This is a genomic window from Halobacteroides halobius DSM 5150 (assembly GCF_000328625.1).
Taxonomy (GTDB): Bacteria; Bacillota; Halanaerobiia; order Halobacteroidales; family Halobacteroidaceae; genus Halobacteroides; species Halobacteroides halobius.
In genome coordinates this window covers 115,344-346,029 of record NC_019978.1, presented here as the reverse complement: position 1 = coordinate 346,029, position 230,686 = coordinate 115,344, and the positions used below count along the sequence as shown (strand labels likewise).

Below are 230,686 nucleotides of genomic sequence, written 5' to 3'. Positions count from 1 at the left end.
AAGGTTATCATTTGAAAGATTTATGGGAAAATGAGACTTTTATAGTATCTAAAACAGATACTCTTACAGAAATGGCTAATGAACATGATATCCTTTTTACTCGTATAGCTAAAATAAAGAATACATATCAAATTATAGGTACTTTAGGAAAAGTAGTCAATGATTTAAAAGAGCAAGTTATAAATATTATTAATTATTTGCAAACTGCTTATGAATCAACAAATAAGACATCATATTGGAATAAATTTATACAAGAGTATAGTTTATTTATCTCCCTTATCCCAAGTAAAATTCAACAATTAAAATTAAGACAAAATGACGATAATTATGATCAAAAAATTATTGAATTGGTACAAGACCACCTTTCATTAGATAATATTACAGAAGAATTAATTTCAACAGAAGAATCAAACTTACATAATTCATTATTAGAATTAAAGAATAGATTTAAAATTACATTAGATGATAATATAGAACCAACAGATAAAATAGAAAAAATAGCTACCGAAAAGATGAAGCAAAAACTAACTCTTCCTGAAGTAAATGTTAGCTTAGAACTATGGCGCAAATTCAAGGAAAAATCTGATTCAATTAGAGGAAACGCAACAAGTTGGGCCGCCGGATTAGAATACCTAGTTAATCGCTTAGTAGATCTTAATTTAACTCAAGGCGATGTAGGAAAGAGATACGAAGTTAGTGCCTCTACTGTAGCTAGAACCTATAAAAAAATCAACAAACAATTAAAGATAGAATTATAACAAAAAGGCGCCTTAAGGCGCCTTTTTTTTATTCTACTTCTCCATAATAGCATCAGTAGGACAGCCTTCTACAGCTGCTGTAACATCTGCTTCTAAATCACTAGGAACATCTCCACTAATAGCTTTAGCTTTTTCATTATCATCCCAGCTAAATACTTCTCCTGCGCTATTAACACATAGCCCACAACTAATACATGCTCCCTTATCAACTTCAACTTTCATTATTATTACCTCCTTTTTTACCTGTGCTTAGTATTACCGATCCTCAATCTTTTATTCACCATTACACAATAACTTAGGTAATATCATATACTAAAAGTAATCACTTAATAAGGAGCATTCCTGTTAGGTTTAAATATGACATTCGACAAAAAAAGAACTCCTTGGTATAATTTTGGTTGCAGACACCAAATACCAAGGAGGCCGACAAATGAATTATACCCAAAATAAGAAGATTAAGCAAATTAAATCGACAACTTTAGTAATTGGAATTGATATTGCCAAGAAGCAACATGTAGCGAGAGCCCAAAACTATCGGGGGATTGAATATGATAAACCATTAAAATTTAAGAATACTCAGAATGGTTTAGAAAGACTTTTAAATTGGATTAAGAAAGTTAAAATAGAAAATGAGAAAGAAGAAGTAGTTATAGGAATGGAGCCAACAGGTCATTATTGGCTAAATATAGCTCAATTCATCACAGAAGAAGAAATAAAACTAGTACTAGTAAATCCTCATCATGTAAAGAAATCGAAAGAGTTAGATGATAATAATCCAACAAAGAATGATGTTAAAGATGCCAAAGTAATAGCTCAATTGGTTAAAGATGGTCGCTTTTCTGAACCAAATATTCCTGAAGGAATTTATGCGGAAATGAGAGTAGCTATGACGCATAAAGAAAAGCTAACGCAAGATTTAACCAGAGTGAAAAACAGAGTAATGCGTTGGTTAGATATATATTTTCCAGAATTTAATGAAGTATTTAAAGATTGGACTGGAAAAGCAGCGTTAGCTACTTTAAAATATTTTCCTTATCCAGATCAGATAGCTAAGATGGAAGCAGAAGAAATAGTAGCTAAATGGCGAGAAGAAGGTATTAAAAGAGGTGTGGGAATAAAGAGAGCTAAGAAGTTAAAAAAGGCAGCTGTGAGGTCAATAGGTGTAACCGAAGGATTTAAGATGGGGAAAGAAGAGATTAGCTATCATATAAAACAATATTGTTTTATAAACGAAGAGTTAGAAGTTTTAATGGAGAAAGTAGAAAAGTTGTTAGAAAAGATACCTGGGGTTGAAAAAATGCTGACAGTAGATGGAGTAGGAGTTAAAACAATAGCAGGTTTCATCTCAGAAGTAGGTGATTTGTGGGATTATGAACATCCAAAGCAAATTATAAGTTTGGCGGGTTTAAACTTAAAAGAAAATAGCTCAGGTAAGCATAAGGGGGAAACCAAAATAACAAAGCGAGGACGTCCCAAATTAAGAGCTTTATTGTATAGGGTAGCAATGCCTCTGGTGGCACAGAATGATGAATTTAGACAATTGCATAAATATTATACTACTCGTCGTGAAAACCCGCTTAAGAAAAAACAATCTCTGATAGTTTTGTGTTGTAAATTAATCCGAGTTCTTTTTACATTAGGTAGAAAGCAAGTAGAATACGATGGGAAAAAGATGTTGAATGATATTAAAAGACCTAATGTGAAGAATGCTGCTTAAAGGTAAGTAAATCAAATTTATATATTGGTTCTTTTAGCTTTATTCATTATAGGAATTGTACTTTAATAAACGAAGCCAGGAGAAGCTGGAAAGAATTTTTCCATAAGGGCATGACCCAGTTAAGGAGCATATCCAGCCTCCACCCATGGACAGGTAGAACGAAGGAATTTAGGGGCGTAGACCCTGCGAGATATGGGAGGTTAAACTGCCATGGTATTTGTGGAGATCTAATTTGGCGACCATATTTAAAAATGCTAAATTCTCTTTTAGGTATAGTTTATCAAAGATATTCCAAATATTTATTTATCTTCAATTAATATCTATTTGTCTAATGGAAAAATGTTTATTAAAAACTCAAATTCTAAGAATGAGTGAGTATAAGAGAGCTAGTTTAACTTACAAGAGGGAGGGAAAATATGTTTGAAAGATCATTTGCTTCTTTAATCAGAAAAGAAATAATTGGTTTGGATACACAAGTTCCTTTAATGAATAACGGTTTTACTAAATATGTAAATTTTGATAATGCTGCTAGCACTCCTGCTTTTAAAGTAAGTTATTATAAAGTAAAAAAATTCTTACATTGGTATTCTAATGTTCATCGCGGAGCTGGCTTTAAATCACAAATTGCTACTAAAATTTATGATGATGTACATAACATAGTGGCTAACTTCATAGGAGCAGATAAGGATAAAAATACTACTATCTTTGTTAAAAATACTACTGAAGCAATTAATAAATTATCTTATAGTCTAAATTTATCAGACGGTGATATTGTAATTACTACTTTAATGGAACATCATTCTAATATTCTACCTTGGCGCAATAAAGCTAAAGTTATCTATCTACAATTAAATGAAAATGGTAGACTAGATTTGACAGACTTAAAGTCTAAACTAGAAAAATACGGAAAAAGAGTTAAACTAGTAGCAATCTGTGGAGCTTCTAATGTAACAGGTTATATTAATCCAATCCATAAAATAGCTCGTGTAGTTCATAATTATAATAGTCAACTACTAGTCGATGCAGCCCAACTAATACCTCATCGCCCAATTGATATAAAATCAAATAATAATCCAGAACATATTGATTATTTAGCTTTTTCAGCTCACAAAATGTACGCTCCTTTTGGTACTGGAGTCTTAGTTGGCCCTAAAGATACTTTCTTACAACAAGGTCCCGATTATAGTGGAGGAGGAACTATTAAAGCAGTTACCTTAGATGATACAATTTGGGCCAACCTCCCAGACAAAGAAGAAGCAGGCACCCCTAATATAATTGGTGCTGTAGCTTTAGGTGCCACTATAAAATTCTTAGAAAAAATAGGTTTTAAAAAAATAGTTAAACATGAAAATAAACTTCTTAACTATACTCTAGACCAACTACAACAACTAGAAGAAGTTAAACTCTATGGAGCTATGAAGACTGGTAATGCTAAAAAACAAGTTGGCGTTATTCCATTTAATATTACATCAATTCCTCATTCTTTAGTAGCAGCTATCTTAGCTAATGAAGCTGGTATTGGAGTTAGAAATGGTTGCTTTTGTGCCCATCCTTATATTCATTATCTACTAGGATTAACAGATAAAGAGATCAATCAATCAAAAAAAGCTCTTGCTCAAGAAGATTATTCCCAAAAACCTGGCTTAGTTCGCATCAGCTTTGGTAGCTATAACACAACTAAAGAAATAGATCATTTAATTAATACTTTACAAAAAATTATCAAACGTCAACAATCCGGTTTTGACCTAACTAAAAATTATGAGTTTGATAGTACTAGTGGAGAATACATGCCTAAAAAAGACTTTAATTATGATCACTTCTTTAAGCTATAAACTTATTCTTAACTTATATCTCGAGGGTCATACACTTTAGTAAGCAATAAACCTGCTCCAATAGCAACCATTAAAAAAGATATACCAAAAACTATTTGATAATTAAATAAATCAGCTAATAATCCCCCTAATAAAGAAACACAAGCTATTGTTAATCCGGATACAGTATTGGTAATAGCTACATATGTAGGACGTTCTTCAGGGTTACAAAACTCAGGAATAATAGTTAAAAATGATACCTTCTGTGCCCCTAATGCTATACCAGTTATAATAAAAACAAAATAAAAAGCCATAATACTTTGAGCGAATAAAGCAATTAAAACTCCAATAGAGTTAAAAGCAGCACATAGAGTCATCACCAATTTATGACCATATCTATCACTAACATGCCCCCAAAATATATTTGTTAAACTCTGACTAACAATTAATAATATAGTAAAAGTACCCACTACATCACTAGCTATCTTATCAGTTAGTCCTAACCTTTCAATACCTGCTACAGTAAATAATCCATTAGACATACCAATAAACTGAATAAAAAAGACACATAACAAATAATTTCTGAAATTAACCTTCTCTTTTAAAATCATTGGTAATTTCTTAAAATATTCTCTAAATCCTTGTTTTTGATTAACTGTTGGATAAGCCGGTTCTTTAATTACTAATAAAAATAAGTAGGATATCATTAATGCAATAAAAGCTAAAGTAAATAGAACTGTAAAACTAAAAGGAAAATTAAAACTCTTAATAATATAACCAGCTCCTAATGCCCCTAGAACTTGTAAAATACTACTCAAAAAAGTTCTGTAACCAAAAAATCTACCTCTACGATCAACCGGTATAACCTTTGATACTAGGTCAAACCAAGCTGGGCCAACTAATCCTCCGGCTACACTATATAAACCCCAACAGACAAAAAAGATAACCAGTAGCCAATTTTGATATTCTGGGGTTAATACATAAGTCAGGATAGCTAAACATAACCAAGGTAATCTTTGCAACAATCCTAATAAAAGTACTACTTTTTTCTTACGATACAGACCTTCTATTTTCCTAGCTGCAAATAACTGGGGGATATTGGCCCCAAACATTAATGTTGCTGTAATTAAGCTAATTAAAAATTTAGAATCTGTCAACTGTTTAACAAATAAAGGCAAGATAGTGCTAAGTGAGACAAATCCCATCCCTAAGGCAAAAAAAGAACCATCAAAAATATTAGCATAAAAATTGACCTTATAGTTCTTTTCAATCTGATGACTAAACTTCTCCATTTTACAACTATTTTCCATTTTTAAACACCTTCTTTAACAATAAGTTTGGAACTGCTTCCAAAGTGATTAAACAAATATAATTTGCCATAGTATTATTATAAGTAAAAGAAATTACATCTGCAACAGGTAAATATAATTAAGATGATCCAAAAAAAGAGTTCCCTAATTAGGGAACTCTTTAAATAACCTCTTACTATTGCTTATTCAAATCTTTATTAGCTTCTACAACACGTTCAATTAACTCTATTTGTTCTTGAGCATTATTAACCTGATTATTTATCTTATGATATAAATCAGTATTCTTTATTGTGATTTGTTCCATTAATTCCTTCATCTGTTCAGTAGATGATACAGTTTCTTGTGTTTGAGCCGAAACTTCCTGACTAGAAGCAGAGATTTGTTGAGCCAACGCCCCCACTTGTTCACTAGCCGCTGCTTGAGTATCAGCATTATCTTTAACTTGTTTCATTTTAGTTGTAACTTTAGTAGACATTTGATTTATTTCATCAAAGATCTCCACAATACTATCATTTGTGCCATCATCAGATACCATTGCAGTAACTGCTTCCTCAGCTGCTGACTCTACTTCTTGGACAATTGCTTGAACTTCTTTAGTTGCTTCCATACTTTCATCTGCTAAATCCTTAATTTCCTCGGCTACAACTGTAAAGCCTTGTCCATGTTCACCAGCTCGAGCTGCTTCGATAGCTGCATTTAAAGCTAATAAATTAGTTTGATCAGTTATTTTAATAATCCTATTTGATATTTCGCTAATTTGGCTAACACTTTCTTGTAAACGATGCATTGTATCAGCAGTACTATGCACAAATTGATTTCCTCGTTCAATTCTTTTATCAGTCTTTTGTAATGCTTGATATGTTTCTTCTCCAATCTCTGAAATACTCTCTGCCTGATTAGATAGTTCTTCAACTCCTACTGATACTTCTTGGATTGCTACTGAAACTTCTTCTACTGCTTTAGCTACCTCATCATTACTATTCATTAAATCTTGAATAGAACCGAAAGCATTAGTTAATCTCTCATCTACTTGATCTGCTGTTTTCTTCATTTCATCAGCAATATTAGATACCGAATCAGCCTTATTAGATACTTGCTTAGTTTTATCTTTAACTTCATAAGTAACTTTACTAACTCTTCTTACAATAGCAAATCCTAAACCTAATAGAAGTAATAAAATAATTACCCCCATAATCATAATGCGATTTTTAATCTGTTGACTATAATTCATCACTTTTTTAACATTATTATTTAATCGCTTCATATTATAGCTACTTAAAGAGGCATTGGCTAATCTAATCTTGAAACTAGTCTGGTCTATTTTAGAACTAAGTAACCTTCTTTCATAAGAATTAGGCTCTGTCTTTTTTAGCTTAATTCCTTGGGCAGTTAACTGCTGATTTAACTTTTTTAATTTATCTAACTTTTTAATTCCTTTATTGCTTTTGATATAACTTCTAATTGCATCAATCTCACCACTAACCATGTTATTACGAGTGGGACTAAAAGAACCTATACCTGCCAACCACCGATAAACTCTAACTACTTTATTATCAACATCACGTAAGATACTTTCATTAATTCTAACTGCTGGTACAATCTCTTGTTGAATCGATTTGATTTCTTGATTAATCTGATAAGTATTATAAAAAACTATTCCTCCAGCTAATAAAATAATAATTAAAATCAAAGCAAAACCAAATTCTAAACCTCTAACAACACTAAGCTTAGATAGAATTTTGCTTAAACCAATTTTGTCCAAATTAACTTTTTTAGCCACTTTTTTAAATAAGTTAAGTACATTATTCAATCCCTTACTAAAAAAATCTTTTAATTTGTTCATTTTACCCCCCCGTTCTATTAAACTATCCTTACCTTTTGTAATTCTATAATTAGAAATAAAAACCTTCTTAATATTATAACTAATATAAAAAGCCCTCCACAGAATTGTAGAGGGCCAAGCTATTATTTATTCAGTAGGTTTACTAGGTGTAGAAATATAAGTTAAAGCGTTTCCAGCTTCCATTTCTAATTTATTACTAACAGCTAAGTCACCTAAAGCAACCATTCCTACTATTTCTTCATTTTCTACAATTGGTAATCTTCTAATCTGGTTGGCACCCATAATTTCAGCAGCTTTTTGTGCATCCATATCCGGAGTTCCACATACTAAATCTTTAGACATAACATCTTGAGCTCGAGCATTAGCATTCCTACCATCTGCAACGTTTCGAATAGTTATATCTCTATCTGTAACAATCCCTACAGGCTTCTTGCCTTGACAGACTGGGACTGAACCTATATTATGATCCCTCATTGCAGAAGCAACATCACTAACACTAGAGTCCGGTTTAACTGCTGAAATCTGATTAGTCATTATATCTCTAAGTTTCATAATTAACATCCTCCTCCTTTTAGGATTAGGATATGTAATTAGCTAAATTTTAAACATAATTTTAAAGTTTACTCCTCACTACATTCCTTTTTTAAAATATAATTTCTTCTTAAATAAAAAGTAGCACTAACTAAAATGGCTAAATAAATAACAAATACTCCAAGTCCCATACTCACTCCTACTAAATCATTAATAAGCCCTACAACCCAATTAGCAAATATTATATTACCAAACCCTCCTGCTGTCAGTGTTAATCCAACAACAGATGATGTATTATCCTCAAAAACTTCAAACATCGTAGCCTGTATAGTAGGAAAATTAACCGATAAAAATAGCCCAGTTAAAGAAAAGAAAAAAGCAAAAGAATCTGGGCCAAGCAAACCTAATAAAATAGTAACTGCTGCACTTACAGAACTAATTAATACTAAACGTAAATAGCCAATTTTCTCTACAATAACACTAGCTAGAAAACGTCCTAAAGTAAATAACCCAAAGAATAAAGACAGATAAAAACTTATCTCTGTTTGAGTTCTATTTTGAACATCATCTAAATAAACCCCCAACCAACTACTTAAACCTATCTCAGCTCCAACATGAAACAAAAACATTATAACAAAGATAATAACCTTAGAATCACTTAGTAATTCTGTAATTGTTATCTCTTTACTACTAACCTCCTTATCTTCTTGAGGAAAATCGCAAAACCAACTAAAAAGAAATAAAATAATAACCAGTACTACTCCTAGAAAATAGGTTGCTTCCCAACTGAAACCTAACTTAAAGACTTGATTAGCATACTGAGGAGCTATCATACCACCAATGCCAAAGAAAAGATGAAATAAATTCATCATCCGTCCTTTATTTTTAGTAAATACATGGGAAGCAAGAGTATTTCCAGAAACATTTAAAGTTCCTAAACCTACTCCCATAATTACCATAACTATTAATAATAGATAATAACTATCTATAAAACCAATAAATATTAATCCACAACTCTGAATTAATAATCCACTCCAAAATATAACCTTTAAATTATACTTTTGAATTAAAGTTCCACCAAAAAAAGTAGCTAAAATACTTCCCCCCGAGAAAAAACCTAAAACTAACCCCAACTGCGAATAATCAATCTTATAATCTTGCTGAATCAATGGATTTACTTGTCCTCTTAAGTTCGTAAAGATTCCAAAAACTAAAATCACCATAAAAGCTAAAATAACTAGTAACCTATGATTTAAATTCTGATTCATACCTTATCCTCCCAAAATATAATTTAATTAGAAATTACCAAATAACTACTGACTAAAATCAATCCGCCCCCTAATAAAGTTGTTACTGTAGGAATTTCCTTTAAAAATATAAAGGCTAATAGAATAGCACTTAAAGGGTCTAAATAGCTTAATACACCTACATCCTGTACTTTACTTAAGCTTAACCCTTTTAAGTATAATATTAACGCTAGAGCAGTATGTACAACCCCTAATAAAATTAATAATATCCAATAACTTCCCTCAGGTTGCTGATAATCCAAAACAAATGGAGCTAACATTAAAATAGCAATCCCTGTTTGGATTAAAGTTAGTAAATAAGATGATAAATCTATAATAAATTTATTAAATACTGTAAACAAAGCATAAAAAAAGGCTGCTATTAGCCCATAGCTAATCCCTTGCCAACCACTTAGCTTCAAACTAATATCTCCCTTAGAAAATATAATAACCGCTCCTATAAAACTTAATACTAAAGCAATTATCCCTTGTTTAGTCAAAGTTTCTTTAAGCCATAAGCTAGATAATAAAGTAGCTATCATAGGTGCAGTATAGTAAATTAAAGTAGCATTTGCAATTGTAGTGGCTTTGACTGCTTGAAAGAAGAAGATCCAATTTAAGGCTAAAGCAACTCCACTTCCTAGCAATAATAATTTATTCTCTTTTAGCTTTTCTAATTTAAAACTCTTTTTATTAATTACTGCTACAGATAACAAAAAAAGAAATGCAAAGAATACTCTATAAAAGACAATCAATTCTGCTGAATAAGGGATTAAACGCACTATTATCCCAATACTACCCCAAATTAACATTGCTAATATAATAAATAGATAACCTGATTTTTCCTTAAACATTAAAATCCCTCCTTAAAGCAAATAAACAATTAAAGGAATAGTAAATATTGATAGCAAAGTAGTTAAAAATACTCCTTCAGATGCTAATGCCTCATCCCCTCCAAATTCCTGAGCAAAAATAGCCGTATTAGCTGCAGCAGGCATAGCCGTTAAAATAACTACTACTCCTAAAATTAATCGATCTAGATTGAAATTCTGTAAAATTAATAAAGTGGTTAGTGGTAAGATTAATAATCTAATTAAAGTTATTAACCATAATTTGGAGTTGTAAATAATATCTTTTATCTGTACCTGGGCCAAAATAGAACCAACTACAATCATCGACAATGGGGTTGTTGTTTCCCCTAACATTTCTAACGAATAAGTAATAGGCTTAGGCAACTCAATTGAGAATATGAATAATAAAAAACCAACTGTTATAGAAATAACTCCTGGATTTAATAAACCCTGCAATGATAGGTTTTGTCCATTTTCTTGGCTACGACTCATAATCATTATACCTAACGTCCATAGCACAAGATGAAAGACTAAATTATAAATAGCAGCTAGAAAGATTCCCTCTGTTGAACCATAAACTACTTCAATCACTGGATACCCCATAAAACCTACATTACCAAAGATTAATATAAATTGATAGACATCCTTAAATCTTTGTTCTACAGATAAAAAATGAATCACTATATAAGAAATAATTATCATTAATAAATAGACTAACACAGCATTAATAAATACACTACCTAATTGTGTTAACCGCTCTAAACTAAATTGATAACTCATAGAATCAATTAATAGAGCTGGTAGAGTAACATAGATAATCAAATTAGTTAAATTCTGTTTCAGACTATCATCAACAATCTCTAGCCTTCTAATTGTAAATCCAACCATTAGTAATAGAAATAAAACCAATGTTTGATTAAAAACCATTATAAAGTTAATTATAATCATCCTTTCTAATAATCCTCCCTGACATCTACTAAAAAAACTATATAATTAAAGCAAAGTGTTTGCAGTTTCATTATTAATTGCTATAATAATCATAGAGGAGGGATTAATGTGAGTAAAAGTTTTTCTATTCAAGACTTAACTAATTTCTTTAATCTTCAATATGATGAATTACAAAATCACCTCCAGCAATTTACTGGGCAGAATAAAAATTTGGTTCATCAGCAAAATGAAGAATATTTTGTTACAGAAGTAGGCTTTGAACACTTACAAAAATCTTTAGAAGAAAGCATCCAAATCACTGATCATAATTTATTGGAGTTTATTATCTGTAAAAAAATTGAAGAGTTTAGTTTAAGTAAAGATAATAACTTTATCTTTCAGTATACTAAACGAACCAAACTAGAGCAACAGAGAGATTATAAAAAATTAGAAAATCTACCAACTACAGTTCAAAATAAGTATAGTGATTTTGGTGAAAAGATATTAACCTGGCTACAATCTGAATATGTATCATCTAAACTAACTAAATTAATTATTGACCGTTTACCAGAAATCAAACCCCAAGATAATCAAATTAATTTAAGAATTACCTTATATAAAGGAAATCACCCCTCAGATATCAATTTAAAGATAACAAATAACACTACTAGTTTACAACAAATAGATACTCAACAATTAAAAGATAATTTAAAAATGATTCCTGAACTAAATCACTATCTTAAAAATTCAGAAATTAAAATTAATCATGAACTACTTCTTAATTTACAACAAATTTTAAATAAAATCAAACGAAAAAGGACAGTCCAACAAATGTTCAAATGGCTAGTAGGCTTAAATCCTTATTATTTAATTATTCCTGAACCAGAAACAGTTATTGCAGATTTTACTAAATTAGAATTACCTACAAGTCTTAAGGTTACTTATCAACAAGAAAAACTAATCGCTAATTTTAATAATAATTGTAACTTAGTCGCCAAAATCATATCTAATGATAATCAACCTCAGTTAATCATTGACTTCCAAAACCTACCTAATCAAATAAACCTACTCTCCTTTTAATATATTCTCAACTATAAGCCTACAAGTTTATATTAAAATTCCCTCCTGCTTAAGCAAGAGGGAAGCAAAAAATTAAAATTTATTAACAATACATCTTAAAATATTCTTCTGCTGTTGGGATTCTACCTAAAATAGCTGCCATAGCTGCTACATAAGCACTCCCCAAATAAGTTTTAGAATCAGCTGGGCCAATTCTAGATTGATAATTACGAGTGGTTGTAGTTAAAGCAGTCGCCCCTGAACCAATTCTTCGTTTATTACCCATACATAAACCACATCCAGGCATAATTACTGTAGCCCCTGCAGCTGTCAATTTAGCTAAACTACCATCTTCAGCTAATTGATTATAAATATCTAAGGATGCAGGTGAAACAACAAAGTTAACATCTAGATTAACCTGTGCTCCTTCTACAATCCGGGCTGCTGCTCTAATGCTTTCTATATCTCCACCTACACAACTACCTACAAAAACTTCATCAAGTTCAACCCCACCAACTTCATCTAAATCTGCTACATTATCTGGATGATGTGGTTTAGCCACTAAAGGCTTATTTACTTCATCTAAAGGAACTTCAATCGTAGCAGCATAATTAGCATCTTCATCTGCTTTTAAAAGAGTAGGATCAGCTAAAAAGTCCTCTAAAGCTTTACTAGCCCTTTTAACTGAAGGATTACTATTAGAGTCTGGTCTAGATTTTAGATATTCTAAATTATCTGCAATAGCTTCTAATGTAACCTCATCTGCTGGTATAACTCCTGCCGAAGCACTTCTTTCTGCTACAGCATTAGTTAAAATATATCTTTCATCATGGTCTAAGAATTCTACACCTTCTATTTCAATAATCCGGCCATTAAAGACATCCTTACCTACTGTTTTTTCAGCATAAACAACTAAAGTTGAAATTAAATCCCTTGCTGTAATACCTTCCTTAGGCTCCCCCTTAAAAACGACTCTTACGGATTCATCCATGGTTAAATCTTGCTTACCATACTTCATTACCCCTGCTACAATATCTGAAGCAGCTGGGAATGAAATACCAGTTGGTGTTCTAGTATGAGAATCACCACCTACAATTACATCTGTTGGTAATACGAAGCGATTACCAATTGTATGAATAATTCCTTCTCCAGGCTTTAAACAGACTCCTCCCCGGTCAGTAACAAATTCTCGCATAAATTTATGCTTATCTCTAGCTTCACTAGATGGACATTCACCTGTATGACATAGAGATTGAACTACAAATTCAGCTCCAAAGTCTCCTCCTGCCATAGACTGATACTCATCTAAAGTCATTGGCCCTGTTGTATCTTGAGAGTAAGCTCCTCTAATTCTAACAGTAGCAGTTTCTCCTGGTAAAATAGTATCCTTACCATCAATTCTATTTTTCCCCACAATCTTTTGGGCCAAGGTTTGAGGTGGTTTCTCATCAGCTGGAGTTGCTTTAGCTGGTAATCTATCTTCATTAAATTCGATTCCTTGCTCTTGACAATACTCTACTGCCCATTGTTGTAGTTCATTTCCAGCATCAAAATAAGTCATACCACCAGCAGCTACTTTATCTAAATTATACTGGATAGGTAATTCAATCTCTATTTCTTCTCCATCAGCAATAAGTTTCTCTTTTCTTAGATCCAACTCTAAACTAGCACCTTCATCTATACCATCCGTATCACATTTTACAGGTAAAATACCAGAAGCAATTAAAGAATTCTCAAAAATAGGAGCCATACTTTTAGCAATTACAACGCCCCCTTCTTTCTTCTCTGGTTCACCTGCTACCGGCTTACCTAATATTTGTAGCATTGTATAGGTAGCTGATTTACGAGAAGAACCTTCACCTAAAGCTTCTCCAGCTACAAAAAAGATATCAGCACTTTCCTCTTTTAACTTAGCCAATCTTTCTAAAAAATCCGCCTCATCTTCTCGACCATCCATTATAAATTGAGCATGTAATGGTTGGTCAGTTCTACTATCAGCATTCTTAGATGGACTTAAATGTCCTGTAGTTAGATTATCTCCAACTTTAATTGATAAGCCTTGGTAGCTATTTTCTAACTCCCAATCCTTAGCAAACTCACGATTGGCCCAACTTTTTATTACTTGTTTAAATTCTTCTTCCTTTTTAGCTAACTTAGCTACTCGCTTAAATTCATTTTGATTAACTAAGACTGTATCCTTTAAAATATCAATGATCTCTTCTACAAAAAATCCTTTAGCAGCCAGTTCAATTAATTCCTTAGTTGCTGCGCCACCTCTCATTTTAGCTAATAAATCAAGAGCTTCTTGAGCAGTTAAATAATCACTTTCTAATTCCCCTGCTACAAACTTTGCTAGCCCCTTAGCTTTAGCATATGATGAAGGAAATGTACCCCTTCTTACTTCCTCAGATAATAACCTGATTAATAATTGATCAACTCTCTCAGTTGAAAAAATAGTAAATTCTTCTTCTCTAAGTCCTTCTAAAGTTAATCCTTTAACTACTGAATGTGTCTCTTCTTTAGTTAATGGTCGAGGTTCTAAATCATATTTTTCTTTACGTTCTACAGCTTTTACTTTATAATTTTTTAGCATATTAAATAAATCTTTCCGTTGCATACTCTACTCCTCCTAATAGTCTTTTATCAATGATTATATACTAATTATTATAATTTTACAAATTCAAATCTATAACAAAAAATCTTCCCAACTAGGGGAAGATTTGCGTAAACTAATTATTTTCTTTAGCAGCTTGCTCAATTTGTACTTGTTGTTCATCAGAGAATAATCTATCAAAATCTAATAATACAATTAATTCTTCATCCAATTTAGCAACTCCAGATAAATACTCTGTTTTAATTCCAGCCATATTTCCTTTAGGCTTCTTAATCATATTTTCATCAATCTGAATCACATCAGAAGCATCATCAACGATTAATCCTGCCTTAACTCCATTAATCTCTACAACTAAGACTCTACCATCATTATTATCTTTAGTTAATCCTAAGCGTTCACCTAAATTAACAATAACTATCACTTCACCTCTTAACTCTATAATTCCTTTAATAAATTGGGCACTTTCAGGTAAAGTAGTTACTTCTTGTGGTTTAATAATCTCTTGCACTTCTGTAATTCTGATTCCAAACTTCTCATTACCTACTTTAAAAATAATAAACTGATTAGTATCCACTTAATTATCCCTCCAATTATGCTACACTCTATAATCGTACATGATTTAAAAATTCGTACTTAATTATGATATTAGAGATAATTAGTTAAAATACCTGCTAGATAATATAATAATTTATATCTTCTAATAAAGTAGGACCAGCCTCACGGCTGGGACCTCTTGTCAAACTGCACGTACGGTTCTCCCGTATACAGCTTTCGGTCATTGTTGCTCCTTAACAGAGAGTAAGTTATCGTCTTTGTGTTGCCACAAATGTATATTTTACTCTTGTCTAAAGCACATCGGTAAGCAGTGATTCTAGTCCTAAATCTCTTAATATTTTATTAGGAAGGCGATAATTCTGTCCTTTCGCCTTCTTTCCTTCTATAAAACAACGTACTCTCATTCTTATCCAACCATCTAACTTTTTATATAGTCCTTTAACATTTCCTAGTAGAAAGCTATTACCCCAACCTCTAATAATTAAATTAAGTAATAATTAAATTAAGTTCATCAATCATTACAGCTACTCCTATTGATCTATTCCTTTTGGTTTTCTTTCTTACTTTATCCTTGAAACTTTTAATAGAGCTCTCTTTTGGCATTTTATAATCACCATTATAAAATCTAAATTCTAGAAATTTAAACCCATCATCAAAATTCGTAATTACTGTTTTCCGAGGATGTAGTCTTAAGTTTAATTCATTTTCTATAATCTGGCGAGTTACTTCCAAAGCACGTTCTGCTTTAGCTTTACTCTTAGCCATAATTATAAAGTCATCGGCAAATCTAACTATCTTATATCCTCGACGCGTCATTTTCTTATCAAAGTGATGTAGGTAGATATTTGCTAAAAGTGGAGAAATTACGCCTCCTTGTGGAGTTCCCTCCGTTGTTTCTTCTCTTCCCTTGCTCAGTCATGACACCTATAGTAAGCCACGACCTAATAATATCTAATATCCAACCATCACTTACTTCCTCTGCTATCAGCTCCATTAAAATTTCATGGTCTATTGTATCAAAGTAAGATTTGACATCTGCGTCTAATACCCAATTATAACCTTGTTCTTTATATTCTTCTACTTTCTTAATTGCATCTTCGGTTGACCTATTAGGTCTAAAACCATAAGAACAGTCGCAGAATATTTCTTCAAAGTGTATCTCTAGAATCTGTTTCACTGCTTGTTGGGCAATTCGGTCTTTAATTACTGGAATACCTAGTGGTCTTTGTTCTCCATTTCCTTTTGAGATATACGTTCTTAGAACTGGTTGTGGCTCATATCTATCTTCTGTTAACTGGCGATATAAAGCACTCATATTCTTAGTGTAATTTTCTCTAAATTCTTCAACTTCTACACCGTCAATCCCTCCACAACCACCATTATTCAAAACTTTCTGAGCTGCACAATGTAAATGTCTTTTCTTAGTCACTAAATCTTTTATACTATATAGCGAACTAATTTTTTTTCACCTATCCTACCTCACGACTTACCAGTTCTTCCTATCCTGTCTTAATATCTAAACCCCTATATTCGTAGCATTCCTAAGCACGTCTTCTAAGCTCTCGCCAATCGCACCTCTTAGTTTACTACTACTTAGGTCATGGTTTTTCTTAAATTCATCACGCTTCCAGTTATGATTTTCTGTCCGCTATTTCTTTTAAGACTTATTGTCTTTAACAATGTTTAAACCATTTTGATTTAAATACCATCAACACTCAATTCTAAACTTCAATAACCTGGCTATCCTTCACTGTAATCAACTTTCATTGATTTTTTTTTCACTACTATGATAGCTTCTGAACTCTAATATTTCATCGCTTTGACTTTCCCTATTCAGGTTATATCATCACTTATCTTTATAAATTTCTATAAAGACCATATTAGAGCATCCTCTGGTCACCTATGCTATATTCCAATCATTCCGACCATAATCACACTCATTAGCCTAACATATTCCTATGGTCTATAAGTTAGCCTTGGACTTCCCCATTATTTTGGTGAGTCGTCACTAATGAATGCCACCTTCGGTTCACATATTGTTCCGGACTGATTTTTCGCCTCAAACTCTTCAGATTACATCTCACGATGAACACCCTGTTACTGTTGGCTTCATATCCTGTTCTTTATTAACTTAGGTTGACGTTTGTTTTCTCCGTTTGCTCACCCATTTCGTCTGTGAGTGCCACAATATCTCAACCATATTATCCATTCTTCCAGAATAGGCAGGACTTACACCTACTATCATCATAGACTACAGAGCACACAAAATAAAAAACCAGCCCAAAGGCTGGTTTAAAATAAATTAAAGAGCAAAAACAGCAGTAATTAATTTATGCAATGGAGTAGAAATACTCGCTTGCTTCTGTTCTACCAAATCACTACTACAACTTTTACAATAAAAGTCCACAGTATAATTCTTAGTTCCACAATCTCTACATACTAACTTACTACGCATAGATACCCCTCCTTATAAACTTATAATCTTATAGTGATAAACTAAAATTATCTCTTATGCATACTTAATATACCAAAACTTTTCTAGTTATGCAAGTAATACATTACTTTTAAACTCATCAAATCCTATCCGATCAATAAATACACCTAATCTTTCTCTCTTATTACCATGTTTTTTAAAATAATTAACTATATTATCAATTATAGCTAATGATTCTTCTGGAGTTTGATTATGAACTAACAAATCGCCTAATCGTGCCTTACGACCACCATGGCCTCCAACATAGATACTAAATCCTTTAGCAGTACCCATCAATCCAATATCTCTAAATTCAGTATCCATACATTTATTTGCACATCCACTAACTCCCATCTTAAATTTGCCAGGTAATGTTACTCCATGATATCTTTCATCTAGCTCCATCCCTAAAGATACAGAGTCCTGTTGACCTCGCTTACAAAAGGTTGTTCCCGGGCAAAATTTCACACTTCTAACACAAATACCTATTGCATATCCAGGATCCATTCCTAAATCTACCCATGCCTTATCTATATCATCCTCTTGCAAACCTACAATAGCAATTCTTTGTGAACTGGTCGCCTTTACAACAGCTGCATCATATTTTTTAGCCACTTCACCTATTTTGATTAATTCTTCAGGTTGCATAATGCCGCCTGGACTATGTGGTGCAATAGCATAAGTTCCATCTCGTTGTAAAACTGCTCCCTTCTCTAACAAATCTTTTTTAGTTCCTTGTTCTGTTACATCCATAACTTACCCTCCTCTTTCTACACTCTCAATTAAGGATTAGTATCTGACTAAAATAATAAAAATATACATAAAAAGCCTCCTCATTTAGAGGAGGGTTAAAATTGATTTCATTATAAATACATATATTTCAAAATAAATAACGCACCTAATAAATAAATAATCCAGTGCACCTCATCACCTTCACCATGAAAAAACTTCATAATTGGATATAAAATAAATCCTAAAGAAATTCCTGTTGCAATCGAATAAGTGAAAGGCATAGCAATAATTGTTACAAAACCAGGTAAAGCTTCAGCGATATTTTCCCAATCAATCTCCGTTACATTTTCTAACATGATAGAACCAACAATAATTAAAGCTGGTGCTGTTGCTGCTGCCGGTACAATTTTAATTATTGGAGTAAAGAAAATAGATAAAATAAAACATAAAGCCACAATTACACCTGTTAATCCTGTTCTCCCACCTTGAGCTACTCCAGAAGCTGATTCAACATAAGTTGTTACTGTTGGTGTTCCCATCATTGATCCACCAATCGTTCCAATTGAATCAGCTAATAAAGCCTTATCAGCTTTAGGTAAGTTACCATCTTTATCTAAGAAACCTGCCTGATGACTAACTCCTATTAAAGTCCCTGCTGTATCAAATAAATCAACAAATAAGAAAGCAAATACTATAGTTAAAATTCCTTGATTTAATGCTCCTGTAATATCAGCCTTAAAAACTACTGGAGCCCAATCAGCAAAACTAGGAACCTTAACTATTCCTGTTGGAAGTTCAGTTATTCCCAGCGGAATTCCTAGTACTGTTATAATTATAATTCCAAGTAAAATGCTTCCTTTAATATCCTTAGCCATTAATAATCCAGTAATAATAATCCCTACAATTGCTAAGATAGCACTAGGATTGGTTAAGTTACCTAAAGTAACTAAAGTAGCACCACTATTAACTACTACTCCAGCATTTTGCATACCAATAAAAGCAATAAACAAACCAATCCCTGCACTAACAGCTGACTTTAAAGTTTGGGGCATAGAATTAATAATTGTCTGTCTAACTTTAGTTAAAGTTAAAGCTAAAAAGATTATCCCAGAAATAAATACAGCACCTAAAGCTTCTTGCCAGCTAAGCCCCATTCCTAATACAACAGTATAGGTAAAATAAGCATTAAGTCCCATACCAGGTGCTAAAGCGAAAGGATAATTAGCTAAAAAAGCCATACATAATGTAGAAAAAGCAGCTGATATAGCCGTAGCAATCATTACCGCTTCAAAAGGCATTCCTGTTTCTGCAACAATTCCAGGATTAACAAAAATAATATAAGCCATAGTCATAAAAGTTGTTATTCCAGCCACTACCTCAGTCTTAACATCAGTATTGTGTTTTTCTAAAGCGAATACTGAATTTAATAATTTTGTCATATAAATTCCCCTTTCTAAAATACAAAACTTCTAAGTTATAATCCACTTAGGACTTATTACTTAGAAGTTAGGATAGAATATGATTATTAATCTATTACTATCCCGTAGTCGACCAGTTTGTGGCTAGTCGGTAGAAACTTCCGGGCCCTATTCCCGAGATTATACGGAATTATATTTTTATAATATTTGTCTTTTTGGTTTCGACAAGATTATATTAGCATATTTTTATCTGAATTTCAAGAAAAATATTAATATTTTTATTATTTAATATAATTTTATTCGTAATAACCCGAACTATAATTATTAGTTGTAGATTATAATACGATAATTCATCTCTCGATTTCTAAAATTTCTTCCTATTCCCATTCAATAGTTGCTGGAGGTTTAGATGTAATATCATATACTATTCGATTAACTTCTGGAACTCGATTAGTAATTTGCCGAGATATTTTTTCTAATAGATCATGAGGTATTTTGGCCCAATCAGCTGTCATAGCATCTTTACTCTTTACTGCTCGCAGCCCAATTGTATAAGAGTAAGTTCTTTCGTCCCCCATCACCCCTACACTACGCATTGGAGGTAGTACAGCAAAGTATTGCCAAATATCACGACTTAAACCAGCCTGCTTAATCTCTTCTCTAAAAATAGCATCAGCTTCCTTTAAAATTCTTACTTTCTCTGGTGTTATTTCTCGTAAGACCCTAATTCCTAATCCTGGACCAGGAAAAGGCTGACGCCAAACAATTTCTTCAGGTAATCCTAACTCTTCTCCCACTTCTCTAACTTCATCCTTGAATAATTCACGCAGTGGTTCAACTAACTTAAACTCCATATCTTCTGGTAGTCCACCTACATTGTGGTGACTTTTAATTGTAGAAGCAGATTCACTACCTCCACTTTCAATCACATCAGAATAAATTGTTCCCTGTACTAGATATTGAGCATTACCAACTTTTTTTGCTTCTTCTTCAAAGACACGAATAAATTCAGTCCCTATAACTTTTCTCTTCTGCTCTGGATCAGCCACACCCTCTAGTTGAGATAAAAATCTCTCTTGAGCATCAATGGCTATTAAATTCATATCAAACTCTTTCCCAAAAGTTTCTTTTACTTCTTGAGCTTCATTCTTTCTTAATAAACCATGGTCCACAAAAATACATGTCAGCTGATCCCCAATTGCCTTATGAACCAAAGCTGCAGCTACAGAAGAATCAACTCCTCCTGATAAACCACAGATTACTTGCTTACTTCCAACCTTTGCTTTAATTTCCTCTACTGTCTCTTCAATAAAGTTAGAGGTTGTCCAATCTCCACTAGCATTGCAAACATTAGATAAGAAGTTATTAATAATCTCTGTTCCACGTGATGTATGCACTACCTCAGGGTGAAATTGCACCCCATAAAAGCCTCTCTTTTGATCTCCAATTGCAGCCACTGGAGAATTAGAAGTCTCTCCTATAATCTCAAACCCATCAGGTAATTCTGTTACTCTATCCCCATGGCTCATCCAACATTCTAAATTTTCTCTCATCCCAGCTAATAAACCTAATTCCTGCCTAACCTTTAAGATAGCTCGACCATATTCTCTCTCATCTGCTGCTTCTACCTTACCTCCAGCCAAAGTATGACACATTAGTTGCATGCCATAACAAATCCCTAAAATAGGAATTCCTAACGCAAATATTTCTGAATCAACATCAGGAGTATCTTTACTATATACACTAGCTGGCCCCCCAGAAAAAACAATTCCTATTGGATCCAAACTCTTAATCTTTTCTAGAGAAATATCATATGGTACTACTTCAGAATAAACATTCCCTTCTCTTATTCTACGGGCAATTAATTTACTATATTGACCTCCAAAATCCAAAACTAAAACCAGTTCATGATCTCTTTTGTGTGCCATTTTGTCCCTCCTAGCTTTATTATAAACCAAAAACCCCAAGCTATAATCCTAAACTAGGACCAAACTTGGGGAAATAGAAGCATTTAAGGGCCAACTGAAGCCAGCTCACCCCTAAAAACTACTATTTCGTAGTCAGCTAGTTTGCGGCTAGCTGGTAGAAACTTTCGGGCCCTATTCCCAAAGATATACGAAATACAATCTTCAATTTTATATTTTAATAATCATAAAAGTCGTTAACTTATGTGAGTAGTATAAATTAAAAACCAGTCATTGTCAAGTTGATTTAATCATCAGTTAATTCCTCTTTGGCTGTAACTAATGCTTGATTATATACTTTCTTCACTGGTACCTCTAAGCTTTGTGCTATCTTCTTACACTCTTCATACTCTGGAGCATACTTGATTAGTTCGCCTTGATAATAAGCTACTTTAATAGTTATCTCTCCAAATAAAGTTTCGAGTTGATAAAATTTACGCTTTAATGCTTTACGTTCTACTTCATACTTCCGAATCCCTAAAGTTGTTGTTTCTCTAAATATAATCTCTTCTAATTGAGAAGTATCTTCTAACTGACATAACACATTAACTTTAACCCCTGGTCTATTCTTCTTCATCATAATATTAGTCAGATAAACATCTAAAGCTCCTGTTTCAAATAATTTAGGAAATAAATAAGAATAAATTTCTGGATTCATATCATCAATATTTGTTTCCAACATCATTAACTTAGTCTTACTTTTTTTTTACCTAACACCACACGTAATAGATTACTAATTTCTAATTCTTTATCACCAATTCCATAACCTACCTGTTCAATTTGCATTTCAGGTAATGGCTTAAATTCACCTGCTAAAGTCTTAGCTATCGCAGCACCAGTTGGTGTTACCAGTTCACTCTTTATTCCTGTTGAATAAACAGGGACTCCATCTAAAATCTCTAAAGTAGCTGGGGCTGGAACTGGAATATTACCATGAGCACAGTGAACAAATCCAGTTCCTGTATGTAAGGGGGAGACAATAATCTGATCTACATTCAACTGCTCAATACAGATAGCAGCTCCTACAATATCAATAATAGAGTCTAGTGCACCTACTTCATGGAAGTGAACCTGATCTAAAGGCTTATTATGTACTTTAGCCTCAGCTTCAGCAACTTCTCTAAATATATCCTTACTTAAATTTTTAACATAATTACTCAACTGACTAGACTCAATAATCTCTTCTATATCAGCTAAATTTCTGTGTGGATGATGGTGGTGATCATCTTCATCAAAGTGATGGTGGCTATGTTCTAATGATACCTTAAAATCAGTACCAGTAATTCCTTTCTCTTGCTCCTCTTCTATCTTCAATTTATAACCATCAATATCTAACTTAGCTAACTCTTCTTTAAATACTTCTTTATCCACTCCTAAATCAAGTAAAGCTCCAATCGTCATATCACCACTAACCCCTGCTAAACAATCAAAGTATAATACCTTATCCATTGCAATCCTCCTTATTTTAACATCTCACTTGAAAATGAAATTCGATTAATGTATCAAAAATGATCGTGTGTTAATTAATTATTTCGCGCCTGTTCAATCTGGCGATTAATTGTACTAGCTAAATAACCTGCTCCAAAGCCATTATCTATATTAACTACTCCTAAACCACTAGCACAACTATTTAACATAGATAATAAAGAGGCTACTCCATCAAAGTGTGCACCATAACCTACACTAGTAGGCACAGCAATAACTGGTTTATCAACTAAGCCACTAACTACACTAGCTAAAGCTCCTTCCATTCCTGCCACTACTATAATTATATTGGCTTCCTTTAATTTATCTTGATTGCCTAATAATCTATGAATTCCTGCTACTCCTACATCATAGAGTCTTTTTACAGTATTACCTAGCATATCAGCTGTTATAACTGCCTCTTGAGCTACCGGAATATCAGAAGTTCCACCAGTTACTACTAATATTTCACTTTCAGTCTCTGCCACTTCTTCTTGCTGAATAACTATTATCTTAGACCTTTCATAATATTCTATATCATCTGTTAGTTCTTCTAGAGCATGATAGACCTCTTCTTCTGCTCTAGTAGCAAGTATATTATTACCTCGTTCTAACATATTAGTCACTATCCCTTTAATCTCTTCGTTAGACTTCCCCTCACAATAAATAACTTCTGGATAGCCATTTCTTAAACTACGATGATGATCTACTTTAGCATAACCTAAATCTGAAAAAGGTAGATCCTTTAGTTGACCCATTGCTTGGTCAACCTCTAGATTTCCATTCTTTACTTTAGCTAATAGTTCTCTAATATCCTTATTATTCATTCAAATCCCTCCTAAATATCTAAATCTGTATCTTCTTTATCTAATACTTCATTCATACTCCCAGTTCGATAACCAGCTAAATCCATTGTTACATAATCAAATCCAAACTCTTTTAACTTTTCATCAATGGCATCAATTCTTTTCAATTCAAAGAATCTTTCTCTTTCCTCAGGTGCTACCTCAATTCTAGCAATATCTCCATGGTGTCTAACCCGCAATTGTCTAAAACCTAGATCCCATAAGTAGTTTTCTGCTTTTTCAACCATTGCTAATTTCTCTTTAGTTATTTCTTCACCATAGGGAAATCTAGAGGACAAACAAGCCATATCTGGTTTATTCCAAGTAGGAAGTTTTAATCTCTTAGATAATTGTCGTATTTCATCTTTAGTTAACTTAGCTTCTTTAAGTGGACTAGCTACTCCTAATTCATCAGCTGCTTTTAGTCCTGGTCTAAAATCACTCACATCATCATATGTTGAACCATCCAGAACATATTCAACTTCATGTTCTTTAGCTATTTCTGCTACTCGTGAAAATAATTCATGCTTACAAAAATAACACCTATTAGGAGGATTATCAGTAAATTCATCTATATCTGTCTCTTCTGATACAATAACTACTTGTTTAATACCTATCTGCTCTGCTAATTCTTGAGCTTCTTTAAATTCTCTGGTAGGATAAGTAGATGATTTAGCTGTAACAGCTATTGCCTTATCCTCCAAAACATCATGACATACTTTAGTTAAAAAAGTGCTATCTACTCCTCCTGAAAAAGCTATTGCTGTACTACCTAATTCCTTGATAATCCTCTGTAACTCTTCATATTTTTCTTCTAAATTCATTTTTTCGCCTCCTAAATTATTAAAAATCAAATGTCTAATTAAAAAGTGCAACTTTATATCAATTATCCTATAATTCTTCACTAACAGTAGTAATAGTTAATTTATGATGCTTAACGCCCCTTAATCCACCTAATTTCTGAGCTACCTTCTGAATTTTATCAGTTGGCCCTTGCATAACTATGACTTCTAAACAATGTTTACAATCTAAGTATAAATGAAGATTAGATTTAAAAAGACAATTATAATTATCTTCAATCTTTACTAATTTTTCTGGTAATTGACGCTGTTGATGGTTATAAACTAACGTTAATGACCCAATAATTTCCTGGCCTCTCTTTTGAGCTTCTTCCTTAATAATTTTATCACGAATCAGATCCCTAATTGCTTCAGATCGATTGTCATATCTGCCGGCAATTAAATGGTCAAACTTTTCTAATAAATCATGATTAACTGATACCCCAAATCGTTTTAAACCTGACATAACACTCCTCCCTAAAGAAATCTAGTAACACATAACTTAAATTCGTGTCACTAAATTTAGATTTCTAGAAACAATACCAAACTCCTTCAAAAAATAAAAAAGGCCCTCATAATGAGGACCTTAAATTTATATTAGGTGGAGATTACATCATTCCTGGCATTCCGCCCATTCCACCCATTCCAGCTGGCATTCCGCCACCTGCTGGTGCTCCACCACCATCATTATCATCATCAGAATTATCTGCTATAGCAGTTTCTGTTGTTAATAATGTAGCAGCAGCACTAGCAGCATTTTGTAAAGCAGTTCGAGTTACTTTTACTGGATCAACAATTCCATTATCAATCATATTTACAAATTCACCAGCATAAGCATCAAATCCTACCCCAACTTCTTTTTCTTTAACCTTTTCTACAATTACTGCACCTTCAAATCCGGCATTGTCAGCGATTAGTCTTACTGGAGCTTCTAAAGCTTTTTTAACAATCTCAGCACCAGTAACTTCATCTTCTGTTGCTCCTAAATCATCTAAGCTATCTACAACATCAGCTAAAATAGTTCCACCACCAGCAACAATACCTTCTTCAACTGCAGCACGAGTAGCATTTAAAGCATCTTCCATTCTTAACTTTTTCTCTTTTAATTCTGTTTCTGTAGCAGCTCCAACTTTAATTACTGCTACTCCACCAGCTAATTTAGCTAATCTTTCTTCTAACTTCTCTCGATCGAAGTCAGAAGTAGCATTTTCAATTTGACGACGTAACTTAGTAACTCGCTGTTCAATATTCTTTTGCTCTCCAGCACCATCAACAAAAGTAGTCTCATCTTGAGTAACAGTTACACTTCTAGCACTACCTAACATGCTCTTATCAGCATTCTCTAGAGATAACCCTTTATCTTCAGTGATTACTGTACCACCAGTTAATACAGCAAGATCTTCTAACATCTGTTGTCTTCTATCTCCAAATCCAGGTGCTTTAACAGCTACACAATCAAAAGTACCTCGCATCTTATTAACTACTAATGTAGCTAATGCTTCACCTTCTACACCATCTGCAACAATTAATAATGGCTTATTCTCTTGCGCTACCTGCTCTAATAAAGGTAAAATACTCTGAATAGAACTGATTTCTTCATCAGTTAGTAATATATACGGATCTTCTAAATTAGCAACCATTTGCTCATCATCAGTTACCATATATGGAGATAAATATCCTTTATCAAACTGCATACCTTCTACAACTTCAAGGTCAGTTCCCATAGACTTAGATTCTTCAACTGAAATAACTCCATCCTGACCTACTTCATCCATAGCATCTGCAATTAAAGCTCCAACTTGATCATCGTTACCAGCAGAAATAGATGCTACATGAGCAATATCTTCTTTATTCTCAATAATCTGGCTTTTATTTCTAATTTCTTCAACTGCAGCATTAGCAGCTTTATGGATACCACGACGTAATTCCATTGGGTTAGCACCAGCTGCTACATTCTTCATACCTTCATTAACAATTGCTTGGGCCAAGACTGTAGCAGTAGTTGTACCATCACCAGCAATTTCGTTAGTGTTAGTAGCAACCTCTTTAACAGTTTGAGCTCCCATATCCTCATATGCATCTTTTAATTCAATCTCTTTAGCAATTGTTACACCATCATTAGTAATTAAAGGTGCACCAAATCCTTGTTCTAGTACAACATTTCGACCCTTTGGCCCTAATGTTACTTTAACTGCTTCAGCTAAAGCATTTACTCCATCCTCTAATTTACGACGTGCTTCTTCACCAAATTTAAGTTCCTTTACCATTACACTCAACCTCCTTGATTACTGTTTTAAACAAAAGTATGTATCTTATACTAAGAAGCAATCTTGCACTTTAAATTCTCTCTTACTCTATAATAGCTAAAATATCCTTTTCACTAACAACTAAATATTCTTCACCTGCATGTTCAATTTCATTACCAGCATACTTAGCATAAATTACAACATCTCCAGTATTTACTGCTGGTTCAACTAAATCTCCATTATCTAACCTCTTACCTTCTCCAACTGCCACAACTTCACCTTTTTGTGGCTCCTCTTTGGCACTATCAGGAATAACAATCCCTGAATTAGTAGTTTGTTCTTCTTGCTCTACATCTTTAATTACTACTCTGTTACCTAATGGCTTAATGTTCATCATAAACCCTCCTTTATAATTTGAATCTTATTATTAGCACTCACTAACGGCGAGTGATAATTACTACATGATTAATAATAATCCAAATCACCAATAAAATCAAATCGCTAATTATGTAATTATTTTACTTCAAACCCAGTTATAATTGATTAAATCAATTTATCTCTAATATTCACAATTAATCTAATTAATTCAGTATATAATCTTATTACTCTTCTTAATACAGCTTTAATGCCACTAATAACTCATTTTAACCACTAAAATTATTTTTATGTATCAAAAAATAAAAAAATATCTTTAAATTAACAACAAATAAGTGATACAATATTATAAACTAAAATTAAGTAGTCAGAAGGGAGGATTTAATATTGCAACAAGATACGGAAAAAAATAAAGAACGAGCAGTAGTTACAGTTTTAGGTAGTGATAAAGTCGGAATTGTAGCTGAAATTACAGAAATTTTAGCTGAGCATAATGCTAACATTATTGATATTAGCCAAACTTTATTAGAGGATTTATTTGCTATGATTATGCTGGTTGAACTAGATGATTTAGACACTGATTTTGAAACTCTAGGTCAGCAATTAGAAGAAGAAGGAGAAAGACTAGGAGTTAAAATAATGCTTCAACATGAAAAAGTATTTAGATATATGCATCGGATCTAAGGAGGCAAAAAATATAAAATGATATTTAATACCGATGAAATTTTAGAAACTATTAAAATGATTGAACAAGAAAATTTTGATATTAGAACAATTACTTTAGGAATTAATCTTAGAGATTGTGCACATCCTAATATAGAAACTTTAAATCAACAAGTTTACGATAAAATTACTACTACTGCACAGGATCTAGTTGCTGTAGCAGACAAAATTGAAGCTAGGTTTGGGGCACCTATTGTTAATAAACGTATTTCTGTTACCCCTATTTCAATAATTGCTGATGCTTGTCAAGAAAAAAATTATACAAGTATTGCAAAAACTATGGATAGAGCAGCTAAAGAAGTTGGGGTTGATTTTATAGGAGGTTTCTCTGCTCTAGTACACAAAGGAGCTACTAAAGGAGAAAGTAACTTAATAGAATCTATCCCACAAGCTTTAGCTAATACAGATAGGGTCTGTTCTTCAGTAAATGTAGCCTCTACTAAAGCAGGGATTAATATGGATGCTGTACTAAAGATGGGCCAAACTATTAAAAAATCAGCCCAACTTACTGCTGATCAAGATGGATTAGGAGCAGCTAAGCTAGTTACTTTCTGTAATGTTCCTGAAGATAATCCTTTTATGGCAGGAGCCTTCCATGGAACCGGAGAACCAGAAGCAGTAATTAATGTTGGTATTAGTGGTCCAGGAGTAGTTAAGAATATAGTAGAAGAAATACCTAATGCTGATTTTAATACTTTAGCAGATAAAATCAAACGTACTGCTTTTAAAATTACCCGGATGGGAGAGCTAGTTGGAGAAACTGCTTCTGAAATGCTTGATATCCCATTTGGAATTGTTGACCTTTCTTTAGCACCTACTCCTGCTATAGGAGATAGTGTAGCTAATATCTTAGAAGGAATGGGGTTAGAAGTATGTGGAACCCATGGTACAACAGCTGCCTTGGCCCTGCTTAATGATGCAGTTAAAAAAGGTGGTTCTATGGCCTCTTCTGCAGTAGGAGGATTAAGTGGTGCTTTTATTCCCGTTAGTGAAGACCAAGGGATGATTAAAGCAACTGAACTAGGAGCATTAAGCTTAGAAAAATTAGAAGCTATGACTTGTGTTTGTTCAGTTGGATTAGATATGATTGCTATCCCTGGTAACACAACAGCAGAAACTATCTCAGCTATTATTGCTGATGAGATGGCAATTGGAATGATTAATAGCAAGACTACTGCTGTTCGAGCTATCCCTGCTCCTCACAAGAATGTTGGGGATGAAGTAAAATTTGGAGGATTATTAGGAGAAGCACCAATTATGAAAGTTAGTCAATATAAATCAGATAAATTTGTACACCGAGGAGGAAGAATCCCAGCTCCTATTCAAGCATTAACTAACTAAAAACTAAAGCTGAGGTTAAGAAAATAAGGCTAAACCTTAAAATTATCAGGCTTAGCCTTAACCTCAGTTTCATACCTTAATTTCTTTAATCGTATTCTCCAATGATTTAGCAGCATCTTCTAATTTTTTTAATTCTTCTTTAGTTAATGGAAATTCTAATATTTTTTCAATTCCTTGCTCTCCTATTATACAAGGAACACTTAAAGCTACTCCTTCAATTTCATACTCTCTATCTAAATAGACTGAAACTGGTAATACAGCTTCCTCATCTAAAGAAATAGCTTTAACAATCCTGGCTACCCCAGCAGCAATCCCATGATTTGTATAACCTTTCTTTTTCCAAATATCAAAACCTATCTGCTGTACTTGTTTAGTTATCTTCTTCTTATTTAACTCTACATCTAAACCTCTTATTTGAGCAAAAGTTTCAAAATCATAACCACAGATACCAGCTATACTCCAAGGTACAAAAGAAACTTTACCATGTTCACCTAAAATATAGCCAAATATATTCTTAGGATCCAACTGATACTTATTTCCGATTATTCTCATTAACCTAGCACTATCAACTATTGTTCCTGTTCCAATAACTTTATCACGGTCATAACCTGATTTCACTGCTGTATATGTGACTACATCTACCGGATTTGTCACAGGAATAATTAAAGCATCAGTAGTATACTTTATAATCTGTTCCATAATTTCTTTTGTTACTTGGGCATTTTGTAATGCTAAATCACGACGAGACTGACCTTCCTTAATGCTTGGCCCAGCAGTTAATACTATTAAGTCAGCCCCCTGACAATCACTATAATCCCCCACTTCTAAACTAGCACTAGGATTATAATTATAAGAGGTAGTATGTGAATAATCCATTACTTCCCCTTCTGCTTTATCTTGATTAATATCTACTAGTACAATTTCTGATATTGACCCTTGGGCCAACAATCTACCTGTTACATCACTACCTACCATTCCAGCACCAATAACTACTACTTTCATTCTTTCCCCCCTCTTCTTTATTACTTACACTAATTCCATTTCTATCTCAAACTCATCTTCTAATTGATGATATCTCTCTCCTACTAAATCATAGCCAGCAAAATCAAAAGCTATTTGGGGTAATAAGACTAAATCATAAATAGCTAATGCACCTTGATAACCCCTTAATCTTTGTTTGAAATCATCTACTGTTAATAACCCTGCGCTTAAAATAGAACCTGCAAAAAATTGATTTTCAACAGCTAAAATCTTTATTTCTGTAGTATTATCTGGTTTTAAGGAATCACTAGCCAATTTTAACCTGGCTTCTGCTAATTGAGAAGTAAGAATTAACACCTTATCAGCGCGATAACTTCTAATTATCTTCTTTATTCTTTCTATCAAATCAGGAGCTAAATCATAACTAACAACTATCCCTGGCTTTTCTCCCTTTTCTTTTTTAACTCTAATTTCTATTTCTTCTCCACTACGTTCTAAAATAACCATAGGTTCCTCTGCTTTTGTTAATTTATAAAAAGCATCCACCCTAGAAAAAACTGGCTGATTATTAACTTTTAATATCCTATCTCCTCTTTTGATTCCAGCTTTATCGGCTGGTGAATTCAGAATTGCTCCTTCTACTAAAGCGTTTAAATTAGTTATCTCAGTTGGCTCTAAAGTAATTGGTACTTGATAGTTACTCTTACATTCTTCAATAAACTCCTGTAAATCTTGCCATAAACTAAGTTCAAATTTCATATACTCTGGACTATATTTAGTATACCCAGGCAGGAAAACTCTTATTGTCTTAGCTCCAGTTTGATTAAGATAACTAATTGTTTCTTCTAGATCATCCCAGCCAACTTGATGAGGCATAGCTACAATACTACCATGATACTTAATATTTAATTGCTCTAATTTTTGCATAGCTTTTAACACCATGGCCCCTTGCCTATCATTCATCAACTTATCTCTACCTTCTAAAGTAGCACTATTTAATGATAAATTTATCTCTATCGGATTTAACTTAGATAATAAATCAATATTCTCCTCTGTTAATCTAGTTCCATTAGTAGTTAATTTAATCGGTGTATCCGGGAACCTATCTCTTAACAGCTTCATTATTTGGCTAAACTGAGGGTGTGTAGTTGGTTCTCCCTCACAAATTCTAGTAATTGACTCACCAATTACTATTTTCTGTCTATGGTCTAGCATAGATATTAATTCCTTAACTTCTACTAATGGTCTATGCCCCTTAGAAAATGTTTCAACTTCTGCTGGGTTACCTTGATGACTACAAAATAAACAATTCACATTACAAGCTGAGGTCACAGGTAAAATATTATATTTTTGAGCGGATAAAATAGCTAATTGTTGTTCTGAATACTCGATTGTAATCACTCCTTGGTAATAGAAATCGCCCTCTCCTGTTATTATACCAGAAAGGACGATAAGTTAAATCATGCTACTTTATTTTCCTCTTTTAATCCTAACAATTGTTGGTCTAGTAACTGATTAAAACTTAATAATAGAGGTGCTGCCACTACAATTCCAACTGCACTAATTCTCATTCCTACAATCAAGTTGAATTTATCAGCAAAAAAGCCAGTTACTATTGGCCCTCCTAAATTTTAATTATCACTTTTTTCCTGCCAAGTCAAAGATGATAAATATATACCAAACAAAATAACTACAATTGAAATAGACCAGCCCAAAATTAAAGCTGTAGTGGAGTAATCTCCATATCCTTTGGTTAAGTTTGCTATTACTCCTTTTCCAAACATAATAATTAAAATACCAGGAGTAATCAACTTAATCATAATCTCCCACCAAACTCCTATTTCAAAATCAGAGACTTGGTTCATAAATTTTCTTAAACGTTGGGCTCCATATCCCCAACCTAATACTAAACAAAAGAATATAGCTGCTAAACCAGCACCAAATTGCATCAAGAAATGATCAATTATATCTAATAAATATAATCCTGCTCCTGTAGTAAACAAAACACTTCCTAAACAACTAGTCAGACATACTATACTAGCAGCTTTTTTTCTAGAAATAGCAAACTTATCTTGAATATTAGCTACTGTAGCTTCTATCATTGAAATACTTGAAGAAAGACCAGCAATTACTAATGAAATAAAAAATAGACTACCAAAGGCTGTTTGAAAAGCTGGTAACATATTGATAGCCTTAGGAAAAGCTATAAATGCCAATCCTATACTTTCAGCTACTAACCCTTCTATCGGTTGACCAGTTTGAGTTGCCATATAACCAAGAATACTAAAAACACCAAGCCCAACTATAAAACTAAAACCACAATTAGCCAAACTAGCAATAAAAGCATTATTAACTATATCAGAATCCTCAGGTTGATAACTAGAATAAGTAATCATAACTCCCCAACCTATACTTAAAGTAAAGAAAATTTGACTAAAAGCTGCTAACCAAACCTCACCATTCATTAATTGAGAGAAATCAGGTTGTAGATACTTATTAATTCCTTCTATAGCACCAGGTAGTGTAATACCCCTAATTGTTATCACCAACATTAATATAGCTAATAACGGCATAAAAATCTTAGATGCTTTTTCTATACCATTTTCAATCCCATTATAAATTATTGCATAATTAATGATCCAAATTACAAATACAGCGGCAAACACAGTCCAATTAATTCCGCCTAACTGCCCTACACTTGAAGTCAAATTAAGATGTTGGTTATAAAAGAAAGCCTCTGGATTTTTACCCCATACTTGCCCAAAAGAATAAAACACATAATTTAAACTCCAACCAATTATAGCCATATAATAAATTACTAACACTAACGTTGCTAAAGTAGGCCACCAACCTAACCATTCCCATTTTTTTGCTAACTTACGAAATGAAAGAGCAGCAGACCCTCTCATTTTACGACCAAAACTAAATTCAAGTATCAATATAGGAATTCCAATCATAACTAAAGCTATAAAATAAGGTATTAAAAAAGCTCCTCCCCCATTATCATAAGCTACATAGCTAAATCTCCATATGTTCCCTAATCCCACAGCTGAACCAATAACTGCTAATATAAATCCTGCTCTACTTTGCCATTGCTCTTCTTTTGCCATACTTTAACTTCCCCTTTCTCGACTACTAATTATTTCTCTCATATTATATCTTAACATTTTTAACTGGTTCTGCAAATGATTTTTTGGCCCCTTCTAAATAAGAAGTCATTCCCTAGATTAAGGAATGACTAATACTTACTTTAATTTTAAACTTGGATTAGCATTTAAGGTAAAAGGCGCTTCTTCTTTATTGTGTTGCCAATTGAAATATCCAGCACTAGCAATCATTGCTGCATTATCAGTACATAACTTAAGTTCAGGATAACAAAATTCAATACCTACCTTTGTCAATTCCTTCTCTAATTCTCTTTGCAATTGACTATTAGCAGCTACCCCTCCTGATAAAATAACTTGGTTAACTTCTTTATCGTAAGCAGCTTTAGTAACTTTGCTTTTAAGAACATCAACAACAGCCTGCTGAAAACTAGCTGCTAAATCTGGCTTAGATATTTCTTCCCCACGTTGCTTTTGATTATTAATATAATTTAATACTGCTGTCTTTAATCCACTAAAACTAAAATCATAACTAGCCTCATCAACTAAAGGTCTAGGTAAATCAATAGCTTCTGCATCTCCTGCTGTAGCTAACTTATCTATTGCTGGTCCACCTGGATAGCCAATCTCCATTACCCTAGCGATTTTATCAAAAGCCTCTCCTGCCGCATCATCTCTTGTTCGCCCTAAAATTTGATAGGTTCCTAATTCTTCAAAATATAATAAATCTGTATGCCCCCCAGATACAGTTAAACAAACTACAGGAGGTTCTAATTGAGGATGAGAGATAAAATTAGCATAAATATGCCCCTCAATATGATTAACAGCTACTAAAGGCAAATCATGAGTATAAGCAATTGATTTAGCTGCTGCAATGCCCACCAATAAACCTCCTACTAATCCTGGCCCATAGGTTACTGCTACTGCTGATAAATCTGTAAAATCAACTCCTGCTTTAACTAAAGCTTCTTCAATAACTGGATTCATTAACTCTACATGTTTTCGGGAAGCAATCTCTGGTACTACTCCACCGAATTTTCGGTGCCAATCAATCTGAGAAGCTATTACATTAGATAATACTTGTTTTCCATTTTTAACCACTGCAGCCGAAGTCTCATCACAAGAACTTTCAATTCCTAACGTCAAAAACCCTTCTGACATAAATTTCACTCCCAAATTTACTTTGGTTTATATTTTTTGATTTTAACTGTCAATTGAATTATAGCTGTTTCCACATCACTATAGCATCTTCTTGGTCATCACTATAATATTCCTGTTTTCTACCAACTTTTATAAATCCTGCTTGCTTATATAACTTCTGGGCTCGGTTATTAGATGCCCTAACTTCTAAACTGACTTTTTGATAATTAGCTTTCTTTACATTTGTAAATAATTCATCTAATAGTTGGGTAGCTATCCCTTGACATCTGTACTCTTTTTTTACCGCTAGGGTAGTAATATGAACCTCATTACACAATAACCAACACCCCAAATATCCTACCAACTCATCTTCTATCAAGCCCACTAGATAATATGCATAATTATTATGTAATTCTTTAATAAATGTAGAAAATGACCAAGGGTTACTAAAAGCTTCCTCTTCAATAGCTAACACTTGGCCTAAATCCCTATCTTCTAAGGACTTTATCTTTAGACTATCCATGCTTCTTATCCCATTGGATCTCAGCTTGAGATCGTTTAAGATAATTAGGAGTCAAAGCAAATAATTCGTCTTCAGCTCCTTGTTGTAAACGATTAAATGCTATCTCACTAATAGCCCCAGCCCGGGGAAGATTAAAAATTGTTCTTACAAATTCAGCTTGCTCAATTTGGTCATTAATCTTTTCCTGGTATTGCTTAGCTACTTGACCTACAAAATAGATTGGCCCTTTTACTTCAGTTAATTCAGTTATCAAATCATCAATTTGTAATATAGTCTCTTTTCTCACCATTTTTAATTGCTTATCGCTTTGATAAAGAGAAGTAAAAATTCTTCCTCCCCGAGCATCAATCATAGGACAGATATAACCAGATATATACCTTAAACTAAAAGCTATAGCTTCTAAAGTAGAAACACCTACAATTGAAACTTCTAGAGATTGGGCCAAGCTCTTAGCAGTAGCTACTCCAATTCTTGTTCCAGTAAACGAACCAGGTCCTAAAGCAACACCTATTCCATCTAAATCCTGTACCTGATAGTTACAACTTTCAATTAGATTTATTATTTGAGGCATTAATCTTTGGGAATGAGTCTCTTCTAAATTTAATAAATGCTCTCCAATTAATCTATCTTCAGCAATTAAACTAACACTACCTACATTAGTTGAACTATCAATTCCTAATACTAACATTGTCTTCCAACTCCGATACCAATTCAATAAATTTATTAGCTTGAGGAATCAATCTAATCTCCCTATAATTACCTTCTCCATGCAAGTTAATATCTAAATAATTATCTGGAATTAATGAACCAGCTTTATCAGGCCATTCAATAATGGTTACTCCACTTCCATATATATATTCTTCAAATCCTAAATCATATAATTCTTCTTCTGCTTTGATTCGATATAAATCCATATGATTAACTTTCATTCTTCCTTGATATTCATTTACAATAGTATAAGTAGGACTTGTAATTTTGTCCTTAACTCCTAATCCAGCACAAATCCCTTTAGCTAAACTAGTTTTGCCAGCCCCTAAACTACCTTGTAAACAAACAATATCTCCGGGGTTAAGTTTATTCCCTATTTTCTTACCAAGTTTAAAAGTCTCTTCTGGATTATCAGTCTTTACTTTTAACATTTAATTCACTCCCTAATAATTACTTTTTAACTGATAATATTAGCTGATCTTAACACCATAATTAAATCTTGTAGTAACTTTAACTTACTAGCCCCTAAACTGCTTTTAGCTAGTTTATACTCTAACCAATTACCTTGTAAAGCTTGAATAACTGCTACATAAAATCTAGGTATTTGATAATCGTAATTTTCAGAAATAGCTGCCTGATAATTAATTAAAGCTTGATTTAGCTTACCATCTTCTCGCAGTCTATTCCCTTCAATATAATTAATTCTCCCTGGTAAATAACTACTTTGAAACTCTTCTCTTAACTTAATTAATCTATTTTTTACAGATAATAGCTTATCCACTTTATTAGCTGCTTCTAGATTAATTAATTTTTTACTTACATCCTCTACTAAATCAAATTTACCAGCTAATAAATAACTCACTGCTAATTTATAATAATTAGCAGCACTATTATTATATTCTATAGCCAATTTAAAACTATTAATAGCTTGACCTAAGTCACCATCTTTTAATTGGTACTTTCCCAAAAGTTGATAAATACGTCCTTGGGATTTAAGGTGTAAATAATCTTTAAGTAATTTTAACTCCCACTTTTTTTCTTGATTATAAAGAATCCGATTTAAAGCTCGATAAATCTTGGCTTGTTGTTGAGAAGTTAATTTTTTATTACTTTGTAGTGCTTGATAATAAATATCAACAGCAGTCTCTAAACTATACCTTTCTGCTAGTTGGGCCAACTGTAAATATATTTTTCCTTGAGAATGTTCTTTTAATACCTGTTGAATTAATAAGCGAGCCTTCATATTAGCTCCAGCTCCTAAATAACATTCAATTAATTTAAGTTTAATATCAAAATTATCTGCTGTTCTTTCATTAATTATTTGATATTGTTTTAGTGCTAATTTATATTTATTAAATTTAAAATATAAGTTAGCTAGACGTTTTCTATTTCTTAATGAATTATCTAAATAGATAATATATCTGTATAATTCTTCAGCTTTACTATATTTTCCCGTCTTTTTATAAAACTCAGCTAACTTAATATATCCCCAAGTATCTTTAGGAGCTAAAGAAATTGCTTTATTATATGCTTGAGCTGTTTTAACTACTTCTCCTTCTTTAAAATAAACATCTCCTAAATAAATTCTATAATTCTCATTATCTTTATCTAAACTAATTAACTTTTGAATAGTATCTTCTGCTTGCTCTAACATATACTTATCAGACTTTGAAGCTAAATTATAGTATACCCAAAATAATTTTTCTAAATAAGTAATATTTTCAGGAGCATAATTAACTGCCTTTTCTAAAGAATATCTAGCTTGCTCAACCCTTCCTAGTTGTAATTGAGTCTTTCCTAATAAATAATAAAGCTTTGGATTATTATAATCTAACTGTAAGGCTACTCTAACTTCACCTAAAGCTTCTTTATATTTACCTTGAAGTAATAATAACCTAACTAACTCTTCACGATATTTAATCCGATTATTAATCAATATGGCATTGCGCAAATTAGTAATTGCTTGATTGAGTTTATCATTTTCTTGGTAAATCTGACTAATCTTCCAGTACAACTCCTCATTTTGAGGCCACTTTTCTAACTTATTCTGTAATTTGTTAATTTTATCTTTATAATCACTTTGAAATCCTTTTGCAAAATCAAAACTTGTTAATCCTAAATTAACCTTCCAATCCTGATATTCAATCTCTAATCTACTGTTATTAAATAAAGTATCTACTTTAATTTTAGTTGGTAACCATACTTGCGATGCAAAAAGTTCAAAATCAGTATAACTTATATCTGCTACTTTAATATTACTACTATTAAATACTTTAATTTTAGTAATTAAGCTACGTTCTTTATCAATATAAATTCGCTGAGTAGAAAATAAATTCTCTAGTTGTAGAATATATACTTCACGATTTTGATAGATTGCCTCGCCTAATAGCTTAATCTTATATAATTTATCTAAATTCTGTAGTGGATTTTGGTAATCTAATTGACCCTCGATAGGTAAAGTAGTCATAATAGTACTATAATCAGGTGGTAAATATAATAAAGGAATTGTATTTAATAATCTCCCCGCTGAAGCACTAAACTTAGATCCTTTTATATGTTGAGTCATTAATCTAGTTCTTGACTTCATAACTTTAGTTTTAAAATTATACACTTTATCAGCTGATGTAACTTTAGTTACAATTGTACCCTTAAAGTCTTTAACTTGATCCATTTGCTTTATAATATCCTGTAATAAACTTTGAGCTGATATATCATTAGCATAAGCTGAATTACCTAAGACTAATATCATAATAATTAACGAACAGAGTATATATTTTTTCAATTTTAACTTCCTCCCTTCTACATTCTATCCATAAGTTATTATTTTAGTTATTACATACTCACCTCAAAAATCCCTTTAAGAAAGTTTATAAAATACTAGATATACAAAAAGAGCCACTCCTATCTTAAGTGCCTCTTCATCAAAATTAAATTTAGGATGGTGGGCTGAATAATAATCTTCACTTGGTTTAGCTGCCCCTAATCTAAAGAAAACACCTGGAACCTGTTCTAAATAATAAGCAAAATCTTCTGCTCCTAGTGAAGACTGTGATAAATATCTTAATTCTTCTACATAAGGTATAGATTCAATAACTGTCGATAACTCATCTACTAAAGAGCTAGAATTAATTAAAACAGGATAGCCAAAATTATAATCTAATTCATAACTAGCTCCTTGATTAATTGTAATCCCCTCAACTATTTGTTCTATCCGTTCGGGCATAAACTCTCTTAAGTTAGGCTCTGTGGTTCTTACTGTTCCGGTTAACTTTACCTTATCAGCTATAACATTTCTTCTATAGCCACCTTTAATAGTCCCTATATTAATTACTGCTGCTTGATGAGGATTAACTTGACGACTAATAATATTTTGAAGGGCAGTTATTACTTGACTAGCAATAACTATAGCATCCACCCCCTGATGAGGAGTTGATGCGTGCCCACTATCTCCTTTTATTATTAAATCAAGTTCATCTGCTGCAGCTGATGCTGCTTTAGGCTGAACCCCAATTACCCCCGTAGTTAATTGATTATTAATATGTAAGCCAAAAATATTATCTACAGACTCTAAAACTCCAGCTTCAATTAAAGGAAGAGCCCCACCCGGTCCTTCTTCTGCTGGTTGAAAAATAAATTTGACCTTTCCTGATAATTGGTCTCGAAATTCAACTAACACTTTAGCTGTCTCTAGTAAAATAGCCATATGTCCATCATGTCCACAAGCATGCATTACTCCTTGATGAGAAGACTTATAACTAACTTCAGTTTGCTCAGAAATTGGTAGAGCATCCATATCAGCGCGTAAAGCTACTGTTGGCCCCTGGCCACAATCCAATAAACCTACAACTCCAGTTTCTTCTTTTTGCTCTACTTCTAAACCTAACTCAGTCAAAAAGTTGACTACTTGTTGGGAAGTCCTTACTTCTTCAAATCCTAATTCTGGATATTTATGTAATTTTCTCCGAGTAGATACTAATTCACCTTTTAGACTTTCTATAAACTTGATAATCTTTTTCATTTTAACACTTCCTTAAGTAGAATGGTTAAATAAACTAAAGCTCTATCAATCCTAAACTTATCTGCAAGGCTTCATCTACCCTAGCAACCATTTCACTATTTAACCGAGTTACCCTTCTTTTTAACCTTCTTTTATCAATAGTTCTAATTTGTTCTAGTAGAACGACTGAATCACACTTTAAATCACATTTGCTACCATCAATCTCTACATGAGTCGGCAATTTAGCCTTTTCTATTTTTGAAGTAATAGCCGCTATAATTACTGTAGGACTATATTTATTGCCGATATCATTTTGAATAACTAATACAGGTCTAATACCACCCTGTTCTGAACCCACAACTGGGTTCAAGTCTGCATAATAAACGTCTCCTCGTTTAACCCCCATATTTAATCACACTCCGCTAATCTGGCCTCATAATTAAAAAAAGTTTTATTTTCTAACCTGAAATTTTCAGTAGCTAATTTAAGATTCAATTTAGCCATATCTAAATATCCTGTCTTCATTTCCTCTTTAACTTTCCTTTCCTTTAATCGCTCAATAACCAACCGATTACTAATCTCCTCATGTTGAACTTCTTTAGCCTTATCCATTTCCCTTATAAAATTATCCTGTAAAGTAACCATGGCCTTTTGCAAATTGTTCAAAAAGGACCCCTCCCTATACTGTTACAATTTATGATAATATATTTAAGTTCACCTAATACTGTGAATGTAAATTAACGGCAAAATTACATTTATTATTTAATATATTATCTAATAGTAGTCTCCACAAATAATAATTAAAATATACATCATAAATATATAGAGTAAAAAGAGACGCTAATAGCGTCTCTTTTTATTCTATATTCTTTGGTATGCTTCTCTATCAGCCATTAATCCCTCCTGGGCCAACCTTAAATTGAGTTCTGCCATTTGGGCATACCCTTCCTTTAAGCGCCTTTTTAAACTATCTGCCTTGTCCTGCTCACCCTGAGTTTTATTTGCCAGCTGACGACCTTGGCCCATAAACTTATCACCTCATATTAAGAATTATAGAACTTAGAGATATCTATCTTATAAGGTCTTAACTTTCCACATTAACCACTAACATTATATCATAAAATCTAGTAATTTAAAAAGGAAATATAAGACTGTTAAATTAAGGGATTACAATTAAAATATTTTCTTTATAGAGAATACAGGTAACCGTTCTTCTCTATATATTCTACTAATGATTGATAAGTCTCATGACTAGTTATTGTAGAAGAATCACCAAGAATAATTAATTTTTTCTTGGCCCTAGTCAAAGAAACATTAAGCCTTCTAATATCTCTTAGAAAACCAATATTATCTTGTTGATTACTTCTAACTAAAGAAAGAATCACCAATTCCTTTTCTCTACCTTGAAAACCATCTACAGTATTTACTTCAACTTCTTCTAACTTAATTAATTGTTTAATTAAATCAACCTGGTCTTTATAAGGAGTAATTACTGCTACCTCTGATAGATCAATCTTTGTATTTACAGTTTGATTAATAATTTCAGAAACTAACTCAGCCTCTATTCTGTTTTGAAGTGAAGTTGAATCTCCTTTAGTGTACTCAGGTGCACTCATCCCAGATGTATCTAAAAAGACAACTGCATCTTTTATTTTTAAGACTTTTTCAGCAGGTGAATTCCCTTTAGGGAGTTGAATATTTAAATCAGTTATATTCCATTCCTTAACCTTTTTAGCTGCTACCAACTGCTGATCATAAAATTGTGAACTAGAAAAATTCATTATGGCTTGATTCATTCTATACTGTACATTTAATATCTCTTTAATTTTTGCACCATGAACTTCTAATAAACGTTCAAATAGTGATTTAGATAATCCCTTCCTAGCTGCCTCTTCATTTAAAATAGTTGGCGGCAGTTGTTTATGATCTCCTACCAAAATCACCTTATTACTCTTAACTACAGGTATTAAAGCAGCTGGCTCAGTAGATTGAGTTGCCTCATCAATTAATAACAAATCAAAATTTTGCTCTGCTAAAACTTCAGAACCTGCAGTAGAGTTAGTGGTACAAACAACTTCAGCTTCTTCTATTAACTCAGTAACTGCTTCATCTTCCAATCTTTCAATTTGACTAAATAATTGATTAATTTCATCCTGTAATTCTAACCACTTAGCCATTCCCTTTATCTTTTTAGGACTTAATCCTCGCGGGCGTCCATTAATATTTTTACTACCTAGATCCCTAATTTGTTGATTACTAAATCCTCTTCTATTTTCTCCACTAGGAAATATACACTGAGGATTATCATCTTGTTGCTTGCTAAGTTTATAAGCTTTATCTCTTAGTTGACTTGCTTCTTTGTATTTAGGATGCTCTTGTATAATATGATCTAGCGTATATTCTCTTACTAATGAATTAACTCGAGCGGGATGTCCTACCCGTAATACCTTAACTCCTCTAGCAACTAATCTTTCTACAAGATTATCAACTGCTGTATTAGAATCAGCTGTAGCTAAAATATTTTTTTCTCCTGCTTCTTGTTGTAAAATTTCAATAGAAGTCATTGTTTTTCCTGTCCCCGGAGGACCATGCACCAAAAAGAAATCTTTAGCAGCTAAAGCAGAACGTACAGCTTGACGCTGAGAATCATTTAAATCTTTATTGTAATAGTCAATCTTAGGTAATTGATTAAACTCTACATCAGCTAAGCCTAATAATTTATCTCTAAGCACCTTTAATCTACCCGTTGCAGATTCCAAATTACCTAAAGCATCTAACATACGCTGAAAAGTAATATCATTAACATATAAATCTAATCTTAACCCTTTATCATACAAAAAACCAGCAGGATTACTATCAAAAACAACTGTTAGAGAATAATTAGTCTTTTCTACTACAGTACCTGTGGGATTATTATCAGCTAAAGGGCGATTTTTACTTAACATTACTAAATCCCCAACACTAATTTCAGTATCAGGTAACTTTTCTCCCTTTTTTTGTCTAATAAACTTAATTAATTCTCTACCACCAAAACCTTGACCTTCATCACGACCTGATAAATATAAAATAGCACGCCCTTTTTTCTCTCTTTGCTTAGCACTTAATTCTTTAATTTCTATCTCATGGCGTCTCATTTCTTCTTCCCGTTCTAACTGAACTAAATGCCTATAATTATCAGTATAATTTTTAATTTCCTTTAATTTCTCTTTATATCCATCATCAACCTCTACTTGTACCCTAATTCCAGCTATCTGGTTATTATCCATAATCTTAGCTGCTTTATGAGCTACACTATCTTCAACTTCAACAATAGCAGCTCCAGAATTAAAATCTATTTTACCAATTTGCTTTCCATCCATACCAATTTCATTGGTAAAAGCACCTACAATATCTCCTGGGCCAATATGCCCTGGTAAATTTCTAACAATTAAATCAGTCATATTATCCTCCTTTCAAACAAGATTACACCCTAGACTAGGGTGTAATCACACTAATAGAGTATACCAAAAAGCACCTATATAGTCAAAATAATAAACTCGCTTTACTCTTCTTGCATATATCGTATAATATCTGCTCTAGTCACAATCCCTAGTAACTTATTATCTTTAACTACAGGAACTCTATTAACCCCTTCTTCTACAAAAATAGTGGCTATATCCATAACATCACTTTGAGGGCCAACAGTAATTACATCTTTAGTCATTAAATCTGCAACTTCAATTCCTGCCATCTTTTTTAAATCCTGCTCAAAATCATCAAAACTTTCTAAATAGAAGATACCACCTAAAACATAAATATAATCAGGAAGATCTAATTTTTTCTCTTTAACTATTAAATCTCCTTCACTGATTATTCCTACTAACTTATCATCCTCTATTACTGGTAAACCACTAATACTATTCTCTATCATTATCTGAGCTACTTCCTTAATCTTCATTTTAGGGCCAACAGTAATCACATTTTCAGTCATAATTTCCACTGCTTTCATTTAAAAACCTCCTTCATTAACTACTTGCTTTATTGCCTGAGGTAAATACTGAACTAAATCAGAGGGCAATAAACTATATTCTGTTAACTCTTTAACTGCCAAATCGGCAGCTAAACCATGTAGATAAACTGCTGCTACTATAGCTTCAGTTACACTAGACTTTTGGGCCAATAAACCAGCAATTAACCCTGTCAAAATATCTCCACTACCACCAGTAGCTAAACCAGAATTACCAGTTTGGTTAAGATATAATCTTCCTGTTGGAGTAGCAATTACTGTTCTTACGCCTTTAAGTACTAAATAAACTTGATATTTAATGGCAAACTTTTGAGCTATTTCTAATCGATCCTCTGCTATCTTGGCAATTGATTGCCCCATTAAGCGGGCCAATTCACCTGGATGAGGAGTTAGGATAGTTGGTTTTTCTCTTTCTTTTAATAATTTCAAATTATCTAAAGCATTTAAGCCATCTGCATCAATTACTAGTGGTTTATCGACATTTTTAACTAAACTATGGATTAGATAGGATATTTCTTTATTCACTCTTAAACCTGGGCCAATAGCTAAAAGATCTCTCTTTTTTAACAAATCTTTAATCTCTGTTAGTGCCTCTTTAGCTAAAGTCCCCTGCTTATCAGATAAAGGATAAGTCATAGCCTCTGTTAACTTTTCTTCCAAAATAGGATTTAAACTAGCTGGCACTCCAACTGTTACTAAACCAGCTCCACTACGTAAACTAGCTTGGCCCGTTAAAGCTGCTGCTCCTGTCATTCCCGTAGACCCTGCTACTACCAATAATTTACCAAAGCTTCCCTTGTGACTCTTTTTCTCTCTTATAGGTAAAAAATCTGCTACTACTTGGCTAGTAATTAACTCACTATCTATCTGTTGGTCTTTAATCACTTTTTTAGGTAATCCAATATCCACTACCTCTAAATTTCCTGTATACTCTGCCCCTGGATAAAGAATTAAGCCTAATTTAGGCAAGCATAAGGTTACTGTCCTATTAGCCTCAATAGCTAAATCCCTAACCTTTCCACTAGCAGCTTCTACTCCTGAAGGAATATCAACTGCTATTACCTTAGTAGGGGCTTGATTAACTAACTCAATTACATCTGGATATAAGCCCCTTAGCTTTCCCTTAATCCCTGTCCCTAATAGGGCATCAACGATTAAGTCAGCCGCCTTCAACCTAGGCTTTAAACTAACTGCTTCTTCTTTATTATTTATCTCCTTAACTTGAGAGCCTAGATTAGATAATACATCTAAATTAATCTTAGCATCTCCGCTAACTTTCTCTTTACTTCCTAGCAATACTGTTTCTACCTTAATTCCTTTTGCTTCTAAGAACCGACTAATAACAAAGCCATCACCACCATTATTCCCTTTTCCAGCCAAAACAATTACATTAGAATCAAATTTATCCAATTGATTTAATATAACTTTTCCTACTTTCACCCCTGCCCGTTCCATTAGTACAACTCCTGGAACTCCAATTTTTTTAATTGTTTGCTGGTCAATCATTGCCATTTGCTTACCCGTTACTACTTTCACACTACCCCCCCCTACAATACAAGTAAAACCTTTATAACCACTTATATTAATATTTTATAATTTGGATTTAACTATTAACTATACACTATAAAGCTATTGCCTGAGCTACAGCATAATCACGACTATGAGAAATACTCAGCATAATCTCTTCAATTCCTTTCTTATGAGCTATCTTCTGGGCTTGATTATATAAATTAACTTCTGGCTTACCTAAATTATCATTAATAATCTCTATATCCTGCCACTTAAACTCACGAAACCCTGTCCCTAAAGCCTTAACTACCGCTTCTTTAGCAGCAAATCTCCCTGCATAATGAGACCATGGTATTTTGTACTCTTCACAATACTCTATTTCAATTTCTGTAAAAAAACGTTTTTTAAAATTGGCCCGTTTCTTGATTGCTTTCTTAATTCGTTCAATCTCTATAATATCAATTCCCAACCCCTTCACAAAATCACCTTCTATTCTTAATTAAATTCCAAAAACAATATAGTAAAGAAATGACATATACTACCCGCTAATACAAAGAGATGCCAAATAGCATGATTATATTTTAACTTTCGCCAAAGATAAAAAATTGCTCCTACTGTATATAAAGCTCCTCCAATTACTAAAAATACAATACTAGTCTCATTCATCATTAATAATAAAGGTTTGATAGCAAAAATAATCAACCAACCCATAACTACATAAAGCAAAGTAGAAAGCAGTTTATATCTTTTACTAAAAGCTACTTCCAGTATAATTCCAAATAGAGCTATCCCCCACACAATAGCAAAAATAGTCCAACCCAATTTACCACTTAAAGTTATTAGAGTTATTGGAGTGTATGTTCCTGCTATTAATAGATAAATAGATGAATGATCTAAAATTTGAAAAATATCTTTTACTTTTCCCTCAGGAAAGCTATGATAAAGCGTAGAAGCTAAATAAAGGATTACTAAAGTAGAACCATAAATAATAAAACTAGTCATGTATAATAGATTATCAGAGCGATCAGCAAAAATAATTAAAATTACTAATGCAGCAATAGCTAAACCTAATCCTACCCCATGTAAAATTGCATTAGTAATCTCCTCATTATGATTGTATTCTTTTTTATTTTCCATTTTAATGCCTCCTTCTAACTTATTTACTAATCTTGTTATTACCAATATATTACTTAAATATAAGTCTATTCTAGCAAAGCTTAAAAAATATAAAATTATATTATTAGCTAATAATATAATTTTATATTTTTTTTAGGGCATTGTAAATAATCTATTTGAATTTGATTGTGTCAAGTTTTTGTAGGTGAAAATTTAAGATTCCTCTTTCAATAAATTAAACCAGTGACTTAACAGCTCTAAACAAACCTCTTCTTATGCCTTTACTTATGCTGGGTATATTCTCATGTTTTCCCTTATATTTTTTCTTTAATCTTTTACTCACTACTTTTGATTCTATTTTTACTAAATTATCTTCTTTATATTTCTCTCTTTCCTTTTCTAATATCATCTTTTGTAAATCTTTTAATTTCCCTCCGTTAAACTTAAAAGCTCTCAATCTTGCCATCTGGTCTACTCCCTGTTTAGACCAACCCATTGGTCGTGAGCTTAGTCTATCAGACAATATATGGCTAACATGACCTTCTGCACTGCATCCAAGAGCATTATCATCCTTATAATAATTCACTATACCTTCCCAATTATTATAAATATAACTTCTGCTGCGTCTTATAGCTCTCTTCTTTGATTCTTTTTCAGCCTTGGACATTAACTCACTAAAAGTTTCTTTGACCTTAGCTCTATCTAAACTATTAATTCCTTCCCAAAGTTTAAATCTAAGCTTCTCAGCATGTGCTGTAGCTTTTAGAACATATTTATTCAAGTGATATCTATCCAATATCTGTTTGCTTTTAGGCAACCATTTTAAACCCTCTTTAATCCAAAGTGCTCCATCTCCTGCTAAATAAATCTGCTTAATACTATCTAATTTATAATTAGCATCTATATAATCCATTACTTCTAACCAAAGATCTTCAGCTTTACTATATACACCTGAAAAACAATAACTATTTTTTAATTTATTTCTACCTTGTTCTTTACTAATTCCTTCATGTACATATACCAATTTAGGAATTGAATTATTACCATTTTGCAAGGCAACATGGTCTTCATCAGCCTCTACATATAAATATTCTACTTCTTTCTTTTCACTTGGCTTATTTAATTCATCATTTTCTATTTTATCTAATTTTCTTATCTTATTCATTACTGTTTGTTTACTTATTTCTAAGCTATCTACTACTTCAGTTCCTGTTTTAGCATAGGATTCATCTGCTGCTAAATCTACTATCTCTGCTTCTAATCCTCTGTCTATTCTTTGATATTTGCCTATACCTAATTTCTTATCTGCTAGGTGTTGATATTCACCATTAAACTTTGATTTATAGTATCTCCGATTAAACTTAACTTCACCAAACTCAGTAATTAATGTTCTATCTTTCTTCTTAACTATCTCCCATTTCTCCCTGCGATTTGGACTCTCCATAATCATTTCATCTAAGCTTTCAATTAAATACTTGCACAACTCTCTTCCTAACTTATCCATATCTTTTCTAAGCGATCTTATAAAATCTGAAATGCTTTCATCATTATCCATAGCAATATTTACTAAAAATTCTTCTGTATTTTCCTTAATTTCTTCTCCAAATTGTTGTATAATTGTATCCATGAGGGGCTCCTCCTTTTTGTGTTTTGCTAGTCACTTAACACTTTATCAAAAGAGGAGTCCCTTTTCTAGTTTTTGAACTAAAACAACCTACACTTATTTTACACTATGTTGAATTTAATCTTACTAATAAAAAAGCTTGGCCCTGAGAATTTATTCTCAGGGCCAAGCTTTTTTATCTATTCTACTGTCACACTTTTAGCTAAGTTTCGTGGTTGATCAACATCACAGCCTCGCTCTACTGCTACATAATAAGCAAGCAACTGTAAAGGAACAACTGCTAAGATACTAGTTAATAACTCTTCTGTCTCTGGAATCTCAATTCGATAATCAAGATCCTCAATCTCTCTTTCACCAGCAAGAGTAACTCCAGTCACAACTCCACCACGAGCTTTAACCTCTTTTACATTACTTAATGTCTTATCTAATACAGACTCTTGAGTAGCTAATGCTACTACTGGTACTCCTTCTTCAATTAAAGCTAAAGTACCATGCTTTAATTCTCCAGCTGCATAAGACTCAGCATGAATATAAGAAATTTCTTTTAGCTTTAGAGCACCTTCAATAGCTACTGCATTATCTATACTTCGCCCAATAAAGAAACTATTTTCTTGATTAGCAAATTCAGAAGCTAATGCTTTTATCTTATCTTCATTCTCATCAATTAACTGTTGAGTCTGCTTAGGTAAAGCTTTTAATGCTGTAATCAAACGTCGACTATCCTCATCTGCTAAGAGATCTTTGGCCCGGCCAAAATAGATTGCTAACATATAAAACGCCATTAACATAGTAATGTAGGCCTTAGTAGATGCAACTGCAATCTCTGGTCCAGCTTGTAAATACAATACTTCGTCAGCTTCACGAGGAATAGTACTACCAACTACATTACAGATAGCAATTACTTTAGCACCCTTATCCTGAGCCTCTCGTAAAGCAGCTAAAGTATCAGCAGTCTCTCCTGATTGACTAACTACAATTACTAATGTTCGATCATCAATAATTGGATCTCGATACCTATATTCCGAACCAATATAAACTTCCACAGGAATCCGAGCCAACTTTTCAATTGCATATTTACCTACTAAACCAGAATTATAAGCTGTACCACAAGCAATCACTTGAATCCGGTCATACTGCTTAAGCTCATCAGCAGTTAGATTGACGTCATCTAAGGAAATATCAGTAGTATCTAACCGACCAGCAAGACATTGACTTAATGCTTCTGGCTGCTCATGAATCTCTTTTAACATAAAGTGGTCATATCCAGCCTTCTCAGCCATACCTGGATCCCAATCAACTTCAAATACTTCCTTTTCCACTGGTTTACCATCTACAGTCGATAAATCAATAGTCTCTCGGGTAATAACACCCATCTCACCATCATTTAAGATATAAACTTCATCTGTATACTCTAAAATAGCAGGAATATCAGAAGCAATATAATACTCATCATCACCTAGACCAATAATTAATGGGCTATCCTCTCTGACAACAATTAATTTATCTGGTTCTTCAGTAGAAAGAATTGCTAACGCATAAGAACCTTCTAATTTAGCCACTACCTGTCTAACAGTCTCTTCTAAATCTCCTGTATAATTTTCTTCAATTAAATGAGGAATAACCTCTGTATCAGTTTCAGATTCAAAGTGGTAACCCTTTTCTTGTAACTCCTCTTTTAACTCAACATAGTTTTCGATAATTCCATTATGAACTACCACAAACTTCCCGCTAGCACTAGTGTGTGGGTGAGCATTAGGAGTAGAGGGTTTACCATGAGTAGCCCACCGAGTATGCCCAATACCAATTGTACCTGATGGCTGTTCATCAGCTACTAATTCTTCTAAATCAGCTAACTTTCCCACTGTCTTAACAACATCAATTTCATTATCTTTAAAAAGTGCTACTCCTGCAGAATCATAACCACGATACTCTAATCTATTAAGTCCATCAACTAAGATAGAAGTAGCATCTTGTTTACCGATATAACCGACAATTCCACACATATATTGACCTCCTCTGAAATTTAAATTTACAATACTATTCTAAGCTCCTTTATCCTTGTAATTACTCACAAGTTTTAAGAGCTTAGTTTAAGAAGTTCCTTACCTCTTTAGGTTAATAGCTACTAACCTAGGGGCATCCGCCGATTGATCGATAATTCCCCTTCCTCGTCAACTCACAACTAACTGCAATTGAGAATTGAAAATTGATAATGGTTTAGAAGATTTTTAATTGTAAATTGTCCATTGTCCATTATCAATTAGTTTAATTGTGAGTCCGGGCGCTATAATTATAATTTACAGTTTACAATTTCAATTTAATTCTTTTTTAACCACCTCAGCTACATCATTAGCCAATTCTTCTAATTGATTCTTATTTTGACCTTCCACCATAATTCGAATTACGGGTTCAGTACCAGACGCTCTGACAAAAATTCGTCCTTCACCCTCTAAAGTTTTTTCTACCTCTGTAATAGCCTCTTGAATTTTCTTATTAGCTTCCCAAGCTTTGCTCTCTACTTCAACATTAACTAATAATTGAGGTAATTCTTCCATCTGTTGTCGCAACTTAGAAAGTGGTTGGCCAGTCTTTTGTACAACGTCAATTAGTTGTAAAGCAGTTAATAATCCATCACCAGTTGTATTATAATCTAAAAAGATAATATGACCTGACTTTTCTCCACCTAAATTATATCCTTTTTCCTGCATCTTAGCTAACACATAACGATCACCATTTTTAGTTACTACTACTTCTCCATCTACTTCTTCTAAAGATTGGTGTAAACCTAAATTACTATACTTAGTTGCTACAACTTTATTATCTGCTAATTTTCCTTCTTTTATCAACTGTCTACTGCAAATAGCTAAAATATAATCTCCATCAACTAATTGTCCTTTTTCATCAACTGCAATTACTCTATCTGCATCACCATCATGAGCTATACCTAAATCTGCTCCACGCTCTACTACAGCTTCCTGAACTACTTCTGGATGAGTAGAACCAGATTCTACATTAATATTTGTACCAGTTGGAGTATCATTAAGCAATACTACTTTAGCACCTAACTGGGATAAAACTTGAGGACTTACTTCACATGCAGCCCCATTAGCAGTATCAACAACAATTTTTAATCCTGCAAAACTATTATCAACTGTTGTTTGGATATAATCAATATACTCTTTTACATATCCATCTACACTTTTAGCCATTCCTACTTTATCACCAGCAAGAACAGGTAGTTCATCTAACTGATTGAAGAAGACATCTTCAATCTCATCTTCATCCTGGTCTGATAATTTGAAACCATCTTGATCAAAAAACTTGATCCCATTATCACAAGCTGGATTATGAGAAGCTGAAATCATTACTCCTGCTGCTACATCTAACTTCCTTGTTAAATAAGCAACTACTGGAGTAGGTACTACACCTACTTTAATTACATCAAAACCTAAAGAAGTAATTCCTGCTACCAAAGCAGCTTCTAGCATATCCCCAGATACCCTAGTGTCTTTACCAATTAAGACCTTAGCCTCTTTTCCATCAGTTAAATAATGTGCACCTGCTTTACCTAATTTAAAGGCTAGTTCTGCTGTAATATCTTGATTTGCTTCACCTCTAACGCCATCTGTTCCAAATAACTCTCCCATTTACTCACCTCCTAGTAATAATATATTTTTCTTATTAGATTTTGTGATATAAAATTAACAAAATCCACCTTCAATTATAACTTAAATTAATTAGATTTACAACAGCTTATTTCTAAATTATTATTATTATTTGCTATAATTAGCTAAAATATAAACTAATTTTCATAAAAAGCCACTTACTAAAAGTGGCTACTTACTCTCTTGTAATTGGTAATATTTCTTTATAATTTCTTGTCCTACATCACCTTTAGGATTGATACCTGTAATTTCTGTTAGTGTAGTTTCAATTCCTTGCTCTTCAATAGCTGTTTGAATCTCTTTAGCTGTTTTATCTTCTCCTACATCAAACAATAATCCTGCTGCAATGCACTTGCATAAATTACTAGGAAATGTTCCGTTTTCAAAAGCTCTCATCGCTGGTTTAACTAATCTATCTGTTGGCCCTAATTTGCGAATTGGATCTCGTCCTACTCTAATTACAGAATTATTTAAGGCTTTATTTTTAAATCTTTTTATTATTTTATTAATATATTGTTTGTGAGCTTCTTCATCAAAGCTATATAACTTAATTAAACTACTACCAGACTCTAATAAAGCATTTTTAACTATAGTTTCAATTTCTTGATCTTCAATAGCTTCATGAATATAATTATATCCTTTATGATATCCTAAATAAGCTGTTCCGGCATGACCAGTGTTTAAAGTGAATATTTTTCTTTCTACAAAAGCAAGTAGATTAGTAGTTAACTTCATTCCCTCAATATCAGGAATTGGCCCTTTAATTTGTGTTTTATCAACTATCCACTCACTAAATGGTTCTACTTCTACTTCTAAACCTCCATTATCTTGAGGGGGAACTATTCTATCTACTGCGGAATCAGGAAAACCAATATATTTCTCAACCTGTTTTTTTTGAGCAGTATCTAATTTTTCATAAACCTGTTCTTTTAATTCACTGGTAGCTCTAACCGCATTCTCACAGGCAATTAAATTAAGATAATCTGTATTACAGGCTTCTAATCTTTGTTCAATCCCTGCTACAACTGCTGGAGTTATAAATTTAAGATTAGACACTCCGACTGCTGTAGTTACTAAATTAGCATCTTTTATTTCTTCTGCTACTTCATTTATATTAGTTCCATTAATTGCTCTGATGTTATCTACAGTATATTCTTCTTCTGAGTCTCCACCGACTTCTTTAACCTGATAACTATCACTACTATTGATACTTGATACTAACTTTTGATCGACATCTATAAAAACAATTTCGTAACCTGACAAATTCAGTAACAATCCAATAAATCCTCTTCCGATATTTCCTGCTCCAAAATGTACTGCTTTTTTCATGGTTTATACCTCCTCAGCTAAAAGTTTTTCACAAATAATCTCTTTACTATCAGCTTTAATCATTTTTTTTGTTTCATCTTCGTCTTGACAGATAGTAGCTAAATTTTGGAGAATCTTTAAATGTTGATCTCCTTCTCCAGCAATACTAATTACTAAATAAGCCATATTTCCATCACCAAAATCTACCCCGTCCGGAAATTGGATTACTGAAACACCCGACTTATTTATATACTTCTTGGCATCAGCTGTACCATGAGGAATAGCTACCCCATTTCCCATATAAGTTGAGACTTTTTCCTCTCGCTCTTTCATTTCTTCTATATATTCACTTGGTACGTAGCCCCCATCAACTAATAATTGTCCTCCCATTTCAATTGCTTCAGTTTTATTTTCAGCTTCTGCTCCTAAAACAATTGTATCTTTAGTCAAAACTTTATCTAGCTTTTCCTTTTTTTCTTTCTTTTTTTCTTTAAAAAAGTTTAAAATCCCCATAAGTTATCCTCCTTTAGTAACTAATTTTTTGTAGTAATCATCCATTAATTTGCGCAAATAATTTCTAAATCCTTCTTTATTTCCTTTTCTTACAACTTGATAGAACTTTTGATTCTCTATAATTGAAGCACTAAAATCACTTATCAACTGTAATTCTTCCTCTAATAATTCTTGCGGGGCCAACAATACAACAATCCGATCCACTTCTTGTTTTTCTTTTTTTGAATCAGGAATTAAAATTGGTTTTTTTAAACTAATTAGTCCAATAAATGGTTGTCTAACTCCATCAGTTCGAGCATGTAACAAACTAAGTTTGATACTAGGAATTATAGTAGCTCCTTTTTCTTCTCTCTTTTTTAAGGCCTGATAAACAGACTCTGGATGAGAATCAGTAGGTAAAAAATCGGTACTAGCAGCCTGCTTGATAAGTTGGTCATAATTTTGCCCTTTCTCTAGTCTAATTATTTCAAAATTCTGAATTATTCCCATTATATCTTCTGAAATAGTAGCTACTGTAGCTAACTTATCTTCTAACTTATTTTCTTTATTATCTTGTTTTTTCTCTTTTACTTTTAAATTTATCTGGTTAATTTTAGTTCTTATCTTTTCAATCTCATCAGGCATTAAAATAGGACTTACTACAACTGTATCTTCTTGATGTTTTTCCAACGGAATAGTTGAAACTATAAAATCTATATCTTTAGGCAGCTGATTGTTTTTTAACTCTAAAGCTGACACTTCATCAACTACTTCTAAGTTTTTAATTGTCTTCTTTAATCTAGTAGCTAATATTTTAGAACTGCCAATTCCACTTGAACAAACAACTAAAACTCTAGCTTTACAATTAGAATCATCAGACTTTTCTACTGCTGCTGCTATATGCATAGTTAAAAAACCAATCTCTGCATCAGGTATAATTCTATTAATCATCTGTTCTAACTTAGAGGCAGCTTGCTTAGTAGCTGAAAAAATTGGTCTATATTCCAGTCTTAAATGTTTTAAAATTGGATTCCTAATCTCCATCCCCATTTTTAAGCGTGATAAAGCTGGTTCTAAATGGGTTACTAAGCCAGAGATTAAATTAAAATCATCAACAAGTTTAACATTTAATTCCTTTTCTACTTCTTGAACTAAAACTCGGGCCAACCTAATAACTTCTAGTTCTTCTGTATCTAAAGGTTCATCCATTAAATCAATATTTTTCCTTAGCTTAGCTCCTTTTAAATGCATTGTAATATATCCTTTTTCTTCAACTGGAACAGTTAAATCAAAAATATCTTCTAATTTATCAGCCAATTTTTCTGCCACTTCATACTCAGATGTTTCTTTTAAATCAGTTAACTTATCTTGGTCAATATAAATGGTCTCTTCCATTTGTAATCTTTTAATTGCTAAAGATAAATGAATTATTAATCCAATATAAGAACTATTAACAACATCAAAATCAATTTCTTCTAAACTTTCATTAACTGCTATTTCTAATTTTTCAAAATTATCTAAATTGATAAAGTTTAATATTTTATTTCTAGCATTGGAAGTTGCATCTTTTGGTTGTTCTTTCTCAGATTCATGGATTAAAGTCAGTATCTCGTCTTCTCCCATATTTTCATATAAAAAATCAAGTACTGCTCTCCTAAAAGCTGTTTCTGAACCTTCTAATTCAACCCCCACCCCTTGCTTTCTAACTAAAGAAAGCCCTCGCATTTCAAACCAATTAGATACTTTATTTAAATCATAACTAATCGTCGCTTCAGTCACTGCAAATTTATGAGCCAATGCTGTTAATTTATGAAATCTACCCCCCATTAAAAACTCCTGAATAATCTGAGTTTTTCTTTCTTTGGGAGTTAAGTTCATCCTATTAGATATTGGAGTTGATAATTTCTTTTCAAACTTAGCTATTAAAGCTTCCTCTCCATTGATAGTAATTCCTACTCCTGGTTTTGACTCTAAATTTAAATCTAACTCTTTTAAAAAAGTTTTTAATTTAGATAACTCCCGTTGAACTGTTCGTTTACTAATTTTTAGTTGTTGAGCTAACTCTTTAATAGTTATAAAGTCAGTTGATTTAATTAATTTATTAATGATTTTCTTTTGACGAGAGGATAAACTCTTTAATTTCATACTATATCTTCTCCCCTTTTTATACATAAAAATCTAATTCAAATAATTATATAATAAAAAGCTATGAGCTATGAATCTACCTACAACTTAAAAATCATAACCCATAGCTTAATATGAAAATTAATTATTTTTTCAATCTTTCAACAAGTTCATCATAAATTGGGTTATTCATAAAGTTTTCAATACCAATATACTCTTTACCTGGTAAAGTATCTTTTACTCTATCCATTAACTCATTATGAGCAATGATAATATCTGCATCTGCTGGGATTTCATTAACAGCATAATTGTCTACTTCGATATCTAACCCAGCATCTTGGACTTTATTTCTAAGTTGAGTAGCTGCCATTGCACTAGAGCCCATACCTGCATCACATGCAACAACTATTTTATTTACTTCTCCAGTCGTTTCTTTTAAATTTCCAGCAACAGATGAGTCTTTACCTTTTAAGTCTTCCATCTGTTTGGTAGCAGCACCTAAATTTCCTTCATCTGTTTCATTAGGTGATCTTTTTAAGATAATAGAACCAACACTAAAGGAAACAATCGCTGATAGAGTAATTCCAGATAAAACTGGGATAAAGTTTCCTGGAGGCGTCATAGCCAATTCAGCAAAAATACTTCCTGGAGAAGGAGTAGCAACTAATCCAGCTCCTGTAACAACAAAAGTAAATACTCCAGTCATTCCACCAGCAATCACTGCTAAAATCATACTTGGTTTCATTAGTACATAAGGAAAATAAATTTCATGAATCCCACCAAAGAAGTGAATAATTGTTGCTCCTGGTGCAGACTGTTTAGCATTACCTTTACCAGCAAACCAATAAGCTAATAATAATCCTAAACCTGGACCAGGATTAGTTTCTAATAAGAAGAAAATTGATTCTCCAGCTTCTTTTACCTGTTGTACACCCAATGGACTTAATATCCCATGGTTAATAGCATTATTTAAAAATAGAACTTTAGCTGGCTCAATAATAAGTGAAGCTAAAGGTAATAACCCCGCATCAACTATTGCTTGTACACCAGCTCTTAAAGTATTATTTAAGGCTTCAACTACTGGGCCAATACCTAAATAACCCAAGATAGCAATAAGCATTGAAATAATACCAGATGAAAAGTTATTAACTAACATTTCAAAACCAGATTTAACCTTCCCTTCTATCATCTTATCGAATTTACTAATCGTCCAACCACCAAGAGGTCCCATTATCATAGCCCCTAAAAACATTGGAACATTAGCTCCAACAATAACTCCCATTGTTGCCACAGCACCGACTACACCGCCTCGAGTACCAGCAACTTGTTTACCTCCAGTAAATCCAATTAATAGAGGTAATAAATACGTAATCATCGGCCCAACTAATGAAGCTAATTCCTTGTTAGGAACCCATCCTGTTGGAATAAATAAAGCCGTAATAAATCCCCAAGCAATGAAAGCTCCAATATTTGGCATTACCATCCCACTAAGAAATCTTCCAAACTTTTGGATACGTTGTCTTGTTGATACTTCTTCAGTAGTAGTTTGAATAGTTTGTTTCATTATTAATATTCCCCCTTTAGGATTTTTAAAAACGAGAAATATATTATATAACTTATGTTCTTATATCCGTTACTTACATCTTAATACCTAAAACCATTAAATACAATAATAGCATTTTAATATTATGTCCACATATACTACTGACATTTTTTAATATGAATAATAAATTGTTAAAGAACATAAAAAAATAGCTCCTAAGTAAAAACTTAGGAGCCATTAAAAATAGTTACTACTTCATTTAATACTAAGACATTCGCTGTTTTTATAAGTAATCTTTAACATTTTACCATCTTTGCGATCTATTAGCTCAAATTTTTCAATATCATCTATAGAATTATCTCCAGAATCTAATAGTTTAACCCAACCATCTTTAATACAATATATACCCTTCTTGGGTAAAAAACCTACAGAAAGACCATATGTTTTATCCGATGTTTTATTAACAACTTTTAATGCTGATGCTAACTGTTTATAATCTTCATGAATTTTATTTATCTCTTTAAGGTTTTTTGTTATCTGTTCATCATAACTTATCATTTTTTCACTCCCTTTTCAATTTTGATACTTTACACTATATTACTTGGCTCTTTTTCAACTTAATTATTCTTGATGCTCAAACCTCTTAAATAATTCCTCTTTAAGTGAAAATTCGTCCAAATTATATTTAAACTTTCCATGATTAGCCAAAGAAATAGTACCTGTCTCTTCTGAAACAACCAATGCTAAAGCATCACTTTCTTCACTAATACCTAAAGCAGCCCTATGTCTAGTACCTAAGCTAGAACTTAATCCTCTCTTCTCTGTTAAAGGTAATAGACAATTAGCAGCTATAATTCTATTCTTTTCTACTATTACTGCCCCATCATGTAAGGGAGTCTTAGGAGTAAAAATATTAATTAATAATTCTGCTGATAAAATAGCATCTACTTCTAATCCAGTATCAATTATTTCTTTTATCCCTGTATGACGTTTAAGTACTATTAAAGCTCCAGTTTGACTCTCACTTAATCTAATTATTGCAGCTACTATCTGGTCGATATTGGTCTCAACTTTATCATGTCTAGTTAAATAATCCCGACCTATCTTTTCTAAAGCCCTTCTCAATTCAGGTTGAAAAATAACTGGAATTGCTATTAAAACTATTGTTCTAATCTGTTCTAATAAATAATTAAAAATCTGAAATCCTAATTGCTGACTAATAAAGCTAATAAAAAATAAAAATAAAACACCCTTTAATAATTGAATTGCTCTAGTTCCTCTAATTAACATAACAAATTTATAAAAGATTAAACCAGTTACTACTAAATCAATTATAGTTAAAAAATTAAACTCCATCCCCTCACCCCTCTTTAGCTGACAAATCAACCTATTTTATTCTTTAAAGTACCAATTCCTTCAATCTTAACTTCAATTTGATCTTCTAAATCAACTGCTCCTACTCCAGGTGGCGTTCCGGTCAAAATTACATCACCTGGCTGTAAACTCATTACTTGAGAAATAAAACTAACTAGCTTAGGAATAGAGAAAATCATTTTTGCAGTATTAGAAGTTTGCTTTAGCTCTCCATTTTTAAATAGTTCGATCTTTAAACTATCTGGGGCAAGCTCTGTTTCAATTACTGGACCTAAAGGTGCAAATGTATCAAATGATTTGGCCCTAGTCCACTGTCCATCCTGTCGTTGCAAATCCCTAGCTGTAACATCATTAGCACAGGTATAGCCTAAAATATGTTCTTGAGCTTGATCTGGTGTTATATTCTTAATCTGATCTTTAATTACTACTGCTAATTCTGCCTCATAGTCAACTTGCTGGCTCATTTTAGGATACTTGATAATATCTTCTGGCCCAATTACCGTTGTAGCTGGCTTCAAGAATATAATTGGCTCTGTAGGTAACTCCATACCTAACTCCTGAGCATGATCCTTATAGTTTAGCCCCACACAAATAACCTTACTAGGAGAACATGGCGCTAATAACTCTACATCTGATAAGGTATAGTATTCATCTAAAACTTGATAATCTCCTGTAATTTTTCCTTCCACTTTCTGTATTCGTCTTTTCTTTAAAATACCATAACCAACCTTTTCTCCCTTCCGAAAACGTACTAATTTCATCTTGGCCCTCCTTTTAATAGATCCCCTACAGTTAAGTCTCTAAAATCACTTTCTAGTTGTTGGTGAATCGCATTATAAATCCCCCAAACCTCTTGATCATTAAAGATATGTTTAATATCTAAACCTTCTTTTAAAAGTGATACTTCACAAATTTGCTCTAAAGGTAATTCTGGAGTAGAACAAGCTGGTATATACTTTCCATCTCTAGTTAAGACTACTAACCCCTCTTCTTTTAGTCGTTCAAGTTCATCTTCAATTACTGCCGATGGTACATTAATCCGGTCTATTAATTCTTTAATTATAACTCCCGTTTCTCCTTCTTTAATAAAGTTTTTATGTAAAATAATCATAATTGCTAAAGGGAGAAGAATTCTAATCCCTAAGGTTATATCTTCAACATCTGTAAAATAATAAAGATTATTACGATGTTGAAAGACATAAGAGATTACTGCTCCTAATAAAGCAATCATCCAGATTAAATAAAGCCAGACTAAAAATAATGGTGCAGCAGCTAAAGAACCATAGATTTGATTATAAGTAACTACATGAGTAGTGTAGATAGTGTATAAATTTTTAGCCAAATAAAATAAAATTCCACTACTCACTCCTCCTACTATAGCTGCTAAAACTTCTACTTCAGTATTAGGAATCAAATAATAAGCAATGAAAAAAACTAAAAAATAAGCAATCATAGATAAAAACTGTAGAAAAATAGTATCACTTAGGGAAACACTAGCAAAGTAAATATTTCCTACTGCTAAAGCTAAACTTAAAGATAAAGTAACTAAAAAAGTTCCTAAAGTAATAAAGGTCCAAAAAGAAACAAAACGCTTGAATAAATCTCGATGCTTTTCAACCCCCCAAATCCTATTAAAAGTTCTTTCTACTCGGGCTAATAAAAAGATAACAACCATTCCTAATGAGATAAAACTAATAGCTCCTAATTGATTAATATCAATATTTTCTATCTGTTGTTGTAAATAATTAAGTACTGTTTGACCAGTTCCCGTTGCTAAGTGATTTAAAATCACATGCTTTAATTGATCAATTAAAATACTCATTTGACCAAAAAAATTAAATAAAGTTAATATATAAAATGAAAATATTAATAACGGAATAATTGATAATAATGTAGTATATACCAGACTCATAGCATTCACAAAGATATCTACTCTTTTAGATTTTTGATAAACTAGTTTTATAAATGTCATCCAATTACTTTCTTCTAGCTCTTTAACCATATAATCCCTCGCTTAAACATTCTTTTATATTAGTTTAAACTAACAAGAAAATGATTATCCTAAATCAAGTAAAAGCCTATCTGATTGATTATTAGTAATAATATTTGATTGGAGCTGATCTCTGGATTATAAGCAACCAAAAGCCTAAATACAACCTTGGCCCAATTTTTAAATTTAGCAATTCAGCCCCTCCTTCTTTTAATACTTATAATATAGTACGTCCCTGATCTTTTAACTATGAAAAAATAAAAAACTCTAATCCTAATTAAGGAATTAGAGCTTTGACTAATAAAGGTTCAATATTTATATCCTTTTTAAAACATAATTATCACCAAGGTAGTTCATTTCCAGCTAAATTATCTTTATAAAAACTTTCATATTCTTTTTGTAAAGATTTCAACATTTCTTTATTATTTGCATTTAAATTTTGTTCTAACTGATTTCTATTTCTAATACCAGGGATTACTGTCGAAACTTCAGGATAACTTAAAATGAATCTTAAAGCTTCATCAACCATATCTCTTTGATCAGATTTGATTTGTTTGATCTTATCTACTAATTGAGCTCGTCTTTCTATTACTTCTTGTGACCACCTTGCTCTAATTCCAGTGAAATTACTATTTTTATTATATTTCCCTGTTAACCAACCAGAGTCAAGGGGAACTTTAATAATCAAACCTACTCCAGCTTCTTTAGCTTTATCAAAAACCTTTCTTGGTTCTTGATAAAGAATATTAAACATTACCTCAATAACTTCCGCTTTTGTATTCTCTATCAAAGCCAACATTTCTTCACTGGTATCTACTGATGCTCCATAAGCCTTAATAATTCCTTCATCTTTTAACTTTTGTAATATTTCAAAATGAGGTGTAGAACCAGTTAAAAATTCAAAAGGTGGATTATGTAATAAGACACTATCTAAATAGTCTGTTTGTAGAGAGTTCAAGCTATTTTCCACTGATTCGCGAATTAAATTAAAGTCATAGTCCACTGTTCCATCAGAAAAATGGCCAAATTTAGTACTAATGACTACCTCTTCTCGTCTATCATTAAGAGCTTTACCTAATATTTTTTCACTATTACCCCTCGCGTAATTAGGAGCAGTATCAAAGAAATTACAGCCTAATTCAAGTGCCTGATGGACTAATTTAATTGCCTCCTTTTGACTAGCACCTTTCCAAGCTGTTGTATTACCTAACTGCCAACTTCCAAAACCAATCTCTGAAACTTCTAATCCTGTATTACCAAGTTTTCTCTTATCCATTATAACTCCTCCTTTTATAGACTACCTTACAGTATAATCCTTAACTAAAGTTGCTATTTCTTCATAATAGCTACAATTACTCCATAAAAAAGATTCTGTATAACATTTCATCTCCTCCCAATCAATATTATTTAATAAATTCTTCAACTTCTGTTCTATATAAATTTCTTGTAGCATAGCTCGTAATCTAAAGTCTAATTTGAATCTCATCTTTTCAGACAATGGTTCAACATATCCTTTTTCTTCTAAAAAATCAAATACATCCTTTGACTGCTTTTTTTCATCCCATAAATCCCAGCTACTGCTATCAACTAATTTCATCCAAGGTGTATCATTTTGAGGATAAACTAAGCCCATAGCTTGAGCATCCTTATAAGACCATAGAGTCCAAGCAACATTCTTATTTTCTAATATATCTAAAGTTGTTTTTACTAAATCCTTGCTATATTCGATTCCATAATTTCCAAAGATAGCACCTGTCTCACCACACCATAATGGCCTCTGAAATCTCTCCTTTAAATTTCCTATTAAACTTTCAAGGTCCTCTTTTATTTCTTTTTTATTTACAGAAGCAGGATAATCTTTAGTTAAAGAATAATGAGGATAAAAATGAAAAGAATAAGCAATCTGTTCATCTTGTGGCAATTTAAACTTACTAAAATCTTGAGCCCAACTATCTCCTTCTAAAAATAAGATATGATTACTATCTACTTCTCTAATTGCACTAATAACCTGGTCAAAAAAATTATTGAATATATCCGCATCAGATACAAATACAGGTTCATTAAGCAAATCATATCCAGCAATATTGGTGTTATCATTATAGTATTCAGCTATATATCTCCATAGATTTATTACCCTTTTTCGTAAAGAATTATCCTTCCAAAAATATGAGACCCCTAAATTATTGTCAGCGTGAAAATCAGGATTTTGTCCACCAGGTACTGCATGCAAGTCTAAAATTGCATAAATATCATATTTCTCGCAAAGTTTTAATACCCTATCTAAGTGTTCAAATCCCTCTCGTTTATACTCACCAGGCTGCTGATCATCTTCAAAATGTCGATAGCTAAAAGACAATCTAACCACATTAATCCCCAGTTCCTTTAAAAAAATAAAATCATCCTCTGTAATAAAGTTAGCTAAATAATTATCAAAAAACTTTTCTGCTTTCTCCTTACCATATACCTCAGAAAAAATTCTTCTTTTTTGCTGATCATTACCAGGTAAACCTGTCATAAAATGTTCCATATTCAACCAAGTTCCTAATCCAAAACCTCTTAATCTTATCTTCTCGCCTTGACGAACTAAATTTTCTCCTTTTACTTGAATGAATGAATCATTCATTATATCTCCCCTTTTATCCAACTAATGCTTTTTGAACCCATTTCTTACTTCGCCATCTAAGTAACATACATATGCCTCTAATCCATTCATCTAATAATAACCCTATCCAAATACCAGGTAGACCATATCCCAATACTACCCCAAAGAAATAACCTCCTAAAACGCCAAAGCCCCACATAGAGATTATCGCCATAACCACAGGGAAGATAACATCACCAGCGCCTCTTAAGCCATTAATCATCACTAAATTAAAATTTCTGCCAGGTTCTAAAAAAGCATCTACTGTTAAAGTAGCTGCTCCTATCATTATAATTTCTTGGTTGGTAGTATAAATCCCCATGAATTCCTTTCCAAAAAAGAATAAAATCACTCCACCTAAAACTGAAAAAATCATAGCAACTTTAAAGTTCTTAATTCCACTCGCATAGGCTTCTTCTATCTCATTAGCTCCAACTAACTGTCCTATCATAATCTGATTTGCTTGACCTACTGCCAATGAAAATAACATTGCAAATCTAATTATTGTTCCCACATAAGTTCTAGTTATATAAGCATTTTGACCAAGATTAACTAATATAATACTCATTACTACCGTCTGAGATAAACTATAAGACATATTCTCCATAGCTGCTGGAAAGCCTATCTTAACCAATTTCTTAAATACAATTAAGGGTTTTTCTGTCAAATGTGAAAACATTGTTATAGGCAATAATTTTTTTAATAAAAACACAAAAGCAACTATTGTAGCACATATCCTACTAAAGGTCGTTGCTATTGCTACCCCTTTGACTCCTAAAACAGGGACACCAAATAACCCAAAAATAAATATTGCATCACCAAATATATTTAAAATATTCATTGCTGCAGTTATCAACATACTTTCTTTTGTATAACCATGACTTCTAATAATAGCTGTTAGAGTATTTAGGATTGCTTGAAAGAATAATGCTCCCCCTACAATCGTAATATAATCAATAGCATAGTTCATCAAACCTGAACTAACTCCAATTTTAATTAATATTTCATCTCCTAAAAAAATCATAACTATACTAACTATTATTCCTATTATTAGATTTATAACAAGTGAAATGGAACTGACCTTTTCTACTTCGTTCTGCCTTTTTGCCCCTACATTCTGTGCTACTAATACTGCTGTTCCTGCAGATATTATTATGAATATTATATTTAAGTTAGCAATTATCTGATTTGATGCTCCTACTGCACCCGCAGCTTTATCATCAAATTGACTCAACATAAAAATATCTGCTACTCCAAGTAACATAAATAATAAAATTTCAATAAAAATTGGTCCTGCAAGTTGATATAAATTCTTCTTTTCTTCCATTTTACCCCTCTATTTCAATCGAATATTTAATAATTTACTTTAATCTTTTATTAGCATCCACTATATCACTAATTAATTCTAACTGTTCCTTAGAGACATTAACTTGTTCTTTGATCTTGAAATATAAATCATTATTACCATTAATTACTTCTTCCATAAATTGAGCAATTTCAGTAGATGAATTAGAAGCTTCACTAGTTTGAGCAGAAACTTCTTCACTAGAAGCAGAAATTTGTTCTGTTAATTCTTTTACTTGTTGACTAGAATCAGCCTGTTCTTCTGCAACCTGAATTACGTTATCCATCTTTTCAGTAACTGTATTTGATAATTTTTGAAGTTCTTTAAAGGAACCTATAACACTATTTTCTTTCTTACTCATCATTTTTTCTATTACCTCATTAGTTACTCCCTCTATTTCTTCAATAAAACTCTTAACTTCTTCGGTAGCTTCTTTACTTTCATCTGCTAATTCTTTTATTTCATCTGCTACTACTGCAAAACCTTCACCTGCTTTTCCAGCCCTAGCACTTTCTATTGAAGCATTTAAAGCTAAAAGATTAGTCTGTTCCGTTATTTTTATAATTTTATCTGAAATCTGATCAATCTTACTCAAGCTATCCTGTAAGTCATTTATCTTTTTAACTGTTTCTTGAACGATTCCATTCGTAGAGCTAATTCTTTGATTAGTAGTTTGCATTGTTTGATAAGTATCTTCTCCTACTTCAGCAATATCGTCTGCTTGCGAGGATAGATTTTCAATTGAACTAGATATATCTTGAATTGCAGTTGCAACCTCACTAATTGCTCCAGAGACCTCATTATTACCTTCTATTAGACTTTTAATCTTTCTAGAAGCATTGGTTATTTTATTTTCTACATCATCAGCAATTACTTTCATTTCTTCGGCTGAATCACTAACCAATTTTGCTTTATCAACAGCTTGATTAGTTTTATCTTTAATCCCTGTAGTTAAGTTATTAATTTGACGGTTGATAAATATTCCTAAACCAAAACTCATTAACATACCAACTATAGTTATTACTATTATCCTATTTCTATTTTTTTGTGATTGCTTAACAATTTTATTAATTGTTCTATCCAGTTGACCTTGAGTATAATCTTGTAATATCTTGTTTGCTTCAGTAACTGGAATATCTAAATTACTTATATCTTTTATAATTATATTGCGCATCATACTATCATTAGTTTTTTGTAAATCAGCATTTAATTTCTTAAATTTTTGATTAGAGCTTTCTAAGATATTTAATACTTGCAAAGTGTCTTCATTTTGGATATATTTTTTAAGTTTATCAATACTTTTATCTATACTATTAAAATATTCCTCATTGCTAATTTCTGCATTCCCTATAACAAAGTTTCCAGCTTCTTTCCCATAAACTATTTTAATTTTTTTAGATAATTTTCGGTATATTTGATCAGATACTTTTACAGAAGGAATTACTTTCTTATTTAAATAATCTACTTTTTGCTTCATTTGTCGATTATTATATAAAACAAAACTACCAATTAATAATATAAGAATTAATAATGAAGCTAGTCCTATTTGAAATTGCCTATTTACAGTTATTTTTGTAAAGCTCATTGCACCAAACCTTCTTTTTAGCTTCTTTATTAACTGCATATTTCCCCCTCCTTATCTTTTAAAATCCAGCTTTAATTAAATTAATGAAGTCATACTTATATATTATAGAATTTTTAATGGGAGAGAAGATTATCTTCTCTCCCATACAAATGTTCTCTAAAATAACTATTCTGCAATTTTTTCAATACTTACATTATCAAAATAAACAGTAGTAATCTTACTTTTACTACTAATAGCACCTAACTCAAAAGATAAATTAGCAATCTCATAAGCATCTGCTGGTATTTTAACTTCAAAGCTATAAGTTTTCATTGTAGAAGTAAGATTTTTAACTTCTTTTCCATAAACTGTATAGTTAGTAGGATGTAATACTTTAACATTCATATCTCTACTATTTTTTGCTCGAGCATCAAAAGTTATTTTATAAGTAACACCTGGTTTCAATTTTAACCATTGATTAAATTGTACATTCCAACTTTTACTACCAATGTCCTTTACATCTATAGCAAATTCTCCATTTTCTACAGCCAAAGAACCAACTTTACCACCCTGACCAGCCCAAACATACCAATTATCACGATGATCTTCTGTATCATTAGCTATCTCACTATCAAAAGTACCATTAACAACTTTCTCACTAGTTATACCACTACTTGCCTCTTCTTTCTTAGCTTGAGCCCATTCCTTTTCATATTCAGAATCCCATTTCTCTTCTCCTGTTATTGTATCAGAGTTTTTATCTTCATAAACTCTCATATAATCAATTTCCATAGTTTGTGGAAATTTTGTAGTCTCATCTGGATTACCTGGCCAGTGACCTCCTACAGCTATATTTAAGATGAAGAAGTAAGGGTGATCATAAACCCATTCTCTATCTCCAACTTCATCTTTACTTACTACATGATATAATGTATCATCAACGTAAAACTCTAATTCATCTTTATCCCATTCAATAGCAAATGTATGGAATTCTTCTGAAAATTTCTTTCCCTCAGGTAATTTATAGCCTGAACCAATTCCTGCTCCACCACTTACTGGACCGTGAACTGTTCCGTGAACAGTACTAGGCTTATGACCAAGATACTCCATAATATCAATTTCTCCACATTTAGGCCAACCTACTGAATCAATATCTTCTCCTAATGCCCAAATAGCAGGCCAAATCCCTTGTCCTTCTGGCAGTTTAGCTCTAAATTCAATCTTACCATAAGCCTGATTAAATTTATCATTAGTAACCATTCTAGTAGATGTATAATCATAACTACCATAAGAATCTGATCTTTTCTCTTCTTTGGCTGTAATTACTAACTTTCCATCTTCAATCTTAGCATTATCTCCATCAGTATAATACTGTAATTCTCCATTTCCCCAACCTGGGATACCTTGCTTATGTCCGTTTCCTACTTCAAAACTCCAATTATCCTTATTTATCTTATCTCCATTAAACTCATCACTCCAAACTAACTCCCAATCTTCTACTTTATTCTCATCTACTTCAGTTTTAGTTCCTTCTTTAGCCATTTTTCTTTCTCCAACCTTGACTATTCTAATATTATCCAACCAATACATACCTGAATTTAAAAACCATAACTCAAATCGAGCCTTCTCATCTGTTTCTTGAGCCATAGTAAAATTAAATTCATATGATTTCCAGTTTCCTGTTAATTTTTTAGCTGATTCTATATATCCTGTCCAACCTCTATTTCCATTTGCTCCTATTTTTAGATGAATTTTCTTGCCTGGTGATGACTTAGCATCAAATGTAACCTTATACTTGGCCCCTCTTTCTATCTTGACCGGAGCTTGAATTAATTGTACTGAATAAGGATTTTGTCCAGCATTAGTAACCATCACTTGTGCTAATCCATCTTTAATACTAACTGTTGCTTTTCCTCCACTATTTAAATGATAAATCCAACTATCTTCTGTATCCACCTTACCTTTTGCATTTGGTTCATTAGTTGATAATTTCTTATTAAAGTTACCATTGCCAAGTAAGTTACCCTTACCTGCTAATCTAACATCTAGTTTACTATTACTACTTAAATAAACATCATATGATTTAGTACCATATTGATCATTACTTACTTTAACCTTATAAACTCCATTATTAAGCTTAAATTTAGCTGTCTTCTTTTTTTGACTTACTACCTTTTTTCCATTTTGTAAAATCGTAATTTGAGCTGTTTTTACTGCACTTTCGTCATCTAATACATTAACAATTAGCTGTGAAGTTCCTGCTGGAACTCCTCCTTGTTTACATCCTACAACTGATAGTAAGATTAATGACACTAACATTACCATAGCTAAAACTTGTCTTGTCTTTAAACTCATTATTATTCCTCCTTTTAATTTTTACTTTAACAAAATATATCTTTAACACATTAAAAAATCTAATATGTTAATTATCTTTTAAATATTACGAATTTTAAAAAGATAGAATACTATACAAGGGAGGTTATCCCTTGTATAGTATTAAACTTATAACTTTACAAATCTATATATAAAATCTAAGGGGATAACTAAAAAACATCACAACTTAAATTAATTTTCTAAATTCATTTTTAATCCATATCCATAATTAAATAATGGATTGTAATTTTTATCTCCTACATTTAGCGGCAGTTGTTCTACACTACGCGGCCAAGAGACTGGTAACTTACCAGTGAAGTTATAATCGCCAAATATAACATCTGCTACTCCACCGCCTGCTGTACCTGGCAACCAAGCAGCAACAAAAACATCCCAATTCTCAATTCTTGGGCTAACAATCATCGGACGCCCAGAAACTAAAATTACTACCATAGGTTTCCCTGATTCTTCTATTCTTTGTAATTCTCTCTTATCTGAGACTGATAATTCTAAATCAGCATCATCACCTTTACCTTCTGCATAAGCCTTCTCTCCTACTACAGCTATAGCTACATCAGCTTGATTTAAGTCATTAACTATTTGACCTTTTTGGCCCTGTAACAGATTAGCAATTCCCTCTTTGATAGTAGTTCCTGTAGTAGCTTGGTTACCACTAAACCCCTGCCATTTAATTGTCCAACCACCGCATTGATGGCCTAAATTATCGGCATTAGAACCTGTAATATAAAATTTATTATCTTTAGATAAAGGTAATATTTGATTTTGATTTTTCAATAAGACTAGTGATTTTCTGACTGCTTCTCTAGCTACAGCTCTGTGTTCTTGGCTACCAATTGTATCTATTGAATCATTATCTGTTAATGCTTTTTTAAACAATCCAGCCTTGAATTTAATCTTTAAAATTCTTTTGACAGCATCATTAATTCTACTCTCTTTTACATCACCATTTTTAACTGCTGTCTTTAAATCTATCATGAACTTATGCCAATCACTAGGCTCCATAAACATATCAATCCCAGCATTAACTGACTTAACAACTTTAGCATAATGAGTTGGGGCATCTATTTCATGAATTGCTGCCCAATCTGAGATGACAAAACCATCAAACCCAAGTCCTCCCTCTTTTTGTGGAGCTTTTAAATAGTTTTGAATTAATTCCTGGTGAGCATGCATTTTAGTACCTTGATAACTATTATAAGAAATCATAATTGTTCCTACATTCTCATCAATTGCTTCCAGATAACCTTGCCCATGCAATTTTTTAAGTTTATTTAAATCAATGTTAACATTACCGCGATCGATTTGATAACCTGCATCTCCTGTTTCCCATTTAGTAGCACCATCTCCAATAAAGTGCTTAGCTGTAGCAACTACATGTCCTCTCTCTTTGCTAAGTATATCTTTTGTACCCTGCAGTCCTTTGACATAAGGTCCTGCTAATAACTTCTGTAGTTCGGCTGTTTCGCCAAAACTTTCATAACTTCTACCCCAGCGCTCATCTCTAACTACTGAAACAGCTGGAGCAAAATCCCAATCCATTCCTGTTGCAGCAGTCTCTTGAGCACTAATACGAGCAATTTTCTCTATCCACTTTTGCGCTTGTTTGGATTTATTTACTTCCATTAATCCTTTCCCCATCGCACCTAATCCTATATTATGAGGAAAAATAGTAGCTCCTTTTAAATTATTGTGGCCATGTACCGCATCTACTCCATAAATCAATGGTAACTCTAATCTACCACTAAGAGCTTCTTCCTGAAAGTTATTATACATATCAATCCAATCTTGTGGAGTATTATTACCAGGAGTTGAACCTCCACCACTTAAAATTGAACCCAAGTGGTACTTTCTAACCTGTTTGGGACTAACATGTCTTCTCTCACCTTGAGTCATTTGACCTATCTTTTCATCAAGAGTCATTAAACTAATAATTCTACTTACTCGCTTATCAATAGTTAGACTAGAATCAGTATAAAAACCTAAATCAGGAGTAATTCTTACATTATCAAGATAAACAGTTGTAGCTGCACTTCCATCAGTGATTTGTCCTAATTCAAAAGTCAGTTTAGCATCATCATAACTTTCTTCCTTCATTGTAAATCTAAATTTATAATTCTTCATCTCTGTGGTTAAATCAAAAGTCTTAACTTCGCCAATATAATCTATATACCATGGAGCTTGGTTAAGAGGCTTTCCAATAGCTACATTCATCTTTCTAGCCTTGTTAGCTCTAGCAGTAAAACTAACTGTATAAGTTACATCTTTAACCATTTTTATCCCTTTTTGATTAACTTGAGGAGTATAAGAATTATCACCAATTGACTCTATCTTAGCTTTAAGCTTACCAGCTTGATTGGTAAGTTCAATATTCCCATCACTTCCCCAACCTACAGTTTTATTAGCAAAGCTTCCATTAGTAATAATTTCTCCACTTTCTATCTTAACTTCATCCTTTTGTTCTGTTGCTGTTCCCGATTTTATTTTAATTAATTTAATATTATCTATAGTATAATCTGTTTGATTTAGAAACCACAGTTCAAATCGAGCCTGTTGGTCTGTTTCTTCTTCCATTACAAATTTGAATTGATAAGTTTGCGGAGTAGTGGTTAGATTGACATCTCGTTCTTCATATCCTACCCAACCTCTATTTCCATTAGCTCCTAGTTTAAGATGTAATTTTGCTTTTTGATCTGCGTGAGCCTCAAAACTAATCTTATAGTAAGCAGATTTTTCTAAAGTAATTGGCCCTTGTAATAATTGAACCGACCATGGATTATTTCCGGGATTATTGACCTTAACTTTAGCTTCTCCACCTTCAATTGTTACTGAACCTTGCCCATTACTATTTTGATGATAAACCCAACTGTCTCCACTATCTAATTCGCCATTTGCTTTTGGATTCGCATTGGAAATGGGAGTAGTAAAGTCCCCATTGCCAACTAGATTAGCAACCTTAATCAATTTAACAGTTAGGTTACTATCTTCTTCTAACGGAAGATTAACTGTTTTAGCTAAGTAACCTTCTTTATCTACTTCTAACTTATAATTCTTATTTTTTAGTAATTCAAATTTAACTTCTGACCCCTGTTTACTAGCTACTTTCTCTCCAGCATGTAAAACTTTAATATTAGCTGCTACTTGTTGATTATTTGTATCTCTAACTTTAATTGCTAAATTAGTTATTTGGCTCTGATCTACAGGCGCTTTACATCCTCCTAACACTAAGACACTAAGTAATAAAAAGCTTATAATCCATAATTTTTTCACTATATTCCTCCTATTTCAATTGGAGGTTCTTATCTAGGTGGCCCTAGTAATTATTAAACTTGTATCCTCTAAATTTTTAATAACTCTAAAACTTGATTGATAGCAAATGTAATTGAGAATTGAAAATTGATAATGGATAATTACTTAATAAATTAATGTCTGAATTGAATGAGCTGGACTGACTACTCTAGTAGCTTGCCCATCATTATTTTTTAGATTGAATGAAATTTCTTCATCACTTTCATTCATCACTATAACTGCAATTTTTCCATCAGGATTTTTAGCTGCTGTAACCCTTAACTGATTAGTGTCTGAATTACAAGCAATTCGTTTAGCTCCAGGACGAATATACTTACTGAAATGTCCTAAATAATAATAAGGACTTTCATAAATAATTTCATTATTTTCAGTATCAACTATAATTGGAGCATCACAATAATTTTCTACATGGTTTGGCCCGCCTTCTTCATTTAAAACCATATTCCAATCAACCCAACCTGTTGTATAATGATTTAAGTTAGAAATAATATGTCGACCATACTTTTCCCCCGTCCACCACTCGCCAAAGAAGTTATCTTCATCATAGAGTGGATTGCAACCTTCCGTAAAGACTAATTCTTTATCATAAGTTTGATAAGTATAACTTAATACTTTATCATCTTCAATAGATTTACTATCACTACTACCATACCAGTGAAAGCCTACACCCCACACCCACTGAGCAGCTTCTTCATCAGATAAAATAGTATCTACACGAGATTTCATAATATCTTTATTATGATCCCAGACCATGATTTTGATATCTTCAAGTCCGGCTTCTTTTAACGTTGGCCCTAGTACTTTAACAAAGTCTCGTTCTTCTTCATCTTGGTAAATACAATTATCCCAAGGAGTTTCAGCCATTGGCTCATTTTGAATTGTTACTCCCCACATATCTATGCCTTCTTCTCGATATTCTTTAATATATTTAGCAAAATAGTTGGCCCAAGTCTGCCAATATTCCTCTTTTAAACTTCCACCTTGATTCATTCTTTCATTAGTCTTCATCCAAGCTGGAGGACTCCAAGGTGATGCAAATAATTTAAATTCCGCTTCCTCTACATTTAAAGCATCATTAATAAAAGGAATTAAATATTCTTTATCTCGAGAGATATCAAAATCTTCTAATTCTGTATCCCCTTCAGTTTCAGTATAAGCATAATTTCCTAATGAAAAATCACAACTATTAATATGAGTCCGACATAAAGTATAGCCAATTCCTTTTTCAGGATGGAAATAAGCTTCAATTACTTCTTGTCTCTTTTCTTCTGGTATCTGGGATAAGGTATAACCTCCTGCTTCAGTAAAAGCACCACCAAAACCAGTAATCTCTTGATATTCTTCTTCTTGATTAATTTCAAGTGTTGGTAAATTATTATTATATTCTGTTGTAAATTGTAAATCTTCTTTTTCTGATAATCTATCTTCTGTATCTTTAGCAGTTTGAATTATTTTAATGTCCTTTTTTGTCATTTTAATCCTCCTTTTTTATATGGTTAACAGTTTACAGTGGATAATTTAAGGTTTTGATTCTGTTCTTGAATTTTAACTGTCAACCGTCAACTGTCTACTGTAAACTATTTATACACTCTAACCCAATCAATATACATCTTTTGAGGAAAAATTGTTGTAGCATCAGGATAACCTGGCCAATTTCCACCAACAGCTACATTTAATAGAATATAAAATGGTGCTTCAAATTCATCAAACATTGGATCTGTCATATCTTGTCTATGATATTCTACACCATCTAATCTCCAGATGATTGCATCAGCATTCCACTCTATTTCATAGACATGGTAATCCGCAGATAGATATTCTGATATAGTCTTACTTCCTCCAATATATTCATAAGCATTTGCTTCATTGGCAAAATGAACTGTTCCATGAACTGTCTTTTCTTTAGTATTACTACCGCCGATTTTCTCCATAATATCTATTTCACCACAGTACGGCCATGACGTATCACCACCGGTTTCATCAATATTTGTACCAAGCATCCAAAATGCTGGCCAAATCCCTTGGCCCTCTGGTACTTTAATTCTGGCTGCTATTTTTCCATATTGATATTCTACCTTTTCATTAGTTATCATTCTGGCTGAGGTGAAATTACCCATTTCAAGTCCTTGATCATTATATTTTGCTTCAATTACCATTGCCCCATTATTACCATCTGTATCCATTTGGATATAAGAGTTTTCAGAGCTATCAGTATAGGCCTGCCATTCATTATTAAATGTCCCTGCTGGAAGTACTTGACGAGTCCAGTTAGATGAATCTAATGTCAGTGAGTCAAATTCATCTGCCCAAGCAAGACTCCATTCCTTACCAGGATTTAAACTTATTGTTTCATTATCATCATTAATTAAAATTTCTTTAGTTTTAGTGGGGTAACCATCAGTTATTATTTCTATAGTATAGCTTCCATTACTTAAGTTAAATTGAATTGGATTTCCTTTTTGACTAGCGATTTCTTCTTGATCATCATAGACTTTGATTGTTGGTGTTGATGTTGCTTGTTCAACATTTACAGTCAAAGTATACTTTTCAATACTGCCTTCATTAACACAGGCAGTCAGAATCATAATTATTAAAAACAAAAGTAATCCAAAAAAGAGTTTCCATTTTGTTGTAAACATTTTATTATCTCCCTTAGCTGATAAGAAACAAATTAATAGTTTCATTACTGTCTAACTTGAAACAAAAAATGAATATTAATATAAATCCTAAATTATAATGAACAACTTATTAATTATTCAAAACTATATTATCTAAAATATAAATCACCTGTTATAAAGTAATAATAATTTAGTGTAACTCTAACATCAAATTCATCTGTCCAATCAAGTGATTATCCACCGTCGGACACTTAAGTGTCCGACGGTGTTGGTAGACCTAAAGTCTTTTATCTGCTTACTTTAGATATATATTGTCAAGATACATAGCTTGACCTGCCAAACCACCCTTCTTAATAATTACACCAAGCTGAGCTATAGATGAAGTATTAAGGTCAGAAGAGGATAAATCAATTGTCACAGTATTCCATTCATTTGCACTAATATCTGTCCCGACAGTATAGGAATATTCTTTTCCATTATCAGAAGAATCAACTGGTTTAAACGCAATTTTTTTCATCTTATCTGTAACATATACATCTAACTTAATTACTTCTTCACTACTAGCATCTATAGGATCGAACGTAATCCCTACACATTCTCCGGCTGTTCCGGAATATTGATACTTCGCAACATTATTTTCGCTTACGTCTATCTCAGAATAATTAATAGAGCCATACCAAAATTGATTCATAGTACCTACATTCGCTGCTGTTCCACCGGTCGCATCACTATAGACAACTGTTGCTCCACTCAAATCAGTAGGCTCTTGTGCTGGCTCTGATGGATCCTCTATTGGAGCTGCTTCTAATGTTATATATACAGTAGTGTCTTCTCCATCCATTGTTACTTGCTTGGATTTCTCTTTATAAGTAATAGCATTTGCATTCACTGTATAGTCTCCAGCTTTTAGTAATTCAAATTGAACTGATGAACCGGTTTTCTCATTCCCATCAACTTTTACGGTTCCCTCAATATCCTCTCCTAATTCATTTTGAAGACTAACTGTTAAAGTAGACGTTTTGGGCCCCATAACATCAGAACAACCTACAACCAGCAATAGTCCGGCCAATAAAATCATTATAATAGGTAATTTCTTCATTTTTCTCCTCCTTGTAATCTCTAATGATTAGACTTTTCGGTAGTCAACGGTAGTCAAGTATTACTACCTGACTACCTACCAATATCTAACTAAACTCCAAACCGATATCTCTTTCTTCTCTATTAAAAGCTTACGTTGTAAGTAGCTTTAACTGAATGAGTTGTATAACCTTCATAAGAAGCAGTTCTATCTTGCCAGCTTTCTTGACCATTATACCAAACATGGTTAGCCTCTTTTTCATTCATTACTTCACCAAAGTTATCTTCCTTATCATCAATATTCTTAAGTTGATAAGCATCATAGTGATAGTTAACATTTAAAGTAGTATTTTGACTAACCTTGTAGCTTAACCCAGCCTTAATTAGATTCTGCATAGCTTTACCTTTTAATAGGTCACTATTTTCTTGAACAATACCAAAGTCATAGCTAGCAGTTAAATCAACCTTATCATTTAACTTATGGCTACTATTGACACCAGCTCTAACTCGAGTTTCTTTAGAAAAGTTTTTATTCTTTTTAGCGTCTTCGTCATCACCAGTATAATAACTAAGTTCACCAGTTAAATCGACTGTAGTGGCCTCACTATCTAAGACAGTATAACTACCATTTACATTTACTTCATTAAATACTACACCATTTTCTTCAACAGGTCTTTTATCATTTTTATACCGATAATAAGTCTCAGCTTCCCAGGAATCACCAGAAACATTTGCTCCAACTTTACCAATAGTTACTTGATCATCAGCAAGCCTATTTAATTTACTACGAGTTTCTAGATATTGAGTGAACATTCCAGTTACCTGGGGCATTAAAGGAACCGGCACCATATAACTACCGTCTACCTTAAATCCTTTTTCATAACCAGTTCCATCATTATAATCAAATCTCTGAGTACCTGGATTAAATGTTTCATCTCCAAACCATGATTGTCTTTCATGAGAGTTACCCTGTACTGCTACATAATCTTCGCCAACATCCTTATAGGTTCCAGTCAGACTCAAACCTGGCAGTGGAGTTGACTCAACAGATAACTCAATAATATTAGTATCTTCTCTTTGCTTATCAGTTCCTACAGAGTAATCTTGAGATAACCACGGTGGAGCAACCGTATTGTGAATAGCTTCTACATCATCACCATACTTAGCAGTGATAAATTCACCTTTAACTGTTAGTATATCCATTGGCTTGAATTCACCATTTACAGCGATGTGTGTATTATCAAGATCTTTATCATAAGCAGGATTATCACTACCATCGCTCATTTTAGCGTTTTCTCCTTTTTGATCATGAGTTCTTACAATAAGAGCACCTACTTTACCCATACCTAAATCTTTTTTTAAATCTGTACCATATACCATTTGCTTTACAGGCGTATCTCTTTCACCTTGTTTCATCCAATTATCTTGATCAGTTTTATAAATAAAAAATTGAGTATTTAAACCGACTATATCACTTTTAACTAATACACCTTCACCATAAGACATCATATCTCCCCAGTTACCATCAAATTGAGCAGCAAGTACCTTATTATTAAAGTTGTAATTAAAGTTATTAGTAATAATCACCTCACCAAAATCTGGCTTAGCAGTAAGGGTTAAATTCTCTAGTTTCAGTTTAGGATTATCTTGCATTGTTGATAAATCCTGTGCAAAAGTTCTATCAGAACCTTTTAATTCTCCATCCATTTCTTCATCAAGTTTAATAAAACCAGCATCTACAGTTACTGTATCATCAACTGTAGCTTTCATATTTAGATTTAAGCCCATTTCAAATTGCTCTTCATTGCCATCACTAGTAGATTGTTTCCAATCACCTATTCCAAATACTGCTCCAGGAATACCATTCATTGAATAATTAGCTTTGCCATCTTTTTCACTAAATTCCCAGAATGTAAAGCCATAATTACCACTAATCTCTACATTAGACTCAGCCAAAACTGGTACAGCTAAGGCTAAAACTAATACTAAACTGAGTAATAAAGAAACCTTTTTCATTTATATTTCCCCCTTTAGGTTTAATCTTCAATTTATAAATATTAAATTCTTATAGGGTTATAAAATAATTTTAATATAACAACTAATCTCATAAATTTTTACCAGAGTGACTAAAAACATCTCATCTGCAGCTAAGTCTTATAATAATTTTGCTTTTAATATCTTAGCTGATCTGATATACTTAATAAATAGTCATTCCTTTCTAGGGATGGTTGGATGCCTGTAACCTAGAAGGGATGGCTCTTTCTTTTTTCATCACCTCCTTTAAGAATAATATTTAATTTATTTACTTATAAAGTTGTTAAATAGCTATTTAACAACACTTCTATCTAGTCTAAGAAGATATCTATTTGATTAATTTCTCCCTCTCTAATTTTTTTAGCTAATGAAGAAGAAATTATTGACTCTTCCACTTCAATCTCTTGACCATCTTCAGTTAATAATTTATAACCTTGAATCTCTGCTTTATTAGTACCAATAGTACTCTTTCTATTAGGATTATGATAAATCACTAGTGTATTACCTAAGAAACGATGAGCAAAACTATTAGCAGGTATCTCTACTTCTACTCTTTTAGTTTCACTAACTTGCAAAGATACTTCTTTAGTTTCTATAGTAAATAAATCAGCTTCTAAAGCTGGTTGTGGTTTATAAACTAATTTTCCATCTTCTATAGTAAATGGTTGCGGGCCAAAGGCCATTAAAGACCACATATGAAGATACTCTGCTGTAGAACCACTTAATCTAGCTATATAACCTCGGCCATGATTTTCAGCATCATCATTAAGAGTACTTAAAATAAAGGAACTATTCTCTAAAATGCTACGCCCATAAGTTTCAGGGTCCTGAAATGGAATTAAGGCTTTATCAATTGCTTGATAAAAATCATCATATAAGCCTGATTTTAATAACTCTAATAAGTATTTATACTCCATATGCAACCAAATAGATCCATTTTCTAACCAGCCTGGACTAAAGGCTCTAGCTCTGCCAATATCATAGGATTCACTAGATAAATCACCATTGACTCGATACATTCCTAGTGGCTGGTCATATAACTGACTATCATGGACAGTAGCATGTAATTGACTAGCTTCATCTTGGTCTTCTAATACTTTCATGGCTCTAACCTGTCCTTCTAAAAACTCTGGTAATCTATGTTGTTCAAACTCTGTTACCCTAATATGGTCTAAACCATCAGCAGACTTTTCACCAGTCTTTTCAAACTCCACTGGTTGATAAGAGAAATAAGTTGTAAATAATCCATTATCTTCTCGGGCCAACTTTACTGCTCGATTTAATTTAGTCTCTACTCTATCTAAAAAGCTTTTCAGATCCTTAATTGTTAACTCCTCTTCAGCACCAGCAAAACCTGCAAAGACTTTTGCTCTATATTCTTCACGAAGGGCAGTAGCTTGATCCCAATAAGCAAAACTATCCTCCTTAGCTATCCAATTATCTAAAACTTGGCTTAAAGATTCATAAAATTGATATAACTCTACAGGCAGAAGAACTGATTTAGTATCAACAATATCTATGTGAGCTAGGCTTTCTTGTAAAAACTCAACTAACCTTTTTAACTCCATTGTTTCAGCAGTACAAGAACCAAAAATCCCAGGTAAACCATTTAAAGCATCATACCAACCTGGTTTATTAGATTCCATCTCAATACCTACTCCAAATGGATCTAAAGTTGATACTTTATTAATAACTAAAGTCAATAACTTAGTCATTAGTGTTGTCTGATAAATTTCTCCTCTTCCTTGATCAGCTCGGACATAATAAGGTAGCTTATCTCGCTGCTCAATCATCTCTTTTTTAGCTTCATCTTCAACAACGGCATTAAATTGTCTTGGCCCAGCATCTGTTAAAACATACTTCTTATCCCTAGGTTGAACCTGAGCATAATTATCATAAAAAGTATAACTTTCATCTTCTAATAATAACTCTTTTAACTTTTCGGGATAAACTGCTAAATAATTCTCAATTAAATCTAAATTATAAGTCCAGTGATCAATCCAATATCCTTCGCCAAATTGAGCTTCAGTCCAAAACTCGGCATTATCAATTACTAAATCAACAAATTCAGAAATATCTAACTTAAGATCTAGCTCATGATTATCAATAAAGACTGCTATTGCTCCAGGAGTAAATGGTTCTTCTAATCTATCTGAAACCATTTCTCTATCTTTTCTAGCAACTTGACTAATGATCTCTTGCTTAGCTTGCTCATCTTCAATATAAAATTTACTTCCTTCAATTACTAATGGATTATAGCCATTAGGTTGAATTAAATTAGCAAATAGTTTTACATTATGATCTTTAACCTGCGGATTAAAAAATACATCACAACGTCGATTCTGATTAACATCCCTAAAATTACCATTCCCTTGTGAATAATAAGCAGGTTCTAGTGAAAATTCATTATAATCACGCTCTAAATCTCCATGTTTTCTAGAAAAAATGTGATAAGTAGTCTCACTTTCCTCCCCAAAATTAGTTGGAAAACCACCTCGCAATATATTATCCATAAAGGTTTGGCTACTATAAGCATCTAAAGTCTGCTCGCCACTAACTGTAAAGATATGATCAGCATAGTAATTATGTAACTGAGCAGTCTCTTCTGCTTTATTATCTAAGAAATCATCTGCTAATACTTTATTAGTTACATCAGTCATCATATCTTGATCTGCAAGATGCCCATAAGCAGAATTAATCTCTAACTCTTCTCCCTTAGCTAATCTATCTTTAGTAGCAGACATAGCTGCTGGGAATCTATTCTCTAAAATTTGTTTCCCCTTAAAATCTGTTAATTCTTGCTTATTAAATCCTACTGCATCTTCTAAACTAGTTCGATTTTCAAAGATAACTTTTGGATCTACTAATGGTTGTAATAATTTATTTTCATTATCTTCTCTAGTAAATGGAATATAAAAGTTTCCTGCCTCCATTTGACTAACTTCTGCCTCATCTTCAGCTGAAGCTCTCAAACGGTAAAATGGAGTCTTGTCTGCAAAAGCATAAACTTTTGTCCAAGCTGAAATAGTTTGGCTTACTTCTTTTAACTCTCCATTACTAATACCATAAGGAATTAACATTGGCATTCCATCTAATACTTCTATATTTTGCTGACTATCTGCAATATTCTTAACTTTAACACGACGAATTAAAGCCCCAAAGTTTTCATTAGGTAAAATAAAGTAGTTTACTTGTACCTTTAAGCCTAAATCTAAGTTTTCTTCTTCTATAGTCAATTTATAAGGAGCAATTGTCATCTTAGTAGAGATCTGGTCAGTTACTTTTCTAAAAGGTTCATAAATAGTTTCACCATTATCATTTTTAATCTTAATAAAAGTCCTAAACCCTTTAGTCTCTACATTCTGATAAGATTTATTAGCTGGATAAAACTCCATAATTGGATGTTCTTTACTTTCGATACCAAAACTAGCAAGTCCTTGGCCTCTATTAACATAAAAAGCCCATAGTGGAATACCTAATTTACCAGCTATCCCAGGTAGGAAACTAGCAAAAGTAGGTTTATTCTGATAATCATCTATTACAAAATAGCCTTCTTTAGTTAATGAGAAATCCTGTTTCATTATTCCCCTCCTTAAAATTTACAAATAGTTAAAAAATTATAATTATTAATCCCATAGTGAATTAGTCAATTCAACTAGTTTTTCTTGCTGTTCTACTGTCAATTCTTTTTCTGGAGAATTTGCTAAACAAGTATCTTCATTCTCAACAATTAAGACTACAGCATCCTGACTAAGAGTATGTGTATGCCAGACAGAACGTTTGATATTATATAATTTCAATGGTTCCATATTCTTAGCATGAATATCAATAATTTCTTCCTCTCCTTCGCCAAGAAATAAGATACATTCTCCCTCTAATAATACAAAAACTTCATCAGTTTGATCATGCTTTTGCATTTTATTAATTTTCTGTGGCAATAATTCATCACAATACTTTAAAATTGCCACTCTCCACTCTCCATAATCAATTAATGGTTTATATCCTTCAGCAGTATATTCTTTAATCTCTAATAAATCTGAGTTTGGAGTCATACTTAGCCTCCCTTATTTGATTTTACTTATTATTCCATCTTTCTTTTAACAAGTGAGCGGCCGATTTAGGTTGACGCTGCCTAGTAAATACTCCTTTTTTATTCCCCAGCACTCTAGTAACGCCTTGTTTAGTAGCAAAATCAGCAAAGTTCCAGACATGTTCTCCAATAACAAAATCTAATTTATCAAAAATATTATGATAGCGCTTTAATAACTCACACTGATATTCTTCACTAAACATTACTGGAGGATCTTGATGAAAACCTGCAATTGTATCTGCACCATACTCAGACATAATTAATGGCTTTTTAAAGTGTTCACGCCAATTTCTTAATTCTTTTTCTGCCTGTAATTCAATAACTTCTAATTAACCAGGATCTGTATACCAAGAATAATATTTGTTTAAACAAATAACATCGAAAAACTGAGCTACATTTGATCTATCTGGCTCAGTATTTTATATCCTCCAGAACCCTTCTTATCATCATAAATTTTAACTTCTTCTGATTGTCGGCATTCACTTGTCCTAGGATATAGCATCTTAACACCTCTTCTATCTTAAGAAGTTAAGATTCCTTCTATTCTCTTTAAGTCTTCATTACTAAATTCTAGATTATTTATCGTTTTAACATTCTCTTCAATTTGACTTACTTTACTAGCTCCTACTAAAACCGAAGTTACAGTTTCTTGTCTTAGTACCCAAGCTAAAGCCATCTGGGCCAAACTCTGACCTCTCTTCTTAGCTAATTCATTCAATTTCTGAGTCTTTATTAACTTCTCTTCTGTTATATCATTCGCAGTTAAAAATTCATTAGAACTAGCTGCCCTAGAATCATCTGGTATTTGAGATAAATATTTATCAGTTAATAATCCCTGAGATAAAGGAGAAAATACTGTTGATCCTAAACCTTCATCTTTTAACACATCTAATAATTCATCCTCAACCCAGCGATTAAACATAGAATAGGAAACTTGGTTGACTATAAAAGGAGTTCCTAAATCTTTTAATATTTTTACTGCCTCTCTTGTCTGCTGCGCATCATAATTAGAGATCCCCACATAAAGAGCCTTTCCTTGTTGAACAATTGTATCTAAAGCTTTCATTGTTTCTTCAAGTGGTGTCTTAGGATCAGGGCGGTGATGATAGAATATATCTACATAATCAACCCCTAACCGCTTAAGGCTTTGATCTAAACTAGCAGTTAAATATTTTTTAGACCCACCATCTCCATAAGGGCCTGACCACATTCCATAACCTGCCTTAGTAGAGATAATCAGTTGATCTCGGTAGTTAGCTAAATCAGTCTTTAATATCTTTCCTAACGTTTCTTCTGCCGAACCAGGAGGGGACCCATAATTATTAGCTAAATCAAAATGAGTTATCCCCAAATCAAAAGCTTTTCTAATCATAGCTCTACTATTTTCAAAATCATCTATACCACCAAAATTATGCCATAATCCTAAAGAAATAGCTGGTAGTTGTAATCCACTTTCTCCACAATAGTTATATTTCATTTTTTGGTATCGATTATCATCTGGTAAATAATTCATTTTTCCCTCCTATTAATTCTATCCTAATTTTACTTCTAGTTGATGTTCTTTATCTTTATCTAGCTTAGAAATTAACTCTCTATCTATAACAGCAGCTCCATCTTCTAAATTAAAATCAATCTCTTCATTATTAATAGTAATCGTCTTAATTTTATAGTCATTAACCTCAACAAATTCACTATTCTCATAAGTAATATTAAGATTTCTGTCAGCAAAGATAGTTGTGATGTTAGCTCTTCCATTCTTATCAAACTGGGATTTAACTAGTTTAGGATCCAACATTAAATCTCCCACTATCCCTTGTACTCCATAAACTTGGTTGACCATTGTTAATAGTAACCAACTAGCTGAACCAGTCAGGTAGTGGTATAGACCTCGACCGCGTGAGTCAATATATTCAGGGATACCAGGATATGTTCTACTAGTCTCAAAATCTTTGCAATGTTCATAAATTGAATTTATAACTTCAAATCCATTCTTAGAGAAATCACGTTTATAAAGAGCATTACTATACATTACAGCCATATGACTAAACATAGCCCCATTTTCTTTCTCTCCAAAGGCAAATCCAAAGGCTCTACCCATATTTAGCTTCACTTCATTAAATTCAGTATTTAATCGATACCCACCAACACTTTCATCCTTTAAATAATGATCAGCCGCATCGGTAATCTTTTCTATTTGCTCTTTAGTAGCTACTCCACTCATAATACTAAAAACTTGCCCAGTTAAAGTCATCCTTACTCCAGAAGAATGATCTCCTTCCAACCTCTGAGCATCATTATCATAATAACCATTATACCATTTATAACCTTCCTTATTTTCAATCCATTCATTAGATCTAATATGATTAATAATCCAGTTTCCCTTACGTTCCAAATCCAAAATAAGATCTTCAATACTAACTTCAACTTTCTCACCAGATATAACCGATTCACAACTAGTAAAATAATTATCGAGTAACTTATGTTTTTCAGTAACAGAATCATAATCTACCTTATCATTTAAAGTATCTAATAATAATTTCATTTCTCTAGCTATCTCTAACTTATCTATTTCTAATTTCTCCTGTAAACTACGCAGTAAATCAGCTAGTTCTAACATATTTCTTCCGTATAATCCTGTAAAAGCTACAGTTTCTCCCTTATCTTCTGCCATATCTAATCCATCATTCCAATCTCCACCCTCTAATCTTAGATTATTATGTTCTCCAACATTAAAGAATAGAGTTAAATGCTGAACTAGTATATGCTCTAAAACAGTCCCAGAATAGACATTACCATCTTCATCTAATAATTTATTTCCATCCTCTGAACTCCAACTTTCATCTGTCTTCTCAGAACGATAAATTTGAGCATCCCTAAAGTAATTTTGCTCTTCTAATAGAAATTCTAAATCTCCACTACGATCAATATATAACTTAGTAGTTAAAAACGGCCAAGCTCCGTGGTCCATCCAAACTCTACTAATATCATTTCGATCAGCTATAAACTCCCCTGGTTTAGAACCGATGATTGTAGCATTACTACCATCAATTCTAACTCCTGCAAAATTATTAAATAATATATCTCGCACTGGTTCAGGTTCCATTAGTAATAAGGCTAAACAATCTTGCCATAAATCTCTCCAACCTCTGCCACCACGACCATAGTCATGATGAGGCAAAAATGAACAACCATAGATCCTTCTTAAGGTTGGCTGTAAAGTAACCCACTTCATCCAAGAATCAAATTCTTCATCACTAGAATCAAATTGAACTTTATTTATTTTACTTTGCCAAAAGTCTTTATTTGCTTCTAAATAAGCATTGAAACCTTGTGTACTACAATATTTAGCTGCTAGATCTTCTTCATATTCATCCTCTTCAATTACAATAGCTAAAATATATGATTTTTCTTCACCAGGTTTTAAAGTAACATCTTCAAATCGTAAAGCTCCTACAGCTTCAAAACCTTCAAATTTTTCCCCTGACTCACAATAATCATTTGCATTAGATATGACAGATTCAGGCCAGGCTAAGGATCCACCTTCACCAACAAAATCTTCTAAAATAGGAAAAAATCCTACTGGACTCTTTCCGTCACCATCTCTACCTAAAACCTTATAAGAGACAGCATTTAACTTATGACCACGTTCATCAAAAGATAAAGTAGGTTTCACTTCTACTCCATTATCAACTGTTTCTATTCTATTTAATAAAGAGGTTACATGGCGATGATCCCTTAAATTATCTGCTGACCGACCATATATTGGAATAGCTGCAGTTGGTGATACTTCCCTAGCCTTATTTCCTGTATTAGTAATTTTAACTTTCATTAATTCTACAGTATCATCATTACTAGGAACAAAATTAGTTACCTCTGATTTTAAATTTAATTTGTTATTTTCTCTAGTAATCTTATGCCATAACATTCCAGCCTCAAGCGTTACTTCTTCTGAATTATCATTATCAAATTTATACACTTCCTGTTTGGCAGAATAACCTGTAGCAGACCATGCTTCTTCTTTATCTACTACCACCCAAAAATTACGACTAGATTTCTTATTATGTAAATCTATAGCTGAAACCGGCTCCATAGCAAAAGTATTTTGACCAGTTTTTATATCCCCGTGTAATGATGGAGTTATAGCTGACATCATTTCAGCTTCATTAGCTAATGGAAAATAAAGAGAATTTATTTTATCAGGATCTTTTAAACTAAACTCTTCATTTCCTTCTACAAATTCCCAACTTTTTTTGGACATATTCTTTCTCCTTTCTATATATTTGGCTTATTTTGTATTATCATTTTTCTTAAAAAATATTTTATATAAAATTAATCAATTCCTATACTATTTTCTTCAATCACTTGCTGATACCAATAGGCACTATCTTTTAAAGTCCTTTTTTGAGTATTATAATCTACATATATTAATCCAAAACGTTTACTATATCCATAAGCCCACTCAAAATTATCCATTAGTGACCAAACATAATAACCACGTACTGGTACTCCATCCTGAATAGCTCTATAAACACTCTTAAAATGTTCTTTTAAATAATTAATCCTTCGTTGGTCATTCACCTGCCCAGCAATGATTTGGTCATCAAAAGCAGCTCCATTTTCCGTAATATATAGTGGCTTATTAGTATATTCCTGATTTAATTTAGTTAATAAATCATACAAACCATCAGGATATATCTCCCAATTCATAGCTGTATAATCACTTTCAGCAGGTTTTATACTTTCAATTCCATAAAATTTAGAATTTGGATTATAATTAATTAAAGCCCGACTATAATAATTAATCCCCAAAAAATCTATTTCTTGACTAATTAAATCCATATCCCCAGCTTGAATATCAATTTTTCCAAACTGATTTTCATAAATTTGGGCCAACTTTTTTGGATAGCTACCTTTGAAAACTGGATCTAAAAACCAGCCATTAATATACTCTTCCATTAATTGAGCAGCCTCTTGATCTTTATCAGTCTCCGAATACGAATAAACCGATGTAAGATTTAGAGTAATCCCTATATCTCCTGTTAAATCTAACTCTCTAAATTTTTTCACCACTAAACCATGAGATACTAATAAGTTATGGGCTACCTGTAAAGCTTGCTTTCTATCCTTAATTCCAGGTGCATGCTCCCCTTCAGCATAACCTAAAAATGATACTACCCAAGGTTCATTATGGGTAATCCATTGCGAAACCTTAGCACCTAATTCATCAAATAAAACTTCAGCATACTTAACAAAATATTTTATTGTGTCCCGATTGGCCCAGCCACCTTCTTCCTGTAAAGCCTGCGGTAAGTCCCAATGATATAAAGTAATTACTGGTTCAATCCCAGCTTCTAAAAGCTGATCAACTAACTCTTTATAAAAATTTAACCCTTTCTGATTTATTTCTCCTTTACCATTAGGTAGTATTCTAGGCCAAGAAATAGAAAAGCGATAACTATCAAGCCCAATTTCCTTCATTAACTCTATATCTTCTTTATATCTATGATAATGATCACAAGCCACATCACCTGTATCATTATTATTTATCTTCCCTAAAGTATGACTAAAAATATCCCAAATTGACTCCCCTTTACCATCTTCATCATAAGCGCCTTCTATCTGGTAGGAGGAAGTTGCCGAACCCCAAACAAAATCTAGCGGAAACTGTAGTTTAGTCATTTGAACCTTTCCTTTCCTAACTAACTTATCTTTAGTTAACTAATTTATCCTTTAGTGGCACCAGCAGTTATACCAGAAATAAATTGTTTTGAGGCTAAAACAAATGCAATTACAATTGGAGCAATTGCTAAGGCGGTTCCTACCATTTGGGCCCCCCAGTTCTGGTCTATCTTTCCTTGCAACTTAGAAAGTGCTACTGGAATAGTGTACATAGATTTTTCCTGTAAAATTAATAATGGTTGCATATATCTATTCCAAGAAGCAAGAAAAGTTAAAATCCCTAAAGTTCCTAAACCAGGCAAACTTAACGGTAAAGCAATTTTATAAAAAATTTCAAACTCTCCACAGCCATCTATTCTAGCAGCATCAATAAGACTATCTGGAATATTATCCATAAACTGTTTCATTAAGAAAATACCAAATGGATTTGCTATACCCGGAATTATTAAAGGCCAAAATGTATTAATCCATCCAAATTCTCTCATCATAATAAACCAAGGAATAACCCCTAACAACATAGGAACCATCATTGTTCCTATCATCGCAAAAAATAATTTATCCTTCCCTTTAAAATCATATTTGGCAAAACCATAACCTCCCAAAGAACAGAAAAATAATGTAAGAGCTGTAGTAGTAACAGCCACAAAAACACTATTGAAAACATTTGTATAAAAGGGCATTTTACTTAATAACGTATTTAAGTTTGCAAAAAAAGCATCACCAAACCATAATGGTGGAGGATAATTAAATATTTCTGCTCGTGTTTTAGTAGCTAGCACTAACATATAGAAAAAAGGAAATAAAGTTATTGCTACTCCAGATAATAAAACAGTATACAACAATATTTTTTTGCTAACACTCATAACTTTTTCTTTTGTTGTAACCTCTATTTTATTATCTTCTTCCTGCTTTGTTGATATATTCATCTTCTCTCCTCCTTTTAAATATCTTGACTAAAGAATTTATTATTAATTATTGATAAAATAATTATTATAGCACAAAGAATATAAGCCATTGCACTTCCTAAACCAAATTGAGTCCATTCAAAGCCTGTCTTATATAAATACATTGCTGTAGTTAAACCTGATTGTCCTGGTCCACCTGAACCTCCCGTCAAAATCATTGGTTCAGCAAATATACGTAAGTTACCAATAATAGACATTGTTACTCCAAAGAAAATAACCGGTCGCAATAAAGGTAATGTAATATTAAAAAATTGATCTCGTAAACTAGCACCATCTACTTTAGCAGCTTCATATAAACTATTAGGAATTTTTTGAATTCCAGCATAGTATATAATCATATTCCAACCTGTAAATTTCCAAGTAACCAAACTAGCTATAGCTACTTTTAACCATTCAGGATCACTTAACCACCCAATAGGTAACTTAACACCCATTAAATTAAATAATACCTCGATAGGTGGAAAACTAGATATTGATTGTAAAATGGCATTTAATATACCATAATTCTTTCCTAATAAAGTCATAAAAATTAAAGAAACAGCCACCGAAGAAGTTATATAGGGTAAAAAATAAGATGATCTAAAAAATTCTTTAAACTTTACTACACCAGAGTTTAATATAAAGGCTAAAAACAAAGCTATAATATGTTGAGGAATTGTTGTTAATACAAAGATAATCAAAGTATTAGATATAGATTTCCAAAACCAAGGGTCAGTTAATGCAAAAATATAGTTTTCTAATCCAACAAATTGCATTGGAGATAATCCATTCCATTGATGAAAACTTAAGAATAATGAAAATAAAATTGGAAACGCCCCAAAAATAGCAAACAGTATATAAAAAGGCGAAACAAATAAATAAGGTGCTACTTTCTTACTAAGTCTCATTCTTTATTCCCTCCTCAATTAATAAATTATAATGAGCTATGAGAAAATTATTATCTTATTATATTTTCTAACTCATAACTCATTACTTATAACTTAATTATTTATTTAAATTACCTAACTCGTCTTTCAATTAGTTTTTTAGCATCTTTTAATGCTTTTACTGGATCTTTACCATTTTCTAAAACTGCTGATAAAGCATTACCTACAATTTGCTCAGCAATCATATCATTCTTATTTGTCACAACAGTTGGTATCTTCCTAGCTGCCTTAACCCACATTTTTCTAGCTTTTTGTCCTCCTAAATACTCAACTGGTTTATCCATAATAGGATGATCAAAAGCAGGCTTCCAAGCTGGGAAGGTATCAGCTACCTTAAAGTTTTGAACTTGAATATCTGTATTTGTAGAATAAAACTTAATAAACTTCCAAGCTGCTTCTTTATGCTTTGCATCTAATGGAATTCCAGCAAAAGAACCACCATTTTGAGCGTACATTCCATTAGGTAAATTAGTTGCTCTCCATTCACCTTTATCTTTAGGAGCAATCCAACCTTTTAAATGTCCACCTAACCAAGCTCCTGTTGGTTCCATTAATACAGTTCCATTTTTCAATGCTGCAACCCATTCACCACTCCAAGCTGGCACACCAGCATCTAGACCTAAATCTCTTATCTTTTTAGCAATCTTCATACCCTTTACAAATCTTTCCGCAGTAACTATACAGTTACCCTCTTCATCAAAATATCGATTCTCACCACTTCTAGCAAATATATTGAAAATATTTGCTGCATCAGCTATTAACCATCTATCATTACTTCCATCACCATCTGTATCTTTAGCAAATTTCTTTCCTGCTTCAATCCAGTCTTGCATAGTCTGCATATCTGCTCTAGTATATCCTAATTTATTAAGAGGATCTTTACGATAATAAACAGTTGCTGGAGCAGTATCTGTAGGTACAGCGATTAATTTACCAGCAGTAGTTTTAGCATGGCTATAAGCATAATCAACATAATTTTCTTTGTATTGATCTGCATTGTAAGGAGCCTTAGATAAATCTACAAAACCACCTTTAGCAGCAAAATTACCAACATAAGAAACTTCAATAAAAGCTACATCAGGAACATCCCCACCAGCTGCTATTTTAGTTATTAATGTCTTATGATGGTCAGCAAAAGCTGTTTTAGAAACTTTTACATTAATATTTGGATACTTCTCCTCAAATTGATCAATGACACCACCTTTTGCTTTTAAAGCTTCATCTGCCCAAGTAGCAACCTCGATTGTCACCTTACCAGATTTTTTTTCTTCTTTAGCTTCATCATCACCAAAAATCCACCAAGCATTACTAGTATCTGCAACAAAGAATAATGAACCTGCTAATAAAACTAAAGTTAATGCCATTGATATAATTTTTTTGTTATTCATTTAACTGCCTCCTTATTAATTTAATTTACTCCTATATAGTAACTTTTGGTTACTATATAATCTTTACTAACTTATTGACTTATCTACAATTATTATAAATAATTCATCTCTTAATTGTAGGGGTATAGGACTATACCACTGATCTAGAAAATAAAAGCTTTCTCTAAACTTATATTCTTATCACTTTAATAGCTAGCTACAAGGAATTATACGTTACGGAAAGTTATAGACTTATAAGGAGTTTTAATACCAGGTTATTAACTTGGTAAAGTGGTAGTTCATACCTTTTATTATGAGAGATTATATATGTTATCGAAGTTATAAACTTATAAGTGGCTTTAGCACTAAGTTATCTACTTATTAAAATTGTAATTACAATGACTTCTTTTTTATCCAAGCCATTGTGGTGTGCAGGTCTAGACCATTATTCAACCAAAAATCACTTGTTATTTAAATTATAACACTCAATACTATCATTGTCAACATTTTTCCTTATCTTGTTCTTCAAGGAGATAAGACTCATACTTCCTAAAAAAAGGATAATATATTATTCCAGACAAAAATGCTAATAACATCACTAAAATAAAAGCATTCCAATCTAAAGTAGAAATCAAAGCACCAATTGGTGCTGGCATAACCCAAGGCACTCTAATAAATGCTTTCCCTACCCAACCCCATTTAGTAGCAAAATAAGCAATTACACCAATAAAAGGTTGAATAAAAACAAAAGGAATAAACATTATTTTATTTGCTACAAGAGGAGAAGCAAAAATAATTGATTCATCAATATTAAATAAACCAGGCCACAAACTAATTTCTCCTATCTCTCTTAACTGTTTTACTTTACTCTTTCTACACAAAAAAGATAATACTAATGTTGCGCCTGACCCTCCAATTAACATATAAAAATTCCAAAAGGGCATTGTGAAAATATAAGCCATTTGTTCACCTGCAAGATACGAATTGGCATTTAGCAACCAATGCTGTTCCAAAAAAGGCCTCAAAATTGCACCTACAGTTATTACTCCATGAGTTCCTGTAAACCATAATAATTGGGCCAACATTCCAAAGAAAAAGACTCCAAGAGGACTATCAATCAAGTTACTAATAGGAGAAAAAAACTTTATGACTAACGTAGGCAATAAGATGCCAAAACTATGTTGTAATACAAAAGTTATAATATAAAAAAATATAATAGCAATACAATTAGGAATTAAAGAAAATAAAAAATTAATAGTAGTCTTAGGAATAGCCTCTGGAAATTGAATATTCACTTCTATATTATTTATAAATCTAATTATTTCTACTGTTAAAGTTGCTACTATAATTGCTGTAAATAAATTACCATTAATTAAATATTTCAAGTGCAGAGTAGCATCTTTAAATGGGATAAGAACTAACAAATAATTTATTAATGCGATTGCAGCCACAAACAATTGATTCAATTTATATTCTAATGACAAATTATAGCTGACTGATAAAACTACAAAAACCCCAAACATCCCTAAAGTTATTTCAAGAATATTAAGAAGTAAATTATTATCTATAATAGCCAAATTAACAGGCAAACTATTTAAGATCAATGCCAAACTACCTATAAAAGTTATAGGTATAATATCAATTAATCCTTTTCTAATAGCCTTAATATGGCGCTGATTAGATATCTTAGTCATAATTGGAACTATACTTGTCCTTAAAAAATCATTAATCTCTAAATTCATTTTAGTTCCCCCTCTTTTAATAATTATAATATACCAAATAAAACAAATAAAGGTATATTAATAAATTATTTTGTTACTTAAAGGGGTATAACTTTTAACTAATTAATCAAAGCTATAGCTTGGTCTAAAACTGTTGCTCCATCCAATTTACCATAGGGCAGTGGGTCAATCACTTCTAATGGAATTCTATACTCATTGGCTACTTCTTGTAAACTTTCCTTTTTATATCCAACTTGTGGCCCTAATAAAACTACATCATATTTTTTTATAATTTCTGTAACATTATCGACCGTATTAGCCTCAACAACAATATCAATATTTTTTTCTTGGGCTGTTTGTTTCATCTTTTCTGCTAACATACTTGTACTCATTCCACAAACACAAGCCAATAAAATTTTCATATTTTCCCTCCTATAAATCAGACAATGTCGTGTGTATACTATACTTATCTCCCCTATAAAAATTAAAACTAAATTCTACTCGAGTATTACCAGAAAAAGTTACTCTAGTATTTTTTAAAATTGGTTGGTCAACCTTTCCTCCAAGTAACTCAGTTATATGTTTATCAGCTAATATAGCTTCAATTTCTTGATTTGCTTTATTTGGTTTATATCCTTCTGCAGTTAAAGTCTGATAAATAGAACCTTGAGATAAATCAATTTCCTTTAGCTTAGGACAAATATAATAAGGGATGTAAGATTTTTCGAATCCAATTGGATTTCCATCAGCTAATCGCAATCTCGATGTTAAAATCACTTCTTCTCCTTCTTCAATCTTCAAATTCTCTGCAATCTCATAATTAGCTGGAATAGTTTTTTGTTCTATTACTTTACTAGAAGGAGTCATGTTTTTCATTTCAATATGCTCATTGAATCCTATTAATCCTGGAAAAGAATCTAATTTAGAATCAGAAACAAAAGTTCCCTGTCCTCTTCTTCTTTCTAAAATACCCTTCTCTACTAAATTGCCAATAGCTTTTCTAATAGTCATTCTACTTAAATTAACTTTTTCACTAAATTTCCTTTCTGAAGGAATCTTATCTCCTACTTTATATTTCCCATTCTCAATCTTCTCTCGAATCAAATTTTCTAATTGATAATACAATGGTATCGGACTGTCTTCATCTAATCTAATCTTATTCATTTTACATCCTCCTTACAGATAAACTCCTCTTCCTAAAAACAAGGGATCAAGGAGTATAGGTCTATACCTATTTAATAGAAGTTCATATTAAATTATACCATAGGTTATTAATGATTACAAAAGAAGCTAGAGGAGTCTTTATGAATATTCAATATACTGTTTATTCTAAAGTTTCTAAAAACAAAAAGCCTATCCGGAAACTAGATAGGCTTTTCTTTACTGCTATTTTATTAATTATTGTTTCTTTAATCTTACTCCATACTCTATGCTATCTATTCTAGGCTTTCTAAAAACAGAAAGCCTATCATGAACTAGTTAATATTTCGTTCTAGTGATTCTTTATTATTTATTGTTTCTTTAATCTTACTCCATACTCTATGCTATCTATTCTAGGCTTTCTAAAAATAGAAAGCCTATCATGAACTAATTAATATTTCGTTCTAGTGATTCTTTATTATTTATTGTTTCTTTAATCTTACTCCATACTCTATGCTATCTACTAGAGCCTGCCAGCTGGCTTCAATGATATTTGTTGAAGCCCCTACTGTACCCCAAGTATTATGTCCATCACCAGATTCAATTAGTACTCTTACTTTAGCCTCTGTACCATCATTACCATCTAAAACTCTTACCTTATAATCAATTAAATGTATTTCTTTTAAACAAGGATAGAATCTAACTAAAGCCTTCCTTAAAGCACTATCAAGGGCGTTTACTGGACCATTACCCTCAGCAGCAGTATGTACTCGCTGCCCATCTATTCTAACTTTAATTGTAGCTTCCGAAACAGGGGCCAACTCCCCTCGCTTCTCAGTAATGATCCTAACTCCTTCTAACTCAAATAATTTATTATAAGTTCCAGTAGCTTTAGCTATTAACAATTCAAATGAAGCTTCAGCCCCTTCAAAATGATAGCCTTGGTGTTCTAATTCCTTAATCTGCTCTAACACTTGACGTAAGTCAGTAGTTTCCTGATTTAGTTTAATTCCTAATTCTTCTGCTTTATAAATCAAATTACTCTTGCCAGATAACTCAGAAACTAATACATTACGTTTATTACCTACTAATTCTGGTTCAATATGCTCATAAGTCTCTGGTTCTTTTAAGATAGCACTAACATGAATCCCACCTTTATGAGCAAAAGCACTATCCCCAACATACGGTTGATGAGTTGGTGGAGTTAAATTAGCTACTTCACTAGCATAACGTGATACTTCTGTTAAATACTTTAACTGCTTATCGTCAATTTCAAGATTATAGTTATATTTTAATTTTAAATTGGGTATGATAGAAGATAGATTAGCATTCCCACAACGTTCACCATATCCATTAAGAGTACCTTGAATCTGTTTTACACCAGATTCAACAGCTATTAGAGAGTTAGCAACAGCTACATCGGAATCATTATGAGCATGAATTCCTAATGGAGTTGTTAGCTGACTCTCAATCTGTTTAATGATACTTCTTATTTCAAAAGGCATACTCCCTCCATTAGTATCACAAAGAACTAAACTATCAGCCCCACCCCGTTGGGCAGCTTGTAAAACCTTTAGCGCATAATCAGCATCGGCTTTATACCCATCGAAGAAGTGTTCAGCATCAAAATGAACTTCTAGTCCTTCTTCCTTTAAATAAGATACTGAACTTTCTACCATTCTTAAATTTTCTTCTAGGCTCGTCTCTAAAGCATCAGTTACATGAAGATTCCACGCCTTACCAAAGATAGTTGCTACCTCTACTCCAGAATCTAAAATAGCATTTAAGTTTTTATCCTCATGAGGAGTAAGATTGGCCCGGCGAGTACTACCAAAAGCCGTTACTTTAGCATTTTTTAATTCTAAATCTTGTACTCGCTTAAAATACTCTATATCTTTGGGATTAGAACCGGGCCAACCCCCTTCAATATAATTAACTCCTAGTTTATCTAACTGCTTAGTTATATTTATTTTATCTTCAGTAGAATAAGAAATTCCTTCTTGTTGACTTCCATCACGCAAAGTAGTGTCATAAATCTTTAACATTTACTCCACCTCTATTCTAATAGACTACACAGATGATCTCCTACTTGATCTGTAGTTAGGCTACCACCCATATCAGGAGTAGTCTGATCATTTTGTAAAGATAATTTCACTGCTTTTTCTACTTTAGCCGCTTCTTTAGAATAACCTAAGATTTCTACCATCATACTAGCTGCTAGAACTGCTGCTAGTGGATTAGCTTTATTCTCTCCTGCAATATCTGGAGCAGAGCCATGAACTGGTTCAAACATAGAAACTCCCTCTGGATTAATATTACCTGATACAGCTAAGCCCATGCCTCCTTGAATTTCAGCACCTAAATCAGTAATAATATCACCAAACATATTACAGGTTACTACTACATCAAAATCTTCTGGATTACGTACCAGCTTCATTGTCATAGCATCTACTAACATATGATCTTGGTCAACACTTTTATATTCTTTTCCTAACTCTACAAAGACTCTTTGCCATAAATCATGAGCATAAGTTAACACATTACTTTTATCACATAAAGTCAACTTCTGTTCTTGACTTTGGTTTTTAGCATACTCATAAGCATAACGAGTTACTCTTTCTACTCCTTTATAAGTATTAACCATCTCTTGAGTAGCTACTTCATCTTCAGTATCCTTCTTTAAAAAACCTCCTACTCCAGAGTATAGACCTTCTGTATTCTCTCGTACAATCATCATATCAATATCTGCAGGACTTTTATCTTTAAGTGGAGTAAATCTAGAATCATATAATCTAATTGGACGTAAATTAATATACTGATCAAAAGAAAATCTTAAGTCAAGTAAGATCCCATGTTCTAGAACACCAGGTTCAACTCGTGGATCTCCTACTGCCCCTAAATAAATAGCATCAAAATTAGCTAGTTCTTCTTTAACCTCATCTGTTACTAACTCGCCTGTTTTTAAATAGTGTTCTGCTCCTAAAGGAAATTCCTTAAATTCAAAATCTAAATCGCTAATCTCTTCTAACTTCTTTAAAACCTTTACCCCTTGACTTACAACTTCTGGGCCAATTCCATCACCAGGTATTACTGCTATTCTTTTTGTCATCACTACTCACTACTCCTTTTTTAATTTACAATTTAGAATTGACAATTAAACATCATTAAAATATTCCCAAGTAATTCTGAAATAAAATAATATCAATGTAGAATATAACTATCAGGTCTGAAAAACTTTTATCACATAGTGGTTCATGTTATTTAAATCTAATAGTTTTAAAATTTAATCAACCTCAGATTCAAACTTAATCTTTATATAAAAAATTAATTAAGTTTAACTATGGCTTTGATTTTTCAATTATCAATTGTACATTGTCCATTGTTAATTGCTTTTTAATTGTTAATTCGCTCTTTAACGTAATTTACAAGTCCATCTTTAGCCATAATCTCTTGCATAAATTCAGGAAAAGCTTCCGCTTGATATTCTTCAGCCTTAGTTAAATTCTTAATAGTTCCTGATTCAACATCTACTTCTATCTGGTCTCCCTCTGCAATTGCTTCTACTGCTGTAGGACATTCTAAAATTGGCAATCCTATATTAATAGAATTTCGATAAAAAATCCGAGCAAATGAATTAGCAATCACACAAGAGACACCTGCTGCTTTAATAGCTAGTGGAGCGTGTTCACGAGAACTGCCGCAACCAAAGTTATCTTGGGCTACAATTAAATCTCCTTGCTCCATCTTATCAACAAAATCTTCATCTAAGTCTTCTAGACAATGTTTAGCCAACTCTTCTGGCTGAGACGTATTTAAATAACGAGCTGGAATAATAACATCCGTATCTATATCGTCTCCATACTTCCAGGCCTTTCCTTGGATATCCATATTTCTTTTCCTCCCTTAATACTTCAATATTTTTGCAATTGTTTTCTTATACTTACTTCTTACTTATATAATATAAAGTCCTCCTTGGAGTTTTACAAAACCTCCTTAGGACTAACAATTTTTCCTTTAATAGCTGAAGCCGCTGCTACTGCTGGATTAGATAAATACACTTCACTTTCTGGATGACCCATTCGACCAACAAAATTACGATTAGTTGTAGCAATTGCTCTTTCTCCTTTAGCTAAAATACCCATATGACCACCTAAACATGGCCCACACGTTGGGGTACTAACTGCTGCTCCAGCATCTAAGAAGATATCTATTAATCCTTCTTTCATTGCTTGACGATAAATCTCTTGTGTTCCAGGGAAGATAATTAATCTTAAATGTTCTGCTTTCTTTTTACCTTCTAATATTTCAGCAGCAACCCTTAAGTCTTCCAATCGCCCGTTAGTACAGGAACCAATTACAGCTTGATCTATTGCAATATCTTCTACTTCACTAATTCCTTTTGTATTTTCAGGCAAGTGAGGAAAAGCAACTTGCGGTTCAATTTCACTTACATCATACTCAATTACTTGATCATAATTAGCATCTTCATCACTTTTATAAACTGTATAATCTCTTTGTGCTCTATCCTTAACATACTCTAACGTCTTTTTATCTGGTTCAATTAAGCCACACTTACCTCCAGCTTCAATAGCCATATTAGACATTGTCATTCGATTAGCCATTGAAAAGTCTTCTATTACTTCTCCACTAAATTCCATAGCTTTATAGAGAGCACCGTCAACACCAATATCACCTATAGTATATAAAATTAAATCTTTACCACTGACCCAATCTTGTAGGTCTCCATTATAAACAAACTTAATTGTTTCTGGCACTTTAAACCAAGCTTCTCCACTAGCCATTCCTGCTGCCATATCAGTACTACCTACTCCAGTACCTAAAGCACCTAAAGCACCATAAGTACAAGTATGAGAATCAGCCCCAATAATAATATCCCCTGGTAAAGCTAATCCTTTTTCTGGTAATAGACAATGTTCAATTCCCATCTCACCTATTTCAAAATAATTAGTAATTTCTTTATTATGGGCAAAGTTTCTAATCATCTTACATTGTTCTGCAGAATTAATATCTTTATTAGGTGCAAAATGGTCTGGAACAATTGCCACCCGATCCTTATCAAATACCTCATTTACCCCGATTTTATTAAATTCTTTAACTGCTACTGGTGTAGTTACATCATTTCCTAATACCAAATCAACTTTAGCATTTACCAACTCACCTGGCTTAACTTTATCTTTACCAGCATGGGCTGCTAATATTTTCTCTACCATCGTCATTCCCATAGCTACTTCCTCCTCGACTTCATTTATTTATAATTTATAATTATCAATTCTATAAGTCCGCCGCAACTTTATTAATGGCATTGTTATAAGCCTTAGCACTAGCCTCAATTACATCAGTACTAACTCCTCGACCAATATATAAATTATTTTCATATTCTAACTTAACAATTACTTCACCTAAAGCATCTTTACCCTTGGTTACAGAATCTATCTTATAATTAACTAATTTACAATCTAAACCTGTAATCCGATTAATTGCTTCATAAACAGCATCAATTGGCCCACCTTCAGAGCAAGCTGATTCATTAATCTTTTCTCCTTCATTTTCTATCTGAACAGTAGCTGTAGCTAATCCAGAACTACTTGTTACCTGTAATAAATCAACTTGGTAAATTTCAGTTACTTGACTGATCTCATCTTCCATAATTGCTTCTAAATCAAGACTAGTAAATTCCTTCTTCTTATCAGCTAGATCCTTAAAACGTTTAAAAGCAGAATTTAACTCTTCTTCTTTTAATTTATAACCTAACTCTTCCATTTTATCTTTAAAAGCATGCCGACCTGAATGTTTACCTAATACAATCTTGTTTTCCTTTAAACCAATCGTTTGAGCATCCATAATCTCATAAGTTGTACGCTCTTTAATTACTCCATCTTGATGAATACCAGATTCATGAGCAAAAGCATTCTTACCTACAATTGCTTTATTAGGTTGAATAGGCATCCCAGTTAAATGACTAACTAATCTACTGGTACGAGCAATCTCTTTAAGCTTAAGAGTAGTCTGATTAGTAAAATAATCATGGCGGGTATTTAAAGTTAAAGCAATCTCTTCTAAAGCTGTATTTCCGGCTCGCTCTCCTACTCCATTAACTGCACACTCTACCTGCTGTGCCCCATTTTCAACAGCTGCTAAAGAATTGGCTACTGCTAATCCAAGGTCATTATGACAATGAACACTAATTATAGCATCATCTATATTAGAAACATTATTTTTTATATAACTAATTAATCCACCAAACTCTTCTGGGGTGGCATAACCAACAGTATCAGGTATATTAATAGTTGTTGCCCCAGCTTCAATTACTGCTTCAAAAATATCACATAAAAAATCCTTATCACTACGAAAAGCATCTTCAGCAGAAAATTCAACATCAGCAGTATAAGACTTAGCATATTTAACTGCTTTAACAGCAGCATCTAATACTTCATTTGGATCCTTTTGTAATTTATATTCCATATGCACTGGTGATGTAGCAATAAAGGTGTGAATCCTTGGTTTTTTTGCTTCTTGTAAAGCTTCCCAAGCTCGGTCAATATCTCCTTTAGTAGCTCTAGCCAACCCAGCAATAACTGGACCTGAGACCTCTTGAGCTATTTCTTTCACTGCTTTAAAATCACCTGGAGAAGCAATAGGGAAACCAGCTTCAATGATATCTACTTCCAACTTAGCTAATTGCTTTGCAATCTCTACCTTTTCTTTCACACTTAAACTAACCCCAGGAGACTGTTCTCCATCACGTAAGGTCGTATCAAAGATTTTAACTGGCATCTGCTCCACTCCTTCTTTTTGGCTATTAGTTATCAGCCATGAGCTATGAGTAAAACTCACAACCCACAGCTTAAAACTAACTTATTCTTCAATCCAGTTCATCTTACTTCTTAACTTCTCTCCAACTTGCTCAATCTGATGATTAGCATCAATTTCTTTGCGCTTAGAGTAAGCTGGACGTCCTACTTGATTTTCAAGTAACCACTGTTTTGCAAATTCCCCTGTTTGAATATCTTTTAGTAACTTCTGCATAGCTTCTCTAGATTTATCATTAATTACTTGCTTACCAGCAATTAAATCACCATACTCAGCAGTATCAGAAATAGAATCTCTCATTGTAGCAATACCGCCTTCATACATTAAATCTACAATCAGCTTTAATTCATGTAAGCATTCAAAATAAGCAATTTCTGGTTGGTAACCAGCATCTACTAATGTCTCAAAACCAGCTCTAACTAACTCACTAGCTCCTCCACATAATACAGCCTGCTCACCAAATAAATCAGTCTCTGTTTCTTCTTTAAAGCTAGTTTCAATTACACCAGCTCGAGTTCCACCAACACCTTTAGCATGAGCTAAGGCCTTTTCTTTAGCATCTCCTGTAGCATCTTGATAAATTGCAATTAAGCATGGTACACCAGAGCCATCCTCATAAACTCTTCTTACTAAGTGCCCTGGCCCTTTAGGAGCAACCATATAAACATCTACATCTGTTGGAGGAAGAATTTGTTCAAAATGGATATTAAATCCATGAGAGAAAACCAAAGCATTTCCTGCTTCTAAATTAGGTTCAATATCATTATAATAAACTTTTTTCTGTACCTCATCAGGTAGTAAGACTTGAATTACATCAGCTTGTTTAGCAGCTTCTGCCGCTGAAACTGGTTTAAAACCATCGGCAACTGCTTGCTCATAACTCGCTCCGCCTTTTCTCTGACCAACAATTACATCTAGACCAGCCTCTCTCATATTCTGTGCTTGAGCGTGTCCTTGACTACCATAACCAATGACTGCTACCTTTTTACCTTCTAAATACTTTAAATCTGCATCTTCATTATAATACATTTTTACCATTCTACTCATCTCCTCTATTAGTTTTAGTGTACAGTGAACAGCTGACAGTTAACAGTTAAAACCAAATTCTAAATAACTGAACACCATCAAACTGTTTCACAATTTAAATTATCAATTTAATACCATAATTCCAATAGTATTAGTCTTCAAGATTAAGGTCTAAATCAAGATACTGTTAACTATTAATTACTTCTTACCTCGCCCCATAGCTATCTTCCCAGTTCTAACTAATTCTTTAATTCCAAATGGATTTAATAACTTCTCAATAGCATTAATCTTACTTTCATCTCCAGTAATTTCAATCATGATTGAATTAGTAGCTACATCAACTATTTTACCTCTAAAACTATCAACAATCTGTATAATCTCTGATCTGGTATTAGAATCAGCCTGCACTTTAATTAAAGCTAAGCCACGGTCTACTGTTTCATCATTAGTTATATCGCTAACTTTATAGACTATCACCAATTTATTAAGCTGTTTAGTTACTTGTTCTAATTCCCTCTTATCACCAGCAACTACTAATGTAATCCGAGAAGTAGTATCATCTTCAGTTCGACTTACAGATAAACTATCAATATTAAACCCACGTCTACTAAACAAACCAGCAATCCGGGCCAAAACTCCCGACTCATTAGCTACTAATACTGAAACAGTATGCCTCATTCTACATCCTCCTTTAAAACCATCTTATCTAGGCTACCACCAGGTGGTACCATAGGAAATACATTCTCTTCTTCTTCAATAATAAAGTCTAATAAATAAGGCTCAGACGTATTAATTGCTTCTTCTAGAGCTGGTCTAATCTCATCAACTTCAGTAACTCGCTTAGCCTTAATACCAAAACTTTCAGCTAACTTAACAAAGTCGGGCTTCATCTCAGGACAATCCTCGCTAGGAGAAGAACAGCCCGGTGGACAATCAGCTTGTTGCTTTAGACAAACAGCAGAGTATCTTTTATCATAAAACATTTCTTGCCACTGTCTAACCATCCCTAAATACTGATTATTAAAGACTACAATATTAACTGGTAATTCATTCTTAGCAACTGTAGCTAATTCTTGCAGGTTCATTTGAAAACTTCCATCACCTGCCAAAGCAAAAACTATATCATCCTTATTGCCAGCTTGCACTCCTATAGCAGCAGGAAAACCATAACCCATTGTTCCTAAGCCGCCAGATGAAGCAAAACTACGAGGTTTACTAAATTGATAAAATTGAGCAGCCCACATCTGATGTTGCCCTACTTCTGTAGTTATTAGGGCCTCTCCATTAGTTAGACTATCAATTTCTTCAATAATTTGATGGGGCAATAATTTATTACTCTCCTCTACTCTATTATCATCTAATTTTCTCCACTCAGCAATTTGCTTGGCCCACTCTTTATTCTCTCTTGCTTCTATTAGTGGATTTAATTCTTTTAGTACTCTTCTCGCATCTCCAACAATTGGAATATCAATTTCTACTCTCTTCCCTACTTCAGCTGGATCAATATCAATATGAATAATCTTAGCCTCAGCTGCAAAAGTATCTAACTTACCTGTTACTCGATCATCAAAACGAGCTCCAATTGTAATTAATAAATCAGTATTGGAAACCGCTAGGTTAGCTTCAGTCGTACCATGCATTCCTAACATACCTAAACTTAAATCATCTCGCTCATTAACAGCTCCTAAACCATTTAAAGTAGTAGTTACTGGAATCGAAGCCTTTTTAGATAATTCTCTTAGTTTATCACTAGCTTCTGAAAGAATCACACCTCCACCAGCATAAATCACTGGGTTTTTAGCTTCATTAATAGCCTTAGCTGCTTCTTCAACTTGTAATTCATGCCCTTGATAATTAGGTTTATAACCAGGTAGATTAACTTCTGTAGGATAATTAAATTCTGCTTTAGAATTTAAAATATCTTTAGGAATATCAATTAATACTGGTCCTGGTCGACCAGTTTGGGCTAAATGAAAAGCTTCCTTAATTATTCTCGGTAGCTCTTTTACATCCTGCACCAAATAATTATGCTTAGTAATTGGTACTGTAATTCCAGTAATATCAGCTTCTTGAAAAGCATCTGTTCCTATCATAGAACTAGGTACCTGACCAGTAAAGGCTACAATAGGTACAGAATCCATATAAGCTGTAGCTAAACCTGTAACTAAGTTTGTACCTCCTGGCCCTGAGGTGGCAATACAAACCCCAACCTTACCAGTTGTGCGAGCATATCCATCAGCAGCATGGACACCACCCTGTTCATGATGAGGCATTATATGCTCAAAGTCAGCATCATATAACTGATCATAAATAGGCAATACCGCTCCTCCTGGATATCCAAAAATAGTCTCTACATTTTCACGATAAAGAGACTCAACAAACATTTTAGCACCAGTCATTTCTGCCATTTTTTTCACTCCTTTTACTTCTCTACTTCTCATTTAGTGTATTATATAAAAATAAAAGCCCTGAGTAGCAACTCAGAGCTCAAGACCGGATAGAGGAAATTAGGTACACTCTCCCCTAGGTAATTAATCTATTCCAATCTACTCCTTACTACTCTTTGAATAATCAATTCTTATCTACTATATTATCTATTCTAATAAAAAAACCTCTCATCTCAATCAACAGTTGAATACTGTTAACTGGGACGAGAGGTCTCCTCACGTGTTACCACCCAAATTCACTACTATCTTACGATAATAGTCTCAATAAGTACTCACATATTATAAGTACGGACACTTTCATTATGACCGTACGGGCCCAGTATATTAAGCCATAACATGCTTCATACTCCAGCATATGATAACGGATGCTGTTCTTCCTAGGCCTTTGCCTAGGTTGCCGGCATAGCTTACTTAAAATTAACTTTCAGCTTGCAACTCCAAGGAGATTTTCAGCAGAGTTTTTTATTCTGGCTCTCACCTAATCCAGTTCGCTGTAAATAAAGTCATCTACTTACTTTGCCCTTTCAACGCTTTTAAATTTATACTTAATTGATTTGTTACTACTAAGTATAAATAATATTACTTGCGTTGTCAATACTTTTCTAAAAGTTAATTTCTTTTAACTATACAGTTTAAGGGTGAGAGAAATAACTGATTTAGACTTCGGTTCTCAGCTAGCCCGATTCTCTGTAATCTAATTCATTATTTCAGTCCCTATCATAACTTTTGAAGTTATATCGTTTGATAAATAGTATATGTAACTTCTTCTTAATTGTCAAGAAAATTTAGTAGTAATTTCTACCTTATTGTTGTAAACCTAAAATATTAATGGTTGACAATATTAAATTTATTTTCTATAATATCAAGCAGGAGGGATAAAAGTGGGAAACAACAAGTTATTAATTTAAATTCTACTGAATTAAAAAAATGGAAAGAAAGTTTTGATCTGCATTTTAACTGGAAAGAAAAATTATCTCCAATGGTTGCTTCTACCTTAGCTTTATCAACTTTATCAGAAGATATAGATACTGGATATTATTTAGCCAAACAAATATTTAATATTACAGAAATTCCACAATTAAATCAAAACTTAATACTAACTAGCCGATTAAAGAAAGCTAAAGCTATGACAAATATGAGTTATGTTAAATGTCAAGTAAAAGTAAACAGGAAGAATAAAGAATTAATCAATATAACATCTACCTTAATTAAAACTAAAAAGAAAAAATCACAACAAGGAGAACCTTTTTTCGCTAAATCCCAATCTTGGAGAAAGATTAATACTACTCAAATTTATAAATTTAGTCAGTATAGTTCTGATCCTAATCAAATTCATTTAACACAAGATCCAGTAATTCAGGGGATGTTACTGTTATTAACTTTAGAAGATCATTTAGCAAGTCATAACAAACTATTTAAACAAGCAACTATTACTTATTCAAAACCAATTAAAAGTAACAACCAAATTAATTTATCATGGGCCAAGGAAAATGAATTATTAGGTATTGTAAATAATCAAATTTGTTTCAAATTAACTATCAAGGAGGAATTCTAAATGTTTAAAAAATTAACTACTCAAGATATGGTTTATGCTGCAATATTCGCAGCTTTAATTAGTGTACTATCCTATATTTCAATCCCTATCCCCTTCAGTCCAGTTCCCGTAACAGGCCAATCACTTGCTGTTATGCTGGCAGGAGCTATTTTAACAACTAGACAAGCGGGTCTAAGTATGGGGATCTTTTTACTATTAGGAGCAATTGGTATCCCTGTTTTCTCACAAGGCAGAGGTGGCATTGGAGTCTTTATGGGGCCTAGTGGAGGTTATCTAATTGGATATCTAGTTGGTGCTATAGTAATTAGTCTGATTATTCAAGATAAGAAATCCTATCTACATATTGGTCTAGCTAATATCATTGGGGGGATTCTTGTTGTTCATCTATTAGGTATTATCTGGCTAAATATCATTACTGATATGGGACTACAGAAATCACTTATGGCAGGTAGTCTACCTTTTATCCCTGGTGATTTATTAAAAGCAACACTTGCTACTATAATTAGTGTTCCTATTATAAAGCGCCTTAAAGGAAGTCTCTAATGAAAGATGTATTTATTATAGGAGGGCTAAGATCTCCTATTGGTAAAACTAATGGACAACTTAAAGATTTCTTGCCAGAAAAACTAGCTGCTAATATCTTAAACCAGACTATAAACAAATATAATTTAACAGCAAATAAAATAGATGAAGTCATATTAGGTAATGCTGTAGGATTAGGCGGGTTGGCCCGCCTTTCTTTATTAGAAGCAGGTTGGCCCGTTAGAATCCCTGGTACTACTATTGATTTTCAGTGTGGTTCAGGTCTTAGTGCTATCAATCTAGGGGCCAACTTAATCCGAAGTGGACAAGCCGAGCTTATTGTAGCTGGTGGAGTAGAAAGTACAAGTCTAGAACCACGTCGTCAATTGAATCCTAATGACCCTCGGTTTACTAGAGAGGATAATTATCTCGACAGAGCTATCTTCTCTTCTTCCTCTTTAGGTGATCCAGATATGGGCCAAGCTGCCGAAAAAGTAGCCCAACTAAAGGATATATCACGACAAGCTATGGATCAGTGGGCACTAAGAAGCCACCAGAAAGCAACTAAGACTAAACAAAAAGGACTACTAGATGAAATCATAGCACCTATCAAAAAAGATAACCAAAAGATAGACAGTGACGAATCTATTCGCCCTAATATATCACTTAAACTACTAGAAAGAATGCCACCAGCCTTTGTAACAGAAGGGAGAGTAACCGCTGGTAATGCCTGTCTGACCCATGATGGAGCAGCAGTAATCATTCTAGCCTCTAAAGAAGCAGTTAAAGAATATAATCTAACTCCAGAAGCTAAATTTATTCAAGGAGCTACAGTAGGAGTTAACCCTAACTTGTCTCCTTTAGGGCCAATTCCAGCTATTAAGAAACTACTTCAAGAAAAAAATATTTCTATCACTAAGATTGATGCTTTAGAAATCAACGAAGCCTTTGCTGTCAAAATCCTAGCTTGTTTACAAGAGCTTAACATAACAAAAAATAAGGTTAATATTTTAGGAGGAGCCTTAGCTTATGGTCATCCTTATGGTGCTTCAGGAGCTATTATACTTCTGCATTTACTACAAGCACTAAAGGAAGTTCAAGGGGAGTTAGGAATCACTTCTCTCGGTGTTGCAGGTGGCCAAGGAATAGCTACATTGATTAGGAGAGCCACTTAAATATATATTATCTTACTTCAGTGAAACCTAATTGATATAAAGTGCCACTGCTATCAGTTATCTACTTTGTGCTATGAGCTAATTCAAAATCTTTACAGTCAAAACCTAACCCTTATAAAAAACATTACAAAGGTTTAGATTATATTTATGATTTTGACTTTGAATTGGCTCACGACTCACAGCTCATAGCTCATGACTATTAATAAAAGAAAGAAAGGAGCTTAACATGTTAATCCACGAGACCATTAAACAACAAGCCCAGCAAGATCCAACTAAAACTGTTTTGATTAATGGAGAAGAAAAAATTTCTTATCAAGAATTAAATCAGCAAATAACTACTATTGCCTCTAAATTAGCCACTTTAACAAATTTACAGGATAAAATAATCATTAAGCTAGCTAATCCAATCGAAGAACTTGTCTATTTCTTAGGGGCATCTAAAGCTGGACTGGCTTCAGTACTAGTTGCTACTGACCTACCAGAGAAAAATTATCAAAATATTATTCAGCGTATTAATCCTAAATTGATTATCAACCAAGACTTCACCTTGCCACAACAAATGTCTAATAAGTTACCAACTGTTGAAGATAAACACCTCTTTCTAGGTGCTCTAAGCTCAGGAAGTACAGGACAACCTAAGATTATCTGGCGTAATCATAGAAGCTGGGTCAGTGCTTTTGCTCACCAGAGTCGACTCTTTAATCTAGATAGTAGTGCTAGATTACTGTTAGTTGGCCCTCTAGTCTATACCGGTAATTTAAATAGTGCTATTCATTTAATCTATGAAGGTGGAACTATAGTCTTTGCAGAATCTAATTTTCCCAATAGCTGGCTAAAAGATATAGTTGAATATAATATCAGTGCTCTCTTTATGGTTCCAGCCCACTATAGAATTCTAATTAAGCGCCTTAAAGAACCACTCCAACGGATAAAATCTCTAGTGGGTACAGGAGCCAAATTAGATACTGCTACAGTTAAAAAACTCCAAAATTACTTCCCTAAAGCCCAAATCTGCCAGTATTATGGAGCTAGTGAATTAGGGCATGTCAGTTATGCTCTAGCAAAAGATATGATTGAAAAACCAGACACTGTAGGGCGCATCTTTCCTGAAGTTACAGCTTGGACTGAAGATAATTTAGTCTGGGTTAAAAGTCCTTATCTAGCAACTGATTATCAACCTCAAGCCACAGCTAATGATTTAGGGAAGATTAATGAAGATAACTATCTATACCTTTTTGGCCGAGCAGATGATATCATTAACCAAGGTGGTGTTAAAATAAACCTTAATCAGATTAAAGAAACACTTACTAACTATTCTAAAATAGATCAAGCTGCCGTTATCAGCCTTGATAATCAACTAAAGGGCAAAGAAGTAGCAGTAGCAATAGTTACAGATGATACCACCTTAACTAAACAAGAAGTTAGAGACTTCTGCCAGACTAATCTAGCTAAGGATAAACAGCCACAGAAAATTTTGTTTCTAGAAAAAATGCCAAGAACTAAAGTTGGCAAAATTGATCGCAATAAATTAAGTAAATTATTTAGAAAATTGCCTTAGAGCCTTACCTTCTAAATAAGCAAACTTTCTACCTTGATATGTATCTCGCTCTTCCATCTCTTCTAAAATAAAGTTATTAACTTCTGAATAATTATAACCCCAATTAACAAATAAAGTCCCTTCTTGAGGGGCCTTACCTAATAATCGTTGAACTCCTATCTTAGGGTCAAGATATTCTAAAAAAGTTATGACACGATCAAGATACTCTTCTAACGAAATCATCTCCAACTCTCCTTTTTGATATTCTGCCCCTAACTCAGTATCTTCTCTTAAGTATAAAGCATGGAGTTTAACATTATCAACTTCTAAAGCTGAAACTACCTTTGCACTTTCAATTGTATCTAATTTATTATCACCTGGCAGATTTAAGATTAGATGGACTCCAGTATCTACCTCATACTTCTTAGCTAAATTGACAGCAGCAATAAATTCTGCTAAACTATGGCCTCGATTTATCTCTTTTAAAGTATGGTAATTTACGCTTTGTAGTCCTAACTCAAGATTCAATTTAACTTCCGGAGCATTATTTTCAATTAAATCTACAATACCCTCTATATACTCTTGATTGATACAATCAGGCCGGGTGGCAAGAGCAATCTCTACTATATCTTCTACCTCTAAGGCTTGAGCTATATTATCTAGTAATTCATTTAAAGGTAAGTAGGTATTAGTGAAATTCTGAAAATAAGCAATAAACTGTTGGGCATTATACTTTTTAGCGATTGGCTCCTTGATCTCTAGCAGCTGTTCTTTAACTGGAGTTGGGCTAGCTTCTTCAAAACTGGCCCCTTCCTCACCACAATAGCTACATCCTCCTGCACCTAAAAATCCATCTCGATTAGGACAGGTCAACGGTAGATTAACAGGTAATTTATAAGTTTTAGCTCCATACTTATCCTTTAAATAATTAGAATACTTATAGTATTTAGTCATAATATCTCTCCCTGAATTAATAATAGACAGTTAAAAACACAACCTAAATAAAACCTAATATATAAAAAGTTCTTAGCTTTTGAATTTTAATTAGTTCGTTTCTTAATTGCTAACACCTGAGGAGGTTCTTTCTTCTGATTGATAAATTTATAATGCAATACATTATAAGCCTTTTCATCAAGCTCTATAGCATAATCAAATAGTACCTGTCGTTCTTCTCTACCACCTTCATGACCTAGATAGATAACAAGTACTAATACTCCCCCTGCTTTTAGTAAATCTAACCCTTCTTTTACCGCTTGTAAGGTAGTCTCTGCTTGGGTTATAACTTTTTTATTTCCGCCTGGCAGATACCCTAAATTAAATAAAATACCATCTACAGACTGGTTTATGTAATTTGACATATTCTGATGTCCATCATTAATCAATTTTACTTGCTCTTTAAGACTAGCTTTTTCTAATCTCTCCTTAGCTCTTTTAATTGCTTCCTCTTGTACATCAAAGCCCCAGATAGTTCCTGACCTGCCAACTAATTCAGCCATAAATTTAGTATCATAACCATTGCCTACTGTAGCATCAATTAGCTTGGCCCCTTTAGCTATCTGTTCACTCAATAACTGATGGGAAAAATCTACTCCTTGCTTAAAATCTTGTTGCACTTTCTATTCCTCCCTATAAAATCTACTTTAACTAATAAGTATGATTATCTGATTCTAAAAATATTATCGGCCTATATTGCTAATTCTTTTATATCACCAATAATTCCTTGAATAAAAATAGAAACTTTTTTAGATAACCTACAATTAGAAATGGTACTGATATTAATATCAGTACCATTTTCTAGGTCTATTTTAATATTATCTAAATAGTGCTAACCTAGTGTAACCTCTACCTGATGCTCTTCTCCATCATCTAAATCAGGTAACTTATTACCTTCAATTGCTTCACCATCAAGCTTAATCTCTTTAACACCTTGATTTACATGAACACTATTATCAACAGTAATCTGATAAGTTGTATTTCTAAACTTACGTTTCATTGTGTATCCATCCCATTCAGCAGGAATGCATGGATCTACAATTAATCCATCATAGTCTGCTCTAACACCTAAAATCCAGTTAGTAGCAACTCGTTGTAGCCATTGAGAAGAACCTGTATACCAAGTCCATCCTCCTCGACCAAACATCGGTGATAATGGCCCATCAGAGTTACCTGGTGTTACATATGGTTCAGCCATATATTCATCTGGATTATCAAAACGGTTAGGAGGACAGATACGTCGATAAGCTTCATAAGCCAATTCACCTTCCCCCGCTGCAGCATAAGCCCAGACAGACCAAGTTGCAGCATGAGTATAGACTCCTCCATTTTCACGTAGTCCTGGTGCATACCTTGTAACATAACCAATATCTGTACGCGGCTCTGTAAAGGCCGGATAATTCAATAATGTTCCATAATCTTCTAATAGATACTCATTGATTGAATCAATAACTGTTTCAGTTCTCTCTTCATCAGCAATACCACTCATAATAGCCCAGATATTAGGCATTAAGAAGATCTTACCTTCTTCATTTTCCTTAGAACCTACTTTTAATCCTGCATCTGTTGTTGCTTGCAGATACCATTCTCCATCCCATCCATACTCATTGACAGCCTCCTTCATATTCTCTTTTACTGTCTTCATCTTGTCAGCAAACTTGTTATCATCTCTTGCCTCAGCCAGTGGGATAAATGATTCTAGAATCATATATAAGAACTCTCCCACCCAAAAACTTTCTCCTTTCATATCAGGTCCAATAGCACTTAATCCATCATTCCAGTCATGGTGCCCCATTAACGGTACTCCACGAGGTGAGAATCTACTAAAGGACATTTCAATAGCCCGTTTACAGTGCTCATAAACATCTGCTTCGCCACCATCAAGAAATTCTACTACTTCATCTAAAACAGTGTAGTCATTTGTTTCTTTTAAGTAAGCATCTAAGATAAATGGTAACCATAATAAATCATCAGAACATTTTGTTCGTGGGCCTCCACCACCAATTGTAAACCACCAGTGATAGACATCCCCTTCTTGGAACTGTTGTTCAGCATGGGCAATAATCTGCTTTCTAGCTAGTTCTGGTTTACTAGTTAAGAATATTTGTGAATCCTGTAGTTGATCACGATATCCATAGCCAGCACTTGTCTGGTAATAAGCTGATTTGGCCCATAATCTACATGAAATAGCCTGATATTTTAACCAGTAGTTGGTCATAAAGTTCAGTGCATCATCAGGAGTATCTACTTTTTCAGCATCAATTAATTCTGACCAGAACTCTTGTACTTCTTTAAAGGCTTCTTTAGCACCTTCTACGGAAGTGTATTCCTGAATAAGCTTATCTGCATCTTCTGGTTCATTATTTACTCCTTCTATCTCATCCTTACCTTTTGCTGCAGAACCAATTGTATAAACAACAGTCTTTTCTTCTCCTGGCTCTAATGTTACATCAACTTGTAATGCTGCTGCTGCATCTCCAAATCTTCCTTGATTCTCTGCTAATTTATCTGCTTCTAATCCCTCTGGAGTAGCCTCATCAGAATACATTCCTACAAATGTTTCTTTATCACAGTCAAAAGATTTTACATCTTGACTGACTGCATGAAATCCTACATAATCCCAGTCTACATTATTAGCTAATCCTTTTTTATCTGGAAAGCCCCATAAATATTTTTCTAATTTAACAGCCTTCATATCTTGATCATACTCAGTATCCATAAAGATTTTATGGAATTCACGATGTTCATCTGGATGTTTGCCAGCTTCCCATTCAAAATAAGAGGTTAAATCTAATTTTCTTACCCTATCTGATTCATTTGTAACTGTCACTTCAAGTATTTCTACTGGATCATTAGGAGTAACAAATACTTTCATACTACTTTTAATCCCATTAACTTTCTGATTAAAGACTGAGTAACCAATGCCATGGCGTACTTCATACTCATCATAATCAGTTTGTACTGGATTCCAAGCAGCTGACCAGTATTCTTCACTCTCTACATCTCTAATGTACATATACTTACCCCAGTTATCCTTAATAGTATCCTGGTATAAACGAGTTAAACGATTCTGCCCTGCATTTCCTCTCCATGAGCAACCTCCACCAGTCTGAGAGACCATAAATGAATAATCACCATTACTGATAATGTTGGCCCATGGTCTTGGTGTTTTAGGGTCTGTAATTACATATTCACGACCATCTTCTGTAAAATATCCATACTTATTTTCAAACTTCTTCTCTTCTACCATGAATATCACTCCTTATTTTCTTGATATATTATTACATTGATTTATTATCATCAAAAACAAGCCCTCCAGCTTCCTTATATGGAGGTTGAGGTGCCATCTCTATCTGATAATCATTTTTTGAAATACAACTACCTTCTTGATCAAATAACTTTAACTTGACCTTATAATCTCCAGCTTCTATATCATCTGGCACTTCATATCGAAACGTTTCAAAATTAATAACAGTATCAGAAGCTATATCCACTTGCCCCTCTTTGATAGAAATTACCTCATCACTATCATTCTTCTCCAAACTAACTTTATAATTACATTCATTAAATTCTTTGTGATAATCATTAATAGCATATAATCCTAACTCTATCTCTTTGCCACCAATCCATCTTTCTCGTTCTAACTTAGCAGCAACCAATACAGGCTGAAAAACAGTCTGTAAAGTATAATAGCCTGCTTTAGGTTCTCGATTATAATCTACTACTGCCCAAGTGATAGAGGGCCAACATTCAACAAGCATAAAGTGGTATATACTACCTAGATTATTGTACTTCTCTAATCTATAATTCTCAATCGCATACTTAAGCAATTCAGCTTGATAATTCTGGGAATTATCTATAAATTCTTCTAGACTATCTCCTAGCTCAATCTGAGCAATATTAAAGGTTTCATCATACTGAAAATCATGATACATCATATTCTCCCAGTCAGGAGGCCATTCAGCACCACATATTTCTTGAGCAATTGGTAAATTAGGCATTGCTTGAGCACCAAATTCTGTAACTAAAGGCTTACAAGGAGTAGTCATGAATTCTTCCTTCTTAGTTATATACCAACCTGGATAAGGATGTTCTCTAAAATCAGAACTTGGATGTACATATCTCGCCGACTCTAGACTAGAAACTGTATTATATAATAATGGATCTAACTCTTCTGTATTGACACTAGGCTCATTATGGCAGCACCAGATACCGATAGAAGGATGGTTATAAAATTCATTTATCATATCCTTAATCTGGCTAACTGCTTCTGTTGCAAATCCATCTCCAGAATCATAACTCCATTGCAGAGGGAAATCCTGCCAAACTAATATTCCAGCTTCATCACAGGCTGTATAAAATTCATCTCGTGTCACATGGGCATGAACCCGAATTGAGTTAAGGTTAGCCCCCTTCATTAAATCAATATCTTCTGTGATCTTCTCTTGAGTATATTCACTCAACCACTGAGTAGGAATAATATTACTTCCTCTCAAAAAAATACGACGATTATTTAGAGTCCATTCTCCATTATCAGGATTATAATCTACTTCTCTGATTCCAGCCTTAAATTCTTCTTTATGAATTATCTCTTCTTTTTTTACTAACTCTACTTCACAAGTATATAAATAAGGTTCACCTTGGTCCCAAGTCCACCATAACTTTGGCTCTGCAAAAGAAATAATAGCATTCTTTTCTTCTCTACCTTGAGCAAGGCTAATATCTTGTTCATATCTTTCTCCATCTACCTTAATTACTAAAGTATAGTCTCCTGGTTCAGAAGAATAGATAGTAGAAGCAATATTTACCTTGGCCCGATTATCAGGTAGTACAGTTGGATTCCATTTTACATCTTGAATGAAATTAGTTGGTCGAATATCTATATATACATCATTCCAGATACCACCTGTATTCTTATCTTGACCATAATTAGGGTCCCATCCACCTGGACGGGCATCATGATGATTAAGGACTCCTTTAATTAATTTCTTTTTATTAGGCCATACTTCTTCAGTATCCTCTTTTGGAGAATTAACAACTACTTTTAAAGTATTCTTACCATCTTTTAATCTTTCTGTTACATCAAATTCAAAAGGTTGAAAATAACCTTCATGATCTCCAATACACTCTCCATTTAAGAATACCTGGGCAAAATAATCTACTCCTTCAAATCTTAAAAAAGCTAATTTTTCTTCTACCTCTTCTAAATCAACTTCAAAAACACGCTTGAATTCTATTTTACCTGCAAAGTTACTAACATCTGCTAACTCCCAATTAGTTGGAAGCTCCATAGTTCCACTAACTGGCAAATCATCTGTTTCTTCTTTAATTGACCCCTCTTCATAAATACAAGTATGGGCCAAGGGCTGATAATCCCAAACTCCTGTTAAGTCTATTATCACTTTATTCACCTCACTAAGACTATTTATTATTTCTAAACCTTATTTCTACTCTCTCACCAGTTCTACCTACAACCTTTATTTGATAGCCAGCTTCTAATTCTACCACCTGATTATTAATAGTTTCTACTGGCTCCCAATTATCAGTCTCTATGACTAGCTCACCTTCATCAGCTGATAACACAACAGATAAAATTACATACTTATCTTCTTTAGTTAGACTGTCAATCTCTATGGTACTATATTTTAATTCTATATCTTCTGCTAGCTTATAATCTACTGGTAACATTAATCCTGTCCTAGCTAGAACAGTTATTTCTTGACCTGCAAATAATTTATCTCCTTGATAGTCTATAACTGTCTCTTTGTCTATCTCATCATAATTATTAATAAAGATAAATTTATTTTGCTCATCTTTACGGATACTAATTGCCAAACTATCATCACTAGAAGAGATGATTGGGGCAATTCCCAATCTTTCAGCTAAAGAAGATATCAAATCTAGCTTATAATCATAATCATGTTCCATTCCTAAACCTAACATTAAAACTTTACCAGCACCATAATCCTTTAAAAATCCAGCATACTCTTCTTCAGTTTTATCTCCAGCCCAAGCAATAGGGTCACCAGGACACTCTTCTAGGATCATTCTATAATTTACAAATATAGAATCCATATCTAATACATTTACTCGTTCAAAACCTTCAGCTACATCCCAATCAGTTATCTCTAAAGCATCGGCAAGTATTCTACAATCTTCTCCTTGTAAATTATAAATTGGAACTGTAGGATAAAGTACTAATTTTCCTCCATTCTCTACATAATCCAATAACTTATGTTGAATTCCTGCTGCCATCCATTTTGTAGAGAACATCCATAGACTTGGGACTTCTTCTACATCAATCTCATCTTCCTGTAACAGATCATAAGCAGAAAAAGGTATATTAGCAGCAGTCAATAATCTTGCTATACCATCAAATTGAAAGTGATCACGTTGATTAGTTAATTTATCAATCATCTCTTGAGTAGACTGATTAGAAAACTCAGTCATATAATAATCTGGATAAAAACCAAGATAAGTACTTACTTCTTTTCGAGTATCTAATAAGTTCTCTCCAAAGGTCTGCATCATATTACCTAAATGCTGAACCTTATAATACTGGGGTCTAAACTCTCCTTCTAAATCAATAGGTGCTTGCCAGTCATGTCTTCTTCCAAAGAGTCCAATTTCTTCATAGTTTTCTCCAGAAACAAACATATAATAATTAATTGCATTCATTCCATGGGCTATACAGGTTCTAGCACTTAAATCAATATCAGTTGGTTGTAATTTAGGACGATCTGATAATCTTCCACTTTGAAACTCAGCTGAGAAATATGGCTGGTCATTAGGCTGAATCGCCTTTGTAAACTCTCCAGCTAAAATCAGATCATGAAAGTTATTATAATTGATATTTCCAATATAGAAATCACCAGCAAAGACTATATCATCGTCTATTGTCTCATATAATTGAGATAGCCCTATTTGATAATCAAACCCTCTACTACAAGTAGAAATATCCTTAAAGCCATGAATATTAACTATATAAGGAATATTAATGCCATAGTTTTGACTATACTCCTTTAAGGTATTAATATATTGACCAATATACTCTCGCATAAATTGGCCCCAGTCCCAATGTAGATACTTTTTCTTATCATCAGATAAATTAGGCATTTCTTCTACAGTAAACTCTTTAAAATTTGAAATATTGATATCATAAGTCTTACTTAAAGTATCTACATCTTTATAATTCTCTTTTAGGTACTCTACAAAATAATCTAATGTAACCTCATTATAATCTGAACTATTACTTACCCACTGTAGCATTCCAGTCTCATTATCCAACTGGAACATATAAACTGTTCCTTCTTCTGTTATCTGATAAGGAGCAATAATCTGACAGACTTCTTGATACCACCTTTTAGCCTTCTCTAAATAAACCGGATGCAAATAAGAGACTACATTAGTCGGGTGCTTACTTCCATCTTCTGTTTTAGCTATAACCTCAGGATAATTCTGAATTAACCAATCAGGAATCCCCTCATTTTTAATCTCTGACATTACATAAGGTCCTGGACGAACAATACAATAAACATCTTTTTCCTTTAGAAGTTGTAGAAAAGACTCTAAATCTCTTTCAGGCCTTGTTTTTCCTGTTAGATCAACCCTTCCTTCTTCCATTTCATGCCAATACCACGGTACATACGTACTAACTAAATTACATCCTGCTTCTTTTATCTTATCAACTCTATCTGCCCACTCTGCTTTAGGGCAGCGAAAATAATGGAATTCGCCACCATAAATATATTCTTTTTTGCCATTTATAATAAAAGATTGATCTTTTATTTCTACTCCCATATTTAATCCCCTACCTTATTTATTTTCTTTTAGTTGTTGTAATTTCTCCTCTGCTTTATTAACTATTTTTTGTTGAAGAGTAAAAATATCTGTTACCATTTGATAGGACTCTTTAGCTTTTTCAATTTGGCCTTTTTGAGCATATAAATCTCCAACACGCATTAAAATTTGTGGTAAATATTTATTATTCATCCTAAAATAAGTTTTAAAAGCTCTTTGGCCCATTGCTATATTCATCTTTTGATTTATTATTCTACTAACCTTCTTTTTAGCTGTAATATATAAACTAGGTTTAGGGAAAGCAGATGAGCTTTTCCAAGATTTTATTATTTGTTGGAATCCTCCTTTAAAGATATAACCTGAGTTATCTTTATTTAATACCCGCTCTCCTTTTAAAGCCTTAATATAATCCCCTTGCTCAAAATTAGCCATAGCTTGATCATAAAATCTTTGTGTTCTATTATAAGTCTCAACCCAGACCCAGCTGTAGGATACAGCTATAATAAGTAGCAATATGATAAATTTATTATATTTTTTTAACATTTCTTACTACCTCCTATTATTTCAAACCAACTCCAGTAAATGCTTTAACAAAGTTTTTCTGTAAGAAGAAAAAGACAATAACTACTGGAATGGAAATTAAAGTAGTAGCTGCCCATAATTGTTCAATATTCTTACCGGGAATTGAAGTCTGAAATCTATATAATGCCAACTGCAGTGTCATTAATGATTCGTTACGTATATATAAAAGTGGTCGTATGAAATCATTCCAACTTCCCATAAAAGTTAAGATTGTAACAGTAGCTAATCCAGGCTTAACCATTGGCAAAGCTACTTTCCAAAACACCTGCCATTCATTAGCTCCATCAATTCTAGCTGCTTCTAAATAAGCATCATCAAGCTGCCTCATAAATTGCATTACTAAGAATATATTATAGCCACTAAGCATAACAGGAAAAATCATTACCCGATAAGTATTAATCCAACCCCAATTATACATCATCATATATTTAGGAACTAATAATAAGACGGGAGGTAACATCATTGAACCTAATGCAGATCGAAATAAAATCTTTTTCCCTGGAACATCTGTCTTTATAATTCCATAAGCTACCATAGCAGAACAAAGAACATTTAAAAAAGTAACACTACAAGCAATAAATGTTGAATTAAAAAATAACCTTGGTATATTCAAAGATTTAAAGACCCCAATATAGCCTTGTAAAGATAACTGTTTAGGCAGTGCATTAGGAGCATGTAAGATTCTTGTTCCTTCTTTAAAAGAATTCATTATCATAAAGAAAAAAGGATACATAACTACAAAAGAACCTAAAATTAATACTAGATACAGACCGGTCTTTTTTCCTATTTTCTTTTGTTTAGGGGTCAAGTTTAATTTATTTTCTAATTTAGACTCAATCCTCATTTAGATTACCTCCTTTTCATCATTACCTTGAGTTACTCGCATTTCTAACATTGTTAGTGCATAAATTATTGCAGCTAATAAAATTCCAATTGCTGATGCATCACCCATTTGCATATCATCAAATGCTTTACTATATAAATACAGGACAGGTGTTAAAGCTGCATGATAAGGGCCACCGTTTAGATCAAAATTCATAAATACTTCTGTGAACATCTGTAAACCATTGATAATATTCATAGTCAAAACAAAAACAATTTGTGGCTTTAATAATGGCAAAGTAATAGAAACAAATTGTTTAAACCAACTAGCACCATCAATTTCAGCTGCTTCATACAATTGTTGGTCAATAGAAGACAATCCCCCTAAGAAGATAACCATTTGGACTCCAAACCATTTCCAACTATTAAACAAAGCTAAAACAGGCATAGGAAGCCATTTGCTAAATTTCCAGAATACTGGCTCTTTAATTATATCCCACTTTAGCAGAAAAGCTTGAATTGGCCCTTCAGGCCCAGATATAAATTTAAAAACAATCATTGCTACTGTTATAGAGGTAATTACCGGTAAAAAGTACACTGTTCTAAAAATTGCAGCTCCAGTAGTTATTCGCTTTAAAAATACTGCAAATGATAACCCCAATACTAAAGATAATATAATAAATATTGTTTGATTATAAACTATATTAAACATAGCTTGCCAAAATAATGGATCGCTAGCTGCTTCTATCCAATTACCAAATCCTACAAAAGAAGCCTTGGCTGGAGTTAGTAGATTTAAATTGAGAAAACTATTTCTAAAAGCAAGAAACATAGGATAAGCTAAAAATAGTGTAAAATATATGATCCATGGTAAAACAAAAAAACAACCCCATATCTGCTTTTTGGATAAATTTTTAAATTTCATAACTTTATTCATCCCTTTCAAATATTAAAACTACTTGAGTTATTTTACCTGCCCCCTTTTTCAAAAAAGAAGGCAGATAATTTTTAACTTTAATTATTTTTTAAGTAGCTCTCTTGCTTTTTTAGCTGCTTTTTCTACAGCCTTTTCTGGTGAAATCTTTTCTTTAATAACTGTTTTAATATACATCTGTTGAAGAATATTTGCTACATCACCTAATTCAGCTACTGGCTCGTTAGTTAAAGTATGCTTTAACTGTTCTACAAAAGGTTTAGTTTCAGGTTGATTAAAGTAAGGTACATCTTGTAAAGACTTAAGTGTAGGTAACTGACCAAGGGCTTTACAGGCTTTTAAGTTTATATCTTTTTTCATAAGAAACTTGACTAATTCCCAGGCTAGACGTTCTTTTTCTGGGTTACTTCTAAAGATCATAATAGATCGGCCATCAAGTGTAGACCAATGAGTATCACCTTTTTCCAATACTGGGATAGGAGCAACACCTACATCTTCACCGATCTTCATTGGCTCTCCTTTAGCTTCATCTAAATTAGCCATCCAACCATAACCAAATTGTAACCACATACCTATATTCCGAGAGAAGAAGTTCGTCTTCATAGTAGGAGGAGCATACTGTTGAGCTTCTCTAGCAAATTCATAGAACTTATCCATATTTGCTTCTTCTTTATCAAATACAATATCTGTTCCATAATTATTAAATAATTGATATTGACCATCATTCATATTGTAATAAATCTGAGTTAACATAGTCCAATACCAACCACCCCAAGATAAAGCTTCATTCCAAAAAACTGTTCCATATATTTCAGAACCATCTTTACGATTAGGTAAATTATTTATCTTCTTAGCTGCTTTTAAAAATTCAGCAAAAGTCTCTGGTGGGTCTTCAGGGTCTAGACCTGCTTCTCTAAATAACTCCTTATTATAAATCATAAGTTGAGTGGTTACATTCCATGGAACATAATACAAGCCATTATAATTTCTTGTAATGTATCGATCAGAAATGCGATCAAACACTTTTTCAGAATCTTTAAACTTTTCTAAATTAACAATCTTACCCGATTTAGCATACATAGCTGGTTGATATCCAAAGGTTCCTGTATAAACATCGGGTTCATCCCCAGCAGAAATTCTAGTCTTTAAATTTTTATCATTACTGACTGTTAGCTCAACATTTGGATATTTCTTTTCAAATTTTGGAATAACATTCTTCTTCATGAATGACATATAATCTCCAGCTGGGACCATTAACTCAAGTTTACCACTAAAATCTTCTGGATTTTTAGTCTGTTGTTGAGTAGTTTCTTCCTGATTACCTTCATCATCACTAAAGATCCACCATGCCTTAGCATTATTATTAATAATCATCATAGACCCAACCAATAAAAATAATACTAAAGAAATTGAAATAACTTTTTTATTTAACATAATATTCCTCCTTTATAAGTAGTGAAGCTTTTTTATTTCACTCCCCTTTAACTTCTTTATTAGTCACCTCCTTAAATACATTATATATATTCAAAATTAATTAACCCCCACATGATTCTCTAACTACTAAATCAGTTGAGATAGTTATTGACTTCCCAGCAAAGTTTTCTTCTAATCCTTCAAATACCATTTGAGTTGCTAATTTTCCTAATTGATATTTAGGATGACTTATAGTAGTTAGTGAAGGTCTAATATATGAAGCTAAGTTAATATCATCAAATCCTACCACTGCTATATCATCTGGTACTTTAATATTCCCTTCTTGTAAAGCTTGAATAGCACCAATTGCCATCTCATCATTAGCAGCAAAAATAGCTTCTGGTAAATTTGCTGATTTTTTATTAACTAATAGCTCTTTTATTGCTTTGTAACCACTTTCTTCTGTAAAACATCCTTCAATAAACCAATCTGGTTGATAAGAAATACCCTTATCTAATAAAGCTTTTTTGTAACCTTTAAATCGATTCTTGTTATCATAAGAATCAGTTGCTCCACTTAAATAAGCAATCTTTTCTATCCCTAATTTAGTCAAGTGAGAAACTGCTTTATAAGCACCTTTAATATTATCAATCAAGACATTACATATGTGCTCTGATTCTAATTCCCTATCTAATACTACCGTTGGTAATTGATTTTTAGCTACTTGAATTATTAATTCATCTGAAATACTTGGGGCCAAGATTATTGCTCCATCCACCCTCTTTTCCTTTAAAAAAGTATAAGCTGTACTATCTACCCCACCAGCAGCATCACAAGCAACTAAATCATATTCATTAGAAGAAGTAACTTCTTGTACTCCCTTAATCAACTCACTGTAATACGGTCCTCCTAGATCATTTAAAAACAATCCTATTGTTTCTGTCTTCTGCTTTTTAAGATTCCGTGCTGTCCCATTAGGTTGATAGTTTAACTCTTTAGCAAGTTCTATAACCTTTTTTTTAGTTTTGTCACTTATTTTAGAACTATCATTTAAAGCATACGATACAGTAGAAACAGCCAAATCTGCTTTTTGGGCTATATCCTTAATTGTAGTCATCATTCTCACCTTCCACTTATAATCTTTTTGAAACGTTTCAATAAAAATTATAAAAAATAAGCCCCATACTATTTTAAGGAGACATAAAGTCTGCCTAAATAACATGGGGCTTATTAAAATTATATACTTATACCACTTGTAATATTTAAATTATATTTATTATGGAGATTGTATTTTTATTGTTTTGAAACGTTTCACCTGTTTGTTATTCATATTGTAAATGATATTATATCTTTTGTCAAGTGAATAACCAAAAAAACTTTAAAACCCGAGGTATTTAGCCTCGGGTTAAGAGTCATTCAAAAACTGCTCCTGTACTAGCTGAACTAACTAATTTAGCATATCTTGATAGATATCCTGTCTTAATCTTAGGTTCAGGCTGTTCCCAATTTTCTAATCTTTCTGTAATCTCTTCTTCACTTAATTTAACATTTAATTTTCCATTAGGAATATCTATTTCAATTATATCTCCTTCTTCTACAATAGCAATTGGCCCACCTTCCATAGCTTCAGGAGAGATATGACCAATAGAAGCTCCACGAGTAGCTCCAGAGAAACGTCCATCAGTAATAAGGGCTACTTCTTTATCTAATCCCGCTCCTGCTACAGCAGACGTAGGCGTTAACATCTCTCTCATGCCTGGACCTCCTTTGGGCCCTTCATACTTAATAACTACTACATCTCCAGACTTAATATCTCCATTATGAATAGCCTCTACTGTTTCTTCTTCAGAATTAAATATTCTGGCTGGCCCTTCGTGAACTAACATCTCATCAGCTACTGCTGCTTGTTTAACTACTGCACCATCAGGAGCAATATTCCCCTGTAAGAATGATAAACCACCAGTCTTATGATAAGCAGTCTCAAAATCACGAATTACCTCTGTATCTAATACTTCAACTCCTGCTAGATTCTCTTGAAGTGTCTTTCCTGTTACAGTAATTAAATCTTCTTTTAAAACTCCTTCATCACTTAAAACTTTCATTACTGCTGGAACTCCTCCTGCCTCATGTAAGTCCTGAATATGATATTTACCAGCTGGACTTAAACTACATAGATGAGGAACCTCTTCTTTAACCTCATTAATTAATTCTAAATCAAGTTTGATTCCTGCCTCGTGAGCAATAGCAGGTAAATGAAGTGCTGTATTAGTAGAGCATCCTAAGGCCATATCTACCTTAAGTGCATTACTAAAATTCTCTTCTGTTAGAATATCTAACGGTTTAATATCCTTATCTAACATTTCTAGCACTTGAGATCCGGCTCTTTTAGCCAACCTTAATCTATCAGCATAAACAGCAGGAATTGTCCCATTCCCTGGTAATCCTAAACCTAAAACTTCTGTTAGACAGTTCATAGAATTTGCTGTAAACATCCCAGCACAAGAACCACAACTTGGGCAAGCACTATTTTCTATTTCCAATAATTCTTCTTGAGACATTTGATCTGTTTTTTGAGCAGCTACACCTTCAAATACTGTTTTCAAGTCAATATTTTCACCTTTATGGCGTCCTGCTAACATTGGCCCACCACTGACTACTACAGTTGGTATATTTAATCTAGCAGCTGCCATTAACATCCCGGGAACAATCTTATCACAATTAGGAATTAAAACTAATCCATCCAAAGCATGAGCACGAGCTACTGTCTCTACTGAATCAGCAATTAACTCCCTACTAGCTAATGAATAGTGCATTCCTTGATGGCCCATAGCAATCCCATCACAGACACCAATCGAACCAAATTCTACTGGAGTTCCACCCGCCATTCTAATGCCATCTTTAACAGATTGAGCTACTTTATCTAAATCAACATGTCCTGGAATCAATTCATTAACTGAATTACAAACACCAATCAATGGCTTATCTAACTCTTCATCAGTCATACCTAGTGCTTTAAATAAAGAACGTTGTGGAGCATTATTAACTTTGGTTGTTACCTGATCACTTCTCATCTTCTCTCCTCCTTATTTTTAATACTTAAAAATATTGTAACAGAAAATCAATCAACAAGCAATTTACATTTTATAAATTAACATTTCTTTGCAGGAAAAAAATTACATTAGTAGAATTAAATTATATAAGAAACTTATTTGGAGGCATTAAAATGACAGAAGAAAAAACAAATTCAAAAGAGAAAATGACTATAATTGATCTAATCAAGCTACAGTTAATCTGGTATTTAACTAATTTCTTAATTATATTCTGCCAAAATTATATTCAATTTGAACTTCCTTATTTTAATGACCTATATCAGATTATATTTAAAGTCATCGGACGTAGCTTCTTTATCTCTTTTTTACTCTACTGGACTACTATATATAACTTATCATTTGAGGAATTGGGGATTAAGTTTAAAAATTTTTTAGAGGATTTTGAAATTGGACTAGAGTTTAGTCTCTTTTTATTGCTAGGAATAATAATTATCAACCTCTCTATATCTGAAAAGATTATTCATCCTTTAGTTAAAATATCAAACCTAACAGAATTGACCTTAAGTTTATTTTACTTTGGAATAGTAGTAATTAGCTATTTAATTCCTGCCTTTAGTAAAGAATTACTTTATCGTGGCTTGCTTTTTTATTATTTTAAGGATAAGCTAGGGGCCAAGCTCGGATTTATAGTAAGTAACCTATATTATGTAGTTAGTTATTTAGATTTACGACCAGGTAGTATCATTATTCATTTATTGGTAGGTATTATCACTACTTATCTCTATTATAAAACAGAGTCATTAATTGCTTCTACAATCTTTCAAACTATTTATCAAGCCAGTTTAATTGTTTATCTTTTTTCATTCTCTAATTGGCCCTTTTAACTATTAATACTCACACCAAATTAAAGAGATAGCATTTGACTATCTAGATGAAAAGATTAAGAAATATTGATAGACTCAGCCTTATTTATACCTTGTCACCTCAAACCTCATTAACTCTACATCATCAGTAGTCTGTATTCCAGCCTTTCTTTTAGCAACCTCTACCTGCTTTTGGGCAGTATCAATTCCATCTAAATTAGGTAATAGCAATCCTGTAGCATTACCCTTCTTTACAATAACTCCATATTGATCTGGGTCGAGTTCTTTAATATTATCTACTACTTCTGGTTCTTCTAATACATCTACTGTATAAGTTAATTGCTTTAGTTCTTTAGGATCAATAGCATCAAATCTAGGGTCTTTAAATCCAGCACTAATAGCATTTCTAATAATTTCTTTAGCTAAATTTGCTTCGGCTGGTCTAGTAGTTCCAATACATCCTCTTAAGTTCTGATCCTTTTTAATCGATACAAAAACCCCAGCCCGATCTGCTAACTTAGGGTCTAGCTCAGATGGAGGTTCTATAGCCTCTTGTTTATAAGCATATTCCTCTACTGCTTGCCGGGCTAATTTGACTAGTTTACTTTCATTTTCTCTAATCTGCTCTAATTTATTTTTCTTTCTTGCTTCTAGCTTTTCTAAAAATCCTGGTTGATTACTCTTGCCTTCAACTCGATAACTAGCTACTGCATAACCAACTCCAAAGGGCCCCTCATAAGATAAAACACCACCAGATAACTCTAAAGCATCTAATACTCCTAACATAATGGTAATTGGTCGTAAACCACACTCTCCAGCTTTCTCAATTAAAGATTCATCTAAATTCATAATCTGTTCTACAGCTAAATCATCTAGATACTGGACTATAGATTCATCAAACTCTTGTCCGCGCGGATTATAACCTGCTGGGGCATTAGGAATTAATCGATGAGATAAATCACCACTAGCAATTACAGCTACCTTATAATCAGATTGTTGAGCTAATAATTGAATAGTCTTACCAAACTTATATAAATCATCATCAGATAGCATTCCCATATTAATTGGTACTAAAGGGCAATCGATTCCTGCTTGATTAAGATAGTATAAAGGAACCATTACCCCATGATCTAACTTTAAATCAATATCGAACTTTTTAGCTGCTCTACTATCAATCCGGGCCAACTGAATATCCTGATTATAACAAGCCCGAGCAATTTCTTCTATAAATTCCTCTCCTAATTTATAACTTAATTTTACTTCACTAGTATCAAAATCACTCAAATCTCCTTCAATTGGATCTTGATTTAAAATACTAATAGCATCTGAAAAGACTGGGCCGTGCGGGCTAATAGTAACTATCAAATCAGGATCAGCTTCTTTTACATCTACAGCCAACTGCTTCATACTAGTTACCGTATCTTCAATTTTTTCTAAATCATTACCACCAACTTCAGGTACTGCTATTGGAGGATGAGGTGCTAAACCAGCAAATATAATTCCCGACATTTTATCACTCCTTTATTATTATAAAATTCTCTTGCCTAAAGCAGAAGCAATTAATTCTACTGCTAACTCTGCTGTTTGATTACCTTGATCTAAAATAGGATTTACCTCTACTAAATCCAAAGAAGCGACTATATTAGCTTCTGCTATCATCTCTAAAGCCAAATGTGCTTCACGATAGGTAAGTCCTCCTTTAACTGGGGTTCCTACTCCAGGAGCCTCTAATGGATCTAATACATCAAGATCAAAACTAATATGTACTCCAGCAGTCTGAGAGCCAATAATCCTAATCGCTTGGCTCATCACTTTATAAATACCTAGCCTATCTATATCATCCATGGTAAATACAGTTACCTCTGACTCCTTTAATAATTGTCGTTCTTCTTTATCTAAATCTCTAACTCCTACTATTACTGTATTTTTCTCTTTAACTTTAGGGGTAATCCCACCGCATTCTACTAATTCTTTAACTCCTCTACCTACGATTGTTGCTAAAGGCATACCATGGATATTACCACTTTCACTAGTCTTTAGGGTATTAAAATCACCATGAGCATCAAACCAAATTAATCCCATTTCTTTAACTTGGGCCATTCCAGCTACACTACCTATAGTAATGCTATGATCCCCACCTAAAATAACAGGTAGTTTATCTTGTTTAGCAATTTTACTAACTATTAGGGCCAATTCTTGACAAACATCAATTACCTGAGATAAAAACTTAGCTTCTTCCTTATTAGCTTCATTATTAATAACAGGAACCCTAATATCACCTAAATCATCAACCACTAAATCCATATCTTCTAAACTACTAACTAAATTAGCATATCTGATTGCACTAGGACCCATATCAACCCCTCTACGATTTGCTCCAAAATCTGTTGGTACTCCTAATACTTTAACCTCCACTTTTAATCCTCCCGATAAACTTTTTTAACATATGGAGAAGTCATTGCTTGTAATAAAGCAGCATAATTTAATCTAAATTCTATTTTAGAACCTAACTTAATATCTGAATTATTTATCACATCTATAATTAAATGGTCACTACTTGCTCCTTCTATAGTTATTCCCTTAGTTAAAGAAGTTAATCCTTGAGGATAAATATCCTGCCTGCCAACTGCTAAAATAGCCCTCTTTCTAATTCCTTTATCGACTACTTCTTTAATCTGGTCAAAAGCATTCTCAGTTACTTCATCTTCAATAGCAGTTGACTTTTCTTTTAACTCAATAACTTCTGCTGTTAATTTAAAAGCATCTAAACTAATGTTAGCAAAAGATTCACCACTTGGCACTTCCCTACCCAATAAAATAGTCTCCCCGATTCTAAATTGATTACTTACTGGAGAATAATTATCCTTTAGTAACAATGGCAAAGAACTACTATTTCCCCCTGACACAATTGGTAATTTTAAATCAAATCTTTCTCTAGCCTCTTGTACCAATTTATTTAGTTCGGCCATCTTTTCTTGCGTCGGTAAAACTCCTCTAAAACAAGCCAGATTAGTGCCTAAACCTATTAATTTAATGTTGCCTAATTGTTTTACTTTATGTATTGTTTCCATTAAATCAGAAGGTAGCATGCCCTCTCTTCTATCTCCTAGATCAACCAATAAGATTACCTGATGTATGCTATTAGACTCTTGAGCTGCTTTATTTAAAGCTTGAACTACCTCTAACTCAGAATTAAGGCTAATGTCAGCGTACTTAACTACTTTATCTACCTCACTAAGCATAGGAATTCTAAGTAATAATAAAGGTATATCTAAATAATTTAACTGCGCTAGATTAGATAACCTAGAATCAGCTAAACCAGAGACTCCACCATCTATCATTGCTTCGGCAACTTTTAAATCACCACAAACTCCTTTAGTAACCCCCCAAATATCAATCTTATCTTTACTTGCTAAATCAATTATTTGTGCTGTGTTTTCTTGTAACAAAGTTAAATTTATTTCTATTTCTGCCCCCATAAGATCTCCCCCTACAAAGAATCATATTATAGCCTTCCCAAATTAGTAGTATAATAAACTAAAAAAAGGAAGAGCATATACTCTTCCTTGAGATAAATAATAAATAATTTGATTATCTTTTAGAGAATTGTGGAGACTTACGAGCTTTTTTACGACCATACTTCTTACGCTCTTTCATTCTTGGATCTCGAGTTAAGAAGCCAGCTTTTTTAAGAACATCTCTATGTCCTTTATCTACCTTTAATAGTGCACGAGAAACACCATGTCTAATAGCTCCAGCTTGTCCAGAAACTCCCCCACCATCAACATTAATTTTAACATCAAAAGTACCTATTGTGTTTGTAATCTCTAGTGGTTGTTTTACAATTTGCTCTAAACTATCTCTACCAAAATACTGGTCTAAAGACTTACCGTTTACAGTAATTTTACCATCACCAGGAAGTAATCTAACTCGTGCAGTTGATGTCTTTCTACTTCCAGTTCCTAAATATTCAACCTCAGCTGCCATTTATAATTTCCTCCTCTCGATTATAATTCTAGTTCTTTAGGTTGTTGAGCTTGATGTGGATGCTCAGTTCCAGCATAAACTTTTAATTTCTTAAGCATTTTACGTCCTAACTTATTGCTAGGTAACATTCCTTTTACAGCTTTTCTAATAGCTTCCTCTGGCTTATCATTTAATAACTCATCATAAGCAGTTTCCTTTAATCCACCAGGGTAACCAGAGTGCTTACGGTATAATTTCTGCTCCAATTTGTTTCCAGTCAAATGTACCTTATCAGCATTAATTACTACTACAAAATCACCAGTATCCATATTAGGCGTATAAATAGGCTTATGCTTTCCTCTTAAAATTGTAGCAATCTCAGTAGAAACACGTCCTAACGTTTTACCAGCAAGATCAACTACATACCATTTCCTATCAATATCTTCAGGACTAGGCATATAAGTACTCATCATTCTTCCCTCCTAAGTATTTATTTAACTATTTTTAAATCTATAATCCGGGGCTAAATTAAAACCAGAAAATTCTAGATTCAACAAATCCTCTGGTGTGGCTGACAGACTCACAAACTAATTTTATGATACTAAACGGTTACTGTCAAGTCATATTCAAAATAAGTTTTATCTTAATAGTATATTTCTTCTAAAAATAATCCATATCCAGGAGCAGTTGGTCCAGCGGCTTTTCTATCTTTAGCAGCTAAAATCTCCTTCAATTGAGCAGGGGCCAACTTACCATACCCCACATAAATTAAAGTTCCTACAATAGTTCTTACCATCTTATATAAAAAGCCATCCCCATAAATGCTAAATGTAATTAAGTTATCCTTTTGTTCCATACTTAAATTGTGAATAGTTCGAATAGGACTACTAGCATTACAACCAGCTGCTCTAAAAGAACTAAAATCATGTTTACCTTCTAGGTATGGTAAAGCATCTTTAATAGCATCTAAATCAAGGTGATGATAAACATGATAAGCATAATTGCGCAAAAAAGGAGATGGAAATTGGTCATAATAAACTTGATAATAATACTTCTTACCCTGAGAATGATATCGTGCATGAAATTTAGCATCAACTTCAGTCGTATCTAAAATTACAATATCATTGGGCAATCTAGTATTTAATGCTAAAGAAAATTTTCCAGTAGGAATAGAACAATCTAAATAGCAATTAAAGACCTGACCTTCTGCATGAACATCAGCATCAGTTCTACTAGCACCTATAATATCTACTTCTTGTTTAATTACTTGCTTTATAGTACTTTCTAATCTTCCTTGTACAGTAGCTACATGAGTTTGATGAGGTTGTCTTTGAAAACCATGATAATTAGTTCCATCATATGCTATAACACATTTTAAATTTCTCATTTAATCCACTCCATTAAATGGTTATAGAAAGACCCCCACTGCAGTTAGATAAATAAAACCAACCCCTAAAGTCAAATAATCTTTTATTTCTAACTGTAAAATCTTCATCCGACTGCGATTTTCTCCACCTCGATAACATCTAGCCTCCATAGCTAACGCTAAATCATCAGCTCTCCGAAATGCACTTACAAATAAAGGTACTAACAAAGGAATTAAATTTTTAGCCCTTTGAATTAAGTTACCTCCTTCAAAGTCTGCTCCTCTAGCTTTTTGAGCTTTCATAATCTTTTTAGCTTCTTCTAATAAAGTAGGAATAAATCTTAAAGCAATTGTCATCATCATCGCTAATTCATGAGCAGGTAATCCAAACCTTTTAAAAGGATTTAATAATTCCTCTAATCCATCAGTTAATTCTAAAGGAGAAGTAGTTAAAGTTAACAATGAAGTATATAACACTAAAAAAACTAATCTTAAAGCCATAAAAGAACCTAAACGTAATCCATGTTCTTCAATTCGTAAAAACCTCCATTGCCATAACACTTGGCCCCCTCTAGTCATAAATAAATGAATCCCAAAAGTAAATAAAATAATAAATAATAAAGGCCTTATACTTCTTAATAGATATTTAATTTGTAATTTAGATAGAAGTATTGTTACTAATACAAAAATTGACAATACTAAATACCCTTTAAAGGTATCCAAAAAAAAGATAGATATAACAAAGAAAAGAATTACTAATATCTTAGTCCTGGGGTCAAGTCTGTGAACCATTGAGTCTTTCTCTATATACTGACCAATCATAATATCATCTAGCATAGTTTACCCTCGCAATGCCTTTAATATTTCTCTCTTAGCCTCTTCAACAGTAAATATATCAGACTTTATAGTAAACCCTTTAGCTTTAAGTTGCTGTAAAATAGCTGTTACTTGCGGAACACCTAAGTTGCTATCCTTTAAAAATTGATCCTGTTCAAAAACATACTCAGGTTTTCCTTGTAACACAAGCTCTCCATCTTTTAAAACTAAAACTTTATCTGCTAACTGGGCTATCTCTTCCATTCGATGAGAAATCAAAATAATAGTTAAAGAAAATTCTTGTTGTAACTTCATAATCTCCTTTAATAAATCCCTTCTAGCTTTAGGGTCTAAGCCAGCAGTTGGCTCATCTAAAATTAACACCTCAGGCTCCATTGCTAAAACACCAGCAATAGCTACTCTTCTTTGTTGTCCACCTGAGAGTCTAAAAGGAGATTTATCCTTAAAGGACTCATAATCTAAACTAACTAACTCTAAAGCTTTCTTAACTCTCTTTTTTATTTCCTCTTCTTCTATTCCTAAGTTTTTAGGGCCAAATGCTATATCAGAAAAAACTGTTTCCTCAAATAACTGATGTTCAGGATATTGAAATACTAACCCAACCTTTCTTCTAACTTCATTTAAGTCATCACTAGCAACTATATCTTGACCATCAATTATAATTTGGCCCTCGGTAGGTTCTACTAAACCATTTAAAGTCTGTACTAAAGTTGACTTGCCAGACCCAGTATGTCCCACTAAACCAACAAATTCTCCTTTAGCTACAGTAAAATTTATATCCTTTAAAGTATATTCTTTAGGCTTAGAATCTGGATTATAATTATGACTTAAATCATCTACTTCAATAAACATAATTCATTCACCAACCTATCAACCTCATAAATATCAGATGAAATATCTACCCCAGCTTGTTTTAACCTTACAGCTAATTCTGTTACTTGGGGCAGATCTAAATTATACTCTTTAATTTTATCTAATTGACCAAAAATTTCAGCAGGCCTTCCTTGTAAAGCTACTTTCCCCTGATCCATTACAATAATCCGATCTGCTTGAATTGCCTCACTCATAAAATGAGTAATATGAATCAATGTCATATCTAAATTCTGGTTTAAATCATGTAAAGTAGACATTACATTCTTGCGCCCAACTGGATCTAACATTGCTGTAGGCTCATCTAATACTAAGCACTGAGGTTGCATTGCTAAAATGCCAGCAATAGCTACTCTTTGTTTTTGACCCCCTGATAAATTATGAGGAGCATGACGTCTAAACTCTTCCATTCCTACTGCTGTTAAGGCTTCTTTAACCCTTGTCTTAATTACCTGAGACTCTAAACCTAAATTCTCAGGTCCAAATGCTACATCTTCTTCTACAATATTAGCAACTAATTGATTATCAGGATTTTGAAATACCATCCCTACCCGTTGTCTAATACCCCAGATTTCTTCTTTATCTTTAGTTTCCAGACCAGCTACTTTTACTACTCCTTGTTTAGGAACTAATAACCCATTTAACATCTTTGCAAAAGTTGATTTTCCTGACCCATTATGTCCAACAATAGCTACAAATTCACCCGTTTCGACCTCTAAATCAACTCCTGCTAAAACCCAATCATCTTCTTGTCCATATTTATAATACAAATCATCAACTTCAATTAATGGCATCATCTCACCATCCTGATATAAAAAAACAGCCATTTATACCGGACTAATTATTGTCCAGTACCAAATAACTGGTCATGGCTGTTTAGAAATTATTAAGTTCTATATTTTACAAGATAAAGATTAACCTAGTCTTACTCTACTAATTCTAAAATAGCCATTGGAGATCCGTCTCCTCTCCTTGGCCCTAACTTAATAACTCGTGTATATCCACCAGTTCTAGTATCAAATTGGGAAGCAAGATCATCAAATAAAATTTCTACACTTTCTTGATCTTGCAACTTACTCATAACTTGCCTTCTAGCATGTTGAGTACCCTTTTTTGCTTTAGTGATTAACTTTTCAGCAATTCTAGCTACTTCCTTAGCTTTAGGCTCAGTTGTTTCAACACGCCCATTCTTAAATAAAGAATTAGCTAAGTTTACAAATAGTGCTTTTCGTGTCGCACCCTCACGTCCTAGCTTACGTTGTGCCATATATCCCACCTCCTATATCCTACAATATTCTATTATAGTTCAGGTTGCTTTAAAGTTAAATCAAGTTCAGCTAATTTAGCTTTAATTTCCTGTAATGATTTCTTACCTAAATTTCTAATCTGCATTAATTCATTTTCAGTAGTAGTTGTTAATTCCTCAACAGTATCTACTCCAGCTCGCTTCAAGCAATTAGAAGATCTAACAGATAAATCTAACTCTTCAATAGTAGTTTCTAAAATTTCATTCTTTTCTTCTTCTTCTTTTTCGACCATAATATCAACTTCATTAATCTCTTCATTAAGATTAATTAATAGGTCTAAGTGTTCATCCAATACTTTAGCTGCTAGACTAATAGCGTCTTCTGGATTAATACTACCATCAGTATATAACTCCAAAGTTAGTTCATCTAAATTACTTCTATCTCCTACCCGTGTATCACTTACATCAAAATTAACTCTATTAATTGGAGAAAAAGAAGAATCAACAGCAATTTCTCCTATTACATTTTCTTCTGACTTGTTTTCTTCAGCTACAACATAACCTCGAACTTGTTCAACTGTTGCTTCTAAATTAAACTCAGCTTCATCAGATAATGTAGCAATCTCTAACTCTGGATTAAGAATCTCAACATTACCACTAACTTGAAAGTCGCCCCCGGTAACTTTTCCTGCTTTATCTTTTGTAACTCGAATTGTTTGAGGTTCCTCATCATCCATTTTAATAACCAATTCTTTTAAGTTCAAAATAATATCAGCTACATCTTCTACTACTCCAGGTACAGTAGAAAACTCATGATGTACACCATCAATCTTAATTGAAGTTATAGCTGCACCAGGAATAGAAGATAACATAATTCTACGTAATGAATTACCAAGAGTGACTCCATAACCTCTCTCTAAGGGAGTAATAACAAATTTTCCATAAGTCTCATCTGCTTCAACACGTTCTATATTTGGCTTCTCAATCTCAATCATTAACATTTCTCCCCCTTTTCTATTAATCAGACTGCTGAGGGTAATAAGATAGTCTTACCAAACCAATAATTAATTTTATCTAGAGTAAAACTCTACAATTAACTGTTCTTGAATTGGTAAATCAATTTCATCTCTTACAGGCTCAGTTAACACTGTTCCTTCTAACTTATTAAAATCAACCTGTAACCATGAAGGTAACTCTTTCTCTTCGTTATACTCTGCAATTTCTTTCATCCGCTTCATACTTTTACTATCTTCTGCAACCTCAATCTTATCATCTGTCTTAACTCGATAAGATGGAATATCTAATCTGCTACCATTTACTAAGATATGGCCATGTCTTACAAATTGTCGAGCTTCATTTCTAGATGTAGCAAACCCTAATCTATAAACAACATTATCTAATCTTCTTTCTAACAATTGTAAGAAATTCTCACCAGTAATTCCTGGCTCATGTTCCGCCTCTTCAAAATAACGTCTGAATTGATTTTCTAATACCCCATATGCTCTTCTAACCTTTTGTTTCTCTCTTAACTGTACACCATACTCAGATAATTTTCCTCTACGTCCCTGACCATGTTCACCCGGTGCGTAAGGTCGACGTTCAATAGCACACTTATCAGAATGACATCTCTCACCTTTTAAGAATAATTTCTCGCCTTCACGTCGACAAAGTTTACAAACCGGTCCTGTATATCTTGCCATATTTCTTACACCTCCAAAATGTAATATCTCTTTAGATTATTATACTCTTCGACGTTTTGGTGGCCGACAACCATTATGTGGAATAGGAGTTACGTCTTGAATAGCAGTAACTTCAATTCCTGCAGCTTGTAAAGCTCTAATAGCAGATTCTCTACCAGAACCAGGCCCTTTAACAAATACTTCTACTTCTTTTAGACCATATTCTGATGCATCTTTAGCTGCCTCATCAGCTGCTTGCTGTGCAGCATAAGGAGTTCCTTTTCTAGATCCTTCAAAACCTAGATTACCTGCACTTGACCAAGCAATTGTATTTCCATTTTTATCAGTTAAAGTAACAATTGTATTATTAAAAGTAGACCGAATATGTGCTTGACCTTTTTCTACTCGCTTTTTTCTCTTTTTCCGAGCCATTAGTATCCCTCCTTTGCTAGTTTATTTATTGAACACTCTTTTTAGGGCCTTTTCTAGTTCGAGCATTAGTTCGAGTTCTTTGTCCACGAACTGGTAACCCTTTTCTATGTCTAACCCCTCGGTAAGAACCAATATCTTTTAGTCGCTTAATATCACTTCTCTTTTGACGACGCAACTCACCTTCGACTACATATTCTTCGTCAATTACATTACGTAATTTAGCAACTTGATCCTCAGTTAACTCATGCACTCTAGTATTTGGATCAATTTTTGTCTGCTCTAAAATATCCTGAGCAGAAGAACGTCCAATTCCATAAATATAAGTCAATCCAATTTTTATTTGCTTATCTTTTGGTAAATCTACACCTTCAATCCGTGCCATATCTTTACACCTCCTATAATAATTTATAATTAAAACATTTAATTGTTAATTCATCTCTAACCTTGTCGTTGCTTATGCTTAGGATTCTCACAAATTACATAAACTCTTCCTTTTCGTCTAACTACTTTACACTTATCACAAATAGGTTTTACTGATGGGCGAACTTTCATACTACCCCTCCCCCTTTAAAAATTTTAGGACTCATGACGATAAGTGATTCGACCACGTTCTAAATCATAAGGAGATAATTCAACAGTCACTTTATCACCAGGCAAAATCTTAATAAAGTTCATTCTCATTTTACCTGAAACATGAGCTAATACTTCATGCCCATTTTTATCTAATTCCACTTTAAACTTAGCATTAGGTAAAGTTTCAGTTACAGTTCCTTCAACCTCAATAGGCTCCTCTTTTTTAGACATTAACTCTTTTAAACCTCCTCTATGAAGCTTGAATTAATTTTATCATAATTTATACTACCTCAATATAAAATTATATCACACAACAAACATTTTATGCAATTTTAACTAATTATGCAATGTAAAATTAAATTTGAGTTAAAATTTGAGGACCTGACTCTGTAACAGCAACAGTATGCTCAAAATGAGCTGATAGCTTACTATCTCTAGTTACCACAGTCCAATCATCATCTAAAGTTTTAACCTTGTGGGTACCAACATTTACCATAGGTTCAATGGCTAAAACCATGCCTTCTTTTAACCTTGGCCCTCTACCTGGAGAACCAAAATTAGGTATCTGTGGGTCTTCATGCATTTTCCTACCTACACCATGCCCTACAAACCTTCGCACTACCGAATAACCATTTTGCTCTACACATTGCTGAACAGCATGTGAGATATCTGAAATTCTATTTCCTACCTTAACCTGCTCAATTCCTTTAAATAATGATTTTTCGGTAACTTCTAATAAATTTTGAGCAGTAGTAGATATATCACCAACGGGCAATGTTCTAGCAGCATCCCCATAATAACCATCAACAATAGTTCCTATATCTAATCCAATAATATCTCCTGACTCTAAAGTGCGTGAATTAGGAATGCCATGCACAACTTGTTCATTAATTGCTACACAAACAGTGCCAGGAAATCCCCTATATCCTTTAAAAGCAGGTTTAGCTCCGTGATCCAAAATAAACTCTTCAGCTAACTGATCAATCTCCTGCGTTGTAATTCCAGGTTTAATTTTTTCAGCTAGCATATTATGAGTTTTAGCTACCAATTGACCAGCTCTTTGCATAATTTCAAGTTCTCGCTTTGATTTTCTAATAATCATTTAACTTAACTCCTCTAAAACTTCAGAAATATCAGCAAAAACATTATCAAGTGACTGTTCTCCATTAATAGAAGTCAACAAATCTCGTTCTTGATAATACTTAATTAAAGGAGCAGTCTGATTATTATAAACATCAAGCCTTTCTTTGATAGTTGCTGGAGTATCATCATCTCGCTGATACAAATCACCACCACATTCATCACAAATCCTTGCTTCAGAAGGTGGATTGTATTCTAGATGAAAAGTTGCTCCACACTCTTGGCAAACTCTTCGTCCAGACAGACGATTAATGACTTCCTCTTCACTAACTTGAATATTTAAGACTACATCTAAATCAAAATCTAAAGCAGATAAAGCTTCTGCTTGCTCTATTGTTCTAGGAAAACCGTCCAAGATAAATCCATCCTGACAATCACCATTATTCAATCTTTCTTCTACAATTCCGACTACAATTTCATCAGGTACTAATTTACCCTGGTCAATATATTCTTTAGCTTTTACTCCTAAAGCAGTCTTATTATTGATTGCTCGACGAAATATATCGCCTGTAGCAATATGAGGAAGGTTATAAGCTGCTTCTATACGAGCAGCTTGAGTTCCTTTCCCTGCCCCTGGAGGACCAAGTAATACTAAACGCATTGCTATCACTCCTTATAAATTACTCCATGAAGCTTTCATAATGTCGAGATAATAAGTAAGTCTCGATCTGTTTCATGGTTCTTAAAGCAACACCGATCACAATTAATAAGGCAGTTCCTCCAAATCGTGCTTGAATACCTGTTAATCCCATAATAAAGTTTGGTAATACAGCAACTATAGCTAAAAAGATAGCTCCAGCCAATGTAATTCTAGTTAAAACTTTATCTAAATATTCAGCAGTAGGTCTTCCAGGACGACGACCAGGGATAAAACCACCTCTTTGCTTCATATTATCCGCAATTTCAATTGGATTAAATTGGATAGCCGTATAAAAATAAGTAAAGAACATAATTAAGACCGCATATAAGATTATATATAATGCAGAACCTGGACTTAAAGCCTGAGCTATAGCTTGAGCCCAATCTTGTTGAATAAATCTTGCAATAGTAGCTGGGAATAATAACACAGATGAGGCAAAAATTACTGGAATTACTCCAGCCTGATTTACTTTCATAGGTATATGGGTAGATTGACCTCCATAAACTTTGTTTCCTACTACTCGCTTAGAATACCGAACCGGTATCTTTCTTTGCCCTTCCTGAATATAAATTACTGCTGCGATTACTAAGACGGCAATTGCTAGGAAGATTAACACATTAAAGATGCTAATGGTTCCTGCTTGTAATCCTTTAATAGTTGTAATAACTGCTGTTGGAAATCGGGAAATAATTGATGCGAAAATAATTATTGAAATTCCATTTCCAATACCTTTATCTGTAATTTGTTCACCTAACCACATCAAAAAGATTGTTCCAGCTGTCAAAGTAATAACAATAGTGGCTAAATTAAAGAATGAAGGATTGGCTATTGCACCATAATTCTTAATCATTATTGTAATACCAGTTCCCTGGATTAATCCTAAAACAACTGTAGCATACCGTGTATAACGATTAATTATCTTTTTACCTTCTTGTCCCTGTTTAGAGAGTTCTTCTAATTTAGGAATTACAATTGTTAATAATTGTAATATGATTGAAGATGTAATATAAGGACTGATACTCATTGCAAAAATAGTAAATCTTTTTAGTGCTCCACCAGCAAACATATTTAAAAATCCTAGAACACCTGAACCTTCAAAAAGTTTACCTAAAACTTCTGCATCTATTCCAGGTACTGGAATATGAGCTCCAATCCTATAAACCACTATCATAGCTAGAACAAAGAATAGTTTATTTCGCAATTCTTCAATTTTTAAAGCATTCCCCAACGCTGATAACATTTTATTAGATCACCTCAGCCTTTCCCCCAGCAGCTTCAATTTTCTTAACTGCAGATTTACTGTATTTATGAGCTTTTACAGTTAAAGACTTCTCTAACTCTCCATCACCTAAGATCTTAACACCATCTTTTTCTTTACTAATTAATCCAGTATCTTTTAAATCCTCTACAGTAACATTAGAGTCTTCTTCAAAACGATTCAAATCCTCAACATTAACTACAGCGTGTTCTTTCTTAAATCTATCATTAGAGAAACCACGCTTAGGAAAACGTTTAAAATAAGGAGTCTGTCCACCTTCAAAAGTAACTCTTACTCCTCCTCCAGAACGAGAGTTCTGTCCGTTGTGACCTCGACCACTAGTCTTACCTTTTCCAGAACCAGTTCCTCTTCCTACACGCTTCTTTTTCTTTTTAGAACCTTCAGCTGGTTGTAAATCATGTAAGTCTAATCCCATTTTTGTCACCTCCTTGAGAAATTAGTAAGCTACTAACCTAATAATTCTTCTACTGATTTACCTCTTAATTTAGCAACTTCTTTAATATCTTTTAATTCATCTAAACCTTGAATTGCAGCTCGAATCATATTAATTGGATTATCAGTACCTAAAGACTTTGTTAAGATATCCTTAATCCCTGCTAACTCAATAACAGCACGAACAGGACCTCCAGCAATTACTCCAGTACCTTCAGCAGCAGGCTTTAAAAGAACACGTCCTGCACCAAAAACACCAGTAATTTCATGTGGAATAGTTGTCTCTTTTAGAGGCACTTCAATTAATTCATCCTTAGCTGCTTCAATACCTTTTCTAATAGCAGCTGGTACTTCATTAGCTTTTCCAATTGCAGCACCAACATGACCATTACCGTCTCCTACAACTACTAAAGCACTAAAACTAAAGCGACGACCACCTTTAACTACTTTAGATACACGACTAATGTCTACAACACGTTCATCTAAGTCTAAATTACTTGGATCAATCATATTTGCTTTCTTGTTCATCTTCATCCCTCCTTCTCTCTAAAATTCTAGTCCACCTTCACGAGCTGCATCTGCTAATGCTTTAATTCGTCCATGATACTTATAACCACTACGATCAAAAACAACCTTTTTGATTCCTGCATCTAGAGCACGTTTAGCAAGGTTTTCCCCTACAACTTTAGCAGCTTCAACATTTCCTCCATTTTCAATCTTCTCTCTAATCTCGGTATCGACTGTAGAAGCTGATACTAATGTTTTCTCTCTAAAGTCATCGATCACTTGTGCATATATATGGTTTAAACTCTTGTGTACACTTATTCGAGGTTGCGTTGGAGTTCCTTTCACAGTCTTACGAACTCTTTTATGTCTTCTCTTCCTAGCTTCCTCTTTACTTAACTTACTCATAACTATCCCTCCTTTTCCAACATAATAAACAATTATTTATTAAGCAGTCTTACCTTCTTTTCGTCTAATTCTTTCATCAGCATATTTAATACCTTTACCGTTATAAGGTTCTGGCTTTCTAACGGCACGAATATTAGCAGCTACCTGTCCTACTAATTGTTTGTCAATACCCTTTACAGTAATCTCACTTCCATCCACTTCAAAACTAATCCCCTCTTCAGGTTCGATAACTACAGGATGCGAGTAACCAACTTGCAATTCTAACTTACTACCTTTTTTTAGCGCTCTATAACCTACACCATTAAGCTCTAACTTCTTTTGATAACCTTCAGTTACACCTTCAATCATATTAATAATGGAACTACGTGTTAGACCATGTAAAGCTTTATCTTGGTTAGAGTCACTAATCCTAGAAATAACTAATTCATCATCAATTTCAATATTTAATCTAGGACTAAATTCTTCTGTTAGTTCACCCTTAGGTCCTTTTACAGTAATAATACTACCATCCAAAGATACTTCTACTTTTTCTGGGATTTCAACAGGTAAATGTCCAACCCGAGACATATACGACACCTCCTTAGTTTTTAGAGTTTATTAATTACCAAATATAACAAAGCACTTCTCCACCGATTCCATTTTTTCGTGCTTGTTTATCAGTCATTACACCTTGAGAAGTAGAAATAATTGCAATACCTAATCCACCTAATACTTTAGGTAACTCCTCTTTATCAGCATAGACTCTTAATCCTGGTTTACTAATTCTTTTTAAACCAGTGATTACTTTTTCACCATTAGGACCATACTTTAATTTAAGATCTATAGTCCCTTGAGCAGTATCATTCTTTCTTTTATAATCTACTGTAAAACCTTCCTCAGTTAATACCTGAGCAATCTCTTCTTTTACATTAGAAGCTGGAATACTGACCTGCTTACTATGGTTTTGATTAGCATTTCTAATTCTTGTTAACATATCAGCAATAGGATCATTTACTACAGACATTTAAATACTTACCCCCTTTCAAATATCAAACATTTATTTTACCAACTAGATTTTTTAACTCCTGGTAACTTACCTTCATGAGCTAACTCTCTAAAACAAATTCTACATAATTCAAATCTTCTAATTACTCCACGCGGGCGTCCACATCGTCGGCATCTTCTTTCTTCACGAGTCTCATATTTAGACTTCTTTTTGGCCTTTTCAACCTTAGACTTTTTAGCCACTATTTTACCTCCTTACTTATTTTTTAAAAGGCATACCCATTAACGCTAACATTTCTTTTGCTTCTTCATCACTCTCTGCACTAGTTACAAGAACAATATCCATCCCTAAAATAGTACTTACTTCATCAACTTTTAGTTCTGGAAAGACAGTGTAATCATTTAAACCTAAAGAATAATTACCTCGCCCATCAAAGGAATTAGCAGAAATACCTCTAAAATCACGTACACGTGGTAGGGCAACATTAACTAATTTGTATAAGAACTCATACATTTTATTACCTCTTAATGTAACTTTACATCCTACTGGCATTCCCTTTCTGATTTTAAAGTTAGCTATAGACTTTTGAGCTCTGGTAACTACTGGTTCTTGACCAGTAACTGACTCTAAACTTTCAACAGCTTCATCTAATAAGTTAGCATTTTCAGATACATCACCAAGTCCCATATTTACAACAACCTTTTTCAATTTAGGAACTTCCATCACATTATCATAGTCAAACTTCTCCATCAATGAGGATACTATCTCTTCATTATATCTTTCTTCTAGTACTGACATATTAATACCTCCTTTCCGACAATTAATCTACGATTTCATCGCAATTTTTACAATAACGCACCTTTTCTCCACTATCTAAAACTTTCTTTCCAGTTCTTGTAGCTTCATTACAGTCTTGACAGACTAACATTACATTAGAACTATGGATTGGTGCTTCTCGTTCTATAATCCCACCTTGTGGATTATCTTGTGTCGGCTGAGCATGTTTTTTAATAATATTAACTCCTTCAACAACTACCCGACTCTCTGTAGGAATAACCTTTAGGATTTCTCCTTGCCGTCCCTTATCTTTCCCAGCAATAACTCTTACTTCATCACCTTTCTTTACATGTAACTTAGGCTTAGACATACTGTAACCTCCTTCCTTAAAACAGCTTTAATTATAAAACTTCAGGAGCTAAAGAAATGATCCGACCATATCTCTTATCTCGTAATTCACGAGCAATTGGCCCAAAAACACGAGTCCCAACTGGTGCATCATTATTATCAACTAACACAGCAGCATTTTCATCAAAACTAATATAAGAACCATCATCTCTCTTTACTTTACGTTTAGTCCTTACAATTACAGCTTTTACAACTTCACCTTTGCTAACCATACCATCAGGAATTGCTTCCTTTACTGTAGCAATAATCACATCTCCTAGCGAAGCATAACGCTTTCCAGAACCACCTAGCACTTTAACACATAATAACTCTCTAGCACCTGAGTTATCTGCTACTTTTAATTTAGATTCCGTTTGGATCATTGTAGAATCCCTCCTTCCAATCAAACAATTTAAATTATTTAGCTTTTCGAATTATTTCAGCTACCTTCCAATTTTTATTCTTACTAATTGGACGAGTCTCTGTAATTCTTACCTTATCCCCTTCGTTACACTCATTGTTTTCATCATGTGCTTTAAACTTAGAAGTTCTCTTTATCACACGTTTATATAATGGATGTTGCTTCTTTCTCTCAACAGCTACTACAACTGTTTTATCCATTTTATCACTAACTACCATTCCAATTTCTTCTTTCTTTTGCTTTTCAGCCATGCTGCACCCCCCTTATAATTAACCTTGGTTAATGCCTAATTGACGTTCATTCATAATTGTCTTAACTCGAGCAATTGTCTTCTTAACATCCTTAATTCGACTTGGATTATCTAATTGCATTGTAGCATTTTGAAAACGCAAATTAAATAATTCTTCTTTTAGTTCATCTAGCTTCTGGTCTAATTCAGCATCAGTTAAATTGCGTAATTCTTTAGCTTTCATCTTGCTCACCGTCCATTTCTTCCCGTTTTACAAATTTAGTCTTAATAGGCAACTTATGTGCTGCTAATCGCATAGCCTCACGTGCAAATTCCTCTTTCACACCACCAATTTCAAACATTACACGACCTGGCTTTACAACAGCAACCCATTCTTCTGTAGCTCCCTTACCACTACCCATTCGAGTTTCAGCAGGTTTAGCAGTAACTGGCTTATCAGGGAAGATGTTAACCCAGATCTTACCATCACGCTTAACGTGACGCGTAATGGCTATCCTGGCAGCTTCAATTTGACGATTTGTAATCCAAGCTGGCTCTAAAGCTTGTAATCCATAATCACCAAAGTTAACTTTAGTCCCACGAGTTGCTTTACCTTTCATTCGTCCACGATGTTGTTTTCTATGCTTGATACGCTTTGGTATTAACATTACCTTAGTGCCTCCCTTCTAATTAATCTTCATCATTATTAACATCAGGTAGTATTTCACCTTTATTAATCCAAACCTTAACTCCGATTTTACCATAAGTTGTATATGCTTCTGTAAATCCATAATCAATATCAGCACGTAAAGTGTGTAATGGTACGCTACCTTCACTATATCCTTCAGTTCGTGCCATATCAGCACCACCTAAACGTCCAGCACACTCTATCTTAAATCCTTCTACATCTCTTTGGCGCATTGCCCGATTAAGTGCTTGCTTCATAGCTCGTCTGAAAGATACTCTGTTTACTAATTGACGAGCAATATTTTCTGCTACTAATTGAGCATCTTGATCTGGACGCTTAACTTCTACTACATTTACTTGAACTTTTTTATCCGTAATAGCTTCTAACTCACTTCTTAAAGTTGTTACTTCAGATCCACCCTTACCAATTACCATTCCTGGTCTAGCAGCATGAACATCAATTTTAATTCTATCTGCTGCTCTTTCAATTACAATTCGAGAAATTCCTGCTTCATACATTTTTTCTTTAATATGCTCTCTAACTTCTAAATCTTCATGTAATAAATCAGCATACTCATCCTTTTCAGCGTACCATTTAGCATCCCAATCTTTTATAACTCCAACTCTTAGTCCATGTGGATTAATTTTTTGTCCCATCTCATTATCCCTCCTTTTCTACTACTTTAATAGTAATATGACTTGTTCTTTTATTAATAGGACTTGCCTGTCCCATAGCTCTTGGCTTATACCGCTTCATTGTTGGCCCTTCATCTACATAAGCCTCAGAAACACGAAGCTCATCAGCAATCATCCCATGATTATGCTCAGCATTTGCAACAGCAGAATTAAGAACTTTTTCTATTATTCCTGCTGCTTTTTTAGGCGTATTCTTTAGAATTCCAATAGCTTCACCAATCTCTTTATCCCGCACTAAATCAATCACTAATCTTGCTTTACGTGGGGAAATCCGTACTTCTTTTGCAATAGCTTTAGCTTCCACAACTTAACCCCCCTTTACTATTAAATCTAGTTTCTACTTTAATGTTGTAGATCTTTCAGTATGTTCCCCGTGCCCTCTAAAGATTCTAGTTGGTGCAAACTCACCTAACTTATGTCCAACCATTTCTTCAGTAATGAAAATTGGAACATGTTTGCGTCCATCATGCACAGCAATAGTGTGACCTACCATTTGTGGATAAATAGTAGAACTTCTAGACCATGTTTTAATAACTTCCTTTTCGCCTTTCTCATTCATCTCTTTAATTTTCTTCAATAATTTCTTTTTTATAAAAGGTCTTTTACGCGCCACTAGTTAGCCTCCCTTCATTTCTTTATTTTAATTAGTCTTATTTACGGGATTTTTTCTGATGTCGACTCTTAACAATTAATCTATCTGATTTCTTCTTCTTCCGTGTCTTCTTACCAATAGTAGGTTCACCCCAAGGAGTTACTGGGTGTCTACCAGCAGGCTTTCTTCCTTCTCCACCACCATGTGGATGGTCATGTGGGTTCATAGAGACACCGCGAACACTAGGTCTTCGACCCAACCAACGACTCTTACCTGCTTTACCAATAGTAATATTCTCATGGTCCACATTTCCAATTTGACCTACAGTAGCTTTACAATTAATATTAATTAATCTACCTTCTCCAGAAGGTAATTCAACATGAGCAAAGTCACCTTCTTTAGCCATTACCTGGGCTTGAGCTCCAGCAGCGCGCACTAACTGACCACCTTTTCCAGGCTTAAGCTCAATATTGTGTACAACAGTACCTACCGGAATATTCTTTAACGGTAATGCATTCCCTGGTTTAATATCGGCCTCAGAATTTGACACAACATTATCTCCTACTTTCAATCCTCTAGGAGCAAGGATATATCTCTTTTCACCATCAGCATAATTTAATAAAGCAATTCGAGCAGAACGATTTGGATCATATTCAATTGTTGCTACTTTTGCCGGAACTCCAACTTTATCTCGTTTGAAATCAATAACTCTATACTTTCTTTTATGACCGCCTCCACGGTGGCGAGTAGTAATTCTACCATTATTATTACGTCCACCAGTCTTTTTCAACGGCTCTAATAGAGATTTTTCTGGCTTATCAGTTGTAATCTCTTCAAAAGTACTAACAGTCATATACCTTCTTGATGGAGTAGTCGGCTTAAACTTCTTAATTGCCATTCTTATTCCCTCCTTTTTCTAAAAATTATACACCTTCAAAAATATCTATTCTATCATCTTCAGATAACTTAACTCTAGCTTTCTTCCACTCAGAAGTTCTTCCTTCATGATAACCTCTTCGTCTCTTTTTACCAGGCATTCTACAGGTAGTCACCTTTTTAACTTTAACATCAAATGCTTGTTGTACAGCCTGCTTAATCTCAGACTTATTGGCTTTTATAGCTACCTTAAAAGTATACCAGTTTTGTTCTTCCATATCCTCCATACTCTTTTCAGAAATATGAGGTGCAATAATAACATCTCTTAAATCTTTCATTATACTGCCAGCACCTCCTCAACTTGATTAATAGCGCCTTTAGTAATCAATACTTTATCACTATTTAATACATCATAAACATTCACTTGGTTAGAAGTAACTACTTTAACTCCTGGGATATTACTAGCTGATTTATAGATATTATTATCCCTAACATTAAGCACAATTAATACTTTCTTGTCAGCTGCTTTAAAATTATCTAACACTGACACCATTTGCTTAGTTTTTGGTTGCTCAAAATCAAATTCATCTACGACAGATAAACTGTTTTCTGCAACCTTAGCACTTAATGCAGATTTAACTGCTAACTTCTTTACTTTTTTAGGAACATTCTTCTCATAACTACGTGGTTGTGGGCCAAAAGTAGTTCCTCCGCCAACCCAAATAGGTGAACGAATACTTCCGTGACGAGCTCGACCGGTACCCTTTTGTCTCCAAGGCTTACGGCCACCTCCTCTTACTTGCCCACGTGTCTTAGTTTTAGCAGTACCTGCTCTTTTAGCTGCTAATTGAGCCGTAACTGCTTCATGAACAACATTTTCATTTATTTCTACATCAAAGATTTCATCATTTAGGTCAACATTACCTACTGTTTGACCCTCAGTATCATATAAAGGTAATTCTGGCATCATTTTTCCTCCTTCCTAAAACTACTTTACTGCCTTTTCGATAGTTAATAATCCTTTTTTAGGTCCTGGAACAGAACCTTTAACTAATAATACATCCTTTTCAAGATCGACTTTAACAACTTCTAAATTTTGAACTGTCACTTTTTCTCGTCCCATATGACCGGCCATTTTTTTACCTTTGAACACTCTTGCCGGATCAGCACTCTGTCCTATAGAACCAGGTAATCTGTAATTTCTAGAACCGTGAGTTTTTGGCCCAGTAGAAAAATTCCATCTCTTTACTGTACCAGCAAATCCTTTACCTTTAGAAGTACCAGTTACATCAATCTTATCACCAGCACTAAAAGTATCAACTTTAACCTCATCACCTGTCTCTAATTCTTCTACACCATCAAGTCTAAACTCTTTAATATACTTTTTAGGCTCAATTCCATATTTCTCAAAGTGACCTGTTACTGGTTTATTCACCCTAAAAGCTTTAGCATCCTCAAATCCTAATTGAACAGCACTATATCCATCAACCTCTTCAGTTTTTTTCTGAATCACAGGACAAGGCCCTGCTTTAACAACTGTTACCGGTATAACTTCTCCGTCATCATTGAAGACCTGTGTCATACCAATTTTTTTTCCTAAAATGCCTTTCATTTAACTACACCTCCTCAAACTAAAACCATATTATAATTTAATTTCAATGTCGACACCTGCAGGTAAATCTAACCTCATCAATGAATCAATAGTCTTAGGTGTCGGTTCTTTAATATCAATTAATCGTTTATGAGTTCTGATCTCAAATTGTTCTCTCGACTTACTATTAACATGTGGAGAACGTAAAATAGTAAATACTTCCTTTTTAGTTGGTAATGGAACAGGACCTGAAACTCCAGCTCCAGTTTTATTAGCTGTCTTTACAATCTTCTCTGCAGAATTATCCAATAATTGATGTTCATAACCTTTTAATTTGATTCTGATTTTATCTCTACCTTGTTCCGCCATTTATCTTCACCCCCGATTAACATTAATTAGACAGAAAAAAGATGAGGAGAAGATAAGCTCCTCATTCCTTTTTTCGCCCTGTCACTATTCAATGATTTCAGTAACAACACCGGCTCCTACTGTCTTTCCACCTTCACGAATCGCAAATCTTAATCCTTCTTCCATTGCTATCGGAGAAATTAACTCTGCATCCATCTCAATATTATCTCCAGGCATTACCATATCTACGCCTTCTGGTAAGTTAATTGTCCCTGTCACATCTGTTGTTCTAAAATAAAATTGTGGCTTATATCCATCAAAGAATGGAGTATGTCGTCCACCTTCATCTTTACTTAGTACATAAACCTCTGCTTTGAATTTAGTATGTGGTGTAATAGAACCTGGCTCGGCTAATACTTGTCCACGCTCTACATCCTCTTTATCAATACCTCTTAATAAAGCACCAACATTATCTCCTGCTTGAGAAAATTCCATTTCTTTTCTAAACATCTCAAGTCCTGTGATTACTGTATCTTCTGTCTCTTTAATTCCTACTATCTCTGCTTCATCTCCTACTTCTACTCTTCCTCTCTCTACACGTCCTGTCGCTACTGTTCCACGACCTGTGATTGTAAAGATATCTTCAATTGGCATTAAGAATTCTTTATCTGTATCTCTTTCTGGAGTAGGAATCTGCTCATCTACTGCATCCATTAATTCATTAATAGCATCTGCCCATTCTCCTGTTGGCTCTTCTAACGCCTTTAAAGCAGATCCTGTAACTATTTCTGCTTCGTCTCCATTAAAGTCATATTCGTTAAGTAATTCTCTTACTTCCATTTCTACTAACTCTACTAACTCTTCGTCATCTACCATGTCTGCTTTATTTAAGAATACTACAATTTCTGGTACCCCTACCTGACGAGCTAATAATAAGTGCTCTCTTGTTTGTGGCATTGGCCCGTCCGCTGCAGATACAATTAAGATTGCTCCATCCATCTGAGCTGCACCTGTAATCATATTCTTTACATAGTCTGCGTGACCTGGGCAATCAACGTGAGCATAATGTCTGTTAGCAGTTTCATATTCTACGTGAGATGTTGCAATTGTAATTCCTCTTTCTTGTTCCTCTGGTGCATTATCAATCTCACCAAATTCTACTGACCCTTCTTCTCCTGCTGCTAATACTTTTGTAATTGCAGCTGTTGTTGTTGTCTTACCATGGTCTACGTGTCCAATTGTACCAATATTAACATGGGGTTTACTTCTCTCAAACTTTTCTTTTGCCATCTTTATTCCCTCCTATTATTTAGCTTTTTCTTTAATTTCTTTAGCTATATTATTTGGTACTTCTTCATAATGATCCATCTGCATTACATACTGAGCTCGACCTTGAGTAGCAGATCGTAAATCGGTAGAATAACCAAACATTTCAGATAATGGAACATAACCTTTAACTATACGAGCATTACCTCTTTGCTCCATTCCTTCTACCTGTCCACGGCGACTATTAATATCACCAATTACATCTCCCATATATTCCTCAGGAGTAGTAACTTCTACTTCCATAATTGGTTCTAAAAGAACTGGTTTAGCTTTACCTATTTGTTCTCTAATTGCCATAGAACCTGCAATTTTAAATGCCATCTCAGAAGAGTCTACTTCGTGGTAAGAACCATCATTTAAAGCAACTTTAACATCAATCATTGGGTAACCTGCTATAACACCATTTTCTAAAGCTTCTTCGACTCCTTCTTCAACGGATCCTATATAATCTCTAGGTACAACACCACCAACAATATTATCTTCAAATTCAAAACCTTCACCTGGTTCTAATGGTTCAACTTCCATAACTACATGACCATACTGTCCACGACCACCAGACTGGCGAATAAACTTACCTTCAATCTCAGCTTTTCGAGTGATTGTTTCACGATAAGCAACTCTAGGTTCACCTATATTAGCTTCTACTCCAAACTCTCTTGTTAAACGATCAACAATTACCTCTAAGTGCAACTCTCCCATACCAGAGATGATTGTTTGGCCCGTTTCTTCATCAGTTCTAACATTAAATGTTGGGTCTTCTTCAGCTAATTTCTGTAAAGCCTCACCTAATTTATCACTATCTTTTTGTGTTTTAGGCTCAATGGCTACATCAATTACTGTTTCTGGGAACTCCATAGACTCTAAAACAACTGGATTATCTCCATCACATAGTGTATCTCCAGTACCAGTGTTTTTAAGTCCAACAGCAGCAGCTAAATCCCCAGCATATACTTCATCACGCTCTTCCCGCTTATTAGCGTGCATCTGTAAAATACGCCCAACTCTTTCTTTTTGATCTTGAGTTGAGTTATAAACATAAGAACCAGATTCTAATACTCCTGAGTATACTCTAAAGAATGCTAATTTACCAACATAAGGGTCAGTCATAATCTTAAATGCTAAAGCTGAGAATGGTGCTTCATCATCAGCTTCTCGAGTAAGCTCTTCCTCAGTCTTAGGATCAATTCCTTGTACTGGAGGAATATCAACTGGAGCTGGTAAATAATCAATAACAGCATCTAATAAAGGTTGAACTCCCTTATTCTTTAAAGCAGTTCCGCATAAAACTGGAGTGAATTCATTGTTAATTGTACCTTTTCTTATAGCAGCTTTGATTTCTTCAACTGTAATTTCCTCATCCTCTAAGTACTTCATCATAATTTCTTCATCTACATCTGCAATTGTTTCAATCAATAACTCTCTATATTCTTGAGCTTTATCTTTTAGATCTTCAGGAATCTCTTCAATAGTATAATCAATACCTAAGTCATCATCAAATACGATAGCTTCCATATTAACTAAATCAATTGAACCTTTATAGTTCTCTTCTTTACCAATCGGAATCTGAATAACAACTGGGTTAGCATCGATTCTTTCATCCATCATATCTACTACATTATAAAAATTAGCACCCGTTCTATCCATTTTATTAACAAAAGCTATCTTTGGTACATTATACTTATCAGCTTGGCGCCATACTGTTTCAGATTGAGGTTCAACTCCACCTACAGAACAAAAGACACCAATAGCTCCGTCTAATACCCTCAATGATCTTTCCACTTCAACTGTAAAGTCCACGTGCCCGGGCGTATCTATAATATTAATCCTATGATCATCCCATTGACATGTAGTAGCAGCAGAAGTAATTGTAATTCCTCTTTCTTTTTCTTGATCCATCCAATCCATCTGAGAATCGCCATCATGTGTTTCACCAATCTTGTGTACCCGACCTGTATAGAACAACATACGCTCTGTAGTTGTTGTCTTACCAGCATCAATATGTGCCATAAGTCCAATATTTCTTGTCTTTTTTAACGAAAACTTTCTAGGCATTACAACACCCCCTTGTATTAATTCATATTACCAACGATAATGAGCAAATGCCTTATTTGCTTCAGCCATACGATGTACTTCTTCTTTCTTTCTTACAGCGCCACCTTCTTCATTATAAGCAGCAATAATTTCATTAGCAACTCTATCCACCATTTTTCTTTCGCTACGATCTCTAGCAGCTTGGATCATCCAACGCAGTCCTAGAGTTAAACGTCGACGATTATCAGCTTCAACAGGAACTTGATAGTTAGCTCCTCCTACTCGTCTAGTTTTGATCTCTAATACTGGCATTACATTATTTAAAGCAGCTTTTAATACTTCCATTGAATTTTCTTCAGTTTTTTCTGCTACTAAATCCATAGCATCATAAAAAATATTCTCTGCTAGACTTTTTTTACCATCTTGCATAATTTTATTAATAAAACGACTAGCTAGCTTACTTCTATAAATTGGATCCGCATTAATTTCTCTTCTTTGTGCTTTATTTTTACGAGACACTTATTTCCCTCCTTTCATTTAACCTTAATTTATTCTGTAGGCTTCTTAACACCATACTTGGACCGTCCTTGCTTTCTGTCTTCAACCCCTGCACAATCTAAAGCTCCACGCACTATTGTATATCTAACACCAGGCAAGTCCTTAACACGACCACCTCTGACTAATACAACAGAGTGTTCTTGTAAATTATGTCCAATACCAGGAATATATGCTGTGATTTCCTTTCCATTGGTTAAACGAACACGAGCAACTTTTCTTAATGCAGAGTTAGGCTTTTTAGGAGTAGCAGTATAAACCCTAGTACAAACCCCTCTTTTTTGAGGTGCTCCTTCTAAAGCTCTAGCTCCCTTTTTCTTCTTAACCTTCTCTCTCCCATTTCGAACTAATTGATTTATTGTTGGCATCTCTACACCTCCCCTCAATTATTTATCAATGATCTATAAAAATCTAGATAGAGGAATTCCTCTATCTAGATTTTATTTATTAGAAAAAATTAAATTACATAATTGTTCATAACACACTTACGTATTCTAACATTTTACTTTTTATCTGTCAACCCTTTTTTGCTTTTATTCTATAATTTCTGCTTCAATATCTTTATACTTTTTTAAACCTGTACCAGCTGGGATTAACTGTCCAACAATTACATTTTCTTTTAACCCTTCTAGGTCATCTCGCTTACCTTCTAAAGAAGACTCAGTTAAGACTCTAGTTGTTTCTTGGAATGAAGCAGCAGATAAGAAACTCTCTGTATTTAATGAAGCTTTAGTAATACCTAATAACATAGGCTCAGCAATAGCTGGTTCTTTACCTTCAGCAACTGCTTCTTGATTCTGCTTTTCAAATTTAAACACATCTATTAATTCTCCGGGTAATAAATCAGTAGCTCCAGATTCTTTAATTTTAACTTTATTAGTCATCTGTCTAATAATGACCTCAACGTGTTTATCATTAATATCTACACCTTGAGACTTATATACTTTTTGTACTTCTTCTAATATATATTGTTGAGCAGTCTGGACCCCATCAATATTTAGTACATCCTCAGGATCTAACGGCCCTTTAGTTAATCTATCACCTGGTTTTACATGATCTCCATCTGATACTTTTAGCTCAGAACCATAAGGTAACTTATAAGTTTTCTGTCTACCATCTTCAGTTTTAATAACCGCCTTATGTGACTGATTATTTTCTACTATATTAACTTTACCCTCTAACTCAGTTACAATAGCTTGACCTTTAGGAGTTCGAGCTTCAAATAGCTCTTCAATTCTTGGTAGACCTTGTGTAATATCATCTCCAGCAACACCACCAGTATGGAAAGTCCTCATTGTTAACTGGGTTCCTGGTTCACCAATAGATTGAGCTCCCATAATTCCAACTGCTTCACCTGGTTTTACCATTTTACCATCAGCAAGGTTTTTACCATAGCATTTCTGACAAATCCCATCCTCAGAATGACAAGTTAAGACTGATCTAATCTCAATATCTTCAATATTTAGTTTTTCAATCTCTTTTGCTTGAGCTTCGGTGATCATTTCATCTTTAGCAACTATTATTTCTTCTGTTTCAGGATGAACTATATCTTTAAACGCTAAACGTCCAGCGATTCGTTGATATAATGGTTCAATAATCTCTCCATCTTCAGCAATCGGATCAATTTTAACTCCTTCATCAGTATCACAATCTACTTCAGTAATTGCAACATCTTGAGATACATCGACCAATCGGCGAGTTAAATAACCTGAATCGGCTGTTCTTAGAGCTGTATCAGCTAACCCTTTACGAGCACCGTGCGTAGAAATAAAGTACTCTAATACTGATAATCCTTCTCTAAAACATGATTTAATCGGCATATCAATAATTCGACCAGATGGATCAGCCATTAAACCACGCATACCACCTAACTGAGAAATTTGCGATTTGTTACCTCGAGCTCCCGATGTAGCCATCATATTTATAGGATTAAATTTACCTAGGTTATCAATTAAAGCTTCTGTAACATAATCTTTAGCTTGGCCCCAAATGTCAACTACTCGCTGATATCTTTCATTTTCAGTAATTAAACCACGTCGGTATTGAGCTTCAACCTTATCAACTTGTTCTTCAGACTCTAATAAAATATCTCGCTTAGCTTCTGGAATATCAACATCAGTAACCCCAATTGTAATTCCAGATTTAGTAGCATAATGGAATGTTAGATTTTTAATTCTATCTAATACATCAGCAGTTCTATTCGGGCCAAGTTCTTCGTGGCACTCACTAACTAATGCTCCAGTTTCCTTTTTATCAAACACTTTATTATAAAATGGCAGATCATTTGGTAAAGCATCATTAAGAATAACTCTACCTACACTAGTCTCTATCCATCCCTCTTGCTTAGATCTATACTTTATCTTAGTTTGTAATGTAACTGAATCATTCTCATAAGCTTTAATTACATTAGATGCTGACCCAAAGAATTTACCTTCACCTTTAGCACCATCTTTTTGGATAGTTAAATAATAAATCCCTAAAATCATATCCTGGGTTGGAACAGCTATTGCATCTCCATTAGACGGCCCTAATAAATTATACGTTGATGACATTAATAATCTACATTCAGCTTGAGCAGCTGTAGATAGCGGAACGTGTACTGCCATCTGGTCACCATCAAAGTCAGCATTATAAGCAGGACAAACTAATGGATGAACTCTAATTGCTTTACCTTCCACTAAGATCGGTTCAAAAGCTTGAATACCTAATCTGTGTAATGTTGGAGCACGATTTAATAAAACTGGATGTTCTTTAATTGCTTCTTCTAAAACATCCCACACTTCTTCAGCTTCATTTTCTACCATTCGTTTAGCACTTTTAATGTTATGTGCTAAGTCTTGATCAACCAATCTCTTCATTACAAATGGTTTAAATAATTCTAAAGCCATCTTTCTAGGTAAACCACACTGATCCAATCTTAAATCCGGACCAACAACGATAACAGAACGCCCTGAATAATCAACACGTTTTCCTAATAAGTTCTGTCGAAAACGCCCCTGCTTTCCTTTTAACATATCACTTAATGATTTAAGTGGTCTATTACCAGATCCAGTAACAGGTCGCCCACGACGACCATTATCAATTAAAGCATCTACAGACTCCTGAAGCATTCTTTTCTCATTTCTAATAATGATTTCAGGAGCACCTAACTCTAATAGTCTCTTCAAACGATTATTACGATTAATTACTCTGCGGTATAAATCATTCAAATCAGAAGTTGCAAATCTTCCTCCATCTAATTGAACCATTGGTCTTAATTCAGGTGGAATAACAGGCAAGGCATCTAATACCATCCATTGAGGCTTATTATCTGAACTCTTTAAACCTTCTAGTACCTTTAATCGTCTAACAACCCGTTTACGCCTCTGTCCAGAAATACTCTTGACTTCTTCTTCTAACTCTTCAATTTCTTTATCTAAATCCATATTAGCTAAAATTTCTTTGACAGCTTCTGCACCCATACCTGCTTTAAATCTGTCTCCATACTTACTTCTAGCTTCGCGATATTCACTTTCACTTAATAATTGTCTTTCACTTAATGAAGTATCGCCTGGATCAATTACAATATAAGATACAAAGTATAGGGCCTTTTCTAAAGAGCGAGGAGACATATCCATAACTACACCTAATCTGCTTGGTATCCCTTTAAAAAACCAAATATGGGAGACTGGAGCTGCTAATTCAATATGCCCCATTCTTTCTCTTCTTACTTTAGACTTAGTAACTTCTACACCACAACGATCACAAACAACACCTTTATATCTTACTCGTTTATATTTTCCACAATGGCATTCCCAATCCTTAGTTGGCCCAAATATTTTTTCACAAAATAGACCTTCTTTTTCTGGCTTCAATGTCCGATAATTAATTGTTTCTGGCTTCTTTACTTCACCACTAGACCAAGAACGAATCTTTTGTGGTGAAGCTAAACCAATCTCCATAAAATCAAAATTATTTGGATTAAACAAGGCCGAACTCCTCCCTTACTGTAGTCTTAACTTAAGAATCCCCTGTTATACATTTTATACCAACTTTGCTACTAAATTCATAGAATTATTCATCTTCATTATCTAGATCGCCAATCCCTAGCTTTTTAGAAGTCTTATTAACCTCTTTTTCATCTAGTGATAATTTGTTTTCATCTTCGGAATAGATATTAGCATCAAGTCCAATACTCTGCATTTCTTTAATTAATACCTTAAAGGATTCTGGAATACCTGGCTCAGGAACATTTTCTCCTTTAACAATGGATTCGTAAGCTTGAACACGACCTACTACATCATCTGACTTAAGAGTTAACATTTCTTGTAGAGTATGTGCTGCACCATAAGCTTCTAAGGCCCAGACCTCCATCTCACCAAATCTTTGACCACCAAATTGTGCTTTTCCACCTAGTGGTTGTTGGGTAACTAAAGAATAAGGACCTGTAGATCGACCATGCATTTTGTCATGGGCTAAGTGGTGTAACTTAAGCATATACATTACTCCTACTGTTACTCGTTCTTCCACACGCTCTCCTGTCCTACCATCATAAAGAACAGTCTTTCCATCACGCGGTAAACCAGCTTCTTCTAGAGTATCTTCTACATCTTGTTCAGTTGCTCCATTAAATACAGGAGTGGAAGTATGAATTCCTAAAGCTTTAGCTGCCATACCTAAATGGGTCTCTAACACCTGCCCAATATTCATTCGTGATGGTACCCCTAATGGATTTAATACAATTTCTACTGGTTCACCATTAGGTAAATAAGGCATATCTTCTTCAGGCAGTATTCTAGATATAACCCCTTTATTTCCATGACGTCCAGCTAATTTATCTCCAACAGTAATCTTTAGCTTTTTAGCTACATATACTCTAACTAACTTATTAACTCCTGTTTGTAAATCATCACCATCTTCACGGTCAAAGACCTTAACATCAGTTACGATTCCTTCTTCTCCATGTGGAACTTTAAGTGATGTATCTCTTACTTCACGTGCTTTCTCTCCAAATATAGCTCTTAATAATCTCTCTTCAGCAGATAACTCTTTTTCACCTTTAGGAGTCACCTTACCTACTAGGATATCTCCAGCTTCAACCTCAGCTCCAACTCTGATAATTCCTCGTTCGTCTAAATTCTTTAGAGACTCTTTACTTGCATTTGGAATTTCACGAGTTATCTCTTCAGGGCCTAGTTTAGTATCTCTAGCCTCTGCTTCATACTCTTCTATATGAACAGAAGTTAAAGCATCTTCTTTAACCAAGTTTTCATTAATTAAAATTGCATCCTCATAATTATAACCTTCCCAAGGCATAAAGGCTACTACACAATTACGACCTAAAGATAATTCTCCTTTATCAGTAGAAGGACCATCAGCAATAATCATTCCTTTTTCTACTTCATCTCCTTCTCTAACAATTGGCCTTTGATTCATACAACTACCTTGGTTAGAACGAGAAAATTTAGTTAATTTATACTTATCTATTGTATCTTCAGCAGTTCTAACAAGAATTTTATCTCCTGTTACTTTTACAACTTCTCCATCATTTTTAGCAACTATAGTTGCACCAGAATCTTTAGCTACTTCATATTCAATTCCTGTACCAACTAAAGGTGCATCTGGCTTTAATAAAGGTACAGCTTGTCGCTGCATGTTAGCTCCCATTAAAGCACGGTTTGCGTCATCATTTTCAATAAATGGAATTAAAGCTGCAGAAATACCAATAATTTGTTTAGGAGACACATCCATATAATCTACTTTAGCAGGATCAATTTGAATATCTTCTCCATTATGACGAGCAAACACTTGCTCTCCAATCAACTTCCCATTTTCATCCGTTTCTTCAGTAGCTTGAGTAATTATATGATTATCTTCTTCATTAGCATTCAGATAAACAATCTCATCTGTTACAACTTCATCGACTACTTTTCTATATGGTGTTTCAATAAAACCAAACTCATTTGTTTGACCATAAATACACAATGAACCAATCAAACCGATATTTGGCCCCTCAGGTGTTTCAATTGGACAGATTCGACCATAGTGAGTATGGTGCACATCACGTACGTCAAATCCAGCTCTTTCTCGACTTAAACCACCTGGTCCTAAGGCACTCATTCTTCGTTTATGTGTTAATTCAGATAATGGATTAGTCTGATCCATAAACTGCGATAATTGTCCACTACCAAAAAACTCTTTAATAGCTGCTGCTATCGGTCTAGTATTAATTAAGTTTTGAGGAGTGATTACATCAAGATCTTGAATAGTCATTCTTTCTCTTACTACCCGCTCCATCCTTGATAAACCAATTCTAAACTGATTCTGCAATAGCTCCCCTATTGTCTTTAACCGTCTATTACCTAAATGATCAATATCATCTATCTTTACATCATCATCTTCGTTAACTAATCCAACCATATATTTTACGGTTTTTATAATATCTTCTTCTTTTAAAGTTCTTTCATTTAAATCATAATCCGTTCCTAACTTTTGATTGATTTTATACCGTCCAACCTTAGCTAGATCATATCTTTTTGGATCAAAGAATAATGATTCAATTAAATTTTGAGCACTCTCAACAGTTGGTGGTTCCCCAGGACGTTGATTTTTATATAGTTCAATCAGTGCTTCTTCTTGAGTTTCAGTATTATCCTTCTCAATTGTTTTATGAATTACTTCATGATCTCCTAACAAGTCAATCAATTCAGCATCTGTTCCAAAACCTAATGCTCTAAATAAAACAGTACTTGGCATTTTTCTATTTCGATCTACTCTAACAGAAATAATTCGTTTTTTATCATATTCAAATTCAATCCAAGCACCACGATTAGGAATTATACTTCCATTGTATAATATTCTTCCATCTTTAGTTACTTCCTTATCATAGTAAACCCCAGAAGAACGAATTAACTGGTTGACGATTACTCTTTCAGCTCCATTAATAATAAAAGTCCCTCTATCTGTCATTAATGGAAAATTAGCCATAAATACATCTTGTTCTTTAATTTCACCAGTATCTTTATTAATTAATCTTACCCTAGCATTTAAAGGTGCATCATATGTGACATCACGATTCTTACTTTCAACTTCATCATACTTAGGATCATCCATGGAATAATCAATAAACTCTAACACTAAATTATCTGAGAAATCTTGAATTGGAGAAAGTTCATCAAATAACTCCATAAGTCCTTGATCAAAAATCCATTGATAAGACTCTGTTTGTGTCTTTACTAAATAAGGCATTTCCATTTCACTTTCTACTTTAGCAAAAGTACGCCTTTCCCTCTTTAACGAGTTTGCTGGCTTGGCCATAAAATTGTCACCCCCGCAGATTTTATCAAACATTAAAAGAAATAAAAAATCTGACCCATACCTTGACTACCATTTATATTTACTCATTTTATACAAAATATGTATCTAAATGTAAACTATTAAATTATTTTTAGAAATCACTATAACAATGATTAATAGTAACATACTATGAATTTATTGTCAAGAAAGCTGAAATAAATAAGGTAAAAAAGCACCCTGTTATGCAAACAGAGTGCTTTTATTCCTAATTGTTATTCTATTAACAGTATGAATTACTTAAGTTCAATTTCTGCTCCAGCTTCTTCTAATTGTTCTTTAATTTCTTCTGCTTCTTCTTTTTCTAAACCTTCTTTTACAGGATTTGGAGCGTCATCTACTAATGCCTTAGCATCCTTAAGTCCTAAGTCAGTAACTTCTCTTACAGCTTTGATTACCTTAATCTTACTTCCACCAGTACCAGTTAAAACAACATCAAATTCAGTTTGCTCTTCAGCACCAGCACCACCAGCAGCAGCACCAGCAGCAGGGGCAGCAGCAACTGGAGCAGCACTCACATCAAATTTTTCTTCTAATTCCTCAACCAATTCTGCAAGTTCTAAAACCGTCATTTCCTCAATAGCTTCTAAAATATCTTCTTTATTCATTCAAATCTCCTCCTTGAAATTTATATTAGTCTTCTTTTTGTTCTTTAACAGCATTAAGCGCATAAGCTAAACTTTGTAATGGATAATTTAATGCATGAACTAAACCAGAAATAGGCGCTTTCATACCACGTGCAATCTGTCCTAATAAAACCTCACGTGGTGGAATATCAGCTAATGACTCAACTCCCGCTGTATCAATTAGTGTTCCCTCTACAATTCCTGATTTAATCTCTAAGTCATCATGATCTTCAGCAAAATCAGCTAATACTTGAGCTGGAGCAACTGGGTCTTCTTCAGCAAAAGCAATAGCAGTTGGCCCAGATAAATATTCTCCAATCTCTTCTACCCCAGCTTCTTTAGCAGCTAAGTAGGCAAGAGTATTCTTTACTACTTTATAATCTACACTAGCATCTCTTAATTTATCTCTTAATTCCGTTACTTCCTCAACATCCAAACCACGATAATCAGTTAAAACAGCTGATTTAGCAGTCTGAAATTTCTCAGTTAATTCTTCAACAACTAATTCTTTCTCTCTTCGAGCCACTTATCACTCACCTCCTTGTAATTACAAGAAACTAAAAAGAGTCTCCGCCGTAGCCGGAGACTCTAATAACCAAGGGGTAATAATAAAATACTAAGTTTAAGACTAAAATTAAGCTTAGCTTAAACCATAAACTTAAACGTAAACTTAGATTTATTACCGGCCTCGGCAGGCTATAAATTTAAGCTTTAATAGCACCTACTATCTTCGGCTACGAATTATATTCTTTTATCACGAAAAATATTATAGCACACTTTATTAAATCAGTCAACCCATATATACATTTAAGTAGTTAAATCTAATATTTCATTAGGATCTAACTTAACTCCAGGTCCCATTGTAGACGCAACAGAAATATTAAGTAAATATCTACCTTTAACTCCACTAGGTCTAGACTTAACTATAGCTCGCATTAGACCTTCAAAATTATCATATAAATCATCAAGTGAAAAGCTAGCCTTTCCAATTGGAGCATGAACATTTCCAGATTTATCAGCTCTATACTCAATCTTACCAGCTTTAAGATCATTAATTGCATCTTCCAAGTCAAAAGTTACAGTACCTAATTTAGGGTTTGGCATCATTCCTTGCGGTCCTAAAATAGGTCCTAATTTACCTACTACACTCATCATATCTGGAGTAGCAACTACCGCATCAAAATCCATCCAACCATTCTGAATTTTTTCAGCTAATTCTTCTCCACCTACTACATCTGCGCCAGCAGCTTCTGCTTCTTTAACCTTTTCTCCCTGTGCAAAAGCAATAACTGTTACTTCTTGTCCTGTCCCATTAGGTAATACATAAGTATCTCTAACCTGTTGGTCATTTTGACCAGGATCAATACCTAACTTAACAGATAATTCAATAGTTTCATCAAAGTTAGCAGTAGCAGTTTCTTTAGCTAATTCTAAACCTTCACGAACACTATATTCTTTGTCTCTATTAACTTTATCCATTGCTTGATTATATCTTTTAGACATTATAATACCTCCTATGTGGTAATAACGGATAAATCCTCCCACGTATTTATAATAATTATTCTTCTACAACAAGTCCCATACTACGAGCAGTACCTTTAATCATACTCATAGCAGATTCCAAAGATGCAGCATTTAAATCTTCCATCTTTAACTCTGCAATTTCCTTTACATCATCTAGACTAACAGTTCCTACTTTATTAACATTAGGTTCTCCAGAAGCTGTCTCAAGACCAGCAGCTTTCTTTAATAAATCCGCTGCAGGTGGAGTTTTAGTAATAAAATCAAAAGAACGGTCAGCATAAACTGTAATCTCAACCGGAATAATATTTCCAGCTTGATCAGCAGTTTTAGCATTAAATGCTTTACAAAATCCCATAATATTAATTCCGTGCTGTCCTAATGCAGGACCAACGGGAGGAGCTGGACTAGCTTCACCAGCAGGAATCTGTAAACTAATCTTACCGACGACTTTCTTTGCCATTGGTCATACCTCCTTGTTTTAACTTATCTAATCTAAAACCAACTAAATATCATTATAGTTACCTAGTGGATATGATTTACCACTAGGATTTGTGATTCTCTTAAACCAATCTCCCTTGCGGGATAATTCCCTTCTTTGTCGCAGAATCATATAGATTCTTGCTCTTAAAGTTAGATAGAGAACATAACCACTTCTTCTATCTCCCTGATTTAGTCAATAGCCAGGGTAAAAATACCCTGAAATGGGGCTTATGCACTTTCGGTATTAGCTTTTCATATCCAGAAGAACTAGACTTAGACGAGGTTTCTTCCTTAGTGCCACAGAGTAGTTTACAGAGCAAGGCTCTGCCTGCGATTTGGAACTGATGGATACATTCCAAAGTGTGATACACTGTTGAGTTTAATAAAAACTCTTTAACCAAATAACGTAAATCATTGTGCTAAAGATATTTCTATCCTTTACACTCCCTAAACCTTGAGAGCAACGAAACAGTTTTACCTAACTTTAAACACTATTAATTAGTAATTTACAACCTATTTTGTAGCTCTTTATACTTTTTCTACTTGGCCAAACTCTAGTTCAACTGGAGTTTCACGGCCAAACATAGAAACTTGTACTATCATTTCTTTAGTTTCATAATTAATTTCTTTAATTACACCAACATGATCTTCTAATACACCATCAGTTACTTTAACTTTTTGATCTATTTCTAAATCTGTATTGGCTTTAGCTAATTCTTCCATTCCCATATCTTGCTTAATCCTTTGGATTTCTTCCTCAGAAACAGGCACTGGGTCTGTTCCTGCACTAGCAAAACCAATTACTCCAGGGGTATTGCGAACAACATACCAGGAATCATCATCCATAATCATTTGAACCAGGACATATCCTGGGAAAATCTCATCCTTCTTGACTGTCTCCTTACCGTCTTTTACTTCTACTTTATCTTCAGTAGGAATCAAAATATCAAAGATTTTATCTTCCATCCCAGTACTTTTAACCCTTTGGGTCATATTAACTTTTACTCGTTCTTCATTACCAGAATAGGTATAAATAGCATACCAATTGCGTTCACTCATAAAATAGGACTCCTAGTCGAGGAGCCACACCCCCTCTAGTCAAGTATAAGTGGCCGAATAAGCTGAGAAAAGACAGCATCAACACCACCAATAAATAATCCAACAAGTAAAACTACAGCTATAACTACACCTGTATAAGAAATTAATTCAGTTTGGTTCGGCCAATTCACTTTTTTCAATTCAACCTTTACTTCACGAAAAAACTTCTTTATCTTCTCTAAAGCACTTTTATCTTTTTTAGCCATTTATCACACATCCTCATTGAATGATTTGGTTTGCTAAATGGCAGGTCTGGAGGGAGTTGAACCCCCAACCTTCGGATTTGGAGTCCGACGCTCTAGCCAATTGAGCTACAAACCTACATAAAACATTTTTAATTATCTAGTTTCTTTATGAAGAGTGTGTTCTTTACAAAATTTACAGTACTTTTTCAGCTCCACTCTTTGACGTTGATTACTTGGATTCTTAGTAGTACTATAATTACGTCTCTTACACTCTGTGCAAGCTAAAGTAATTATTTCCCTCATTAACTGCCACCTCCTCAGAGTGCACACCAACTATAACCCTTACACCGGATACACTTTATCATATTATATACCAAAAGTCAACAATTATTCCTTTAGAATCTATAAAAAACAATAGAAAAGCAGGGATCTTAACCTGCTTTTCTAAGGTGGTTAAAACTCAATTATTCAATAATTTCAGTAACAACACCGGCTCCTACTGTCTTTCCACCTTCACGAATCGCAAATCTTAACCCTTCTTCCATTGCTATCGGAGAAATTAACTCTGCATCCATCTCAATATTATCTCCAGGCATTACCATATCTACGCCTTCTGGTAAGTTAATTGTTCCTGTCACATCTGTTGTTCTGAAATAAAATTGTGGCTTATATCCATCAAAGAATGGAGTATGTCGTCCACCTTCATCTTTACTTAGTACATAAACCTCTGCTTTAAATTTAGTATGTGGTGTAATAGAACCTGGCTCGGCTAATACTTGTCCACGCTCTACATCCTCTTTATCAATACCTCTTAATAAAGCACCAACATTATCTCCTGCTTGAGAAAATTCCATTTCTTTTCTAAACATCTCAAGTCCTGTGATTACTGTATCTTCTGTCTCTTTAATTCCTACTATCTCTGCTTCATCTCCTACTTCTACTCTTCCTCTCTCTACACGTCCTGTCGCTACTGTTCCACGACCTGTGATTGTAAAGATATCTTCAATTGGCATTAAGAATTCTTTATCTGTATCTCTTTCTGGAGTAGGAATCTGCTCATCTACTGCATCCATTAATTCATTAATAGCATCTGCCCATTCTCCTGTTGGCTCTTCTAATGCCTTTAAAGCAGATCCTGTAACTATTTCTGCTTCGTCTCCATTAAAGTCATATTCGTTAAGTAATTCTCTTACTTCCATTTCTACTAACTCTACTAGCTCTTCGTCATCTACCATGTCTGCTTTATTTAAGAATACTACAATTTCTGGTACCCCTACCTGACGAGCTAATAATAAGTGCTCTCTTGTTTGTGGCATTGGCCCGTCCGCTGCAGATACAATTAAGATTGCTCCATCCATCTGAGCTGCACCTGTAATCATATTCTTTACATAGTCTGCGTGACCTGGGCAATCAACGTGAGCATAATGTCTGTTAGCAGTTTCATATTCTACGTGAGATGTTGCAATTGTAATTCCTCTTTCTTGTTCCTCTGGTGCATTATCAATCTCACCAAATTCTACTGACCCTTCTTCTCCTGCTGCTAATACTTTTGTAATTGCAGCTGTTGTTGTTGTCTTTCCATGGTCTACGTGTCCAATTGTACCAATATTAACATGGGGTTTACTTCTCTCAAACTTTTCTTTTGCCATCTTTATTCCCTCCTAATTATTCCTAAATTTTATCATTAATTAAATATAACTTTATGATTACCTAGCTTATTATGTAACGATATTCAGTTTTAGATTGGAGCCCACAACCGGATTTGAACCGGTGACCTCATCCTTACCATGGATGCGCTCTACCGCCTGAGCTATGTGGGCAAATAAACCTCTGCGCAAGATATATAATACCACTGCTAGCCACAGCATTAACGATATTATATATCCTTTGCTTAAAGAGGTCAAGAGTTAAATCAATTGATTGAATTAAATCATATCCCATATAATCCATTTAACTCCAATTTAATACTCTTATCTCTACTTTTAATTAGAAATCATTTTCTTCTAAAAAATCATTGATTTTATTTTTAATTCTCTGTAAAGCATTATCTACCGACTTGACATGTCTATTCAATGTATCAGCAATTTCATCATAACTTTTATCCCGTAAATATTCTTTTAATACAGCAAATTCCAAATCACTTAACATTTCTTTAATATTTTTTTCTAAATAATCATATGCTTGATTAGTAACAAATATCTTTTCAGGGTCATGAATTTTATGACCCTCTAAAACATCTAATAAAGTTCTATCAGATTCCTTACTAAAAATCGGTTTGTCTAAGGAAACATACGAATTTAGAGGTTGATGTTTTTGTCTGGTAGCTGTTTTAATAGCAGTAATGATCTGTCTGGTAATACATAATTCAGCAAAGGAACGAAAAGATGCTAATCTATCAACCTCATAATCCCTAATCGCCTTGTATAAACCAATTAGCCCTTCTTGGATAATATCTTGTCGATCAGCTCCTATTAGAAAATAGGACTTAGCTTTTGCTTTTACAAAATTTTTGTATTTTTTTATCAAATATTCTATAGCTAAATTATTTCCTTGTTGGGCCAATTCCACCAATTCATCATCTGACATATTATTATAATTAGCATACACCTCTTGCTGTGAGATTGGTTTTGCCATAATTTCCTCCACCCTTATCTATTATAATTCAGTATCTTATAATCTAGCTTATTGACTTATTATTATAACCGCTTCTTCATTATTATAACTTACATAATCCATCTCAGTCAAGAAGAGGTAAGTTGAAACTTTTTCCTTCATTTTATTCTTTAGGATTATATTTAATAATTTTAGGCTGCGGAGGATAAATATCTGTAGAAATAATTTCTGTTTCAATTATTTTTTTTCCTGTAGTTATTACCTTTTTAACTGTGACTTTAAATCCTTTTCTACCAGAATTCAAAATCCTTGTAGTTCCTTCTTCTAAATTATAATCTATTATTTTTTTTACTTTAGCTTTTAGCACTTGTGGTTTAGTGGTAATTATTTCTACTTCTCTTTCCAAGTAATTACCAAGAATACTCACTGTCAATTGCCCTCTAGTCATTTGAGCCATTATCATTAAAGGGGTAGATGTATTGTTTTTAAACTTAAAATCTATTAAATTATAATATACAGTAGCTCCTCTACCTAATGGTACATAACTTACTGGACGAGAATGATTAGATCTAGTTACTACTTCTAAATCAGCTAATAAAATAGCATTGTATAATGTAGATGAAAGTTGACAAATTCCGCCTCCAATTCCAGGAGTCAATTTACCATTAACTATCTCTGAAGCTGATTTAAATCCTCGCTCTTTTGTTCGCGGGCCAACCTCCTTGTTAAATGAAAAGACTTGACCAGGTAATACTACTGTTCCATTTATTTTTTGGGCTGCTACTTTTATATTTGTAACCCGATTTTTATCTTCAGGATTAAAATAAGTAGTATAGGTAGAAGTTATGTTATGTAAGTTATACTGCTTAATCTTTTCTATCACTGACAAATTTAGTGCCATACTAGAATCAATTGAACTTACTAAACAAATAATCAATAATATCTTGATTATAACTAACTTTTTCACCTTTAACCTTCCATTCTTTGCCGGATAGAATCATAAATTAAGATCCCAGCAGCTACTGAAGCATTTAAAGAATCTACTTTACCATTCATTGGCATCTTAACTAGAAAGTCACACTTTTCTTTAACTAACCTTCTCATACCTGTCCCTTCACTACCTATTACTAACCCTAAAGAGCCTTTTAAATCAGCAGTGAAATAGTTTTGTTCTCCACTTATATCAGCTCCAGCTATCCAAAAACCTTTATCCTTTAATTGATCTATACTTCTAGCTAAATTAGTCACTTGAGCTACTGGTACATGTTCAATTGCTCCAGCAGATGCCTTAGCTACTGCTGGCGTAAAACCAACTGCCCTTCTTTTGGGAATTATCACTCCATCAACACCTGCTCCATCACAAATTCGCAAAATGGCTCCAAAATTGTGTGGATCCTTAATTTCATCTAATAAAACTAAAAATGGAGCCTCTTTATCTGCAGCAATACATTTTTCTTTAGCATATTGTACCAAATGATCTAACTGCCAGTATTTTAAATCTTGGGCCAAGGCAATAACCCCCTGATGAGCATGTGACTTAGCCATATTATTTAGTTGGCCCTTATCCACCTTTTTTATTTCAACATCTTCTTGTTTAGCTAAATCATAAATAGTATCAATTGCAGCTCCATGAGCACCTTCTAACATTAAAATCTCTTTTATCTTTCTATCACCTTTTAAAGCTTCAATAACCGGATTTCTTCCTTCAACTTGAGCCATTTTAACTCCTCCATTCCTTGCGCATTTGCTGTTGTTTACCACAAGTAAGTTTGCCTTCCTTACACTTCCCATAAACACATGAAGGAAGAGCTTTTTCATATAAAATATTTGATAATTCTCTTAACTGCTTTAATTTTTTAGTAGATAACTCTCTTATTTCCCATTGCGCATTCCTACATATCCTTTCAGCTAACATCTCTATATCTATTCTAGCATTGGTCGCTATAATTAATTTGATTTGATCACAATTTAATAAAAAGGGTAAAATCTTATCTAAATTATATTTTTTATAAAGATAAATTCTAAACTTTTTAAACTGCCTAACTAAACTTAAGAAGTCTTCTTTGAAAATTGATTCTTTAATAGTCGGCGGCAAACATACATCTCTATCGCTATCTAAAATCAAAGACTCTAACTTCTCTCTGTGATTTTCTGACAGCCTATGACGAATTTGTTGATGATAAGTAACCATACTACACATCATGCCAAAAGTTGTTCTAGCTTGTTCAGCAATACTTTCATGTCCATAACCTAAAACCCTCTTAGCTAACCCTTGGGCTTTACTAGTAGCTTCTAGGCCCCATAATTGTAGCTTTTGTGAAGGAGTTTGAGCAGAAGTACTAGTAGCAGCTCCCAGTCCGACTTTTAAATCTAAGTTAGCAAATGAATCTAATAAGACCATTCTATTATTTACATTTATCTTTTTAAACTCAGCTTGATATAACTCTTCTAATAAATCATTATTATTATAACTAACTGGTAGCAGTTTAATTATACTATCTGGTAATTGCTTTCTAATTTCTAATTTAAATTCACTAAACAGGTCAGATAACTCTTTATTGTATAGCAAAGAAAATAGCTCATAAAGTTTATCTCCTGTCATTGCTACTGAAACATTCGTCTTTGTGGCTAATGGTAAAATAATAGAGATAGGTAAGCCTTCAATAGTAATGTTATCTATTTCCAGCTTTTCCCCCTCTTCACACTCAGCATGAGACTTTCGTACTCACTGAGCGTTCCATCATAGTTTAAGATAGTTCAATACAGTCATTTCCTGCCTTAGTTCGAAGTTTGTTGAGCTTACTTAAGGTATTTTCATCAAAGTAACATTTCACCTTATCATAGTAGCGTTTTATTGTCTTTTTCTTTGTAGCGTGTATCAATTTATGAATATCCTTAGTAACCAAGCAAAGATTTCTGTAAGTGTCCTTACCTCCATCTTTTTCAGGTCTTTTGTGATGACATTCAATATCTCCAATCCCTAAAGGAATACCAGTAACAAAACAACAACCATTTTGTCCAGAATATCTGGCAATTCGGTTATCGTTATATTTAATTGATTTATCCCTAACTGGATTTTCAACTAAATATTTTAAAACTACTGGTGATACACTTCTAAGTTTCTTGTGTATTTTCTCCCTTCCAATTCTGGTGTAATCACATATTTCTTGCGAAAAATTCATTGGAGCTTTAAATGTTACACCAGCAATTGGAAATATTCTAATTCCAGCTACACAATGAGGCTTATAGTTATACTCTCCATAAAATTTCTGGAAAGTTTTTGATTCAGTACCTTTTTCACTCAATATTTCACTAAGGCGTTTTCTTAAGGTTCTGTTAACTTTGAAGGCTATATCACTGAAATCTTTATTTACGTATGTAGCCATAGAGTAGTAATTTTGCATTCCTAATATCATTGAATTTAACTTAGATACTTCCTTTGGTGTAGTTTTTCTTCTAATTCGCTGTATTTGATTTCTAAATTTATTAATTAATTTTGGTTTTACTCCATTGGCTACTTTTGACCTGCAAATGTATTTATTGCCTTTCTTGACAACCTTCAATTTAATCCCCAAAAATTCAGTATGATTTTTCTTAAGATTAGTTATACTCGTCTTCTTCTCACTCACTTCAAGATTTAATCTTTCTTTTAACCATTTAATTGTAGCTATCTTAATTTTACTTGCAGTTTCAAAATCTCTACACATTATTTTAAAATCATCTGCATATCTTATAATATAGATTTCTTTTAGATTTGTTTTCTTTATGGCTGTAATTTTGTCGCCTTTTCTATTATATTTATAATCTGTTTTAAATGTTTCCCATTGATTGGAAATCCACCAATCCATTTCATTTAATACTATATTAGAAAGCAAAGGTGAGATTATTCCACCTTGCGGTGTTCCTTTCTCTGGAACACCCTCACCTTCTATTTTTGCTTCTAGCATATTTCCCAGTATAGAGATTAGCTTTTTATCTCTTATTCCCATACTCCACAATTGTTTCTTCAACTTGTTATGGTCAACATTATCAAAGAAACTTTTGATATCTATATCAACTGTATAGTGTAATTTGCTAAAATTTATCAAATACATTATTCTTGCTATAGCGTGTTTAGTTGACCTATTAGGTCTAAAACCATAACTGTGGTTATGAAATTTAGCTTCACAGATAGGTTCTAAAACCTGTTTAATACATTGTTGAATAAGTCTATCTTTAATTGTGGGTATGCCTAAAGGTCTTTTCCTACCATCAGGTTTAGGAATATAAACCCTTCTTACAGACTGTGGTACATAATACTCAAGTCTGTTTCTCACATATTCTACAAGTTCCTCTGTAGATTTCTCTTCTAAATCCTTGATGGTTTTATTATTAGTACCTCTAGTTTTACTACCAGTATTTTTCTTAATATTTCTGTAAGCTAAAAGTATATTTTTTCTTGAAGTAATGTGTTGCATTAAACTTTTAAAATTATAACCCTTCTCACTATATTCATATAACATATCCTGAATTTCTTGGGTATCATAATATTCGTTGTTTCTTAACTTACTTTTCTTTTTGCTCTCAACTTGCTTCTTCTCTAACGCAGTCATAAGTCGGCTAAAACCTCCTTACAGAGACTTCACCTTTCTTAGTCTTACAAGAACCTTATGATAAAATGACATATCTTGTACCTTAAACTATTGACTACTGGCTATTCCTAACTCTATTCTACTAGAGTATTATCGGTTCATGCCAACACTATCACTAACATTAAGGTATATTATAATTACATTTCTATACCACCGCTTCAAAGAGATTAAGCCCTCAGCGTTGTTAGCTTTCCTTGTTCCAAGAGACCTTACCTATTATATATACCCTTAGATTCCTCCTTTAAGCCTATATGTTCCATTATGGATATACACCCTTTAAGTGTATAACGATTTTCATATCGACAAATCTTACTCATCACACATATACCAATCTTTGTTGGTATAACTATTTCTAGCTATTAGATGTCTAGACCTGTACATTCAGAGGTTCGTCAGTACCTTCATGGTACATACTAATCATTAGATATTTTAAAGGCATCCAAGGTATCAGTTACACCACCTGACTGAGGTAGCTTTCGTATAATTACGGTAACTTTCCCTTGACTTCACCGAGCTTATTACATTAAGTATCTTAATATACTTAATGCAATTCGGAGCATTAATGACAGCCCTTCAAGACGTTACTCTATCATTTGACTGTTTAGTCTCTTAGTTCTAATTATTGCAGATTAACTCTACAAAACTAGGCGATACTTTTCATATCGCAACAAGTCACACTATCTTGCATCTTCAATTGGTATCCCATGCTTATAATTATCAACTTGTGGCCGTCCCTTAAAATCACCTGCTTTAAGTTCTGACATCCTATCATATAAAGCAAATGCTTTATTAACTAATTTTTTGGCCCTTTTTTTATCATCATCCGCTAAATCAGGTAAAGAATATGACTCTTCATCCATCGTCACATACCTTTGACTCTGTTGGACATAAGAATCTTTTAATTCACATAATAAGGTACTTTCTGCTCTAGTTATTTCTTCAGCTATAAAAGAAATATTTACTGTCCTTAAAACCTCTTTAACAGCATCTTTATTTAAATTTTTAATACCATTCTTGTTAATCCAGGCTGTTACTTTTTCTAATCCAGTTGCTTCAAAATTGGTAATCTGCATAATTTCACCTCTAGAATACTCGATTATTATTAACATATAGTTTAACTTTTAGATTGCTGGGAAAATATCAATATAATTCAATTTTAATCCCTATCCGCATGTAGAAGCTCTTTTATCTTAGCAAATAACTCTAATAATCTCTCTTCTTCTCCAGCTAGATATAAATAGCCTATTAAAGCCTCAAAAGCTGTACTATATTGATAAGTAGCTTGATCAACATTACTTGGAGAATTAGTCTTAGTATTTCTTCCGCGCCGGACAATGACTGCTTCTTCTTTAGTTAACTCTGGTCTTAATTCCTCTAATAAATTTGCCTGTGCTGTAGCATTAACATACTTAATTGCTTCTTGATGCAATCGATTAGGCTTACCACCTTTTTCTAACAAAAACGTACGTATAAACACCTCAAAAACGCTATCACCTATATAAGCTAAACTTGACGGGGACAATAATCTTGGTCGGCTAGGAAAGTTATTTAAGTTATTAAACATTAATTTCACCTACTTTATTTTCCATTCTGTTCCTTGGGGAGTATCCTTTACTTCTATATCTAATTCAGCTAATTCATCTCTTACCTTATCTGCTAATTGATATTCTTGTTTAGTTCTTAAATCCTCTCTTAAATCCAATAATAGTTCAACTAGCGGGCCAACTAACCCTTGATTTGCTACTTCCCGCTCAGTTAAAATTCCTAATACATCTGTTGCTAATTCAGCAAACAAATCTTTAGCTAACTGTAAACTTTCTTTAACATCTGCTGTTAACTCAAAATCATCCTTACTTATAAATCGATTAAGCTCTCTAGCTAACTCGTATAAAGCCCCAGTTGCTAATGCAGTGTTAAAGTCATCATTCATTGCTGTAATAAACTTTTCTTTTTTACTCTTACAAACTTTTTTTATGTGAGATCCATTCAGTTCGCCTTCTATAGGCTCTTGCTTCAATAAATGATCTAGTTTATCTACTGTATTTTCTAAACGTTCCAAACCAGCTTTTGCTTCTTCTAAAGCTTGGTCACTAAAGTTAATGGGACTGCGGTAATGCTTAGAAATCAAAAAGAAGCGCACTACTGCAGGAGAATATTCCTCTAGTATCTCTCGAGTAGTAAAGAAATTACCTAGTGATTTAGACATTTTTTCTCCATCAATATTAATATAACCATTATGTAACCAGTACTTAACAACCTGATTACCACAGTGGGCTTCACTTTGAGCAACTTCATTCTCATGATGGGGAAAAGTAAGATCAACCCCACCAGTATGAATATCAAACTTAGCACCTAAATACTTAGTTGACATTACAGAGCATTCAATATGCCAACCAGGTCTTCCAGCTCCCCAAGGACTATCCCAAGCTGGTTCTCCGTCTTTACTTTTTTTCCAAAGTACAAAATCTATCGGACTTTCCTTTCGGTTATTAACTTCTACTCTAGCTCCAGCTTGTAAATCTTCTATCTTTTTATTAGATAATTTACCATAATCAGAAAATTTATCTACCCTAAAATAAACATCACCATTACTTTCATAGGCATATCCTTTATCTATTAAATCTTTAATCAATTCAATCATCTCGTCTATATGCTCTGTAGCCCTAGGGTAAACATCAGCTTCTTTAATATTTAAAGCAGCCGTATCTTTATAATAAGCCTCAATAAATTCATTTGCTAACTCACTGACAGTAATTCCTTCTTCATTAGCCCGTTTAATCATTTTATCATCAATATCAGTAAAGTTAAGAACGTGCTTTACTTGATAACCTTGGTATTCTAAATAACGTTTAATAATATCTGGTACAATAAAAGCTCTAGCGTTACCAATATGAAAGTAATCATAAACAGTTGGCCCGCAAGAATACATTTTTACTTTATTTTTTTCTAAGGGTTTAAACTCTTCTTTCTGCCTAGATAAAGTATTATAAATCTTCAATGACATCCTAATCACTTCCTTTCTAATTATTATTTTGTTTTTCTAACTTCTTTATTCTGGTATTCATACATAATAACATCTCTTGAACTGGATCTGGTAAATCGCCATGTTCTAAATCAGCACAGTCTTGTTCCAGTTTCTCTCCATCTTTAACTACAATCCTTCCAGGAATGCCAACTACTGTACAATCATTAGGTGCCTCCTCTAAAACAACTGCTCCTGCACCAATTTTCACATTATCCCCAATTTCAATCGAGCCCAGTACTTTAGCGCCTGCACTAATCATCACATTATCTCCAATAGTGGGATGTCTCTTTCCTGTTTCTTTTCCAGTACCTCCTAAGGTTACCCCTTGATATAAGGTTACGTTAGATCCAATCTCCGTTGTCTCTCCAATTACAACACCCATCCCGTGATCAATAAAAAATCCTGGGCCAATCTTAGCTCCTGGATGAATCTCAATCCCCGTTAGAAAACGACCAATTTGAGAGATTATTCTAGGGATTGTTCTTAAGCCTAAATTATATAATGGATGGGCCAATCTATAAAATATAATTGCATGCAAACCAGAATAAGTCAATAAAACCTCTAATAAGCCATTAGCTGCTGGATCACGTTCAAAAATAACATTTGTATCCTGTTTAATCATACTCAAGATATTAATCACTAACTTCACCTCCATAAATTAATTCTAAATAAAAAAGACCTTCCCTCTCTTGTTACAGAGACGAAAGGCCCGCGGTTCCACTCTGTTTGTTAAACATAAAACCGACTTTTAACCATTAACGCTGGTTAAACGAAATAGTCTACTGTTCCTTCAACTACTCAGCTTAAAGGGGCATTCAACTAGCATCTTTTAATAAGGCTTTCAGCCTGTGGCCTTACTCTCTATCATAAAAGCTAACTAGTTTACTACTCCTTATCTTAGCTATTGGCTATATACTTATTAAATCAAAGATAAAGCTCGCTCTAATCTTTTTATAGTTTCCTCTTTACCTAATAAAGTAGCAACATCATATAAAGCAGGTCCTGAAGTCTTACCTGATAAAGCAATTCTTGTTGGGTGGAAGAATAACCGACCACCAACAGGTAACTCCTTGCGCACTCGATTCATCATATCTCTAACTTCTTGTTGTTTGAAGGAATTTAGTTTTTTAGATTCTTCCTTTAAAGTTTTAAGTACTAAATCAACATCTTCTTCCTGAAAGAGCTCAATTGCTTCTTCTTTATCTTCATACTCTAATTCACTGAAAAAGACCTCTACTTCATCTGTAATCTGAGCTATATAATCTAAAGACTCCTGAGCAGTAGATACTAATAGTTTAATCCACTCTTTAGATTTATCACTAAGATCATATTCTGCCTCTAAATAAGGTAGAGCTAAATCAACAATTTTATCTAGTTCAGTATCTCTAATATAGACTCCATTCATCCAATTTAGCTTCTCTACATCAAATACAGCAGCACTTTCATTAACTCCATCTATAGAAAATCTATCTATAATTTCTTCTTTACTTAGTATTTCTTCTTCATCTTTAGGAGACCAACCTAATAAAGAAAGGAAATTAACTAAAGCTTCTGGTAAATAACCTTTCTTTCGATATTCACTAACATAAACATAAGCTTCTCCACTTCGCTTACTTAACTTAGAACGATCAGAACCTAAAATCATTGGTAAATGAGCAAAGTTTGGTGCTTCCCAATCAAAAGCATCATATAATAATTGCTGTTTTGGGGTGTTAGATAAATGATCCTCTCCTCGAATCACATGACTAATCTCCATTAAATGATCATCAACTACTACAGCAAAATTATAAGTTGGAATTCCATCAGACTTAACAATTACGAAATCATCAATTACATCACTACTAAATGATACGTTACCATAAACTAAATCGTTAACCACAACTTCTCTTTCCTTAACAGGACTTTGAAATCTAATTACAGGTTCTCTGCCTTCAGCCTCTAGTTCCTGACGTTCTTCCTCTGTTAAGTTGCGACATCTACCATCATAACGAGGTGGCTGACCATTTGCTTTTTGTTCCTCTCTCATTTGATCAAGTTCTTCTGGAGTACAATAACAACGGTATGCTAAATCTTTATTCAATAATTCTTCTATATATTCTTCATAGATATCTAATCTTTCCATTTGACGATACGGGCCAAAATCACCACCAACATTAGCTCCTTCATCCCAATCTAAACCTAGCCATTCCATCTCTTTATGAATTACCTCTTCAAATTCACTTGTAGAGCGTTCTTGATCAGTATCCTCAATTCGTAGTATAAAAGTTCCATCATTTTCTTTAGCAAATAAGTAATTAAATAAAGCCGTTCTAATATTTCCAATATGTATTTGGCCTGTTGGACTAGGCGCAAATCTTACTCTAACATCACTCATAATATTCTCCTTTCTATCCTATAATAACAAAATTTATTATAGACTACTAGATTAATTATTGCAAATTATACAACACTCATTCCCACTGCTAACTGTTCTGGACCATCAACTAATGCATGACCAAACTTCCCAAAAACAGAAACAGCTAATCTACCTCTTCCTCTTACAATAGCTACCTTAAATCCGCCTCCTAAACCAGGGTTAACTAACTCAAGTTGTGTATAAGCATCTTTAACAGCATTAGATACAGCCATCTTCTCTCTTAAATTTTCTTTTATAACTCCCCGAGCAATAGCTGCAACTGTTGTACTCTCCCTTAACTTAATTGGTAAATTTTCAGCATTGGCCCCTGTTTGAGTAATAGCTACTTGATAACCATAACCTTTTATCTTATCTAACCAATAATCTTCATATTCTCTACTACGAGTCATAGATAAATAAATGGCAGAACTTTCAGGAGATAGCTTTTCTACCTGTTCCTCTCTTACATAACCAGCTACAATATCTTCAGCTGTAACAATCCCTACTAATTTTTTAACATTATCTAATACAGGAACCCCACCAATACGATGGTCAGATAATAACTGAGCTGCTTCTTGAATACTCTTATTATTTCGAATAGTAATTAGATCTGTCTCCATTACATTACTAATTGTATTGTTTAAATCATGATGTTGCACTAAATCTCCATCAGTAATAATTCCTACGACTTCTTCATCATCAATAACTACTAGTCTACCAATATCATTAGCATCCAATAAACGTTCTGCTTCTTCAATAGTTGTACTAGGATTGACAGTTACAACTTGTTTAGTCATTATTTTTTCTACTAGCATTTTTTTAATCCTCCTCATTCAAGCTAACAATTGCTTGAGCAGCAATTCCTTCTTTACGTCCTATAAAACCTAAATGTTCTGTAGTTGTTGCTTTAATATTTACTCTAGTCTCATTAATTTTTAAAGTTTGAGCTATCTTCTTTCTCATCTGATTAAGATAGGGAGCTAATTTCGGTTTTTGAGCTTGAATTACTGTATCAAGGTTATTAACCACAAACCCCTTAGCAGCTATTATCTTAGCTACTTCTTCTAACAAAGCTAAACTAGAGATTCCTTTATACTGGGGATCATCATCAGGAAAATGTTGTCCAATATCTCCTTCACCAACAGCTCCTAATAAAGCATCTTTAATAGCATGTAATAAAACATCAGCATCAGAGTGGCCTTCTAATCCCCATTTATAGTCAATTCTAGTCCCACCTAATATTAACTCCTCACCTTTTTTTAAAGCATGTACATCATACCCAATCCCGACTCTCATTCTTTCCTCCTTATTACAATCTTTTCTGCAACTTCTAAGTCTTCTGGAGTAGTAACCTTTATATTTTCATAAGAACCTCTTATCACCTTAACAGATTTACCTAAGTTTTCTACTAAACTAGCACTATCAGTTCCTACAATATTATTTTTAGCAGCTTGTTGGTAAGCTTTAATAATTAAATCCTTAACAAAGGCTTGAGGGGTCTGAACAGCTACCAATTTAGAACGATCTGGGGTATTAATTACCATTTCGTCTTGATTAACAACTTTAATAGTATCTTTCACCGGGACAGCTGTTAATACTGCTTTATATTGCTTAACCTTTGTAATTATATGCCTAATTAGCTCTGTTGTCAACAGTGGACGAGCACCATCATGAGTTAAAATATAATCTGTATCTTGACTAACTGCTTGTAAACCATTATATACAGATTCTTGTCTTGTAGCTCCTCCTGTTATTATCTTATTAACTTTAGTAAAATTATACTCATCAATTATTTTATTTTTACAATAATCAATTTCATCTTTTTGAGCTACTACTATTATTTCTTCTATTAAATCAACTTGTTCAAATTTATCAATCGTATGGGCCAAGATAGGCATCCCATCTAATAATAAAAATTGCTTATTTTTATCAGCCTTCATCCTTTTTCCTTGGCCCGCAGCTGGAATAACAACACTAACCTTCATAACTAATTCCCCCATCAAAATTATAATGCTTGTTGAGCACTAAATTTAGGTTTAGCAAAAATCATTCTACCAGCAGCTGTCTGTAAGACACTTGTAACTAATACGTCAATTTCATCTCCAATATAGTCTTTTCCTTCATCTACTACAACCATTGTACCATCTTCTAAATAACCGACTCCTTGACCAGGCTCTTCTCCATCTTTGATAATCTTAACTTCCATTTCTTCACCTGGTAGTACAACAGGTTTTACTGCGTTAGCTAACTCATTAATATTTAAAACAGTGACCCCTTGTAGCTCTGCTACCTTATTTAAATTATAATCATTTGTTACTACCTTTCCTTCTAGAACCTGAGCTAACTTAACTAGCTTACTATCAACCTCTTCAATTTCTTCAAAGTCATAATCATATATTTGAACCTCGATATCTATTTCATTTTGCATCTTTTTTAGAATGTCTAATCCTCTTCTTCCCCTATTACGCTTTAGAATATTAGAAGAATCTGCAATATGCTGTAGCTCTTCTAATACAAAACCAGGAACCACTAGTACACCTTCTATAAATGAAGTTTGACAAATATCAGCTATTCTACCATCAATAATTACACTTGTATCTAATATTTTATAACTAGGTTGTCCTGTTACCTCTTCTTTATTAGTCTCTTCTTTAGTATCTTCTTTAATTATATTATTAGATTTAATTAGTCCCCCAAAAAATTCTTCTCTTTTCTTAACACCTAAATTCCAACCTAAATATCCTAAACCACCATTAACTATTATTTGAATTAATATACCAAACTTAGGAATAGATAATATAGGAAAAGCAAGAACTACTAACACACCTAACCCTAAACCAATAACCAATCCTATTATTCCAGATAAAATATCTTTACCAGGAACCCTTTCTAATTCCTCTCTTAATTTTAAAATCCATTTGATTAATTGATCTGCTATAATAGGGAATATTATAAATCCTATTAATCCACCAATTACTACACCAAATACACTATTATTTGTAACAATATTTCCAAATTCCCAACTCCATGGCTCTCTTAAATTCAGTTCATAAATTGTTTGATAACCTAATAAAGAGCCTAAAATCACAAAAATAAGATGTGATATTTTATTCACTTACTTCACCCCCTTATAATTTTATAGCATCAGGAAAGATCACTTCTATGAAAACTCCCTGATTAGATAAAACGTCAGGTCAATTCCTGACGTTATTCTTCATCAAAATCTTGTTCAGCAAAGATTTCTTCTATTTTTTCTTCTATTTCTTCTTGAGATCTATCTTCGGCTAATACTAATTCACTAATTAAGATCTGACGTGAATTACTTAACATCTTCTTCTCGCCAGTTGATAAACCTTTGATAATATCTCTGATAGTCAAGTTTCTAACTACTTCTGCTACTTCAAATATATCACCTGTCTTAATTTTTTCCGAATTAGCTCTATAACGCCGATTCCAATTTTGAGACATTTCGCTTTGCTCTCCAGATAACACATAATAAACCTTTTCAGCAATTTCCTGATCAATTACATTTCTAATTCCTACCTCTTCAATGTTATCTTTAGGAATCATCACTTTCATTTCACCAATAGGTAATTGCATAATATAATACTTCTTGGTTTCACCTAAAATTTCCTTTTCTTCTATATCTATAATGGTTCCAGCACCATGATTTGGATAAACAATTTCATCTCCAATTTCAAACATTAATCTAACCCTCCATTCAATGCATAATTATACTTCTAAATTATACCAGATAAAATATCAAATGTCAATCTTTACATGTGACGGTCCAATAAAACCTGGTCTCTTAACCTCTTTAAACCTTCTTTAATAGCTTGAGCTCTAACTTCTCCAACTCCATCAACATCATTTAACTCTTCAATTGAGGCATTTAATATTTCCTGAAAACTTCCGAACGAAGTAACTAAATTTTCAATTACCCGCATCGGCAATCTTGGAATCTTTCTTAATAATCTATATCCTCGCGGAGAAATAGATAAATCTAAAGCATTCATATTTCCACCATAGCCTAAATATTTACTAATAGTAGATAAACTTAATAATTCATCTGAAGAACAAGACGATATCTTATCAAAAATATCTGTTAAGTCACCAATTTGTTCTAGTTCTTCCTCTTCTTCAGCTTCAACTTGAGCTGTATAATCTTTAATAATCAATAGTCCTTCTTCTTTAACATTAGAGACTAACTCCTCTAACTGCATCTTAATTAATCGTCCTTCACTACCCAATTCAACAATATACCGCTCAATTTCACGCTTGATTCGCAGCACCATTTCTGTTCTTTGTAATACAGTAGCTACATCAGAAATAGTAACTAAATCTTCGAATTCTAAAGCACTTAAATTAGTTAAAGATTGATCTAAAACTTTTCGATACTTTTCTAAAGTTTGCGTAGCCTGATTTGCCTTAGCTAAAATAACTCTAATATCTTCTAATACATATTTGCTATTATCTTTATATAGAGTAATAACATCACGCCGCTGTGAAATAGAAATCACCAGTTCACCAGTCTGCCTAGCAATTCTTTCAGCAGTTCGGTGTCTAGTCCCAGTCTCCATTGAAGAAATAGAAGGATCAGGAACTAATTGCGTATTAGCACATAAAATCCTTTCAGCATTTTCACTTAATACAATAGCTCCATCCATTTTGGCCAATTCATATAAACGCGCGGAGGTCATTTCAGCATTAATATTAAACCCTCCATCAACAGTACCTAGTACTTCTTCACTATCTCCTACTACAATTAAAGCACCTGTTTTGGCCCGTAATATATTTTCCAATCCTTCTCTAAAAGAAGTTCCCGGAGCAATCAACTTTAATATTTCAGCAAATTCTTGGTGGTTAGAATCAGGCATCTATTCACCTCCTAAAATAAGATCTAAAACTTCTCTAACATTAGCAACACCATTTATAGTTAAATCTTGATAAGCAGAAGAAAGTCCTTGTAGGTTACTCTTAGGAATAATAAATTGACTAAAACCTAACTTACTAGCCTCTTTTACCCGCTTTTCAATCTGACTAATCGCCCTTACTTCTCCAGATAATCCTACTTCACCAATCACTGCTAATTTCTCTGAAACAGATACATCTCTAAAGCTAGATACAATAGCTATAGCCATTCCTAAATCAATAGCTGGCTCATCTACTTGAAACCCACCTACAATATTAATGTAGACATCCTGATTTTGCAAATGCAAACCCAACCTTTTCTCTAATACAGCTAAGATCAATGATACTCGTTTATGATCTATCCCAGTAGTCATTCGACTAGGTGTACCAAAATTAGCTGAAGATGCTAAAGCTTGGAGCTCAATTAAGATCGGGCGACTTCCCTCTAAACAAGGAATAATCACAGAACCAGAAACTCCTTCAGGTCTTTCAGCTATAAAAGCTTGAGAAGGATTTAACACTTCTTCTAATCCTGATTGCTGCATCTCAAAAATTCCAACCTCATTTGTAGAACCAAATCTATTTTTAACTGCTCTTAATATCCTATAATCTCGATGTCGGTCTCCCTCAAAATATAAAACAGTATCAACCATATGTTCTAAGACCTTTGGCCCTGCAATAGAACCTTGCTTAGTTACATGTCCTACTACAAAAACAGGAATTCCATCTTTCTTAGCTAATTTCATTAATCGATTAGTAGCATCTCTAACTTGGCTAACACTTCCCGGTGCTGAATCTAAATTAGGATTATGTATAGTTTGAATTGAATCAATAACTACCAAATCAGGGTTTAACTCCTTAATACTATTAATAACAGATAATAAATTAGTTTCTGCTAATATATATAAACTAGAACTAATTGCCTCTAATCTGTTAGCACGTAGTTTAACTTGACGCCTTGATTCCTCCCCTGTAACATACATTACTTTATCATATTCTTCACTTATATTATAAGAAGCCTGTAATAATAAGGTAGACTTCCCTATTCCTGGATCGCCACCAATTAAAATTAAAGACCCAGGTACTATACCTCCCCCTAATACTCGATCTAATTCTTGGAAATTAGATGTTAACCTATCTTCTACCTTAGTTTCAATCTTATCAATTGTTTCAAGATTTACATTAGCAGTAACCTGTTGTTCTTTCTTTTCTTGTTTAGGATTAATAATTTCCTCTACTAATGTATTCCAACTATCACAACCTGGACATTGTCCACTCCATTTTAAAGCTTGATAACCACATTCTTGACAAATATATCTCTTCTTCTGTTTTGGCATACAATCACCTAATTATATACAAAATGTTAAATTATATTATAACAGCTATTATTTAATTTTACAAGTTTATCAAAATTTTTTGTTAAATTAAAATAAGCAGAGGACTCCCTCTGCTTATAACTTAAATTTATAATTTACTAAATTTAAGTTCTCCTTCTTGAGCATTAATCTTAATTGTGTCTCCTTCTTCAAACTTACCAGCTAGTAATCTTTCGGATAAAGGATTCTCAATCATGCGTCTGATTGTTCTACGGAGTGGTCTTGCTCCAAACTCTTTATCATAACCCTTTTCAGCAAGTAATTCTTTTGCTGGCTCAGTAACATCTAATTTTAGATCTTTATTTATAATTCTCTCTTCTAAATCTTGTAACATAAAGTCAACAATTTCTTTGATCTCTTCTTCAGTTAGAGAATGGAATACAATTATCTCATCTAATCTATTAAGAAATTCTGGTCTGAAAGTATCCTTCATTTTTCCCATAACTTTTTCTTTCATATCTTCATACTCTGTATCAATATTTTCTGGGGACTTAAATCCAAGTCCTCCAGTATTATTTTGAATTAAATCAGCTCCTACATTAGAAGTCATAATTACTACAGTATTCTTAAAATCAACCGTTCTTCCTTGAGCATCAGTAAGTTGACCATCTTCTAAAAGCTGTAATAAAACATTAAAAACTTCCGGATGGGCTTTTTCAATCTCATCTAATAAGATTACTGAATAAGGACGACGTCTAACCTCTTCTGTTAACTGTCCACCTTCATCATGTCCTACATATCCTGGAGGAGCACCTACTAATCTAGAAACAGCATGTTTCTCCATATATTCAGACATATCAACTCTAATCATAGCATCTTCATCATCAAACATTGACTCAGCTAAAGTTTTAGCTAATTCTGTTTTTCCTACTCCAGTTGGCCCTAAGAAAATAAAAGAGCCAATAGGACGTTTGGGATCTTTTAATCCAGCTCTAGCCCTTCTGATAGCTTGAGCTACAGATTCAACTGCTTCATCTTGGCCCACAACTCGCTCATGCAATTCAGCTTCTAAATTAAGTAAACGCTCTGATTCTTCTTGGGCCAACTTAGTAACTGGAACTCCAGTCCAATCAGAAACAATTTCTGCAATATTCTCCTTAGTAATTACTGTCTCATTCATTCCTTTTTCATTCTTCCACTCTGTCTTAATCTCTTCTAACTGATCTTTAATTTGTTGTTCTTGATCACGCAAATCTGCTGCTTCTTCAAATTCTTGAGCTTCAATAGCAGCTTCTTTTTCCTGTTCTATTCTTTCAAGTTTTTTACTTAATTGTTTTAACTCATTTGGGGCGGTATTTTCTTGTAGTCTAGCTTGAGAACCTGATTCATCAATTAAGTCTATTGCTTTATCAGGTAAGAAACGATCATTGATATAACGGTGGGATAGCTCAGCTGCTGCCATAATAGCATCATCTGTAATCTTCACTCTATGGTGAGCTTCATAAACATCACGTAATCCTTTTAAAATTTTCACTGTATCTTCAATAGTTGGCTCTTCTACCAAAATTGATTGAAATCTACGTTCTAAAGCTGCATCTTCTTCTACATGCTTTCTATACTCATCTAATGTTGTAGCTCCAATAGTCTGTAATTCTCCTCTAGCTAAAGCAGGTTTTAAAATATTAGCAGCATCTATAGCTCCTTCGGCTCCTCCGGCTCCTACTAAATTATGCAATTCATCAATGAATAAAATTACATCTCCAGACTCTGAAATTTCTTTCATTATTGCTTTCAAACGCTTCTCAAATTCCCCTCTATATTTTGAACCTGCTAACATAGAACTTAAATCCAAAGCTAAAATTCGTTTGTTCACTAATGTTTCTGGAACTTCTTCCTCCGCAATTCTTTGGGCTAGTCCTTCAGCAATGGCAGTCTTACCAACACCTGGTTCTCCAATTAAAACTGGATTATTCTTTCTACGTCTACTTAAAATTTGAATAACCCGCTTTATTTCCTTATTTCTACCTATAACTGGATCAAGTTTTCCTTCAGCTGCAAGTTGCGTCAAATCACGACTATATTGATCTAATTTCCCCTTATGACGACCAGACTTATATTTACCATATCCATTATTCTTCTTTTTGGCTCCTCCTAACATATTAACCACCTGCTTTTTAATCTTATCAAACTCTAATCCTTCTTTTTTTAATATTCGTGCTGCTACTCCTTCGCCTTCTTTTAATAAACCTAATAATAAATGTTCTGTTCCTACATAATTATGTCCTAATCTTCTTGCTTCTTCTGAAGAAAGATTTAATACTTTTTTGGTTCTTGGAGTAAAAGAAAGAGTCTTAGCATTTAATTGGCCCTCAGATTCTCCAATCATATCTTTAATTTTATTTCTTAAATCATCTAATTGTAATTTGTTCTTTTTTAAAACTTTAGCTGCTATTCCTTCTCCTTCTTTTAGCAAACCTAATAATAAGTGTTCTGTCCCCACATAATTATGTCCTAAATTTTGCGCTTCTTTTTGCGAAAAGGACATTACTTCCTTGGCCCTCTCAGTAAATCTACCAAAAAGCATATCATTCCCTCCTTAATTTATTTCTAATCAATTCTGCTCGGTAAACATTATAATCATTTATTTCATTTTCATTGCCTTTAATCATCTTTAATGTAGCAGGTCTAGTAATAATCATCAACTGCGTTAATAAAGTAGGGTTTTCATCTAGTATTCCCAAATCAACACCTAATCTTACATTTGAAATTAATTCTAATGCCTCTTCAATGGAAATACTATAAGCATGCTTTAATGTCCCATAAGCTCTAGAGACCATATCCTTTAAATTCATTTCTTCTTCTTTTAATAAACTTTTACGAGCATTTCGCTCTTTATTAATAATTTGATGAGTTACTTCAAGTAAGTTTTCTATAATTTCTTCTTCAGAATTTCCTAAAGTTACTTGATTAGAAATCTGATATAAATTACCTATTGTATCTGTTCCTTCACCATATAAACCTCTAACAGCTAAACCTAATTTTGAAATAACTCCCATCAAGCTATTAACCCTATCCAAAATACTTAAAGCAGGCAAATGAACCATTACCGAGGCCCTTAATCCTGTCCCTACATTAGTAGGACAAGCAGTTAAGTAACCATATTCTTCATCAAAAGCCATATTCAAATTGTTTTCTAAGTAATTATCTACTTCATCAGCTATATCCCACCCATCCTCTAATTCCAGACCTGGCAGTAGTATTTGTAATCTAAGATGATCTTCTTCATTGACCATTAAACTAATAACCTCATCTTTAGATAATGCCAATAATCTATTTTGAACATTCTTAGCATATTCAGGACTGATCAAATGACGTTCTACCAGCATCATTCTCTCAGTTTCTGATAATGTGTCTAAAGACATTAAATCTAAATCAAACTTATTATCATTATTAATCAAATTGCTAACTTTATTTGTAACTAAAGATAACTCTTTATCTGTAGCCTGCATAGTAAAGGGGACTTTATCCAAATTACGAGCTAATCTAATTCTACTGCTAACTACTATATCTGATTCTGAACCTATTTGCTCCATCCAGCGACTCACAAAAGCATCATCCATTTTATCCCTCCTCCGCCTCCAATTTATCATCTAATTCTTTAATTTTATCTCTTATCTCAGCTGCTCTTTCAAATTCTTCCTTCCTTACAACTTCATCCATCTCTCTTCTTAATTCTTTAATCTTCCTTTTTAACCTAACTTTTTCTCCTGCTCGCTTAGGAATTTTACCAGTATGATCTGTACTGCTATGAATTCTCCGTAAAACCTTACCTAATTTATTTCGAAATGAAGTATAACAATTGCTACATCCTAATCTCCCATTACGACTAAAGTCAACATAACTTAAACCACACACATCACACTCAAGATGAGTTTCATTTAAACCTATTTTAGCTTTAGAAGTTAATTTATCATTTAATAATCCAGTTAATATATTATCAAATGAAAAATCCAAACTAAAATCTAATTCATTATTAGATTGAGCACATTCTTGACATAAATATAATTCTTTTTTTTCTCCATTAATAATCTTAGTTACATGTAATTTGGCTTGCCTTTCCTGACACTCTTGACAAAGCATCTTACCCCTCCTTTTTAACTAAAGACTTTAATATTGACTTTAACAGCCTAGCTCGAACTAAATCACACTTAGATGATTCCAATCCTAAAGTTTGCTTATCAATTAACTCTTTAAACAGCTTCTTTTCTGCTAATGATATTACCTTTATCTCATATAATCGCTCAATTATATTTAATGCTTTACGTTGATTAATTTGATCCTTTATATTATCGAATAATTGATTAAGTATTTTACATTTCGAAGTCAACTTAATCTTGGTTACCATTATATAGCCAGCTCCACCTCGTTGACTATCAATTAAATAACCTCTTTCTCTAGTAAACCTAGTATTTAAAACATAATTTATCTGTGAAGGTGCACAATCAAATTTTTTAGATAGATTAATCCTCTTCAGCTTTATGATGTTATTATGACCTAATAACCTTTTTAAATACTTTTCTATCTGATCAGCTAGACTTGCCATATAGATCTCTCCTCTAAATATTTGACCATCTCTGACTTTGACTATATTTTACTATAAAATTATTCTATTTTCAAGCTTTATTAGTATTAATTATTATTTAGAAAGACTATCCTTATTTTATTATTTAATATTAGTTCATAACCTATACAAAAAATAAAAATGATACCTTTTAAAAGGTATCATCAAAAAAATAAATTGGCTCCCCGAGTAGGACTTGAACCTACGACAAAGTGGTTAACAGCCACTCGCTCTACCAACTGAGCTATCGGGGAACGATATTATTAATTGACAATGTACAATTTACAGTTGAATTCAAACTAAAAAAATATAAATTAACAATAAAAAAAGAGTAATCTATAACTAAAAACCATAAAAACTATGGTTTTATTTTTAAATCTCTTTAATTGTCAATTCTACATCATCAATTATATAATTGATTCTGGCAGCGACCTACTCTCCCATAAGGCTGCCCCTATAGTACCATCGGCGCTGGAGGACTTAACTGCTGTGTTCGAGATGGTCCTTCGAACCGGCACATCCTGTGCCACTTAGGACACTAGAACATCCGTGTTCGTCGGGAACAGGTGTTACCCCTCCGCAATCACCACCAGAATATTTTATTACACTTTCAAAACTGCACAATAGTCATTCTAGATTAAACCCTCGCTCTATTAGTACCAGTCAGCTTAATGTGTTACCACACTTACACCTCTGGCCTATCTACCTGATAGTCTATCAGGGATCTTACTGGATTATTCCATGGGATATCTAATCTTGAGATCTGCTTCACGCTTAGATGCTTTCAGCGCTTATCAGTTCCGCACTTAGCTACTCAACAATGCCAATGGTTGACAATTGATCCACCAGCGGTACGTCCATCCCGGTCCTCTCGTACTAGGGATAGTTTCTCTCAAATATCCTGCGCCCACGACGGATAGGGACCGAACTGTCTCACGACGTTCTGAACCCAGCTCGCGTGCCGCTTTAATGGGCGAACAGCCCAACCCTTGGAACCTGCTCCAGCTCCAGGATGCGACGAGCCGACATCGAGGTGCCAAACCTCCCCGTCGATGTGAACTCTTGGGGGAGATAAGCCTGTTATCCCCGGGGTAACTTTTATCCGTTGCGCGATGGCAATTCCATTCTTAGCCATCGGATCACTAAGCCCTACTTTCGTACCTGCTCGACCTGTATGTCTTGCAGTCAAGCTCCCTTATGCCTTTACACTCTACGTGTGATTTCCGACCACACTGAGGGAACCTTTGGGCGACTCCGTTACTCTTTAGGAGTCGACCGCCCCAGTCAAACTGCCCGTCTGAAACTGTCCCAGCACTAGATTATAGCGCTTGGTTAGAATCACGGCACAATAAGAGTGGTATCCCAATGATGGCTCCATCGACACTAGCGTGCCGATTTCAAAGCCTCCCACTTATACTGTACATAGTGTACCAAAATTCAATATCAGACTGCAGTAAAGCTCCACGGGGTCTTTCCGTCCAGTCGCGGGTAGTCTGCATCTTCACAGACACTTCAATTTCACCGAGTCCTTCGTCGAGACAGTGCTTAGGTCGTTTCGCCATTCGTGCAGGTCGGAACTTACCCGACAAGGAATTTCGCTACCTTAGGACCGTTATAGTTACGGCCGCCGTTCACTGGGGCTTAAGTTCGATGCTTTAGAACAAAGTTCCTAACATCTCCCCGTGACCTTCCAGCACCGGGCAGGCGTCAGCCCCTATACTTCGACTTGCGTCTTAGCAGAGACCTGTGTTTTTGGTAAACAGTCGCCTAAGCTTCTTTGTTGCAACCTCTTTGCGCATAACGCTAATGAGGTACCCCTTCTCCCTAAGTTACGGGGCTAATTTGCCGAGTTCCTTGACGAAGGTTCTCTCGCGCGCCTTAGAATTCTCATCTAGTCCACCTGTGTCAGTTTACGGTACGGGTACCTACTAACTTGTTAGAGGTTTTTCTTGGCAGTGGAGAATCAATTACTTCGTTTCCGTAGAAACTCCTGGTCACACCTTAGAGTTAATGATGATCCGGATTTACCTAAATCATCCTCTTTAATGCTTCAACCTGATATACCGTTCTCAGGCAAACCTATCTTCCTGCGTCACCTCTTCACTCAAATGCTAATAGGTAGTGTCGGATTTTTAACCGACTATCCATCACCTACGCCTTTCGGCCTTGGCTTAGGACCCGACTTACCCTGAGCGGACGAGCCTTGCTCAGGAAACCTTGGACTTTCGGCGAATAGGATTCTCACCTATTTCTCGTTACTCATACCGGCATTATCGCTTCTATACAGTCCATAGCTCCTTTCGGTACTACTTCTTCCCGTATAGAATGCTCCCCTACCATTGGATTAACCAATCCGCAGTTTCGGTGGTAAACTTAAGCCCCGTATATTTTTGGCGCAAGACCACTCGACCAGTGAGCTATTACGCACTCTTTAAATGAATGGCTGCTTCTAAGCCAACATCCTGGTTGTCTAGGCAGTCTCACTTCCTTTGCCACTTAGTTTACACTTTGGGACCTTAACTGGCGGTCTGGGTTGTTTCCCTCTCGACTATGAAGCTTATCCCACATAGTCTGACTCTTAAGTTCTCTATATCAGCCTTCGGAGTTTGACTGGATTCGGTAGCTTGGGTAAGCCCCTAGTCCAATCAGTGCTCTACAGCCAATATAGCAATCTTAAGGCTAGCCCTAAAGCTATTTCGGGGAGAACCAGCTATCTCCGAGTTCGATTGGCCTTTCACCCCTATCCACAGCTCATCCCATGACTTTTCAACGTCAATGCGGTTTGGACCTCCACATGCTATTACACATGCTTCATCCTGGCCATGGATAGATCACTCGGTTTCGGGTCTATGCTAAGCGACTTACGCCCTCTTCAGACTCGCTTTCGCTTCGGCTTCACCTTTTTGGCTTAACCTGTGCCACTTAACATAACTCGCCGGTTCGTTAAGCAAAAAGCACGCCATCAGGCACATACGCCCTCTGACCGCTTGTAAGCATATGGTTTCAAGGTCTATTTCACTCCCCTCCCGGGGTTCTTTTCATCTTTCCCTCACGGTACTGGTTCACTATCGGTCGCTAGTTAGTATTTAGCCTTAGGAGATGGTCCTCCTTGCTTCCCACGAGGTTCCACGTGACTCATGGTACTCAGGTGCTATTTAGATCCTTTTTAGTTTTCATCTACTGGACTATTACCATCTGTGGTGTAGCTTCCCAACTACTTCAATTAACTAAAAAGATATCTATGATACTTTTATGGTAGTATCATAATAGACCTACTACCCTGTAATAGCAATGCCCATAAGCTTATACACTATTACAGTTTGGACTCTTCCCCTTTCGCTCGCCGCTACTTAGGGAATCGATTTTCTTTCTTTTCCTAGGGTTACTAAGATGTTTCAGTTCGCCCCGTTACCCTCTTAGAGTTATTCTAGTTAGCTCTAAGATAACATGGGTTACCATGTTAAGTGCTCTCATTAGGAAATCCCTGGATTATCACTTGTTTGCAGCTTACCAAGGCTTATCGCAGCTTGCCACGTCCGTCTTCGGCTTCTAGCGCCTAGATATCCACCATACGCCCTTACTAGTTTAATCTAGATTAATCGCTATTGTGCAGTTTTCAAGGTGCAATTGAGACTTCTCAGTCTCTCAAAACTAAACAATGTAGGATTGACTATCTTCGTGTTTAACTCCTTAGAAAGGAGGTGATCCAGCCGCACCTTCCGGTACGGCTACCTTGTTACGACTTCACCCCCCTTATCGGGCACACCTTCGGCACTTCCTTCTAAAAGTTAGGTCAGTGACTTCTGGTGCCCCCAACTCGGGTGGTGTGACGGGCGGTGTGTACAAGGCCCGAGAACGGATTCACCGTGGCATTCTGATCCACGATTACTAGCGACTCCAGCTTCATGCAGATGAGTTGCAATCTGCAATCCGAACTGAGGTCTACTTTTGGGGATTTGCTCCACCTTGCGGCTTCGCTCCCCTCTGTATAAACCATTGTAGCACGTGTGTAGCCCAGAACATAAGGGGCATGATGACTTGACGTCATCCCCACCTTCCTCCGCGTTGCTCCCGCGGCAGTCTTCTTAGAGTCCCCATCACTACATGCTGGCAACTAAGAATAGGGGTTACGCTCGTTGCGGGACTTAACCCAACATCTCACGACACGAGCTGACGACAGCCATGCACCACCTGTCATCTGTGTTCCAAAAGGAAAAGTTCTTGTTAAAGAACGATCACAGGGATGTCAAGTTCTGGTAAGGTTCTTCGCGTATCATCGAATTAAACCACATGTTCCTCCGCTTGTGCGGGCCCCCGTCAATTCCTTTGAGTTTCACCGTTGCCGGCGTACTCCCCAGGTGGGATGCTTAAAGCGTTAACTACGGCACCGAAGGAGTTGAACCTCCAACACCTAGTATCCAGCGTTTACAGCTAGGACTACCGGGGTATCTAATCCCGTTTGATACCCTAGCTTTCGTACCTCAGCGTCAGAGTCAAGCCAGAAGACTGCTTTCGCCATTGGTATTCTTCCTGATATCTACGTATTTCACCACTACACCAGGAATTCCATCTTCCTCTCTTGCTCTCAAGTCTAACAGTTTCAAAGGCACTTCATTGGTTAAGCCAATGGATTTCACCTCTGACTTGCTAGACCGCCTGCGTACCCTTTACGCCCAGTAATTCCGGACAACGCTAGCCCCTTACGTGTTACCGCGGCTGCTGGCACGTAATTAGCCGGGGCTTCCTTTAAAGGTACCGTCAATTCTAGCAGTTATTCACTACTAAAGTGTTCTTCCCTAAAGACAGAGCTTTACGACCCTAAGGCCTTCATCACTCACGCGGCGTTGCTCCGTCAGGCTTTCGCCCATTGCGGAAGATTCCCCACTGCAGCCCTCCCGTAGGAGTCTGGGCCGTGTCTCAGTCCCAGTGTGGCCGATCACCCTCTCAGGTCGGCTACCCATCGTTGCCTTGGTGAGCTGTTATCTCACCAACTAGCTAATGGGACGCAAGCTCATCTTTAAGCAATAGTAATACCATCTTTCCTCCAAAGGAGTATATCTGGTATTAGCCCCTCTTTCGAAGAGTTATCCCAGACTTAAAGGTAGATACTTACGCGTTACTCACCCGTTCGCTGCTTTACTTGTTACCCGAAGGTAACTTTCTCGCACAACTTGCATGTGTTAAGCACGCCGCCAGCGTTCGTCCTGAGCCAGGATCAAACTCTCCGAATAAAGGATAAGAGTTTGAAACTGACTTAGATAGTCAAAACTCTACATTGTTTAGTTTTCAAAGACCAAATGTCTCTTGTCTTTTTAAGCGACATTTACTATATTAACAAATTAGTTTATCACTGTCAAGACTTTTTCTATCTTTTTCTTGCTTGTCCCAAGAAAATGATTTCTCTTTTCAAGCGACATTTACTATATTAACAAATTTAATGTCTGTTGTCAAGAGATTTTTATTTTTATTTGCTTCTTTTCAACAGCACAATTATCAATTTAACACATGTTTTACTTATAGTCAAGTGAAACCTAAGATTAACTTCCATTAGTTTAATATGACATATTCAAAAATACAGAAGGCTAAAGTTTACATACAGCAACCATTAAATAATATTTTTGCTTAGGCTTTGGGCTTTCAATTGTATTATCACGTTGACAAAAAAGTTCAACTTGTGAGAAATAACTCAATAATTCTTTAAATTCTTCTTCTGTATATTGACGATAATGATAAGGATTTGAACATTCATATTCCCTACCACGTCCAAATGGAGTAGAAATTATTAAAGTGCCATCCTCTTTTAATAGCTTTTGTAAATTAGCAATAAATTTATAATCATTTTTTATATGCTCGACAGTTTCCATACTAATTATAGTATCAAATTTTCCTACTTCATCTGCTAAATCAGGGTCAGTAGCACTACCAACCCTAAACTCAGTCCAAGGAAATTTATAATGCTGTCGAGCATACTTTATACACTCTTTATTAATATCTATTCCTATAATCTTTTTTATACCTTCTCCCATTGCTAATAAAACTTCTGCACCATATCCTACTCCACAAGCAAAATCTAAAACTCTACCTCGAGTATATTTGCTAGCAAATTTATAACGTGCAATATGTTCAATTAATAATCCATTATTAGGATTCATTTTCTTAGGAATAACTCGTTCTTCAGTTAATTTCATTTTATCTTATCCTCCTTCTTCTATTAATTAAAGCTTCAACTGTATAATTAGAAGCAGGATTCCATAATAACCAACCGTTTATTTCTTGCTTTTCCACAGCTTTAATCTGAGCCTTAATTTCTCGTGCTTTATATGTGTATTGTAAAGAGAAATCTTGTAACCATGGTCTTAGTTTATAACTATTTTTTCCTAGTTTTTCTTTAGCATCCTCTAGACTTCTGCTTATTAGTTGATAAGGTCGGGAACTAGGATCTTCTAAACCATACATTCCTTTATTATAATGTGAAGGATAAATCATTGGTGAGATATAATCTACATAGTTTACCATTCGGGTGATATCTTGTCCAATACCTAAGTCTCCATCAACAGTAGTCGTTAATCCAAAAACATCAGCAGATAATAATACACTCTCATCTGTTAATTTATCTTGAGCATACTTTAAAAAATTTACAATAGTATCTGCTTTAGATTCTTTCAATGAAGATTTAATGACAAATTTACTATTCTCAGCTAATACCGGAAAACGAATATAATCAAATTGAATTTCATCCACCCCTAAATTTGCTGCCTTTTGTGCAATATTTAAGTTATGATCCCACACCTCTTTAGAGTATGGATTAGACCATTGATTACTATTTATTGTAACCTCTTTATCCGTAACTAAGGTGTATTTTAATGAATACTTAGATTGTTGAGCCAACTTAATATCTTTAAAAACAGCCAAGCGTCCAATTACATAAATACTATTTCTATGACATTTAGTTATTAACTTTTTTAATTTATCCTTGGTTTCATTACTTTTAGAAAAAATAGTATTTCCGGTTATACTCTTAATATCAATCACGACAGCATTTAAATTGCTTTCATTAATTAATTTAATCAATTTATCCATTTTAAGTTCACTTTTAGCTACCCGACTATTTATATAAATCCCTTTAACTCTTTTAGAATGCTTAACGTATAGAGGTATTAATTCTGGAATATCTAAATTGTATTTTTCTTTATTCTTTTGATAGCCTTCATATTGTACCTCAAACTGTAATAAATTATCACCTTTTATATGTAATTTAGCATCAACTAAAGCTACATGACCAAAAATAAATATCATAATAAATATAGAAATAAATAATTTATTATTCACTACTAACACCTCTTAAATTATTAAATTATAATGCTAAATATAATTATAACATCTGTTAGAAATACTTTTAACCTATAATTTATTACAGTAAATACAAAAAAAGGAGGAATGCCCCTCCTTTTTTATAATACTTACTCTTTTTCAGGCCTTAAGTGTGGGAATAAGATAACTTCTCTAATAGATAGAGAGTTAGTTAGTAGCATAATTAATCTGTCAATTCCAATTCCTAGCCCACCAGCTGGTGGCATTCCGTACTCTAAAGCTCTAATAAAGTCATTATCCATCATATGAGCTTCATCATCACCTGCTTCTCTTTGCTCCATTTGTTTTTTAAATCTTTCCTTTTGATCAATCGGATCATTTAATTCAGAGAAAGCATTAGCAATTTCATTACCAGCAATAAATAATTCAAATCTATCTGTAAAGTTTGGGTTATTAGGATTCCTTCTTGCTAACGGAGATACTTCAACTGGATATTGAGTAATAAAAGTTGGCTGAATTAAATTATCTTCTACATATTCTTCAAAGAACTCATTAATAATTTCACCTACTGCAGTATTCTCATTATAATCTATACCCTTATTATCAGCCAAAGCTTTAGCCTCTTCTAAATCATCAACATTACTAAAATCAACATCAGCATGCTCTTTAATTGCCTCTACCATACTCATCTTTCTCCAATTATTTAAATCTATTTCTTGTTCATCATATTCTATTTCTAAACTGTCTAATACATCTCCAGCTACATTTTTTATTAAATCTTCTGTTAACTCCATCATATCATTATAATCTGCATATGCTTGATAAACTTCTAAAGAAGTAAACTCTGGATTATGCTTAGTTGATAGTCCTTCATTACGCATATTCTTACCCAATTCAAATACTTTTTCAAAACCACCTACTAGTAATCTCTTTAAATAAAGTTCAGGAGCAATTCTCATATATAAATCTGTATCCAAAGCATTATGATGAGTAACAAAAGGTCTAGCAGCAGCACCTCCAGCCACAGAATGCATTAAAGGAGTCTGCACCTCTAAAAAATCTTCTTCTTCTAAATATTCTCTAATCTTATGTAAAATTTTACTTCTAATTATAAAGTTTTGTTGTACATCATCATTTACAATTAAATCCACATATCTTTGTCGATACCTTTTCTCTACATCTGTTAAACCGTGCCACTTTTCTGGTAGTGGTCGTAATGATTTAGCAAGAACTTTAAATTCTTCTACCTGAATAGTTACTTCCCCTTGCCGTGTCTTGAATAATAATCCTTCTATTCCAATTTGATCTCCAATATCTAAATCATTGAAAAGCTCATAGCCCTCTTCTCCAACATTACCTTCCTTAACATACAATTGAACTTTACCTGACATATCTTTTAAATCAGCAAAGCTCGATTTACCATGATTCCTAACAGCCATAATTCTACCAGCTACTTTAACCATAACTTTTTCTTCTCTCAGTTGGTCATAATCTTCTACTACATCTTCTACAGTATGAGACCGATTAAAATCATTACCATATGCATTAATTCCTTCTTCTTTCAAATTGTCTAATTTTCTTCTTCTCTTTAGCATTAATTCATTCAGTTCACTATCATTTGTTGCCATTGCAATACCTCCATAGTACTATTTTTTAATTGCTAGTACTTCATATTCTATACTCCCAGCTGGAATATCAATTTCTACAGTATCTCCTACTTTATGGCCTAATAACCCTTTGCCAACTGGTGATGCATTAGAAATTTTGTTTTCATCTGGGTTAGTTTCAGCAGAACTAACAATTTTATATTCTACCTCTTCATCAAATTCTTTATCTAATAGTCTAACTGTAGTTCCAACATTCACTTCAGTTGTATCAATTTCATCTTCATTAATAACTTCAGCATTCTTAATCATATTTTCTAATTTTTTTATTCTACCTTCTACAAATGCTTGTTCATTCTTAGCATCATCATATTCGGAGTTCTCACTAATATCCCCAAGTTCACGAGCCTCTTTAATTCTTTGTGCTATTTCCTTTCTTTTTGGCCCTCGTAAATGCTTTAATTCATCTTTTAATTTATTCAAACCTTCTTCTGAAATAATTAGTTTATCTTGGTTACTCATAATTAATCCTCCCTTTTCCGATATTATCCAAGAGATTTCATGTTCTATGAAGCTCTTTAATCTTAGTAAAAGATTTAACATATTTATTATGTCAAAAATAAAAAATAGTGTCAAGTAATTATAACATGATGTTGCATGCTTTAGCAAATTATTATAATTCAGGATCTTTCTTTTGTCAAGTAGAGCTAATTAGCTGGCGAACCTTATTTACTCGCTTTAAAGTTACTTCTCGTTCCGAATTTCTCAAGCTTGCTAATTTAAAACCATGCTTATTAGCTAATTTATTGATCTCTAAAACCTTATCTATTTCTAATTCGGAACCTAAACTATAATTATCATATTTTTCTTCCAAAGCTAAAATCATAGTTTCAGCCATACAAGCATACGCTGTTTTATCTGGAAAACCAAAATCTAAGTTGAAATTAACTTCTCCAGGCACTTCTACAATTCCACCATCAATAATCAAGACATCTGATCTTCTTTGATTTACTTCTTTAGCAACATCACGAGGTCTAGCAACATCACAAACTATTGTTCCAGGTTTAAGTAAGTTAATATTAATCAAACTTTCTACAGCACTAGAAGCTGCAATAATAATATCAGATTGAGGTAAATATTTATCTAAATTAGTTGTGGTCTTTACTTGTACGTTATAATCTTTCTTTACTCTCTGGGCCAACCTCTCTAGCTTATCTTTTTTTCTAGCAGCTAAAATAAGCGAGTTATTATCCTCAGCTAATAATTTAGTACAAGCCTTACCAATCGAACCACTCGCTCCTACAACTAATATGTTGCTATTTTTCATATTAACTCCAGATATTTCACTAGCTAATTTAACTCCTTCTAAAGCTGTAGCAACAGTATAACTATTTCCTGTAGTCACTGGAATATCAAGTTGATTAGCAATAGTAACTCCTTTATCGCCTACTACTGAAGTAAAAGCTCCTAGACCTAAAATATCAGCTCCTAATTCTTGAGCTATAAGACCAGCATCTACAATTTTTTCTATGACCACTGAAGTAGGTAATTCTAGCATTTGTTGTGAAGTTAGAGGGCAAGCAATAAACCATCCTTCAGCTTTAGGGCCAAGTTTAGATCTAACCCCAGTAATATCTGATGCTTTAAACGGAGGTAGTAACTTAACCATACTCTTTACTAAACTTTTAGGTAGCTTATCACAAATAGGAAATTTACGTGCTACATCAGCTATTTTTAGTGGATGTATAATAAATGCAAATCGATTCATCAAATTCCTCCTTGTAAATATTCTATAATTATATTTATGAGACTTCTTGATTCAGATTTTCAATTCTTGGGGTTAAATCAATTTGACGTAGTAAATTTAAATAATCAGAAACTTGAACTTCTGATAAGGGCTTATCAATTAAGGTTACTAAAGCAGCTTCAATCACATTAGTTCCAAAAGAACGACCCTTAAACCCTGGGGTAGTTGTCACCAGTTTGCTAACCCCTCTTTTTTTCAATAATGTAACATCTTTAGCAGTCAAAGTATTCGTAATTAATACAGTCCCAGTTAAATTTTGAGGTAAGTAACGTCTAATATAATGAAAATCTCCTGCTATAATATCCGCTCTATGATAATACCGACTATATTTATCTTTAATCTTAGTCTGCTTATCACCAGTAGGGTACAATAAACTAAAGGGAAGTTGACTAATTAAAGGCATTATAAATCTAGCTATCTTATGTAAAGTAGATAATGATTTTAAAGGCCAAGGCACTCCTAAGCCAAAGATTAAATCGCCAATAATTAAATCTGCGCCTTGATTAGCTAAAGATTCAGCCATACCAAATCTATCTAAAGCACTAACTATTAATACTTTCTGATTTGCTAACTCTAATTCATTAGCTACTTGCTTAATAGCCATTCTCTCTAATGAGTTCTTTAGCCCACTACCATCTACAATAGGAGTCTTCTCAATACTATTAATAATCTTTTTAGCAGTCCGAAGCTGGTATCTCTTCTTTCCTGCATATAAATTAAGATCAATACCACCTAATCCGAAAGCATCTACCTTCCCATCTAATCGCTTAAACAATTTAATAGCATCTTGTAAATTACCATCTGTCCCAATTCGCTCTAAAATAAAATCTTCCCCTAACAATTGACATTCAACACGATGATCTCGAGCAGAAGAACCTAGACTAATACTAACTACATGCTTCATTAGTTCCACCCCTTACTCTTTATTCTAATATGTACAACTCCATTAAAATTATTATACACAAAAATAAAAAAACTGATACCTTTAGTATCAGCTAAATTGAGCTTGATATTTAATTAATAGCTCTTTCATCTCTTCTTTACTCTGGGTTTGATTGATTTTATCTTTAATAGCAGTACAATTTCTTAATCCCTTTAGATACCAACTGGCATGTTTTCTCATCTCTCTAATACCTACATACTCCCCTTTATAATCCACTAATTTCTCTAAGTGGTAGATCGTCTTGTCTATCTTTTCTTGCGGACTAGGCGGAGGTAATAACTCTCCAATCTTTAAATAATGAGCAGTCCTAGCAAAGATCCAAGGATTACCTTGGGCCCCTCTAGCAATCATAACTGCATCACATCCTGTCTGATCAATCATTTCTATAGCATCTTCAGGCTTAAAAATATCTCCATTTCCAATCACTGGAATAGAAACTGTTTCTTTTACTTCCTTAATAATTTCCCAATCAGCTTGGCCCTGATAAAACTGTTCTCTAGTCCTTCCATGGACTCCTATAGCTGCTGCTCCATTTTCTTGAGCTATTTTAGCTATCTGACAAGCATTGATTCGTTCCCCATCCCATCCAGTTCTAATCTTAATAGTTACTGGTATTTCAACTGCCTTATCCATAGCTTTAACAATCTCGCCTAATAAATATGGTTCCTTCATCAAAGCAGATCCATAGCCATTTTTTACTATTTTAGGAGTTGGACACCCTACATTTAAATCAATAATCTCTGGATTACTAATTTCTACTACCCTTTTTGCTGCTTGGGCCAAAGTTTGAGGATCATTACCAAATAACTGTAAAGAGACAGGCTGTTGATTATTACTAATTTCTAATAATTTTTCTGTCCTTTCATTTCCATGTACTAATCCTTTAGCACTTACCATTTCAGTACAGACTAAACCACAACCGCCTACTTCACTAACTACTTGACGATAAGGTAAATCTGTTACCCCCGCCATAGGAGCTAAAATAACTGGTGGCTCTATTACTATATCTGCTATCTTCACTAATTAACCCTCCTATCATTATAGGTTCAGTTTAGCAACAATTTTTAATCCCTCTAATGTTAAAAATTGATTGTTGATTTCTATTTCTTCAGATTCACTAGTAATTAAATCAGCTAAACCACCCGTAGCAATTACTTTAGGTTCTTGCTTAAATTCTTTTTTCATACGCTTAACCAACCCATCAACTTGTCCTACGAAACCATATAAGATTCCCGCTTGTAAGCTATCATGAGAGTCTTTTCCAATCACCCGCTTAGGAAAATCTAATTCAATTTTAGGTAACTTAGCTGCTCTATCAAATAAAGCTTCAGTTGAAATTCCTATTCCAGGAGCAATAGCTCCTCCTAAATAATCTCCTGTAGCAGATAATGCATCTAATGTAGTAGCTGTTCCAAAATCAACAATAATAGCCGGACCATTATATAAATGCTTGACAGCTACTGCATTTACGATTCGATCTGCTCCTACTTCTTTAGGATTGTCAGTCTTAATATTAATCCCTGTTTTAACTCCCGGGCCAACAACTAAAGGTTTAACCCCCAAGTATTTAATAGACACTTCCTCTAGAGCATGAATAATTGGTGGTACTACAGAAGAAATAATTACTCTCTCTACATCTTCTAAACTCTGATTAGCAGTAGAAAATAAATTGGCTAATAACATTCCATATTCATCTGGCATCTTTTTACGATCAGTAGAGATCCTCCAATCAATCAATAATTCATCTTCTTGATATAAACCTAAAACAATATTAGTATTTCCCACATCAATTGCTAAAATCATTATCCTCACCCTTTATTTGATTTAGTTTACAATTAGAATTAATTTTAATTCCCTGAGTTAAATGACTGATGGGATAAAGAAACATCACCAGAGTATACTTTCTCTTGCCCTCTATCAGTCTTAACTATTAAAGCGCCATCATCAGCAATATCGACTGCTAAACCACTATACTCTTGATTGCCATCTGCTATTTTAACTTCTTGACCTAGAGTATAAGCATATCCCTTCCATTCAGCTAATAATTCTTCAAAATTGTCTAACTTAGGATATAATTTCTCTATTTCCTGTAATAAAGACTGCACAAAAGCAACTCTATCTATCTGTTCTCCTAGCTCATTAAAGATTGTTGTTACTTTATTATGTAACTCAACAGGTAACTTACTTATCGCAAAATTAGCATTAATCCCCATGCCAATAGCTAAGTAATTAACTTTATCTAACTCAGCCCCCATTTCAGTTAAAATACCACTCACTTTTTTATCATTAATTAATACATCATTAGGCCATTTTATCTTAGCATCTAAATTTGTAATTTGATTAATCGTCTTAGCTAAGGCTAAGGCAGATAAATATGTAGCTCTTCCCGCCATAACCGGCTTAAGGTCAGGAGATAAAATATACGATAACCAAATACCTCCTTGTGGGCTAGAAAAGTTTCGATTTAATCTTCCTTTACCACCAGTCTGTTCTTCAGATATAATTACAGTTCCTTCTTTTACACCATTTTTAGCTTGTTCTTTAGCAACCCTATTAGTAGAATCAATCTGATTATAATGGATAATTTGATGACCTATTTGATTAGTAGTCAAATTCCGTTTGATTTCCTCTGGTAATAAAATATCTGGAGTTTCGACTAATCTATAACCTAATTTAGAAGATGACTCAATCTCATAACCTGCTTCCCTAAAATAATTTATATACTTCCAAATTGTAGTTCGAGATACATCCAACTGATCACTTAATTCTGCACCAGATAAATAATCAGTTTGATAATGATATAATAAATCAAGTACTTTAGTCCTACGCTTTAAATTTCGTCTCATGTTATCCTCCTTTTTTCTAGCACCATTATATAACATTCCTTATTAAAATACAAAGGATTAAAACCAATATAACCCCCTACGGGGGTTATATTAATTAGTTATATTTGTGTTTATTGCTTTAACATTACTTTGTTGTAATGCCTTTACTATACCTACTGTAATTAAGACTCCTACTACTACTTCTGGTACTCCATGAGTTATTCCAACTCCTAAAGCTACCTCATAAGTTAGATAACCTCTAACTACAGCCAAAGATAAAACACCAACAGTATTAGTTAAAGTACCTACTATAGTAGCCAAAATAGCTGAGAATAATTTATAATCGATCAATTTAGCGCTATAAGCAGCCAAAATTCCAATCAATATTCTTGGTACAATGGCTATTAATGGATCGACAAAGAATGCCCCTCCTCTAATAAAACTTGTGATTCCAAAAATAAGACCTACTAGACCACCTACAATTGGCCCTTCTATAATTGCTGCAATAATTACTGGAATATGCATAATTGTGGCTGAACCAGCTGGAGTAGGAACTGGAATATACCCTAAAGGTGTCACACTTAGTAAAATTGCAATTGCACTTAAAATACCTGTCACTGTCAACTGTCTAGTCGTCAAATTCATTTTTATGCCCCCTTTTATCTTATTCAATTTTATTCTCTTTATTTACTAATACGACTTTAGGTTCTAAACTTTTAGCTTCTTCTTCACTCAACAAAGCATAAGAGATAATAATTATTGTATCTCCTGGTCTAGCCTTTCTAGCTGCTGCCCCATTAAGACAAATGATACCTGAACCTCTTTCTCCAGGAATAACATAAGTTTCTAAACGTTGACCATTATTATTATTAACTATTTGAACTCGTTCATTAGGATAAATATCTGCTACTTCCATTAATTCTTGATCAATAGTAATACTACCTACATAATTTAAATTAGCATTAGTAACTTTAGCCTGATGAATTTTTGACTTATGCATCATACGCATCATAATTTACACCTCCAGCATCACATTATCTATTAATCTAGTACCTCCAATATAAACAGCAAGAGCAATTAAAATTTTATCCTTAATCTTTGTAACTGATTCTAAAGTCTCTTGTTTAACTACTTCTACATAATCTATCTTGGCTAATGGTTCCTCTTTAATCATTTCTACCATTTTATTCTCAACAACTTTAGCCTTATTTTCCCCCTGTTCAATCAATTCTCGGGCCAACTCTAAAGAATTATAAAGTACTGTAGCAGCTGTCCGCTCTTCTTGATTTAAATACTTGTTTCGAGAACTAATAGCTAATCCGTCCTCTTCTCTAACTATAGGTACTATTACTATCTCAAGATCAAAATTTAAATCTTTAACCATTCGCTTAATAACTAATACCTGTTGAGCATCTTTTTGACCAAAATAAGCATGATCAGGAGCAATGATATTAAATAGTTTACTAACTATAATACAGACCCCTGTAAAATGACCTGGGCGACAAGCACCACATAACTTATCAGTTAATCCCTCTACTTGAATTGTAGTAGCAGCTCCAGAATCATAAATCTCATCAGCCTCAGGAGCAAAGACTGCATCAACTCCTACTTCAGCTGCTAACTCTGCATCTCTATCTAAATCGCGCGGATATTCATCATAATCCTCATCAGGGCCAAATTGAGTAGGATTGACAAAAATACTAGCAATTACTATATCATTGTCCTGTCTAGCTTCTTTCATCAATGATAAATGTCCTTGATGTAAGTAACCCATTGTAGGAACAAAACCTATCTTTTCTCCTACTAGCTTTTTGGATTTGATAAACTCTTTGATTTCGGAAATTGTCGTATAAATCTCCACTTTATTACCTCCTAGTTACTAAAACTCTCTTCTGAATTCGGAAATTCTCCGGATTTAACATCTTCTTTATATTTGTTTAAAGCTTGATTAATCTCTTGCCTTAAATCTGTATATTCTCTTACAAACTTAGGAGTAAAGTCAGTAGAAACCCCTAACATATCTTGAGTAACTAAGACTTGACCATTACAATCTTTACCTGCTCCAATTCCAATAGTAGGAATTGATAATTGATTAGTTATTCGGGTAGCTAATTTTGCCGGAATACACTCTAGTACTAAAGCAAAAACACCAGCTTCTTCTAAAATTTTAGCATTCTTTAATAATTCTTTAGCAGCACTCCCCTTTCCTTGCACCTTAAAACCACCAAATTGATTTACAGATTGAGGGGTCAAACCTAAATGACCCATTACTGGAATCCCAGCTTTATTAATTGCCTCTATCTCCTCTACTATCTCACTACCACCTTCTAGCTTTACCGCCTGTGCCCCACTTTCTTTAATAATCTGTCCAGCATTCTTAACTGTATAACTAATATCATTAACCTTATAAGCCATAAAAGGAAGGTCAGTAACTACTAAAGAATCATTAGCACCTCTAGTTACTGCTTTACTATGATGAATCATATCCTCAACTGTCACTACTAATGTATCTTCATAGCCTAAGACTACCATTCCTACTGAATCCCCAACTAAAATTACATCAATCCCAGCTTTATCTATAGCTTTAGCCATTGGATAATCATAAGCAGTTAACATTGTAATTTTCTTCCCAGCATCTTTTTTCTGCTGTAGAGTTTTAATTGTCACTTGACCACTCATCTTTTCACCTCCAGTAAAATTCCTTACACAAAGAAAAAACTCCTAACCTAGACAGGAAAGGAGTTATCTATAGATATAGATAGGCATAGTTGGCCCACTACATAAGCTATTCCCCGTCTCAGTCTATTAATAGATCCAAGCGGATATTATTCAATTTCATTTCATTATACTAGTTAAAATTTAAAATTGCAAATTTAAAATAAACCTGTAATCTTTCCCTCAGCATTAATATCAATATCTTCAGCTGAAGGCTCTTTTGGCAAACCAGGCATTGTTAATACATCACCAGTCAGTGCTACTAAAAAGCCTGCACCAGCGGAGACTTTAATTTCTCTTACAGTTAATTCAAAACCTTCTGGTCGCCCCTTTAAAGATGGGTCATCAGATAATGAAGCTGGAGTCTTAGCCATACAGATTGGTAAATTAGCAAAACCATTTTCAGCTAATTGCTTAATATTCTTTTTTGCCTGCGCTGTAAAGTTAACCTTCGCTGCACCATAAACTTCTGTAGCTATCCTTTCTATCTTTTCCTCAATAGAATCTTCAGTAGAATATAATGGCTTAAATTCACTTGGCTGATCAACTAAATTTAATACCTTCTTAGCTACTTCTACTCCACCAGCTCCTCCTTTCTCCCACACTTGAGAAAGAGCTACTTCCACACCTAACTCTTGACAACGTTTCTTAATTAATTTAATCTCAGCCTCTGTATCATTAGTAAACTCATTAATAGCTACTACCAGAGGAAGATTAAACTTCTGCACATTTTCAATATGCTTCTCTAAATTCTCTAATCCAGCAGATAATGCCTCTAAGTTCTTTTCCTGTAAACTATCTCCATTCGCCCCACCATGCATCTTTAAAGCTCTAACTGTTGCTACTAAAACAACTGCGTCTGGCTTTAAATCAGCAAACCGACACTTAATATTAAAGAACTTCTCTGCTCCTAGGTCAGCTCCAAAACCAGCTTCAGTTACTGTATAATCAGCAGTATGTAAGGCTAAATTAGTAGCCATAATACTATTACAACCATGAGCAATATTAGCAAATGGACCTCCATGAATAAAAGCAGGAGTATTCTCTAATGTTTGAACTAAATTAGGTTTAAGAGCATCTTTTAATAAAGCAGCCATTGCTCCTGCTACTTCTAATTCTTTAGCTTTTACTGGTTGGCCCTCATAAGTATAGCCAATAATTATTTCACCTAATCTACTTTTTAAATCAATTATATCTTCAGCTAAACATAAAATCGCCATTACTTCTGAAGCAACAGTAATCATATACCCATCCTCACGCGTTTGACCATTTTTAGCTCCTAACCCTACAACAATCTCTCTTAAAGCTCGGTCATTCATATCTACAACCCGCTTGAAAATAATTTGATTCGGATCTAAGTTAAGTTCATTTCCTTGCTTAATATGATTATCAATTGTGGCTGCTAATAAATTGTGTGCTATGCCAATAGCATGAATATCTCCCGTGAAATGAAGATTTATATCCTCCATTGGCACAACCTGTGAGTAACCTCCACCAGCAGCTCCTCCTTTAATCCCCATACAAGGTCCTAAAGAAGGTTCACGTAAAGCAACTGCTGCATTTTCTCCTAGTTTGTTTAAAGCCTGACCTAATCCTACAGTTGTAGTTGATTTTCCTTCCCCAGCCGGTGTAGGTGTAATAGCAGTAGTTAAAATTAACTTACCAGGATCATTTTCTTCTAATACTTGCTTATAAGTATCTAATTTAATCTTTGCCTTATATTTACCATACCTCTCAATATCATTTGCACCTAACCCCAACTTCTTTGCAATCTTATCAATTGGTTCCATTTCTGTTGTCTGAGCAATTTCAATATCACTTTTCATCTCAATCCCTCCCAAATTTAGTTTAAGCCCTTCAGTAAAAATTATACTCAATCAATTTTAAACTGTAAACATTCTTACTTTAAATATAAAAAACCGCCTGAACAGATAGCAATTATAACTATCTGCCCAGACGGTCGGCAATTCTCCTTATTATGCTCCTTGATGGTTAATCCCATCCTAATCCGTCAGTCACATAATAAGCATCTATTGGATTATTAATTACTGATCATCTTCTTCTAAATCATTAGCTTCTTCATCATAAAAACCAGGCTTATATTCAATAATAATCTCTTTAATATCTTCTTTTTCTAAAGTTTCTTTTTCCTTTAAAGCAGCTACCATATCTTCTACTATTTCACTATTCTCACTTAAAATTTCCTCAGCTTTTTGATAACAACTTTCTACTAATTTTTTAATTTCTTTATCAATCTCAGCTGCAACTTCTTCACTATAGTTACGGCTTCTAGAGAGATCTCTACCTAAAAAGACTTGATCATTTTGTTTCTGTCCTAAAGTCAACGGGCCAAGCTTTTCACTCATTCCATAATCAGTCACCATTCTACGAACTATTTTAGTAGCTCGCTCTAAATCATTTTGCGCTCCGGTACTGATATCATCTAAAAAGATCTCTTCAGCTACTCTTCCTCCTAATAAAGAAGAGACTTTATGTTGTAACTCAGTTTTAGTAACAAAGCTTTTATCCTCTTCAGGTAGATTAATAGTAAAACCACCAGCTCTACCACGAGGAATAATAGTTACCTTATGAGTTGGGTCAGCTTCTGCTAATAATTCTCCTAATAAAGCATGACCTGTCTCGTGATAAGAAACAATATCCTTTTCTTTATCACTAATTACTCTACTCTTACGCTTTGGCCCGGCAATAACTCTATCAATAGAGTCATCGAACTCAAGCATACTAATTTCTTCTTTATCACGACGAGCCGCTAAAATAGCAGCTTCATTAGCTAAATTCTCTAAATCAGCTCCAGTGAAACCAGGAGTCCTGCGAGCTAATACTTCTAAATCTACATCATCAGTTATAGGTTTATCTTCAACATGGATCTCTAAAATACCTTTTCTAGCTTTATAATCTGGTTTTCCAACCGGAATCTGTCTATCAAAACGGCCTGGTCTTAATAAAGCTTTATCCAGTACATCAGGACGATTAGTAGCCCCCATAACAATAATACCTTCATTAGGCTCAAAACCATCCATTTCAACTAATAACTGGTTTAAAGTTTGCTCACGTTCATCATTACCTCCACCAACACCAGCACCACGTTGGCGACCTACAGCATCTAATTCATCAATAAAGACAATACAAGGAGCATTTTCTTTTCCTTGTTCAAATAAATCTCTGACTCGAGAAGCTCCAACTCCAACAAACATTTCAACAAAGTCAGAACCACTGATGAAGAAAAATGGCACCCCTGCTTCGCCAGATACTGCTCTAGCCATTAAAGTCTTACCTGTCCCTGGAGGACCTAACATTAAAACACCTTTAGGAATTTCAGCCCCCAAACGACTGAACTTATCTGGATGCTTTAAGAATTCAACAACTTCCTGTAACTCTTCTTTAACTTCTTCATAGTTAGCTACATCATCAAATGTAACTTTAGTATCTCCTTCTTTATGTAGTTGAGCCTTATTCTTTCCAAAAGACATCATTTTCTTGCCGCCACCTTGCATTTTATTCATAATAAAGATCCACGCGGCAATCAAAATAATTGTTGGTAATAAATAAGCAAATAATCCTGTCCACCATGGTGGTTCAGGCTCAGGCTTAGTCTCAATCTTTACATCATTAGCTCGTAAAAGTCCCTCTAGTTTTTCAATTGTTCCGGGTACATTTATTTCAAACTTTTTACCATCTGCTAGGTTTCCTCTTATTAAATTTTCACCTATGATTGTAACTTTTTCAATTTTACCTGTTTTAACCTGCTTAATAAACTGACTATAAGATACTTCTTCTTGTGGTTGATTAGGAGCAATAATATATTGAGCTATTAAAACTCCAATGGCAATTATGACTATATAAAATCCAATACTCTTCGAAAACTTCTTCAACTAACAATCCTCCTTCCCTAAAAAACAATATAGTTGTTCATTCTACCATTTATTGATTATACCATACTTTATTAATTTTAGCAAATGAATTCCAACTGTGATTTATTACTTCTTATATAATTCAGGCTTAGGTACAAATATATACGGAATATTTCTATACTTCTCTTGAAAATCTAAACCATAGCCTACTACAAATTTATTAGGAATCTCAAATCCATTCCAAGTTACTTCGACTTCCTTTTCAGTTCTTCGTTCTGGCTTATCAAGTAAAGTACAAATATTGATGCTTTTAGGATTACGAGTTTCTAGCACCTTAATTATATGCTTTAAGGTTAAACCAGTATCAATAATATCTTCGGCAATTAAAACATGTTTATGTTCAATACTTTCTTCTAAATCCTTTATGATTCTTACATCTCCAGTAGTAGTTGTACCACCTTCATAACTTGTTACATCCATAAAGTCAAGTACTACTGGCAACTTAACTTCTCTGGCTAGATCAGCCATAAATAAAAATCCACCTCTTAAAATACAAACCATTACAATCTCGTCATCTTGATTATAATGAGTAGTTATTTTTTCACCTAATTCTTTAATCCTGGCCTGTAGCTTTTTTTCTGAGATTAAAACTTCATCAACTATTTCTTCCACAACTATAATTCCTCCTTTATCTCGACTGCTAAAATTTGAGTTGTACTATTAGTTATCTTAAATCGATTATCAATCCTTAGACCACCAACCCAGAAAATATCATCCTTTTCTGTAACAAACAATGGTATTTGATCCCTTTTCCATAAAGCAATTTTTTGATCAATAAAAAAATCTTTTACTTTCTTACTTCCCTGCATTCCTAAAGGGTAAAAACGATCCCCTTCTTTTCTTGTTCGTAGATAAAACTGAGAACCAATTTTATTATAATCAAAAAAACCAAACTGGGGATTATCAAGTTCTTTCTGCCAAGGATAGTCACTATCTACTATTTTACTCTTAATTTTTATCTTTAACTCAGGAATTTTAAATTGACCTATAGAAATTAACTTTCTAAAATCATTTCTTTTAGTTACTAATTGCTTTTGAGAAAAGATTAATTGGTTATAATTTAATCTAACTATTAAGTCACCAGGCAATTCAATTTTCTTTCCTGTCTTTTGGGCAACTACCAATTCAAGTATATTTTCAATATGTTGGTAATAAATATTCTTATAATCATTCTGAAGAGTTTTAATGGCTTCTCTAATCAATCTACGTTGTAGAGCTACATGTAGCTCTACAAAATCTTCTACATCCAAAATCAACTGTTCTGTATTTTGCTTAATAATTATTTTTTCTAATAATTGTGCTGCTTGTTGGGATAAAAAATCATCTTCTGTTCTACATATTTGGGCAGTTCGATTAAGAGTAGCTACTAAATTATTATTATAATCTTCTTTTAATAATGGTAATAGTTCTAATCTAATCTTATTTCGTTGCTGAATTGATTCTGCATTAGTTTCATCAAAGCGCGGATTAAGCTCATATTTACTACAATAATCTTGTAGTTGACTTTTCGATAGCTCAATTAATGGTCTGATTATTTTTTCATTTTGTGGGGCCATCCCTCCTAATCCTTTAAGACCTGCCCCTCGCAAAAACTTCATTAAAACCGTCTCAGCCTGATCATCAGCATGATGTCCTACAGCTATCTTATCAAAGTTAAGCTTATCTAATAAATTAAAGAAAAAATTATATCTAATTTTACGAGCAGCATCTTCTAAAGAAAGACTATGTTCTTGTTGATAGCTTTTAACATCATAGCTTTCTATTGTTACAGGCAACTGCCATTTGCTAGTTATCTTTTTTACAAACTCTGCATCCTGTTTTGCTCTTTTACCTCTTAATTGATGATTTAGATGAGCTATATGTAAATCGAGCTGATAATCCTTTTGCAACTGCTTTAAAATATGGGCCAAGGCCAATGAGTCTGGACCACCAGAAACTCCAACCAATACTTGATCTCCTGTAGTTAATAATTGATACTTCTCAATTGTAGTCTTAACTTTCTCGATTAGAGACATATATATCAACCACTTTTATAAAATATTTTATGTTTATTATATATTAACATCTATCAACTCTAATTACAAGCACTGTCATATCATCTTCTATTCTTTTATTGCCTTGGGCTTTTTCAAGGATATACTGGGCTAAAGATTGTGGATCATCAATCAAATTATTCTTTAATAATTGTAAAACCCATTCTTCCTTTATAGTCACTCCCTCTTTACTATCTATTACACCATCACTCATCATTATAATTAAGTCTTTATCCTTTAGTTGTAAAGAACTTGGCTCTAAATCTATTTGATTTAAAATCCCTATAGGTAAAGTAGTAGATTTTATCATACTAACTTCATTACCTCGTTTAATAAAACTTGAAGCTGAACCAACCTTTATAAACTCAGCTTGACCAGTTACTTGATTAAACTCCAACAAATCTACAGTTGTAAAATTATCTTCTTTAGAGCGTAATCCTAAGATAGAGTTAACACTTTGTAAAGCTAATTTATAGTTCAATCCAGCTTGCAACATTTTTTCTAATAACCTTACAGCACTTTCACTTTCTCTAGATGCTTTAGCCCCAACCCCCATTCCATCACTTAATATTGAAATAAATTTACCATCTTGTTGATTAAAAAAAGTAAAATTGTCACCCGATATATTATTAGCTTGACTAGAAGTTGCCACGCCTGTTTTTAATTGGTATTCAGTTCCTGGGGTTAATCGGCATAGACAATTAGTCTTTCCTAGCTGATGACCACACTCACTCCAAGTTAAATCAAATTTATAATCTAGTTTATGATTAAGTAAGGGTAATATTTTTTTGATACACTCATGTTCACCATTACAACTTTCTTTTCTAATCGTAAGCTCTAATTCTTCATTATTATAATTAGTAGCCAATACTTTTTTTATCCTTAAACCATTCTGCTCTAAAATACCATGCACTTTTTGTTCAACTTCATCCTCGGGTTTAACACTAATATTTAACTCTTCCGCTAAATTATCTACTACTTCTGACATACCAGATAATTGATCTAATAAAATCTTTTTATTCTTATATAATCTAGATTCCCAATAATGATTTAGTTCATACATTTTAACAAATTGATTAATCTCTGTGGCTAATTTCACCTTACGTACACAATTAACAGACATTTCTCTCTCAAGATCATCAATCAATACCTCTCCCCTATTTTCTGCAATAGCTAATAAATCAAATAAAGATTGATAAGTAGTATAAAAAGACTGCTGCCAACATGAATTACATAACTCACATTCTACACATACTTTATCAGTGATCAAATCAAGAAATGTTCCTACATCTTCAGTCCCATTATCATCTTTAGGTAAAACTTCAGAAAACGCAGTAGATAATTCATTAAATATATCAGAAAATTGGCGGACTCTTTGAGTAACAAATGACTCTAATTTATCATCCTCAAATTTTGTACTTCTTTCTTCCTCTTGACTTAAATCCTCCAAACCAGAAAGCAATTTACGAGGGGTCAAAATTAAAATCAGACCTGCAATTAATGCTTCTTTCATTATTGAAATTATAGAACCTGAAACACTAATAAAAGTGATATACAATAAACTACTTATAACAAACCCAAAACTGACTCCTAATTTATCTTGCTTTTTCAAATTCCCTGCAATTAAACCGGCTAAAGCATAACTTCCAGCTAAAGGAAAAGCATTTAAGTGGGTCATATTATATAAAAAACCTACTATTACCCCTACCACTGTAGCTTGGGTTGGCCCAAATACTAAAGCTACTAACATTATAGAATAAACTGCTAAGACCCGTAAAAAATTAATACCACCTATCTGCTCTCCTATTATAAATACACTGGCTAGTCCCATTATAACTCCTAAAGCCAATAAATTTTTAGATTTCTTACTTCTATCTTCTAAATAAATTAATACCTCCGGCATAATCTTTAAAGCCAATAAAGTAGTCAATAATACAATTATAACCTCTGCCCCTAAAGAAATATAATTAGTTGGAGTAGCATCAAAATAAGGTATTTGACAAATAAGAAAACTAAAACTTATAAACAGCGAGTAATAAAAAATCTTTAAATCTTTCAAATATTTTTGTAAAACTAGCACTAATAAAGCTGCTATTAAATACTTAACTGCTAATAAATCTAATTTCATAAAATAACCTATACTAACTGCTAATAAAATAAACAATAACTTTACAGGAGTAATAAATTTCTTATCCTTTTGATATAATACTACAGCGAAATAGCTTATCCCAAATGGCATCAATCCATTTAAGATAGTAATTTGACTTATAGCATATCCTAAAACCATAAGACTTAAACTAACCACAGGAAAGCTTCTTCTTACTTTTTGTAACAGGTTTACTTCTTTTGACTGTGTTTTCTCTTTTTGCCGTTGATAAATAGGAAAGTCAATACTTCTCAAAGTATAATCCCCCTTTTACATATTATGTAATATCTAACTATATTATACATGTTATCCTAGGGGAATTATGTCGATAAAAGACAATCACCCTTCTAAATTTTCCGACATTAAAACTTAAAATTCAAAAAAGAAAAGGATGCCTTTAAAGGCATCCTTTTCTTTCGGATCTATTCTATTTGGTAGCGGCGGAGGGGATCGAACCCCCGACTCTGCGGGTATGAACCGCATGCTCTAGCCAGCTGAGCTACGCCGCCTCGATGGTTGCGGGGATTGGATTCGAACCAATGACCTCCGGGTTATGAGCCCGACGAGCTACCAACTGCTCTACCCCGCGACATTATTAATAACTTTTTTATCTTGCGCAATTACTATTATAACTAATAAAATCAATTCTGTCAAGAATTAATTTTATTAAATGGTGCCGGAGGTCGGATTCGAACCGACACGGGCACAAGGCCCACCGGATTTTAAGTCCGATGCGTCTGCCAGTTCCGCCACTCCGGCAATTAAATTTTGTCGCTTTCTCTTATGCGACATTTACTATTATATTATCTATCTTCAATTTAGTCAACAATAAATTAGAATCAATAAGAACTGTTACAGTAAATCAAATCATCTATACTTATCTTTACTCCCTCTAAAAGCATTATTCAAAATTTATCAACTTTATCATAAATCATTCCTTCTAAAATCCCTGTTTCACTAACTACAATTTGAGCGATATTACTCTTGTTCATTACTTCTAATAATATAACTATCCCGGGAATAATAATATCAGCTCGATCTGGACTAAGTCCTCTAACTTCTTTTCTTTTCTCTAACGTTAAACTACTTAATTTCTTTAAAATTTCTCTTATTTCTTCTTGAGATAAAATACTCTCATGAATTATCTCTCGGTCATAGGATTCTAATGAATAATTTATAGCAGCTAAAGTGGTAATGGTTCCTCCTACTCCAACTAACTGTGAATAGGTATCATTTATTCTTGACTCTAATTTAGCTTTTACTTCCTTTTCTATCTCTTTTAAATTATCTCCATAACTATCTGTTAACCTAACTGCCCCTAAATTTAAGCTTTTATATTCTACAATTCCTTGTTTTTTCCCCCACATAAATTCCGTACTTCCTCCACCAATATCTATAGCCAAAGCTTTAGAGGATAAGTTATCTAAACCAGATGTAATCCCTAAATAGGATAATCTTGCTTCTTCTTCTCCAGCAATCGACCTAACATCCAGACCCAATCCCCTTCTTACAGCAGTTATGAATTCATTTTTATTCCTAGCATCCCTAACTGCACTGGTAGCTATCACATAAGGAGTAGCATCTAATCTATCAATTATTTGTTTGTATTCTTGCAATACCTTAGTAGTTCTTTTAATTGCTTCTTGCTTTAAAAAACCAGTTTGATGAATGTCTTCACCTAATCTAGGTACCCTTAATTCTGTTGCTAATCTATTTAATTGACCCTCTTTAGGTTCAGCAACTAATAATCTAACAGAATTAGTACCTAAATCTATTGCCCCAATTTTCATTTTAGCCCTCCTCACATTTAGTAGTACAATCTTTCTCTTTTAATGAATCAAATTTATTCTTTAATAATTTATCTACTAACCTTCCTACAGGATTATTATCAGTGGCTAAATAATGAGCATAGTGGGTATGTAAACACTTAATTCCATCAAACTCTAAAATCCCACCAACTCCTGATTCTTTTAAAACTAGATACTGCCCAGTATAATTTTTTTCTAAATCATCTAACTTTTGCTCTGAAATTAAATTCAAACGATAACGAGCATAATCTTGATGAGCTGCTCCTAATGCAGTAGCTAATTGCTGATTAGCATTAATTTTATCCTGAATTTTTTTAATCCATCCCTCTTCTTCTAATTTGCTAATTTGATAATTTAATTCAGGACAAGTTAACCAAAAAGTTGTTGGAAAAATCCCTATATTAGAGCCTTTATCTAAAATAGGAGCAGTAACTACTACTTGAGGATAATTATGTGAACACCTTTTACTAACTGTGACTACATTTCGCGGTTCGCGGCCTAATTGTTTTTTTAATACACTTATATCTTTTTCATTATAACTCATTCTTTCCCTCCTAGCTTATATATAGTATGTTTATCTTCACTCAAATATAAACAAGCACCCTTAATTAAGGGTGCTTAAACTAAACAAAAGATTATATTTTAAGAACGACCACCACTTTTATTTTCTAAATTACTTCTTAGATCTTGTTGTCGTTGACTGCTTTCTTGCATAAAATCATCAATTAAATCATCAAGAGACTTTTTAGGAGTAGTCTCTTTAAACTTCTCCTTCTTTTTATCATCACTTAGCTGTCTGATAGATAAACCGATTTTTCCATCTCCATCAATAGAAATTACTTTTACTTGTACTCGCTCTCCATCTTCTAAAAAATTACTAATATCTTTAACATAAGTATCAGCAACCTCTGAGATATGAACTAAACCAGTTTCTCCATTTCCTAAATCAACAAATGCTCCAAAATTTGTAATACCAGTTACTTTTCCTTGTATGACGTTCCCAACCTCAATTGACATACCTAAAAAATTCCTCCTCATATTTGTAAATTACAATGCAATTTGTTACATTATACTATATTCCTTATAGGGTGTCAACCTAATTACAGAACCATTGTTAAAGATATTTGTCCTTTAACCTGGTTTATCTCCAATACCTTAACTTTAACAGTCTGACCAACTGCTACTACTTCTAACGGGTCTTTTACAAAATCAGAGCTTAGCTCTGAAATATGTACTAAACCATCTTCCTTAACACCAATATCAACAAATGCTCCAAAATCGACTACATTACTAACCTTACCTGTTAAAATCATTCCTATTTCCAAATCTTCTAACTTTAAAATACTTCGTTTAAAAATAGACTGTGAAACTTCTTCTCTAGGGTCACGACCAGGTTTTAATAAAGCTTCTTTAATATCCTGTAAAGTTGCTAAACCAACCTCTAATTGTGAAACAAAATCATTTAAATCAACCTGCTTTATCTTTTCCCGCAATTCTAATCTTTGCTCCTGATTAAACAAATCGCTAGCATTAAAGCCTATTTTAGCTAATAACTTTTGTGCTACTTGATAAGACTCTGGATGAATTGCAGTTTGATCTAACGGATTATCTCCAGCTTTAATTCTCAAGAAACCAGCAGCTTGAGTAAATCTATTAGGGCCAATTCCATAAACATTCTTTAATTCTTGACGTGTAGTAAACTCCCCTTTATCATGCCTGTATGAAACAATTTTATCTGCTACTGCAGAAGTAATGCCCGCTATATGCTCTAGTAAAGCACTAGAAGCTGTATTTAAATCAACACCTACATAATTTACAACTGATTCTACTACCTTCTCTAAGGCCTCTTCTAAATTACTCTGATTCAAATCATGCTGGTATAAGCCTACTCCTAAGTGCTTAGGATTAATCTTGACTAATTCAGCTAAAGGATCCTGTAATCTTCTGCCAATGGAAATGGCTCCCCTTAGTGATACATCTAACTTAGGAAATTCCTCCCTGGCTAAAGGGGATGCTGAATAAACAGAAGCCCCATCTTCATTAACTATCACATATCTTAATTTCGGAAGTGACTCTGCAATCACTTCTGAAACTAAAGTTTCTGTTTCTCGACAAGCAGTCCCATTCCCAATAGCTACTACATCCAGATTATAAGCAGTTATTAAATCAATTAACTTTTCTTTAGCAACTTGCCATTTATTTTGTGGCTCATGAGGATAAATATTAGTAGTCTTTAACAATTGTCCTGCTTTATCTAAAACTGCTATCTTACACCCGGTTCTAAAGGCGGGGTCAATTGCTAAAACCTTTTTATCAATTAATGGAGGCTGCATTAATAAATTTCTTAAATTTTTAGCAAATACATCAATTGCATGTTCTTCTGCTTCCTCTTTTAAATAACTTCTTACCTCTCTAGCAATAGCCGGAGCTAATAAGCGATGATAAGCATCATCTATTGCTTCTTCTAATACTTCCTTAAAAATAGATTTATCAGTAATAAATTCAGCTTTTAAGTTATTTATAATCTGCTCTTTTAAAGTAACTACCTTAACCTTAAGAATATCTTCATGCTCCCCACGATTAATTGCTAAGATTTGATAAGGCGCTAACTTCCCTATTTCTTCTTCAAACTCATAATAAGTTTGATACTCTGTTATTTCATCAACTTTACCCTTAACAACTAATTTCCCCTTATCAAAAGTAATCTCTCGGGCCAATTTTCTACTTTTAGGTTGATCAGCTACATGCTGAGCAATAATATCTTTAACCCCTTGTAATATACTAGCTATATCCTCTAACTCCTGTTTAGGATCTATAAACTCTTGACACCTTTCTACAACGGAACCTGTGGTTATATCTTGAGCTAAAAACAAATCAGCTAAAGGCTCTAATCCCTTCTCTTTAGCTTTGGCAGCTCTAGTCTTTTGCCTTTGTTTATAAGGACGATACAAGTCTTTTACATCTTGTAGACTAGTCGCAGCATTGATCTCTTCTTTTAGCTGAACCGTTAACTTCCCTTGTTCTGTGATTGCTGTAATTACCTTCTTCTTTTTAGCTTGTAACCTTCTTAAGTAATCTAGCCTTTCCTCTAATTCACGTAACTTATCCTCAGTCAATCGGCCCGTTGCTTCTTTACGATAACGAGCTATAAATGGTATAGTATTCCCTTCATCTAGTAACTTAATTGTTTTCTTAACTTGTCCAATTGCTAAATTAAGATCAGTAGCTAGTTGCTTTACTATATTAAAATTCATCTTCAGCCTCCTATTTTTCTACAGGAATATATAATATTTCTCCTTCTTTAACTAAACCTAATTTTTCTCGAGCTATTTGCTCAATAATTTTTTTGGAATTAACTTGGTCTATTCTGCTTCTTAACTCCTTCTTTTCTTGCTTTAGATCGTTAATCTCTTCCTTTAACTTAGCTATCTTATGGTTCATTCTTTGCAGTTCTCGATGACCTTGATAAAAATTAATTAAAATCAATATAGGTACTACTAAACCAATAATTATTCCCAATAATTTGATTATCTTTTTAAATTTAGATCTGGTTTCTTCTTTCTGTGGTTGCCTAATTCCCATCTGTTATTTTTCACCCCATTGCTTAATCCACCTTCTTATTTTAATCATAATTAACTTGCTTTTATTATAAATCCAGATAATTATCTTCTTAGCTTTAGTATAAATCCAATAAATAATATTTGCTAATTTAGTAAGCACCTTAATCATAAAGTTACTAATAGTAAGATAATAAATTATCACTCCTGTAAAGACACCTATAAAAACATAACCTCTAGCCGCTCCACCATTGCTATAAAATAATGTTATAAATATTATAATTGCTGATAACAAAGAAAAAACTATATCAAATAAAATAGTAAAAATCTGAAGTGGATTGACTTTAGATCTTAAGACCCGATAAAAATCAAATCCTATTCCAATTACCATACCTACTAATATCATATTTAAAAAAGTAAAAAATTGCAACCGCAAAGAGACCATTTCAGTTCCTCCTAAATTTACTTGAATAATTTTTGAAATAAATTTTTAGTTTTTGAACCTTGGTCATACCTAAGCTCTATAATATGACCCTCAACAATTAACTTTAAATTTTCTAAATCTAAATGCTGAATATGTAATTCTTGGCCCATAATTAATAAACTACCTAAATTAGTCTCAAGATTAATTTCATGCTCATCATAACTTTGAACATCAGTCACTCCATTTAGCTCTAACTTTTCACGATTAAATAGACTTAGTTCTTGATCTTTAGACATACTAACTCCTCCTAGCTTAATTGTTTAAATCAAGTTACTAATTTTTATGCTACTAAAATAAATTCTATTCATAGTAATTACTGTGAAAGTAACAAAAAATAAAAAAGGAGACCATGATCATGATCTCCCTTTAGATAGTTAGATTTTAAGCTTAAATTAAATAATTGCTTCTTCAGTTTCAGAATCAAAGATATGCATCTTACTAAGATCAAAAGATAATTCTTTAGTATCTCCAACTTCAATGTCACTCTCAGAATCTACAATTGCTATAATTGTTTGTCCGCCAACATTAACGTGAGCATTAATTTCAGATCCCATTGGCTCAACTACTTCTACTTCTGACTTAACTACATCTCCTTCTGGTTCTTCTTCCATTAAATCAACATCCATAATATCTTCAGGTCGAATACCAAAGACGATTTCTTTACCGACATAAGTCTGTAAAGTCTTCATTGCTTGAGACATATCTGCAGGAATAGTCACCTCAAAACCTTCTCCTGTAATTGCTAAACTATCACCCTTTTCTATAATCTTAGCATCTAAGAAATTCATAGCTGGACTACCAATAAATCCTGCTACAAACATATTATTCGGATCATTATAAAGAGTTATTGGATCATCAACCTGCTGAATGATACCATCTTTAAGCACAACAATTCTATCTGCTAAAGTCATTGCCTCTACCTGATCATGAGTTACATAAACAGTAGTTGTCTGTAATCTTTCGTGTAGTCTTTGTAATTCAGCTCTCATTTGTACTCTTAACTTAGCATCTAAGTTAGATAATGGCTCATCCATTAAGAACACTTTAGGCTCTCGTACAATAGCTCGCCCCATAGCTACACGCTGACGCTGACCTCCAGATAATTCTTTCGGCTTTCTATCTAATAATGGTTCAATACTTAAGATTCGAGCAGCATCTTTAACTCGTTTATCAATTACTTCATCATCCATCTTACGTAATTTTAAACCAAATGCCATATTATCATATACATTCATATGTGGATATAAAGCATAATTTTGGAATACCATTGCAATATCTCTATCTTTAGGAGCTACATCATTTACTATATCTTCCCCAATGTAAAGTTCACCTTCAGTAATTTCTTCAAGTCCAGCTACCATTCTTAAAGTAGTAGACTTTCCACATCCAGATGGGCCAACTAATACAACAAATTCTTCATCCTTAATATCAACATTAGCCTTTGATACAGCCTCTACAGGACCATCATCTCCACCCCGATAAACTTTAGTAATATCATTTAAAGTAACTTTTGCCATTTTAACTCCCCCTTAATAATTTTTAAGTAGATTCTCTAATAATTAACTCACAATCTAATATTTCAATCTCTTCTCCTCTAACATCATCTTCAATTAGAGTAAAGAGTTTGTTAACAGCTTGAGTTCCCATTTGATACATTGGTTGAGCTACAGTCGTTAATGGAGGGTCTATAATTGATGTTACTACTGTATCCTCAAATCCTACTACTGCTATATCTTGAGGAACTAAATAACCTCCCATTTTAATTGCTTCTACTACCCCAGCAGCTATCAAATCATTAGCTGCAAATATAGCTTCTGGAGGTTCTTCTAACTTAACTAACTCTAAAAAACCTTGGTAACCACTCTCTCTATCCCACTCTTGATGTAATACTAGATTAGAATTAAATTCTAAATTAAAATCTTTTAGAGCTTGCTTATAACCCCGTAATCTATTTTGAGCTTGCCAATTATCTTGGGGCCCATTAATTAATGCGATATTTTGATAGTTCTTATCCAGCAGATGCTCCATAGCTTTATAAGCACCACTAGTATTATCAATGATTACTGAAGGTAATGTTACCCCTTCCACTAGGCGATTAGCTAGTACGACTGGATAGTCACTTAAACCTAATTTCATTATTTGATTACTAACTAACCTATCACCTAAAAAGATAGCACCAGCTATTTGATTACTCTGTAACCATTCTATATAATTATTCTCTTGTTCTCTAGCTCCATCTGTATTACAAATTACAACTTGATATCCTTTCTTTAAAGCAAAATCTTGAATAGCTCTCGCTACTTCTGAATAAAACAAACTTGAGATATCAGGTAAAATTAAGCCAATCATTTTACTTTCTTGTTTAGCTAAGTTACGGGCCAACTGATTAGGACTAAAATTATATTTATTAGCTACTTTCAATATTTCTTTTCTTGTTTTTTCGCCTACTCCCGGTTTATTATTAATTGCTCGAGAAACAGTTGATTCTGAAACACCAACTATTTGGGCGATGTCTTTCATTGTAATACTCATAATTTCCTCCTTTTTAGCTTGGCCCAAGGCCATTTACCCAACTTACGCAAGCGCTTGAGTAAATAGTAAATTAAAAAAAGACCTACTACTCCCTCGGTATAGTAATCCGTTGAGTAACAAGTCTCATCTTATTAGCTTATTATCTTATTGTGACTTATCTTAGTTATAAGTTATTATAAATTTTACTTTTCTTACTAAGAATTATAACATTATTCTTCATTAAATTCAACCCTTTTTCATTAATTATTGAAATTACTGTGAGAAGGATTTACCTTCCCACCAGTATCTCTAGAAATTAATCCTTTTATTATTCTTACCTGCTTCATAAATTGCTAGTACAGTCTTTAATACCTTTTTACCTTCCTGGCCATCAACAGCTAAAGGCTTATTATTTATAATAGCATCATAAAACTGATTTATCTGACGTTTATGACTAATTCCCCAGTATGATTTGCCTATTTCTTCCTGGGCATCACTTTCATCTACAATATACTCTTCTTTTTCATCCAGTTTAACTGTTACCTTATCCTTCTCCATTGTAACAACACCTTTTGTACCATGCAATTCTAAGAATACATCTGCATCGTAAGTATAGAAATTAGTTGTATGAAAAGAAGCATTTAAACCATTTTTAAACTTAATATATCCTTCAGCCATATCTTCTACCTCTAATGTTTCATGAGCTCTATTAGCAATATTAGCTTCTAAGAAATCAACTTCTCCTACAAACCACTGTAACAGATCTAAAGTATGGATAGCCTGGTCAATAACTACTCCTCCACCTTCTTGTTCCCAAGTTCCTTTCCAATAAATATTTTCATAATAGCTATCAGGACGGTACCAATTAACAAAGACTCGTGCACCTTTTAATTCTCCTAATTCTTCTTTATCAATTAGCTTTTTTATCTCCTGGGAAGCCTTATTAAATCTATTTTGGAAAATAACTCCTAACTTAACTCCATTACTTTCAGCTGTCTGAATCATATTATCAGCATCTTCTAAACTAAGAGCCATCGGCTTCTCAGTTAGAACATGTATTCCTCTTTTAGCAGCAGCAATAGTCATTTCAGCATGCAAATTATGAGGAGTACAAATATGGACTACATCTAAATCTTTATCATCTAACATCTTTTTATAATCAAGATAAGCCTCACAATCATAATTATTAGCAGCTTCTTGTACTAATTTTTCATCTATATCAGCTACAGCAACTAATTCTATATTTTCTAGAGCAGTAATTGGCTTTAAATGAGTATCAGATATTCGACCCGTTCCAATTAATCCTACTTTTAGTTCTTTCATAAATATTACCTCCAATTCTGTAAAAAACATTAGATTATTGGTATAAAGTTTAGACTTAGAATTAATCAGTCCACCAAGGATTAACAGGTTCTTCATATAGTAAAGATTCCTTTAATACTTGAGCAGCTTTAGTTAATCCTTCATCTACAGATGCTAAAGCATCTTCATGTTCAATGCTTAATACATAATCATAACCAGTCATCCTTAAAGCACTTACAATATCTTTCCAGTACTTAATACCATTACCATAACCTAAACTTCTAAAAGCCCACGATCTCTCAGCCACCTCTCCTAAATTAGTTGTATCTAAAACACCATTTACAGGACATCTAACTGGATTAATAGCTGTATCTTTAGCATGGAAATGATAAATTGCTCCTTTAAGCTCATGAATAGCTTTTACAGGTTCAATTCCCTGCCAGATTAAATGGCTTGGATCAAAGTTGGCCCCTATTACATCACCCACAGCTTCTCTTAATTTTAATAATGTCGCAGGATTATAAACAACAAAACCAGGATGCATTTCAAAAGCTAACTTAATTCCATGTTCTTGGGCAAACTTACCTTGTTCTTTCCAATAAGGAATTACTTTTTCTTCCCATTGCCATTCTAAAGCCTCTGCATAATCATTTGGCCAAGTATAAGTAATCCAATTAGGACGTTTTGCATCTTCACTACCACCTGGACAACCAGAAAATAAATTAACTACAGGTACTTCTAACTTTTCTGCTAATAAAACAGTCTTTCTAAATACTTCATGATCTGCTTCTGCTTTTTCTGGTACAGGATGTAAGGGATTACCATGACAACTTAAACCACTAATAATTAAGTCTCTATCCTCAAAAGCAGCTTTAAATTCTTCTAACTTAGCTTCATCATTTAATAATTCATCTGGTTTACAATGAAAATTACCTGGTGAGCAACCAGTTCCAATTTCAACAGCATCTAAACCTAATTCAACTACTTTATCTAACATTTCTGCTAAAGATAGACTATCTCCAAATACAGGATTAAAAACACCAGCTTTCATCTATTATTCCCCCTCTGTTTTGTTAATTAATAATTACATTTACAATGTTAACGATAAATTACTATAGCTTAATAATTGTTTTCTCATTAGCAGCTTCTAACCCAGCCAAGATCACTTTAAGAGATTTGTACCCTTCTTCACCAGAAATAGCAGGCTTTTTATCACGTTTAATATGATCAACAAAATAATCAATGACCCCACTACTTAAACTCTGGCCATCATCATCATTACTTTGCATCCCCACTACACGATGTACCTCTTCTGTGCCATTAGCATATTTAATAATAACTGGCTCAGCAGATTCTGGACTTCCTAACTTCATAATCCCCTTCGTTCCATAAATTACTGTACTATTATCCTCTTCAGCAGTATAAGTCCAACTAGCTGATAAGTTCCCTAGTACACCATCTTCCATGCGCAAAATAAAAACTGCATTATCATCTACATCCCCATCTTTAACTAATGTATCATAAAAAGCACCTACTTCAGTTACTTCCTTATCTAATAACCATCTCATTAAATCAGCTTTATGTACTCCTAAATCTCCTAAAGCACCAATAAAAGCTTCATCTTTTCTAAAGAACCAGCTATCTTCGCCATCAGCACTCCAATCATCCGGCCCAGGATGCCCAAAAGTAGTCTTAAAAGAAGTAATCTGACCTAATTTTCCTTGCTCAATAATTTCTTTAGCTTTCTGGTGAATAGGCATTAATCTTTGGTTATGGCCAACCATTAAGAAAACATCATTCTCCTTAGCAGCTTCAATCATATCCTTAGATTCTTCTTCTGAAGTTGCTAAAGGCTTCTCACATAAAACATGCTTACCAGATTTAGCTGCAGCGATAGAAACAGGCGCGTGTAAATAATTTGGTGTACAAACACTTACTGCATCTATTTCTTTATCCTTTACCAATTCCTTATAATCAGTATACACCTTAGCATTTGTTAGTTCATACTTATTAACAAACTTTTCTGCTCTTTGTTCTACAATATCACACAGAGCTACTACCTCTACATCCTTATTAGCTATATATTCTGGAATATGACGATATTCTGCAATAGAACCACAACCAACAACTCCTACTTTCAACATTATAACTCCTCCTTGTTATATTTTTTATAAACTATTTTTACTATTAATAAGAACATTAGTTGAAACGCTTCCACTATAATTATACCAAAGATAACTCTTTTTACAAATTAAATAACTTTAAATTTCCAATTATAAAATAGCTACACTATATTTTTTATCTCTAACAAGAATTTCTAATAACTAATTTAGGTTCTATCTTCTTTTTTATTAAATCATCTTGCTTAGAATAGATTAATTTGGCCAAAGTCTCAATTCCTAACTCCCCCATTTTAAACATAGGCTGACTAACAGTTGTTAAATCTAAATAACGAGCTAATTCAATATTATCATAGCCAATTAAAGCAAAACCATCTGGTACAGACAAACCTTCCTCCTTAATTGCTTCTAGGGCACCAACTGCTTGATCATCAGAAGCAGCAAAAATAGCTGTTGGTCTCTCCTCTACATCAAGTATTTTCTTCATTGATTGATATCCTGATTCAACAGTAAAATCACCCTCCTGTAATAACTGCTCATCAAATTCTAAACCTGCTTCTGCAAAAGCAATTTTTACTCCCTCTAATCTCTGTTTTCCATGATTACTTTCTAACGGCCCATCAAAAAAGGCAATTCTTTGGTGACCTAATTCTATTAAATAGCTAATAGCTTTTTTTACTCCAGCGATGTCATCAACAAAAATGGAGTTTACATCCTGTTGATAATCATCTACTAAGACCAAGGGTAAATCTAATTCTTTAAACTTGTTAACTTCTTCTTTAGTTAAATCAAGGGTAATAGCTAATACCCCGTCTACCTTTCTCCCTTGTAAAACCCGGTTAATATGCTTATCCTTTTCTTCTTTATCAACCTTAAATAATACTAGATCTAAATCAAATTGATTTAATCCAGCCTGGACACCCCTTAAAACTTCTACAAAGAAATGATCAATAAAAGAAGGCACCATAACTCCAATAGCATTTGTTCTCTGTAAGGCTAAACCTCTAGCCATTCCATTAGGATAATAATTTAATTCTTTAATTACCTTTAATACCTTATTTCGGGTTTCATCACTAACTTTTTCACTATTATTTAAGACTCTAGATACAGTTCCTATTCCAACTTCAGCAGCTTCTGCTACATCATAAATCGTTGTTTTACTCATTGTTTACCTACCTTTTTAATTGTTTATTTATACCTTCAATCCACACATTATCACCAATTTTAACTGTATTTACTTAACTTAATTTATAAACTCTAGCTTCATAAGGTCTGAGGTCTATTTCTGAAATTTGTTCTTCATTAACTTCATAATTACTAATTAATAATTCCTTACTAGCAAAATTAATATTATCTGATAACTCAAATTTTACTTCTTTTGCAAAGAAATTAAGGATTACTAACAATCGTTGACCATTATAATTTCTTAAATAAGCATAAATATTCTCATCATCTTCTAATAATAATTGATAATTACCATAAACAAATACCGGGTTCTCTTTTCTAAGTTTAATTAACTTTTGATAATAATAAAAGATAGAATCTGGATTATCCAAAGCATTCTCTACATTTATCTCTTTATAATTAGGATTAAGTTTAATCCAGGGCTTACCATCAGTAAATCCAGCGTTTTCACTATTATCCCAGTGCATTGGCGTTCTAGCATTATCTCTACCTTTAGCATAGATTGCTTCCATTACTTCTTCTCGGTCTTTATTACCTTCAACTACTCTCTCTTGGTACATATTTAAAGTTTCTATATCTTCATAATCAGTAATAGAATCAAACTCTACATTAGTCATTCCAATCTCTTCCCCTTGATAAATATAAGGAGTTCCTTGTAAAGTATGATTCATAGTAGCCAACATTTTAGCAGATTCAACTCGATACTTATCATCATCTCCAAAACGAGAGACTGGTCGTGGTTGATCATGATTATTTAAATACAAACTATTCCAACCTTGATTTTCTAATCCAATCTGCCATTTACTTATAATATTCTTAAGTTCAGTTAACTTCCAATCTGCTAGATCCCATTTGCCACCTTCACCAGAATCAATATCCATTAGTTCAAACTGAAAGACCATATCAAGCTCCTTGCGCTCTTTTGCTACATATTTAATCCCTTGTTTAGGCGTTACACCTGGAGTCTCTCCTACTGTCATAATGTCATATTTAGATAAAACCTCTTGGTTCATCTCCTGTAAATAATCATGAACTTTTGGCCCATTTAAGAAATATTCTCCGCCAGAAGCATAACCATCTTCTCCTACTTCCTCTCCATCTGGTAAACCTTCTACTTTAGAAATCATATTAATAACATCCATTCGAAAACCATCAATTCCTTTTTCTAACCACCAAGTCATCATCTTGTATATTTCTTGTCTTAAATTAGGATTTTTCCAGTTTAGATCAGGCTGTTTGCTACTAAATAGATGTAAATAATATTCATCTGTCTGTTCATCATAGTCCCAAGCTGAGCCACTAAAATGTGAACGCCAATTATTAGGCGGGGCACCATCTTCTCCAGGACGCCAAATATAATAATCTCGGTAAAGATTGTCTTTTGATTTGCGAGACTCAACAAACCATTTATGTTCATCAGAAGTATGATTAACTACTAAATCCATAATTAATTTAATTCCTCTATCATGAAGTGCTTCTAATAGCTCTTCCCAGTCCATCATTGTACCAAACTCATCCATAATTGCTTGATAATCACTAATATCATAACCATTATCATCATTAGGTGATTCATAGACTGGATTTAACCAGACTACATCTATGCCTAACTTATCTAAATAATCTACTTTCTCAATAACTCCTCTTAAATCACCAATCCCATCTCCATTTGAATCATTAAAACTTCTTGGATAAATTTGATAGACTACTGCTTCCTTCCACCATTTTTTATTCATAATCTACCTCCTAGATTATAATATTATTACTCTTATTTGATTCTAATTCTTTTTTTATTAACCTTTATCTTTCATTATATCAAGTTTCTTATACTTATAAAGCTCTTATTCCTTAATTGAACCTCTCATTACTCCACCAATGATCCATTTTTGTGCAAATATATATAGCAAAAGCATTGGGATTAATGCTAATAAATACGAAGCAAAAGCTAAATTATAATTAGTACTAAATTGTGATTGAAATACATGCTGAACTAATGGTAAAGTCATAGAACTACGATCACTTAATATAACCAAAGGAAGCATAAAGTCATTCCAAGCCCAAAGTCCAGTTAAAATGGCAACTGTAGCATTGACTGGTTTTAATAGTGGAAAAATAATTTTCCAAAAAATCTGCCAAGTGTTAGCTCCATCAATAATTGCAGCTTCTTCTATAGTTCTAGGAATTGATTTAATATACCCTATATAAATAAAAATATTAAGTGATAATCCATAAACAATATACAAAATAATTAAACCAGGGATATTATCCAATCCAAATAAACTCATCTCTTTTACAATTGGTAACATAATAATTGGAAAAGGAATGAACATAGCACTAATAAAATAATAATACAGAAGTTTAAAAAACTTCTTATCCATATTCCTACCAATAGCATAGGCTACCATAGAATTAGTAAATAAAGTAAAAACCACTGCTGGAATAGTAACTAAACTACTATTTGTTAAGCTTCTAAAATAATGGGTCATTTCTATTGCTTTAGCAAAGTTCTCCCAATGAAAACCTAAAGGCAGTGCTAAAAGTGATTGAGCCATCTCTTGGGGTGTCTTCAAAGCTACAGTTACAGTTAAGTACAATGGAAACAAAATAAAAAGAGCTCCCATTATCAATAATATGGTTACTAACCAATTGATATCTTCTCTAGAAGAATCATTGTGTAATTCTTTGACTACATCATCTTTATTAGTTATTACTCCCTCTTGTGCCATTATAACTCCACCTCCCGTTCTTGTAAAACCTTAAGCTGAAATAACGAAACAATCAAAATAATAATAAAATAAACTACTGCATTGGCTGTCTGATAAGCAAACTCTCCCCCTTGAAATCCACCATGATAAATTAATAAAGAAATAGATTCAGTAGCCAATCCAGGTCCTCCACCAGTTAAAGCCATAACATGGTCAAAAACCATTAAAAAATTCTTTAAAGCCAATACCATATTAACAGTAAAGAAAGGAGCTATTAATGGAAAAGTAATATGTTTAAACCGTCCCCAACTACCTGCCCCATCAATGCTTGCAGCATCATATAAATTTTTAGGTATTGTCTGTAAACCTGCTAAATATAAAACAACATGAAAAGCACTTGATTGCCAAACGGCAAGAATAACTACTCCAATCCAAGCTAAATCTGGATTCCCTAGAATACTTTTAGTAAGCATTCCTATTCCTAATGAGCTTGCAATATCTGGTAAGAAATAAGTGAAAATATACTTAAATACATAACCTACGATTAAAATGCTTAAAATATGGGGCAAGAAATATATCGCCCGTAAAGTAGTTTTAAACTTAATCTTAGAATTAAGACCAATAGCAACTAATAGTCCTATTGTATTTACTAAAATAGTAGATACAATTGCAAATTTAAAAGTAAAAATGTAAGAATGCCAAATTCGTGGATCCTTAAATAAATTGATATAATTTTTTAATCCGACAAAATCATAATTGCCAAATCCACGCCAATTAGTGAAACTATAATAAACACCTTGCAAAGCAGGGAAGGTATGAAATATAAAAAATAATATCAAAGCTGGAATGGTCATATAATAAAACATTCTTGAATTTCTTTTTATCACAATTATCACCTCTGCTAAGAATTAATTTATTATAGACTTCTTACCGAGTCCTTATTTTATTATATTATTTTAATCCCAGTAAGAAGACTACTAGTTAAATTATCTAGCTTGTACTCTATTCCAAGCTTTATCTAACCTCTCTAAAAAGGAATCAATATTACCATTCAACAGAAATTTCTGTATTAGTCTAGGCACTTGCATCCCTGCTGGATAATAGTGATCAGGGAACGGAGCAAGTTGACCAGTCTCAAAGTATTCTTTAAGGTCAACAAGTTGCGGATCCTTTTGATATACTCCCTTTACAGCAGAAAAAAGTTTTTCTTGATTAATATAATATTGGGTGTTCTCTTGTTTAATTAAAAAATGAATAAACTCTTTAGCTGCTTTGGCCCTCCTATCAGATAATTGACTAGACATTGTTAATACTGTATCAACACCTGAAACAAGTTTGTTCTTACTAGCATCATTAACAGCAGGTAAGGCAAATGCACCAATTTTGATATTTGGATTAGCTTTTTTGATAGAACTAATCGCCCAAATTCCTTGTAAATACATTACAGATTTTCCTTTAGCAAATGCTTTATTTCCTGCATTATACCCTTTTCCAAAGATATCTTGCTGTCCATAATCAAGTAAAGAATATATTCGTTTAGCAACTTTTTGGTATCTTGCTTGAAAAGTAGTTTCTCCAGCTTTTCGCTGGTCAATAAAATTTTCTCCTTGTAAATTAGCAGCAAGTGAATTCCAAGGAATCATCGCTGTCCAAGCATCTTTAAATGTTAAATAAAAAGGAATTTCTCCTGCTTGCTCAATTTTTTTTGCTGTAGCAATTAACTCATTCCAAGTTTTAGGAATTTCTAAACCTAGTTTTTTAAATTTAGTCTTATTATAAAGAATTGTATTTGCATTTGCTGAATAAGGAATCCCATAATTTTTATTTCCTTCATGTAAGTTTTTAGTCATCTCTAAATAAGCTGGTTGAATATTTTTAAGCTGTGGGTCATCAGAAAAATTAGCCAAAATGCCTGCTTCTGCTATCTGACCATAAGTAAAATTAGCACCTAATCCCATAATAGCTGGAATATCATTTTTAGCTAATCGTGTCTTTAAGACTGTTTCAGCACTAGGAACATTATTTTGTTTAATATCAATCTTAGGATGGCTCTTTTCGAATTTTTTAATTAGCTGGTTATAAGTATCAACCGCCTCTTGTTTATTTTGAAAGAATTCAAGTGTGATTTTACCATTACTTTTTTGGTCATTACCAAAGATCCACCAAGCTGAGGAAGTAGTTGTTACTACCAAGACTAATGTGAGTACTAACCCGAAAAGCCAAATGTTTTTTTTCATTATACCACTCCTTAATTTTATTTGGAAGCACTTCCGAAGAATGCAAAAAAATAATTGGAACCGCTTCTATAAATATTATAGACTAATTAAATTCATTTTTCAACACATTTTTTACTACTTTCAAAAATTATACAGGAGCTAACTATTATAGCTAGCTCCTTAAAAATTATTCAACTAAATTCATTACTGATTCTTTAACTGCATTTAATTTTTCTTCTGCTGCTTCGTCACTATCAGCTGTAACTGAGAAATAAAATTTAATTTTAGGTTCAGTACCAGAAGGTCTAACTGTTACTAAACTATCATCCGCAAGCTCAAACTGAAGCACATTAGATTCTGGTAAATCAAGTTTACTTTCTGCTCCACTTTCTAAATCATAACTTTTTCTTGCTAAATAATCCTTCTTCACTACTACTTCTTCCCCGTTAATTTCTGTTGGACTATTTTCTCTTAAATCAGCTAATATAGCATTAATTTTTTCTTGGCCCTCTTTTCCAGGCATTCTAATTGCTTCTAAATCTGCTTTGTAAT

General features: G+C 33.5%; 207 protein-coding genes, 6 tRNA genes, 3 rRNA genes, 3 pseudogenes, 3 riboswitches and 3 other annotated features (2 of these 225 only partly in view). Of the genes and pseudogenes, 11 read left to right on the top strand and 208 right to left on the bottom strand.

What is annotated here, in order from left to right; translation table 11 throughout:
• Positions 1 to 758 carry the 3' portion of a YecA family protein gene (locus HALHA_RS01645; RefSeq protein ID WP_015326061.1) on the top strand. The gene continues 406 nt to the left of window position 1, outside the view, so only the last 758 of its 1,164 coding nucleotides appear in the window; its start codon lies beyond the left edge, outside the window; it ends in the stop codon at positions 756 to 758.
• Between the two features lie 33 nt (positions 759 to 791).
• Here the strand turns inward: HALHA_RS01645 and HALHA_RS01640 are convergent, their stop codons facing one another.
• Positions 792 to 980, bottom strand: coding sequence for a ferredoxin (locus HALHA_RS01640; protein WP_015326060.1), 189 nt, complete (start codon positions 978 to 980; stop codon positions 792 to 794).
• Positions 981 to 1,188: 208 nt separating this feature from the next.
• Here HALHA_RS01640 and HALHA_RS01635 point away from each other — a divergent pair, with 208 nt between their 5' ends.
• Both HALHA_RS01635 and HALHA_RS01625 read left to right on the top strand, forming a co-directional pair.
• A complete protein-coding gene (locus HALHA_RS01635) occupies positions 1,189 to 2,475 on the top strand; it encodes an IS110 family RNA-guided transposase (RefSeq protein WP_015326059.1) in 1,287 nt (428 codons plus the stop codon).
• Positions 2,476 to 2,891: 416 nt separating this feature from the next.
• Positions 2,892 to 4,307 (top strand): aminotransferase class V-fold PLP-dependent enzyme, encoded by a 1,416-nt coding sequence (locus tag HALHA_RS01625; RefSeq protein ID WP_015326058.1) that lies wholly within the window; start codon positions 2,892 to 2,894, stop codon positions 4,305 to 4,307.
• Positions 4,308 to 4,315: 8 nt separating this feature from the next.
• Here the strand turns inward: HALHA_RS01625 and HALHA_RS01620 are convergent, their stop codons facing one another.
• The 6 genes from HALHA_RS01620 to HALHA_RS01595 all read right to left on the bottom strand — a co-directional run bounded on the left by HALHA_RS01620 (position 4,316) and on the right by HALHA_RS01595 (position 11,055).
• Positions 4,316 to 5,596 (bottom strand): MFS transporter, encoded by a 1,281-nt coding sequence (locus HALHA_RS01620; protein ID WP_015326057.1) that lies wholly within the window; start codon positions 5,594 to 5,596, stop codon positions 4,316 to 4,318.
• Positions 5,597 to 5,771: 175 nt separating this feature from the next.
• Positions 5,772 to 7,439, bottom strand: coding sequence for a methyl-accepting chemotaxis protein (locus HALHA_RS01615; RefSeq protein WP_015326056.1), 1,668 nt, complete (start codon positions 7,437 to 7,439; stop codon positions 5,772 to 5,774).
• Positions 7,440 to 7,565: 126 nt separating this feature from the next.
• Positions 7,566 to 7,991 (bottom strand): CBS domain-containing protein, encoded by a 426-nt coding sequence (locus HALHA_RS01610; protein WP_015326055.1) that lies wholly within the window; start codon positions 7,989 to 7,991, stop codon positions 7,566 to 7,568.
• A gap of 68 nt (positions 7,992 to 8,059) precedes the next feature.
• Positions 8,060 to 9,238 (bottom strand): MFS transporter, encoded by a 1,179-nt coding sequence (locus HALHA_RS01605; protein ID WP_015326054.1) that lies wholly within the window; start codon positions 9,236 to 9,238, stop codon positions 8,060 to 8,062.
• Positions 9,239 to 9,261: 23 nt separating this feature from the next.
• Entirely contained in the window at positions 9,262 to 10,110 is an 849-nt protein-coding gene (locus tag HALHA_RS01600; RefSeq protein ID WP_015326053.1) for a DMT family transporter, read from the bottom strand.
• Positions 10,111 to 10,122: 12 nt separating this feature from the next.
• Positions 10,123 to 11,055, bottom strand: a complete 933-nt coding sequence (locus tag HALHA_RS01595; protein ID WP_015326052.1) for an AEC family transporter — start codon at positions 11,053 to 11,055, stop codon at positions 10,123 to 10,125.
• 108 nt (positions 11,056 to 11,163) lie between these two features.
• Here HALHA_RS01595 and HALHA_RS01590 point away from each other — a divergent pair, with 108 nt between their 5' ends.
• Positions 11,164 to 12,114, top strand: a complete 951-nt coding sequence (locus HALHA_RS01590; protein ID WP_015326051.1) for a hypothetical protein — start codon at positions 11,164 to 11,166, stop codon at positions 12,112 to 12,114.
• A gap of 82 nt (positions 12,115 to 12,196) precedes the next feature.
• Here HALHA_RS01590 and HALHA_RS01585 read toward each other — a convergent pair whose 3' ends face one another.
• The 13 genes and pseudogenes from HALHA_RS01585 to groES form a co-directional block, all read right to left on the bottom strand.
• Positions 12,197 to 14,710: a bifunctional aconitate hydratase 2/2-methylisocitrate dehydratase gene (locus tag HALHA_RS01585; protein ID WP_015326050.1), complete on the bottom strand. Its 2,514-nt coding sequence runs from the start codon at positions 14,708 to 14,710 to the stop codon at positions 12,197 to 12,199.
• A gap of 112 nt (positions 14,711 to 14,822) precedes the next feature.
• On the bottom strand, positions 14,823 to 15,281 hold the full coding sequence (locus HALHA_RS01580) for a chemotaxis protein CheW (protein ID WP_015326049.1): 459 nt from the start codon (positions 15,279 to 15,281) through the stop codon (positions 14,823 to 14,825).
• A 271-nt stretch (positions 15,282 to 15,552) separates the two neighbouring features.
• Positions 15,553 to 16,721, bottom strand: a pseudogene (gene ltrA, locus HALHA_RS01575) (group II intron reverse transcriptase/maturase).
• Between the two features lie 843 nt (positions 16,722 to 17,564).
• Positions 17,565 to 17,717, bottom strand: coding sequence for a hypothetical protein (locus tag HALHA_RS13390; RefSeq protein ID WP_015326048.1), 153 nt, complete (start codon positions 17,715 to 17,717; stop codon positions 17,565 to 17,567).
• An 87-nt stretch (positions 17,718 to 17,804) separates the two neighbouring features.
• A complete protein-coding gene (locus HALHA_RS01570; protein ID WP_015326047.1) occupies positions 17,805 to 18,488 on the bottom strand; it encodes a nitrite/sulfite reductase domain-containing protein in 684 nt (227 codons plus the stop codon).
• 110 nt (positions 18,489 to 18,598) lie between these two features.
• Entirely contained in the window at positions 18,599 to 19,906 is a 1,308-nt protein-coding gene (locus HALHA_RS01565) for an NCS2 family permease (RefSeq protein ID WP_015326046.1), read from the bottom strand.
• Positions 19,907 to 19,991: 85 nt separating this feature from the next.
• A riboswitch (purine riboswitch) is annotated at positions 19,992 to 20,093 on the bottom strand.
• Between the two features lie 169 nt (positions 20,094 to 20,262).
• Positions 20,263 to 21,813 carry a glutamine-hydrolyzing GMP synthase gene (guaA, locus tag HALHA_RS01560; RefSeq protein WP_015326045.1) on the bottom strand — a complete coding sequence of 517 codons (1,551 nt, stop codon included), beginning with the start codon at positions 21,811 to 21,813 and terminating at the stop codon, positions 20,263 to 20,265.
• A gap of 109 nt (positions 21,814 to 21,922) precedes the next feature.
• Positions 21,923 to 22,024, bottom strand: a riboswitch (purine riboswitch).
• A 72-nt stretch (positions 22,025 to 22,096) separates the two neighbouring features.
• Positions 22,097 to 23,298: pseudogene (gene larC, locus HALHA_RS13880) on the bottom strand (nickel pincer cofactor biosynthesis protein LarC).
• Positions 23,299 to 23,372: 74 nt separating this feature from the next.
• Complete coding sequence (gene larB / locus HALHA_RS01550) at positions 23,373 to 24,140, bottom strand: nickel pincer cofactor biosynthesis protein LarB (protein ID WP_015326044.1); 768 nt, start codon at positions 24,138 to 24,140, stop codon at positions 23,373 to 23,375.
• Positions 24,141 to 24,151: 11 nt separating this feature from the next.
• Positions 24,152 to 24,982: an ATP-dependent sacrificial sulfur transferase LarE gene (gene larE, locus HALHA_RS01545; RefSeq protein ID WP_015326043.1), complete on the bottom strand. Its 831-nt coding sequence runs from the start codon at positions 24,980 to 24,982 to the stop codon at positions 24,152 to 24,154.
• Between the two features lie 67 nt (positions 24,983 to 25,049).
• On the bottom strand, positions 25,050 to 25,463 hold the full coding sequence (nikR, locus tag HALHA_RS01540) for a nickel-responsive transcriptional regulator NikR (RefSeq protein ID WP_015326042.1): 414 nt from the start codon (positions 25,461 to 25,463) through the stop codon (positions 25,050 to 25,052).
• 142 nt (positions 25,464 to 25,605) lie between these two features.
• Positions 25,606 to 27,264 (bottom strand): chaperonin GroEL, encoded by a 1,659-nt coding sequence (gene groL, locus HALHA_RS01535; RefSeq protein WP_015326041.1) that lies wholly within the window; start codon positions 27,262 to 27,264, stop codon positions 25,606 to 25,608.
• Between the two features lie 82 nt (positions 27,265 to 27,346).
• Positions 27,347 to 27,637 (bottom strand): co-chaperone GroES, encoded by a 291-nt coding sequence (groES, locus tag HALHA_RS01530; protein ID WP_015326040.1) that lies wholly within the window; start codon positions 27,635 to 27,637, stop codon positions 27,347 to 27,349.
• Between the two features lie 368 nt (positions 27,638 to 28,005).
• Between groES and HALHA_RS01525 the strand changes: the two genes are divergently transcribed.
• A complete protein-coding gene (locus tag HALHA_RS01525; RefSeq protein WP_015326039.1) occupies positions 28,006 to 28,302 on the top strand; it encodes an ACT domain-containing protein in 297 nt (98 codons plus the stop codon).
• 18 nt (positions 28,303 to 28,320) lie between these two features.
• On the top strand, positions 28,321 to 29,682 hold the full coding sequence (locus HALHA_RS01520) for a PFL family protein (protein WP_015326038.1): 1,362 nt from the start codon (positions 28,321 to 28,323) through the stop codon (positions 29,680 to 29,682).
• Positions 29,683 to 29,751: 69 nt separating this feature from the next.
• Here the strand turns inward: HALHA_RS01520 and HALHA_RS01515 are convergent, their stop codons facing one another.
• The 58 genes and pseudogenes from HALHA_RS01515 to ilvB form a co-directional block, all read right to left on the bottom strand.
• Positions 29,752 to 30,684 carry an L-lactate dehydrogenase gene (locus HALHA_RS01515; RefSeq protein ID WP_015326037.1) on the bottom strand — a complete coding sequence of 311 codons (933 nt, stop codon included), beginning with the start codon at positions 30,682 to 30,684 and terminating at the stop codon, positions 29,752 to 29,754.
• Between the two features lie 24 nt (positions 30,685 to 30,708).
• A complete protein-coding gene (locus tag HALHA_RS01510; protein WP_015326036.1) occupies positions 30,709 to 32,064 on the bottom strand; it encodes a DUF512 domain-containing protein in 1,356 nt (451 codons plus the stop codon).
• Positions 32,065 to 32,294: 230 nt separating this feature from the next.
• Entirely contained in the window at positions 32,295 to 33,773 is a 1,479-nt protein-coding gene (locus tag HALHA_RS01505; RefSeq protein WP_015326035.1) for a sodium-dependent transporter, read from the bottom strand.
• Between the two features lie 135 nt (positions 33,774 to 33,908).
• Positions 33,909 to 34,928 carry a tRNA (adenosine(37)-N6)-threonylcarbamoyltransferase complex transferase subunit TsaD gene (tsaD, locus tag HALHA_RS01500; protein ID WP_015326034.1) on the bottom strand — a complete coding sequence of 340 codons (1,020 nt, stop codon included), beginning with the start codon at positions 34,926 to 34,928 and terminating at the stop codon, positions 33,909 to 33,911.
• A 58-nt stretch (positions 34,929 to 34,986) separates the two neighbouring features.
• On the bottom strand, positions 34,987 to 35,430 hold the full coding sequence (rimI, locus tag HALHA_RS01495; protein ID WP_015326033.1) for a ribosomal protein S18-alanine N-acetyltransferase: 444 nt from the start codon (positions 35,428 to 35,430) through the stop codon (positions 34,987 to 34,989).
• Positions 35,423 to 36,118 carry a tRNA (adenosine(37)-N6)-threonylcarbamoyltransferase complex dimerization subunit type 1 TsaB gene (gene tsaB, locus HALHA_RS01490; RefSeq protein ID WP_015326032.1) on the bottom strand — a complete coding sequence of 232 codons (696 nt, stop codon included), beginning with the start codon at positions 36,116 to 36,118 and terminating at the stop codon, positions 35,423 to 35,425. The genes rimI and tsaB overlap by 8 nt, the downstream gene beginning before the upstream one ends.
• Complete coding sequence (gene tsaE, locus HALHA_RS01485; RefSeq protein ID WP_015326031.1) at positions 36,099 to 36,569, bottom strand: tRNA (adenosine(37)-N6)-threonylcarbamoyltransferase complex ATPase subunit type 1 TsaE; 471 nt, start codon at positions 36,567 to 36,569, stop codon at positions 36,099 to 36,101. The genes tsaB and tsaE overlap by 20 nt, the downstream gene beginning before the upstream one ends.
• A 26-nt stretch (positions 36,570 to 36,595) precedes the next feature.
• Positions 36,596 to 38,920: a DUF4292 domain-containing protein gene (locus HALHA_RS01480; protein ID WP_015326030.1), complete on the bottom strand. Its 2,325-nt coding sequence runs from the start codon at positions 38,918 to 38,920 to the stop codon at positions 36,596 to 36,598.
• A 75-nt stretch (positions 38,921 to 38,995) separates the two neighbouring features.
• Positions 38,996 to 40,156, bottom strand: coding sequence for a M20 metallopeptidase family protein (locus HALHA_RS01475; protein WP_015326029.1), 1,161 nt, complete (start codon positions 40,154 to 40,156; stop codon positions 38,996 to 38,998).
• 34 nt (positions 40,157 to 40,190) lie between these two features.
• Positions 40,191 to 40,541 carry a type II toxin-antitoxin system PemK/MazF family toxin gene (locus HALHA_RS01470; RefSeq protein WP_015326028.1) on the bottom strand — a complete coding sequence of 117 codons (351 nt, stop codon included), beginning with the start codon at positions 40,539 to 40,541 and terminating at the stop codon, positions 40,191 to 40,193.
• 2 nt (positions 40,542 to 40,543) lie between these two features.
• The gene (locus tag HALHA_RS01465; RefSeq protein ID WP_015326027.1) at positions 40,544 to 40,801 is read right to left on the bottom strand and encodes a hypothetical protein; all 258 of its coding nucleotides are present in this window, start codon (positions 40,799 to 40,801) and stop codon (positions 40,544 to 40,546) included.
• Positions 40,802 to 40,996: 195 nt separating this feature from the next.
• Positions 40,997 to 41,161 carry a hypothetical protein gene (locus HALHA_RS13530; RefSeq protein ID WP_015326026.1) on the bottom strand — a complete coding sequence of 55 codons (165 nt, stop codon included), beginning with the start codon at positions 41,159 to 41,161 and terminating at the stop codon, positions 40,997 to 40,999.
• Positions 41,162 to 41,322: 161 nt separating this feature from the next.
• A complete protein-coding gene (locus tag HALHA_RS01460) occupies positions 41,323 to 43,575 on the bottom strand; it encodes an IGHMBP2 family helicase (RefSeq protein ID WP_015326025.1) in 2,253 nt (750 codons plus the stop codon).
• Positions 43,576 to 43,676: 101 nt separating this feature from the next.
• The gene (locus HALHA_RS01455; protein ID WP_015326024.1) at positions 43,677 to 44,123 is read right to left on the bottom strand and encodes a CBS domain-containing protein; all 447 of its coding nucleotides are present in this window, start codon (positions 44,121 to 44,123) and stop codon (positions 43,677 to 43,679) included.
• The gene (locus tag HALHA_RS01450) at positions 44,124 to 45,677 is read right to left on the bottom strand and encodes a bifunctional ADP-dependent NAD(P)H-hydrate dehydratase/NAD(P)H-hydrate epimerase (protein WP_015326023.1); all 1,554 of its coding nucleotides are present in this window, start codon (positions 45,675 to 45,677) and stop codon (positions 44,124 to 44,126) included.
• Positions 45,678 to 45,762: 85 nt separating this feature from the next.
• On the bottom strand, positions 45,763 to 46,128 hold the full coding sequence (gene acpS / locus HALHA_RS01445; protein WP_015326022.1) for a holo-ACP synthase: 366 nt from the start codon (positions 46,126 to 46,128) through the stop codon (positions 45,763 to 45,765).
• 17 nt (positions 46,129 to 46,145) lie between these two features.
• Positions 46,146 to 46,787 carry a PAQR family membrane homeostasis protein TrhA gene (gene trhA, locus HALHA_RS01440; protein WP_015326021.1) on the bottom strand — a complete coding sequence of 214 codons (642 nt, stop codon included), beginning with the start codon at positions 46,785 to 46,787 and terminating at the stop codon, positions 46,146 to 46,148.
• A gap of 214 nt (positions 46,788 to 47,001) precedes the next feature.
• Positions 47,002 to 48,393 (bottom strand): ISLre2 family transposase, encoded by a 1,392-nt coding sequence (locus HALHA_RS01435; protein WP_015326020.1) that lies wholly within the window; start codon positions 48,391 to 48,393, stop codon positions 47,002 to 47,004.
• 176 nt (positions 48,394 to 48,569) lie between these two features.
• A complete protein-coding gene (gene glmS / locus HALHA_RS01430; RefSeq protein WP_015326019.1) occupies positions 48,570 to 50,393 on the bottom strand; it encodes a glutamine--fructose-6-phosphate transaminase (isomerizing) in 1,824 nt (607 codons plus the stop codon).
• A gap of 309 nt (positions 50,394 to 50,702) precedes the next feature.
• On the bottom strand, positions 50,703 to 52,037 hold the full coding sequence (glmM, locus tag HALHA_RS01425) for a phosphoglucosamine mutase (RefSeq protein WP_015326018.1): 1,335 nt from the start codon (positions 52,035 to 52,037) through the stop codon (positions 50,703 to 50,705).
• Between the two features lie 189 nt (positions 52,038 to 52,226).
• Positions 52,227 to 53,384: a mannitol-1-phosphate 5-dehydrogenase gene (locus HALHA_RS01420; RefSeq protein WP_015326017.1), complete on the bottom strand. Its 1,158-nt coding sequence runs from the start codon at positions 53,382 to 53,384 to the stop codon at positions 52,227 to 52,229.
• Between the two features lie 3 nt (positions 53,385 to 53,387).
• The gene (locus HALHA_RS01415) at positions 53,388 to 53,876 is read right to left on the bottom strand and encodes a PTS mannitol transporter subunit IIA (protein ID WP_015326016.1); all 489 of its coding nucleotides are present in this window, start codon (positions 53,874 to 53,876) and stop codon (positions 53,388 to 53,390) included.
• 3 nt (positions 53,877 to 53,879) lie between these two features.
• Complete coding sequence (locus HALHA_RS01410; RefSeq protein WP_015326015.1) at positions 53,880 to 56,000, bottom strand: BglG family transcription antiterminator; 2,121 nt, start codon at positions 55,998 to 56,000, stop codon at positions 53,880 to 53,882.
• A 124-nt stretch (positions 56,001 to 56,124) separates the two neighbouring features.
• Positions 56,125 to 57,543, bottom strand: coding sequence for a PTS mannitol transporter subunit IIBC (locus tag HALHA_RS01405; RefSeq protein WP_015326014.1), 1,419 nt, complete (start codon positions 57,541 to 57,543; stop codon positions 56,125 to 56,127).
• Positions 57,544 to 57,777: 234 nt separating this feature from the next.
• Positions 57,778 to 58,080: a hypothetical protein gene (locus HALHA_RS01400; protein ID WP_015326013.1), complete on the bottom strand. Its 303-nt coding sequence runs from the start codon at positions 58,078 to 58,080 to the stop codon at positions 57,778 to 57,780.
• Positions 58,081 to 58,143: 63 nt separating this feature from the next.
• Complete coding sequence (gene cdaA / locus HALHA_RS01395) at positions 58,144 to 58,878, bottom strand: diadenylate cyclase CdaA (RefSeq protein ID WP_015326012.1); 735 nt, start codon at positions 58,876 to 58,878, stop codon at positions 58,144 to 58,146.
• Between the two features lie 26 nt (positions 58,879 to 58,904).
• A complete protein-coding gene (locus HALHA_RS01390; RefSeq protein WP_015326011.1) occupies positions 58,905 to 59,657 on the bottom strand; it encodes a fumarylacetoacetate hydrolase family protein in 753 nt (250 codons plus the stop codon).
• Positions 59,654 to 60,898, bottom strand: coding sequence for a YihY/virulence factor BrkB family protein (locus tag HALHA_RS01385; protein ID WP_015326010.1), 1,245 nt, complete (start codon positions 60,896 to 60,898; stop codon positions 59,654 to 59,656). The genes HALHA_RS01390 and HALHA_RS01385 overlap by 4 nt, the downstream gene beginning before the upstream one ends.
• Positions 60,899 to 61,226: 328 nt before the next feature.
• On the bottom strand, positions 61,227 to 62,162 hold the full coding sequence (locus tag HALHA_RS01380; protein ID WP_015326009.1) for an aldo/keto reductase: 936 nt from the start codon (positions 62,160 to 62,162) through the stop codon (positions 61,227 to 61,229).
• A 21-nt stretch (positions 62,163 to 62,183) separates the two neighbouring features.
• Positions 62,184 to 63,509, bottom strand: a complete 1,326-nt coding sequence (locus HALHA_RS01375; protein WP_015326008.1) for a glycoside hydrolase family 5 protein — start codon at positions 63,507 to 63,509, stop codon at positions 62,184 to 62,186.
• A gap of 13 nt (positions 63,510 to 63,522) precedes the next feature.
• Entirely contained in the window at positions 63,523 to 64,854 is a 1,332-nt protein-coding gene (locus HALHA_RS01370) for an MATE family efflux transporter (RefSeq protein ID WP_015326007.1), read from the bottom strand.
• 34 nt (positions 64,855 to 64,888) lie between these two features.
• On the bottom strand, positions 64,889 to 66,496 hold the full coding sequence (locus HALHA_RS01365) for a methyl-accepting chemotaxis protein (protein ID WP_015326006.1): 1,608 nt from the start codon (positions 66,494 to 66,496) through the stop codon (positions 64,889 to 64,891).
• A 126-nt stretch (positions 66,497 to 66,622) separates the two neighbouring features.
• Positions 66,623 to 68,791, bottom strand: coding sequence for a carbohydrate binding domain-containing protein (locus HALHA_RS01360; RefSeq protein WP_015326005.1), 2,169 nt, complete (start codon positions 68,789 to 68,791; stop codon positions 66,623 to 66,625).
• Between the two features lie 210 nt (positions 68,792 to 69,001).
• Positions 69,002 to 72,097 (bottom strand): glycoside hydrolase family 3 N-terminal domain-containing protein, encoded by a 3,096-nt coding sequence (locus HALHA_RS12915; protein ID WP_015326004.1) that lies wholly within the window; start codon positions 72,095 to 72,097, stop codon positions 69,002 to 69,004.
• Between the two features lie 144 nt (positions 72,098 to 72,241).
• Positions 72,242 to 73,609 (bottom strand): glycoside hydrolase family 30 protein, encoded by a 1,368-nt coding sequence (locus HALHA_RS01350; protein ID WP_015326003.1) that lies wholly within the window; start codon positions 73,607 to 73,609, stop codon positions 72,242 to 72,244.
• A gap of 104 nt (positions 73,610 to 73,713) precedes the next feature.
• Positions 73,714 to 74,775 carry a glycoside hydrolase family 16 protein gene (locus HALHA_RS01345; protein WP_015326002.1) on the bottom strand — a complete coding sequence of 354 codons (1,062 nt, stop codon included), beginning with the start codon at positions 74,773 to 74,775 and terminating at the stop codon, positions 73,714 to 73,716.
• A 274-nt stretch (positions 74,776 to 75,049) separates the two neighbouring features.
• A complete protein-coding gene (locus HALHA_RS01340) occupies positions 75,050 to 75,853 on the bottom strand; it encodes a hypothetical protein (RefSeq protein ID WP_015326001.1) in 804 nt (267 codons plus the stop codon).
• Between the two features lie 122 nt (positions 75,854 to 75,975).
• Complete coding sequence (locus HALHA_RS01335) at positions 75,976 to 77,847, bottom strand: hypothetical protein (RefSeq protein ID WP_015326000.1); 1,872 nt, start codon at positions 77,845 to 77,847, stop codon at positions 75,976 to 75,978.
• A 329-nt stretch (positions 77,848 to 78,176) separates the two neighbouring features.
• Positions 78,177 to 81,446, bottom strand: a complete 3,270-nt coding sequence (locus tag HALHA_RS01330; RefSeq protein ID WP_015325999.1) for a hypothetical protein — start codon at positions 81,444 to 81,446, stop codon at positions 78,177 to 78,179.
• Between the two features lie 45 nt (positions 81,447 to 81,491).
• Entirely contained in the window at positions 81,492 to 81,917 is a 426-nt protein-coding gene (locus tag HALHA_RS01325) for a WxcM-like protein (RefSeq protein ID WP_015325998.1), read from the bottom strand.
• A 22-nt stretch (positions 81,918 to 81,939) separates the two neighbouring features.
• A pseudogene (locus HALHA_RS01320) lies at positions 81,940 to 82,365 on the bottom strand (glycoside hydrolase family 2 TIM barrel-domain containing protein); the annotation flags it as partial.
• 110 nt (positions 82,366 to 82,475) lie between these two features.
• Positions 82,476 to 83,468: an L-glyceraldehyde 3-phosphate reductase gene (mgrA, locus tag HALHA_RS01315; protein WP_015325997.1), complete on the bottom strand. Its 993-nt coding sequence runs from the start codon at positions 83,466 to 83,468 to the stop codon at positions 82,476 to 82,478.
• A gap of 18 nt (positions 83,469 to 83,486) precedes the next feature.
• Complete coding sequence (locus HALHA_RS01310) at positions 83,487 to 86,213, bottom strand: GH36-type glycosyl hydrolase domain-containing protein (protein WP_015325996.1); 2,727 nt, start codon at positions 86,211 to 86,213, stop codon at positions 83,487 to 83,489.
• 71 nt (positions 86,214 to 86,284) lie between these two features.
• Positions 86,285 to 87,634 (bottom strand): GH1 family beta-glucosidase, encoded by a 1,350-nt coding sequence (locus HALHA_RS01305; RefSeq protein ID WP_015325995.1) that lies wholly within the window; start codon positions 87,632 to 87,634, stop codon positions 86,285 to 86,287.
• A 44-nt stretch (positions 87,635 to 87,678) separates the two neighbouring features.
• Complete coding sequence (locus HALHA_RS01300; RefSeq protein WP_015325994.1) at positions 87,679 to 88,560, bottom strand: carbohydrate ABC transporter permease; 882 nt, start codon at positions 88,558 to 88,560, stop codon at positions 87,679 to 87,681.
• A 14-nt stretch (positions 88,561 to 88,574) separates the two neighbouring features.
• On the bottom strand, positions 88,575 to 89,486 hold the full coding sequence (locus HALHA_RS01295; RefSeq protein ID WP_015325993.1) for a carbohydrate ABC transporter permease: 912 nt from the start codon (positions 89,484 to 89,486) through the stop codon (positions 88,575 to 88,577).
• Between the two features lie 110 nt (positions 89,487 to 89,596).
• Positions 89,597 to 90,913: an ABC transporter substrate-binding protein gene (locus HALHA_RS01290; protein WP_015325992.1), complete on the bottom strand. Its 1,317-nt coding sequence runs from the start codon at positions 90,911 to 90,913 to the stop codon at positions 89,597 to 89,599.
• Between the two features lie 479 nt (positions 90,914 to 91,392).
• Positions 91,393 to 92,634 carry a PTS sugar transporter subunit IIC gene (locus tag HALHA_RS01285; protein ID WP_015325991.1) on the bottom strand — a complete coding sequence of 414 codons (1,242 nt, stop codon included), beginning with the start codon at positions 92,632 to 92,634 and terminating at the stop codon, positions 91,393 to 91,395.
• Between the two features lie 98 nt (positions 92,635 to 92,732).
• Complete coding sequence (locus tag HALHA_RS01280) at positions 92,733 to 93,035, bottom strand: PTS sugar transporter subunit IIB (RefSeq protein WP_015325990.1); 303 nt, start codon at positions 93,033 to 93,035, stop codon at positions 92,733 to 92,735.
• A 10-nt stretch (positions 93,036 to 93,045) separates the two neighbouring features.
• Positions 93,046 to 93,777 carry a GntR family transcriptional regulator gene (locus tag HALHA_RS01275; protein ID WP_015325989.1) on the bottom strand — a complete coding sequence of 244 codons (732 nt, stop codon included), beginning with the start codon at positions 93,775 to 93,777 and terminating at the stop codon, positions 93,046 to 93,048.
• 458 nt (positions 93,778 to 94,235) lie between these two features.
• Positions 94,236 to 95,798 carry a citramalate synthase gene (gene cimA, locus HALHA_RS01270; RefSeq protein WP_015325988.1) on the bottom strand — a complete coding sequence of 521 codons (1,563 nt, stop codon included), beginning with the start codon at positions 95,796 to 95,798 and terminating at the stop codon, positions 94,236 to 94,238.
• Positions 95,799 to 95,809: 11 nt separating this feature from the next.
• On the bottom strand, positions 95,810 to 96,862 hold the full coding sequence (locus HALHA_RS01265; protein WP_015325987.1) for a 3-isopropylmalate dehydrogenase: 1,053 nt from the start codon (positions 96,860 to 96,862) through the stop codon (positions 95,810 to 95,812).
• Between the two features lie 284 nt (positions 96,863 to 97,146).
• Positions 97,147 to 97,641, bottom strand: coding sequence for a 3-isopropylmalate dehydratase small subunit (leuD, locus tag HALHA_RS01260; protein ID WP_015325986.1), 495 nt, complete (start codon positions 97,639 to 97,641; stop codon positions 97,147 to 97,149).
• Positions 97,642 to 97,733: 92 nt separating this feature from the next.
• Entirely contained in the window at positions 97,734 to 98,996 is a 1,263-nt protein-coding gene (gene leuC, locus HALHA_RS01255) for a 3-isopropylmalate dehydratase large subunit (RefSeq protein WP_015325985.1), read from the bottom strand.
• 49 nt (positions 98,997 to 99,045) lie between these two features.
• Positions 99,046 to 100,581 carry a 2-isopropylmalate synthase gene (locus tag HALHA_RS01250; protein WP_281098767.1) on the bottom strand — a complete coding sequence of 512 codons (1,536 nt, stop codon included), beginning with the start codon at positions 100,579 to 100,581 and terminating at the stop codon, positions 99,046 to 99,048.
• A gap of 48 nt (positions 100,582 to 100,629) precedes the next feature.
• Entirely contained in the window at positions 100,630 to 101,631 is a 1,002-nt protein-coding gene (ilvC, locus tag HALHA_RS01245; RefSeq protein ID WP_483788248.1) for a ketol-acid reductoisomerase, read from the bottom strand.
• 177 nt (positions 101,632 to 101,808) lie between these two features.
• Positions 101,809 to 102,288, bottom strand: coding sequence for an acetolactate synthase small subunit (ilvN, locus tag HALHA_RS01240; RefSeq protein WP_015325982.1), 480 nt, complete (start codon positions 102,286 to 102,288; stop codon positions 101,809 to 101,811).
• Positions 102,285 to 104,018: a biosynthetic-type acetolactate synthase large subunit gene (ilvB, locus tag HALHA_RS01235; RefSeq protein ID WP_015325981.1), complete on the bottom strand. Its 1,734-nt coding sequence runs from the start codon at positions 104,016 to 104,018 to the stop codon at positions 102,285 to 102,287. The genes ilvN and ilvB overlap by 4 nt, the downstream gene beginning before the upstream one ends.
• A 235-nt stretch (positions 104,019 to 104,253) precedes the next feature.
• Positions 104,254 to 104,594, bottom strand: a binding site (T-box leader).
• 295 nt (positions 104,595 to 104,889) lie between these two features.
• Here ilvB and HALHA_RS01230 point away from each other — a divergent pair.
• The 4 genes from HALHA_RS01230 (at position 104,890) to HALHA_RS01215 (ending at position 108,867) form a co-directional block, all read left to right on the top strand.
• A complete protein-coding gene (locus tag HALHA_RS01230) occupies positions 104,890 to 105,612 on the top strand; it encodes a hypothetical protein (RefSeq protein ID WP_015325980.1) in 723 nt (240 codons plus the stop codon).
• On the top strand, positions 105,613 to 106,155 hold the full coding sequence (locus tag HALHA_RS01225; RefSeq protein ID WP_015325979.1) for a biotin transporter BioY: 543 nt from the start codon (positions 105,613 to 105,615) through the stop codon (positions 106,153 to 106,155).
• On the top strand, positions 106,155 to 107,309 hold the full coding sequence (locus HALHA_RS01220) for a thiolase family protein (RefSeq protein ID WP_015325978.1): 1,155 nt from the start codon (positions 106,155 to 106,157) through the stop codon (positions 107,307 to 107,309). The genes HALHA_RS01225 and HALHA_RS01220 overlap by 1 nt, the downstream gene beginning before the upstream one ends.
• A gap of 226 nt (positions 107,310 to 107,535) precedes the next feature.
• Entirely contained in the window at positions 107,536 to 108,867 is a 1,332-nt protein-coding gene (locus HALHA_RS01215) for a class I adenylate-forming enzyme family protein (protein ID WP_015325977.1), read from the top strand.
• On the opposite strand, the gene mnmL is transcribed toward HALHA_RS01215, so the two are convergent.
• The 11 genes from mnmL to ilvD form a co-directional block, all read right to left on the bottom strand.
• Positions 108,847 to 109,800, bottom strand: coding sequence for a tRNA modification radical SAM protein MnmL/YtqA (gene mnmL, locus HALHA_RS01210; protein WP_015325976.1), 954 nt, complete (start codon positions 109,798 to 109,800; stop codon positions 108,847 to 108,849). The two genes, HALHA_RS01215 and mnmL, sit on opposite strands and share 21 nt — an antisense overlap.
• Positions 109,801 to 109,886: 86 nt before the next feature.
• Positions 109,887 to 110,459: a tRNA 5-(aminomethyl)-2-thiouridylate-methyltransferase MnmM gene (gene mnmM, locus HALHA_RS01205; protein WP_015325975.1), complete on the bottom strand. Its 573-nt coding sequence runs from the start codon at positions 110,457 to 110,459 to the stop codon at positions 109,887 to 109,889.
• A 212-nt stretch (positions 110,460 to 110,671) separates the two neighbouring features.
• Complete coding sequence (locus tag HALHA_RS01200) at positions 110,672 to 113,089, bottom strand: glycoside hydrolase family 94 protein (protein WP_015325974.1); 2,418 nt, start codon at positions 113,087 to 113,089, stop codon at positions 110,672 to 110,674.
• A 31-nt stretch (positions 113,090 to 113,120) separates the two neighbouring features.
• Entirely contained in the window at positions 113,121 to 115,241 is a 2,121-nt protein-coding gene (locus HALHA_RS01195; protein WP_015325973.1) for a glycoside hydrolase family 2 protein, read from the bottom strand.
• Between the two features lie 19 nt (positions 115,242 to 115,260).
• Positions 115,261 to 117,639 (bottom strand): beta-galactosidase, encoded by a 2,379-nt coding sequence (locus HALHA_RS01190; protein WP_015325972.1) that lies wholly within the window; start codon positions 117,637 to 117,639, stop codon positions 115,261 to 115,263.
• A 15-nt stretch (positions 117,640 to 117,654) separates the two neighbouring features.
• Positions 117,655 to 118,182, bottom strand: coding sequence for a hypothetical protein (locus HALHA_RS01185; protein ID WP_015325971.1), 528 nt, complete (start codon positions 118,180 to 118,182; stop codon positions 117,655 to 117,657).
• Between the two features lie 16 nt (positions 118,183 to 118,198).
• Positions 118,199 to 119,065, bottom strand: coding sequence for a carbohydrate ABC transporter permease (locus tag HALHA_RS01180; RefSeq protein ID WP_015325970.1), 867 nt, complete (start codon positions 119,063 to 119,065; stop codon positions 118,199 to 118,201).
• Positions 119,066 to 119,968: a carbohydrate ABC transporter permease gene (locus HALHA_RS01175; RefSeq protein ID WP_015325969.1), complete on the bottom strand. Its 903-nt coding sequence runs from the start codon at positions 119,966 to 119,968 to the stop codon at positions 119,066 to 119,068.
• 93 nt (positions 119,969 to 120,061) lie between these two features.
• Positions 120,062 to 121,231: an extracellular solute-binding protein gene (locus HALHA_RS01170; RefSeq protein ID WP_041607908.1), complete on the bottom strand. Its 1,170-nt coding sequence runs from the start codon at positions 121,229 to 121,231 to the stop codon at positions 120,062 to 120,064.
• Positions 121,232 to 121,511: 280 nt separating this feature from the next.
• Positions 121,512 to 122,507 carry a LacI family DNA-binding transcriptional regulator gene (locus tag HALHA_RS01165; protein ID WP_041607596.1) on the bottom strand — a complete coding sequence of 332 codons (996 nt, stop codon included), beginning with the start codon at positions 122,505 to 122,507 and terminating at the stop codon, positions 121,512 to 121,514.
• A gap of 295 nt (positions 122,508 to 122,802) precedes the next feature.
• A complete protein-coding gene (ilvD, locus tag HALHA_RS01160; protein WP_015325966.1) occupies positions 122,803 to 124,461 on the bottom strand; it encodes a dihydroxy-acid dehydratase in 1,659 nt (552 codons plus the stop codon).
• Between the two features lie 152 nt (positions 124,462 to 124,613).
• Between ilvD and HALHA_RS01155 the strand changes: the two genes are divergently transcribed.
• Positions 124,614 to 125,324 (top strand): CPBP family intramembrane glutamic endopeptidase, encoded by a 711-nt coding sequence (locus HALHA_RS01155; protein ID WP_015325965.1) that lies wholly within the window; start codon positions 124,614 to 124,616, stop codon positions 125,322 to 125,324.
• Positions 125,325 to 125,405: 81 nt separating this feature from the next.
• Here HALHA_RS01155 and amrA read toward each other — a convergent pair whose 3' ends face one another.
• The 119 genes from amrA to HALHA_RS00560 form a co-directional block, all read right to left on the bottom strand.
• Positions 125,406 to 126,812: an AmmeMemoRadiSam system protein A gene (gene amrA, locus HALHA_RS01150; RefSeq protein ID WP_015325964.1), complete on the bottom strand. Its 1,407-nt coding sequence runs from the start codon at positions 126,810 to 126,812 to the stop codon at positions 125,406 to 125,408.
• Positions 126,813 to 126,830: 18 nt separating this feature from the next.
• A complete protein-coding gene (gene rocF, locus HALHA_RS01145) occupies positions 126,831 to 127,718 on the bottom strand; it encodes an arginase (RefSeq protein WP_015325963.1) in 888 nt (295 codons plus the stop codon).
• A gap of 2 nt (positions 127,719 to 127,720) precedes the next feature.
• Entirely contained in the window at positions 127,721 to 128,782 is a 1,062-nt protein-coding gene (locus HALHA_RS01140; protein ID WP_015325962.1) for an alanine racemase, read from the bottom strand.
• Between the two features lie 112 nt (positions 128,783 to 128,894).
• The gene (rpsI, locus tag HALHA_RS01135; RefSeq protein WP_015325961.1) at positions 128,895 to 129,290 is read right to left on the bottom strand and encodes a 30S ribosomal protein S9; all 396 of its coding nucleotides are present in this window, start codon (positions 129,288 to 129,290) and stop codon (positions 128,895 to 128,897) included.
• A gap of 20 nt (positions 129,291 to 129,310) precedes the next feature.
• Positions 129,311 to 129,739, bottom strand: coding sequence for a 50S ribosomal protein L13 (gene rplM / locus HALHA_RS01130; RefSeq protein WP_041607593.1), 429 nt, complete (start codon positions 129,737 to 129,739; stop codon positions 129,311 to 129,313).
• 173 nt (positions 129,740 to 129,912) lie between these two features.
• Positions 129,913 to 130,656, bottom strand: coding sequence for a tRNA pseudouridine(38-40) synthase TruA (truA, locus tag HALHA_RS01125; RefSeq protein WP_015325959.1), 744 nt, complete (start codon positions 130,654 to 130,656; stop codon positions 129,913 to 129,915).
• Positions 130,657 to 130,677: 21 nt separating this feature from the next.
• The gene (locus HALHA_RS01120) at positions 130,678 to 131,472 is read right to left on the bottom strand and encodes an energy-coupling factor transporter transmembrane component T family protein (RefSeq protein WP_015325958.1); all 795 of its coding nucleotides are present in this window, start codon (positions 131,470 to 131,472) and stop codon (positions 130,678 to 130,680) included.
• A gap of 3 nt (positions 131,473 to 131,475) precedes the next feature.
• Entirely contained in the window at positions 131,476 to 132,324 is an 849-nt protein-coding gene (locus HALHA_RS01115) for an energy-coupling factor transporter ATPase (RefSeq protein ID WP_015325957.1), read from the bottom strand.
• Complete coding sequence (locus tag HALHA_RS01110) at positions 132,309 to 133,139, bottom strand: energy-coupling factor transporter ATPase (protein ID WP_342662830.1); 831 nt, start codon at positions 133,137 to 133,139, stop codon at positions 132,309 to 132,311. Before HALHA_RS01110 ends, HALHA_RS01115 begins: the two co-directional genes overlap by 16 nt.
• Before the next feature lie 128 nt (positions 133,140 to 133,267).
• Entirely contained in the window at positions 133,268 to 133,609 is a 342-nt protein-coding gene (rplQ, locus tag HALHA_RS01105; protein WP_015325955.1) for a 50S ribosomal protein L17, read from the bottom strand.
• 32 nt (positions 133,610 to 133,641) lie between these two features.
• Positions 133,642 to 134,583, bottom strand: coding sequence for a DNA-directed RNA polymerase subunit alpha (locus HALHA_RS01100; protein ID WP_015325954.1), 942 nt, complete (start codon positions 134,581 to 134,583; stop codon positions 133,642 to 133,644).
• A 75-nt stretch (positions 134,584 to 134,658) separates the two neighbouring features.
• Complete coding sequence (gene rpsD, locus HALHA_RS01095) at positions 134,659 to 135,288, bottom strand: 30S ribosomal protein S4 (RefSeq protein ID WP_015325953.1); 630 nt, start codon at positions 135,286 to 135,288, stop codon at positions 134,659 to 134,661.
• Positions 135,289 to 135,327: 39 nt separating this feature from the next.
• A complete protein-coding gene (gene rpsK / locus HALHA_RS01090) occupies positions 135,328 to 135,699 on the bottom strand; it encodes a 30S ribosomal protein S11 (RefSeq protein WP_015325952.1) in 372 nt (123 codons plus the stop codon).
• 25 nt (positions 135,700 to 135,724) lie between these two features.
• Positions 135,725 to 136,081: a 30S ribosomal protein S13 gene (rpsM, locus tag HALHA_RS01085; protein WP_015325951.1), complete on the bottom strand. Its 357-nt coding sequence runs from the start codon at positions 136,079 to 136,081 to the stop codon at positions 135,725 to 135,727.
• Between the two features lie 56 nt (positions 136,082 to 136,137).
• Positions 136,138 to 136,251: a 50S ribosomal protein L36 gene (gene rpmJ / locus HALHA_RS01080; protein ID WP_013277182.1), complete on the bottom strand. Its 114-nt coding sequence runs from the start codon at positions 136,249 to 136,251 to the stop codon at positions 136,138 to 136,140.
• Between the two features lie 24 nt (positions 136,252 to 136,275).
• Positions 136,276 to 136,503 carry a translation initiation factor IF-1 gene (infA, locus tag HALHA_RS01075; protein ID WP_015325950.1) on the bottom strand — a complete coding sequence of 76 codons (228 nt, stop codon included), beginning with the start codon at positions 136,501 to 136,503 and terminating at the stop codon, positions 136,276 to 136,278.
• 124 nt (positions 136,504 to 136,627) lie between these two features.
• Positions 136,628 to 137,374 carry a type I methionyl aminopeptidase gene (map, locus tag HALHA_RS01070; protein ID WP_015325949.1) on the bottom strand — a complete coding sequence of 249 codons (747 nt, stop codon included), beginning with the start codon at positions 137,372 to 137,374 and terminating at the stop codon, positions 136,628 to 136,630.
• On the bottom strand, positions 137,375 to 138,013 hold the full coding sequence (locus HALHA_RS01065; protein ID WP_015325948.1) for an adenylate kinase: 639 nt from the start codon (positions 138,011 to 138,013) through the stop codon (positions 137,375 to 137,377).
• A gap of 19 nt (positions 138,014 to 138,032) precedes the next feature.
• The gene (gene secY, locus HALHA_RS01060; RefSeq protein WP_015325947.1) at positions 138,033 to 139,292 is read right to left on the bottom strand and encodes a preprotein translocase subunit SecY; all 1,260 of its coding nucleotides are present in this window, start codon (positions 139,290 to 139,292) and stop codon (positions 138,033 to 138,035) included.
• A gap of 4 nt (positions 139,293 to 139,296) precedes the next feature.
• Entirely contained in the window at positions 139,297 to 139,746 is a 450-nt protein-coding gene (gene rplO / locus HALHA_RS01055) for a 50S ribosomal protein L15 (RefSeq protein ID WP_015325946.1), read from the bottom strand.
• Positions 139,747 to 139,778: 32 nt separating this feature from the next.
• A complete protein-coding gene (rpsE, locus tag HALHA_RS01050; protein WP_015325945.1) occupies positions 139,779 to 140,291 on the bottom strand; it encodes a 30S ribosomal protein S5 in 513 nt (170 codons plus the stop codon).
• Between the two features lie 18 nt (positions 140,292 to 140,309).
• Positions 140,310 to 140,675, bottom strand: coding sequence for a 50S ribosomal protein L18 (gene rplR, locus HALHA_RS01045; RefSeq protein ID WP_015325944.1), 366 nt, complete (start codon positions 140,673 to 140,675; stop codon positions 140,310 to 140,312).
• Positions 140,676 to 140,714: 39 nt separating this feature from the next.
• Positions 140,715 to 141,242, bottom strand: coding sequence for a 50S ribosomal protein L6 (rplF, locus tag HALHA_RS01040; RefSeq protein WP_015325943.1), 528 nt, complete (start codon positions 141,240 to 141,242; stop codon positions 140,715 to 140,717).
• Positions 141,243 to 141,276: 34 nt separating this feature from the next.
• Positions 141,277 to 141,678, bottom strand: coding sequence for a 30S ribosomal protein S8 (gene rpsH / locus HALHA_RS01035; protein ID WP_015325942.1), 402 nt, complete (start codon positions 141,676 to 141,678; stop codon positions 141,277 to 141,279).
• A gap of 38 nt (positions 141,679 to 141,716) precedes the next feature.
• A complete protein-coding gene (locus HALHA_RS01030; RefSeq protein WP_015325941.1) occupies positions 141,717 to 141,902 on the bottom strand; it encodes a type Z 30S ribosomal protein S14 in 186 nt (61 codons plus the stop codon).
• 16 nt (positions 141,903 to 141,918) lie between these two features.
• Entirely contained in the window at positions 141,919 to 142,458 is a 540-nt protein-coding gene (rplE, locus tag HALHA_RS01025; RefSeq protein WP_015325940.1) for a 50S ribosomal protein L5, read from the bottom strand.
• A gap of 22 nt (positions 142,459 to 142,480) precedes the next feature.
• Positions 142,481 to 142,807 carry a 50S ribosomal protein L24 gene (rplX, locus tag HALHA_RS01020; RefSeq protein WP_015325939.1) on the bottom strand — a complete coding sequence of 109 codons (327 nt, stop codon included), beginning with the start codon at positions 142,805 to 142,807 and terminating at the stop codon, positions 142,481 to 142,483.
• A 31-nt stretch (positions 142,808 to 142,838) separates the two neighbouring features.
• Positions 142,839 to 143,207 (bottom strand): 50S ribosomal protein L14, encoded by a 369-nt coding sequence (gene rplN, locus HALHA_RS01015; protein ID WP_015325938.1) that lies wholly within the window; start codon positions 143,205 to 143,207, stop codon positions 142,839 to 142,841.
• Positions 143,208 to 143,241: 34 nt separating this feature from the next.
• Positions 143,242 to 143,496, bottom strand: coding sequence for a 30S ribosomal protein S17 (rpsQ, locus tag HALHA_RS01010; protein WP_015325937.1), 255 nt, complete (start codon positions 143,494 to 143,496; stop codon positions 143,242 to 143,244).
• An 18-nt stretch (positions 143,497 to 143,514) separates the two neighbouring features.
• Positions 143,515 to 143,718 (bottom strand): 50S ribosomal protein L29, encoded by a 204-nt coding sequence (gene rpmC / locus HALHA_RS01005; protein WP_015325936.1) that lies wholly within the window; start codon positions 143,716 to 143,718, stop codon positions 143,515 to 143,517.
• Positions 143,708 to 144,142 carry a 50S ribosomal protein L16 gene (gene rplP, locus HALHA_RS01000; RefSeq protein ID WP_015325935.1) on the bottom strand — a complete coding sequence of 145 codons (435 nt, stop codon included), beginning with the start codon at positions 144,140 to 144,142 and terminating at the stop codon, positions 143,708 to 143,710. The genes rpmC and rplP overlap by 11 nt, the downstream gene beginning before the upstream one ends.
• A gap of 22 nt (positions 144,143 to 144,164) precedes the next feature.
• The gene (rpsC, locus tag HALHA_RS00995; protein ID WP_015325934.1) at positions 144,165 to 144,818 is read right to left on the bottom strand and encodes a 30S ribosomal protein S3; all 654 of its coding nucleotides are present in this window, start codon (positions 144,816 to 144,818) and stop codon (positions 144,165 to 144,167) included.
• Between the two features lie 4 nt (positions 144,819 to 144,822).
• Complete coding sequence (rplV, locus tag HALHA_RS00990; protein ID WP_015325933.1) at positions 144,823 to 145,161, bottom strand: 50S ribosomal protein L22; 339 nt, start codon at positions 145,159 to 145,161, stop codon at positions 144,823 to 144,825.
• Between the two features lie 33 nt (positions 145,162 to 145,194).
• Entirely contained in the window at positions 145,195 to 145,470 is a 276-nt protein-coding gene (gene rpsS, locus HALHA_RS00985; RefSeq protein WP_015325932.1) for a 30S ribosomal protein S19, read from the bottom strand.
• Positions 145,471 to 145,507: 37 nt separating this feature from the next.
• Positions 145,508 to 146,347: a 50S ribosomal protein L2 gene (gene rplB, locus HALHA_RS00980; RefSeq protein WP_015325931.1), complete on the bottom strand. Its 840-nt coding sequence runs from the start codon at positions 146,345 to 146,347 to the stop codon at positions 145,508 to 145,510.
• A 25-nt stretch (positions 146,348 to 146,372) separates the two neighbouring features.
• Positions 146,373 to 146,663, bottom strand: a complete 291-nt coding sequence (gene rplW / locus HALHA_RS00975) for a 50S ribosomal protein L23 (RefSeq protein WP_015325930.1) — start codon at positions 146,661 to 146,663, stop codon at positions 146,373 to 146,375.
• Positions 146,663 to 147,292: a 50S ribosomal protein L4 gene (rplD, locus tag HALHA_RS00970; protein WP_015325929.1), complete on the bottom strand. Its 630-nt coding sequence runs from the start codon at positions 147,290 to 147,292 to the stop codon at positions 146,663 to 146,665. Before rplD ends, rplW begins: the two co-directional genes overlap by 1 nt.
• A 21-nt stretch (positions 147,293 to 147,313) precedes the next feature.
• On the bottom strand, positions 147,314 to 147,937 hold the full coding sequence (rplC, locus tag HALHA_RS00965; protein ID WP_015325928.1) for a 50S ribosomal protein L3: 624 nt from the start codon (positions 147,935 to 147,937) through the stop codon (positions 147,314 to 147,316).
• A 30-nt stretch (positions 147,938 to 147,967) separates the two neighbouring features.
• The gene (gene rpsJ / locus HALHA_RS00960) at positions 147,968 to 148,285 is read right to left on the bottom strand and encodes a 30S ribosomal protein S10 (protein WP_015325927.1); all 318 of its coding nucleotides are present in this window, start codon (positions 148,283 to 148,285) and stop codon (positions 147,968 to 147,970) included.
• Positions 148,286 to 148,369: 84 nt separating this feature from the next.
• Positions 148,370 to 149,554, bottom strand: coding sequence for an elongation factor Tu (gene tuf / locus HALHA_RS00955; RefSeq protein ID WP_015325914.1), 1,185 nt, complete (start codon positions 149,552 to 149,554; stop codon positions 148,370 to 148,372).
• 15 nt (positions 149,555 to 149,569) lie between these two features.
• Positions 149,570 to 151,642: an elongation factor G gene (gene fusA / locus HALHA_RS00950; protein ID WP_015325926.1), complete on the bottom strand. Its 2,073-nt coding sequence runs from the start codon at positions 151,640 to 151,642 to the stop codon at positions 149,570 to 149,572.
• A 27-nt stretch (positions 151,643 to 151,669) separates the two neighbouring features.
• A complete protein-coding gene (gene rpsG, locus HALHA_RS00945; protein WP_015325925.1) occupies positions 151,670 to 152,140 on the bottom strand; it encodes a 30S ribosomal protein S7 in 471 nt (156 codons plus the stop codon).
• A 29-nt stretch (positions 152,141 to 152,169) separates the two neighbouring features.
• On the bottom strand, positions 152,170 to 152,544 hold the full coding sequence (gene rpsL, locus HALHA_RS00940; protein ID WP_015325924.1) for a 30S ribosomal protein S12: 375 nt from the start codon (positions 152,542 to 152,544) through the stop codon (positions 152,170 to 152,172).
• A 165-nt stretch (positions 152,545 to 152,709) separates the two neighbouring features.
• The gene (gene rpoC / locus HALHA_RS00935; RefSeq protein ID WP_015325923.1) at positions 152,710 to 156,144 is read right to left on the bottom strand and encodes a DNA-directed RNA polymerase subunit beta'; all 3,435 of its coding nucleotides are present in this window, start codon (positions 156,142 to 156,144) and stop codon (positions 152,710 to 152,712) included.
• A gap of 85 nt (positions 156,145 to 156,229) precedes the next feature.
• Complete coding sequence (rpoB, locus tag HALHA_RS00930) at positions 156,230 to 159,472, bottom strand: DNA-directed RNA polymerase subunit beta (protein ID WP_015325922.1); 3,243 nt, start codon at positions 159,470 to 159,472, stop codon at positions 156,230 to 156,232.
• Positions 159,473 to 159,744: 272 nt separating this feature from the next.
• Complete coding sequence (gene rplL, locus HALHA_RS00925; protein ID WP_015325921.1) at positions 159,745 to 160,116, bottom strand: 50S ribosomal protein L7/L12; 372 nt, start codon at positions 160,114 to 160,116, stop codon at positions 159,745 to 159,747.
• A gap of 25 nt (positions 160,117 to 160,141) precedes the next feature.
• A complete protein-coding gene (gene rplJ / locus HALHA_RS00920) occupies positions 160,142 to 160,660 on the bottom strand; it encodes a 50S ribosomal protein L10 (protein ID WP_015325920.1) in 519 nt (172 codons plus the stop codon).
• A 75-nt stretch (positions 160,661 to 160,735) separates the two neighbouring features.
• Positions 160,736 to 160,886 (bottom strand) — a sequence feature (ribosomal protein L10 leader region).
• 55 nt (positions 160,887 to 160,941) lie between these two features.
• Positions 160,942 to 161,637, bottom strand: coding sequence for a 50S ribosomal protein L1 (rplA, locus tag HALHA_RS00915; RefSeq protein WP_015325919.1), 696 nt, complete (start codon positions 161,635 to 161,637; stop codon positions 160,942 to 160,944).
• Positions 161,638 to 161,692: 55 nt separating this feature from the next.
• Complete coding sequence (gene rplK, locus HALHA_RS00910; protein WP_015325918.1) at positions 161,693 to 162,118, bottom strand: 50S ribosomal protein L11; 426 nt, start codon at positions 162,116 to 162,118, stop codon at positions 161,693 to 161,695.
• 548 nt (positions 162,119 to 162,666) lie between these two features.
• A complete protein-coding gene (gene nusG / locus HALHA_RS00905) occupies positions 162,667 to 163,197 on the bottom strand; it encodes a transcription termination/antitermination protein NusG (RefSeq protein ID WP_015325917.1) in 531 nt (176 codons plus the stop codon).
• Positions 163,198 to 163,232: 35 nt separating this feature from the next.
• On the bottom strand, positions 163,233 to 163,442 hold the full coding sequence (secE, locus tag HALHA_RS00900; protein ID WP_015325916.1) for a preprotein translocase subunit SecE: 210 nt from the start codon (positions 163,440 to 163,442) through the stop codon (positions 163,233 to 163,235).
• Between the two features lie 38 nt (positions 163,443 to 163,480).
• A tRNA-Trp gene (locus HALHA_RS00895) sits at positions 163,481 to 163,557 on the bottom strand.
• Between the two features lie 17 nt (positions 163,558 to 163,574).
• Positions 163,575 to 163,724, bottom strand: coding sequence for a 50S ribosomal protein L33 (gene rpmG / locus HALHA_RS00890; protein WP_015325915.1), 150 nt, complete (start codon positions 163,722 to 163,724; stop codon positions 163,575 to 163,577).
• Positions 163,725 to 163,885: 161 nt separating this feature from the next.
• Complete coding sequence (tuf, locus tag HALHA_RS00885; RefSeq protein ID WP_015325914.1) at positions 163,886 to 165,070, bottom strand: elongation factor Tu; 1,185 nt, start codon at positions 165,068 to 165,070, stop codon at positions 163,886 to 163,888.
• A gap of 95 nt (positions 165,071 to 165,165) precedes the next feature.
• Positions 165,166 to 165,241: transfer RNA gene (locus HALHA_RS00880), tRNA-Thr, on the bottom strand.
• A 166-nt stretch (positions 165,242 to 165,407) separates the two neighbouring features.
• Positions 165,408 to 166,055, bottom strand: coding sequence for an RNA polymerase sporulation sigma factor SigH (gene sigH / locus HALHA_RS00875; protein ID WP_015325913.1), 648 nt, complete (start codon positions 166,053 to 166,055; stop codon positions 165,408 to 165,410).
• A 142-nt stretch (positions 166,056 to 166,197) separates the two neighbouring features.
• A complete protein-coding gene (locus HALHA_RS00870) occupies positions 166,198 to 167,001 on the bottom strand; it encodes a VanW family protein (protein WP_015325912.1) in 804 nt (267 codons plus the stop codon).
• A gap of 2 nt (positions 167,002 to 167,003) precedes the next feature.
• The gene (gene rlmB / locus HALHA_RS00865) at positions 167,004 to 167,753 is read right to left on the bottom strand and encodes a 23S rRNA (guanosine(2251)-2'-O)-methyltransferase RlmB (RefSeq protein WP_015325911.1); all 750 of its coding nucleotides are present in this window, start codon (positions 167,751 to 167,753) and stop codon (positions 167,004 to 167,006) included.
• A gap of 1 nt (position 167,754) precedes the next feature.
• Entirely contained in the window at positions 167,755 to 168,636 is an 882-nt protein-coding gene (locus tag HALHA_RS00860) for an FAD-dependent thymidylate synthase (protein ID WP_015325910.1), read from the bottom strand.
• Between the two features lie 145 nt (positions 168,637 to 168,781).
• A complete protein-coding gene (gene ltrA / locus HALHA_RS00855) occupies positions 168,782 to 170,626 on the bottom strand; it encodes a group II intron reverse transcriptase/maturase (RefSeq protein WP_015325909.1) in 1,845 nt (614 codons plus the stop codon).
• A 716-nt stretch (positions 170,627 to 171,342) separates the two neighbouring features.
• Complete coding sequence (locus HALHA_RS00850; protein WP_015325908.1) at positions 171,343 to 171,738, bottom strand: FAD-dependent thymidylate synthase; 396 nt, start codon at positions 171,736 to 171,738, stop codon at positions 171,343 to 171,345.
• Between the two features lie 83 nt (positions 171,739 to 171,821).
• Complete coding sequence (locus tag HALHA_RS00845; RefSeq protein ID WP_015325907.1) at positions 171,822 to 172,229, bottom strand: Mini-ribonuclease 3; 408 nt, start codon at positions 172,227 to 172,229, stop codon at positions 171,822 to 171,824.
• Between the two features lie 9 nt (positions 172,230 to 172,238).
• Complete coding sequence (gene cysS / locus HALHA_RS00840; protein WP_342662851.1) at positions 172,239 to 173,663, bottom strand: cysteine--tRNA ligase; 1,425 nt, start codon at positions 173,661 to 173,663, stop codon at positions 172,239 to 172,241.
• Between the two features lie 22 nt (positions 173,664 to 173,685).
• Entirely contained in the window at positions 173,686 to 174,321 is a 636-nt protein-coding gene (cysE, locus tag HALHA_RS00835; RefSeq protein WP_041607902.1) for a serine O-acetyltransferase, read from the bottom strand.
• A 62-nt stretch (positions 174,322 to 174,383) separates the two neighbouring features.
• Positions 174,384 to 174,598 (bottom strand) — a binding site (T-box leader).
• Between the two features lie 11 nt (positions 174,599 to 174,609).
• The gene (gene gltX, locus HALHA_RS00830) at positions 174,610 to 176,064 is read right to left on the bottom strand and encodes a glutamate--tRNA ligase (protein WP_015325904.1); all 1,455 of its coding nucleotides are present in this window, start codon (positions 176,062 to 176,064) and stop codon (positions 174,610 to 174,612) included.
• A 65-nt stretch (positions 176,065 to 176,129) separates the two neighbouring features.
• Complete coding sequence (locus HALHA_RS00825; RefSeq protein WP_015325903.1) at positions 176,130 to 176,900, bottom strand: HutP family protein; 771 nt, start codon at positions 176,898 to 176,900, stop codon at positions 176,130 to 176,132.
• Positions 176,901 to 176,904: 4 nt separating this feature from the next.
• Positions 176,905 to 177,381: a 2-C-methyl-D-erythritol 2,4-cyclodiphosphate synthase gene (gene ispF / locus HALHA_RS00820; protein WP_015325902.1), complete on the bottom strand. Its 477-nt coding sequence runs from the start codon at positions 177,379 to 177,381 to the stop codon at positions 176,905 to 176,907.
• Positions 177,378 to 178,070 carry a 2-C-methyl-D-erythritol 4-phosphate cytidylyltransferase gene (gene ispD, locus HALHA_RS00815; RefSeq protein ID WP_015325901.1) on the bottom strand — a complete coding sequence of 231 codons (693 nt, stop codon included), beginning with the start codon at positions 178,068 to 178,070 and terminating at the stop codon, positions 177,378 to 177,380. Before ispD ends, ispF begins: the two co-directional genes overlap by 4 nt.
• A 20-nt stretch (positions 178,071 to 178,090) precedes the next feature.
• Positions 178,091 to 179,200 (bottom strand): PIN/TRAM domain-containing protein, encoded by a 1,110-nt coding sequence (locus tag HALHA_RS00810; RefSeq protein WP_015325900.1) that lies wholly within the window; start codon positions 179,198 to 179,200, stop codon positions 178,091 to 178,093.
• Between the two features lie 92 nt (positions 179,201 to 179,292).
• On the bottom strand, positions 179,293 to 179,790 hold the full coding sequence (locus HALHA_RS00805; protein ID WP_015325899.1) for a CarD family transcriptional regulator: 498 nt from the start codon (positions 179,788 to 179,790) through the stop codon (positions 179,293 to 179,295).
• A gap of 71 nt (positions 179,791 to 179,861) precedes the next feature.
• Entirely contained in the window at positions 179,862 to 180,962 is a 1,101-nt protein-coding gene (gene disA / locus HALHA_RS00800; RefSeq protein ID WP_015325898.1) for a DNA integrity scanning diadenylate cyclase DisA, read from the bottom strand.
• Positions 180,963 to 182,333 (bottom strand): DNA repair protein RadA, encoded by a 1,371-nt coding sequence (radA, locus tag HALHA_RS00795; RefSeq protein ID WP_015325897.1) that lies wholly within the window; start codon positions 182,331 to 182,333, stop codon positions 180,963 to 180,965.
• 127 nt (positions 182,334 to 182,460) lie between these two features.
• Positions 182,461 to 184,896: an ATP-dependent Clp protease ATP-binding subunit gene (locus tag HALHA_RS00790; protein WP_015325896.1), complete on the bottom strand. Its 2,436-nt coding sequence runs from the start codon at positions 184,894 to 184,896 to the stop codon at positions 182,461 to 182,463.
• Position 184,897: 1 nt separating this feature from the next.
• Entirely contained in the window at positions 184,898 to 185,932 is a 1,035-nt protein-coding gene (locus HALHA_RS00785) for a protein arginine kinase (protein ID WP_015325895.1), read from the bottom strand.
• Position 185,933: 1 nt separating this feature from the next.
• The gene (locus tag HALHA_RS00780; protein WP_015325894.1) at positions 185,934 to 186,452 is read right to left on the bottom strand and encodes a UvrB/UvrC motif-containing protein; all 519 of its coding nucleotides are present in this window, start codon (positions 186,450 to 186,452) and stop codon (positions 185,934 to 185,936) included.
• Position 186,453: 1 nt separating this feature from the next.
• Positions 186,454 to 186,915, bottom strand: a complete 462-nt coding sequence (locus HALHA_RS00775) for a CtsR family transcriptional regulator (RefSeq protein ID WP_015325893.1) — start codon at positions 186,913 to 186,915, stop codon at positions 186,454 to 186,456.
• Positions 186,916 to 187,111: 196 nt separating this feature from the next.
• Positions 187,112 to 187,187, bottom strand: a tRNA-Asn gene (locus tag HALHA_RS00770).
• A gap of 165 nt (positions 187,188 to 187,352) precedes the next feature.
• Positions 187,353 to 187,476 (bottom strand): 5S ribosomal RNA (gene rrf, locus HALHA_RS00765).
• A gap of 90 nt (positions 187,477 to 187,566) precedes the next feature.
• Positions 187,567 to 190,524 (bottom strand): 23S ribosomal RNA (locus HALHA_RS00760).
• Between the two features lie 103 nt (positions 190,525 to 190,627).
• A 16S ribosomal RNA gene (locus HALHA_RS00755) occupies positions 190,628 to 192,164 on the bottom strand.
• Together the 16S, 23S and 5S rRNA genes with 1 tRNA gene alongside form the textbook arrangement of a ribosomal RNA operon.
• Before the next feature lie 351 nt (positions 192,165 to 192,515).
• The gene (locus tag HALHA_RS00750) at positions 192,516 to 193,121 is read right to left on the bottom strand and encodes a class I SAM-dependent methyltransferase (RefSeq protein ID WP_015325892.1); all 606 of its coding nucleotides are present in this window, start codon (positions 193,119 to 193,121) and stop codon (positions 192,516 to 192,518) included.
• A gap of 1 nt (position 193,122) precedes the next feature.
• Positions 193,123 to 194,262 carry a putative glycoside hydrolase gene (locus tag HALHA_RS00745; RefSeq protein WP_015325891.1) on the bottom strand — a complete coding sequence of 380 codons (1,140 nt, stop codon included), beginning with the start codon at positions 194,260 to 194,262 and terminating at the stop codon, positions 193,123 to 193,125.
• Positions 194,263 to 194,393: 131 nt separating this feature from the next.
• Complete coding sequence (lysS, locus tag HALHA_RS00740) at positions 194,394 to 195,872, bottom strand: lysine--tRNA ligase (protein WP_015325890.1); 1,479 nt, start codon at positions 195,870 to 195,872, stop codon at positions 194,394 to 194,396.
• An 18-nt stretch (positions 195,873 to 195,890) separates the two neighbouring features.
• The gene (gene greA / locus HALHA_RS00735; protein ID WP_015325889.1) at positions 195,891 to 196,370 is read right to left on the bottom strand and encodes a transcription elongation factor GreA; all 480 of its coding nucleotides are present in this window, start codon (positions 196,368 to 196,370) and stop codon (positions 195,891 to 195,893) included.
• 175 nt (positions 196,371 to 196,545) lie between these two features.
• Entirely contained in the window at positions 196,546 to 197,616 is a 1,071-nt protein-coding gene (locus HALHA_RS00730) for an SDR family NAD(P)-dependent oxidoreductase (protein WP_015325888.1), read from the bottom strand.
• Positions 197,617 to 197,650: 34 nt separating this feature from the next.
• On the bottom strand, positions 197,651 to 198,559 hold the full coding sequence (locus tag HALHA_RS00725; RefSeq protein ID WP_015325887.1) for a hypothetical protein: 909 nt from the start codon (positions 198,557 to 198,559) through the stop codon (positions 197,651 to 197,653).
• An 87-nt stretch (positions 198,560 to 198,646) separates the two neighbouring features.
• The gene (dusB, locus tag HALHA_RS00720; RefSeq protein WP_015325886.1) at positions 198,647 to 199,618 is read right to left on the bottom strand and encodes a tRNA dihydrouridine synthase DusB; all 972 of its coding nucleotides are present in this window, start codon (positions 199,616 to 199,618) and stop codon (positions 198,647 to 198,649) included.
• A gap of 18 nt (positions 199,619 to 199,636) precedes the next feature.
• Positions 199,637 to 200,401, bottom strand: a complete 765-nt coding sequence (locus HALHA_RS00715) for a type III pantothenate kinase (protein WP_015325885.1) — start codon at positions 200,399 to 200,401, stop codon at positions 199,637 to 199,639.
• A 44-nt stretch (positions 200,402 to 200,445) separates the two neighbouring features.
• Positions 200,446 to 201,444, bottom strand: coding sequence for a biotin--[acetyl-CoA-carboxylase] ligase (locus HALHA_RS00710; protein ID WP_015325884.1), 999 nt, complete (start codon positions 201,442 to 201,444; stop codon positions 200,446 to 200,448).
• A 90-nt stretch (positions 201,445 to 201,534) separates the two neighbouring features.
• Positions 201,535 to 202,068 (bottom strand): ECF transporter S component, encoded by a 534-nt coding sequence (locus tag HALHA_RS00705; RefSeq protein WP_015325883.1) that lies wholly within the window; start codon positions 202,066 to 202,068, stop codon positions 201,535 to 201,537.
• 19 nt (positions 202,069 to 202,087) lie between these two features.
• Positions 202,088 to 202,435, bottom strand: coding sequence for an aspartate 1-decarboxylase (gene panD / locus HALHA_RS00700; RefSeq protein WP_015325882.1), 348 nt, complete (start codon positions 202,433 to 202,435; stop codon positions 202,088 to 202,090).
• A gap of 3 nt (positions 202,436 to 202,438) precedes the next feature.
• The gene (panC, locus tag HALHA_RS00695) at positions 202,439 to 203,284 is read right to left on the bottom strand and encodes a pantoate--beta-alanine ligase (RefSeq protein WP_015325881.1); all 846 of its coding nucleotides are present in this window, start codon (positions 203,282 to 203,284) and stop codon (positions 202,439 to 202,441) included.
• Positions 203,285 to 203,295: 11 nt separating this feature from the next.
• Entirely contained in the window at positions 203,296 to 204,102 is an 807-nt protein-coding gene (panB, locus tag HALHA_RS00690; RefSeq protein WP_015325880.1) for a 3-methyl-2-oxobutanoate hydroxymethyltransferase, read from the bottom strand.
• 194 nt (positions 204,103 to 204,296) lie between these two features.
• Positions 204,297 to 205,964, bottom strand: coding sequence for a formate--tetrahydrofolate ligase (locus HALHA_RS00685; protein WP_015325879.1), 1,668 nt, complete (start codon positions 205,962 to 205,964; stop codon positions 204,297 to 204,299).
• Between the two features lie 117 nt (positions 205,965 to 206,081).
• Positions 206,082 to 206,167: riboswitch (ZMP/ZTP riboswitch) on the bottom strand.
• 16 nt (positions 206,168 to 206,183) lie between these two features.
• On the bottom strand, positions 206,184 to 208,031 hold the full coding sequence (gene ftsH / locus HALHA_RS00680) for an ATP-dependent zinc metalloprotease FtsH (protein ID WP_015325878.1): 1,848 nt from the start codon (positions 208,029 to 208,031) through the stop codon (positions 206,184 to 206,186).
• Positions 208,032 to 208,136: 105 nt separating this feature from the next.
• Positions 208,137 to 208,682, bottom strand: a complete 546-nt coding sequence (gene hpt, locus HALHA_RS00675; protein WP_015325877.1) for a hypoxanthine phosphoribosyltransferase — start codon at positions 208,680 to 208,682, stop codon at positions 208,137 to 208,139.
• Positions 208,683 to 208,684: 2 nt separating this feature from the next.
• Positions 208,685 to 210,085, bottom strand: coding sequence for a tRNA lysidine(34) synthetase TilS (gene tilS / locus HALHA_RS00670; RefSeq protein WP_015325876.1), 1,401 nt, complete (start codon positions 210,083 to 210,085; stop codon positions 208,685 to 208,687).
• 43 nt (positions 210,086 to 210,128) lie between these two features.
• Positions 210,129 to 212,504, bottom strand: coding sequence for a stage II sporulation protein E (spoIIE, locus tag HALHA_RS00665; RefSeq protein ID WP_015325875.1), 2,376 nt, complete (start codon positions 212,502 to 212,504; stop codon positions 210,129 to 210,131).
• A gap of 177 nt (positions 212,505 to 212,681) precedes the next feature.
• A tRNA-Met gene (locus HALHA_RS00660) sits at positions 212,682 to 212,758 on the bottom strand.
• Positions 212,759 to 212,762: 4 nt separating this feature from the next.
• A tRNA-Met gene (locus HALHA_RS00655) sits at positions 212,763 to 212,838 on the bottom strand.
• An 82-nt stretch (positions 212,839 to 212,920) separates the two neighbouring features.
• Positions 212,921 to 213,008: transfer RNA gene (locus tag HALHA_RS00650), tRNA-Leu, on the bottom strand.
• A gap of 146 nt (positions 213,009 to 213,154) precedes the next feature.
• Positions 213,155 to 214,039 (bottom strand): Ppx/GppA phosphatase family protein, encoded by an 885-nt coding sequence (locus HALHA_RS00645; protein WP_015325874.1) that lies wholly within the window; start codon positions 214,037 to 214,039, stop codon positions 213,155 to 213,157.
• 1 nt (position 214,040) lies between these two features.
• Positions 214,041 to 214,601 (bottom strand): DUF501 domain-containing protein, encoded by a 561-nt coding sequence (locus tag HALHA_RS00640; RefSeq protein WP_015325873.1) that lies wholly within the window; start codon positions 214,599 to 214,601, stop codon positions 214,041 to 214,043.
• A gap of 98 nt (positions 214,602 to 214,699) precedes the next feature.
• Positions 214,700 to 215,074, bottom strand: coding sequence for a S1 RNA-binding domain-containing protein (locus HALHA_RS00635; protein WP_015325872.1), 375 nt, complete (start codon positions 215,072 to 215,074; stop codon positions 214,700 to 214,702).
• A gap of 83 nt (positions 215,075 to 215,157) precedes the next feature.
• On the bottom strand, positions 215,158 to 217,311 hold the full coding sequence (locus HALHA_RS00630; protein ID WP_015325871.1) for a Tex family protein: 2,154 nt from the start codon (positions 217,309 to 217,311) through the stop codon (positions 215,158 to 215,160).
• A 10-nt stretch (positions 217,312 to 217,321) separates the two neighbouring features.
• Entirely contained in the window at positions 217,322 to 217,639 is a 318-nt protein-coding gene (locus HALHA_RS00625; protein WP_015325870.1) for an FtsB family cell division protein, read from the bottom strand.
• Positions 217,640 to 217,642: 3 nt separating this feature from the next.
• Positions 217,643 to 218,059 (bottom strand): spore cortex biosynthesis protein YabQ, encoded by a 417-nt coding sequence (yabQ, locus tag HALHA_RS00620; RefSeq protein ID WP_015325869.1) that lies wholly within the window; start codon positions 218,057 to 218,059, stop codon positions 217,643 to 217,645.
• Between the two features lie 17 nt (positions 218,060 to 218,076).
• Positions 218,077 to 218,334: a sporulation protein YabP gene (yabP, locus tag HALHA_RS00615; RefSeq protein WP_015325868.1), complete on the bottom strand. Its 258-nt coding sequence runs from the start codon at positions 218,332 to 218,334 to the stop codon at positions 218,077 to 218,079.
• A 156-nt stretch (positions 218,335 to 218,490) separates the two neighbouring features.
• Positions 218,491 to 219,615 (bottom strand): ABC transporter ATP-binding protein, encoded by a 1,125-nt coding sequence (locus HALHA_RS00610; protein ID WP_015325867.1) that lies wholly within the window; start codon positions 219,613 to 219,615, stop codon positions 218,491 to 218,493.
• A gap of 22 nt (positions 219,616 to 219,637) precedes the next feature.
• A complete protein-coding gene (locus tag HALHA_RS00605; protein WP_425402039.1) occupies positions 219,638 to 220,663 on the bottom strand; it encodes a LacI family DNA-binding transcriptional regulator in 1,026 nt (341 codons plus the stop codon).
• Between the two features lie 255 nt (positions 220,664 to 220,918).
• On the bottom strand, positions 220,919 to 221,932 hold the full coding sequence (locus HALHA_RS00600; protein WP_015325865.1) for a Gfo/Idh/MocA family protein: 1,014 nt from the start codon (positions 221,930 to 221,932) through the stop codon (positions 220,919 to 220,921).
• Between the two features lie 61 nt (positions 221,933 to 221,993).
• A complete protein-coding gene (locus tag HALHA_RS00595) occupies positions 221,994 to 222,962 on the bottom strand; it encodes a sugar phosphate isomerase/epimerase family protein (RefSeq protein ID WP_015325864.1) in 969 nt (322 codons plus the stop codon).
• 61 nt (positions 222,963 to 223,023) lie between these two features.
• Positions 223,024 to 224,055 (bottom strand): Gfo/Idh/MocA family protein, encoded by a 1,032-nt coding sequence (locus HALHA_RS00590; protein ID WP_015325863.1) that lies wholly within the window; start codon positions 224,053 to 224,055, stop codon positions 223,024 to 223,026.
• A gap of 160 nt (positions 224,056 to 224,215) precedes the next feature.
• Positions 224,216 to 225,196, bottom strand: coding sequence for a LacI family DNA-binding transcriptional regulator (locus HALHA_RS00585; protein WP_015325862.1), 981 nt, complete (start codon positions 225,194 to 225,196; stop codon positions 224,216 to 224,218).
• A 73-nt stretch (positions 225,197 to 225,269) separates the two neighbouring features.
• Positions 225,270 to 226,949, bottom strand: a complete 1,680-nt coding sequence (locus HALHA_RS00580) for a glycoside hydrolase family 13 protein (RefSeq protein WP_015325861.1) — start codon at positions 226,947 to 226,949, stop codon at positions 225,270 to 225,272.
• A gap of 105 nt (positions 226,950 to 227,054) precedes the next feature.
• Positions 227,055 to 227,939, bottom strand: coding sequence for a carbohydrate ABC transporter permease (locus HALHA_RS00575; RefSeq protein WP_015325860.1), 885 nt, complete (start codon positions 227,937 to 227,939; stop codon positions 227,055 to 227,057).
• Complete coding sequence (locus HALHA_RS00570) at positions 227,939 to 228,784, bottom strand: carbohydrate ABC transporter permease (RefSeq protein ID WP_425402045.1); 846 nt, start codon at positions 228,782 to 228,784, stop codon at positions 227,939 to 227,941. The genes HALHA_RS00575 and HALHA_RS00570 overlap by 1 nt, the downstream gene beginning before the upstream one ends.
• A 120-nt stretch (positions 228,785 to 228,904) precedes the next feature.
• Positions 228,905 to 230,155, bottom strand: coding sequence for an ABC transporter substrate-binding protein (locus HALHA_RS00565; RefSeq protein WP_015325858.1), 1,251 nt, complete (start codon positions 230,153 to 230,155; stop codon positions 228,905 to 228,907).
• Positions 230,156 to 230,321: 166 nt separating this feature from the next.
• On the bottom strand, positions 230,322 to 230,686 hold the 3' end of the coding sequence (locus tag HALHA_RS00560; protein WP_015325857.1) for a phospho-sugar mutase. 1,351 nt of this gene lie beyond the right edge of the window; the window shows 365 of its 1,716 coding nt (coding positions 1,352-1,716); its start codon lies off the right edge, out of view; its stop codon occupies positions 230,322 to 230,324.

What these genes read in the sequence shown, in the direction of transcription:
- HALHA_RS01640 (WP_015326060.1), bottom strand. Translation starts at nt 980, where the DNA reads ATGAAAGTTGAAGTTGATAAGGGAGCATGTATTAGTTGTGGGCTATGT.
- HALHA_RS01635 (WP_015326059.1), top strand. Translation starts at nt 1,189, where the DNA reads ATGAATTATACCCAAAATAAGAAGATTAAGCAAATTAAATCGACAACT.
- HALHA_RS01625 (WP_015326058.1), top strand. Translation starts at nt 2,892, where the DNA reads ATGTTTGAAAGATCATTTGCTTCTTTAATCAGAAAAGAAATAATTGGT.
- HALHA_RS01620 (WP_015326057.1), bottom strand. Translation starts at nt 5,596, where the DNA reads ATGGAAAATAGTTGTAAAATGGAGAAGTTTAGTCATCAGATTGAAAAG.
- HALHA_RS01615 (WP_015326056.1), bottom strand. Translation starts at nt 7,439, where the DNA reads ATGAACAAATTAAAAGATTTTTTTAGTAAGGGATTGAATAATGTACTT.
- HALHA_RS01610 (WP_015326055.1), bottom strand. Translation starts at nt 7,991, where the DNA reads ATGAAACTTAGAGATATAATGACTAATCAGATTTCAGCAGTTAAACCG.
- HALHA_RS01605 (WP_015326054.1), bottom strand. Translation starts at nt 9,238, where the DNA reads ATGAATCAGAATTTAAATCATAGGTTACTAGTTATTTTAGCTTTTATG.
- HALHA_RS01600 (WP_015326053.1), bottom strand. Translation starts at nt 10,110, where the DNA reads ATGTTTAAGGAAAAATCAGGTTATCTATTTATTATATTAGCAATGTTA.
- HALHA_RS01595 (WP_015326052.1), bottom strand. Translation starts at nt 11,055, where the DNA reads ATGATTATAATTAACTTTATAATGGTTTTTAATCAAACATTGGTTTTA.
- HALHA_RS01585 (WP_015326050.1), bottom strand. Translation starts at nt 14,710, where the DNA reads ATGCAACGGAAAGATTTATTTAATATGCTAAAAAATTATAAAGTAAAA.
- HALHA_RS13390 (WP_015326048.1), bottom strand. Translation starts at nt 17,717, where the DNA reads ATGCGTAGTAAGTTAGTATGTAGAGATTGTGGAACTAAGAATTATACT.
- HALHA_RS01570 (WP_015326047.1), bottom strand. Translation starts at nt 18,488, where the DNA reads ATGGATGTAACAGAACAAGGAACTAAAAAAGATTTGTTAGAGAAGGGA.
- HALHA_RS01565 (WP_015326046.1), bottom strand. Translation starts at nt 19,906, where the DNA reads ATGACAAAATTATTAAATTCAGTATTCGCTTTAGAAAAACACAATACT.
- guaA (WP_015326045.1), bottom strand. Translation starts at nt 21,813, where the DNA reads ATGGCACACAAAAGAGATCATGAACTGGTTTTAGTTTTGGATTTTGGA.
- larB (WP_015326044.1), bottom strand. Translation starts at nt 24,140, where the DNA reads ATGAATAATAAGGATATTAGAGAACTATTAGCTAAAGTAAAGAATGGA.
- larE (WP_015326043.1), bottom strand. Translation starts at nt 24,982, where the DNA reads ATGAATTTAGAAGAAAAATATGAAGAGTTACAGAGGATTATCAAGGAA.
- nikR (WP_015326042.1), bottom strand. Translation starts at nt 25,463, where the DNA reads ATGTCAGGTTTAAAACGATTTGGGGTATCAGTTAATCATGATTTATTA.
- groL (WP_015326041.1), bottom strand. Translation starts at nt 27,264, where the DNA reads ATGGTAAAGGAACTTAAATTTGGTGAAGAAGCACGTCGTAAATTAGAG.
- groES (WP_015326040.1), bottom strand. Translation starts at nt 27,637, where the DNA reads ATGAACATTAAGCCATTAGGTAACAGAGTAGTAATTAAAGATGTAGAG.
- HALHA_RS01520 (WP_015326038.1), top strand. Translation starts at nt 28,321, where the DNA reads ATGATATTTAATACCGATGAAATTTTAGAAACTATTAAAATGATTGAA.
- HALHA_RS01515 (WP_015326037.1), bottom strand. Translation starts at nt 30,684, where the DNA reads ATGAAAGTAGTAGTTATTGGTGCTGGAATGGTAGGTAGTGATGTAACA.
- HALHA_RS01505 (WP_015326035.1), bottom strand. Translation starts at nt 33,773, where the DNA reads ATGGCAAAAGAAGAGCAATGGCAAAGTAGAGCAGGATTTATATTAGCA.
- tsaD (WP_015326034.1), bottom strand. Translation starts at nt 34,928, where the DNA reads ATGTCAGAAGGGTTTTTGACGTTAGGAATTGAAAGTTCTTGTGATGAG.
- rimI (WP_015326033.1), bottom strand. Translation starts at nt 35,430, where the DNA reads ATGGATAGTCTAAAGATAAAGTCCTTAGAAGATAGGGATTTAGGCCAA.
- tsaB (WP_015326032.1), bottom strand. Translation starts at nt 36,118, where the DNA reads ATGTTAGTATTAGGAATTGATAGTTCAACTAATGTAGGTAGTGTTAGT.
- tsaE (WP_015326031.1), bottom strand. Translation starts at nt 36,569, where the DNA reads ATGTTAAAAGTAAAGACTGATAATCCAGAAGAGACTTTTAAACTTGGT.
- HALHA_RS01475 (WP_015326029.1), bottom strand. Translation starts at nt 40,156, where the DNA reads ATGAAAAAGATTATCAAGTTTATAGAAAGTCTAAAAGGTGAATTAGTA.
- HALHA_RS01470 (WP_015326028.1), bottom strand. Translation starts at nt 40,541, where the DNA reads ATGGGGGTTAAACGAGGAGACGTTTATTATGCAGACTTGAACCCAGTT.
- HALHA_RS13530 (WP_015326026.1), bottom strand. Translation starts at nt 41,161, where the DNA reads ATGGGCCAAGGTCGTCAGCTGGCAAATAAAACTCAGGGTGAGCAGGAC.
- HALHA_RS01460 (WP_015326025.1), bottom strand. Translation starts at nt 43,575, where the DNA reads ATGACTGATTTAATTGTTAGAAATTTACCAGGGCATATTGGCCCAGGA.
- HALHA_RS01455 (WP_015326024.1), bottom strand. Translation starts at nt 44,123, where the DNA reads ATGAAAGCAGTGGAAATTATGACTGAAAATGTGATTACTGTTGGCCCT.
- trhA (WP_015326021.1), bottom strand. Translation starts at nt 46,787, where the DNA reads ATGGAAAATAAAAAAGAATACAATCATAATGAGGAGATTACTAATGCA.
- HALHA_RS01435 (WP_015326020.1), bottom strand. Translation starts at nt 48,393, where the DNA reads ATGGATACAATTATACAACAATTTGGAGAAGAAATTAAGGAAAATACA.
- glmS (WP_015326019.1), bottom strand. Translation starts at nt 50,393, where the DNA reads ATGTGTGGAATTGTCGGTTATATCGGTAAACAAGATGCTACTTCTATC.
- glmM (WP_015326018.1), bottom strand. Translation starts at nt 52,037, where the DNA reads ATGGGAGAGTTATTTGGAACAGATGGCGTTAGAGGTGAAGCAAATCAA.
- HALHA_RS01420 (WP_015326017.1), bottom strand. Translation starts at nt 53,384, where the DNA reads ATGAAAAAAGCAGTACATTTTGGAGCAGGAAATATCGGAAGAGGATTT.
- HALHA_RS01415 (WP_015326016.1), bottom strand. Translation starts at nt 53,876, where the DNA reads ATGGGGATTTTAAACTTTTTTAAAGAAAAAAAGAAAGAAAAAAAGGAA.
- HALHA_RS01410 (WP_015326015.1), bottom strand. Translation starts at nt 56,000, where the DNA reads ATGAAATTAAAGAGTTTATCCTCTCGTCAAAAGAAAATCATTAATAAA.
- HALHA_RS01405 (WP_015326014.1), bottom strand. Translation starts at nt 57,543, where the DNA reads ATGAAACAAACTATTCAAACTACTACTGAAGAAGTATCAACAAGACAA.
- HALHA_RS01400 (WP_015326013.1), bottom strand. Translation starts at nt 58,080, where the DNA reads ATGATAAGTTATGATGAACAGATAACAAAAAACCTTAAAGAGATAAAT.
- cdaA (WP_015326012.1), bottom strand. Translation starts at nt 58,878, where the DNA reads ATGGAGTTTAATTTTTTAACTATAATTGATTTAGTAGTAACTGGTTTA.
- HALHA_RS01390 (WP_015326011.1), bottom strand. Translation starts at nt 59,657, where the DNA reads ATGAAATTAGTACGTTTTCGGAAGGGAGAAAAGGTTGGTTATGGTATT.
- HALHA_RS01385 (WP_015326010.1), bottom strand. Translation starts at nt 60,898, where the DNA reads ATGGTTAAAGAGCTAGAAGAAAGTAATTGGATGACATTTATAAAACTA.
- HALHA_RS01380 (WP_015326009.1), bottom strand. Translation starts at nt 62,162, where the DNA reads ATGGATAAGAGAAAACTTGGTAATACAGGATTAGAAGTTTCAGAGATT.
- HALHA_RS01375 (WP_015326008.1), bottom strand. Translation starts at nt 63,509, where the DNA reads ATGAATGATTCATTCATTCAAGTAAAAGGAGAAAATTTAGTTCGTCAA.
- HALHA_RS01370 (WP_015326007.1), bottom strand. Translation starts at nt 64,854, where the DNA reads ATGGAAGAAAAGAAGAATTTATATCAACTTGCAGGACCAATTTTTATT.
- HALHA_RS01365 (WP_015326006.1), bottom strand. Translation starts at nt 66,496, where the DNA reads ATGCAGTTAATAAAGAAGCTAAAAAGAAGGTTTGGTGCAATGAGCTTT.
- HALHA_RS01360 (WP_015326005.1), bottom strand. Translation starts at nt 68,791, where the DNA reads ATGAGTTTAAAGACAAGACAAGTTTTAGCTATGGTAATGTTAGTGTCA.
- HALHA_RS01350 (WP_015326003.1), bottom strand. Translation starts at nt 73,609, where the DNA reads ATGACAAAAAAGGACATTAAAATAATTCAAACTGCTAAAGATACAGAA.
- HALHA_RS01345 (WP_015326002.1), bottom strand. Translation starts at nt 74,775, where the DNA reads ATGTTTACAACAAAATGGAAACTCTTTTTTGGATTACTTTTGTTTTTA.
- HALHA_RS01340 (WP_015326001.1), bottom strand. Translation starts at nt 75,853, where the DNA reads ATGAAGAAATTACCTATTATAATGATTTTATTGGCCGGACTATTGCTG.
- HALHA_RS01335 (WP_015326000.1), bottom strand. Translation starts at nt 77,847, where the DNA reads ATGAAAAAGGTTTCTTTATTACTCAGTTTAGTATTAGTTTTAGCCTTA.
- HALHA_RS01330 (WP_015325999.1), bottom strand. Translation starts at nt 81,446, where the DNA reads ATGAAACAGGATTTCTCATTAACTAAAGAAGGCTATTTTGTAATAGAT.
- HALHA_RS01325 (WP_015325998.1), bottom strand. Translation starts at nt 81,917, where the DNA reads ATGACTCCAAACTCAGATTTATTAGAGATTAAAGAATATACTGCTGAA.
- mgrA (WP_015325997.1), bottom strand. Translation starts at nt 83,468, where the DNA reads ATGAATTATTTACCAGATGATAATCGATACCAAAAAATGAAATATAAC.
- HALHA_RS01310 (WP_015325996.1), bottom strand. Translation starts at nt 86,213, where the DNA reads ATGTCCAAAAAAAGTTGGGAATTTGTAGAAGGAAATGAAGAGTTTAGT.
- HALHA_RS01305 (WP_015325995.1), bottom strand. Translation starts at nt 87,634, where the DNA reads ATGACTAAACTACAGTTTCCGCTAGATTTTGTTTGGGGTTCGGCAACT.
- HALHA_RS01300 (WP_015325994.1), bottom strand. Translation starts at nt 88,560, where the DNA reads ATGAATATATCAACAAAGCAGGAAGAAGATAATAAAATAGAGGTTACA.
- HALHA_RS01295 (WP_015325993.1), bottom strand. Translation starts at nt 89,486, where the DNA reads ATGAGACTTAGTAAGAAAGTAGCACCTTATTTATTTGTTTCGCCTTTT.
- HALHA_RS01290 (WP_015325992.1), bottom strand. Translation starts at nt 90,913, where the DNA reads ATGAATAACAAAAAAATTATATCAATGGCATTAACTTTAGTTTTATTA.
- HALHA_RS01285 (WP_015325991.1), bottom strand. Translation starts at nt 92,634, where the DNA reads ATGAATTTAGAGATTAATGATTTTTTAAGGACAAGTATAGTTCCAATT.
- HALHA_RS01280 (WP_015325990.1), bottom strand. Translation starts at nt 93,035, where the DNA reads ATGAAAATTTTATTGGCTTGTGTTTGTGGAATGAGTACAAGTATGTTA.
- HALHA_RS01275 (WP_015325989.1), bottom strand. Translation starts at nt 93,777, where the DNA reads ATGAATAAGATTAGATTAGATGAAGACAGTCCGATACCATTGTATTAT.
- cimA (WP_015325988.1), bottom strand. Translation starts at nt 95,798, where the DNA reads ATGTTAAAGATTTATGACACTACTTTGCGTGATGGAAGTCAACAAGAA.
- HALHA_RS01265 (WP_015325987.1), bottom strand. Translation starts at nt 96,862, where the DNA reads ATGACAAAAAGAATAGCAGTAATACCTGGTGATGGAATTGGCCCAGAA.
- leuD (WP_015325986.1), bottom strand. Translation starts at nt 97,641, where the DNA reads ATGGATATCCAAGGAAAGGCCTGGAAGTATGGAGACGATATAGATACG.
- leuC (WP_015325985.1), bottom strand. Translation starts at nt 98,996, where the DNA reads ATGGGAATGACGATGGTAGAGAAAATATTAGCAGCCCATGCTGGTAAA.
- ilvC (WP_483788248.1), bottom strand. Translation starts at nt 101,631, where the DNA reads ATGAGTAGAATGGTAAAAATGTATTATAATGAAGATGCAGATTTAAAG.
- ilvN (WP_015325982.1), bottom strand. Translation starts at nt 102,288, where the DNA reads ATGAGGCATACTGTTTCAGTATTAGTAGCTAATGAGTCGGGAGTTTTG.
- ilvB (WP_015325981.1), bottom strand. Translation starts at nt 104,018, where the DNA reads ATGGCAGAAATGACTGGTGCTAAAATGTTTGTTGAGTCTCTTTATCGT.
- HALHA_RS01225 (WP_015325979.1), top strand. Translation starts at nt 105,613, where the DNA reads ATGTTTAAAAAATTAACTACTCAAGATATGGTTTATGCTGCAATATTC.
- HALHA_RS01220 (WP_015325978.1), top strand. Translation starts at nt 106,155, where the DNA reads ATGAAAGATGTATTTATTATAGGAGGGCTAAGATCTCCTATTGGTAAA.
- HALHA_RS01215 (WP_015325977.1), top strand. Translation starts at nt 107,536, where the DNA reads ATGTTAATCCACGAGACCATTAAACAACAAGCCCAGCAAGATCCAACT.
- mnmL (WP_015325976.1), bottom strand. Translation starts at nt 109,800, where the DNA reads ATGACTAAATACTATAAGTATTCTAATTATTTAAAGGATAAGTATGGA.
- HALHA_RS01200 (WP_015325974.1), bottom strand. Translation starts at nt 113,089, where the DNA reads ATGGTAGAAGAGAAGAAGTTTGAAAATAAGTATGGATATTTTACAGAA.
- HALHA_RS01190 (WP_015325972.1), bottom strand. Translation starts at nt 117,639, where the DNA reads ATGGGAGTAGAAATAAAAGATCAATCTTTTATTATAAATGGCAAAAAA.
- HALHA_RS01185 (WP_015325971.1), bottom strand. Translation starts at nt 118,182, where the DNA reads ATGTTAAAAAAATATAATAAATTTATCATATTGCTACTTATTATAGCT.
- HALHA_RS01180 (WP_015325970.1), bottom strand. Translation starts at nt 119,065, where the DNA reads ATGAGGATTGAGTCTAAATTAGAAAATAAATTAAACTTGACCCCTAAA.
- HALHA_RS01175 (WP_015325969.1), bottom strand. Translation starts at nt 119,968, where the DNA reads ATGAAATTTAAAAATTTATCCAAAAAGCAGATATGGGGTTGTTTTTTT.
- HALHA_RS01170 (WP_041607908.1), bottom strand. Translation starts at nt 121,231, where the DNA reads ATGGTCCCAGCTGGAGATTATATGTCATTCATGAAGAAGAATGTTATT.
- HALHA_RS01165 (WP_041607596.1), bottom strand. Translation starts at nt 122,507, where the DNA reads ATGACTACAATTAAGGATATAGCCCAAAAAGCAGATTTGGCTGTTTCT.
- ilvD (WP_015325966.1), bottom strand. Translation starts at nt 124,461, where the DNA reads ATGAGAAGTGATCAGGTAACAACCAAAGTTAATAATGCTCCACAACGT.
- HALHA_RS01155 (WP_015325965.1), top strand. Translation starts at nt 124,614, where the DNA reads ATGACAGAAGAAAAAACAAATTCAAAAGAGAAAATGACTATAATTGAT.
- amrA (WP_015325964.1), bottom strand. Translation starts at nt 126,812, where the DNA reads ATGTCGGGAATTATATTTGCTGGTTTAGCACCTCATCCTCCAATAGCA.
- HALHA_RS01140 (WP_015325962.1), bottom strand. Translation starts at nt 128,782, where the DNA reads ATGGGGGCAGAAATAGAAATAAATTTAACTTTGTTACAAGAAAACACA.
- rpsI (WP_015325961.1), bottom strand. Translation starts at nt 129,290, where the DNA reads ATGGCAGCTGAGGTTGAATATTTAGGAACTGGAAGTAGAAAGACATCA.
- rplM (WP_041607593.1), bottom strand. Translation starts at nt 129,739, where the DNA reads ATGAGTACTTATATGCCTAGTCCTGAAGATATTGATAGGAAATGGTAT.
- truA (WP_015325959.1), bottom strand. Translation starts at nt 130,656, where the DNA reads ATGAGAAATTTAAAATGTGTTATAGCATATGATGGAACTAATTATCAT.
- HALHA_RS01120 (WP_015325958.1), bottom strand. Translation starts at nt 131,472, where the DNA reads ATGCTAGATGATATTATGATTGGTCAGTATATAGAGAAAGACTCAATG.
- HALHA_RS01115 (WP_015325957.1), bottom strand. Translation starts at nt 132,324, where the DNA reads ATGTTTATTGAAGTAGATGATTTAAGTCATAATTATAATCCAGATTCT.
- HALHA_RS01110 (WP_342662830.1), bottom strand. Translation starts at nt 133,139, where the DNA reads ATGATGCCATTAATTGAAGTTGATGATTTGTATTATAAATATGGACAA.
- rplQ (WP_015325955.1), bottom strand. Translation starts at nt 133,609, where the DNA reads ATGGCACAACGTAAGCTAGGACGTGAGGGTGCGACACGAAAAGCACTA.
- HALHA_RS01100 (WP_015325954.1), bottom strand. Translation starts at nt 134,583, where the DNA reads ATGATTGAGATTGAGAAGCCAAATATAGAACGTGTTGAAGCAGATGAG.
- rpsD (WP_015325953.1), bottom strand. Translation starts at nt 135,288, where the DNA reads ATGGCAAGATATACAGGACCGGTTTGTAAACTTTGTCGACGTGAAGGC.
- rpsK (WP_015325952.1), bottom strand. Translation starts at nt 135,699, where the DNA reads ATGGCTCGGAAAAAGAGAAAAAAGCGAGTAGAAAAAGGTCAAGCACAT.
- rpsM (WP_015325951.1), bottom strand. Translation starts at nt 136,081, where the DNA reads ATGGCACGGATTGAAGGTGTAGATTTACCAAAAGATAAGCAAATAAAA.
- rpmJ (WP_013277182.1), bottom strand. Translation starts at nt 136,251, where the DNA reads ATGAAAGTTCGCCCATCAGTAAAACCTATTTGTGATAAGTGTAAAGTA.
- infA (WP_015325950.1), bottom strand. Translation starts at nt 136,503, where the DNA reads ATGTCTAAAAAAGAGGAGCCTATTGAGGTTGAAGGAACTGTAACTGAA.
- map (WP_015325949.1), bottom strand. Translation starts at nt 137,374, where the DNA reads ATGATTATTAGAAAATCAAAGCGAGAACTTGAAATTATGCAAAGAGCT.
- HALHA_RS01065 (WP_015325948.1), bottom strand. Translation starts at nt 138,013, where the DNA reads ATGCGTTTAGTATTACTTGGTCCTCCAGGGGCAGGGAAAGGAACTCAA.
- secY (WP_015325947.1), bottom strand. Translation starts at nt 139,292, where the DNA reads ATGTTATCAGCGTTGGGGAATGCTTTAAAAATTGAAGAATTGCGAAAT.
- rplO (WP_015325946.1), bottom strand. Translation starts at nt 139,746, where the DNA reads ATGGGATTAGACTTACATGATTTACAACCAGCTGAAGGTTCTAAAAAG.
- rpsE (WP_015325945.1), bottom strand. Translation starts at nt 140,291, where the DNA reads ATGAACAAGAAAGCAAATATGATTGATCCAAGTAATTTAGACTTAGAT.
- rplR (WP_015325944.1), bottom strand. Translation starts at nt 140,675, where the DNA reads ATGAGTAAGTTAAGTAAAGAGGAAGCTAGGAAGAGAAGACATAAAAGA.
- rplF (WP_015325943.1), bottom strand. Translation starts at nt 141,242, where the DNA reads ATGTCTCGGGTTGGACATTTACCTGTTGAAATCCCAGAAAAAGTAGAA.
- rpsH (WP_015325942.1), bottom strand. Translation starts at nt 141,678, where the DNA reads ATGTCTGTAGTAAATGATCCTATTGCTGATATGTTAACAAGAATTAGA.
- rplE (WP_015325940.1), bottom strand. Translation starts at nt 142,458, where the DNA reads ATGTCAGTACTAGAAGAAAGATATAATGAAGAGATAGTATCCTCATTG.
- rplX (WP_015325939.1), bottom strand. Translation starts at nt 142,807, where the DNA reads ATGTCTAAGCCTAAGTTACATGTAAAGAAAGGTGATGAAGTAAGAGTT.
- rplN (WP_015325938.1), bottom strand. Translation starts at nt 143,207, where the DNA reads ATGATCCAAACGGAATCTAAATTAAAAGTAGCAGATAACTCAGGTGCT.
- rpsQ (WP_015325937.1), bottom strand. Translation starts at nt 143,496, where the DNA reads ATGGCTGAAAAGCAAAAGAAAGAAGAAATTGGAATGGTAGTTAGTGAT.
- rpmC (WP_015325936.1), bottom strand. Translation starts at nt 143,718, where the DNA reads ATGAAAGCTAAAGAATTACGCAATTTAACTGATGCTGAATTAGACCAG.
- rplP (WP_015325935.1), bottom strand. Translation starts at nt 144,142, where the DNA reads ATGTTAATACCAAAGCGTATCAAGCATAGAAAACAACATCGTGGACGA.
- rpsC (WP_015325934.1), bottom strand. Translation starts at nt 144,818, where the DNA reads ATGGGACAAAAAATTAATCCACATGGACTAAGAGTTGGAGTTATAAAA.
- rplB (WP_015325931.1), bottom strand. Translation starts at nt 146,347, where the DNA reads ATGGCAATTAAGAAGTTTAAGCCGACTACTCCATCAAGAAGGTATATG.
- rplW (WP_015325930.1), bottom strand. Translation starts at nt 146,663, where the DNA reads ATGAAAGATTTAAGAGATGTTATTATTGCACCTCATATTTCTGAAAAG.
- rplD (WP_015325929.1), bottom strand. Translation starts at nt 147,292, where the DNA reads ATGCCAGAATTACCTTTATATGATACTGAGGGTCAAACAGTAGGTAAT.
- rplC (WP_015325928.1), bottom strand. Translation starts at nt 147,937, where the DNA reads ATGAAAGGCATTTTAGGAAAAAAAATTGGTATGACACAGGTCTTCAAT.
- rpsJ (WP_015325927.1), bottom strand. Translation starts at nt 148,285, where the DNA reads ATGGCGGAACAAGGTAGAGATAAAATCAGAATCAAATTAAAAGGTTAT.
- tuf (WP_015325914.1), bottom strand. Translation starts at nt 149,554, where the DNA reads ATGGCAAAAGAAAAGTTTGAGAGAAGTAAACCCCATGTTAATATTGGT.
- fusA (WP_015325926.1), bottom strand. Translation starts at nt 151,642, where the DNA reads ATGCCTAGAAAGTTTTCGTTAAAAAAGACAAGAAATATTGGACTTATG.
- rpsL (WP_015325924.1), bottom strand. Translation starts at nt 152,544, where the DNA reads ATGCCAACAATAAATCAATTAGTTCGAAATGGGAGAGAGAAGGTTAAG.
- rpoB (WP_015325922.1), bottom strand. Translation starts at nt 159,472, where the DNA reads ATGGCCAAGCCAGCAAACTCGTTAAAGAGGGAAAGGCGTACTTTTGCT.
- rplL (WP_015325921.1), bottom strand. Translation starts at nt 160,116, where the DNA reads ATGAATAAAGAAGATATTTTAGAAGCTATTGAGGAAATGACGGTTTTA.
- rplA (WP_015325919.1), bottom strand. Translation starts at nt 161,637, where the DNA reads ATGTCTAAAAGATATAATCAAGCAATGGATAAAGTTAATAGAGACAAA.
- rplK (WP_015325918.1), bottom strand. Translation starts at nt 162,118, where the DNA reads ATGGCAAAGAAAGTCGTCGGTAAGATTAGTTTACAGATTCCTGCTGGT.
- nusG (WP_015325917.1), bottom strand. Translation starts at nt 163,197, where the DNA reads ATGAGTGAACGCAATTGGTATGCTATTTATACCTATTCTGGTAATGAA.
- secE (WP_015325916.1), bottom strand. Translation starts at nt 163,442, where the DNA reads ATGGCTAAAAAAGATAAAAGTGCTTTAGAGAAGATAAAGAAGTTTTTT.
- rpmG (WP_015325915.1), bottom strand. Translation starts at nt 163,724, where the DNA reads ATGAGGGAAATAATTACTTTAGCTTGCACAGAGTGTAAGAGACGTAAT.
- tuf (WP_015325914.1), bottom strand. Translation starts at nt 165,070, where the DNA reads ATGGCAAAAGAAAAGTTTGAGAGAAGTAAACCCCATGTTAATATTGGT.
- sigH (WP_015325913.1), bottom strand. Translation starts at nt 166,055, where the DNA reads ATGGCAAAACCAATCTCACAGCAAGAGGTGTATGCTAATTATAATAAT.
- rlmB (WP_015325911.1), bottom strand. Translation starts at nt 167,753, where the DNA reads ATGGCTCAAGTTGAAGGAAGAAATCCGGTTATTGAAGCTTTAAAAGGT.
- HALHA_RS00860 (WP_015325910.1), bottom strand. Translation starts at nt 168,636, where the DNA reads ATGACAGGAGATAAACTTTATGAGCTATTTTCTTTGCTATACAATAAA.
- ltrA (WP_015325909.1), bottom strand. Translation starts at nt 170,626, where the DNA reads ATGACTGCGTTAGAGAAGAAGCAAGTTGAGAGCAAAAAGAAAAGTAAG.
- HALHA_RS00850 (WP_015325908.1), bottom strand. Translation starts at nt 171,738, where the DNA reads ATGCAGATTACCAATTTTGAAGCAACTGGATTAGAAAAAGTAACAGCC.
- HALHA_RS00845 (WP_015325907.1), bottom strand. Translation starts at nt 172,229, where the DNA reads ATGTTTAATAACTTAAATAACTTTCCTAGCCGACCAAGATTATTGTCC.
- gltX (WP_015325904.1), bottom strand. Translation starts at nt 176,064, where the DNA reads ATGAGTGATGTTAGAGTAAGATTTGCGCCTAGTCCAACAGGCCAAATA.
- HALHA_RS00825 (WP_015325903.1), bottom strand. Translation starts at nt 176,900, where the DNA reads ATGCTAGTAGAAAAAATAATGACTAAACAAGTTGTAACTGTCAATCCT.
- ispF (WP_015325902.1), bottom strand. Translation starts at nt 177,381, where the DNA reads ATGAGAGTCGGGATTGGGTATGATGTACATGCTTTAAAAAAAGGTGAG.
- ispD (WP_015325901.1), bottom strand. Translation starts at nt 178,070, where the DNA reads ATGAAGGTTAGTGTTGTTATTCCAGCTGCGGGCCAAGGAAAAAGGATG.
- HALHA_RS00805 (WP_015325899.1), bottom strand. Translation starts at nt 179,790, where the DNA reads ATGTTTGAAATTGGAGATGAAATTGTTTATCCAAATCATGGTGCTGGA.
- disA (WP_015325898.1), bottom strand. Translation starts at nt 180,962, where the DNA reads ATGCCTGATTCTAACCACCAAGAATTTGCTGAAATATTAAAGTTGATT.
- radA (WP_015325897.1), bottom strand. Translation starts at nt 182,333, where the DNA reads ATGCCAAAACAGAAGAAGAGATATATTTGTCAAGAATGTGGTTATCAA.
- HALHA_RS00790 (WP_015325896.1), bottom strand. Translation starts at nt 184,896, where the DNA reads ATGCTTTTTGGTAGATTTACTGAGAGGGCCAAGGAAGTAATGTCCTTT.
- HALHA_RS00785 (WP_015325895.1), bottom strand. Translation starts at nt 185,932, where the DNA reads ATGGATGATGCTTTTGTGAGTCGCTGGATGGAGCAAATAGGTTCAGAA.
- HALHA_RS00780 (WP_015325894.1), bottom strand. Translation starts at nt 186,452, where the DNA reads ATGCTTTGTCAAGAGTGTCAGGAAAGGCAAGCCAAATTACATGTAACT.
- HALHA_RS00775 (WP_015325893.1), bottom strand. Translation starts at nt 186,915, where the DNA reads ATGGCAAGTCTAGCTGATCAGATAGAAAAGTATTTAAAAAGGTTATTA.
- HALHA_RS00750 (WP_015325892.1), bottom strand. Translation starts at nt 193,121, where the DNA reads ATGAAATTAACTGAAGAACGAGTTATTCCTAAGAAAATGAATCCTAAT.
- lysS (WP_015325890.1), bottom strand. Translation starts at nt 195,872, where the DNA reads ATGGCAACAAATGATAGTGAACTGAATGAATTAATGCTAAAGAGAAGA.
- greA (WP_015325889.1), bottom strand. Translation starts at nt 196,370, where the DNA reads ATGAGTAACCAAGATAAACTAATTATTTCAGAAGAAGGTTTGAATAAA.
- HALHA_RS00730 (WP_015325888.1), bottom strand. Translation starts at nt 197,616, where the DNA reads ATGAATCGATTTGCATTTATTATACATCCACTAAAAATAGCTGATGTA.
- HALHA_RS00725 (WP_015325887.1), bottom strand. Translation starts at nt 198,559, where the DNA reads ATGAAGCATGTAGTTAGTATTAGTCTAGGTTCTTCTGCTCGAGATCAT.
- HALHA_RS00715 (WP_015325885.1), bottom strand. Translation starts at nt 200,401, where the DNA reads ATGATTTTAGCAATTGATGTGGGAAATACTAATATTGTTTTAGGTTTA.
- HALHA_RS00710 (WP_015325884.1), bottom strand. Translation starts at nt 201,444, where the DNA reads ATGAGACGAAATTTAAAGCGTAGGACTAAAGTACTTGATTTATTATAT.
- HALHA_RS00705 (WP_015325883.1), bottom strand. Translation starts at nt 202,068, where the DNA reads ATGAATTTGACGACTAGACAGTTGACAGTGACAGGTATTTTAAGTGCA.
- panD (WP_015325882.1), bottom strand. Translation starts at nt 202,435, where the DNA reads ATGATGCGTATGATGCATAAGTCAAAAATTCATCAGGCTAAAGTTACT.
- panB (WP_015325880.1), bottom strand. Translation starts at nt 204,102, where the DNA reads ATGAGTGGTCAAGTGACAATTAAAACTCTACAGCAGAAAAAAGATGCT.
- HALHA_RS00685 (WP_015325879.1), bottom strand. Translation starts at nt 205,964, where the DNA reads ATGAAAAGTGATATTGAAATTGCTCAGACAACAGAAATGGAACCAATT.
- tilS (WP_015325876.1), bottom strand. Translation starts at nt 210,085, where the DNA reads ATGTCTCTAATCGAGAAAGTTAAGACTACAATTGAGAAGTATCAATTA.
- HALHA_RS00645 (WP_015325874.1), bottom strand. Translation starts at nt 214,039, where the DNA reads ATGAAAATTGGGGCAATAGATTTAGGTACTAATTCTGTTAGATTATTA.
- HALHA_RS00640 (WP_015325873.1), bottom strand. Translation starts at nt 214,601, where the DNA reads ATGAGTTATAATGAAAAAGATATAAGTGTATTAAAAAAACAATTAGGC.
- HALHA_RS00635 (WP_015325872.1), bottom strand. Translation starts at nt 215,074, where the DNA reads ATGTCAATTGAGGTTGGGAACGTCATACAAGGAAAAGTAACTGGTATT.
- HALHA_RS00630 (WP_015325871.1), bottom strand. Translation starts at nt 217,311, where the DNA reads ATGAATTTTAATATAGTAAAGCAACTAGCTACTGATCTTAATTTAGCA.
- HALHA_RS00625 (WP_015325870.1), bottom strand. Translation starts at nt 217,639, where the DNA reads ATGGGAATTAGGCAACCACAGAAAGAAGAAACCAGATCTAAATTTAAA.
- yabQ (WP_015325869.1), bottom strand. Translation starts at nt 218,059, where the DNA reads ATGGTCTCTTTGCGGTTGCAATTTTTTACTTTTTTAAATATGATATTA.
- yabP (WP_015325868.1), bottom strand. Translation starts at nt 218,334, where the DNA reads ATGTCTAAAGATCAAGAACTAAGTCTATTTAATCGTGAAAAGTTAGAG.
- HALHA_RS00610 (WP_015325867.1), bottom strand. Translation starts at nt 219,615, where the DNA reads ATGGCAAAAGTTACTTTAAATGATATTACTAAAGTTTATCGGGGTGGA.
- HALHA_RS00605 (WP_425402039.1), bottom strand. Translation starts at nt 220,663, where the DNA reads ATGGCCTTGGGCCAAGCTAAAAAGGAGGAAATTATGAGTATTACAATG.
- HALHA_RS00600 (WP_015325865.1), bottom strand. Translation starts at nt 221,932, where the DNA reads ATGAAAGAACTAAAAGTAGGATTAATTGGAACGGGTCGAATATCTGAT.
- HALHA_RS00595 (WP_015325864.1), bottom strand. Translation starts at nt 222,962, where the DNA reads ATGAAAGCTGGTGTTTTTAATCCTGTATTTGGAGATAGTCTATCTTTA.
- HALHA_RS00590 (WP_015325863.1), bottom strand. Translation starts at nt 224,055, where the DNA reads ATGTTGAAAGTAGGAGTTGTTGGTTGTGGTTCTATTGCAGAATATCGT.
- HALHA_RS00585 (WP_015325862.1), bottom strand. Translation starts at nt 225,196, where the DNA reads ATGAGTAAAACAACGATTTATGATGTAGCAGAAGCTGCTGAAGTTGGA.
- HALHA_RS00580 (WP_015325861.1), bottom strand. Translation starts at nt 226,949, where the DNA reads ATGAATAAAAAATGGTGGAAGGAAGCAGTAGTCTATCAAATTTATCCA.
- HALHA_RS00575 (WP_015325860.1), bottom strand. Translation starts at nt 227,939, where the DNA reads ATGGCACAAGAGGGAGTAATAACTAATAAAGATGATGTAGTCAAAGAA.
- HALHA_RS00570 (WP_425402045.1), bottom strand. Translation starts at nt 228,784, where the DNA reads ATGTTTTATTATATGACCATTCCAGCTTTGATATTATTTTTTATATTT.
- HALHA_RS00565 (WP_015325858.1), bottom strand. Translation starts at nt 230,155, where the DNA reads ATGAAAAAAAACATTTGGCTTTTCGGGTTAGTACTCACATTAGTCTTG.